This is a genomic window from Sphingobacterium sp. 18053 (assembly GCF_902706145.1).
Lineage (GTDB): Bacteria > Bacteroidota > Bacteroidia > Sphingobacteriales > Sphingobacteriaceae > Sphingobacterium > Sphingobacterium paramultivorum.
In genome coordinates this window covers 173,015-403,700 of the sequence record NZ_CACSJW010000001.1, presented here as the reverse complement: position 1 = coordinate 403,700, position 230,686 = coordinate 173,015, and the positions used below count along the sequence as shown (strand labels likewise).

The 230,686-nt window shown below is 39.3% G+C and carries 196 protein-coding genes, 5 tRNA genes and 1 pseudogene (2 of these 202 cut by a window edge); 107 read left to right on the top strand and 95 right to left on the bottom strand.

The genetic code is table 11. The annotated features are described in order from the left end of the window. From GVK91_RS01840 to GVK91_RS01830, 3 genes are all read left to right on the top strand, one after another. Nucleotides 1-191, top strand: the 3' end of a protein-coding gene (locus GVK91_RS01840) for a hypothetical protein (RefSeq protein ID WP_153847369.1). The gene continues 451 nt to the left of window position 1, outside the view; the window shows 191 of its 642 coding nt (coding positions 452-642); its start codon lies off the left edge, out of view; the stop codon is at nucleotides 189-191. A gap of 214 nt (nucleotides 192-405) precedes the next feature. Further along, entirely contained in the window at nucleotides 406-2,589 is a 2,184-nt protein-coding gene (locus GVK91_RS01835) for a bifunctional alpha,alpha-trehalose-phosphate synthase (UDP-forming)/trehalose-phosphatase (RefSeq protein ID WP_153847370.1), read from the top strand. Continuing rightward, entirely contained in the window at nucleotides 2,589-4,400 is a 1,812-nt protein-coding gene (locus tag GVK91_RS01830) for a glycoside hydrolase family 15 protein (protein WP_159726629.1), read from the top strand. Before GVK91_RS01835 ends, GVK91_RS01830 begins: the two co-directional genes overlap by 1 nt. Before the next feature lie 84 nt (nucleotides 4,401-4,484). Here the strand turns inward: GVK91_RS01830 and GVK91_RS01825 are convergent, their stop codons facing one another. The 3 genes from GVK91_RS01825 to GVK91_RS01815 form a co-directional block, all read right to left on the bottom strand. Further along, nucleotides 4,485-4,670, bottom strand: coding sequence for a CsbD family protein (locus GVK91_RS01825; RefSeq protein WP_075992699.1), 186 nt, complete (start codon nucleotides 4,668-4,670; stop codon nucleotides 4,485-4,487). Nucleotides 4,671-4,715: 45 nt separating this feature from the next. After that, the gene (locus GVK91_RS01820; RefSeq protein WP_159726627.1) at nucleotides 4,716-4,988 is read right to left on the bottom strand and encodes a hypothetical protein; all 273 of its coding nucleotides are present in this window, start codon (nucleotides 4,986-4,988) and stop codon (nucleotides 4,716-4,718) included. Nucleotides 4,989-5,168: 180 nt separating this feature from the next. After that, complete coding sequence (locus tag GVK91_RS01815; RefSeq protein WP_075992701.1) at nucleotides 5,169-5,747, bottom strand: hypothetical protein; 579 nt, start codon at nucleotides 5,745-5,747, stop codon at nucleotides 5,169-5,171. Between the two features lie 145 nt (nucleotides 5,748-5,892). Here GVK91_RS01815 and GVK91_RS01810 point away from each other — a divergent pair, with 145 nt between their 5' ends. Further along, on the top strand, nucleotides 5,893-6,243 hold the full coding sequence (locus tag GVK91_RS01810) for a hypothetical protein (protein ID WP_159726625.1): 351 nt from the start codon (nucleotides 5,893-5,895) through the stop codon (nucleotides 6,241-6,243). Nucleotides 6,244-6,301: 58 nt separating this feature from the next. Here GVK91_RS01810 and GVK91_RS01805 read toward each other — a convergent pair whose 3' ends face one another. Further along, nucleotides 6,302-6,553, bottom strand: a complete 252-nt coding sequence (locus GVK91_RS01805; RefSeq protein WP_153848526.1) for a hypothetical protein — start codon at nucleotides 6,551-6,553, stop codon at nucleotides 6,302-6,304. A gap of 402 nt (nucleotides 6,554-6,955) precedes the next feature. Here GVK91_RS01805 and GVK91_RS01800 point away from each other — a divergent pair, with 402 nt between their 5' ends. The 3 genes from GVK91_RS01800 (at nucleotide 6,956) to GVK91_RS01790 (ending at nucleotide 9,087) form a co-directional block, all read left to right on the top strand. Next, on the top strand, nucleotides 6,956-7,456 hold the full coding sequence (locus GVK91_RS01800) for an RNA polymerase sigma factor (protein ID WP_153848527.1): 501 nt from the start codon (nucleotides 6,956-6,958) through the stop codon (nucleotides 7,454-7,456). A gap of 77 nt (nucleotides 7,457-7,533) precedes the next feature. Then, a complete protein-coding gene (locus GVK91_RS01795; protein ID WP_153848528.1) occupies nucleotides 7,534-7,725 on the top strand; it encodes a hypothetical protein in 192 nt (63 codons plus the stop codon). Nucleotides 7,726-8,112: 387 nt separating this feature from the next. Further along, a complete protein-coding gene (locus GVK91_RS01790; protein ID WP_159726623.1) occupies nucleotides 8,113-9,087 on the top strand; it encodes a DNA topoisomerase IB in 975 nt (324 codons plus the stop codon). Here the strand turns inward: GVK91_RS01790 and GVK91_RS01785 are convergent. Then, nucleotides 9,084-10,289, bottom strand: a complete 1,206-nt coding sequence (locus tag GVK91_RS01785) for an FAD-binding oxidoreductase (protein WP_153848530.1) — start codon at nucleotides 10,287-10,289, stop codon at nucleotides 9,084-9,086. The two genes, GVK91_RS01790 and GVK91_RS01785, sit on opposite strands and share 4 nt — an antisense overlap. A 128-nt stretch (nucleotides 10,290-10,417) precedes the next feature. Between GVK91_RS01785 and GVK91_RS01780 the strand changes: the two genes are divergently transcribed. From GVK91_RS01780 to GVK91_RS01765, 5 genes are all read left to right on the top strand, one after another. Next, the gene (locus GVK91_RS01780) at nucleotides 10,418-11,173 is read left to right on the top strand and encodes a Ku protein (RefSeq protein WP_153848531.1); all 756 of its coding nucleotides are present in this window, start codon (nucleotides 10,418-10,420) and stop codon (nucleotides 11,171-11,173) included. A gap of 17 nt (nucleotides 11,174-11,190) precedes the next feature. After that, nucleotides 11,191-11,343 (top strand): hypothetical protein, encoded by a 153-nt coding sequence (locus GVK91_RS27340; protein WP_182331993.1) that lies wholly within the window; start codon nucleotides 11,191-11,193, stop codon nucleotides 11,341-11,343. 6 nt (nucleotides 11,344-11,349) lie between these two features. Then, on the top strand, nucleotides 11,350-11,976 hold the full coding sequence (locus GVK91_RS01775) for a hypothetical protein (protein ID WP_159726621.1): 627 nt from the start codon (nucleotides 11,350-11,352) through the stop codon (nucleotides 11,974-11,976). Between the two features lie 163 nt (nucleotides 11,977-12,139). Continuing rightward, complete coding sequence (locus GVK91_RS01770; RefSeq protein ID WP_153848533.1) at nucleotides 12,140-14,308, top strand: ATP-binding protein; 2,169 nt, start codon at nucleotides 12,140-12,142, stop codon at nucleotides 14,306-14,308. 112 nt (nucleotides 14,309-14,420) lie between these two features. Then, a complete protein-coding gene (locus tag GVK91_RS01765) occupies nucleotides 14,421-14,720 on the top strand; it encodes a hypothetical protein (RefSeq protein WP_153848534.1) in 300 nt (99 codons plus the stop codon). Between the two features lie 7 nt (nucleotides 14,721-14,727). Here the strand turns inward: GVK91_RS01765 and GVK91_RS27335 are convergent, their stop codons facing one another. From GVK91_RS27335 to GVK91_RS01745, 3 genes are all read right to left on the bottom strand, one after another. Continuing rightward, nucleotides 14,728-16,746: a glycoside hydrolase family 43 protein gene (locus GVK91_RS27335; protein ID WP_200845517.1), complete on the bottom strand. Its 2,019-nt coding sequence runs from the start codon at nucleotides 16,744-16,746 to the stop codon at nucleotides 14,728-14,730. A 266-nt stretch (nucleotides 16,747-17,012) separates the two neighbouring features. Further along, nucleotides 17,013-17,669, bottom strand: coding sequence for a response regulator transcription factor (locus GVK91_RS01750; RefSeq protein ID WP_120334324.1), 657 nt, complete (start codon nucleotides 17,667-17,669; stop codon nucleotides 17,013-17,015). 10 nt (nucleotides 17,670-17,679) lie between these two features. Further along, a complete protein-coding gene (locus GVK91_RS01745; protein ID WP_153848535.1) occupies nucleotides 17,680-18,390 on the bottom strand; it encodes a hypothetical protein in 711 nt (236 codons plus the stop codon). Between the two features lie 369 nt (nucleotides 18,391-18,759). Between GVK91_RS01745 and GVK91_RS01740 the strand changes: the two genes are divergently transcribed. From GVK91_RS01740 to GVK91_RS01730, 3 genes are all read left to right on the top strand, one after another. Beyond that, entirely contained in the window at nucleotides 18,760-19,266 is a 507-nt protein-coding gene (locus GVK91_RS01740; protein ID WP_075992714.1) for an RNA polymerase sigma factor, read from the top strand. Nucleotides 19,267-19,434: 168 nt separating this feature from the next. Further along, complete coding sequence (locus GVK91_RS01735; RefSeq protein WP_159726619.1) at nucleotides 19,435-20,157, top strand: SIMPL domain-containing protein; 723 nt, start codon at nucleotides 19,435-19,437, stop codon at nucleotides 20,155-20,157. A 373-nt stretch (nucleotides 20,158-20,530) separates the two neighbouring features. Beyond that, nucleotides 20,531-21,865 (top strand): GH1 family beta-glucosidase, encoded by a 1,335-nt coding sequence (locus GVK91_RS01730; RefSeq protein ID WP_159726617.1) that lies wholly within the window; start codon nucleotides 20,531-20,533, stop codon nucleotides 21,863-21,865. A gap of 19 nt (nucleotides 21,866-21,884) precedes the next feature. On the opposite strand, the gene GVK91_RS01725 is transcribed toward GVK91_RS01730, so the two are convergent. Continuing rightward, the gene (locus GVK91_RS01725) at nucleotides 21,885-22,697 is read right to left on the bottom strand and encodes a hypothetical protein (RefSeq protein ID WP_159726615.1); all 813 of its coding nucleotides are present in this window, start codon (nucleotides 22,695-22,697) and stop codon (nucleotides 21,885-21,887) included. Nucleotides 22,698-22,805: 108 nt separating this feature from the next. On the opposite strand from GVK91_RS01725, the gene GVK91_RS01720 reads away from it, so the two are divergent. Both GVK91_RS01720 and GVK91_RS01715 read left to right on the top strand, forming a co-directional pair. Continuing rightward, nucleotides 22,806-23,321, top strand: coding sequence for a hypothetical protein (locus GVK91_RS01720; protein WP_159726613.1), 516 nt, complete (start codon nucleotides 22,806-22,808; stop codon nucleotides 23,319-23,321). 21 nt (nucleotides 23,322-23,342) lie between these two features. Next, entirely contained in the window at nucleotides 23,343-23,735 is a 393-nt protein-coding gene (locus tag GVK91_RS01715; RefSeq protein ID WP_159726611.1) for a DUF2809 domain-containing protein, read from the top strand. 2 nt (nucleotides 23,736-23,737) lie between these two features. On the opposite strand, the gene GVK91_RS01710 is transcribed toward GVK91_RS01715, so the two are convergent. Then, complete coding sequence (locus tag GVK91_RS01710) at nucleotides 23,738-24,256, bottom strand: VOC family protein (RefSeq protein ID WP_200845516.1); 519 nt, start codon at nucleotides 24,254-24,256, stop codon at nucleotides 23,738-23,740. Nucleotides 24,257-24,516: 260 nt separating this feature from the next. Here GVK91_RS01710 and GVK91_RS01705 point away from each other — a divergent pair, with 260 nt between their 5' ends. Continuing rightward, entirely contained in the window at nucleotides 24,517-25,542 is a 1,026-nt protein-coding gene (locus GVK91_RS01705; RefSeq protein WP_153848541.1) for a low specificity L-threonine aldolase, read from the top strand. 94 nt (nucleotides 25,543-25,636) lie between these two features. On the opposite strand, the gene GVK91_RS01700 is transcribed toward GVK91_RS01705, so the two are convergent. The 4 genes from GVK91_RS01700 to GVK91_RS01685 form a co-directional block, all read right to left on the bottom strand. Further along, nucleotides 25,637-26,353, bottom strand: a complete 717-nt coding sequence (locus GVK91_RS01700; RefSeq protein WP_153848542.1) for an MIP family channel protein — start codon at nucleotides 26,351-26,353, stop codon at nucleotides 25,637-25,639. Nucleotides 26,354-26,480: 127 nt separating this feature from the next. Further along, a complete protein-coding gene (locus GVK91_RS01695; protein ID WP_159726609.1) occupies nucleotides 26,481-28,661 on the bottom strand; it encodes a DUF4838 domain-containing protein in 2,181 nt (726 codons plus the stop codon). A gap of 252 nt (nucleotides 28,662-28,913) precedes the next feature. Further along, entirely contained in the window at nucleotides 28,914-29,294 is a 381-nt protein-coding gene (locus GVK91_RS01690) for a PleD family two-component system response regulator (protein WP_153848544.1), read from the bottom strand. 167 nt (nucleotides 29,295-29,461) lie between these two features. Further along, nucleotides 29,462-30,541 carry a nitronate monooxygenase family protein gene (locus tag GVK91_RS01685; RefSeq protein WP_153848545.1) on the bottom strand — a complete coding sequence of 360 codons (1,080 nt, stop codon included), beginning with the start codon at nucleotides 30,539-30,541 and terminating at the stop codon, nucleotides 29,462-29,464. Nucleotides 30,542-30,719: 178 nt separating this feature from the next. Between GVK91_RS01685 and GVK91_RS01680 the strand changes: the two genes are divergently transcribed. Continuing rightward, a complete protein-coding gene (locus GVK91_RS01680; protein ID WP_153848546.1) occupies nucleotides 30,720-31,712 on the top strand; it encodes a 2-hydroxyacid dehydrogenase in 993 nt (330 codons plus the stop codon). Nucleotides 31,713-31,747: 35 nt separating this feature from the next. Continuing rightward, on the top strand, nucleotides 31,748-32,659 hold the full coding sequence (locus GVK91_RS01675) for a DMT family transporter (protein ID WP_153848547.1): 912 nt from the start codon (nucleotides 31,748-31,750) through the stop codon (nucleotides 32,657-32,659). A gap of 4 nt (nucleotides 32,660-32,663) precedes the next feature. Here the strand turns inward: GVK91_RS01675 and GVK91_RS01670 are convergent, their stop codons facing one another. Then, nucleotides 32,664-33,002, bottom strand: a complete 339-nt coding sequence (locus GVK91_RS01670) for a helix-turn-helix domain-containing protein (RefSeq protein WP_083663640.1) — start codon at nucleotides 33,000-33,002, stop codon at nucleotides 32,664-32,666. A 118-nt stretch (nucleotides 33,003-33,120) separates the two neighbouring features. On the opposite strand from GVK91_RS01670, the gene GVK91_RS01665 reads away from it, so the two are divergent. Then, nucleotides 33,121-34,524, top strand: a complete 1,404-nt coding sequence (locus tag GVK91_RS01665) for an MFS transporter (RefSeq protein WP_159726607.1) — start codon at nucleotides 33,121-33,123, stop codon at nucleotides 34,522-34,524. Nucleotides 34,525-34,583: 59 nt separating this feature from the next. On the opposite strand, the gene GVK91_RS01660 is transcribed toward GVK91_RS01665, so the two are convergent. The 6 genes from GVK91_RS01660 to GVK91_RS01635 form a co-directional block, all read right to left on the bottom strand. Then, entirely contained in the window at nucleotides 34,584-35,531 is a 948-nt protein-coding gene (locus GVK91_RS01660; RefSeq protein WP_159726605.1) for a hypothetical protein, read from the bottom strand. Nucleotides 35,532-35,620: 89 nt separating this feature from the next. Beyond that, the gene (locus GVK91_RS01655; protein WP_159726603.1) at nucleotides 35,621-38,761 is read right to left on the bottom strand and encodes an error-prone DNA polymerase; all 3,141 of its coding nucleotides are present in this window, start codon (nucleotides 38,759-38,761) and stop codon (nucleotides 35,621-35,623) included. A 9-nt stretch (nucleotides 38,762-38,770) separates the two neighbouring features. Continuing rightward, nucleotides 38,771-40,270 (bottom strand): DNA polymerase Y family protein, encoded by a 1,500-nt coding sequence (locus tag GVK91_RS01650; protein ID WP_159726601.1) that lies wholly within the window; start codon nucleotides 40,268-40,270, stop codon nucleotides 38,771-38,773. A 2-nt stretch (nucleotides 40,271-40,272) separates the two neighbouring features. After that, nucleotides 40,273-41,013, bottom strand: a complete 741-nt coding sequence (locus tag GVK91_RS01645; protein WP_159726599.1) for an ImuA family protein — start codon at nucleotides 41,011-41,013, stop codon at nucleotides 40,273-40,275. Between the two features lie 124 nt (nucleotides 41,014-41,137). Beyond that, complete coding sequence (locus GVK91_RS01640; RefSeq protein ID WP_159726597.1) at nucleotides 41,138-41,872, bottom strand: LytTR family DNA-binding domain-containing protein; 735 nt, start codon at nucleotides 41,870-41,872, stop codon at nucleotides 41,138-41,140. Nucleotides 41,873-41,884: 12 nt separating this feature from the next. Next, entirely contained in the window at nucleotides 41,885-43,762 is a 1,878-nt protein-coding gene (locus tag GVK91_RS01635) for a sensor histidine kinase (protein WP_159726595.1), read from the bottom strand. Between the two features lie 506 nt (nucleotides 43,763-44,268). Between GVK91_RS01635 and lgt the strand changes: the two genes are divergently transcribed. After that, the gene (gene lgt / locus GVK91_RS01630; RefSeq protein ID WP_159726593.1) at nucleotides 44,269-45,087 is read left to right on the top strand and encodes a prolipoprotein diacylglyceryl transferase; all 819 of its coding nucleotides are present in this window, start codon (nucleotides 44,269-44,271) and stop codon (nucleotides 45,085-45,087) included. 64 nt (nucleotides 45,088-45,151) lie between these two features. Here the strand turns inward: lgt and GVK91_RS01625 are convergent, their stop codons facing one another. After that, nucleotides 45,152-45,820 carry a response regulator transcription factor gene (locus tag GVK91_RS01625; RefSeq protein WP_153844569.1) on the bottom strand — a complete coding sequence of 223 codons (669 nt, stop codon included), beginning with the start codon at nucleotides 45,818-45,820 and terminating at the stop codon, nucleotides 45,152-45,154. A 341-nt stretch (nucleotides 45,821-46,161) separates the two neighbouring features. Here GVK91_RS01625 and GVK91_RS01620 point away from each other — a divergent pair, with 341 nt between their 5' ends. Further along, nucleotides 46,162-48,189 (top strand): ATP-binding protein, encoded by a 2,028-nt coding sequence (locus GVK91_RS01620; RefSeq protein WP_159726591.1) that lies wholly within the window; start codon nucleotides 46,162-46,164, stop codon nucleotides 48,187-48,189. A 97-nt stretch (nucleotides 48,190-48,286) separates the two neighbouring features. On the opposite strand, the gene GVK91_RS01615 is transcribed toward GVK91_RS01620, so the two are convergent. The 6 genes from GVK91_RS01615 to rocD form a co-directional block, all read right to left on the bottom strand. Continuing rightward, complete coding sequence (locus tag GVK91_RS01615; protein WP_159726589.1) at nucleotides 48,287-49,357, bottom strand: phytase; 1,071 nt, start codon at nucleotides 49,355-49,357, stop codon at nucleotides 48,287-48,289. A gap of 13 nt (nucleotides 49,358-49,370) precedes the next feature. Further along, a complete protein-coding gene (locus tag GVK91_RS01610; protein WP_159726588.1) occupies nucleotides 49,371-50,633 on the bottom strand; it encodes a right-handed parallel beta-helix repeat-containing protein in 1,263 nt (420 codons plus the stop codon). 150 nt (nucleotides 50,634-50,783) lie between these two features. Next, the gene (locus tag GVK91_RS01605) at nucleotides 50,784-53,570 is read right to left on the bottom strand and encodes a TonB-dependent receptor (RefSeq protein ID WP_159726586.1); all 2,787 of its coding nucleotides are present in this window, start codon (nucleotides 53,568-53,570) and stop codon (nucleotides 50,784-50,786) included. A 206-nt stretch (nucleotides 53,571-53,776) separates the two neighbouring features. Next, entirely contained in the window at nucleotides 53,777-55,399 is a 1,623-nt protein-coding gene (locus GVK91_RS01600) for a tetratricopeptide repeat protein (RefSeq protein WP_159726584.1), read from the bottom strand. 202 nt (nucleotides 55,400-55,601) lie between these two features. Then, nucleotides 55,602-56,567: an arginase gene (locus GVK91_RS01595; RefSeq protein WP_159726582.1), complete on the bottom strand. Its 966-nt coding sequence runs from the start codon at nucleotides 56,565-56,567 to the stop codon at nucleotides 55,602-55,604. Nucleotides 56,568-56,570: 3 nt separating this feature from the next. Continuing rightward, nucleotides 56,571-57,830 carry an ornithine--oxo-acid transaminase gene (rocD, locus tag GVK91_RS01590; protein ID WP_159726580.1) on the bottom strand — a complete coding sequence of 420 codons (1,260 nt, stop codon included), beginning with the start codon at nucleotides 57,828-57,830 and terminating at the stop codon, nucleotides 56,571-56,573. 122 nt (nucleotides 57,831-57,952) lie between these two features. Here rocD and GVK91_RS01585 point away from each other — a divergent pair, with 122 nt between their 5' ends. After that, nucleotides 57,953-58,405, top strand: coding sequence for an Lrp/AsnC family transcriptional regulator (locus GVK91_RS01585; RefSeq protein ID WP_159726577.1), 453 nt, complete (start codon nucleotides 57,953-57,955; stop codon nucleotides 58,403-58,405). Nucleotides 58,406-58,456: 51 nt separating this feature from the next. Here the strand turns inward: GVK91_RS01585 and GVK91_RS01580 are convergent, their stop codons facing one another. Next, nucleotides 58,457-58,642, bottom strand: a complete 186-nt coding sequence (locus GVK91_RS01580) for a hypothetical protein (protein WP_046673540.1) — start codon at nucleotides 58,640-58,642, stop codon at nucleotides 58,457-58,459. Between the two features lie 207 nt (nucleotides 58,643-58,849). On the opposite strand from GVK91_RS01580, the gene GVK91_RS01575 reads away from it, so the two are divergent. From GVK91_RS01575 to GVK91_RS01565, 3 genes are all read left to right on the top strand, one after another. Then, nucleotides 58,850-59,092: a hypothetical protein gene (locus GVK91_RS01575; protein WP_153844578.1), complete on the top strand. Its 243-nt coding sequence runs from the start codon at nucleotides 58,850-58,852 to the stop codon at nucleotides 59,090-59,092. Nucleotides 59,093-59,176: 84 nt separating this feature from the next. Beyond that, nucleotides 59,177-59,830 (top strand): NAD(P)H-binding protein, encoded by a 654-nt coding sequence (locus tag GVK91_RS01570; protein ID WP_159726575.1) that lies wholly within the window; start codon nucleotides 59,177-59,179, stop codon nucleotides 59,828-59,830. 91 nt (nucleotides 59,831-59,921) lie between these two features. Continuing rightward, nucleotides 59,922-61,334, top strand: a complete 1,413-nt coding sequence (locus GVK91_RS01565; protein WP_159726573.1) for an alkaline phosphatase — start codon at nucleotides 59,922-59,924, stop codon at nucleotides 61,332-61,334. Between the two features lie 41 nt (nucleotides 61,335-61,375). Here GVK91_RS01565 and GVK91_RS01560 read toward each other — a convergent pair. The 3 genes from GVK91_RS01560 to GVK91_RS01550 all read right to left on the bottom strand — a co-directional run bounded on the left by GVK91_RS01560 (nucleotide 61,376) and on the right by GVK91_RS01550 (nucleotide 61,661). Then, nucleotides 61,376-61,448 (bottom strand) — tRNA-Thr (locus tag GVK91_RS01560). A 33-nt stretch (nucleotides 61,449-61,481) separates the two neighbouring features. Continuing rightward, nucleotides 61,482-61,554, bottom strand: a tRNA-Thr gene (locus tag GVK91_RS01555). 34 nt (nucleotides 61,555-61,588) lie between these two features. Continuing rightward, nucleotides 61,589-61,661: transfer RNA gene (locus GVK91_RS01550), tRNA-Thr, on the bottom strand. Nucleotides 61,662-61,932: 271 nt separating this feature from the next. Between GVK91_RS01550 and clpB the strand changes: the two genes are divergently transcribed. Continuing rightward, on the top strand, nucleotides 61,933-64,533 hold the full coding sequence (gene clpB, locus GVK91_RS01545) for an ATP-dependent chaperone ClpB (protein WP_159726571.1): 2,601 nt from the start codon (nucleotides 61,933-61,935) through the stop codon (nucleotides 64,531-64,533). A 60-nt stretch (nucleotides 64,534-64,593) separates the two neighbouring features. Here the strand turns inward: clpB and GVK91_RS01540 are convergent, their stop codons facing one another. After that, complete coding sequence (locus GVK91_RS01540) at nucleotides 64,594-65,088, bottom strand: thioredoxin family protein (RefSeq protein ID WP_153844581.1); 495 nt, start codon at nucleotides 65,086-65,088, stop codon at nucleotides 64,594-64,596. A gap of 157 nt (nucleotides 65,089-65,245) precedes the next feature. Here GVK91_RS01540 and purN point away from each other — a divergent pair, with 157 nt between their 5' ends. Continuing rightward, a complete protein-coding gene (gene purN, locus GVK91_RS01535) occupies nucleotides 65,246-65,818 on the top strand; it encodes a phosphoribosylglycinamide formyltransferase (RefSeq protein WP_159726569.1) in 573 nt (190 codons plus the stop codon). Between the two features lie 244 nt (nucleotides 65,819-66,062). Here purN and GVK91_RS01530 read toward each other — a convergent pair whose 3' ends face one another. Continuing rightward, on the bottom strand, nucleotides 66,063-67,295 hold the full coding sequence (locus GVK91_RS01530; protein ID WP_153844583.1) for an MFS transporter: 1,233 nt from the start codon (nucleotides 67,293-67,295) through the stop codon (nucleotides 66,063-66,065). Nucleotides 67,296-67,386: 91 nt separating this feature from the next. Between GVK91_RS01530 and GVK91_RS01525 the strand changes: the two genes are divergently transcribed. The 9 genes from GVK91_RS01525 to GVK91_RS01485 all read left to right on the top strand — a co-directional run bounded on the left by GVK91_RS01525 (nucleotide 67,387) and on the right by GVK91_RS01485 (nucleotide 76,866). Next, nucleotides 67,387-67,884 (top strand): DUF4442 domain-containing protein, encoded by a 498-nt coding sequence (locus tag GVK91_RS01525; protein WP_153844584.1) that lies wholly within the window; start codon nucleotides 67,387-67,389, stop codon nucleotides 67,882-67,884. A gap of 40 nt (nucleotides 67,885-67,924) precedes the next feature. After that, nucleotides 67,925-68,347, top strand: a complete 423-nt coding sequence (locus tag GVK91_RS01520) for a transposase (protein ID WP_153844585.1) — start codon at nucleotides 67,925-67,927, stop codon at nucleotides 68,345-68,347. A gap of 101 nt (nucleotides 68,348-68,448) precedes the next feature. Next, on the top strand, nucleotides 68,449-69,096 hold the full coding sequence (locus tag GVK91_RS01515) for an SCO family protein (protein WP_120334303.1): 648 nt from the start codon (nucleotides 68,449-68,451) through the stop codon (nucleotides 69,094-69,096). 1 nt (nucleotide 69,097) lies between these two features. Then, a complete protein-coding gene (locus GVK91_RS01510) occupies nucleotides 69,098-69,517 on the top strand; it encodes a cytochrome c (RefSeq protein WP_153844586.1) in 420 nt (139 codons plus the stop codon). A 291-nt stretch (nucleotides 69,518-69,808) separates the two neighbouring features. Next, nucleotides 69,809-70,396, top strand: a complete 588-nt coding sequence (locus GVK91_RS01505; protein WP_158638758.1) for a TetR/AcrR family transcriptional regulator — start codon at nucleotides 69,809-69,811, stop codon at nucleotides 70,394-70,396. A gap of 8 nt (nucleotides 70,397-70,404) precedes the next feature. After that, on the top strand, nucleotides 70,405-71,730 hold the full coding sequence (locus GVK91_RS01500; RefSeq protein WP_153844587.1) for a TolC family protein: 1,326 nt from the start codon (nucleotides 70,405-70,407) through the stop codon (nucleotides 71,728-71,730). A 26-nt stretch (nucleotides 71,731-71,756) separates the two neighbouring features. Continuing rightward, complete coding sequence (locus tag GVK91_RS01495; protein WP_075992753.1) at nucleotides 71,757-72,914, top strand: efflux RND transporter periplasmic adaptor subunit; 1,158 nt, start codon at nucleotides 71,757-71,759, stop codon at nucleotides 72,912-72,914. A gap of 38 nt (nucleotides 72,915-72,952) precedes the next feature. Beyond that, nucleotides 72,953-76,123: an efflux RND transporter permease subunit gene (locus tag GVK91_RS01490; protein ID WP_153844588.1), complete on the top strand. Its 3,171-nt coding sequence runs from the start codon at nucleotides 72,953-72,955 to the stop codon at nucleotides 76,121-76,123. Between the two features lie 131 nt (nucleotides 76,124-76,254). After that, the gene (locus GVK91_RS01485; RefSeq protein WP_153844589.1) at nucleotides 76,255-76,866 is read left to right on the top strand and encodes an HAD family phosphatase; all 612 of its coding nucleotides are present in this window, start codon (nucleotides 76,255-76,257) and stop codon (nucleotides 76,864-76,866) included. Nucleotides 76,867-76,946: 80 nt separating this feature from the next. Here the strand turns inward: GVK91_RS01485 and GVK91_RS01480 are convergent, their stop codons facing one another. Together GVK91_RS01480 and GVK91_RS01475 are read right to left on the bottom strand one after the other, a co-directional pair. After that, complete coding sequence (locus GVK91_RS01480; RefSeq protein WP_159726567.1) at nucleotides 76,947-78,311, bottom strand: hypothetical protein; 1,365 nt, start codon at nucleotides 78,309-78,311, stop codon at nucleotides 76,947-76,949. 14 nt (nucleotides 78,312-78,325) lie between these two features. Continuing rightward, entirely contained in the window at nucleotides 78,326-78,931 is a 606-nt protein-coding gene (locus tag GVK91_RS01475) for an RNA polymerase sigma factor (RefSeq protein WP_075992756.1), read from the bottom strand. Nucleotides 78,932-79,257: 326 nt separating this feature from the next. On the opposite strand from GVK91_RS01475, the gene lysS reads away from it, so the two are divergent. The 6 genes from lysS (at nucleotide 79,258) to coaA (ending at nucleotide 85,711) form a co-directional block, all read left to right on the top strand. Further along, complete coding sequence (gene lysS / locus GVK91_RS01470) at nucleotides 79,258-80,976, top strand: lysine--tRNA ligase (protein WP_153844591.1); 1,719 nt, start codon at nucleotides 79,258-79,260, stop codon at nucleotides 80,974-80,976. Nucleotides 80,977-81,437: 461 nt separating this feature from the next. Continuing rightward, entirely contained in the window at nucleotides 81,438-82,493 is a 1,056-nt protein-coding gene (locus GVK91_RS01465; RefSeq protein WP_153844592.1) for a patatin-like phospholipase family protein, read from the top strand. 31 nt (nucleotides 82,494-82,524) lie between these two features. Next, nucleotides 82,525-83,757, top strand: a complete 1,233-nt coding sequence (locus tag GVK91_RS01460) for a nucleoside recognition domain-containing protein (RefSeq protein ID WP_153844593.1) — start codon at nucleotides 82,525-82,527, stop codon at nucleotides 83,755-83,757. A gap of 67 nt (nucleotides 83,758-83,824) precedes the next feature. Further along, the gene (locus tag GVK91_RS01455) at nucleotides 83,825-84,205 is read left to right on the top strand and encodes a methylglyoxal synthase (protein ID WP_046673562.1); all 381 of its coding nucleotides are present in this window, start codon (nucleotides 83,825-83,827) and stop codon (nucleotides 84,203-84,205) included. A 12-nt stretch (nucleotides 84,206-84,217) separates the two neighbouring features. Beyond that, entirely contained in the window at nucleotides 84,218-84,619 is a 402-nt protein-coding gene (locus GVK91_RS01450; protein ID WP_153844594.1) for an OsmC family protein, read from the top strand. Nucleotides 84,620-84,751: 132 nt separating this feature from the next. Continuing rightward, entirely contained in the window at nucleotides 84,752-85,711 is a 960-nt protein-coding gene (gene coaA, locus GVK91_RS01445; protein WP_159726565.1) for a type I pantothenate kinase, read from the top strand. 1 nt (nucleotide 85,712) lies between these two features. Here the strand turns inward: coaA and GVK91_RS01440 are convergent, their stop codons facing one another. Beyond that, entirely contained in the window at nucleotides 85,713-86,555 is an 843-nt protein-coding gene (locus GVK91_RS01440; RefSeq protein ID WP_159726563.1) for a mechanosensitive ion channel family protein, read from the bottom strand. Nucleotides 86,556-86,733: 178 nt separating this feature from the next. Between GVK91_RS01440 and GVK91_RS01435 the strand changes: the two genes are divergently transcribed. The 4 genes from GVK91_RS01435 to GVK91_RS01420 all read left to right on the top strand — a co-directional run bounded on the left by GVK91_RS01435 (nucleotide 86,734) and on the right by GVK91_RS01420 (nucleotide 93,845). Then, the gene (locus GVK91_RS01435) at nucleotides 86,734-88,833 is read left to right on the top strand and encodes a cation-translocating P-type ATPase (protein WP_159726561.1); all 2,100 of its coding nucleotides are present in this window, start codon (nucleotides 86,734-86,736) and stop codon (nucleotides 88,831-88,833) included. A gap of 163 nt (nucleotides 88,834-88,996) precedes the next feature. Continuing rightward, a complete protein-coding gene (gene gyrA, locus GVK91_RS01430; RefSeq protein ID WP_153844598.1) occupies nucleotides 88,997-91,561 on the top strand; it encodes a DNA gyrase subunit A in 2,565 nt (854 codons plus the stop codon). Between the two features lie 8 nt (nucleotides 91,562-91,569). After that, nucleotides 91,570-92,670 (top strand): lipopolysaccharide assembly protein LapB, encoded by a 1,101-nt coding sequence (locus GVK91_RS01425; protein WP_153844599.1) that lies wholly within the window; start codon nucleotides 91,570-91,572, stop codon nucleotides 92,668-92,670. Between the two features lie 2 nt (nucleotides 92,671-92,672). Beyond that, nucleotides 92,673-93,845 (top strand): lipopolysaccharide assembly protein LapB, encoded by a 1,173-nt coding sequence (locus GVK91_RS01420; protein ID WP_075992766.1) that lies wholly within the window; start codon nucleotides 92,673-92,675, stop codon nucleotides 93,843-93,845. A gap of 68 nt (nucleotides 93,846-93,913) precedes the next feature. On the opposite strand, the gene GVK91_RS01415 is transcribed toward GVK91_RS01420, so the two are convergent. Together GVK91_RS01415 and GVK91_RS01410 are read right to left on the bottom strand one after the other, a co-directional pair. After that, nucleotides 93,914-94,351 (bottom strand): FKBP-type peptidyl-prolyl cis-trans isomerase, encoded by a 438-nt coding sequence (locus GVK91_RS01415; protein ID WP_153844600.1) that lies wholly within the window; start codon nucleotides 94,349-94,351, stop codon nucleotides 93,914-93,916. Nucleotides 94,352-94,464: 113 nt separating this feature from the next. After that, nucleotides 94,465-94,875: an OsmC family protein gene (locus GVK91_RS01410; protein ID WP_159726559.1), complete on the bottom strand. Its 411-nt coding sequence runs from the start codon at nucleotides 94,873-94,875 to the stop codon at nucleotides 94,465-94,467. Nucleotides 94,876-95,054: 179 nt separating this feature from the next. Between GVK91_RS01410 and GVK91_RS01405 the strand changes: the two genes are divergently transcribed. Then, nucleotides 95,055-95,306, top strand: coding sequence for a hypothetical protein (locus tag GVK91_RS01405; protein WP_153844602.1), 252 nt, complete (start codon nucleotides 95,055-95,057; stop codon nucleotides 95,304-95,306). Between the two features lie 53 nt (nucleotides 95,307-95,359). Beyond that, the gene (locus GVK91_RS01400; RefSeq protein WP_153844603.1) at nucleotides 95,360-96,547 is read left to right on the top strand and encodes an MFS transporter; all 1,188 of its coding nucleotides are present in this window, start codon (nucleotides 95,360-95,362) and stop codon (nucleotides 96,545-96,547) included. Nucleotides 96,548-96,647: 100 nt separating this feature from the next. On the opposite strand, the gene fabV is transcribed toward GVK91_RS01400, so the two are convergent. Continuing rightward, nucleotides 96,648-97,850: an enoyl-ACP reductase FabV gene (fabV, locus tag GVK91_RS01395; RefSeq protein ID WP_153844604.1), complete on the bottom strand. Its 1,203-nt coding sequence runs from the start codon at nucleotides 97,848-97,850 to the stop codon at nucleotides 96,648-96,650. Between the two features lie 263 nt (nucleotides 97,851-98,113). Here fabV and GVK91_RS01390 point away from each other — a divergent pair, with 263 nt between their 5' ends. Then, the gene (locus GVK91_RS01390; RefSeq protein WP_235032736.1) at nucleotides 98,114-98,950 is read left to right on the top strand and encodes a multidrug resistance efflux transporter family protein; all 837 of its coding nucleotides are present in this window, start codon (nucleotides 98,114-98,116) and stop codon (nucleotides 98,948-98,950) included. Between the two features lie 8 nt (nucleotides 98,951-98,958). Here GVK91_RS01390 and GVK91_RS01385 read toward each other — a convergent pair whose 3' ends face one another. The 3 genes from GVK91_RS01385 to GVK91_RS01375 form a co-directional block, all read right to left on the bottom strand. Further along, nucleotides 98,959-100,749 (bottom strand): ABC transporter ATP-binding protein, encoded by a 1,791-nt coding sequence (locus tag GVK91_RS01385; RefSeq protein ID WP_159726555.1) that lies wholly within the window; start codon nucleotides 100,747-100,749, stop codon nucleotides 98,959-98,961. Nucleotides 100,750-100,901: 152 nt separating this feature from the next. Then, on the bottom strand, nucleotides 100,902-101,696 hold the full coding sequence (locus GVK91_RS01380) for a S1/P1 nuclease (RefSeq protein WP_182331953.1): 795 nt from the start codon (nucleotides 101,694-101,696) through the stop codon (nucleotides 100,902-100,904). 125 nt (nucleotides 101,697-101,821) lie between these two features. After that, entirely contained in the window at nucleotides 101,822-102,283 is a 462-nt protein-coding gene (locus GVK91_RS01375; RefSeq protein WP_194932825.1) for a DUF4268 domain-containing protein, read from the bottom strand. Nucleotides 102,284-102,382: 99 nt separating this feature from the next. On the opposite strand from GVK91_RS01375, the gene GVK91_RS01370 reads away from it, so the two are divergent. Next, nucleotides 102,383-102,919: a lipocalin family protein gene (locus tag GVK91_RS01370; RefSeq protein WP_235032735.1), complete on the top strand. Its 537-nt coding sequence runs from the start codon at nucleotides 102,383-102,385 to the stop codon at nucleotides 102,917-102,919. Here the strand turns inward: GVK91_RS01370 and GVK91_RS01365 are convergent. Then, a complete protein-coding gene (locus tag GVK91_RS01365; protein WP_153844607.1) occupies nucleotides 102,916-103,221 on the bottom strand; it encodes a hypothetical protein in 306 nt (101 codons plus the stop codon). The genes GVK91_RS01370 and GVK91_RS01365 overlap by 4 nt on opposite strands. A gap of 151 nt (nucleotides 103,222-103,372) precedes the next feature. Further along, the gene (locus GVK91_RS01360) at nucleotides 103,373-104,677 is read right to left on the bottom strand and encodes an ammonium transporter (RefSeq protein ID WP_153844608.1); all 1,305 of its coding nucleotides are present in this window, start codon (nucleotides 104,675-104,677) and stop codon (nucleotides 103,373-103,375) included. A 289-nt stretch (nucleotides 104,678-104,966) separates the two neighbouring features. On the opposite strand from GVK91_RS01360, the gene GVK91_RS01355 reads away from it, so the two are divergent. Further along, nucleotides 104,967-106,019 (top strand): outer membrane beta-barrel protein, encoded by a 1,053-nt coding sequence (locus GVK91_RS01355; RefSeq protein WP_159726553.1) that lies wholly within the window; start codon nucleotides 104,967-104,969, stop codon nucleotides 106,017-106,019. Nucleotides 106,020-106,117: 98 nt separating this feature from the next. Here GVK91_RS01355 and GVK91_RS01350 read toward each other — a convergent pair whose 3' ends face one another. Beyond that, nucleotides 106,118-107,500, bottom strand: a complete 1,383-nt coding sequence (locus GVK91_RS01350; protein ID WP_159726551.1) for an OmpA family protein — start codon at nucleotides 107,498-107,500, stop codon at nucleotides 106,118-106,120. Nucleotides 107,501-107,570: 70 nt separating this feature from the next. Next, nucleotides 107,571-107,984: an NUDIX domain-containing protein gene (locus GVK91_RS01345; protein WP_159726549.1), complete on the bottom strand. Its 414-nt coding sequence runs from the start codon at nucleotides 107,982-107,984 to the stop codon at nucleotides 107,571-107,573. A 250-nt stretch (nucleotides 107,985-108,234) separates the two neighbouring features. On the opposite strand from GVK91_RS01345, the gene GVK91_RS01340 reads away from it, so the two are divergent. Together GVK91_RS01340 and GVK91_RS01335 are read left to right on the top strand one after the other, a co-directional pair. After that, complete coding sequence (locus tag GVK91_RS01340; protein WP_159726547.1) at nucleotides 108,235-109,254, top strand: L,D-transpeptidase; 1,020 nt, start codon at nucleotides 108,235-108,237, stop codon at nucleotides 109,252-109,254. Nucleotides 109,255-109,336: 82 nt separating this feature from the next. Then, the gene (locus GVK91_RS01335; protein ID WP_232475537.1) at nucleotides 109,337-110,098 is read left to right on the top strand and encodes a murein L,D-transpeptidase catalytic domain family protein; all 762 of its coding nucleotides are present in this window, start codon (nucleotides 109,337-109,339) and stop codon (nucleotides 110,096-110,098) included. Nucleotides 110,099-110,188: 90 nt separating this feature from the next. Here GVK91_RS01335 and GVK91_RS01330 read toward each other — a convergent pair whose 3' ends face one another. Further along, nucleotides 110,189-110,887: a prolyl oligopeptidase family serine peptidase gene (locus GVK91_RS01330; RefSeq protein WP_088161705.1), complete on the bottom strand. Its 699-nt coding sequence runs from the start codon at nucleotides 110,885-110,887 to the stop codon at nucleotides 110,189-110,191. Nucleotides 110,888-111,133: 246 nt separating this feature from the next. On the opposite strand from GVK91_RS01330, the gene GVK91_RS01325 reads away from it, so the two are divergent. From GVK91_RS01325 to gap, 6 genes are all read left to right on the top strand, one after another. Continuing rightward, a complete protein-coding gene (locus GVK91_RS01325; RefSeq protein WP_159726545.1) occupies nucleotides 111,134-112,339 on the top strand; it encodes an exonuclease SbcCD subunit D in 1,206 nt (401 codons plus the stop codon). 3 nt (nucleotides 112,340-112,342) lie between these two features. Next, nucleotides 112,343-115,381: an SbcC/MukB-like Walker B domain-containing protein gene (locus GVK91_RS01320; protein WP_153844614.1), complete on the top strand. Its 3,039-nt coding sequence runs from the start codon at nucleotides 112,343-112,345 to the stop codon at nucleotides 115,379-115,381. 79 nt (nucleotides 115,382-115,460) lie between these two features. Beyond that, entirely contained in the window at nucleotides 115,461-115,658 is a 198-nt protein-coding gene (locus tag GVK91_RS01315) for a hypothetical protein (RefSeq protein ID WP_153844615.1), read from the top strand. Nucleotides 115,659-115,907: 249 nt separating this feature from the next. After that, nucleotides 115,908-117,002, top strand: coding sequence for an AI-2E family transporter (locus GVK91_RS01310; RefSeq protein WP_159726543.1), 1,095 nt, complete (start codon nucleotides 115,908-115,910; stop codon nucleotides 117,000-117,002). 221 nt (nucleotides 117,003-117,223) lie between these two features. Beyond that, a complete protein-coding gene (locus GVK91_RS01305) occupies nucleotides 117,224-117,838 on the top strand; it encodes a redoxin domain-containing protein (protein ID WP_159726541.1) in 615 nt (204 codons plus the stop codon). A gap of 6 nt (nucleotides 117,839-117,844) precedes the next feature. Next, nucleotides 117,845-118,852 carry a type I glyceraldehyde-3-phosphate dehydrogenase gene (gap, locus tag GVK91_RS01300; protein ID WP_153844618.1) on the top strand — a complete coding sequence of 336 codons (1,008 nt, stop codon included), beginning with the start codon at nucleotides 117,845-117,847 and terminating at the stop codon, nucleotides 118,850-118,852. A 102-nt stretch (nucleotides 118,853-118,954) separates the two neighbouring features. Here gap and GVK91_RS01295 read toward each other — a convergent pair whose 3' ends face one another. Both GVK91_RS01295 and GVK91_RS01290 read right to left on the bottom strand, forming a co-directional pair. Continuing rightward, on the bottom strand, nucleotides 118,955-119,734 hold the full coding sequence (locus GVK91_RS01295) for a TIGR02757 family protein (protein ID WP_182981698.1): 780 nt from the start codon (nucleotides 119,732-119,734) through the stop codon (nucleotides 118,955-118,957). A gap of 8 nt (nucleotides 119,735-119,742) precedes the next feature. Next, nucleotides 119,743-120,777, bottom strand: coding sequence for a quinone-dependent dihydroorotate dehydrogenase (locus tag GVK91_RS01290; RefSeq protein WP_088163570.1), 1,035 nt, complete (start codon nucleotides 120,775-120,777; stop codon nucleotides 119,743-119,745). Nucleotides 120,778-120,837: 60 nt separating this feature from the next. Between GVK91_RS01290 and GVK91_RS01285 the strand changes: the two genes are divergently transcribed. The 4 genes from GVK91_RS01285 (at nucleotide 120,838) to GVK91_RS01270 (ending at nucleotide 124,041) form a co-directional block, all read left to right on the top strand. Then, nucleotides 120,838-122,757, top strand: a complete 1,920-nt coding sequence (locus GVK91_RS01285; protein ID WP_153844620.1) for an ABC-F family ATP-binding cassette domain-containing protein — start codon at nucleotides 120,838-120,840, stop codon at nucleotides 122,755-122,757. Between the two features lie 134 nt (nucleotides 122,758-122,891). Continuing rightward, nucleotides 122,892-122,964 (top strand) — tRNA-Lys (locus tag GVK91_RS01280). A 263-nt stretch (nucleotides 122,965-123,227) separates the two neighbouring features. Next, the gene (locus tag GVK91_RS01275) at nucleotides 123,228-123,740 is read left to right on the top strand and encodes an ATP-binding protein (RefSeq protein ID WP_153844621.1); all 513 of its coding nucleotides are present in this window, start codon (nucleotides 123,228-123,230) and stop codon (nucleotides 123,738-123,740) included. A gap of 1 nt (nucleotide 123,741) precedes the next feature. Continuing rightward, nucleotides 123,742-124,041: a hypothetical protein gene (locus GVK91_RS01270; protein ID WP_159726539.1), complete on the top strand. Its 300-nt coding sequence runs from the start codon at nucleotides 123,742-123,744 to the stop codon at nucleotides 124,039-124,041. A 35-nt stretch (nucleotides 124,042-124,076) separates the two neighbouring features. Here the strand turns inward: GVK91_RS01270 and GVK91_RS01265 are convergent, their stop codons facing one another. Beyond that, nucleotides 124,077-124,382 (bottom strand): hypothetical protein, encoded by a 306-nt coding sequence (locus GVK91_RS01265; protein WP_153844623.1) that lies wholly within the window; start codon nucleotides 124,380-124,382, stop codon nucleotides 124,077-124,079. A gap of 373 nt (nucleotides 124,383-124,755) precedes the next feature. On the opposite strand from GVK91_RS01265, the gene GVK91_RS01260 reads away from it, so the two are divergent. Further along, entirely contained in the window at nucleotides 124,756-125,868 is a 1,113-nt protein-coding gene (locus tag GVK91_RS01260; protein ID WP_153844624.1) for an acyltransferase, read from the top strand. Nucleotides 125,869-125,933: 65 nt separating this feature from the next. On the opposite strand, the gene GVK91_RS01255 is transcribed toward GVK91_RS01260, so the two are convergent. Continuing rightward, the gene (locus tag GVK91_RS01255; RefSeq protein ID WP_153844625.1) at nucleotides 125,934-126,425 is read right to left on the bottom strand and encodes a YdcF family protein; all 492 of its coding nucleotides are present in this window, start codon (nucleotides 126,423-126,425) and stop codon (nucleotides 125,934-125,936) included. Nucleotides 126,426-126,676: 251 nt separating this feature from the next. On the opposite strand from GVK91_RS01255, the gene GVK91_RS01250 reads away from it, so the two are divergent. After that, nucleotides 126,677-128,257 carry a discoidin domain-containing protein gene (locus GVK91_RS01250; protein ID WP_200845515.1) on the top strand — a complete coding sequence of 527 codons (1,581 nt, stop codon included), beginning with the start codon at nucleotides 126,677-126,679 and terminating at the stop codon, nucleotides 128,255-128,257. 194 nt (nucleotides 128,258-128,451) lie between these two features. After that, entirely contained in the window at nucleotides 128,452-128,973 is a 522-nt protein-coding gene (locus GVK91_RS01245) for a DinB family protein (protein WP_153844626.1), read from the top strand. Between the two features lie 37 nt (nucleotides 128,974-129,010). Here GVK91_RS01245 and GVK91_RS01240 read toward each other — a convergent pair whose 3' ends face one another. Next, nucleotides 129,011-129,475 carry a GNAT family N-acetyltransferase gene (locus GVK91_RS01240; RefSeq protein WP_153844627.1) on the bottom strand — a complete coding sequence of 155 codons (465 nt, stop codon included), beginning with the start codon at nucleotides 129,473-129,475 and terminating at the stop codon, nucleotides 129,011-129,013. Nucleotides 129,476-129,694: 219 nt separating this feature from the next. Between GVK91_RS01240 and GVK91_RS01235 the strand changes: the two genes are divergently transcribed. The 4 genes from GVK91_RS01235 to GVK91_RS01220 all read left to right on the top strand — a co-directional run bounded on the left by GVK91_RS01235 (nucleotide 129,695) and on the right by GVK91_RS01220 (nucleotide 135,156). Then, nucleotides 129,695-130,789, top strand: a complete 1,095-nt coding sequence (locus GVK91_RS01235; RefSeq protein ID WP_153844628.1) for a PAS domain-containing sensor histidine kinase — start codon at nucleotides 129,695-129,697, stop codon at nucleotides 130,787-130,789. Nucleotides 130,790-130,932: 143 nt separating this feature from the next. Next, nucleotides 130,933-132,246, top strand: a complete 1,314-nt coding sequence (locus GVK91_RS01230; protein ID WP_159726537.1) for a sensor histidine kinase KdpD — start codon at nucleotides 130,933-130,935, stop codon at nucleotides 132,244-132,246. Nucleotides 132,247-132,369: 123 nt separating this feature from the next. Continuing rightward, complete coding sequence (locus GVK91_RS01225; protein ID WP_153844630.1) at nucleotides 132,370-132,888, top strand: methylated-DNA--[protein]-cysteine S-methyltransferase; 519 nt, start codon at nucleotides 132,370-132,372, stop codon at nucleotides 132,886-132,888. A gap of 147 nt (nucleotides 132,889-133,035) precedes the next feature. Further along, nucleotides 133,036-135,156, top strand: a complete 2,121-nt coding sequence (locus tag GVK91_RS01220; RefSeq protein WP_153844631.1) for an ATP-binding protein — start codon at nucleotides 133,036-133,038, stop codon at nucleotides 135,154-135,156. A 108-nt stretch (nucleotides 135,157-135,264) separates the two neighbouring features. Here the strand turns inward: GVK91_RS01220 and GVK91_RS01215 are convergent, their stop codons facing one another. Together GVK91_RS01215 and GVK91_RS01210 are read right to left on the bottom strand one after the other, a co-directional pair. After that, on the bottom strand, nucleotides 135,265-135,594 hold the full coding sequence (locus tag GVK91_RS01215; protein WP_075992803.1) for a YegP family protein: 330 nt from the start codon (nucleotides 135,592-135,594) through the stop codon (nucleotides 135,265-135,267). Nucleotides 135,595-135,766: 172 nt separating this feature from the next. After that, nucleotides 135,767-137,107 carry a M60 family metallopeptidase gene (locus GVK91_RS01210; RefSeq protein WP_153844632.1) on the bottom strand — a complete coding sequence of 447 codons (1,341 nt, stop codon included), beginning with the start codon at nucleotides 137,105-137,107 and terminating at the stop codon, nucleotides 135,767-135,769. A 930-nt stretch (nucleotides 137,108-138,037) separates the two neighbouring features. Between GVK91_RS01210 and GVK91_RS01205 the strand changes: the two genes are divergently transcribed. Next, nucleotides 138,038-138,439: a helix-turn-helix domain-containing protein gene (locus GVK91_RS01205; protein ID WP_153844633.1), complete on the top strand. Its 402-nt coding sequence runs from the start codon at nucleotides 138,038-138,040 to the stop codon at nucleotides 138,437-138,439. A 151-nt stretch (nucleotides 138,440-138,590) separates the two neighbouring features. Here GVK91_RS01205 and GVK91_RS01200 read toward each other — a convergent pair whose 3' ends face one another. The 3 genes from GVK91_RS01200 to GVK91_RS01190 form a co-directional block, all read right to left on the bottom strand. Beyond that, nucleotides 138,591-139,889: a hypothetical protein gene (locus GVK91_RS01200; protein WP_159726535.1), complete on the bottom strand. Its 1,299-nt coding sequence runs from the start codon at nucleotides 139,887-139,889 to the stop codon at nucleotides 138,591-138,593. 211 nt (nucleotides 139,890-140,100) lie between these two features. Then, complete coding sequence (locus GVK91_RS01195) at nucleotides 140,101-140,616, bottom strand: N-acetyltransferase (protein WP_153844635.1); 516 nt, start codon at nucleotides 140,614-140,616, stop codon at nucleotides 140,101-140,103. Nucleotides 140,617-140,692: 76 nt separating this feature from the next. Then, the gene (locus GVK91_RS01190; protein ID WP_194932827.1) at nucleotides 140,693-142,111 is read right to left on the bottom strand and encodes a PLP-dependent aminotransferase family protein; all 1,419 of its coding nucleotides are present in this window, start codon (nucleotides 142,109-142,111) and stop codon (nucleotides 140,693-140,695) included. Between the two features lie 73 nt (nucleotides 142,112-142,184). Between GVK91_RS01190 and dxs the strand changes: the two genes are divergently transcribed. From dxs to msrB, 3 genes and pseudogenes are all read left to right on the top strand, one after another. After that, entirely contained in the window at nucleotides 142,185-144,137 is a 1,953-nt protein-coding gene (dxs, locus tag GVK91_RS01185) for a 1-deoxy-D-xylulose-5-phosphate synthase (RefSeq protein WP_159726533.1), read from the top strand. Nucleotides 144,138-144,430: 293 nt separating this feature from the next. Next, nucleotides 144,431-145,006: pseudogene (msrA, locus tag GVK91_RS27730) on the top strand (peptide-methionine (S)-S-oxide reductase MsrA); the annotation flags it as partial. 108 nt (nucleotides 145,007-145,114) lie between these two features. Next, the gene (msrB, locus tag GVK91_RS27725) at nucleotides 145,115-145,534 is read left to right on the top strand and encodes a peptide-methionine (R)-S-oxide reductase MsrB (RefSeq protein WP_220801555.1); all 420 of its coding nucleotides are present in this window, start codon (nucleotides 145,115-145,117) and stop codon (nucleotides 145,532-145,534) included. A gap of 59 nt (nucleotides 145,535-145,593) precedes the next feature. Here msrB and GVK91_RS01175 read toward each other — a convergent pair whose 3' ends face one another. Next, nucleotides 145,594-146,349, bottom strand: a complete 756-nt coding sequence (locus GVK91_RS01175; protein ID WP_153844638.1) for a response regulator transcription factor — start codon at nucleotides 146,347-146,349, stop codon at nucleotides 145,594-145,596. 150 nt (nucleotides 146,350-146,499) lie between these two features. Between GVK91_RS01175 and GVK91_RS01170 the strand changes: the two genes are divergently transcribed. Continuing rightward, entirely contained in the window at nucleotides 146,500-147,306 is an 807-nt protein-coding gene (locus GVK91_RS01170; RefSeq protein WP_200845514.1) for a DUF5694 domain-containing protein, read from the top strand. 85 nt (nucleotides 147,307-147,391) lie between these two features. Further along, nucleotides 147,392-148,123: a DUF3667 domain-containing protein gene (locus GVK91_RS01165; protein WP_227550078.1), complete on the top strand. Its 732-nt coding sequence runs from the start codon at nucleotides 147,392-147,394 to the stop codon at nucleotides 148,121-148,123. 45 nt (nucleotides 148,124-148,168) lie between these two features. Here the strand turns inward: GVK91_RS01165 and GVK91_RS01160 are convergent, their stop codons facing one another. Together GVK91_RS01160 and GVK91_RS01155 are read right to left on the bottom strand one after the other, a co-directional pair. Then, a complete protein-coding gene (locus tag GVK91_RS01160; protein ID WP_153844639.1) occupies nucleotides 148,169-149,884 on the bottom strand; it encodes a hypothetical protein in 1,716 nt (571 codons plus the stop codon). Between the two features lie 139 nt (nucleotides 149,885-150,023). Beyond that, nucleotides 150,024-150,968 (bottom strand): aldo/keto reductase, encoded by a 945-nt coding sequence (locus GVK91_RS01155; protein WP_153844640.1) that lies wholly within the window; start codon nucleotides 150,966-150,968, stop codon nucleotides 150,024-150,026. 323 nt (nucleotides 150,969-151,291) lie between these two features. Between GVK91_RS01155 and GVK91_RS01150 the strand changes: the two genes are divergently transcribed. Continuing rightward, nucleotides 151,292-151,738, top strand: a complete 447-nt coding sequence (locus tag GVK91_RS01150; protein ID WP_200845513.1) for an N-acetyltransferase — start codon at nucleotides 151,292-151,294, stop codon at nucleotides 151,736-151,738. A gap of 38 nt (nucleotides 151,739-151,776) precedes the next feature. Here GVK91_RS01150 and GVK91_RS01145 read toward each other — a convergent pair whose 3' ends face one another. Beyond that, entirely contained in the window at nucleotides 151,777-152,832 is a 1,056-nt protein-coding gene (locus GVK91_RS01145) for an NAD(P)-dependent alcohol dehydrogenase (RefSeq protein WP_159726531.1), read from the bottom strand. 199 nt (nucleotides 152,833-153,031) lie between these two features. On the opposite strand from GVK91_RS01145, the gene GVK91_RS01140 reads away from it, so the two are divergent. After that, nucleotides 153,032-153,598 (top strand): YceI family protein, encoded by a 567-nt coding sequence (locus GVK91_RS01140; protein ID WP_159726529.1) that lies wholly within the window; start codon nucleotides 153,032-153,034, stop codon nucleotides 153,596-153,598. 324 nt (nucleotides 153,599-153,922) lie between these two features. After that, complete coding sequence (locus GVK91_RS01135) at nucleotides 153,923-154,507, top strand: hypothetical protein (RefSeq protein ID WP_153844641.1); 585 nt, start codon at nucleotides 153,923-153,925, stop codon at nucleotides 154,505-154,507. 32 nt (nucleotides 154,508-154,539) lie between these two features. Here GVK91_RS01135 and arr read toward each other — a convergent pair whose 3' ends face one another. Then, nucleotides 154,540-155,283, bottom strand: a complete 744-nt coding sequence (gene arr, locus GVK91_RS01130; protein WP_159726527.1) for an NAD(+)--rifampin ADP-ribosyltransferase — start codon at nucleotides 155,281-155,283, stop codon at nucleotides 154,540-154,542. A gap of 225 nt (nucleotides 155,284-155,508) precedes the next feature. Continuing rightward, the gene (locus tag GVK91_RS01125) at nucleotides 155,509-156,720 is read right to left on the bottom strand and encodes an amidohydrolase (RefSeq protein WP_159726525.1); all 1,212 of its coding nucleotides are present in this window, start codon (nucleotides 156,718-156,720) and stop codon (nucleotides 155,509-155,511) included. Between the two features lie 236 nt (nucleotides 156,721-156,956). Between GVK91_RS01125 and GVK91_RS01120 the strand changes: the two genes are divergently transcribed. Both GVK91_RS01120 and GVK91_RS01115 read left to right on the top strand, forming a co-directional pair. Further along, the gene (locus GVK91_RS01120) at nucleotides 156,957-157,784 is read left to right on the top strand and encodes an ankyrin repeat domain-containing protein (protein WP_235032734.1); all 828 of its coding nucleotides are present in this window, start codon (nucleotides 156,957-156,959) and stop codon (nucleotides 157,782-157,784) included. A 98-nt stretch (nucleotides 157,785-157,882) separates the two neighbouring features. After that, nucleotides 157,883-158,287: an NUDIX domain-containing protein gene (locus GVK91_RS01115; RefSeq protein WP_159726523.1), complete on the top strand. Its 405-nt coding sequence runs from the start codon at nucleotides 157,883-157,885 to the stop codon at nucleotides 158,285-158,287. Between the two features lie 35 nt (nucleotides 158,288-158,322). Here GVK91_RS01115 and GVK91_RS01110 read toward each other — a convergent pair whose 3' ends face one another. After that, nucleotides 158,323-159,507, bottom strand: a complete 1,185-nt coding sequence (locus tag GVK91_RS01110) for a metallophosphoesterase (protein ID WP_159726521.1) — start codon at nucleotides 159,505-159,507, stop codon at nucleotides 158,323-158,325. A 208-nt stretch (nucleotides 159,508-159,715) separates the two neighbouring features. Continuing rightward, the gene (locus GVK91_RS01105; RefSeq protein WP_159726519.1) at nucleotides 159,716-160,921 is read right to left on the bottom strand and encodes an aminotransferase class I/II-fold pyridoxal phosphate-dependent enzyme; all 1,206 of its coding nucleotides are present in this window, start codon (nucleotides 160,919-160,921) and stop codon (nucleotides 159,716-159,718) included. A gap of 144 nt (nucleotides 160,922-161,065) precedes the next feature. Between GVK91_RS01105 and GVK91_RS01100 the strand changes: the two genes are divergently transcribed. After that, a complete protein-coding gene (locus GVK91_RS01100) occupies nucleotides 161,066-161,524 on the top strand; it encodes an Lrp/AsnC family transcriptional regulator (protein ID WP_153844647.1) in 459 nt (152 codons plus the stop codon). Between the two features lie 6 nt (nucleotides 161,525-161,530). Here GVK91_RS01100 and GVK91_RS01095 read toward each other — a convergent pair whose 3' ends face one another. Further along, nucleotides 161,531-162,553 carry a bestrophin family protein gene (locus tag GVK91_RS01095; protein WP_153844648.1) on the bottom strand — a complete coding sequence of 341 codons (1,023 nt, stop codon included), beginning with the start codon at nucleotides 162,551-162,553 and terminating at the stop codon, nucleotides 161,531-161,533. Nucleotides 162,554-162,800: 247 nt separating this feature from the next. Between GVK91_RS01095 and GVK91_RS01090 the strand changes: the two genes are divergently transcribed. The 5 genes from GVK91_RS01090 (at nucleotide 162,801) to GVK91_RS01075 (ending at nucleotide 167,826) form a co-directional block, all read left to right on the top strand. Beyond that, nucleotides 162,801-165,203, top strand: coding sequence for an outer membrane beta-barrel protein (locus GVK91_RS01090; RefSeq protein WP_159726517.1), 2,403 nt, complete (start codon nucleotides 162,801-162,803; stop codon nucleotides 165,201-165,203). Nucleotides 165,204-165,266: 63 nt separating this feature from the next. Next, on the top strand, nucleotides 165,267-166,442 hold the full coding sequence (locus GVK91_RS01085) for a sensor histidine kinase (RefSeq protein ID WP_159726515.1): 1,176 nt from the start codon (nucleotides 165,267-165,269) through the stop codon (nucleotides 166,440-166,442). After that, entirely contained in the window at nucleotides 166,435-166,812 is a 378-nt protein-coding gene (locus tag GVK91_RS27325) for a LytTR family DNA-binding domain-containing protein (protein ID WP_200845512.1), read from the top strand. The genes GVK91_RS01085 and GVK91_RS27325 overlap by 8 nt, the downstream gene beginning before the upstream one ends. After that, complete coding sequence (locus GVK91_RS27320) at nucleotides 166,794-167,144, top strand: LytTR family DNA-binding domain-containing protein (protein ID WP_317164617.1); 351 nt, start codon at nucleotides 166,794-166,796, stop codon at nucleotides 167,142-167,144. The genes GVK91_RS27325 and GVK91_RS27320 overlap by 19 nt, the downstream gene beginning before the upstream one ends. 142 nt (nucleotides 167,145-167,286) lie before the next feature. Further along, on the top strand, nucleotides 167,287-167,826 hold the full coding sequence (locus GVK91_RS01075) for a hypothetical protein (RefSeq protein ID WP_159726513.1): 540 nt from the start codon (nucleotides 167,287-167,289) through the stop codon (nucleotides 167,824-167,826). A 29-nt stretch (nucleotides 167,827-167,855) separates the two neighbouring features. Here the strand turns inward: GVK91_RS01075 and GVK91_RS01070 are convergent, their stop codons facing one another. Next, a complete protein-coding gene (locus GVK91_RS01070; RefSeq protein WP_153844652.1) occupies nucleotides 167,856-168,425 on the bottom strand; it encodes a gluconate 2-dehydrogenase subunit 3 family protein in 570 nt (189 codons plus the stop codon). Nucleotides 168,426-168,445: 20 nt separating this feature from the next. After that, nucleotides 168,446-170,134 (bottom strand): GMC oxidoreductase, encoded by a 1,689-nt coding sequence (locus GVK91_RS01065; protein ID WP_159726511.1) that lies wholly within the window; start codon nucleotides 170,132-170,134, stop codon nucleotides 168,446-168,448. A 331-nt stretch (nucleotides 170,135-170,465) separates the two neighbouring features. On the opposite strand from GVK91_RS01065, the gene GVK91_RS01060 reads away from it, so the two are divergent. Both GVK91_RS01060 and GVK91_RS01055 read left to right on the top strand, forming a co-directional pair. Next, the gene (locus GVK91_RS01060) at nucleotides 170,466-171,518 is read left to right on the top strand and encodes a sugar phosphate isomerase/epimerase (protein WP_153844654.1); all 1,053 of its coding nucleotides are present in this window, start codon (nucleotides 170,466-170,468) and stop codon (nucleotides 171,516-171,518) included. Between the two features lie 34 nt (nucleotides 171,519-171,552). Beyond that, the gene (locus tag GVK91_RS01055) at nucleotides 171,553-172,710 is read left to right on the top strand and encodes a Gfo/Idh/MocA family protein (protein WP_159726509.1); all 1,158 of its coding nucleotides are present in this window, start codon (nucleotides 171,553-171,555) and stop codon (nucleotides 172,708-172,710) included. 65 nt (nucleotides 172,711-172,775) lie between these two features. Here GVK91_RS01055 and GVK91_RS01050 read toward each other — a convergent pair whose 3' ends face one another. From GVK91_RS01050 to GVK91_RS01025, 6 genes are all read right to left on the bottom strand, one after another. Beyond that, nucleotides 172,776-173,999 (bottom strand): retropepsin-like aspartic protease, encoded by a 1,224-nt coding sequence (locus tag GVK91_RS01050; protein WP_159726507.1) that lies wholly within the window; start codon nucleotides 173,997-173,999, stop codon nucleotides 172,776-172,778. A gap of 106 nt (nucleotides 174,000-174,105) precedes the next feature. Then, nucleotides 174,106-174,645 (bottom strand): helix-turn-helix domain-containing protein, encoded by a 540-nt coding sequence (locus tag GVK91_RS01045; protein WP_159726505.1) that lies wholly within the window; start codon nucleotides 174,643-174,645, stop codon nucleotides 174,106-174,108. 67 nt (nucleotides 174,646-174,712) lie between these two features. Continuing rightward, nucleotides 174,713-175,717 (bottom strand): YihY/virulence factor BrkB family protein, encoded by a 1,005-nt coding sequence (locus GVK91_RS01040; RefSeq protein WP_159726503.1) that lies wholly within the window; start codon nucleotides 175,715-175,717, stop codon nucleotides 174,713-174,715. A gap of 65 nt (nucleotides 175,718-175,782) precedes the next feature. After that, the gene (locus GVK91_RS01035; protein ID WP_159726501.1) at nucleotides 175,783-177,063 is read right to left on the bottom strand and encodes a hypothetical protein; all 1,281 of its coding nucleotides are present in this window, start codon (nucleotides 177,061-177,063) and stop codon (nucleotides 175,783-175,785) included. Nucleotides 177,064-177,376: 313 nt separating this feature from the next. Next, the gene (locus GVK91_RS01030) at nucleotides 177,377-178,009 is read right to left on the bottom strand and encodes a response regulator transcription factor (protein ID WP_153844660.1); all 633 of its coding nucleotides are present in this window, start codon (nucleotides 178,007-178,009) and stop codon (nucleotides 177,377-177,379) included. Nucleotides 178,010-178,021: 12 nt separating this feature from the next. Continuing rightward, entirely contained in the window at nucleotides 178,022-180,268 is a 2,247-nt protein-coding gene (locus GVK91_RS01025) for a sensor histidine kinase (protein ID WP_159726499.1), read from the bottom strand. A gap of 152 nt (nucleotides 180,269-180,420) precedes the next feature. On the opposite strand from GVK91_RS01025, the gene GVK91_RS01020 reads away from it, so the two are divergent. Together GVK91_RS01020 and GVK91_RS01015 are read left to right on the top strand one after the other, a co-directional pair. After that, nucleotides 180,421-180,750: a multidrug efflux SMR transporter gene (locus GVK91_RS01020; RefSeq protein WP_153844662.1), complete on the top strand. Its 330-nt coding sequence runs from the start codon at nucleotides 180,421-180,423 to the stop codon at nucleotides 180,748-180,750. A 53-nt stretch (nucleotides 180,751-180,803) separates the two neighbouring features. After that, nucleotides 180,804-182,105 carry a DEAD/DEAH box helicase gene (locus GVK91_RS01015; protein ID WP_159726497.1) on the top strand — a complete coding sequence of 434 codons (1,302 nt, stop codon included), beginning with the start codon at nucleotides 180,804-180,806 and terminating at the stop codon, nucleotides 182,103-182,105. Between the two features lie 154 nt (nucleotides 182,106-182,259). Here GVK91_RS01015 and GVK91_RS01010 read toward each other — a convergent pair whose 3' ends face one another. From GVK91_RS01010 to recQ, 3 genes are all read right to left on the bottom strand, one after another. Continuing rightward, entirely contained in the window at nucleotides 182,260-183,354 is a 1,095-nt protein-coding gene (locus GVK91_RS01010; protein ID WP_159726495.1) for an SGNH/GDSL hydrolase family protein, read from the bottom strand. Nucleotides 183,355-183,438: 84 nt separating this feature from the next. After that, nucleotides 183,439-184,254, bottom strand: a complete 816-nt coding sequence (kdsA, locus tag GVK91_RS01005; protein WP_159726493.1) for a 3-deoxy-8-phosphooctulonate synthase — start codon at nucleotides 184,252-184,254, stop codon at nucleotides 183,439-183,441. 15 nt (nucleotides 184,255-184,269) lie between these two features. Continuing rightward, nucleotides 184,270-186,459 (bottom strand): DNA helicase RecQ, encoded by a 2,190-nt coding sequence (gene recQ / locus GVK91_RS01000; protein WP_159726491.1) that lies wholly within the window; start codon nucleotides 186,457-186,459, stop codon nucleotides 184,270-184,272. Between the two features lie 101 nt (nucleotides 186,460-186,560). On the opposite strand from recQ, the gene GVK91_RS00995 reads away from it, so the two are divergent. The 4 genes from GVK91_RS00995 (at nucleotide 186,561) to GVK91_RS00980 (ending at nucleotide 189,753) form a co-directional block, all read left to right on the top strand. Beyond that, a complete protein-coding gene (locus GVK91_RS00995; protein ID WP_153844666.1) occupies nucleotides 186,561-187,526 on the top strand; it encodes an SIS domain-containing protein in 966 nt (321 codons plus the stop codon). 98 nt (nucleotides 187,527-187,624) lie between these two features. Then, nucleotides 187,625-187,999 carry a DUF1573 domain-containing protein gene (locus tag GVK91_RS00990; RefSeq protein WP_075992841.1) on the top strand — a complete coding sequence of 125 codons (375 nt, stop codon included), beginning with the start codon at nucleotides 187,625-187,627 and terminating at the stop codon, nucleotides 187,997-187,999. Between the two features lie 97 nt (nucleotides 188,000-188,096). Continuing rightward, nucleotides 188,097-189,296 carry a pyridoxal phosphate-dependent aminotransferase gene (locus tag GVK91_RS00985; RefSeq protein WP_153844667.1) on the top strand — a complete coding sequence of 400 codons (1,200 nt, stop codon included), beginning with the start codon at nucleotides 188,097-188,099 and terminating at the stop codon, nucleotides 189,294-189,296. 163 nt (nucleotides 189,297-189,459) lie between these two features. Continuing rightward, nucleotides 189,460-189,753 (top strand): hypothetical protein, encoded by a 294-nt coding sequence (locus GVK91_RS00980; protein WP_075992843.1) that lies wholly within the window; start codon nucleotides 189,460-189,462, stop codon nucleotides 189,751-189,753. Nucleotides 189,754-189,796: 43 nt separating this feature from the next. Here GVK91_RS00980 and cmk read toward each other — a convergent pair whose 3' ends face one another. From cmk to topA, 3 genes are read right to left on the bottom strand one after another with little or no spacing between them, the layout of a single operon-like run. Continuing rightward, nucleotides 189,797-190,492, bottom strand: coding sequence for a (d)CMP kinase (gene cmk / locus GVK91_RS00975; protein WP_159726489.1), 696 nt, complete (start codon nucleotides 190,490-190,492; stop codon nucleotides 189,797-189,799). Then, a complete protein-coding gene (locus GVK91_RS00970; RefSeq protein WP_153844669.1) occupies nucleotides 190,492-190,905 on the bottom strand; it encodes a hypothetical protein in 414 nt (137 codons plus the stop codon). Before GVK91_RS00970 ends, cmk begins: the two co-directional genes overlap by 1 nt. Nucleotides 190,906-190,907: 2 nt before the next feature. Then, nucleotides 190,908-193,307, bottom strand: coding sequence for a type I DNA topoisomerase (gene topA, locus GVK91_RS00965; protein ID WP_153844670.1), 2,400 nt, complete (start codon nucleotides 193,305-193,307; stop codon nucleotides 190,908-190,910). A 378-nt stretch (nucleotides 193,308-193,685) separates the two neighbouring features. Between topA and GVK91_RS00960 the strand changes: the two genes are divergently transcribed. Beyond that, entirely contained in the window at nucleotides 193,686-194,600 is a 915-nt protein-coding gene (locus tag GVK91_RS00960; RefSeq protein WP_153844671.1) for a glycerophosphodiester phosphodiesterase family protein, read from the top strand. Between the two features lie 104 nt (nucleotides 194,601-194,704). Here GVK91_RS00960 and GVK91_RS00955 read toward each other — a convergent pair whose 3' ends face one another. After that, on the bottom strand, nucleotides 194,705-195,520 hold the full coding sequence (locus GVK91_RS00955) for a patatin-like phospholipase family protein (RefSeq protein ID WP_153844672.1): 816 nt from the start codon (nucleotides 195,518-195,520) through the stop codon (nucleotides 194,705-194,707). A 110-nt stretch (nucleotides 195,521-195,630) separates the two neighbouring features. Here GVK91_RS00955 and GVK91_RS00950 point away from each other — a divergent pair, with 110 nt between their 5' ends. After that, nucleotides 195,631-196,335, top strand: coding sequence for a DsbA family oxidoreductase (locus GVK91_RS00950; protein WP_159726487.1), 705 nt, complete (start codon nucleotides 195,631-195,633; stop codon nucleotides 196,333-196,335). A gap of 69 nt (nucleotides 196,336-196,404) precedes the next feature. Then, a complete protein-coding gene (gene smc, locus GVK91_RS00945) occupies nucleotides 196,405-199,947 on the top strand; it encodes a chromosome segregation protein SMC (protein ID WP_159726485.1) in 3,543 nt (1,180 codons plus the stop codon). 420 nt (nucleotides 199,948-200,367) lie between these two features. On the opposite strand, the gene GVK91_RS00940 is transcribed toward smc, so the two are convergent. Then, on the bottom strand, nucleotides 200,368-200,538 hold the full coding sequence (locus GVK91_RS00940; protein WP_159726483.1) for a hypothetical protein: 171 nt from the start codon (nucleotides 200,536-200,538) through the stop codon (nucleotides 200,368-200,370). 556 nt (nucleotides 200,539-201,094) lie between these two features. Between GVK91_RS00940 and ppk2 the strand changes: the two genes are divergently transcribed. Then, nucleotides 201,095-201,904, top strand: coding sequence for a polyphosphate kinase 2 (ppk2, locus tag GVK91_RS00935; RefSeq protein WP_159726481.1), 810 nt, complete (start codon nucleotides 201,095-201,097; stop codon nucleotides 201,902-201,904). An 82-nt stretch (nucleotides 201,905-201,986) separates the two neighbouring features. Here ppk2 and pckA read toward each other — a convergent pair whose 3' ends face one another. After that, nucleotides 201,987-203,606, bottom strand: a complete 1,620-nt coding sequence (gene pckA, locus GVK91_RS00930; RefSeq protein ID WP_159726479.1) for a phosphoenolpyruvate carboxykinase (ATP) — start codon at nucleotides 203,604-203,606, stop codon at nucleotides 201,987-201,989. A gap of 473 nt (nucleotides 203,607-204,079) precedes the next feature. Here pckA and GVK91_RS00925 point away from each other — a divergent pair, with 473 nt between their 5' ends. Next, nucleotides 204,080-204,916 carry an MBL fold metallo-hydrolase gene (locus GVK91_RS00925; protein WP_159726477.1) on the top strand — a complete coding sequence of 279 codons (837 nt, stop codon included), beginning with the start codon at nucleotides 204,080-204,082 and terminating at the stop codon, nucleotides 204,914-204,916. A 97-nt stretch (nucleotides 204,917-205,013) separates the two neighbouring features. Here the strand turns inward: GVK91_RS00925 and GVK91_RS00920 are convergent, their stop codons facing one another. From GVK91_RS00920 to rpe, 4 genes are all read right to left on the bottom strand, one after another. Then, nucleotides 205,014-205,886, bottom strand: a complete 873-nt coding sequence (locus tag GVK91_RS00920; RefSeq protein ID WP_046672928.1) for a hypothetical protein — start codon at nucleotides 205,884-205,886, stop codon at nucleotides 205,014-205,016. A gap of 174 nt (nucleotides 205,887-206,060) precedes the next feature. After that, entirely contained in the window at nucleotides 206,061-208,325 is a 2,265-nt protein-coding gene (locus GVK91_RS00915; RefSeq protein WP_153844680.1) for an aconitate hydratase, read from the bottom strand. Between the two features lie 50 nt (nucleotides 208,326-208,375). Beyond that, nucleotides 208,376-211,138, bottom strand: a complete 2,763-nt coding sequence (locus GVK91_RS00910) for a bifunctional aconitate hydratase 2/2-methylisocitrate dehydratase (RefSeq protein ID WP_159726475.1) — start codon at nucleotides 211,136-211,138, stop codon at nucleotides 208,376-208,378. 361 nt (nucleotides 211,139-211,499) lie between these two features. Continuing rightward, nucleotides 211,500-212,180, bottom strand: coding sequence for a ribulose-phosphate 3-epimerase (rpe, locus tag GVK91_RS00905; RefSeq protein ID WP_159726473.1), 681 nt, complete (start codon nucleotides 212,178-212,180; stop codon nucleotides 211,500-211,502). Between the two features lie 149 nt (nucleotides 212,181-212,329). Between rpe and GVK91_RS00900 the strand changes: the two genes are divergently transcribed. Further along, on the top strand, nucleotides 212,330-214,447 hold the full coding sequence (locus GVK91_RS00900; RefSeq protein WP_088161752.1) for an HD family phosphohydrolase: 2,118 nt from the start codon (nucleotides 212,330-212,332) through the stop codon (nucleotides 214,445-214,447). Between the two features lie 127 nt (nucleotides 214,448-214,574). Beyond that, nucleotides 214,575-214,664: transfer RNA gene (locus GVK91_RS00895), tRNA-Ser, on the top strand. Nucleotides 214,665-215,061: 397 nt separating this feature from the next. Here GVK91_RS00895 and GVK91_RS00890 read toward each other — a convergent pair. From GVK91_RS00890 to GVK91_RS00860, 7 genes are all read right to left on the bottom strand, one after another. Continuing rightward, complete coding sequence (locus GVK91_RS00890; RefSeq protein WP_200845510.1) at nucleotides 215,062-215,859, bottom strand: ThuA domain-containing protein; 798 nt, start codon at nucleotides 215,857-215,859, stop codon at nucleotides 215,062-215,064. Nucleotides 215,860-215,888: 29 nt separating this feature from the next. Further along, nucleotides 215,889-218,354, bottom strand: a complete 2,466-nt coding sequence (locus tag GVK91_RS00885; protein ID WP_159726469.1) for a glycoside hydrolase family 9 protein — start codon at nucleotides 218,352-218,354, stop codon at nucleotides 215,889-215,891. A gap of 4 nt (nucleotides 218,355-218,358) precedes the next feature. Continuing rightward, nucleotides 218,359-219,285, bottom strand: coding sequence for a ThuA domain-containing protein (locus tag GVK91_RS00880; RefSeq protein WP_159726467.1), 927 nt, complete (start codon nucleotides 219,283-219,285; stop codon nucleotides 218,359-218,361). Continuing rightward, nucleotides 219,275-219,739 carry a hypothetical protein gene (locus GVK91_RS00875; RefSeq protein ID WP_159726465.1) on the bottom strand — a complete coding sequence of 155 codons (465 nt, stop codon included), beginning with the start codon at nucleotides 219,737-219,739 and terminating at the stop codon, nucleotides 219,275-219,277. The genes GVK91_RS00880 and GVK91_RS00875 overlap by 11 nt, the downstream gene beginning before the upstream one ends. Before the next feature lie 65 nt (nucleotides 219,740-219,804). Next, nucleotides 219,805-221,457, bottom strand: coding sequence for a DUF6377 domain-containing protein (locus GVK91_RS00870; protein ID WP_159726463.1), 1,653 nt, complete (start codon nucleotides 221,455-221,457; stop codon nucleotides 219,805-219,807). A gap of 257 nt (nucleotides 221,458-221,714) precedes the next feature. Further along, on the bottom strand, nucleotides 221,715-222,926 hold the full coding sequence (locus tag GVK91_RS00865) for an alginate lyase family protein (RefSeq protein ID WP_159726461.1): 1,212 nt from the start codon (nucleotides 222,924-222,926) through the stop codon (nucleotides 221,715-221,717). A gap of 22 nt (nucleotides 222,927-222,948) precedes the next feature. Further along, the gene (locus tag GVK91_RS00860) at nucleotides 222,949-224,403 is read right to left on the bottom strand and encodes a glycoside hydrolase family 30 beta sandwich domain-containing protein (RefSeq protein ID WP_159726459.1); all 1,455 of its coding nucleotides are present in this window, start codon (nucleotides 224,401-224,403) and stop codon (nucleotides 222,949-222,951) included. 617 nt (nucleotides 224,404-225,020) lie between these two features. Between GVK91_RS00860 and GVK91_RS00855 the strand changes: the two genes are divergently transcribed. The 3 genes in view from GVK91_RS00855 to GVK91_RS00845 are tightly spaced (at most 22 nt apart) and all read left to right on the top strand, a layout consistent with a single transcriptional unit that may run on beyond the window. Then, entirely contained in the window at nucleotides 225,021-226,445 is a 1,425-nt protein-coding gene (locus GVK91_RS00855; RefSeq protein ID WP_159726456.1) for a DUF5125 domain-containing protein, read from the top strand. Nucleotides 226,446-226,467: 22 nt separating this feature from the next. Next, the gene (locus tag GVK91_RS00850; RefSeq protein ID WP_235032733.1) at nucleotides 226,468-229,680 is read left to right on the top strand and encodes a TonB-dependent receptor; all 3,213 of its coding nucleotides are present in this window, start codon (nucleotides 226,468-226,470) and stop codon (nucleotides 229,678-229,680) included. Nucleotides 229,681-229,693: 13 nt separating this feature from the next. Further along, nucleotides 229,694-230,686 carry the beginning of a RagB/SusD family nutrient uptake outer membrane protein gene (locus GVK91_RS00845; RefSeq protein ID WP_159726452.1) on the top strand. It continues 1,089 nt past the right edge of the window, so the window shows 993 of its 2,082 coding nt (coding positions 1-993); its start codon is at nucleotides 229,694-229,696; its stop codon lies off the right edge, out of view.

The following is a 230,686-nucleotide window of genomic DNA, read 5'->3' as shown; positions in this document are numbered from 1 at the left end:
CCCTAGCGAATTTCTGTTTTCAAAAAAATCTCACCTTTCATAGTATTAAAATTGTTTCAGACAACTGTGATGGTACAGTTAAAGATTGGGAAAGTATTTTAGGAGAAATTTCAGGGAGATTAGGTGACATCCTCGATCAATTTATGAAAAAGCTGGATAACGAAAAAGCTGCTGCGGTCAGCATATCGTAATCTAATGAAATAGCAAAAAAAAGACCTGTAGAAATAGAGGTCTTTTTTTTTGCAAATTACCGCGTTCTTTCTTCAACAGCTTCCCTATTGTCTTTCTAATTTGAATTTATTCAAACTATTCTCTCCCGAGGTTGTTCAGATAAGTGGATTACAAGCCCATCGTTATAGTCAATATAACTCTTCCACACTGCAAATAAATCGATCTAATATTCTTATGAAGAAAAAGAAGAAAATAATAATTTCAAATAGACTGCCGATACAAATAGAGCGAAAAAAAGAAAAATTAATCATCAAGCCGAGTGCGGGCGGACTGGCAACCGGTTTAAATTCCGCCTTTGATACGGATGAAATACTTTGGGTTGGCTGGCCGGGAATTGTTCCCAAAGATGAAGAGGAAAAAGAAAAGATTGTCGAGCTTCTCAAACCGATGAACTTACTTCCTGTTTTCTTATCCAAAGATGAAATACGCAATTTCTACGAAGGTTATTCCAATGAGGTCCTCTGGCCTATTTGCCACTATCAGCCGAGCTACATTCATTTTGACCGCGAATATTGGTCTACCTATGTCATGGTAAATAAGAAATTCTGCGAGGCTGCGCTTTCTATCGATGAGCCATCCGATTTTATTTGGGTCCATGATTATCAGCTTATGCTACTCCCTCAACTGTTGCGTTTAGAAAACCAAGAGCTCAACATAGGTTATTTTCACCATATCCCCTTTCCTTCGGAAGAACTCTTTATGAACATTCCGCAACGTAAAGAATTGGTTGAAGGTTTACTGGGAGCAGATCTTATCGGATTTCATACTTTCGCCGATAGTCAGAACTTTCTAAATGCCTGCAAAAAAATACTGCATGTATCGTCTGGACATAACCAGCTCAAGTACAAAGACCGTCATATATTTATAGAATCCTTTCCGATGGGTATTGATTTTGATAAATTCGTCGAAGTCAGCAGTCAGCCTAAAATCCAGTCCATTGCAAGTCAATTCCGGAGCCATTTTCCCGATCAAAAGATTATTATAGCTGTCGATAGGCTCGATTATAGCAAAGGGATATTAGAGCGATTACGTGCATTCCTCACTTTCCTTGAAAAATACCCCGAATGGCATACAAAAGTTGTGCTATATATGCTTATCGTGCCCTCCAGGGATAAGGTATCGCAATACAAAAAACTGAAAGATGAGATTAACCGGAAGGTGAGTGAAATCAATTCCATTTATGGCAATCTAAGCTGGACGCCGGTACTATATTTTTATAAATCGCTTCCATTCGAAGAGCTGGTTGGATTATATGTTGCATCCGATATCTGTATGATTACATCTACGCGAGATGGGATGAATCTTGTAAGTAAAGAATACATCGCCAGTAAGACTTTATCAAAGGGGGTATTGATTTTAAGTGAGTTTGCAGGCGCCTCCAAGGAACTCGTTGATGCCTTGATTATTAACCCCTATAATCGTACAGAAACGGCAGACAGTATTTACCAAGCGCTTAAAATGCCGCCCGAAGAAATTCAGGAACGTACCGATGCCAATATTCAGATTATACAGAAGTTTAATGTACAGCATTGGGTGCAGCTCTTTACCAATCGTTTGGCTGAGACCAAAGCCATACAACGTGACGAATGGGCAAGGCGAATCTCAGATAAGGTATTGAATAGTATTTCAGAAAGGTATAGCAAAAGTAGCAATAGACTCTTTTTTCTGGACTATGATGGTACCTTGGTCAAATTCCAGAATCATGCCCAAAAAGCAACTCCGACGACCTTGCTGTATAACCTTTTGGATAATATCATTTCTGATCCACTCAATACATTGGTCATCATAAGCGGCCGATCACAAGAGAGCCTATCGTCTTGGTTTGACGGTCGATCGTACTATTTAGTTGCCGAACATGGTATTTGGTCAAATTTCCCAAATTTCAACTGGTCGTATAAAAAAGGATTGGCCCTCCACTGGATGCCTGAAGTAAAAAAGCTGATGGAGAAACTGGCCGATCAAACTCCGGGTGCTTACATTGAGGTCAAGCCCTACTCGTTAGCTTGGCATTATAGAAAAGTAGAACTGGGCTTAGGCGAACTTAAAGCAACCGAGCTAAAGGAGACCTTAAACCCAATGCTCAACGACTATGGATTACAACTATTGGACGGAAATGCTGTTATTGAGGTCAAAAATACAGAAGTTAATAAAGGTAAGGCGGCATTGGAAATCGCAGGACATATAAAAGCAGATTTCATGTTGGCTATTGGCGACGACATTACCGACGAGGATCTATTCAAGTATTTACCGCAATCGACCATAAGTATTAAGGTAGGAAGCAACAAATCTGCAGCAAAATATTATTTAGATGAACAAGAAGATGTTCTTCAATTTTTAAATCAACTTATCGTAAAATAATGAACGAAAATACAACAGAAAACAGACATATCTACCAATCTGGAATCATTGGAAATTGTTCCTACATAGCGCATGTTGGCATTGACACAAACATATCATGGTTGTGCTGGCCATCGTTCGAAGATAGCTTTGTATTCGGCAGTATGATCGATAAAAATCAAGGTGGAACTTTCAAGATCAGTTCAGAGGAACCAGTTGTGGAAACCAAGCAGTATTACATCAAAAACTCTAATGTGCTCTGCACGGAAATCCATACGGAATCCTATGCCTATCGTATTACAGATTTTGCACCACGTTTTGAACAATTCGGGCGGTATTTTAAACCCTTGATGCTAATACGAAAGATCGAACCACTGCATGGTGCCCCTAGCGTCAACATCAGATGTCAGCCGACTGCTGACTACGGCCGATTGGCACTTAAGCCTACCCGTGGCAGCAACCATATTCTTTATAGCAACGATCAGGTCGGAGAACGGATTCGACTTACCACTGATCTGCCTATTTCACATTTCTTCCAAGAGGAAAGCTGGACCATTATCAGTGAAAATAAATACCTTATACTGACGTATGATGCAGCTTTCGAATCGGCCATTGTGAGCACCTGTGAGGATTTCCTCCATAAGACGCTCAGTTATTGGCAGCGATGGATTAAAAGGTGTAGTATTCCCAACATTTATCAAACAGAAGTTATCCGATCGGCTCTGGTGCTGAAACTTCATCAATATGAGGACACAGGAGCAATTATCGCTGCATCAACAACTAGTCTGCCCGAGTATCCAGGTTCGGGAAGAAACTGGGACTACCGTTATTGTTGGGTACGTGATAGTTATTATGTCCTAACAGCATTGACGCACATCGGTCAATTTGAAGAAATGGAAAGCTTTGCAAATTATATTGCTGGCATCACGCATCGCAACCCTGGAAGACTTCAGCCTTTATACGGTATCCTTGGTACCACCGAGCTGACAGAACAGATCTTACCTTACCTAAAAGGCTATCAGGATAACGGTCCAGTACGGATTGGCAATCAAGCTTTTGAACATATTCAAAATGATGTATATGGCCAGGCAATGATTGCGTTGTTACCTCTTTTCACCGACCAGCGTTTTAAAATTCATGAAAACAAGAATGTGTTAGGCTGGGTAAATTTCATTCTCGAAAAGATTGAGGCTACTATAGAGGAAAAAGATGCCGGCATCTGGGAGTTTAGAAATTTTGCCAACCACCATTGTTATTCCAATCTTTTTCAATGGGTCGGATGTAAGGCGGCCCTGTTGATTGCGCGTCAAAATGGTTATCAAGATATGGAGGATCGCGCGAATGTCCTCTTAAAAAAAGCAGAAGCTTACATCGAGGCCTGTTATGACGAAGAGCGAAAAGTTTATCAGAATGCTATTAATAGCCGGAATTTAGACGCCAGTACCTTGCAGCTCATCGTCATGGATTACCTTGACCCAAAATCGGAACGCGCCCTTCATCATCTCGAAATGCTGGAAAAGGAATTAAAAGGCGAAAATGGACTTTTCTATCGATATAAACATCAGGATGATTTCGGCAGACCCAAATCCACTTTCTTAGTCTGTGCATTTTGGTACGTGGAAGCGCTGGCCTGTGTCGGGCGTGTGGAGGAAGCGAAAGAGATCCTGGAACGTTTGCTGACCTACAGCAATCACCTGGGTCTGTTCAGTGAGGATGTTACCGAGGACAATGGCAGCCAATGGGGCAATTTCCCACAAGCCTACAGTCACGTTGGATTGATGAATGCTGTTTATCGTCTTGCCATAAAATTAGATAAACCAATTTTTCATTGACATAAAAACAAAATGTGCGATCAAAATAAATTGATCGCACATTTTTACACGTATAATTGCCAATTAAATGGCCTTGATAAAATATTACAATTTATCCAGCCAGTTTTCTACCTCTTCTTTGGTTTTTCCGGTCTTTTGTTGCAATTTACCCAACAATTCATCTTCCTTTCCCTCTGCATATAACAGATCATCATCGGTTAAATCTGCATATTGCTGTTTCACTTTACCTTTCAGCTCGTTCCAACGGCCTTTCCATGTTAAATTACTCATAAATGCTCCTTGTTTTAAAAAAATGAAATGTGTGTACTTATATACTTATATCAATGCCTGTTTATAGCTATCAAAATGTTCACAGATTTCCTCTATCCCGATTCGCTTGCCCATCAAGTCTATAAAACGGTTTTTATACAATGAAAATATGTATAGTCCCGTTGCCAAACTTCCTATGACAAAAATACCTTCCAGCTCATTACTCTTCACAAGCTTATTGTTCAGACGGCACTCTTTGAGTAATGGAATGTTATAAGAAGACCATTTACCCATTTTATCTTTGAGTACCAAACCAATATTTTTTGTCCCTGTCATCATTTCAGCTCCTTTTATTAGAAAAACAGCTACGTTGCTTCAAATGTTTTCTATTTTTGTCATTTTGAAAAGAATAGGTCTTTCATACACAAGAGCAAGTAATTATACGGTGACGTCCAAAAAAAATGTTTCCAATTGATCAATTGGAAACATGCTGTTAAAGATTGCTATTGCTATTTTTTGTTAGCGTTTACCTGGTAAATAGATTTGAAAACCTACGCCAACGCCTAAACCACTCGCACCGCTACCTGTATTAATATTGGCCTTGCTATAATTGTAGCCAAAGGTAGCTTCCAAAGCAACAGTTCGTGTGATAAAATGTGCATATCCAACATTGGCTCCTACCGCCAGCGCGACATCTTTGCCCCTAGAACTTCCTGAAATGCCAATGTCTCCCTGTCCAAAAAACCGACCTGTACTTGATCCCGCATTTGGAAAGTAATAACGCACAAATGGCGCTACACCATAGGTCCATTCGTTATCAGCATCTTTTTGAGTAGCCAGACCAAGATTTGCCTGTGCACCAATAGCCAATCCATCGGACACGAAATAACCAGCTCGTGGTTGAAGTGCTACATTAAATGATTTTCCTTCAAAACTATAGCCAAGATTACCGATCGATCCACCGACCATCCAATTTCCTTGTCGAATAGGTTCAATTCCGACATCCGATGACATCTGTGGCGTGGTTTCAATTTTCTGAGCATGGGCCTGATACCCAATTCCTGCTGTTATTAATAAAAGAAGTGTCAATTTTCTCATAGTATCTCTATTATCTAAATTACTTTACTGTAATAACAAGATCGACAAATGAAAAGTTTTAAATTTATTCTTAAAATATATCGTGTTGTCATTTTAAAAAAAAGAGAACCAATCAGATTTGGCTCATGTTCCTATTAAAAAGACTATGAATACAGCAATTCAATTTGGCGATACTATTTCAGATTATTCCCGAGAAAGCTCCCCATTCTTGTACGAAATAGCCCCAGTGAAAAACGAACCGGATAGCTACGATCTTAAGCCAATTTATGGGCCATCCAAGGTTTCGGATCGGGATGTGGTCAACCTCAAACTAAATTCTCCAAAAAGTATGGCTGGCCCTGATCCAAGTGAAGAAGAACAACGCGACCGTACCACTAAAGAAAAGATTAATACAGAAGAGGATCAACATAAAGAGAAACCAGATCATTCAGAAGAAGATATTTATGATACTGATTCAGAACAAAAAGAAAAGGACAAAAAAAACTCCCACAACTAAGGGAGTTTTTTTTGTGGATATAACGAAGAGGTACGAGTGACCTTTTCTAAGTGCTCCTTTAAGGTTTAGATTGTATAGCATTGATACTATCCTTCCTAAGCGTGTCTGCCAAACTGGTATCCTTCTGCATGCTCATTTTTTGTTGCTCGCTTAAATTGTACCTTGTTTCATCGGCAGCGCTCGGAGCGATATTGTCCGCCTGACCACTTCCCTCTGCTGGATTTTTATTTGGATTTTGGCACGCAAAGAATAGTGTGCTGCAAAATAATAACGTTCCCAAAACTACCGTGAATTTCTTGCTCTTTTTCATATTCTATTTTGTTTTTGTGATCAACCTTTTTCTTAAGAACCACATTCAGAACTTATTAGTTTAATAAAAACTGATAAAAAACAATCATTTAAACTTCTGCTTAAAAAAATAGACAGTTCCCATACTCCACTAAATACAGAAGGATACCCGTAATAAAGACATTTTTTAATGGAACAAATACCCAATTGACCAGTCCCAAATCTGTTGCCCATTTTTATCGGGACGCTTTCAATTGTGTATTCTTGTAGCGTTTAGGCTACAAAATGATCAATCCGCAGGTGTACGTATTTTTCCCGTATGCCTGTTTAAACAAGTTTTAGATGAACATGAAAACGTAAATGTAGCACTTTAATTGCACCTCCATGTATCAAATAAACATCAATCAATTTAACAAACGATACTATGAGCAATTCCAATTTGAATATTTTAGTCGAGGAAAAAAGAAGTCTTTTGAAACATTTTGCGGGGAAATTCACCAATGATCCTGATGAAAAAGAGGATTTAATTCAAGAGACGCTTATTCGTGCATTGAAATCGATCGATGATTTTATCCGTCATCCAAAATTAATGTCGTGGCTCTACGTTATTATGAAAAATGTTTACATTAATCAATATCGTAAAGCCAAACGTACAAACGACATCCATGAAACATACATCGGTCTAGAAAGCACTAACACTGTAGAATCCAATAAAAGTGACAACAAGTTTATCGCTGATGATATTCAAAAAGCGATGTGCAGTTTGTCGGAAGAAAATTACCAAGTGTTTCAATTGTTCCTCGAGGGATACAAATACCATGAGATCGCCACCTATTTTGGCATGCCCGAAGGAACAATCAAAACCAGGATACACATGACGCGAAAAAAGCTTCAAAAACAGCTTAAAATTTACAGATTAAAATAAAACAAAATGTAGCTTTTGAGGTTATCTACCTAGAGTAACTTAACCTGATAACTGACAATTCGCTAAATAATAAATATATGAAATCAGAAGTTAAAATAACAAATCAGCACAATATGGTCATTACGCTGATTATCTGTGGCGGTCCTATTGGAAAGGGAAATGGTAAGACCATTGTACAAGCGGAAGTTCCGAACACATTAGACAAAAATCGAACTAAAGTAGACACCGAAAAAGGTAAAAAATCTTCTTCTGTAAATAAAACAAAATAGATTAAAATTTACGATTATAGCTATAGCGGGCTGCTTTTGTAAAAAAAGCAGCCTTTTTTTACCTCTTTCTTTTTAATTATCTGATAGTCCATCCCCCATTCTGTTGAAAATACCTTTTATATGTGAATTATACGCATCTTATCTTTTTCGAAAACCGGAGAGACCTCTCATCCGTTCTTACAAGAAAGATTAAAAATTCACTCATCAGCATGATATAATGGAAACCAACCTTATAAATGACCATAGAATGATCAACGATCTTATACAGATCAACCATGATCGAATTGCTGATTAACAAATGGCAACTGATATGGTCTCAAGCATCCACATAAGAAATTTAAATAACATTTTTGGGTTTAAGCATACGTTGACTTTGGAGATTATTATATGAAAGTAAAAGCCGGTTATACAAGAAAGAAAATAGGCAGGTCTTTTAAATATTTCGATACATCAGGAACAGAAGTATATGATAAAAAGATCTTAGAAAGAATTACGAAACTGGTTATTCCACCCAACTGGAAGGATGTATGGATTGCCAAAAGTAAGACCAGTGATCTGCAAGCTTTTGGATTCGATCAAAAAGAGCGTAAACAATATATCTACCATACGAAATTCGTTGACCAACGGCAAGCGGCAAAGTTCAGCAATATTCTTTTTATGGGTAAATATTTGCAAGAATTAAGAAAGATCAGCACTAAACATCTCAAACATCAGGTTTGGGATATGGACAAATTGTGTGCAATTGCTTTTAAAATTATGGACAGCACATTAATTCGTATCGGTAATAAGCGCTATACACTGACCAATAAGTCATATGGCCTAAGTACACTGGAAAAAAGGCACGTCACCATCGAAAACAACACGATATCTTTGGCTTATAAAGGTAAAAAGGGTGTTTTTCAGCAAAAGTCATGGGCCAATAAGCAACAAGCTAAGCTTCTGGAAGAACTTTTAAAAATGAAGGGAAAAAGGATATTTCAGATTGATAGTGCTACCTGCGAAAGCACGTTCTGCGGTGCCGCCTTTAATCAGTATCTCCGGAAGAATTCTACGGGTCAGATCAGCTGTAAAAGCATTCGTATTTGGGGAGCCAGTCGAGAAGCTTTTTACCAGCTCGCCCAAACAAAACAGGCGGAGGCACTTAATGCCCGAAAAAGACAGTTAAACAAGGTCATTAAACATGTTGCTGAGCAGCTCGGCAATACAAAGACTGTTTCACAGAATTATTATATCCATCCTGCCATACAACGTTTATTTATGGAGGGAAGATTCCCCAGTATAAAAAGTAAATTGCCGCTTGCGAAATTAGAGGATAAATTATACCGTTTTCTGCTTAAACACACCGATAAGGCAATTGTTTAACGTCCAAACCTAAACCATTCGTCCAATGGATGGCTTAGGTTATTCATCCAGCATGCTGCCATATCCATGGCGGCAACAGAAAATGTGATACCATTTCCACCGAAACCACACACAAAGTATGAGTTTTTAAACTTTTCATGTTTTCCGATATAGGGCAATCCATCTTTGGTTGTTCCAAAAGTACCAGCCCAGGCAAAATCTGCGTGAAAGACCCTATCGGTAAAAATTTTGTTAAATGACTTTTCCAATTTAAGTGATTTCGCTGAAATGAGACTATCTCGCTTAATGGGGTCTTTAAATTCTTCATCTTCTCCCCCAATCAGAAACCTATGATCATCTGTGGTACGCATATACAGATAGGGTTCAGTAGTATTCCAAATGAGCAGATCGCGATACCGATCATAATTGTCTTTATCGACTTCTGACACGATTGCGAATGTACTCAATAGATCGACAAATTTTTCAGGAATAAGGTTTGTCGTTTCGTATCCTGTACAATAAATAATTTTCTTCGCTTTGATTTTAGCTCCTGTCGAAGTGGTTACAAGATTATGCCCCGACTTATATAATACAGAGTCTAAGGCTGTTTTGTCGAAAATCAATAATCCCTTTCTAACGTTGTATGCCAGCAGTTCATGTGTAAAGCAAAAGGCGTCTATGCTTGCCCCTAAAGCCGAGAGAATTCCAGCATAAGCGCCATGTATAGCATAACGATCCCTGATATCTTGTTCCGTTAACCATTTAACATCAAAACCCGCCGCTTGTCGGGCTTCAAACTCTTGCTTCAACCAGGAGATATCTTTTTTCCTTGCCGCGTAGTAGAGTGACTTTTTTGTTCGAAAACCAGCTTTGGACCGGATTTTCTTTGCGATTTTCCCCAATTTGACAATTGCTTCACCACAGGCTCTGTAGCTCGCTACTGCAGCCTCTTCACCAATTAATTCCTTTAATCTATACAAAGGCACATCAATTTCATATTGCAACATAGAGGTTGTTGCCGCCGAACTCCCATTCACAATTTCACGCTTGTCGATAAGAATACATTTCTTTCCATCGTTTATGCATTGATGTGCGATCAGGGCCCCTGTAATGCCGCCTCCAACGACAAGAACATCACAGCTACGATCATCTTGCAAGGAAGGATAACTGTTTAGAAGACCGTTTTTTATTAACCAGAAAGGTTCATTTGACTTTAAATCCATTGTAATAGAAGCTTATTGAATGTTTGTATAACTATTTCTGAAAAGAAATAGTTTGGTTGGCATTTTATTAAATTTCAAACCATTTGAGCATTACCAAGGTTATCTTATTAGCAATTAATAGATTACTTATGCGAGCAATTTGGACGGGGGCTATTGGTTTTGGTTTGGTCAATATCCCAATTAAAATATATAGTGCAACAGAGAGTGCTGCCTTAGATCTAGATATGCTTGATCGAAATGATCTATCCAATATTAAATTCAAGCGGGTAAATGAACAAACCGGCAAAGAGGTAAAATGGGATAATATTGTTAAAGGGTATTTCATGAAAGACCATTATGTCGTGCTGGAAGATGCGGATTTTGAAGACGCAAGTCCGGAAAAGACTAAACTTATCAATCTCCATGCTTTTGTCAAACTGATGGATGTAGACAGTATATATTTTGAAACGCCCTACTATCTGGAGCCACAGAAAGGTGGAGAAAAAGCCTATCAGTTATTGCTCAAAGCATTAGAAAAAACTAAAATGGCGGGCTTAGGGTCGTTCGTCATGCGAAATGTAGAACACCTAACCCTTATAAAGCCCTATCAGAATGCATTGGTTTTGAATAAAATACGTTATCAACAGGAAATCAGAGCACTTGATGAGCTTAAGTTACCTACTGCAATTAAAATTCAAAAAGCAGAAATGGATATGGCTACACAGCTGATCGAGCAACACAGCACATCCTTCGATATCAGTAGCTATAAAAACGAATATATGAACGAGCTCCTCAAAATAATCAAACAAAAAGATAAAGGTAAACGTCCTACCATACGAAAAATGAAGGTAGAGCATACAAAAGCGGATGATTTGCTTGCAAAACTTAAAGCAAGCCTAGGTTAAACAAAACACCCTGTGCCATGATACGTAAACTAAAATCAGGTCAATATCGAATATATGCCAAGCATCCTGATAAAGAAACGAACCGACGTCGGAATCTGGGTACATTTGATACCCTTGAGGAGGCAAAAAAACACGAGCAAGAAATTAAATATTTTAAGCATAAGAAGTGAAATAAGATGAAGAATATCATACCGGAACAGAAAGAAGGCAAGCACCTGGATTGCTTTGAATCCCTCGAGTTTCCAAGTAAAGCTATTGCCAATTTAGCCTATGTTTCGGCTATAAACAATCTTAGAAAGGTCAACCATTGGTATGAACTCGCTCAGATACCTGCCACTGTGTTTCAATTAACGGCGGGTTATGGTACTCCAATTGATAATTTACTCGAATTACATGATTATATCCGACTCAATATTCCAGGACCGGGACTTCCAAGTAGTGATGGTTATGATTGGGTGAATGTTGTCAGCCTCATTTCAGACAAAACGGACGATTATAGTGTTTTTGCGATAACATTAAAACCTTGCCCCGATCCAAGCCATCCTGGGGATAAAAATACAGCTCATTTTTTTGAAGGGATTTCATCTTCAACCTTTCTGATCGAACAACGGAGGAATAGTATTTTGTTCCAGTACGCCGGAAGAAACGAGATCATCAATGTCGACAATGAGAATATGAGTGATAATGTCAGGAATTATTTCATTGGTCTAGCAGCTAAAATGGGGGCATCTTACCCACAATGGAAATCACTTCTTAAAGGGATGGCCCATGCAATCGCCAAAGAGTTTAATGTTCAGCATTAGTTCCTTCTGCCGAACGGAAATTGGCCGGACTTTAATTTCAAAGTAAAAAGAACCCAATAAGGCAATTTTATAAATTTATAACGTTCTGTTATCAAAGATTCGATCTATGTTGTCGTAATTTTTTTTGTATATTTATGTATATCATAAGAAGTTTTGGGGTATTATGAATCATACATTTCAATCTAACAATCAAACCATCATTACGCTTCAATCTTTTGGCAGTCTGGTCATCTTAGATCGACATTTTAATGTCGTTGGGGTAACCGAATCTGTCGTAAATGATCACGACGCCAAAGAGAACTTATTAGGAACTCATTTCTTTGATAGCTTTAGCAATACATTCGGTGAAGCGTTATCCAAAATCAAAAATGCAGTAACTGATCTACTTGAAAACAGGCAGTCGCGCCATATTTTACCCATTAAAATGAGAAAAGAACGTGTTTACGTAAAATTGCGAAGACACGATGAATACTTCTATATCGAGTGGGAACAACAACACAAAAAATACATTGCCGCAAAAAAAATAAATGAGCTTAATTTTTTGCTAGATACTATTCAACCGAATAATTGGGACCGTGTTTGTTCCGCCATCAACAAATTACTGAATTACGATCGGGTTTTCGTTTTGCAGGTTCAGGAAACGGGATATAGTTCCGTGATTGCGGAACATACAGCAGATGGACAAGCCCATTTCAAAGGAATGGAATTCTCGAAAGATTTCATGCCTGAAGAAGTCTTGTCGTACTATCGGAGCTATTCATATCGATATGCTCCCAATATTAATATTGATGGACAAGAATTCTACTATACTGACGAAGGAATTGATCCGGTCTCGAGCTTATTATCACCTTTACCTGAACTTCATCGGCTTTTTTTAAAAAAGATAAATGTACAAAGCGCCTTGTTTTTTAGAATCTGTATCGATGATGACTTTTGGGGTCTTGTGGTCGCACAGAATGATGAAGAGCGGGTGGTCGATCTGCAGCAGCGAAAACTATGTACGTTTGCCATCCAGGCAGCCACCAGCAAGTATGAGAGCCATGTCAAACAAAATCTGTTGGAAAGAACGGAGCTTCTTAAACTCGCTGAAGAAGAGTTAAAAAGGAGCCTTTCTGAAAATAAAATGGTGAATTGTGCTTTGATACAGCATATGGATATCCTTACCCAGCTGGTCAATGCAGATGGATTGGCCATATTTAATCAGGGCGATGTCTTTAACTATGGTCATTCTCCGCAGAAAGCACAATTTTATGAAATCATTCAATTCCTGCAAAAACATACCGATAAAGCCCTCTTCAAAGATTATAACTTTCGGCTGAATCATCAGGATAACTTTAACGATAAACTTGATTTTGCGGGTCTCATGTATCTAAAGGTTGGCTTGGAAAACGATTATTACCTGGTTTGGTTTAGAAAGGAAAACCGCAATCAGGTGATGCAGATGGAGCTGAAAAATGAGCCGCATGAAAACAAGCAGCTCAAAATATGGGAAGATATGCGCTATGACGTTGCCAAACCTTGGAATGATGCTGAAATCAATTTTGTCCTTCGTCTGAATCAGATTATCAAGGAATCCATTTTTGCAAAACTAAAGGAACGTCAGTTGCTAAATGAAGAGCTGCTGATTTTGAACAATGAGTTGGAAATGTTTACACATACCCTCTCTCATGATTTAAAAAATCCTTTGTCCATCCTAAAAATGGGCATACAGTTTCTACAGCAGCACTCCGACAATATTGATTTTACAAAAATCAATAAGTGGTACCAGAATTTCAGCAGAAGCGTTACAAACATTGAAGATATTATCAACAATATGGTCCAGTTGAGCCAGCACCGTTCCAGCGTTTTAGACAAGGAACCACTTCCTATGGCCTATACAATTCAGCGCATATTTCAAGAAAACAGCATTTTATATAACGTCAATAATTGCCAACCCACTTTTGGTACCCTATTACCAATTTGGGGCGAAAAAAGTGCCGCGTATCAAATTTTTTCAAATTTAATTGTTAACGCAATAAAATATTCTGCACAGGCAGACAGGCCTTTAGTGACAATAGATAGTTCCGAGGAAGACGATTATACCCATTATCAGATCAAGGATAACGGTATTGGCATACCAAGTGACCACCTGCCTCATATTTACGAAATGTTTACCAGAGCCGACAATGTGGGTTCAATACCTGGTACGGGCATTGGGCTTTCGCTGGTGAAACGGATAATGGAACGATTGGGAGGAAGTATAGAAATTGAATCAGAGGTTGGTATAGGCACCGTTGTCCATCTCTACTTCCCTATTGTTAAGCCATTTCCTGAGCAAATGTTACTCGATTGATCTTTGTTTCAAATCCTGAACTCTTTCAAACTATTTTCCATCTAACGTTGTTCATTTAAGGAGAGTATATCATCCAATAAAAAGGATCTTATCACTTAAAAAAAAATTGAAAATGGAAGAGATATTGCAACATGCAGTAGTAAAACGAGGTTTAATTATTGCCTATTATTTTAGTAACATCTGGTATCGTAAAGGATTGTTCGGGGAACGTACTATTCCCGATCCAAATGACACTGATCCCATCGAACATCCTGAACCAGATATAGATGAAACCGATCCTGAAGAAGAGGAGAATATCAACTACACACATAAAAATCCGCAGCCAAGAAGCAGTATAAGCCCTGGAAAGAAGTCTACCGCTAACTGGGACGAAAATGTAGAAAATCGGACCATATCCAAAAAGACAGATTGACCCTAGGTCAATCTGTAAAGATATTCAACTGTCCTTTTTCATCAAAAAAAACATCGCTAATAAAAACGATACGCTGATCTCCCGTTTTTAGGGTGCGGCCATGATATACACAGCGGATTTTTCCCTCCTTGTCCTGAAATAAACTATTATGCCCAGTACCCGAAACCACTCCACCTCTATTGGTATTCTTTTCAATGATCGGATTAGATGCCGATTTTTGATAGCTTCCCAAAGGAGCAGTTGCTGTTGCGTAGCCAACAGCATAATTGGCTCCTGCAAAATAATTGGCCGAATACATCATGTAGTATAATCCGTTTTCTTTGACCAAAAAAGAACCTTCTGTCCATCGTCTATTGACCTCACCTGAAGTAACTGATCTACTTTCCCATTCTGATTGTGCGTCGTTCATCATAACTGGGGGGCGCATTAAAAGAACCGGATTCCCAATCACCTTCGTCATACTGCTATCCAATTCGACTCCGTAAACCCAGCTTTCTTCAATATTTTTATAGCCAAGTTTCTTCTCCGCCCAAGTTGCAATTTCTGATTCCACAGGATGTTCGTAGCAGCAGCGTGAATAGAACAGATAATTTCTATGGTCTGTATCTCTAAAAACATTCGCGTCAATGATGGGATATCCAGGATCAAAAATAGGTTTCCCGGTCAGATCTTTAAATGGCCCCAATGGACTATCCGCCACTGCAACTCCTATACGATAGTTTTCTAGGTGTTTTTTTGGATTTTCTTTCCAATGAGCACTATAATACATGTAATATTTGTTATTCACACGATAGACTTCAGGAGCCCAGAAATCCTTTTCCCCCCAACCATTCGGCTGTTTGGCATCGTATACTTTTCCCTCCTTTTTCCATGTCTTTAGATCTTTGGAACTATAGGCTATAAATCCATTTTCAGTCCCGCCGGTTCCATATAAATAGTATTGATCCGAAGGTGGATCGAATACAATAAAAGGATCACCAAAGGCTACATCTGTTTGATAGGATTTTCTAGGTTGCCTCGATCGTTGATCTGTGCTTAAAAATCGAAACTTTGCAGTGTCGAATTGGGGAACCAAGACACCGCTGCTATTTGCCACAAATTGAATCGGTACTATGGCTGTCCGCCGAGGTGCAACTTTTTCATCTGAAAAATGTGTATGACAGACGTAATACCATTGCTTTCCTTTTTTGAAAATGTCGCCATGTCCAGTTCCGGCAAACCCGCTATTTTTACGGCTTAATGCAGGTTGACCTTCCAGTTTTTTCCAGGGTCCATAAATATTTTCAGCGATAGCAACCCCCACAGCGTAGTCCTTATTCCGAAAATCATTTGCCGAATAGAACATATAATAATATTTTCCCCCTCGAATGACGGTGGGACCTTCACTTACTGTCCACTCGGCATTTGCCGTATTTTCCCAGGGAAGTTCTGCATGGAGACATTCTTTCAGCGTTTCTTCCTTTATTCCGGAATAATCTGACTTCAGCTCCGCCACAAAAATTCTATTCCCTTCCTTTAACCTTACATGAAATAGGTATTTTTTTCCATCTTTATCGCGGAATACAAACGGATCAATTTGCTTTTGTCCGGTAGCAATTGGCACTTTAGCTGTTTGCTTAAAAGGACCCGTTGGAGCATCACCGACTGCGATTGCAATATGCTCATCGGCTGTGTAAGCCATATAAAACTTACCATTCTCAAACCATACTTGCGGTGCCCAAAACCCTTTTGATCCAAAGATATCGCCCTTTACAGCCGCAAAACCTGAATTAACTCCCTCCGGACTTACCCAGGAATCTAAATCCTTGGACTGGTATACTTTAAAGCCCTGCTGTTCATGCTGATCACCATTCGTACCATAGAGGTAATAATTTCCTTTGTGATAGAATATGGTCGGATCCGCTTGAAAAATGCCATTTGTTGGCGTGTGCACATTTTCAATCTGATCTTTGTTTGTAGTTTGCGCAAATGTACTTTGGACAAAAAACAGCAAGAGAGCAATAGGCAGCAAATATATTTTGTTCATTGATTATAATACATCATATAGGTGAAAGCCTAAAATTGAATAAATATTTGCTAAGACTGGAGGTAAATTGTATCAATTGAATATCAATTTGTATCAAATTAAAAATCTCCTGATAAAATTATCGAAATGCATTCCTTTTCAATTCCCACAAACCAATTTAATTTCCGGACTTGTTCTATCCGAAAACATTAAGATATATACACCAGCATACTGACACTACCTATACGTATCAAAATTTCCCTGATCATTTGTCAGGAAAATTTTCGCTAATTCAAAATTCCTCTTTCAAAAGCAAACTTAACCAGATGTGCCGTGTTTTTTACTCCCGCTTTGTCTATGAGGTTCTGACGATGGCCCTCAACAGTACGCTTACTTAAAAAAATCTTATCTGCAATTTCGACATTCGTGTAGCCTTCCGCAATCAATTTTAACACTTCCAATTCACGCTCTGAGATATCAAAATCCGTTTGCAATTCTCCTGGGATCTGCGCATAGCTTTGACCAGAACGGACTTGATCTAAAAGTATCATGGCGATCTCCTCGCTCATGTACCGTCCGCCGTTAGCAATATGATTCAACCCAAAAAGCAATTCGTGATAGCCAACATTTTTGACCAAATAGCCAGCGAGACCAGATTCAAACGCCTCAATGACATAATTAATCTGATTCAGCATGGATAGTATAACCACTTTAATAGATGAATACTGTTTGTTTAGGACCTGAAGCAATTCCATGCCGTCCATTTCATCCATACTGATATCCGTTAAGACGATATCAGGAACAGAATTTGCACTTAGGAAGTCGAGCGCCTCTTTGCCATTCGACGCTTCGCCAACGACTTCAAATCCTTCTTGAGATTCTAATAGTAATTTTATTCCGTTACGTACAACCATGTGGTCTTCAACCAATAGGATTTTTATCATTATTATCTTTTTAAATAGTCAATTTTAGTAAAATACCTGCCACAAGCGTATCATTCATAATCTGCGCATTGTAGAGTTCTGCAATCTTCATCAAGCGCATTGGTCTGTTTTCGGGCTTTGATACTGACAAGGCTTCTCCTTGTTGAAAAAAAGGTGATACTTTGACAAGAATTTCAAATTCGATCACCTGCACTGAAATTGAGATCGACTGCGAGGCCATTTCATCATTTAAATATTGAAACATTGCAGTCAGAAATTTAAATAGATGAATTTGCGTCTGATGATGTAATTCTCGCAAATGAGGGTCAAGCAACGTATCAATTATAAAACCAGATCGTTTTTTGTAACTGGCAACGGCTTCATCAACGGCGTGAAAAATTCCCAGGTCATTTAATATGGGATTGTAAAGCAATCCCGCTTTATTGCGGATTTCTATAACTAAGGTAGTCAATGAATCACGTAGGCAACGTAATTCTTCAAAATCGCCATAACGATTAGTGAAATTCTGAAGCGATATACGCATTCCGTAAAGCTCCTGAGCCAGTTCATCGCGAAAATACCGTCCTATTTTTCCGATATCATCCTGTTGATTCCTAATAATCGATTTATAAAAATCTTCTTGGCTACCGTCCCATACCTCCTTTAACTCCGCCTGATCTTTTAGGCCTTCAGATTGGCCTTTCGGTCCATCTGATAGGTCAAAATATAGTTTTTTGTTCACGTCCCCCATATTGTTTTCCATTTCATGTTGTAACTAATAACCACTTCAAGGCACGAACAGTTTTAAAAATTAACACCTATTTAGATAAAAGATGTATCCTTTAAAGTACTACGTATAAATACGTGCAAGAAAAAGATAAATGGGGGAATTTAGACAGGAAAACACTTGTTGTTAAAGTAAAAAAGTTCAAATAAAGCACCAATATACTTAGTGAATAACCTATACAAAACACTGTACAACAACTATTTAGAATAATAAATAAATCTACTCGCTTGATAACACTTGCCTCAATCCATCCTTCCAAATTGTTTTTTCTAGCATCTTAATTGCAGAGAATGTAGAAAAGATAGACACTTAAAATTTGATAATATGGAAAATACAACAATCGATCAACTGTTTAAGGAAAAAAGGCCTACGTTAAAATATTTGGCAGCGCAATTTACGAACGATCCGGATGAACGAGAAGATTTGGTTCAAGAGACCATGGTGAGGTCACTGGCATCTATCGAAAAATTCCTGAAACATCCGAAATTGATGTCTTGGCTCTATATCATTATGAAAAACACGTATATCAATCAATATACACGTAACAAAAGGTTAGAGAATTACAGAAGTGAATACATCAGCACTGGTTATCGCAATGAAATAACAACCAACCGCGGAGAAGATAATTTTGTTGCTTCTGATATACAGCATGCGCTCAATAATTTATCGAAAGACTATTATGACGCCTTTGCTATGTTTTTGGAAGGATTTAAATATTATGAAATTGCAGAGCATTTGCAAATACCGGAAGGAACAGTGAAAACACGTATACACATGGCACGAAAGTCATTGCAAAAACAGCTTAAGATTTACTCAAAAAGTATTAATTAAAAAATAGTATTATTTCAAGAACAAAAAGCAGGCTATAGCCTGCTTTTTGAATTTACACCCCGTTATTTTAGCTAACATTGTTTTAGTCGCTGCCTCTACCCCCGGATATATTTATTATATTTAGGGTGAAACTTACTAATTAAAATATCACTTTGAACATCATATAGTATGAAAAAGCAGTCAACCTCAATGTTTTTTATATGCTTGAGCAGCATAATTTTAATATCGTCTTGTGGTTCGGTATCAAAGGAAAGTGAAAACAGAATTCGTGTAAGTGGTGAAGGAAAGATTAGGATCATGCCCGACCAGGTCACCCTGACCATTAATACGACTTTCACAAAACCCAGAATGGTAGACGCGGTACGAGAAACACAAGCAACAGTCGACACGGTAATAGCGTTGCTCCAAAAATATGGGCATCAAAAAGAAGATATCAAAACCAGTAGCGTATCCGCAAATAAAGACTATCAATACATTGGTAATACCAATAAATTTATAGGTTATCAAGCACAGCAAACAATCGATTTTGTTTTACATGATTTATCGAAATTCACAGAATTAACGGGAAAATTGTTAGAAACAAAAATTAGTGGAATTGGTTCCATCTCATTTGACCACTCCAAAGCAGACAGTATTTTAAGAGAAGCAGATCTTATTGCATATGATGATGCTTTAAAATCGGCAAAAAAACTTGCATCTAGGGCTGATGTTAAAATCGGAAAACTGCTATTTCTGTCCAATGATGGAAGCGCATCCAACGAATCAACGCAGTACAGAACAGGGATGGCTTTAGAAACATTTAATAAGGGCTATGGCGGTGAAGGTTTTAAAATTGCTCCCGAAGTTTTAGAATTTAAAAGAACAATATTTACAGAATTTGAAATCAAATAGATGCCATACCGATTCTGTCACCAATCAACCAGCGTACTCGATTCAATGGTTGAATGAAAAAATAACGCTCGAGGGGTAGCGTTAGCCTTTACGCGAACGAATTAGCTACCGGTGATCGTCGAAACTATTTTTTCGTATATTTAACATATAGTTCATATCCAGTTCATATAAGTTTTGTTACTTTATAATGCGATAGTTAATGTAGTCAACGGAGTTAATGTATCTATTATGAAAACGATAAACTATTTTTTCCAGCGGATTATATTTAGAATCTTTTTAGGTCGATTCAGTTCATTCTATTCACCATTAAGATTCCACAAAACTTAATTGTTTTTAAAAACGGCATTGAGGTCCGATATTTTTATTTTTGTAAATGCTATTAACCAAAGATGCCTTTGGCAAAGATTTTATTTGGGGAGTTTCTACAGCTGCCTACCAGATTGAAGGAGCACATGATTTGCATGGAAAAGGCCCTTCTATCTGGGATATATTCGTCAAAAAAAGAAACCGTATATTTCAAAATCAACATGGTAATGAGGCCTGTGATTTTTACAATCGCTATGTCCAGGATCTGTATTTGATGCAGGGAATGCATATTCCTAATTACAGATTCTCTTTATCATGGAGTCGTATATTTCCAGCTGGCATTGGTGCGGTAAATCAATCTGGATTGGATTTTTATGATCGTTTGATCGATTTATCCCTTGAGTTAGGGATAACGCCTTGGCCTACCTTATATCATTGGGATCTTCCACATGCATTGGAAAAGAAAGGTGGCTGGGTAAACCGTGATGTGAAAGATTGGTTTGGAGAATTTGTTTCCAAATGTGTGCAAACCTACGGGGACCGGGTCAAGCATTGGATGGTTCTCAACGAACCTACAGTATTTACTGCTGCAGGTTATTTCTTCGGTGTACATGCACCAGAGAGAAAAGGTTTGGGCAATTTTTTGGCTGCGGCCCATCATGCTGCATTAGCACAAGCTCAAGGTGGCCGAATTATTAAGTCTTTACAGCCTAATAGCGAGGTAGGAACGACTTTTTCTTGCTCCCATGTTGAGCCCTTTACGTCGAAAGACAGAGACATTATTGCGGCAAAGAAAGCAGATGTATTACTCAACCGCCTATTTATAGAACCACTACTAGGAATGGGCTATCCAACGCAAGAGATTAAGATACTGGGTAGAATTGAAAAGTATATGCACGCGAATGATGAGCGAGATCTGAAATTTGATATGGACTTTATTGGCGTGCAAAATTATACACGGGAAATTATACGATACGCCATGTTCGTTCCTTATCTTCAAGCGAAAATAGTATCGGCGAAAGACCGCAAAGTTGAGATGACCGAAATGAACTGGGAAGTTTACCCATCCTCCATTTATTATATGCTCAAGAAATTTAGTGCCTATCCTAATATACCCACTTTAATTGTTACCGAAAATGGTGCAGCATTTCCTGATCAAATTGAAAATGGTTTAGTGCATGACCCCAAAAGATTAAGCTATTTACAACAAGCTTTACAGGAGGTTTACCGTGCAAAACAAGAAGGAATAAATGTCAAAGGGTATTTTGTATGGACATTCATGGACAACTTCGAATGGGCTGAAGGATACCGTCCAAGATTTGGACTAGTTTATGTTGATTTCAACAATCAACAGCGCATCGTCAAATCCTCTGGACATTGGTACGGAGACTTTTTAAAATAAATAAATGGCTTTTCCATCGTTATGAACGATATATCAAATTTGTAATTTTCAATAAAATCAGGCCAAGAAACAATGCGGCAACAATACTAAGTATTGTGACCAATGTATTCCTTCCGTTGTCTGCCAAAAAATAGATGGATAGTCCAACCAATATACATGGAATACCGATAACAATAAGCTTGACCCAATATATTCGGTCTTCTTCCTTACGGATAATTTTTGTTTCAACTGCGGCTAAAACATCCGGTCTATTCTTTCTAAAATATTCGAGAATAATTTCGATTTCTTCTGAACGCAATTCACGAGGACGTACAATCTGCTGTTGTAAGGCAATAACTAAACTATTTCCATCTCGTTGAACTGAAATAACTGCTGACATTGGAAAGCGCTTTTTAAACCCCATAGGATTCATTGCATATCCTTTGTAGTCACTGTTATCTGGACTTAAACATACAAAATACTCCGAACTCATTGCGAAGATCACATCGGTATGTTCTTGTTTGGTTTCTTTCCATATAACGATAGCAGGCTTAATGGCTGCTAGTAATAGACATTGGAAAATAAATATACCAAAAGACAAGCTGAATATCCATGACAAAGAAAATGAAAGGAGTAAAAAAGCGATGATAAACCAAATAACATTTGACCAAAAGTCAATTTTCCGCTCGATTAAATAGAAGATAATGACGCAGACTATTGGCGCAATACTGGCTTTCCAATCCCAAAATATACTCACAATTCCGAGAATTGAAAACAGCGCATAATTCAACAGCTGAAAGTATGCTGACTTCCGCTGAAAATTAGTTCTTTTAATTTCAATGATATTTTCCAATGCTTTCTTTAATGAAATAACAAAATCTCCGTCGCTAAGATAGCTCTGATTGCATAAATATAAATATCTTTACTAAAATAAAAACGCGTAAAAATAGAAGCCACTGCTATGAATACCTTTCAATTTAAATCACATAATGTTAAAAAGGGCTTGATCTTTGGATTTGGTTACCTAATTGTTGTATTTATCCTATGCTGTTTAATTTTTGGCGGTATAAACGGACTAGCCGATGCAGTAAACAATTTTGGTTCAGCAAAAGGTCTTGGGATATTGGTTGCTGTCGTTGTAATCGGTCCCCTAGTCATACTATTGCAATTCATCAATCCCAAGATAGAAATACAAGTTGATAAAAATAACTTATCTATTAAACAACCGAGAAAGGAGGACAAAATGATTCCGTTAGAAGTAATTCATTCCATGGAAATAAATCGTTCCTTGGTCAACCAACTTCAACTATTCGACCAGAATGGAAAACTACTTACCACTATTCACCCTCAAAACGATATGAATGTTATTTTCTCCATTGCAAATATAATCGCGCAACATGGTGGATTTACACAGAAAAAAGGAACCAAAAAGATCTTTGGTAATCCCGTTGAAACGATCTCATATTTCAGGCAATAACACTGTAGCACATTCGTTTCGATGAAACCAAAAATACATTATCTACTTTTCGTCGCTTTAACCATCTTCCTGGGTTTGTTGTCACGGAAAATATCCGCCATTCCTACCATTACCGGCGATGTACTTTATGCGGTTATGATTTATTGGTTATCACGTTTTTTACTTACGAGGAAATCGTTATTATTTTCTTTTGCGACGACAATTGTATTTTGTTTTGCCATCGAATTTTTACAGCTTGTACAATATCCTTTACTAATCTGGGTAAGAAGCAATCCGCTTTTGCGGCTCGTGTTTGGACAGGGCTTTTTATGGTCGGATCTAGCGGCTTACTGCCTGGGAGCCATCGGAGCTGCATTCCTTGATTATCTTAATTATCAAATGTTAAAGACAGATCCTACGTTACGAACTAAATAGACCTACTTCGTGGTTTTGGCTCCCAAATCGATGCCCATCTTTTCATAAGCAAGATCATTGGGCTGCCAAAGCTCTATTTTGTTTCCTTCAATATCCATGATATGAGCAAATTTGCCATAGTCAAAGGATTCGATCGTATCAAGGACCGTAACTCCCTCCTTCTTCAATTCATCGATTAAAAGCTCAATGTTGGCTACCCGATAATTGATCATAAAATCTTTTTCCGAAGGGCCAAAATAGGCCGTGCTCTCTTTAAAAGGACTCCATTGCGTAAATCCCTTTTTCGTACTATCAGCTCCCTGATACCACTCAAATACAGCGCCGTAAGAATTTGTAGCCAGTCCCAAATGATCGGCATACCAAGCTCTTACTTTTTTAGGATCTTTACACTTGAAGAAAATTCCACCTATACCGGTTACCCTTTTCAATTCGGTGGATCGATGGAAATGGCTCAGGTTACTAAATGCGTACCCCATTCCAAATGCCAGCACAATACTTGCAACAAATACGACTCTTTTCATAATTTAATAAGGACAAATCAGTTATTCTGCCTTCTCTCCCGAATTTAATCATTAGTTTTGACAAAACATTTACGGTGCTCCAGAAAACATTCTTATCCTACAACATCAGTACTTAAAACGCATAGCTTTTGTCCTAATTTTTTCCAGATTAAGATTGTTAAAAAATGAGATTGTATGTATACATTTGACGTACACAAGACTCGAACATCCTACCCTAGGAAAAGAGTTTAATAAAGCATCCGCATTAAATAGATAAATTTATGTATAACTTTAAAAATGACTATTCAGAAGGGGCACATCCCCGCATTTTAGATAAGCTTATTGAAACGAATCTGATACAGCAATTGGGCTATGGGGAGGATGACTATTCCAAAGAAGCCAAATCGATTTTGAAGAAAAAGATAGCTAATCAGCAAGCCGTTATCCACTTTTTATCTGGTGGCACACAAACAAATCTTCTTGTCATATCTTTTCTTTTACGTATCCATGAAGCAGTGATCAGTGCAAAAACAGGGCATATATCTGCAAATGAAACTGGTGCTATAGAAGCAACTGGACATAAAGTCATTACCGTTGAAACTTCTGATGGAAAATTGACACCTAACGATGTTACTACGGTACTCAAGGAACATGCCCTGGCGCCACATGTGGTAAAACCAAGAATAGTCTATATTTCTAATTCCACTGAAATCGGCACAATATATTCTTTGGCAGAGTTGGAAGCGCTATATGTATGCTGTCAGCAGCAACAGCTGTTACTTTATTTGGATGGCGCACGCTTGGGTCATGCTTTGACGGCGGAAAACAATGATTTAACCTTTGCAGCTATCGCTAAATACACGGACGTTTTCTACATTGGAGGAACAAAAAATGGTGCTCTTTTGGGTGAGGCAGTTGTGTTTAACCGTCCCGAATTAGCCGTAGATTTTGACTATGCGATCAAACAGAAAGGCGCCTTGCTCGCCAAAGGCAGAGTGCTTTCAATTCAATTTCTAACGCTATTTCAAGATGATTTGTATCTTGAGCTGGCATTAAGAGCTAATTCGCTTGCGATGCGTATGGCGAAGGCCATCAAAGACAAAGGATATTCCTTTCTAACGGAATCAACCACTAATCAGATTTTTCCCATTTTACCTAAATCGGTCATCGAAGCACTGCTTATAAATTATCAATTTTATATATGGAAGGATATCGATTCAGATTATGCAGCGGTTCGTTTGATCACCTCCTGGGCTACAGACGAGAAACAGGTTACTAACTTTATAAATGATATATTGAATTCCTAGGGATTGTTCCGCCCTAGCCAATAAATCTTATATACACGAAAGCGCCCAATAGGTAATCTCTTACGTATTGGGCGCATCTTATAAAATTAAAAAACTAGTCTTTAGGTTCAAGGGCTTTCCATACGCCTGCTGCTACAGCTGCCCCTACTAATGGTGCTACAATAAAGAGCCAAAGCTGCGATAAAGCCTGACCGCCGGCCAGAATCGCGGGCCCAAATGAACGAGCAGGATTAACCGACGTACCTGTTACAGGAATAGCAACCAAATGGATCAATAGAAGCGTAAAGCCGATTGCAAGCCCAGCCATTGTGCTGTTGCCTACCTTCGAGGTTGTTGCCAGTATCACAAACAGAAAAATGAAGGTTAACACGGCTTCAATCAAAAAGGCAGAAGCAGTACCATACTCGTTTTGATATCCTTTACCCCAACCGTTTGAGCCATACGCCCACTCCCCTGCGGTAAATCCGGCCAATTGCCCACTTAAAATCTGCTGAAGGACAAATGCCCCTAAAAGTGCACCAATAAACTGAGCGACAATATATACGACAGCATCCTTGACAGACATTCTACCGGCCAACAATACACCCACCGTCACCGCAGGATTGATATGACAGCCTGAAATTCCACCGATCGCGTACGCAAATACCACCACCGATAGGCCGAAAGCAACAGCAATGCCCAAGAGCCCCAGGCCAGAAAGTCCGCCCATCGTATTGGCTCCGGCAATAGCAGCTGCACCGCAACCAAAAAGCACCAAACCAAATGTTCCAATTAGTTCGGCGATAAATTTTGAAGATGTTTTAATTTCCATATAAATCTGTTTATAACTTAGTTAACTCTAATTTAATCATTTTCCGCATAAAATTATACTGCTAAATAAATTATTGTAGAACAATATCCACAGCACTTTAAAACCAACGTTAATAAGCTTTTCTATATTAATTTAACCAGATTTCATCACAGGCTATAAGAGGCTTTCGCTTAGGATGATACCGCCATTCGGGTAGTTTTGCCAAAGGTGAAGCATAAACTCGGATCACTTTAACACTGTCATTTAATAATACTTGATAAGGTATCTTATCCAAGGTGTAATCCTCCTCAACGGATTCAAGCTTACTGAGAAATACATCTTGAAAATCTTTTCCATTCATAGATACCGAAATTCGAATTTCTTTTGGTGGAAATATCCAATGTCGGGCATCCTTTAGAAAATTAAGTGTTATGGTATCTATTCGCCTTTCCTGTTCAAAATCAAAAGTAATATCCATCGGCTCCCCGTTCCATAGCAACCAATTATAGCTATAATCCATATAGCCCGGCACACTATCTGTAAGTGTTTTTAGTCCATTGGCAGGGAAAGAAGGGTCAAATGGATATCTCAACTTAATATTTGCTTCAGAGGCCTTATTTCCTCTAACCCCGGCTTTGAATATTTCAGACCACTCCTTTGCATAACTATCGGGTGATGCACCACCTTCGGCAAGCTCTATAACGCCCAATTTTTTTGCATCTTCAACAAATTGTGTTACTTTACGACTCACCTTTTGTCTCACAACCCAACGCTCCCCCTCTTGTTCAAATATACCATGTTGATGCGGTCCATAAAATCTTGCTTGTTGCAAATAGGTATAATCCAACCCAAGTCCAATACGCCTGACACGGGATTCCAATAAAGGACTACCTTCACTGGCTATTTCCGCTTTTTCTAATAATGTACTATACTTATCCATCGCCTCTGGACTTAAAAAGTCATGTCTATTATCAATCGGGTTTCCGTAAATGGATAAAGCTGATGAAGGCCCGGGCAAGTGATTTCTTCGTTCAGCAAGATATGCTTTAATAAAGGGTCCAGCCTTGCCATAATAGCCCTCGATAAACTCGTTGGTTAGCTGTTCTTCTGAAAGCGTCGTATCCCAGGCGAGGTTAGCCAATATATAGGCATTTAGCTCCGCCATATCACTATAAGTCGCCCCTCCACCTTGCAAAAAGACCCCTTCGACACCTTGCGTTTTCAAATATTGTAGACTTTCCTGCATGGTTCCTTGGATCGGAAATGGCGCAAGATAATTGGTGAACTGTGTCAGATAATCCCATACAAATACATGTTTGGCTTTAGCTTTCCAAGCTCCTAATTGTCTACGAAAAGTTGCTGCTGATGGTTCACTTCCAATGTCATTTTTTCTAAAAGCATCGATATTACTTAATATAACAGAAACATTATCGGCAACCTTGAGGTGTGTTGGGGCGTTTGCTGATTCTAAATACGCCAGTGTTGTAAATTTTTTGTCGGGAAATTGTGCGGCCACTCTATTCACAAAGTGAATCAGTGAGCCTTGCGCTCCCCCCTCGCGTTTATCAATCGCCTGACAACGATCGCAAGTACAGCTTCCAATATCGTCATTGGCCGCGATAGACCAATAAGTAGCTGTGGGGTTTTCGCTTATCCTACGTTTAAAATAAGCTACGGTAAGATTAAAAACGTCCTCGTTAGATAGACAAAGTTGAATAGGTTGGCGTTTTCCATCATATAGGGAGTAATACTCAGGATGTTCTTTAAAATAAACTGATGGTGGCAATATTTTACTGAAAGTGTGCCCCCAATCTCCCCAGCGTTCTTCCAAATTATGTAAACCATACCAATCCATATACTCCTGATCCAATTCAACAGGGAAATAAACCTCTCTAAACTCAAAATTTGGTTTGGAATAAATCTTCAGATCTGAATCCACTGCTAAGAATGTCAATTTTGGAACAGATGTATTTTCTTTACCTACATACCACTTTCGTCCACCAATAATATCCCTGACATAACGATATGCCGCAAATAGTACACCTTTACCACTTCCCTTGATATAAATATTCTTTCCTACAGCTTGTATGGAATAACTATCTTCAGGAAACGTATTAGTTATTGGGCTTTTTTCCAAAATAATGGCATGTGTGACCTCGCCTTTCGCTTGTATTGCAAAATCTACACCTGTACTTTCTTTTGTAAAAGTGTTTATCACCGCAGCAGCTTTTTGTAAAACAGGATCATTTGCATCCGCTTGAATGACATAATCCGTTTTCCCTTGATTAACCAATGTAATGCTTTCTTTACCCTGAACTATCGTTACCATTGACAATAGACATAACATAAACTTCCACATCATATTAAAAATATTTCCTTAATGATAGATTTAGGTCATACTGATTCATAAATCTATTTTCAGCAACTTTGTAATAGCTCCAACCGCCCATGAGTGTAAAACCCCAGTTGTCTATACGATGTTGCCAGCCAGCGTTAATTGATCCTGATAAAAACCTCCTAAATAGGCCAGCCCTCGCATTCAAAAAAAGATCGAATTAAATGGATTATATGTTCAGTTTTACTAAGCATGACCTATTCTTAATCGTACACGAGATATAAGTTCTGACGGAGAGATAGGCTTTTTAATATAATCATTGGCTCCGACTTCAAAGCCTTCCACAATACTATTATCATCACGGTAACCGGAAATAATAATAACAGGTACCTGATTATTCGTATTACTTTTCCGAATGCGATCGATTATTTCGTAACCATTGGCAAAAGGTAATGCCAGATCTGTTATGACCAAATCAATGGTTTCGTCAGAAACCAACGAGAGCGCTTCCTTGCCAGATTTGGCAAGTAATAGGTCATAGCCCTCCCTTACAAGAACAAATTGCATTGTACTTAATAGAATCTCATTATCTTCGATAACAAGAATTCTCTTTTTTTCGTTCCCCATAGCCGTAGATTTTTAGTTTTTCACAGTGATACAAAGTTCGAAAAAAAAAGAAAATTCGTTGTAGATTAACCACTACAACACCATTTAAATAATTTAAACAAAGATTTTAGTTATTGGTTTTAATTAAAATGACAGTATACTGACAGGTGGTGGACTCTATATTATTGTTAAACAACTAAACTAGTATGCAAATTTTCAACTTCTCGGATTAACGTTTGCATAATATCTGTTGTCGAAAGTTCACTGTAAGAATGGATCGATTGCCCAGCCCAAATATTTACAAAATCGACATTTTTATTGGCTTTGGCTACTTTTCGTAATTCCCCGGTGAGTTTATTTTGATAGGGATATGGTAAGATATATTGCGACTTGTCCAAAGCTTCAATAAATGTATTCTTTATACCTCTGGCATAGCGCCCTGAAAAACTCCTTGTCAAGACAATATCTGATTCCTGAACATGAGAAAGACGCGCTTTCTCAAAGTCCAGTAGTGCGCTTTCTTTAGATTTGAGCAATAAACTGCCAATCTGAAAACCACTGGCACCTAATAGCTTTGCAGAATGGATCGTGCTTGCATTATATAACCCACCGGCATAAATAAGCGGAACGTTTACGTGCTCTTTCACTTGTGGTAGCAGAGAAAATCCGCCAATCTCAGGAACAGGTGCCTCCTCAAAACTTCCGCGATGTCCCCCAGCTTCTAATCCCTGTACACAGATCATATCAATACCAGCTTCTTCCAAAGCAATTGCTTCTGCCACCGAAGTGCATGTACCAATAATCATCACATCATTGTCTTTCAATCGTTTTATACTTTGTGCATCCAGATTTCCAAAAGTAAAACTCACAACTTTACACTGTTGGGTTATGATCGCGTCAATTTGTTCCCTGTAATCTGTAATATGGATGCTATCGAGCTCCGGTAAAGCTACTTCTAAACCATATTGCAGGGCTAACTGTTCAACAAAAACCTTTGTTTCATTATACGCTGTCCTCAAATTCGCTGAAACTTCAGGAACATGATTTACAAAAATATTGACTGCAAAAGGCTTCTTTACATATGCAGCGGTTGAACGAATAAGCGCACTACAGCGTTCTGCTGGTAGATCACCCAACGATAACGACCCGAGCGCTCCGGCACGTGATGCTGCAATGACCATTTCTGGTGTGGTAACACCAAACATGGGTGCCTGGATAATCGGATAATCAATACCTATTAATTGTGTAATTTGATTTGACCATTTCATATCGGAAGTAATTAATATGCTTAAGATTCAACTAAAATAGCTTTCATGTGATTGTTCTAATTTAAGCTATTTTAAAACAAATTATACTATAATACTAGAAAATCATCCTGCATTGCGGTTCCAAATAAGCGATTTATACCGTATATTTATACTATACTATTACGTAACAAACAATTTCATGAAAATCGCTTTCTTTTCGACAAAACCATACGACAAATTATTCTTTGAGCAAGAAAACAGCACCTATGGCTTTCAGTTTAATTTTTATGAAACGCATTTAGGTCCACACATTGTCAATGCTATTGAAGATGAGAAGGTAGTCTGCGCATTTGTCAATGATAAACTCAACAGACAAGTTATTGAAGTACTTGCTCAAAAAGGTGTTGAGCTGATCGCCTTACGCTGCGCTGGCTTTAATAACGTTGATCTGGAAGCTGCCAGGGAATTTGGTATAAAAGTTTGTCGAGTGCCCGCCTATTCCCCTGAAGCGGTAGCTGAGCACACCATGGCCATGCTATTGACATTGAATCGTAAAACACATAAAGCCTATAATCGCGTACGGGAGCAAAATTTTGCATTGAATGGACTTTTGGGATTTAATCTCCATCAGAAAAAAATTGGCGTTATTGGTACTGGAAAAATTGGAAAGGCTTTTATCAAAATCGCATTGGGATTTGGGGCAGATGTAATTGCCTATGATTTATACCCAGACCAGCAGCTTACAGCACAAGGTGTCAATTACAGATCGTTGGATGAAGTCTTCAAAGAATCAGATATTATTTCTCTTCATTGCCCGCTTACTCCCGAGAACCACTATCTCATTAATAGGGAGTCATTGGAAAAGATGAAAAATGGTGTAACAATTATTAATACAAGCAGAGGCAATCTAATCAATACCAATGATGCTATTAAAGCGCTTAAAGAACGGAAAATTGGCTTATTAGGTATTGACGTCTATGAACAAGAAGAAAAGTTGTTTTTTAAAGACTTATCGACAACAATTATTGAAGATGAAACAATACAATTATTGATGAGTTATCCGAATGTTTTGGTTACGGCGCACCAAGCTTTTTTCACAACAGAAGCATTAACAGAAATTTCTCAAAGAACGCTTCGGAGCATCTCCGACCTCTCAACCAAAGGGATCACTGACGCAGAAGTCTTGCTATAGCAAGACTAAGTATCAAATTTATTTCGGATAAAACAATGAAAAACCATGTTTTGAAAGGATTCCTCTTGGCAATCGGGGCGGCTATTCTTTGGGGTGTATCGGGTACTTTTGGCCAATTTCTTTTTCAGAAAAGGGCAGTTAACGTAGAATGGCTTATTACCGTAAGAATGCTTGTGACAGGCATTGTATTATTGCTTTTGGCCGGAATACACAAGAAAAATGAGATTTGGCAGATTTGGCGTCATCGTAAAGATAGTTTAGCACTTCTTCTATTCAGTATTTTTGGTGTATTAGCCGTCCAATATACTTATTTTGCCGCCATAAATTATTCCAACGCTGCTACCGCAACAGTGCTACAATATACAGGTCCGGTCCTGATCGCAATCTACATGGCGTTGAACAAGAGAAAATTCCCTTCGAAAGTTGCCTGCCTGGCCATACTTTTAGCTATACTGGGCACATTTCTTTTAGTCACACATGGGAATTTTGGTTCTCTGTCGATTTCTCCGCTCGCATTATTTTTTGGTTTAATGTCAGCTGTTACGCTTGCTTTTTATACACTACAACCAATCCACTTGTTAAACAAGTATAATGCGGCAATAGTTATCGGTTGGGGAATGCTATTGGGAGGTCTCGTTTTTTGCTTTGTCAAACCTCCTTGGGAAGTTGATGGAATCTGGGATATATATACCTATAGCTACACTGCTTTTATTGTAGTCTTCGGCACACTAATCCCTTTTTATGCTTATCTAACAGCAGTTAAGCTTATTGGTGGACAAAAGACAAGTCTTCTAGCTTCTGCCGAACCCTTATCGGCAGCCCTATTAGCTGTCTTGTGGTTAAATACACCATTTAGACAAACAGACTGGATCGGCACTTTTTGTATCATCGGTACAATCGTCTTATTGGGCATCACCAAAAATGAGGAGCGAAAAGGGATAAGCTAAATGCCTATCCCCTTTCGCGTTTGTAATCTGACCACCATTCATCAAGTCTTTCAATGACCGGCAGTAAAGTTTTACCTAATTCGCTGAGTTTATATTCCACGCGTGGGGGAGATTCAGCGTAAATCTGTCTACATAAAATACCATCGCGTTCGAGCTCACGGAGCTGAACAGTCAATGTCGTTTGCGCCAGATCTTCCATTTCCCGCCGTAGCTCACCAAATCTTTTGGGGCATTGTTTAGCAACAGCCTTGATGAGCAAAACTTTCCATTTTCCACCTATTATCTTAAAAATCCCATTGACATCACAGCAGGCACCAAAATTTTCACTTTTTTTTTCATTCATAATCACCTCATACTGACCATTAGTTCATAAAAACATACCAAGTACATAATTTATAACTACTTGATTGTAAAAAATATCCAAGCTATTTTTAACCATAAAATTATTAAAAACTTTCTATATGCGCTTTCAAATTAAAGATTTACTTCATATTTTCCTCCTTTCAACTGGTATATTTCTTTTCGTCATAGATCTCTTTATTATTAATGTTTCCCTTCCCACAATTCAACATGGACTACATCTACGAAACAGTGATACGCAATGGATTATAATACTTTATATTATTGGGTATGCAAGTCTTCTAATCAATGCTGGGAATGCCGGAAATCATTATGGAAAGAAGAAATTATATTTAATTGGGATGGCTTGTTTTACTGTAGCTTCCCTTTTATGTGGCTTAGCCGATAATCTTTACATTTTATTGGCCGGAAGATTGATTCAGGGGATTAGCTCTGGACTTATGGTTCCACAGGGCATCGCATTGATCACTTTACTTTTTGAAAATCCGGAGAAGCGATCGATGGCTTTGGGCATTTATGGAAGCATAGCAGGTATTGCCTCAGTAATAGGTCAATTATTAGGCGGAATTCTTCCGGATCAGACTTGGATACATGAAAGTTGGCGTCTTATTTTTTTGATCAATGTTCCCATTGGGATACTTACCTGCTTTGCTGTCTATCGTTATACATTTAGTGACCAAGTTAGTGGAAAATCCAAGATCTCTTTTATCCCCATGATAACGTTGTTTATCCTTTTAATGGGAATAATTTTCCCTTTAATCATGGGACCTGAGTTGAAATGGCCACTCTGGTCATTACTGCTATTGGGAACAGCAATTGTTCTCGTCCTGTTATTTCTAAAAAAACAACGGAAATTAGAACAAACGGGCCGTTCTAGTCTACTCAATTTCTCCTTATTTAATAATCGGGTTTTCAATTTAGGCCTTCTAGCGGCATTAGCCTATTATATGGTGCAGGATGCTTATTTTATTATTAACTCCAATTATCTTCAAAATCAAAAGAATTATACGGCAACAATGACAGGAATTGCCTTTGTTTTTCAAGGTATTGGTTACGTATTGGCAAGTGTTATTGTAAGCAAGTTAATACAACGCCACGGAAAGATCATTGTCTTATATGGATTAGGAATAATGATTTTGGGGTTACTTTCTCATCTTTTCGTTTTCAATACGATGATCATAGATAGCTACCAAATACACGCCCTCTTCTTTTTTTATGGTATTGGCTGCGGTAGTGTACTGCCGGCATTAATGACACTCGCATTAAAAGACCTTAACGAAAAACTAATTTCCGTAGGATCTGCCATCTATCTCACTGTACAACAACTATCTATATGCTTAGGGATCGCTTTTATTGTCGGTATATTCCTCCATCAGAAAGAGACTAAATTTCTTATTTGGCAAGATATCTCTTCGGCCTATGGCTATTCGATCGCACTATCGGTCATATTACTCTTATTCGTCGTATGTTCAATAGCTTATTTACCTTCACAAAAAGTAAAATAGCAGGTAATTCGTTCAGGATTTCGCTGGGGCTATCAAGCTTTCTCTAAGGATTAATGTAGCTAATTTGCTGCCTTATACTTGTCTACTAAAGCGTAGTCATAAGGAATACGGATGCTCAGCGGGCTAGCTTCCCATAGGTCTGAACCACTGGCCAGATAAAAATCATAGGCATTGCGCAGGAAATTCTCCCCATTGGGAGCTTCTTGCCAGTTTTTCTTCTCCCTGTTGTAAAGTAATATCATACAACTCACGCAAGTACCCTTATCTTTCATGGTCGAATTTTCATAACACTTCCCTATTTTTACAGTTAATTTTTGCTGAATAATAACATCGGTCAACCGCCCATTTGTGAGGTGAATTAGAGCGATCTGTGCATCTTCATCCGTTGGTGAATGTTTTGCTGGTTTCAATTGATCGAACTGAGCCCGATATATTCGCGCTATTTCGGTCTGCCTCACATCCAATGGTAAGAGATTTGTATCTACAGGATGGAGGTCTTCAACATCGCCCGCCCGGGTGACACCAGTACTTAATGCGATATTTTGTTTGGATGTATCGGCACCAGCGGCAGCTGAACCTTCATTTTTATCGAATAGCTGCGTAAGTTCTGAGATATGATGCCCTATTTGATTAAAACCCACAACGTAATTTAAGATAACGAAAGCCAGCAAGGCAAGGACAGAAAAGATAAAAAGTGCCTTCCAAATACTAGTTCGGCCACGCTCATTTGTTTCTACTTCCAAAAAAGAAGATCCTTTGTGATCTGCTTCCTGAGAATCGCCGCGATGTTCAAGCAGATCATAATCAGCCAAAAACAGGTCTTTACCATCAAAAAGATCAATATGGTCTTCTTTAAACATCTCCACAATATCCCGAGCAGTTTTATACTTTACATTTGCCTGGGTGGCAATCAGATCAATAGCAGCATTTACATCACCCTGTTTAATGAATTCACGAATAGTTGCTTTATCAATTTCGATCGTATTGACGAGAATATTTTTGGTCATATCTTTTAATTTCCTATAGATTAGAATGCTTTGCTACCTACGCGAAGTAAAAGCATTCTACTTCAAAAATGAGATTAATAAATGAGAGATCAATGAAAATTTCTTCCCTTATGAAAAATATCCGCAGCATGATCTCCTTCTGTGGTCAGATCTTTTAACAAACCCGACATATCAAAGCAGCGTTGTGCGATCACATGAATAACTTCACCTTCAACCTGAATTTTACCCGCGACCATAAGGAGTTTTGCCCGGAGGATTTCTTTTCGATATTTTTCAAACACATTACTCCAAACGACAATATTTGAAAAACCAGTATCATCTTCAATGGTGATAAATAAAACACCTTTGGAGGTTCCTGGGCGTTGTCTAACAGTAATCAACCCACATACTTTCACTGGCATATCATTTTTTATCAAGCCCAATTTTGCTGTGGGCACTACATGGAGAAGATCGAGCTTTCCGCGCAAGAAACTCACTGGATGTGCTTTAATGGATAGTGAAGTCCGTGCATAATCTGCTACCACATGCTGGCTTTTGGTTAACAAAGGTAATTCGATTTGCCCCTCCATGGCACTTTCAGACGTTTGACCTTCAAATAATGCAATCGGCCGATCACCCAATGCTGTAATTTCCCAAAGCGCTTGCCGACGATCAACACCTAATGATGTAAAGGCATCTGCATCAGCTAATTTCTCTAACGCAATAAGAGATAGTCCAACATCCATCATACCAGTAATGGATGAATAGGCAGACTGCCGACCTTGAGTCAACACAACGGCCTCTTCCATTGAGAATCCTTTGATCTGACGTAAACCTAATCGAAGAGCATGCGGTTTTCCAATTTCTCCCTCTAAAGTATTGTCCCATGAAGAATGATTGATATCAATAGGACGTACTTTTACGCCATGTTTCTGTGCATCAATTACAATTTGAGCAGGTTGATAAAAGCCCATGGGCTGACTATTGAGTAAGGATGCCGCAAAAATATCGGGATAATAATACTTAAGCCATGAGGATACATACACCAGTAATGCAAAAGACGCTGCGTGACTCTCTGGAAAACCGTAACTACCAAAACCTTCCAATTGCTTAAAAACTCTAATGGCAAATTCTTCCGTATAGTTTTTCTTTACCATACCATCGACCATTTTTTTGTAAAAAGCAGATACCTGTCCTTTCGCTTTAAATGTAGCCATGCTGCGGCGCAATTCGTCGGCTTCAGCAGGAGTAAATCCGGCAGCGACTATGGCTATTTCCATGGCCTGCTCCTGAAAAAGAGGAACCCCCAAGGTTTTTTCAAGAATGGTTTGGATCTCTGTGCTGGGATAATCAACAGCTTCCTCTTTATTTCGACGGCGCAAATAGGGATGCACCATATCACCTTGTATCGGTCCAGGCCGAACGATAGCTACTTCAATGACCAGGTCATAAAACTCCCGTGGTTTTAATCGCGGCAACATCGACATCTGTGCCCGGCTTTCGATCTGGAATACACCTAGAGTATCTGCATGACAGATCATATCGTAAACCTTTGGATCGTCCTCTGCCCCAATATCGGCCAGGGTAAGCTCTTTTCCATAATGCTTTTTAGCGAGATGAAAAGCTTTGCGAATACAGGTCAACATCCCCAAAGCAAGTACATCAACCTTTAGAAAGCCGAGTGCTTCAAGATCATCTTTATTCCATTCGAGATTTGTCCGATTATCCATGCGGGCATTTATTAAGGGACAAAGCTCATGCAAATTACCTTGCGTAATAACAAATCCGCCTGTATGCTGCCCCAATTGACGTGGAAAGCCAATATACTGATGTGTCAATTCGAGAACTTTTCGCAAATGTTGGTCATCCGGATTAAAGCCTTGTTCAACCAAACGTTCCAAATTGATATAATCGTCCCAATGGCTACTCACGACCCCTGCTAAACGCCCTACAGCATCCATGGAAAGCCCCATCGCCTTGCCAACATCACGTATAGCCCCTTTGGAGCGTACCTGTGTGACAGTTGCTACGATAGCAGCACGATTTCGGCCATATTTTTCATAAATATACTGGATGACTTCCTCACGGCGCTCATGTTCAAAGTCGACGTCTATATCTGGTGGTTCATCGCGTGCATCGGACATAAATCGCGCAAATAAAAGCCTGTATTTTGACGGGTCAACAGAAGTAATACCTAAGCAGTAACATACGGTTGAATTTGCTGCAGATCCACGCCCTTGGCATAAAATTCCCTTTTCCTTCGCAAATCGAACATAATCATACACCGTCAAAAAATAAGAAGCATAATTTTTGTGTTCGATAAAATCCAGTTCCATTTGAATCGTTTCGCGAATTGCATCCGGGATATCTCCGTTAAATCGTTTACTGGCACCTTCCCAAGTTAAATAACTTAATTCTTCCTGTGTAGTCCGACCATGAGATGATAATTCATCTGGATAGATGTATTTCAAATCATCTAAGGAAAAACGACAAGCATTGGCAATTTTTACACTTTGTCCTACAGCATCAGGGTACAGTCTGAACAATCGTTCAACTTCAGTTATTGATTTTAGATAGCGCTCTGCATTGGGATGTAAATTAAATCCAGCCGTATGTATCGTACATTTTTCACGAATACAGGTTAAAATATCCTGCAATTCACGCCTTTCCGGTACATGATAATATACATCACCAAGTACAACAAGCGGGATAGCCAGGTGCTCACCCAACTGATTTATTCTAAACAATAATTTAGCATCATCACCACGATAGAGTTTTTTTATTCCTAGATTAAGACAACCCTGTAGACGCTGTTGACATTCCTGTACAAACGCTGTAAATGACTGCTCAAGCTCAAAACCGGCCACTAATTTTTCAGGTGGACAAATAATGAATATAATCCCATCAGCATATTGAAACACATCATTTTTGTACAATTCGCATTTTCCTTTTTCCGTCCTTAGGTTTCCGACAGTTAGCAATGTTGAAAGCCGCCCATAAGCCTCTTTATCTGTCGGGTATGCCAATAAACTGGGCCCATCCTGTAAATCTAAACGACAAGCAGGAATCAGTCGTATACCGGCTTTTTTTGCAGCCATATGTGCACGGACGATTCCAGCAAGGCTATTACGGTCAGTTACTGCAACAGAATTATACCCCAATCGCGCCGCTTGCTCAATCAGTTCTTCCGGATGAGAAGCACCTTCGAGAAAACTAAAATTACTTGTTATCTGTAATTCACAATATACCATACACTAACCTTATGCAAAAAAACCATGTAAAAACCATTGATCTGCCTGTCCGTCATAATGCCCTGCGCGATATAACCAAAAACGCCGACCTTCCAGATCTTCCACTGCATAGTAATCCCGATGTTCACCAGGATCAATCCACCATTCGCGTTCAATACGTTCGGGGCCATCTGCTTTCCTTATAGTATAGGTATCTCCCTTATAACGGAACAGTATGGGTGGATAGTCGGGTATGGGTGCTGTGACTATAATACGTTCAGGGATCTTCAATAGTCGTGTTGGACGTGTTCGTGCAGTTTGCCAGTCAACAGTTGCAACCTCATCCATTGTAGCCGCTATTTTCATGGATCGTTCGGGCCAGTAGTGCGCAGATGGAACGTAGCGTGAAATCTCACAATTGGCGTCCCTACTTTTCAAGCGATCTAAAAGTTCGGTAACCGTCGGGTTTTTGAGACTAATTCTATTGTTCCAAAGATTTTCCTGAACAGGATCTGCCGTCTCAACTTTGGATATGCCCAAGGTAAATAATTCAATACCCAATGCCGGTTCAATTTGCGGAATCTTTAGGACAAATAATTGAAGGATATGTTTAACCTGAGCAGTAGCACGATTAGTCTCAATAGTAATGGTCTCTATCTTTCCGTCCACGCGATGACAATTCAATTCGGCTGCACGTAATCCTTTACCCTCCCCCGACAAACGCTTACACAACTTGTTTAATAAATCTTCCAAAGCCAGTTCAATACCATTTGCTGTACAGATAGGCTCCAAACAAGGTAAACGTTCTTCATAGGGTAAGACAGGTTTTATAGAAATAACAAATTCATCTTCCAATCCCATGGCCTGGTCCAGTCGGAGCAGTAAACTATCGCCAAATCTTCTACGCAACACTGAACGTTGCATTTTTGCAAAACTTCCGATTGACCGTAATCCAAGCGATTGTAACCGCTTCAATTGAACATCTTCCAGTCGTAATGCAGCAGGACTTAATGGAAGAAGCGTTTCCGACTGCGCCAGTTCATTTATAATGATATCTTCGTGTCCAAAATGTGCTACCGCCCATGCGGCCCCAATGGTATCAGCAATCCCCATACGTACCTCATAACCATGTTGTTTAAATTTAGAGACAATACTTGTTAAGTAGGCCGCCTCCCCGCCCCAAAGATGAGCACAACCACTAATATCCAGGATGATACCGTCGGGCGTATCTAATGCAACCTGTGGTGTATACCTGATGCACCACTCTGCTATCGAATGGAGTAACTTTTCAGCCAATCCAGCTTGCTCATTGATTATTTTAAGTGATGGAATAAATGCCCGTGCATCCGCTATGGCCATACCTGAATGCACCCCCACTTGCTCCGCTAATGAGTTACTCCCACTGACGATTAATCTTCCTTGAGCAGCGATGGACAATACAAAGGGAATATTTTGCAAATGTGGTTTGCAAACAGTGAGCCAATCTGTTTTCAGATGAGGAAACCAAAGTGAGGCAAATCTTTTTTTCATGACTAGCCAAGATTTTGGTAGTTATAATTCCAGTCTTTTACCTGTATCTCCTTTTTAGAAAATGTTTTAAATCCTTGTGGAGACCAGGTTATTTGCTCTTTAGCTGGACTACCATTCCTTACCTTGAGCAGCTCTACATCCCAACAGGGATAGCCGATACCGGGCAATCCATCATCCGATTGACTAGGTAAAGAAGTGACTTTCCAACGTGCCGCACAACTCGTCGCCAACAAGATCTTTGGGCTATGTTGAAGTATAAACCCGGTAACCCGGCTTTTTTCTACGGCAAGTTGAAGGCGCCTCGACTGAACAAAATCCAGCTGATGTATTTCGGCCAACACGGCTGTTATGCCATGACATTTCAACGCTTCTTCCATCGCCCATAACACATCCTTCTCCCGTTTCATAGAAACAAAAACAATCGATGCTGGATCAACCCCAAATGATCTGATTGCCGCTGGAAATACCGTTTGAATGGAGCCTATCCAAATACAAATCCCATCAGCTTGCATAAGTTTTCCAAGAAGACCACCAATAAACCCACAGGATGCAGCACTATCCATGCGGTTAAAGCTCACAAACTCGTGTATTACTCCTTTAGGAAAAACTCCATTCGGAAAAGCTTTCTCCAATGGCCCCAAACCCATCGTGCTTGCATCATTTGACCTTTGAGGTACCCCTTGCCAGGCAAGCAAGTCCTTTTTAAGTTTGCTGATCAAAGCCTGTTTATCTTCTAACATCATAGCCCCTCTTATTTAATATTACACACAAATATAATACTAATTATTTTAGTAATAAAAGAGAGTGCTATGTTTTTTAGTAAAAACAACGCTACTTCGAATCGTAGAGCCTTTGTTACTTCAAGCCTTATATATCATTCAAGAATTGCTGGATGACATCTTTTTTTCTTGTCGCAACAGGAATCATTTTACCATCGGACATTTCTATCTGCCCATCCTTGAAATATTTTTTTATATAGTTTGCATTGATTAAATAAGATTGATGACAACGAATAAATTCGGATTCAGGAAGCATAGTTTCAAAATGTTTGAGGACTTTCGAAACCATCATCGGTTTATTGTCTTTAATATAAAATGTGGTATAGCCCTTATCTCCTTGACAATAAAGAATATCATCGATATTCACAATTTGGGTGTATTCAAATGTACGTAGTGCTATTTTCTTAGGTCTAACTGGTGACTTCAGATAGCTTTCGGCCATACTTAGTTGCATGCTATTGAATCTAAACTCTGTATTTTTCTTATAGCATTTTTCAATAGCCTCTATAAATTGTTCCGGAACCAAAGGCTTTAATAAATAGGCAATAGCGCCTATATTAAGGGCTTCTATAGCATATTGGTTAAATGCGGTTATAAAGATTGTGTTTATGTCCAATTTCAGCTCTGAGAGGAAGGATAAGCTTGATCCATCTTTCAATTGAATATCAGCTAAAATAAGATCTGGATTAGATACAAGTAACTCACGTTCTGCCTGGGCGATTGATGGACTATAACCAACGATCTGGACATAAGGAATAGCATCCAATAAAGACTTAATGTACAAATAGATATTATACTCATCTTCAAGAATATAAACTTTCATAATTTCACGTATTTAATTAAAATATAAAACGAGTGGGATATAGAGTTCTACGCGATATCCACTTTTATCTTCTCTATAATTGGGCTTTATTTCAATCCTTGCTTTTTGCTGAGGATCATTAAACAAAAGCTCAAGGCGCTCTTTCGTGATAACTTGTGAAAGAGAGGTCTTGTGTGCATTATTTTTCTGATAAGATTGCATTCCCCAGCCATTGTCACTGATAACAATATGCAATTGATCTGCTTCCTGATTAAAAAGAATTTGCAATTGTCCACGATAATTCAAATTTTTGAAAGCATGTTCAATAGCGTTTTCAACAAAAGGCTGAATCAACATAGGAGGAATCATGACATCATCAACATCCAAGTTACCGCTCTCAATTTCAAAATCAAATACATCTTGATAGCGCATCTGCTGTAAAAGTATATAATTCTTTAATGATTTAATTTCTTGATCCAAAGAAATATACTCTTCCCTATTTAATTCGAGTATATCACGAATTTGACGGGACAATAAGATGAGGTACTGATTTGCCTTTGCTTTTTGCTCACTACTGATCAAACCTTGCAAATTAGCTATAGCATTATAAATAAAATGGGGATTAAGCTGGTTTTGTCGCGTCTTCTGCTCTAAAATTAATTGTCTATTTTCGGCAACTATACGCTGATTAATATTTTTCAATAGCTTTTGTTTATTCCGGTAATAAATGAAGAATGCAATGCTAAAGATCAGCGCAAATAAAATAACAAAAATCCAGCGCTGTTGGACCATAATCTTATGGTTGAATGCATTTGTTGTTTTTAAAAGCTTAATAGCCTGATCCTTTTTTTCAGTTTCATACCGTGTATTGATCTCATTGATACGTTCATTTTCAATACTTTTTGTGCTATTTTTATAATCCTGATAGGCCGAATCCAAGGTAAAATAAGCCCGTTCATAATCTCCTTTTAATGCGTGTGCTACTTGTAGATTCTGGTAATAGAATAATTTATTTTGCTTGCCTTTATGTGTTTTGATAAACTGCAATCCAGCATTAAAATAGTAGATCGCCGAGTCAATTTGATGATTATTCAAAAAATTTTTTGCCAAATTCGCATACGCATAGGCATTGAGCGCCTTGCTTGAAGATAAATAATTAAAATATTTTTGGGATGCCTCTACCGCTTTTCGACTATTCCCTATGCTAAAGAAATACTGCGCCTGTAAATTATACATGCGCATAATGATTGCAGAATCAGCCGTTTTATTCGCATAGTACTTGCAGCTATCCAGTGTTGCTTTTAACTTCTCAAAATCATGCAGTTCAATATACTGCATAAATTTGATCTCCTGATAGGCTTGCGCAACATGGGCGTCGGATCTGTTGGGATGATAATGATACCATGACTCGTTATCTTTGAGCGCCTGGTTATAGTCAGCTCGACGATAATTTGCATTTGCCAATAGATTGAAAAAAAGAAAGCTAAACCTACTCTTATTTTCTAACGCATATTCTTTAGCATCGATAATTTGCTCCATGATGCCAATAGTAGTCACATCATTAAAACTAAAATTAGCGCTTATTTTAAAGTAATCCTTCAGAACAAGCAAATCCGGAGACAATTTTCTCCCATCAAGGTTTTTCAGCGCAATTTCTATTGAATCAATTTTATCGTCCAACAAATAGTTATACGCCAAAAAAATCCAATTATAACCAGAATTATTAAAATGCTTGTCCTGAGCAAATACTGTTGTCTTCTTTGCTATAATAGATTGATCCCTAAAATCTTGTAAAGCGAGAAATTTTAATAATGTATCCTGATAGGTTAAATCAAGTGAATTATCTTCGATATGCGTATTATTTTTAGACGCCTGTTGGCCACTTTGATGACAAGAGAGTAACTGTGCCATGAGCACGAGAGATAAAAAATAAAAAGTAAATCTTGTCAAATTTCGTATCATCAGAATATAACTATCTGTTTAAATTTACATGAAGGTGCCTATATTTTTCCATAACCTCGTTCATTAATTATGATAAGCTTTCACAAGATGTAAACCGCTATTAAAAGAAATACGCAAGGTGCTGTCCATATTATGTTATCTATTGTCGAATATCGGAATATTATCAAAAAAACAATATATACTTTCAAAAGTATTTAACCCGGCTGATACTTATGCTAATATTCTTCTCCAATAAAAACACCGGTCGCAATTATTGAACTCGGTTATAGTTAGTTTCCTTTTACTCCCCACAAACATACAAATTGGTCAAACAACGAAAACTTCATAGTTAATAATCGCAGTATATGACTCAATATTTGCATCAATAAAGAGAATTTCATGTTTTTTCATCAAAATGTGTAACGAAATATCCCAACCACATACCTATACTATGGAGCATCACGCTAAAACGTAATATGGTAAATAATCTAATCTTAACTTACATAAACTGGAATATAGATAGTGATATCTTTGTTATTCCAATTATTGACCATCCAGTTCGCTGGTACGGGCTATTTTGGTTATTGGGCATTGTATTATGCTATAAGATATTAGGTTCATTATTTAAGAAAGAAGGTCGGCCAATCGAGTTTTTAGATCAGCTAACTATTTACATCGTTTTGGGTACCGTTATCGGAGCTAGACTAGGGCATGTATTATTTTATGACCCCAGTTATTACCTAGATCATCCCTTAAAAATAATGGCCATTTGGGAAGGTGGGCTGGCAAGCCATGGCGGAGGGATAGGTATCCTGATTGCGATCTATTTATTTGCAAAAAAACAGCAGCTTCCTTTTCTTTGGGTGGCAGATCGGGTTGCTTTGGTCGTCCCTATAGCAGGGGCTTGCATTCGTCTTGGTAACTTAATGAACTCTGAAATGATTGGCACAGCAAGTAGTTTACCTTGGGCTTTTGTGTTTACCCATATCGATACGATACCCCGGCATCCGGCACAGCTTTATGAAGCATTATTTTGTCTCCTATTATTAGTATTGTTATATCGTTTGTGGAAAGAAAAAGAGCTTCGACGTAACAATGGAAACTATTTCGCCTTGCTGTTGGTTTTGCTGTTTTCGTTCAGATTTTTGGATGAGTTTTTGAAAATCAATCAAGAGCATTTTGAAGACTCCCTATTCATCAATATGGGACAGCTACTTAGCATACCATTTATTATTATTGGAGCTGGTCTATTTATTTTCAACCGTTTTCAAGAAAAAATACCAAAATTAAAGTAACGGGATGCGCAGTACTTTCAAAGATCATCCTCTGTGACATGGCCGCGAGGAACAGAAATAGTTATCATGATTTTTTTAATAAGCCATGTTGAAAAGCATATTTTACTAATTCCGCAGTATTCTTCACTCCTGTTTTATCAATCAAGTTCTGCCGATATCCTTCAACAGTACGCTTACTCAAAAAGATTTTATCTGCAATTTCTAGATTTGTAAACCCGTCCGCGATCAATTCCAATACGTCTAGCTCACGTTCGCTTATTTCCAAATCTAGGATAGTATTCGAGCCAGCATCCGTATAAACTTGACCCGAAGAAACTTGTTCAAGTAAGGCTAAGCTAATTTCTTCACTCATATACCGCCCACCTTCAGCGACATGCTTTAATCCAAAAAGTAATTCATTATAACCTACATTTTTCAACAGATAGCCTGAAAGTCCATGTTCAAAACCTTCAACAACATAATGAATTTGACTTAGCATGGATAATATCACAACTTTGACCAATGGATATTTTTGACTGATGATTTTTAAAAGCTCCATCCCGTCCATATGCTCCATACTTATATCAGTTAAGATAATATCGGGAGCTAAACCATTTGCCAATATAGACAGCGCTTCCGTACCATCAGATGCCTCGCCTATCACCGCAAATTCTCCTTGGGATTCTAAAAGTAGTTTAATACCATTCCGTACGACCATGTGATCTTCAACCAATAGTATATTAACCGTATTCATCTTCTATAGCATTTAAATAAAAACTTTCAATTCTATTTTCTTCCAACCATATACGACAATGATGGTGTATTGTATTTTCCGATTTGGAATAAAAAAGAAACAGACTGCATAAACAAAATAAAGATACGAATTTCTACTCACTGTACTATTGATATCATGACTCCATATTAAACAGCCCTCAGGATGAAATGGAAAATAAAATAGAGGACCTCATACCGACCGACAACTCCTGTCATTTTTCGATAGAACGAAAACCCATGAGAAAAGGAACAATATTTGTATGTTATTAAATCAAGCTATACGTGATATCGCTTTAATCAACACTTAATTTTTGATATGTTATGATTTGTTCAGATAAAGATATTTTAGCCGTTCTCTCTTCTTCATTGGATGCTTGCGCAATTTATGATAGCGCAGATCTCCGTATTTCTTATGCAAGCACTAACATGTTAAAACTCTGGAATTGTGATCAGCGCATTATTGGGCAATGTCTTGAAAACTGTCTTCAACGAGAAGATTTAACGCCATATACCCCCCTCTTGAAAAATGCTTGGATAAACGGAAAAACTGCGGTTATCGAAAAGATAAAGATTAAGCTCAAAACCGAAAAACAGTCTTTACTAGGTTATACGCACACTTTTGAATATCATCCGCTCATCAATGAAAAGGGTGAAATTTATGGCATATTTAATCAAATTAGACTGATACCTGAAAATGAAGACAACCACCCACAAACGCAAGAAAAAAACACCATTGAACGAAAACTGCTACAAGATTTATTAACTCAAAAATATACAGTAGCAGGAAACCATTACAAAATCCCTACAAATAATTACACCTTATCACCTAAACATACCGAAGATCTCAATGAAAAACTTAAGGATGCACTCAAGAAAATCATAGAAAGTGAAGAACATTACCATTTTGCTTTACAGTCAGCCGAGATGGGAACATGGAATTTAAATTGTAAAAATTATATGGTCAATTGGGATGAACGGACTCGAGAACTCTTTGGTTTTGCTAAAGGTGAATATGTTCCATACAATGAGGTACTCAAATATATTCATCCAGAAGATAGGAATAGAATCGATCAAGAAGTCAAAAAATCACTGGCTTACCAGAACAAAGGTGTTTATGACGTACAATTTAGAACCATTGGAGCACAAGATCTTCAATTACCGTGGTTGCACTGTAAAGGAAGAGTATACTTTGACCAAGATCAACAGCCCGAATGGTTTGCAGGCACCGCTATAGATATTACAATCCAGCATCAGGAGCATGAAAAACTTGAAGCAATTAATCAACTTATCGCCAAAAGAGATCAACAGTTTAGAATGATCGTAGAAGCCGCCGGTATCGGTATCTTTTCTATTGACATGGAAACCAAGAAAATGGAACTCAATGATCGTTGCCGTGAATTATTTGGCTTCGATCAGTATGACAAAATAAAAGAATCTAACTTTTTTGACCAAATCCTGCCTCAGTATAGAAACATCATCCATCATGTTTTTCAGGAAGTAACACACAAACAATCTCCTTTCGATTGTCAATGTGAAATAAAAGATAAAAAAACGGGTAAGATAAAATGGTTAAGGTCAATAGGCGGAAGTCAATTGGAATCGGATACGACAAGACACATGATCTACGGCGCTATAATAGACAGCACCAATGACAAGGAAGAAGAAAGGAAAAAACTAGACTTTATTAGTATCGCAAGTCATGAACTCAAAACACCTTTAACCTCACTAATTGCCTATATCCAATTACTACAGGCCAAAGAAGGTACACTGAGCACCGAAAAGCGCATGCAATATCTCCACCAATCTAATGAGCAAGCAACGCGCATGCGCGGTTTAATCGACGGCTTTTTAAATGTTACTCAATTAAATGAGGGTAAGTTAGTACTTCGCAAAAAGACATTTAACGTTTGTTCTTTACTCGATTATATTCAAAATATCTATTCTTTAAAATCTGTAAAGCACTTCATTCATTATTCAGGAGCAATAGATTCGAATTTGGAGATTATCGCCGATCGTGATAAAATCGAACAAGTGTTAATCAACTTCATGGATAATGCCATTAAATATTCGCCCAGTAATTCAACAATTACCATGCATGTGGCCATACATTCAGGTTATTTTGAAGTCGAGATCAAAGACCAAGGAAGAGGCATCAATCATAAGGATCAGAAACAAATATTCAATAAATTCTATCGTGTAAATGACGATACGGATCGTTATGCTTCGGGATTTGGCATAGGACTGTTTATTTGCAAAGAAATTATTCAAAAACATCAAGGAGAAATTGGTGTCGACAGCCAGATCGGCCAAGGGTCAACCTTTTGGTTTAAAATTCCGGTCAGTGTATAAATAACGGCGCTAATTACCACTGATAAAATTTCCGATAGCAAAAAAAGCAACAGTTGCGAATCAAATCACAACTGTTGCTGAAATATTAATTCGTCACCTATTTCTTTTTCAAATCGGCTCTGGCAATATCTTCCCATCGATAATAATGGAATGTTTTATCGTCACTCATAACAACAAACAAGCCATGTTTGAAGGTTTCATTTAAATTAAAAGAGGTAGTTTCTGAACCATCACTTTGTGTTGCCATAACCGGCACAGTCTTCAGATATTTATGTTCGAAAGGATTGCTTTTGGTTCCTTCCCGACTAAAAACCTGAAAACGATTTGCACCCTGGTCCGACACCAAGATATATCCAGTACTGTCGGTCACTTTATAAATCGAAATACCTTCATGATCTTCTTTAAAACCTGCTGTAGCAAATAATGCCAACTGTTGGTTTCCCTTTGCTGGATCCGCATAGTATTGTTTTACGCCAACCTGTTCGTCCGAATAGTAAATATACCCAAGCTCATTGTCCACCGCTATTGCCTCAATCTCTTTCTTTCCACTAAATGAACCAAATTTGCGAACCAATGTAGCTTTTACTGAACCAGAACCATTATCCTCCAATAAATATTGTCCCAAATAGCCTTCTTTTGGTCCATTTTTTCGCCCAACAATAGCATAGATCTCTCCTTTTGGAGAAGTATATAGGGCAATCCCCATCAGATCCCTAAATTCAGGTTCAGTTTCACCAACAAACATATCTAATCCCCCTTGATCGATCGGCTTCATGTCAGGTAGTGAAAAAATACGCAATTTATGGGTCATACGCTCTGTTGTGACAGCGATATCGACAGGTTTCCCCCCCAATACCAAACCGTACGCTACATCAACATTGTTTGGTCGTTTTAAATTGGAAACCACTTTTTCTTTGACCGTTTTACCCTGTAAATCGTACACGAATAAAGCTCCATCGGCATCTTTATCCGTTGCTATAATCAGACTCTTGCTCGGATCGCTCTTATTGATCCAAATTGCAGGATCATCCGAATCATAACGTACAGCATCGGTCACAATAACGGGTTTAACTGAGTTTACCGTATTTGTTTGCGCATTTTTGCATGCTATTTGAAGCAGGGTTGATGCTCCCAAAGTTAGTGTTAGTATTGTTTTTAAATTTGTCATTATATGAAGTAAATTAGAATTTGGAACCAAATGCCCCAACATAAGCTGCAGGCTGAGGGGAATTATATGTTAGCCCGTTTGACATCACCAGGCCACTCGTAAAATGGGGTTTAAAAGCCAAAGTACCGGCCTTTAATGCAGGTGAATTCCCCTGAAGATGAAAATCCCAGGTTGAATCAAATACGTAATTGTCAACCGATGTTTCTAAAGGATAAGAAACAAATTTAGGATTATTCTCCCCTGCCACTTTACCTCTAACATCATTACTACCGCCTACAATATCATTTTTACCGACCTGAAACTGATCTACAGTCAATTGACCGTAGCCATAATACCAATTATTACCTGACACAGAACGGTTATCTTCTGGTTTTTTAGGATCACGCTTGACTCCAAACCGTGTATTTGCAAAAAGATTATTATAAATTTCTGCTCTGACAGAGGCTTCTAACCATATGGAACCTCCTTTGGCTGTAGGTCTGCGCCACCCTGTATTGAGCATGGTATTATTATAAACAATAATATAAGCCTGAGGTGTACGGTCTCCCGAGTTGGATAGTTTTAATGCATTGGTATTTACACTATACACTAGGTTATAAGCAACATCTGCAAGACATCCGGATTTGAAATTCATCGCTTCTCCACCTGTCACCCCATTAGAAAAGAAACGATTGTTAGCGAAAATGATTTTTCCACCTTCAATATACGTGCAGTCTTCGTGAAAATGACTTACAGTACTATTTTGAACAACTAGTTTTCCGTCTGAATTTGAGAACCACAACGCTGGCAAAGCTTCACCAGACACTTTTTTATACAAGCCCATTTTTACAGAAGTCGACGCATCTGATGTAATTGCACCACCATATTCAATGACGGTATTGTCCAAAACAAGTTCCTGGCAGCTTGGAGCGGCTAAAATTCCTCCCCATAACTTGCCAAATTCATTCGTCTTCGTCTTATACCCATCTTCAACCGTAAACTTTACAGGATTTTCAGCTGTACCTAGTGCATACAAATTACCCAAAACAACAATTTCAGGCTTATTGACAGAATCCATCAATACGGTTACACCTTCCTCAATCGTCAGGCTCTTGCCTTCAGGAATAATAATATCTCCCTTGATATGCTGCACACTCCCTTTGCTCCACACACCGGAGACCTCACCTATAGCACTTCCATCAGCATCAGAAGTATCAACATCAATATTTGCTTTTTCACAGGCACTTAGCACCACGATAAAAAACGCTAGAAACGATAAAATACATTTATTTTTCATCTGTATATATTTAATTTTTAATGATGAAGCAGATTTCACTTATCCAAAACATTGGCTTTCCAAAAAAGTGAAAGCTTCACCGAAACAAACTGTTGTTATTTCACGTCGCACATGTTCAGATTAAAACATGCCCTGTTTTACGCGGGTCTATTATTTACTAAACGAATAACGTAAACCAAGGATATAGTTCTGTCCATACAAATCCTTTCTAATCAAAGTATTTCCGCCTTCAATAAGCTTTTCAGCGATCTTCTCATTTTCGGGATTTGTTCCTTTCACATACAATTCCATTGGTGTATTCAAGATGTTGTTAGCTTTGGCAAAAATGGCCCAGCCAGCTTTAAATTTCTTCTCAATAGAAGCATCTAACTGAACAAATCCTTTTTGCCATAAATCATCGTTCAAAAATTGCGACACTGTATTGATTCGTGAGCCGGTGTAAGATCCAGCTAACTGTCCTTCCCAGCCATTATTAGCATCTTTGTAAAGTAACGATAGATTGGCCACATGTGCAGCTTGCCCATATAGCGGTCTCGTTTGATCCACGATAATCGCTTCAGGGTCCTGAGTGGTTTCGTTGATTCGACGTGACATCTTGGAGGTCGTTATACGTGAATGTGTATAGGTATAATTGGCCTTAATACCAAATTTCTGGATATACTTGATATAATCAACCTCGAGACCAAAGTTGTTGGCGTTACCAAAATTACCGGGGGTGTAGTATACATCCTGTTTACGAACCTCATCCGGTTGAAAGGTATATTCAATTGGATTTTTGATTTTCTTGTAAAACATACCTACAAGAAATTGAGAGGAAGCTTCTGGGAATAATTCATACCTTAAATCAAAGTTATCTGCTAAGGCGTGTTTTAAATCTGGATTTCCTTTTTCCAAAAACTCTTCATTAACCACACTTGAGGGTACAATTTCATAAAATCCAGGGCGGTTTAACGCACGATAATAAGCCGCATGAAGCTGCTGTTTTTCGTCCAAATGATATTTCATGGTCAAACTTGGCAGCCATTCTGTATAAATTTGGGATCCCTCTGGTCTTTTTTCTCCTGCAGGAAACAATAATTTATAATTCTGATTGGTATGCTCCATCCGGATACCACCGATCATCTGCCATTTGTCATTCTCATAATTGAACATGCCGTACAATGCTGTTGTCTTCTCACCGGCGTCGTAAGTTAATGGATTTGCGACAGCTCCAGTAGGGTTGGTAACGGTCAGATTAAGATCGGTATACCGCTGAAAATCCACGCCATATTTATACTTTGCCTCTTCTGCAGAAGCTGGTGATAAGTTGTAGTTATTGTAAAAACTACTACGCTGTTTATCACGATACAAACCACCGGTCGATAGTTCCAGCTTACTGTTTTCCATTGGAACTTTATAGGCTACATCCCAATAGCCTGCACGATCATTATCCGTATTTCGCTCCCAACGATAAGTTACAGGAGATTTGTTGACGAGAGAAGTCCTTTTACGTTCAAAATTTTCTTCTACTCCATCCAAACTGATCATCGTATTTTGTGGCAATTGATTGCGGGCCGAAGAGAGTACTCCTGACCAACGGACATTCAAACGATTATCTAAAAAATGATGATCGCCCTGTAAGGTACCATTGTAAATTTGTTGCTGCGTTTTTCGGCTTCTTGTCACATAGGTCAGTTCGGCTTTACCAATGCTGGGATCATACTGACCATTGTATATCGTATTTACGGCATCGCGCAATTGCATGTTATTTAAATTCACATACATTTGATAAAAGCTAATCCGATGATTTGGATTAAATCGATAATCGATCTTGTTATGCAAACCTAAGCGTTGTTGCTGTTCATCATATTGACGATCGCTCTGCTCAGTAATTACTGCATTGGGATTTACGCCAACGACAGCCGATTTGTAGAAAATAGAACGACTACCTCGATGTAAATTTTGATAGCTCGCGCCCAAAATAACGCCCAATTTATCATCCAAATACCGATTTCCTATTGTCAGATTGCCGACAAGGTCTGGAAGGGGCTTTTTATAGGTGTAATCTAACGCACCCTTATTAAAATCAGCAGCAGTTGCATTGTAATTCTTCCCATTCAGTTCGTAGGGAGATTTTGCCGAAGTTCCGCCTGTTGAAAAGCTTCCAAAATCACGATTAAAATAACGTTGACTGTAACCTGTTGCCAAATTTGCTTGCAGCAATAATTTAGTCGGTGCCGATTTCATAACCATATTGACAACTCCACCCACCGCATCGGCTTCCATATTTGGTGTTAGCGACTTGTAGACTTCTAAGCGTTCCAACATATCTGAAGGAAATAAATCCAAAGGCACATAACGGTATTTATTATCCGGACTTGGAACCTTTACACCATTCACTAAAGTGGTATTGTAACGTTTGTCCATCCCCCTCAGAATAGCATATTGTCCCTCGCCATTCGAATTTCTTTCTATAGATACACCCGAAACACGCTGTACAACATTTGCAACGGTGATATCCGGAGAAATCTCTATTGCACGCGCCGAAACAACATTCATAATTTGTGACGCATTCTTTTCCAAACGCCTTGCACTAGGATCATCATCCCCCCCATTCCGGCGTCCTTTTATGGTTACTTCCATTAATGTCTGTTCGGTAGATGTCAGCTGAAAAATAAAATGAGGTGTATTTTCTTTTTGAATTTCGATTTCTTTAATTAATTCGGCATAGGCCATATGCTTGATATGAACCCTATCCACACCTGCAGATAATCCTTTGAATTCAAACGAACCATCCAATTGTGTTTTGGTCGATAGCCCACTCTGTTCCAAGAATACTGTTGCACCAGCAATAGCTTCACCAGTTTGACCATCCAATACCTTACCTTTGATTTTGGTCGCATAAGCAGCGCTGACCGAAATACTGGAGGCAAGTAATACCGTTAAAAAGTTTTTCATTTTGCTTAGATTATTATGAATCTTTGATTGTTGTCGCAAAGATGGCAGCCAATTTTAATCACACAAAATATCTAGCGTTACAACAAGGAAACAAGGTAAAAAGAGCACTATACAGCAAGGAAACAGATAGATCTAAAACGCTAATAAACAGTAGCTTAAAAACAAATTACACGCCATTAACATTCTATTACTCCTATGTTAAAAAATTATGAAATACCAACGAGATAACCCGCTAGATCATCTCCTTGTTCCAATCTTAATTTTTTTCGCAATCGATGTCTGGCAACACGAAGGCTATCTTGTGATATGCCCAATAGGACGGCAATCTCGATATTATTCAAATTTATTTTAAGCAATGCTATTAATCGCATATCTGCGGCCGTCAAATCTGGAAATCGTTGAATAAGTTTTTCAAAAAAGCTGTGATGCACCTTTTCGAAAGTTCCCATAAATTCTTTCCAATGGATGCCCTGTGTGATATTTTCATTGATCTGCAACACCAACTTCTGCATTTGTCGTTTTTGATCCCTGCGTTCGTCCTTAACCATTCCCTTTAATTCATCACGAAGTTCTTCCAAAAATTGATTGTTACGGATCAGGTTTAGAGTATGGGATGTCAATTCTTTCTGTTTGATCGACAGCTCCTGTTTGAGCTGCTTATCTTCAAGCAATTGGTTTTTAAGCGCAATTTCTGTCAACTCACGTTCGGCCTCCTGTTTTCGCGATTCGGCGATCTGATTTTTGATCTTAATTTTCTGGCGACTATACAATACATAGGATAATACAATTAACAAAATTAAAACCACAATTGTACCCCACAGCATGATTAAGTTGATTCTTTTTGTCACCTGTAATTTTTCAATCTCCTCAGCTTTTTGGTTCATATCGTAGAGCGCCTGAAAAAAAGCTGTATGTCGAGCACCATCTACGCTATACAGTTCAAGCACCAACTTACGGCTCTTTTCGGCATAAAAATATGCGCTATCCATTTGGCCAAGCAAGGCGTATGTTCTACTCAAATCTTTTGTCGTAGCAGCCATTTGATACACATCACCCAAATTTTCCGCCATCTGATAAGCCAATTGTGTCAATTTGATACTTTCCAGATATTTATTGGTCTTTCTAAAGATATCGCCCATATTATTGATGACCACAATTTTTCCATAATTGTCTTTTGTTTCCGTATAGAGCCTACTTGCTTTTTCAAAATGAAGAAAAGCGCTGTCATACCTTGCCAGGTCTTCATAAATACTGCCCAAATTTTCATGGATCTTGGCTTCTCCATTTTTATTACCCACACTGCTATAAATGGACAAAGCAAGATTCTGATAGACAAAGGCGGAGTCGTAGTTAGCTTCCTTTTCAAATAAATGACCAATATTCCCTAATGTACCTGCCTCTCCATTTTTATCCCCTTCTGTTCGGAAAGAATGTAGCGCCTTGTTAAAATAAACTTTCGCTACATCATGTTGTTTATTGAAAATATTGAGTTCCCCGATATCACTCCAATTCGAAGCAAGATGCTGCTTTGAATTTAATTGCGTATAGAGTCGATCGGCCTGAAAATAGTAGTCCTGCGCCTGTCCATAATGTCCCTGATTGACACATAACCATCCAATCGCCTGTAAACAATTGGCTTGTAACAATAGATCTTTATCCGTAACAGCTTTTGCATAACGTTTTTTGACGAGCATAATTGCAGAATCAGGATGGTTTTGACTTAACCCCCTAATATCCTTAAAGGATTCAACCTGCGCAGTACCTGGGTGCCACAAAAAAAGCTGTATAAAAAAAAGTAGAAACAAAATAATTTTATCAGAAATCCTCATATTTAACGTAAATAATCGAATTGCAAATGTACATGAAACATGTTAACACAATATTAAATCACATAAAGTAACACGAGTTTTAACATAAGGAAGGCTGCCTTATTTTTATCCACCAAGCTCAACGATATGCTATTAAAAAAGCCCTTTTATTGATGTGTATCATCAATAAAAGGGCTTGAAAAATAGACAATCCCAAAACCGGTTAATTACCCGATTTCAATTCAATGAGCGGAGTGATCCGTTCTAATATATCAAATGCCACCTCTGCCATTTTATTACCTTTATTGTCCAATAACGGATTAACTTCAACAATTTCAAAACAAATTACCTTTCCAGATCGGATGATCTCTTCTAAAATCAACACAATCTCCCTTGGCAAAAACCCCTTAGGTACTGGTGTTCCCGTGCCATCCGAGATCAATTCACTATCCATGCTATCCACATCAAAAGAGATATAAACCATATCACATGCTTCTAGGATTTTCAATGCCTCAGCCACACAATCGGTTATTCCGCGCTGTCTCGTATCTTCCACACGATAGTTCTTAATGCCAAGTCGTTCAATGACCAGATCTTCCGGTTCTTCCGTATCCCTTACACCAAAATAAATCAAATGATTGGATTGTATTTTACCTACTGGGCCAGCTATTCGTTTTAGTTTATTCCAAAATTCTTGTGTCGATTCGTCTATTTCATTGATTTTGCATGGCAAATTATCCTCATTCAACATCGCCGCTAAAGGCATTCCATGCATATTACCAGAGGGAGTTGTGTGCGGAGAATGAATATCGGCATGTGCATCTACCCAGATCACACCGAGTTGTTTATCGGGATAAGCGGACTTTATACCACTGATCGTCCCCATTGCGGAGGAATGATCCCCTGAAAACACCAATGGAAAATTGCCGGAAGATAAGCTATCTTCAACAGTAGAAGCCACTTGTTTGCATTGTTCATAAATCTGCTGAATATGTTTCGCAAAAGGATGATTATCATTTTGATAAATGGAGCTATTTCGTGTCGGCACATCAACAAATGGATAATTAATGAAATACTGACTTCCTTTATTAATTGCAGCTATCTCGATGGCGTCGATGCCCAGATCTGAACCCCTAGTCCCTGCTCCGATGTCCGATCTGTTTTTGATCAATTCAATCATTTTCTCCATACACTATTTCAAATTAGTCAACGATCGCTCAATAATCCCTAAGCAAGTCTCGACTTGCTCTTTTGTAATAACCAACGGCGGAGCCAATCGAATTTTGTTACCATGTGTAGGCTTCGCTAAAAGTCCATTTTCTTTAAATTTGAGACAGATACTCCATGCCAAATCACTTTCTTCATCCGCATCAATTACAATGGCTGTCAAGAGCCCCTTTCCTCGCACTTCTGTAATTAACGTGCACTTAGCAGCAATCTGACGCAATCCATCCAAAAACAATGCACCCATCTGAAACGCCCGTTGAGTCAAATTTTCATCCCGCACCACATTTAGCGCTTCCATAGCTACTGCACAAGCTAATGGATTCCCGCCATAGGTAGAACCATGTTCGCCCGGTTTAATGCACAACATTATGGAATCATTTGCCAACACTGCCGATACCGGCAATACACCGCCCGATAAAGCTTTTCCTAAAATCAGAACATCTGGTTTGCTTTGACTTTTCGTATCATCAATATCATAGGACGCCAACATACTTCCCGTCCGAGCAATACCGGTTTGGATTTCGTCTGCAATAAACAATACGTTGTATTTTGTACATAATTGTCTCACTCGCATTAGATAATCCTCGTCAGGAACGACAATACCCGCTTCGCCTTGAATCGGCTCAACGATAAAACCGGCGATATTTCTATCTGCTATGAATAATTGTTCTAGCGCATCAACGTCATTATAGGGAACGAGTACTATGCCATCTAAAAAGGGGCCAAATTCATGTGTTGCAGTACGATCATTGGATGCCGATATAACAGAGATTGTTCTACCATGAAAATTGTCCTTGGCAAAGACAATTTTCGCTTGATTGGCCGCTACACCTTTCACCTGATAGGCCCATTTACGACAAAGCTTCATTGCCGTTTCTACCGCTTCAACTCCCGAATTCATCACCAAAGCCTTATCAAATCCAAATAACTGACAAAGCATTTCTTCAAAATCGCCCAATTTATTATTATAAAATGCTCTCGATGTAAGTGTCAATTTTGCAGCTTGCTCTTTTAAAGCATGTATAATCCGCGGATGGCAGTGTCCTTGATTGACAGCAGAATATGCAGACAAGAAATCAAAATAAGACTTTCCATCAACATCCCACACCATCACTCCTTCAGCTCTTTCCAAGACGACCGGAAGAGGATGATAATTGTGCGCTCCATATTTTTCTTCTTTGGCAATGAACATCTCGCCCTTACCATGTTTAGCTACTGTACTCATAATTCAGATTTTTTCAAATAATAACAAATATACAATATTTACTTTTTTATTGGTTTAAAAATAAAATTTAACACTAAATTAGCGTAAAAATATTAAAATTAACTTTTAAACCACTTTATATAATGAATAGTATCGATGATTTTGATCTACAGATTTTAAAATATTTAGACGAAGATGGACGGATGGCCTATTCTGCAATAGCAACAGCTATGGGCGTATCCAATACGATGATCCATCAACGAATCAACCGATTAACGGAACAAGGGATACTGGCCGGTATAAAGCCTGTATTAAATGAAAAAAAGCTAGGCTATGATTGGGGTGCTTTTACGGGGCTAAGTTTAGAAAAAGATCATGACTCGAGCCGAATTATTGAAAAACTTAAGAAAATACCAGAAGTTACAGAATGCTATTATATTACAGGCAATTACACGCTATATGTAAAAATTATTGCTAAGAACCACGAACATATGCGACAATTACTCTATGAAAAAATCGATAGTATTCCGGGAATCGCAAAAACAGATTCCCTGATTGAATTAGGCTGTGCTTTCAAACGTAATATTATATTCTAGTACAAGAAAAACATACATGGGATCCTGAACATCTATTTCAGGATCCCCACACTACTTACCAATATTTGCCAATTCTTCTTCTGTCCAGTAGATCAATTCGCGCAAAACATATACATTTTCATAGCTTCCCAATCCGTCGATGTAGTCCCACAAATCACCTTCAACCTTCACTGGTCTTCCATGATGAAGTATATCATACCCATTATCTAACCAATTTTGTATCTGCTCTTTATCCATCGTTATTAAAACTTATTGTTAATTATCTTTAAAATGACTATATCAAATATAATATATTTTACTATGGCTACCCAAAACTGTTTCAAAGAAACTAAAATTTCAACAACTTTTTGACATAGTGACTATCGCTCTTCAAGAAGTTCTCGTGCTAATTGACAAATTTTAAAAATAAAAAAGTATATTCGTACAACATCAAATATCATTATTATGGCAGATTTTTTCTATGTTGGATTTGAAGGTGAAGATGAATTACTCGAACTGGTGGCAGTATCTACGATTCAATCCCTCCTCTATTTTCAGGATGCCGATCAAGAGGATTTTACAACAATAAAAACCGCTATTGATCAAAATTTTATTGTCGAAGAAGATCTAATCACTGTAGCAGATACACTCAGATTGGATCAATCTATTGTTCGCTTTACTCCTGGCAAGCCTAATTATAAAGATTAATTACATGCTCAATCATCTGGGCAAATAACTCTCAGTAAAGCAATTAATTCAAGATAATTGGTAAAGAAAATAAGTAAGGGAATAATGAAGGTAGTTTTAATAGGCGGTTCTGGCGCTACAGGAAGGGCACTCGTTCAATTGATGTTAAAATCTAAGGAAATTACGGAAATCGTTGTGCTTTTAAGACGTGTCTCGTTTGAGGAGCACATTAAATTGAAACAGGTTGTCGTAGATTTCGAAAATCTAACAGATTTTGAGCAAGTGATACAGGGCGATGTCGCAATTTCCTGCCTTGGCACCACATTAAAAGACGCAGGCAGTAAAGATGCACAATGGAAAATAGATCATGATCTTAATTTGCAATTTGCGGCAATGGCCAAAAAAAATGGTTTTCCTACCTTTCTGTTATTATCGGCTGTTCTTGCGGATCCTGCATCAAAAATTTTTTATAACCGCATGAAAGGAAGCCTTGAACAAGATGTTAAAGCACTTGATTTCAATCGGCTTATTATTTTCCAGCCTGGAGGATTAATCCGACCAAATACAGATCGCTTCGGTGAAAAAACTGCCCTTACTGCCCTTCGTATCTTTAATACGATAGGATTATTCAAATCATATGAACCACTTTCAGTAGCACAAGTTGCTATGGCAATGTTACAGGCAATCAATAACTATACAACAGGTATCCATACAGTAACCGTTAAAGATATCAAGGAATTAACTGCAGAAACCAGTTGAAACAACTAAAAAAACAATTCATAATATTGAATTAACAGTAAGCTAATCCTAAGGCTTTAATTTGTGTTTTTTTAAAATAACAACTATTCAAATGAAAAAACACGTTTTATTTCTGTTCCTCCTCGTTTTTGTACATGTTTTCCCCTCTTTTGGCCAAGAAGCAAAATACATCTTTTACTTAATTGGTGATGGCATGGGGCTCAACCAAGTTAATCTCACTGAAATTCATCAAGCTGAAGTACAGCATAAAGATAACCCGATCCCACTTGTGTTTACTCAATTTCCTCACGTTGGATTTGCCTCCACACATTCACTGTCCAATGGTGTAACGGACTCTGGCGCCGGAGGTACCGCATTAGCCGTTGGAAAAAAAACCAAAAATGGTGTTATCGGTATGGACAGTACAGGAACAGTCCCCTATAAGAGTATAGCTTATGCCGCGAAGCAAAAAGGGAAAAAAGTCGGTATTATTACAAGCGTCAGCATAGACCACGCTACCCCGGCTTCATTTTATGCGCACCAAGCAGACCGCGACATGTATTGCGAAATCGGCAAAGAAATTGTCACTTCCAATTTTGATTTTTTTGGCGGGTCCAATTTTCTCAAACCCGAAACAACATTTGATCATAAAAAGGCGCCATCGCTTTTCCCCATATTAGAAAAAGCCGGCTATAAAGTGCTTAAAGGAAAAGATGCTTATGCACAACTACCAAATAAATCAGATAAGATCATATTGATGAATTCAGATGGCGGCCCCATAGATGCCCTTAAATATGCTATAGACCAAAAGCCAAGTGATTTAAAATTGGCGGATATCACATCTGCAGCTATCACTTCATTGCATCAAGACAATACAAATGGTTTCTTTTTAATGATTGAAGGTGGAAAAATTGATTGGGCATGCCATGCAAATGATGCAGCTACAACGATTCAGGAAGTGTTGGATTTCAATACCTCTGCACAACTTGCCTATGATTTTTATAAAAAGTTCCCAAATGAAACACTTATAGTCGTGACAGCGGACCATGAAACAGGAGGATTAGGTGTCGGTAATGGAAGTTCTTCGCTGAAAACGAAATTCTTGTCCCACCAAAAAACCTCGCATGCAGAACTTTCTAACGCAATTGGCAATCTCCGTAAAAATAATCCAAATGCAACATGGGACGATCTAAAGAATCTTATTGCTGCTCAAACTGGTTTATTTTCCAAAATTACCATGAATGAAACTGATCGTAGTGCTTTAGAAGCGGCCTACCAAAAAAGCTTTGTCGATCATCAAAATGAAACCGCAAAAAGCCTTTACGCAAGCGACGACAAAATAGCCGCATTGAGTATTTCAATCTTAAATCGGATGGGATCAATAAGCTGGGCTTCTAATAACCATTCGGCCGCCTATGCACCGGTATATGCCATCGGAGTTGGCTCCGAACAATTCAATCAGAAAATGGATAACACAGATATACCAAAGAAAATCGCTACAGCAGCAAAACTTAGTTTAGACTAAACAAAAAAGATCCCCAAGAAATCTTGGGGATCTTTTTTATGAGCCTCTTATCGGAATCGAACCAATGACCTACTGATTACAAGTCAGTTGCTCTACCAGCTGAGCTAAAGAGGCTTTCAAATGAATTTTAATGAGTGTCGCTCAAAGAGCCTCTTATCGGAATCGAACCAATGACCTACTGATTACAAGTCAGTTGCTCTACCAGCTGAGCTAAAGAGGCTTTTTAAAGAAGTTTAATGCATGTTGCTTAAAAGAGCCTCTTATCGGAATCGAACCAATGACCTACTGATTACAAGTCAGTTGCTCTACCAGCTGAGCTAAAGAGGCGTTACTTCTTTTCAATCTTACAACGTCTGACCGTTTTAAGATGCTGCAAATATCGAAAGCTTAAACCAAAAATGCAAGTCGATTTCAAGAATTTTCTACCCTGCTAAGCCAATTATTTAAAAATCAAGCGCATTATTTTTAATAACTGAAAATTTGTCATGATTCAATAAAAAATATTGCCATTTTTTCCGAAGTATGGCCTAAAACCTGAATGGCACTTCAATTGTTATAACCAATATGTATCAACGAAACTTTAAATAAGACAATAAAAATGAATTTTAACAACTATACAATTAAAGCCCAAGAGGCTATACAAAAAGCTTCCGAAATTGCGGCAGGCCATCAACAACAGGCCATTGAGACAGCGCATATTTTAAAAGCTTTACTTACAGTGGATGAAAATGTTGTCAGCCACTTATTAAAAAAGTTAAATGTCAACCTCAGCTATCTCGGTACTGAACTTGACAAACAAATTGAAGGTTTTCCGAAGGTTAGTGGCAGCAATATTTATTTAAGTAGTGATGCCAACAATGCACTTCAGAAAGCACAGGGCTATCTCAAAGAATTCAATGATGAATTTGTCTCGGTAGAGCATTTACTATTGGGTATCCTGGCAACTTCTGATAAGACCTCAACATTACTTAAGTCACAGGGCGTTACAGAAAAAGACTTAAAGACCGCCATAAAAGAATTGCGCGGAAACAGTCGGGTAACAGATCAAAATGCTGAAGCCACCTACAACGCTTTGGGGAAATATGCTCGAAATTTAAATGAATATGCCGAATCCGGCAAATTGGATCCTGTTATCGGCCGTGATGAGGAAATTCGACGTGTGATGCAGATACTCTCCCGTCGTACCAAAAACAACCCCATACTCGTCGGTGAACCTGGGGTTGGTAAAACGGCTATTGCGGAAGGTATTGCTTACCGAATTATAAAAGGCGACGCACCTGAAAACTTAAAATCTAAGATTGTATTTTCCTTAGATATGGGCGCTTTGGTTGCCGGCGCCAAATATAAAGGGGAATTTGAAGAACGTTTAAAAGCGGTTGTAAAAGAAGTTACCGATTCCAATGGAGACATTATACTCTTTATCGACGAAATCCATACACTGGTGGGTGCTGGAGGTGGTGAAGGTGCCATGGATGCGGCTAATATCCTCAAACCGGCTTTAGCTAGAGGTGAGCTCCGTGCAATTGGAGCGACAACCTTAAACGAATATCAAAAATATTTTGAGAAAGATAAAGCATTGGAACGCAGGTTCCAGAAAGTCATGGTTGAAGAACCCGACACACAAGATGCTATTTCTATTCTCCGTGGCCTAAAAGAACGCTACGAAACACACCATAAGGTACGCATTCTGGATGAGTCTATCATTGCCGCCGTGGAATTATCACAGCGCTATATTTCCGATCGTTTTCTACCAGATAAAGCGATTGATTTAATTGATGAGGCAGCATCCAAATTACGCCTTGAAATGGACTCTGTACCGGAAGCTGTCGATGAGCTTGAACGTCGTATCATGCAATTGGAGATCGAGCGTGAAGCTTTGAAACGTGAAAATGACGACAAAAAAGTCGCAGAACTTTCGGAAAGTATCGCCAATCTATCGGCAGAAAGAGATACGTTGAGAGCATCCTGGCAAGAAGAAAAGAGTCTTGTTGACAATGTTAATCAAGAGATTGAGAATATTGAAAACTACAAACTCGAAGCGGAGCAGGCTGAACGTTCCGGAGACTATGGAAAGGTAGCAGAGCTTCGTTATGGACGGATTAAAGAAGCGCAAGAAAAAGTTGACAAACTAAAGGCTGAACTCGCTGAAAAACAAGAGGGCAAGCGTATGCTCAAAGAAGAAGTTACTTCGGAAGACATTGCCGATGTTGTTGCAAAATGGACGGGAATACCTGTGAGCAAAATGATTCAATCAGAACGCGAAAAATTATTGAATCTTGAGGAAGAGCTTCATAAACGTGTCGCCGGTCAGGATGAAGCAATAGAAGCTATTTCTGATGCCATTCGTCGATCACGCGCTGGATTAAATGATGCGAAAAGGCCAATAGGATCGTTCATATTTTTGGGGACTACCGGAGTCGGAAAAACCGAACTTGCAAAAGCACTTGCCGAGTTCTTATTTGACGACGAACAATCCATGGTTCGTATTGATATGTCGGAATATCAAGAACGACACGCAGTGTCTCGTTTAATCGGGGCGCCTCCGGGATATGTCGGCTATGATGAAGGCGGACAATTGACTGAAGCAGTCCGTAGAAGACCCTATTCTGTTGTTTTGTTAGATGAAATTGAAAAAGCTCATCCCGATGTATTCAATATCCTATTGCAGGTATTGGATGATGGCCATCTTACAGACAACAAAGGTCGTACGGTAAACTTCAAAAACACCATTATCATTATGACCTCCAATACGGGGTCGACCATTATACAGGAGAATTTCAGTCATCTGACCGATGATAATAGGGATGAAATTATCGCCAAAACACGCAATGAGGTCTTCGATCTTTTAAAACAGTCGATTCGTCCCGAGTTTTTGAACCGTATCGATGAAGTGATTATGTTTACGCCATTAAGTCGAGACGAAATTGGAGATATTGTTCGTTTACAATTTGCACATGTTCAGAAACAGCTGGCCGAACAAAATATATTTATTACAGCTTCTGATGAAGCAATGGATTGGCTGGCACAACTTGGTTACGATCCTATTTATGGGGCTAGGCCATTAAAACGTGTTATTCAAAAACGAATTTTAAATGAACTATCAAAGGAAATTTTATCCGGAAAAGTAAATCGCGATTCGATTATTCGTCTAGATGTATTCGACGGTAAATTTGTGTTCATCAATAAACAAGAACAATAAAAAAGCTGAACGTCCGATATGACTATCGGACGTTCTCTTTTTATCATTAATTTTAGACATTTAACCTGTAATACCTAAAGCTTTTAACAACTTGTTTACATCGTCTTCCCCGTCCAGATGCTGTACCAATACTTTAGTTTTTGCATCATAGATATAGAGCGAAGGATAATTGCTTGGCTTAAATTTCTCAATAAATTGAGTTCCAGCATCAAACAAGAATTTCACATTTGGGGCACTTTTCAATGCCTTCGCATGCATATTAATAAATCCATCGACATAAGGCTTGTCATTCATGGAGATAAAATAGAAGGATACATTCTTGAATTTGGACAAGTGCTGTGCGATACCAGCCCCCATTTTCTGGCAATGGCCACAACCCGGGTCGTAAAAATCCAACACAATATATCCCGATTTTGGAAGCTTGTCCGAATTAAACTTGTTAGCCTGATAGACCTCCTCAAAAGTAAACGATGGAAGTGTTTTGGGTGCCTGTGCAAAGACAGGTTGAAATAAAAAAAATACACTTACAAAAAATAGGGAATAAAGGAACCTCATGTTAAAGAAATTTAAACCAACAGTGACTATTCAATTAATTTTAATCAATAATACTTAAAAATGCGCTTCAGTCAACTATTATTTTAGTTTTTTTACAAAAAATCCGTAAGTTTGGGCTAATTTTTAAATCGATCAAATCTATTAATACTTATTAATCGTGAAAAAACGAATTGCTATTTTTGCTTCAGGTTCAGGGTCCAATGCTCAAAAAATAATGGAACATTTCAAGTATTCAGATGAAGCTGAGGTTGCCTTGATTTTATCCAATAACCCTGATGCTTACGTTATTCAGCGAGCCGACAATTTTGAAATACCTGCACATATATTTGATCGCGACGAATTTTATAAAACAGACAACGTTGTCAATATTCTTAAAAACTTAAATATTGATCTGATTGTTTTGGCGGGTTTTCTTTGGCTTGTTCCCAATAACCTTCTGAAAGCTTTTCCGAATCAGATTATAAATATACACCCTGCTCTCCTACCAAAATATGGTGGCAAAGGGATGTATGGTGACCATGTACACAAGGCCGTTTTGGCCAATAAGGAAGAAGAACACGGGATAACGATCCACTTCGCAAATGAGCATTTCGACGAGGGGGAAATTATATACCAAGCACGATTCAAAGTCGATCCCAATGATACTTTAGACATTATTAAATTTAAAGGGCAGCAACTCGAACATCAGTACTTCCCTAAAGTAATTGAAAATCTTATCAAAAAAATGTAAAAACAACTCTATTATTTAGAATTGTTTTAAACAAATTGTAACTTTGCTTCATGAACGAAGTTATTGAATCTGTGTTGGAGCTAGATGAGTCAGAAAACAAAGCCGGGTTGTTTCAGTTTCGAAATACGGCTATGAACCCTTTTTCTGACTTTTCCTGTGCCTGCTTTAAAAAGTGTTGCAAAAAATATAAAGAAGGCAAACGCTGTAAAAAATGTCCGGGTCGAAAAAAATAGCCATTTATTGACTACTCCTCCAGGTAATCTAAATCTTTATCAAAGCTTTCTTCTAACTGGGTCAACGAATAAATTGCTATACCTGAAAGAACTAAAACCATTGTAATTGCCGCTGGCACGATTCCAAATGCATTTACTAGAAGTCCATATAGCATCGTTGACGGAATAAGCGCACCGCGCACGAAGTTGGGAGCCGTCGTTGCAACAGTTGCTCTGAGATTTGTACCAAATTGCTCGGCAGAAATAGTTACAAAAGTTGCCCAATACCCCACTCCTAAGCCCATTATAAAGGCAAGACTTAAAAACTTTGTCGCTGTAATACCATCACTCAATAAATACCATAGTGAACTTCCAATGATAATTAATTGACATATAAACACAACTTTTTTGCGGGATTTTAAAACCTGCGCAAATATCCCCGCCAATACATCCCCGATAGAAATACCGATATAGGTAAACATCACCCCTTGACCAGCACTCAGTGTACCTGTAGCCCCCAAGGCCTTGCCTATTTCCGGAGCCTGTGTAACCAAAACACCAACAACAAACCAGATTGGAAGACCAATGCATAGACAGTTGACATACCGTTTTAACCGGCTTTTATTTGTAAAAAGCATACGGATATCCCCTTTCACAATATCCGATTTATCTTGATCCTTAAAGAGTCCTGATTCAAAAGAGCCAATGCGCAACAGTAGCAACAGCAAGCCCATTCCACCACCGACAAAGTAGGCCGTCCGCCAGTCAAATTCTTCCGAGACAAAATAGGCCAATATAGCGCCTAAAACACCGACACCGGCAACCAACATGGTCCCATAACCACGTTTTGATTTATGCATGCTTTCAGAAACCAAGGTAATTCCCGCCCCCAGTTCTCCGGCCAAACCAACTCCCGCTATAAAACGAATAATACCATACATAAGCACATCATGAACAAAACCATTTGCAATATTCGCTACAGAGTATAAAAGAATCGATCCAAAAAGCACTTTTAAACGTCCAAATTTATCCCCTATAATCCCCCAGAGAATTCCACCCAACAGCAAACCGCCCATTTGCATATTGAGCACAAATTCACCTTTTATCCGCATTTCTTCCGCAGGGACGCCAATATCAGTGAAGGACTGAATACGGACTATGGAGAAAATAATCAAATCGTAGATATCGACGAAATAGCCCAATGACGCAATCATAACCAGTAACCATACTTTTCTACTGGATTGTTTTTCTTTTATTGTTGACATTTTAGGTTTTTTGATCTGTAAAAATACCATAGTGAAGCTATAAAACCAAGATTTCGAAAAATAATCCGACACATTGTTTTATTTTTGTATCATGAGATATAGTCCACTTGCCTTAACATGGCTATTACGTATTTACCCACCATTTCTATTTCAGGGAATCTGGGTTAAAAAAATTAGCCCGGGCTTCCAAGGCGCCAAAGTAAAAATTTATAAGACACCATTCAATATCAATACCAACAAAACATTATTTGGAGGAACGATCTTTTCTGCAGCAGATCCTATCTTCCCTATCCTCATTGATCAGTATCTTCAAAAGATTGGATTTAAGAAAACGGTGGCCTGGTTAAAATCATCACAGATCATTTTTAAGAAACCTGGCAAAACCAGCGTGGAATATTCTGTGCAACTCTCCGAGGAAATCCTTGAAGAATGTGCCCATATTATTCGAACAAAAGGCAAAGTAGTAAAGGATTTTACCTTGGAAATTAAAGATAAGTCTGGCGACCTCTGTGCCACGGTGCGCTGTGAAACGTATATTCGTGACTTGAATTTTACATTCCCTTCCAGAAATCGAAATATTGAGCCATAAGAAATTAATATATTTGTCCAATTACCAAAAAATAAGAAACATGAATAAAATCGCGTTTGTAGCTATCGCATCCTTGGCAATAGCAGCATGTGGAACTCAGGGAAATGGTGCAACAGGTGTAAAAGCCTTGCAAGATTCAACAATTAAGATACATGATGAAATCATGCCTCAAATCGCTCATTTCGACCGCGATGCTGTTAAGATAGATTCCATTTTGGCAAATTTAAAAAACCTAAAAATAGCTAAGGCTGATTTAGATACCAATTTAACAAGAAAAGAGCTAGGTACATTGAAAGCTAATTTAGAAAGCGCTACAGACCATATGATGGACTGGATGAAAGGATATAACCCCGATTCAACAGATGTTAAATATTTTGAAACAGAGCTTCAAAAAGTAAGTGATATGAAAAAGATATTTGATAGTGTTTCTAAAGAAAGCCAAGACAAATTAAAGAATTTTTAAATCTAAAAATTCAAATAACTAAGCCCTCCAATTTTGCAAGTAACATTAAATTGTTAATCAAAAAGATGGGATCAAGCTTAACAAACAAAACTATTAAACACATGAGATCCATAACTAAATTTTACTGCGCAACTGGCCTTTTACTCGGTTTATTTTCCTGTAAAAACAATAGCCAGACAAGCTTACCCATCTATGGCGAAAGAGAAGCTGTAGAAAAAACAGTTGATGGAAAACAAATCGTAGATACAGTCTATCATACTATTCCGCCTTTTAAACTGCTCAATCAGGATAGTACAATGATTTCAGACAAAGATTTTGAGGGTAAAGTATATATCGCCAACTTCTTCTTTACCCATTGTCCAAGTATCTGTCCGACGATGAATCGCAACCTATTAAAGATATACCAGCAATATAAGGATAATGAAGAAGTTCGTTTCCTGTCCCATAGTATAGACTTTAAATACGATCAACCCTACGTACTGAAAGATTATGCCAATAAATTGGGCGTAACCAATAATCACTGGCAATTTGTTTCGGGGACTAAAGCAGAAATATATGGTCTAGCCAATCAATACCTGGTTTATACCGCTGAAGATAAAAATGCACCTGGAGGTTACGATCATCAAGGGTACCTTGTCTTAATAGACAAGGATAAAAGAATTCGGGGTGCCTACGACGGCACAAACGATGAGCAAGTAAAAAAATTGATGAACGATTTACCTTTACTCTTGAGTGGGGCTAAAAAATAACATGCGCATTCTCTTAACAACAGGTATAACGATCGGGGTTATTCTATCCATCTTGATAGGCTGTCAGCATGAAGTCGATATCAAAACGGCACAATATGCTGTTAATGGTCAAAAGGTATACCGGACACATTGCCAAAATTGCCACGGAGAGAAAGGTGAAGGATTGGGGAATCTCTATCCTCCCCTAACCGATACCACCTTTCTGCAAACCCATCGTCAAGATCTTGCTTGCATTATCAAGAACGGGACTTCAGGAGAACTTGAAGTAGCAGGCAAAAAGTTTAATAATACCATGCCCGCTTCAAATCTTTCCGCAATTGATATCGCTTATGTATTAACATATATCAATACCAAGATCAATAAAGGGAAGAATCTATATCCTCTGGAAGAAGTGGAGAAAAATTTAAAAAACTGTAAATAGAAAAAGCGTTGGTTTTATAAAACCAACGCTTTTTCTATGCAACCGCTCCACCTCCTTTAATAAAGATCTTCAGGCCAATTTGCTAGCGAAACCCACGCTACAACCTTGACCTTCTTGAAGGTACCTCCCCTCCATCCATCAAAAAAAATAAAAAGTTGAAAACAATTTCACCTTTTTTTCCTTATTGTATTATTGATTCAAATAGTTTTATATTTATTGATTTATAACAATATTCTGACATTTTGGATCCAAATTAATCGTTAATTTTGCAACCGAATGAACGTTCGATTGATGAATTCCAATGAAAAAATTGCGGCAGTACTTGCCAGCACACTAAAACTTATACAAACAAACGGCTTCCATGGAACGCCGATGAGCAAAATCGCACAAGATTCTGATGTAGCAATAGGAACTATCTACCATTATTTTCCATCAAAAGATGACCTAATCTTTGCACTGTTCAAACATTGTAGAACATTACTGAATGATTATATTTTTGATGGTATAAAAGATGATTTCGATTATAAAGATTCCTTTATTCATATCTGGCGCAACTTTGTCAAGTTCTATTTAGAAAATGGGCATATCTTCAGTTTTTTTGAACAGTTTTTTTCGTCTCCTTATTACGAGAAAAACAAAGCTGAGATACAAGAACCTGTAGGTGGACAAAATAAAGTAGTTGATTTTTTACAGGAAGGCATTGATCGAAAAATATTGAAACAGGTAGACGTCCATCTTTTGGTGGCCAGTTATATTGGTGTAGCCTTATCGACTGTTCACAGTATCAAATTTAAAGATCTCAAATTCTCTGAACAGAATGTAGAAGATTTAATTGGGATTATTTGGGATGGAGCTATTAATAGAGAAAAAAATAATTAATTACATATATGAAGTTTAATAAAATCGTTTATTCCTTGGCGGCCCTGTCGCTTTTGAGTAATACAGGATTTGCACAACAGCAATCTGAAAACTTGCCGGCAAATGCAACACTTCAGCAGCTGATTGATTACGCCTTACGTAATCAAATCTCTGTAAAACAAGCACAATTGGACGAGGCCATCGGTGAAAAAGATATCGACATCTCCCTTTCAGGTTGGTACCCACAATTGGGTCTAAAAGGAAGTTATAATTATAATGTCATTGTTCCATTAGCAAATATTGGCGGAAATAATATCAAAATGGGGCAGAACAATGCGAGTGCCTTAACGCTTCAAGCAGACCAACAGATCCTCAATCCTGAGCTAATGCAAGCGAAAAAAGCCGCTGAGCTCGTACGTCTCGGTAATAAACAAAATACGGAGAACAAAAAAATAACAGCTGTTGTAGAGGTAAGTAAAGCTTATTATGACATCCTGACCTCGGAAGAGCAGATCAAGATTGTACGCGAAAATATCGCTCGCCTCCAAAAACAATTGAAAGATGCAAAGTCACAATATGATGTGGGTTTAGTTGATAAAACCGACTATAAGAGAGCGCAAATTGCTTTGGCAAATTCGAATGCGGACGAGAAAAGAACGGTTGAGCTTCGTAAATATAAATACGAATACCTTAAACAATTGCTAGCTTTGGATAAAAGCAAAAATTTGACGCTTTCATTTGATAATAGCAGTATGGAATCAGAGATTCTACTTGATACAACTGCAGGAATGACTATCTCTAATCGAATTGAATTCCAACAATTGGAAACATCGAAAAAGATTCAACAGTTGAGCACACAGTATTATAAATGGACATATTTACCGAGCGTAAGTGCTTTTTATAATTACGCATTCAACTATAGAAATGATAAATTCAGTAAGCTTTATTCCGACAATTTCCCGGGTTCAGTAGCTGGCCTAAATGTTTCTTTTTCAATTTTCGACGGATTTAAACGTAAAAAACAAATCAATAAATCCAGATTGCAGGAAGAAAGAATTGACTGGGACATCAAAAATTTAGAAAACAGCATTAACACAGAATATTCGTTGGCAAAGGCAACCTATAATGCGAATTTAAATGACTGGAAAACAGCTAAAGAAAATGTGGATCTCTCCAAAGAAGTATACGAGACAATCAAACTTCAATATGACGAAGGTATCAAAACTTATCTCGATTTAATGACAGCAGAGACTGATCTCAAAACAACACAGCTCAATTATTTGAACTCTCTTTACGCGCTATTATCAAGTAAATTGGATGTTCAGAAAGCAGTTGGGGCAATCCACACAAATTAATCAATAAACGGAAACTAATACAAATCATGAATAAAAGACAATTATTATTCGCTTTCTTCCTTGGGACGGCATTAGTATGGACCTCTTGTGGAAATAAAGATGCAAAAAAGCAAGGTGCAGCACAGGCTCAGGCTGAAAAAGTTGTCCCTGTCAGCTTTGGTGTCGCATCACATGAGACTGTTACAGGTACAATCAGTTATCCAGCAACAGTCAAACCGTTGAACGAAGCAGATCTATATGCGGAAGTAAGCGGCTATATCACAAAAATATATGTTTCTGACGGTGCAGTAGTTTCCGCAGGACAAGCTCTTTATGAAATTGATGGAACGCGCTACAACGCAGCTGTCCAACAAGCTAAAGCAAGCTTACAGGTCGCACAAACTGATTTGGACCGACAAAAAAGAGATTTAGCACGTTACCAAACATTGGCCGATAAAGATGCGATTGCAAAGCAGGTTTTTGACAATGCAGTATCAAATGTAGCGGCTTCTCAGGCACAGGTAGAGTCGGCTCGTGCGGCATTGGTCACTGCAAATACAAACTTATCACGTTCGACGATTCGCGCTCCTTTCAGTGGTACTGTAGGGATATCACAGGTACGTTTGGGAGCCTTGGTTAACCCTGGTACGACCCTTTTAAATACCTTGTCTTCAACTAGCCCAATTGCTGTTGAGTTTCAGGTAAATGAAAAGGATATTGCCAAATTTACCCAATTGCAAAGCAGCCATTCATCTTCGGACCTTTCTCTTTTATTGCCAAATGGAAGTACTTATGAAGGAAAAGGAACGATCACAACCATTGACCGCGCAGTTGACCCTGCTACCGGAACAATCAAAGTGCGTGCTACTTTCCCGAACAATGCCAACGAATTGCGGGCTGGTATGAATATTACGATGAATGTATCAACAACCTCGGCTACAGAAGAAGTTGTTGTGCCTTACAAAGCTGTCTTTGAACAGCTCGGGGTATTTAACCTCTATGCTGTGAATGATAGCAGTAAAGCCGAAATACGTCAAGTAAAATTGGGTATTAAAGCTGGTGATAAAATTGTGATTAAAGAAGGTGTCAAAGACGGTGAAAAGATTATCGTCGACGGTACCATGAATGTCCAAAATGGAGTTAAAGTAGTTGATGCTGCTGTCGCTGCCCAACAGGCTGCGAAAGGAGCACCTCAAGGAAAATAACACCATTAATTTTTTAAAGAGAATCTAAAAGATATAGAATGATTTCAGAAGTATTTATTAAGAGGCCAGTTACCGCAATCGTTATTTCGATATTGATTTCAATTATCGGGATCATTGCAGTATCCACGTTGCCAATTAGCCAGTATCCTTCTATTGCACCTCCAACAGTAACGGTTACGGCCAATTACACCGGAGCTGATGCACAGACGGTTGAACAAACCGTGACAACTCTTATCGAGAGTCAGATCAATGGTACACCTGGCATGATTTATATGTCGTCCAATAGTACGTCAAATGGTCAAGCAACAATTACGGTGACATTTGAAGTAGGTACGGATATCGATATTGCGACCTTAGACGTACAAAACCGCGTGGGAATTGCTGAACCAGCCCTCCCCGAAGCTGTGAGACGTCTGGGAATTACGACCCGTAAAGCCAATAACGATATCCTGATGTTGGTTGCCTTAACTTCACCAAAAGGAACGAGAGATGAAAATTTCTTGGCCAATTACAACAACTTATACGTTAAAGACGCGCTCTTACGTGTGAAAGGTGTCGGTGACGTAACCGCTTTTGGGCAGCCGTTTTCAATGCGTGTATGGCTAGACGCAAACAAATTAGCTAATCTAAGCATGACTCCGGCCGATGTATCAACAGCAATTGCGGAACAAAACTCCCGTATACCTGGTGGTAGTGTTGGTGGACGTCCACAAGAGTCTTCGACAGTATTTGAATATCCAATCATTACCGATAGTGACCTTTCAAATCCGGAAGACTTTGAAAACATCGTTGTAAAAACCAACAAAGATGGATCTATCGTACTTTTAAAGGATGTTGCACGTGTTGAATTAGGTCAATTTAATTATGGTACATCATCTACGGTAAATGGTATGACCTCATCTGCGATGATGATTAACCAGACCCCGGGAGGAAACGCTGTAGAGTCTGCAGACGGTATCGTCGCTGCTTTAGAAAAATTAAAGAAATCTTTTCCAACTGACGTAGATTATACAATCAGTTACGAGACAGTTTCGGTAGTAAATGCCTCAATTTCTTCGGTTATCCATACCCTAGTTGAAGCATTGATCCTGGTAACAGTAGTGGTATTTTTCTTCCTTCAAAGCTGGAGGGCAACATTAATCCCCGTATTGGCAATTCCGGTATCCATCATCGGTACATTCATCTTCTTCCTGATGTTTGGCTTTTCGGTCAACAACCTGACCATGCTTGCCTTTGTATTGGCCATCGGTATTGTGGTGGATGATGCCATCGTTGTGGTGGAAGCTGTCCAGCATTATATCGACCATTATAAACTGGATGCTAAAGAAGCGACACGTCGCGCCATGGGCGATATCACCGCTCCGGTTATTGCAATTGCATTAATTTTGGCTGCCGTATTCGTTCCAGTAGGTTTTATCCCTGGAATGGTCGGTAAATTGTACCAACAATTTGCCATCACGATCGCTGTGTCCGTTATGTTGTCGGCATTTATTGCACTTTCGTTAACTCCAGCATTATGTTCGATTTTATTAAAACCAACAGCAGTACATGAAGGTGCCAAAGGTTTGAATAAATTTTTCTACAAATTTAATGTATGGTTTGAAAAGGTGACCATCAGATACTCCAATGGTGTAAAACAAGCGATCAAAAAAGCACCACTTGTATTGATCATTCTGTTGTGTATTTTTATCGGAACAGGTTGGATGTTTACAACCAAACCGACAGGATTTATTCCTTCGGAAGATGGTGGTGCATTTTTTGCAGGTATTACTTTACCGGAAGGTTCTTCTTCCGCACGTACAAATGAAGTCCTTAAAGAGATTGAAGCCGATCTACACAAGACTTTTCCTGAAATCAAGTATGTTACCGCAATTTCTGGTATCAATATCCTAAACCGCGCGTTTAAATCCAATGGTGCAACAGTGTTCGTTTCTCTTAAGCCTTGGGAAACCCGTACACGTACTGCAAACGATATCGCGGGAATGATTATGGGTAAATACATGGGTTATACCAAAGCAAGGGTATTGGCGGTAACACCACCGGCAATTCCGGGTCTAGGTACATCTGGTGGTTTCTCTATGCAGGTACAGGATTTACAAACTGTAAATATCAAAGATTTCGAAGCAACAGTAGGTAAATTCTTGATGGCTGCCAACCAACGTCCAGAAATTGGAATGGCCTACACGATGTTTAATACCAATTCTCCAAACTACAAATTGGAAGTCAATCGTGAACAGGCAAAACGTATGGGGGTACCTATCTCAAGTATTTATTCGACAATATCATCCTATTTGGGAAGTAGCTATGTCAATGACTTTACAAAGTATGGTCGTAGCTACCGTGTCGTGACACAAGCTGATATTCCGTACCGTATGAATATTGAAGACATCAACAAATTGTATGTCAACAATGTTTCAGGGAACCCTGTACCGATGGGTACACTGGTCAAGTATGAATTAATGACAATGCCTTCAATCATCAACCACTACAATATCTTTAGAAGTATCGAGATCAATGGTAGTTCGGCTCCCGGTTTCTCATCAGGAGATGCATTGAAAGCTTTGCAAGAAGTGGCTGCACAAACATTGCCAGAAGGTTTTGACTATCAGTTCTCCGGTCTATCTCTTCAAGAGATGCAATCCGGGTCAAAGACCATTCAAATTTTTGCTTTGTGTATCCTATTTGTGTTCTTACTATTGGCTGCCTTATACGAAAGTTGGTCTGTACCTTTCTCCATTTTGTTATCTGTACCACTAGGTGTATTTGGGGCTATATTAACCTTAACATTAATCCCTACATTGGATAATAACATCTATGCACAGATTGGTCTGGTCACCATCATTGGACTTGCTGCTAAGAATGCGATTCTAATCGTTGAGTTTGCTAAGGAACGGGTTGATATCGGGATGAACCTTTATGAAGCGACATTAGATGCTGTAAAATTGCGTTTACGCCCAATTATCATGACGTCCTTTGCCTTCATCTTGGGGATTATTCCATTGATGCTATCCCATGGAGCTGGAGCAATTTCTCGCCAAACAATCGGTTGGACGGTATTTGGTGGTATGACTGCAGCCACACTCCTAGCGATCTTTATCGTTCCAGTGCTATTCGTTGTGATTACACGTATGGCATACGGTAAGAAAAAATTGGCTGAATTAGAAGCTAATTTCGATGAAGAGAAAGCGAAAAATTTAAGTTCACACTAATTATACGCTGCCTCTGTGAAGAATCCACACGGAGCTAACAGCAAGAAGCCTTTCCTTGTAACAAGGGGAAGGCTTCTTTTTTGCTCGTCCAATTATATTTTTTTATTTTTACCGCTCACTATTAAAAGTATATGTCACCTGAATCACAACGAAAATTTGAATTACTAAACCTTCTTGCCGAATCCTATGACGCACTATTATTTGATGTCGATGGTACCCTGGCAGATAATATGGACGCACACAAGCAATCGTATAAGGCCGCAGCTCAACAATATGGGGTCGAGTTGGACGTCAATTTGATTGATGAAACTGCCGGATGGCCCACTGTTGCTGTTGCAGAGGAAATCAGCAAACGCTATGGGGTAGATTTCGATTATCAAGAATTTTCCACACTAAAGTCTACCATTTTTCGAGACGAATATGTCTTCAAGACTAAGCCTGTAGATTACGTTGTTGAACATCTAAAATATCAGAAAGGTAAAAAACATATCGCTGCCGTTTCAGGAGGAACCAGAACAACCTTATCCATGACCTTAACCACCATTGGTGTGTGGGATGATTTGGAAACACTGGTTTGTGCTGGAGATACAGCGGAGGGAAAACCTTCACCACAACCCTTTCTTTTGGCAGCTGCTCAATTGAATATTGCTCCGGAAAGATGCCTGGTCTACGAAGACGGGATCCCAGGAGTTGAAGGTGCGAAAGCCGCAGGGATGGGTTGGGTTCGCGTTGATGAAATTTAATAAACCCCGATTTGCAGACTATAAAAAAAAGCCGCAGTAAACTTCAAGCTTACTGCGGCTTTTTTATAGCATTATACTCTTTAAAAACTAGTAATTATTTTCACTCCCCCGTTGCTATAGTTCAAATCGGATGATTTCAAATTTCCGATTGGAGCTTTATAATAAGGCTCTACAGAAATGGATAATTTTCCAACTTTCTGTTTCCGACCAACTGAAAAATTAATAAAGCCGTTCACACCTTTATCATCGACATTTTTGTCTTGGGATTTTTGTCTGTACTCCGTATTATTTGTTTCATAGATCGTTGCCCGTTCCTGATCCAATACACCAACATAGGATACACCGACTGAGGTATAGAAATTCTTGTTGATCGCGTATCTAACATCCAATGGGATATCAACTGTTAAGATTTTACCTGAAACCCGTTCATTACTCTTTGCATCTTTTGCATCTGCTACCCGCATCGCAAAGGAATTATTCAAATTCGATTGAGAAATATAATTTGGCGCATCTGCATTAAGAGAATTTGATCCCATTGCAGGAGTAATGGGTGAATTACCCGAAATAGCTCCATAATGTTGAATAGAAGCTCCTGAGCGAAGACTTACCTTACTCGAAATATTATAGGCTAGTGCGACCCCGCCCCCCAGCGTTATACTTTCTGACGTAGAGGCAGGTGATACAAAAGCGCCCATTTCCCATTTCTTATCTTGGTTAACGTTCGTGTGTACAACACTATTCCTTGCCCCCCCTTGTTGCGCAGCATACAATTGTGATAGTTTTGCAGCATCGCGTTGCGTTTGATTAACAGGCGACATAAACCCTGAATTGGTCGAAGCAATAACGGCACTACTATTCGTCACAGTGGTATTTGTTGAAGCGCTTACTCGTTCCACTTCACTTTCCGTTAAACCAACCTGCGCTGAAAATGAATTATTTTTCAATTGCATGGACTGCAGCCTTCTTAAATCGGCTGATACAGCCACATCGTGGCCCCGCATTAATTGCCCAGTACTCAATACCAAGTGGTGATTGTCCAAATTTTCAGTTGAATGGTCCGCTGGCACAGAATAGGTATAGGGCTTCTTCGCCGATAATACCTCTGCACTCACAATCCTATCGCCCGTAACATCTGATAACGACCGCTGTATCGATTCTTTTAAATCCTTATGATCACCTAACACATCTTCGCGTTCCGGCAGATGTGTTAAAACGACAGCAGGTATATCAGTCTCCACATTCGTCTTTAGCCCCCAATATCCTACACCAAAACACAATAACACAGCCGCAGCAGCACTCCAATACTTCCAATTAGAGGAACGATGTGCTGAAACGCCATAATTTGAGGCAAATTTCTCCCAGGAACCTTCTTTATAAGGTAGTTCATGGTCTTTTAATTGTCCAATGATTTCTTCTATCAATTCCTTTTTCTTATTGTCTTTCATCGTAACAACAATATTTATCTTATTTCTTGAACTACGCCTGTATAATCCAAGTATAATTTTCTAAGTTTTTGTTTCGCTCTAGTCAGATAAGTCCTTGACGTACTATCTGGTATGTTAAGCATCTGGGCAATTTCATCATGTGAATACCCCTCAATTTCATAGAGATTAAAAATAGTTTTTTGAATTTCAGGGAGCTGATCGAGCAGACGCATAATCTCATTGACTTCCAGTCGACTGTCCAATTGTACTGCCGGTGTATGCATATCCCCTTCTCCCAAATCTTCAACCGAATAAAACTGCTTTTTACTTCGTAAAAAATCAATCGAAATATTGGCAGCAATTCGTCCTATCCAGGCTCTAAACGATTTTTCGAGATTTTCATCTTCAATATCCCTATTAAATGATTCCAATTTTCGAAATACCCGAACAAAGCTTTCATTCACGAGCTCTTCCGCGTCCACATCCTGTTTTACATAACGAATAATAATAGCCATGAGATAACCATAATACTTCTTATAAACGAAAGCCTTGCCGTCTTCACGATCGCGCAAGCAACGCTCTAAGGCATCATGTAAAGATGATAGCTTCTTGTTATAAAAATATGACCGAATTATACCCACTTAAACCATTTAATTATTAAGTTTCAAACTTAGACAAATTGCCTTTCATATGCAATCAATAACACATGCCATGTAAACAATCTATCGAATTCTCCCCTTCATTATGAACGTTTTTTTCGAGGAGATAACGAAATTAAAATTATAAAACTCAAAATCAAATAGTCGAATGTCCCCTTGTAATAATATCACTATTTAACTATTTTTATCCCATATAACGGAATGCCATTTCCTTTCGCTACAGCGTTTTCAAAAAAAATCCATAAAAAGAATTGAAAAAAATGGCTATTTTTGCGTGATTTTCACATTTTAAATATTATTCATACCGAATGAGTACTGTATTATCCGAACAGGAACAACTTAGAAGACAAGCGATGCAATCGTTGTTGGATATGGGAATTGATCCATTTCCAGCAAACGAATTTGTCGTCAATGCACATGCTGCTGATATTTTAGAAAATTACGATAGAGATAAATTGAATTATAAGAACATTACCATTGCTGGACGTATCATGAGTCGTCGTGTGATGGGTAGTGCTTCATTCTTTGAAATTCAAGACTCTACCGGACGTATTCAAGCTTATATTAAGCGTGACGATGTATGTCCTGATGAGAATAAAGACCTATACAATGTCGTTTTCAAAAAGCTATTGGATATCGGAGATATCGTTGGTATCAAAGGCTATGTCTTCACAACACAAACCGAGGCTATTGCAGTACACGTAGAAGAACTTACCGTTTTATCCAAATCGCTACGTCCCCTACCTGTCGTTAAATCTGCAGAAGGTAAAACTTTTGATGCCTTTACAGATCCAGAGCAACGCTATAGAATGCGTTATGTAGATTTGATCGTAAATCCAAGTAACAAAGACATATTTATCAAACGTACAAAGCTTTTCAATGCGATGCGTCAGTTCTTTAACGACGCGGGGTATATGGAAGTAGAAACACCTGTCCTACAATCCATTCCAGGCGGTGCTGCAGCACGTCCGTTTATTACACACCATAATGCTTTAGATATTCCATTATATCTTCGTATCGCCAACGAGCTTTATTTAAAAAGACTAATCGTTGGTGGATTTGATGGTGTATACGAATTTTCTAAAAACTTCCGTAATGAAGGAATGGACCGTACCCACAATCCAGAGTTCACCGCAATGGAAATTTATGTAGCCTATAAAGACTACAACTGGATGATGGACTTTACAGAACGTTTGTTAGAACATTGTGCGTTGGCTGTGAACGGTACGACTGAAGCTACCTTCGGAGAACATAAAATTGACTTTAGAGCACCGTATAAACGGATATCGATGACAGATTCCATTAAGGAATTCACTGGATTTGATATTACTGGAAAATCTGAAGACGAAATCCGTATTGCTGCCAAAGGAATGGGCATCGACGTAAACGAAACCATGGGTAAAGGCAAATTGATCGATGAAATTTTCGGCGCAAAATGTGAAGGAAACTACATCCAACCAACATTCATTACAGATTATCCAAAAGAAATGTCTCCTTTAACGAAGAAGCACAGAGATAATCCTGATTTAACCGAGCGTTTTGAGCTGATGGTTTGCGGAAAAGAGATTGCCAATGCCTATTCAGAGCTTAATGATCCAATTGATCAACGTGAACGATTTGAAGATCAATTGCGCCTTTCTGAAAAAGGTGATGATGAAGCCATGTTTATTGATCAGGATTTCCTTCGTTCATTGGAATATGGAATGCCGCCGACCTCTGGACTTGGAATCGGTATGGACCGTTTAATCATGTTCTTGACCGATAATGCGTCAATCCAAGAAGTTCTTTTCTTCCCACAAATGAGACCTGAAAAAGTCGCCAAAGTAGCAGAAGTGAAAGATTATGAGGAACAAGGTATTCCTGCAGCTTGGGTTCCTGCCTTACAAAAAATGGGCTTTACAACCATTGAAGCTTTAAAAGAAGCGAATCCGAACAAGGTTTTTAATGACCTTGGTGGTATGCGTAAAAAAATGAAACTAGATATCAATATGCCAACGAAAGACGAAGTATTTGCTTGGTTCAATTAAATCGGCATCTATGCTAGCTAAAAAAGCTGCCTCAATAAAATTTGAGGCAGCTTTTTTTGTTTAAAGTGATCTTGTAAAAATGTTTACAATGGTCCAATACGACCCACAAACCCCGAGATTCCTTTCTGTAGTATCTCCGATCCTATCAGATTTGTATAATCCGCTCATCAGCCTCTATATTAACAGGGGTATTACTCGGGGTTAACAGGGGGTTAACAGGGGTATAACAGGGGTAAACCCAAGTTAACCCCCTGTTATACCCCTATAAAAGTACTGCTAGCTCTCTATTAGTCTAGAATCTAGTAAGAAGATAGTGATATGCTGACCAAGGTGATCTACGAAAAATATTGAATAGCTTTTAATCACAGGATATATGACACAATTGTCACCAATATATGACTCCTGCCAATTGTAGACATTTATTATATTTACATATCGTTAACTAAATCAGTTTTTAGCATATGAAGAATATTCTCGCGCTTGATGGTGGTGGTATCCGGGGTATTATTCCGGCAATGGTTCTCGTCGCTCTAGAAGAGAAGTTACAAAAGCAGACCATGGATCCCAATGCACGGATTGCCTCCTACTTTGACTTTATTGCAGGTACAAGCAGCGGCGGAATTCTGACTAGCATTCTTTTGTATCCGGAAGAAGGTAATCCCGCCCATCCGAAATTTTCTGCGCGAGATGCCTTAAATCTATTTGTTAATCATGGCACTGAAATTTTCAACGCTTCCAAATGGCGGCGTTTTTTAGGTGGATTTGGTCTTGTCAGCGAGCTCTACTCGTCAAATACATTATCAGACGTTTTGGATGAGTATTTTCAAAATGCACGATTGAGCCATCTTATCAAACCCTGTATCATCACTGCGTATAACATTGAATTACGGAAGAATCATTTTTTTAGACAACAAAAGGCAATTACGCATGGCGAAGCAAGGGATTTCTACCTCAAAGATGTTTGTAAGGCTACGTCCGCTGCACCCACATTTTTTCCTGTTGCAGAGATCTACTCCCTTTCAAAAACAAGATATCCTTTGATCGATGGCGGTGTGTTCGCTCAAAACCCCTCCATATGTGGTTTACTTGAAGTTTTAAAGGCTTTTAACAGCACGCAGATAAACGACATGTTTATGGTATCCTTAGGTACAGGAATGTCAAAAACAGCTTATAATTACGAACATTTTAAGAAGAAACTTGCTATACAAATCGGTCCCGCTTTAGTTGACATTATGACAAGTGCATCTTCCGAGAGTACCGAATTTTTTATTCGGCAACTATTTCAAAGTAACGGTAAGCAACAAAATTATCTCCGCATAGAACCAGCCAATCTATCGAGTATAAATGCATCATTAGACGCAGCCTCGCCCAATAATATACAGAAGTTGATTTCCTTATCCGATAAAATGATCAGTGAGCATGAAGATACATTGGATTATATCGTTGCGCATCTCATTAAAGAAAAGAGCCAAAATAAGAAGAAAAATCCATGGAGCCAGTTGATGGATAAGTTCTAAAAGATTACTTTTACGCATATTTTAAATCTATATGGCATTAAACTACGTTTGGGTTGCATTTTTCTTAATCACATTTGCCGTAGCCCTTGTAAAACTAATCTTTTTCGGAGATACAGAAATCTTTCAGCAAATTGTAAATTCAATCTTTGACAGTGCAAAAACAGGAGCCGAAATCTCTTTAGGACTGATCGGTATGATGAGTTTTGCACTTGGGATTATGAAAATTGGCGAAAAAGGCGGTATGATCAATATCTTCGCAAAAATAGTGGGTCCTTTTTTTCATAAATTATTCCCGGAGATACCCAAAAATCATCCTGCGCTTGGCTCTATTCTTATGAATTTCTCGGCTAATGCCCTAGGATTAGATAATGCGGCAACGCCATTGGGACTTAAAGCCATGAAGGAACTCCAGGAGCTCAATCCCAATAAGGAAACAGCTACCAATGCACAAATCATGTTTATTGTGCTCAATGCATCTAGCTTAACCCTCTTGCCTATTTCAATTATGGCTTATCGGAAGGAGGCTGGTGCACCAGATCCTTCCGATGTATTTCTACCAATTCTAATCGCAACCTTCTTTTCCACATTGGTGGCATTGATTCTCGTTTCCATCTATCAAAAAATCAATTTATTTAACCGTGTAATTCTAGGATATCTGGGAGCAATGGGATTATTTATCGGTGGACTACTTTACTACTTTTCGGGACTCCAACAAACAGAAATCGAAATATTCAGCAAAGTATTCGGTAATGTTATTTTATTTAGTTTATTTACCTCCTTTATAGGTTTGGCTCTTTTCCGTAAAGTAAATGTGTACGATTCATTTATAGAAGGTGCCAAAGAGGGCTTCGAAGTTTCTGTAAAAATAATACCCTATCTCGTCGCGATGCTCGTTGGTATCGCGGTATTTAGAGCATCAGGAACGATGGACTATATGGTCGCTGGAATTTCCAAAGCTATCGCGCTATGTGGTCTAGATACATCATTTGTAGACGCTTTACCTGTAGCCTTTATGAAACCGCTCAGTGGATCCGGTGCACGTGGACTTATGGTCGATTTGATGAATGCCAAGGGGCCAATGGACTTCGCTGCGAGGGTTGCTTGTGTTATTCAGGGATCAACGGAAACTACTTTTTATGTCCTCGCTGTATATTTTGGTGCAGTGGGAATAAAGCGTACACGGCATGCATTACCATGTGCATTATTAGCGGAATTAGCAGGTGTAATCGCAGCAATAATTATCTCATACATATTTTTTAAATAACATACGTATATTGCAGAAAGGCCTGCCTTTATAACAGTGTCCGATATTTACAAATTATTATATTGTGATGAAAAAAACAATTGCATTAATAGCCCACGACGGCAAAAAACCTGAAATGGTCGCATTTGTCAAAGACCACCAGGAATTATTGGAGCGCGCCAACATCATTGCCACTGGTACTACGGGCTCTTATGTTAGACAGACAGGCTTGCCTGTGGAATTGAAATTGAGTGGCCCCATGGGTGGTGATGCACAAATCGCAGCTTTGGCGGCCGAAAGAAAAGTTGATGGTATTATTTTCTTTCGCGATCCACTCGGAAAACATGCACATGAACCAGATATTCAAATGCTCATGCGTGTATGTGATCTTTATAATGTCCCTTTGGCAACAAACCCTGCAACGGGAAGCCTCATCATTGAAGGGCTATTAGAAGACGTGGAATCATAATTTTAATCGCTTATGGACAATGAAGTAATCGTTTCAATAGGGAAAATACCCTATACAACTACCGTACAATACGGCAAGCATCAAATAACGGTTGATGAACCCGAAGATGTAGGCGGTGAAGATCAGGGCATAAACCCTACTCCACTATTACTATCCTCTTTAGGGAGCTGCAAAGCCATTACAGTCAAAATGTATGCTGACCGCAAAAACTGGCCCCTGGAAGAAGTGCTGGTACGTTTATCTTATGAGGTGCAAACAAGTGAACAGCAGCAAACGACTTATATACAATGCTTTATTAGCTTTAAAGGAGATTTAGATGAGGTTCAAAAGCAGCGTTTGTTTAAAATAGCTGAAAAGTGTCCTGTTCATAAAATATTATCAAATCCTATTGTAATAACTTCAAATCATTTGTAATGTTTCTTGGGATAACGGATAACACTATTTATATTTGTCCGCGCAAAAAAGACCTTTAATAGCCGATAGAATCGAATAGTGAAGGTTTACTTGTCCTGCAATATAGATATTTGTAATAAAAAAAAGCAAACGATGCAATTGGATCCTCAAATAGCAATAGACTCGCCTTTTAGATCGATCAAACGTGAAGACTGGAAAAATTTAAACGGGAAAGTATTGCACAATTTCAGTGTCGAAGACCTGGAAAATCTACATGCACTGAATGAACCCTTGACAAATCAGGAAATAGAAGAAGTCTACTTTCCCTTAAGTCATCTACTTGAGATTCATATTGACCGTTTCCAAAGTCTTCACCAGCGTACAAACCGCTTCTTTGGCAAAGAAGTGAGCAAATTGCCTTATATCATCGGTATAGCTGGGTCGGTCGCTGTCGGAAAAAGTACTACAGCCCGGGTTTTGCAGCGCGTCCTTAGTTTACTCCCATCCAAACCAAAGGTCGATTTGGTGACCACAGACGGTTTTCTATACCCGAATCAACAACTTATCGAACGTGGTATTCTAAACCGAAAAGGTTTTCCTGAAAGCTATGATGCCAAAAGATTGATTCATTTCCTTTCAGCCGTGAAATCAGGGACTCCAAAAATTGCGGTGCCAGTATACAGCCACTTGGTCTATGACGTATTGCCAGACGAACAGCAACAAGTGATTGAACAACCCGACATCCTCATTGTAGAAGGGATAAATGTATTGCAAGTCAACTCCCAACGACCACGAAAGGGACATAGCGTATTCGTTTCCGACTTTTTTGATTATTCAATCTATGTACATGCCAGCGAGAAAAATCTTATTGAATGGTATACCAATCGATTTGAGTCACTACGTGCTACGGCATTTCAAAATCCGGCTTCATTTTTCCATAAATATGCAAATATGACAGCTGATGAAAGCAATACCATGGCTGTAAATATCTGGAACGAAATTAATAAGCCCAATCTACTTAAAAATATTTTGCCGACTAGATATCGTGCGGATCTCATTTTAGAAAAAGGAAGCCACCACTTTGTTAAAAATGTGAAAGTAAGAAAGATTTAACCTACATTTTTGTGAACTGCAGGATTTCATTTAATATGTTGCTTTGGACCTGTTGATGTATTTTGTTACTGGACGAGATTGCACTAACCTCAACTTTATACTTGATATAGTCTTTAGTCATATCGGCGACCTTAATTGTAAAGCCTTGGGAATGATCTAAATTTGGATTTTTCTGAAATAATGGGCTTAAATACTGTTCCAATTCCGCCACTGTAAAAGAGCGATCGATCGGCAATTCAAACTTTACAACAATTTTATTTGACTTTTGCGAGGTCTTATTAACTAACGTCGCTGTAAACACCAAATTATTGGGAATCATTACAGCATCGTCATCTTCATCCCGCACAACTAGATTGGCCAATGTGATGTCAACAATTTTCCCTTGATATTCACCTATTTTTATGCGATCTCCTACCGAAAATTGATCCGAAAACATAATAATTAAACCGGATATCATATTCGTGATATATTCTCTAAAAATTACAGCAATCGCCATTGCGACAATTGTCATGCTGGTGATAAAATCTTTTGGATTAATACCAACCGCTATCATTAGGCTGACAATAATAAAAAAAACATTGCCTACTGTAGCTACACGCGTAATTCCGAGCACAAAATTACCCCGGACAACCTGCTGTTCATTTCGACTGTTGTATAGTTTTACAAGGATAAAATGACCAATTGAGATCAGGACACTAGCTGTTAGAAAAGTATTTAAGCCGTAAGCCATATTCCGGATGATCTCCCGCTGCATATAAAAGGTTTCAAATTGAACAAATGATGCCGTTAGTGCAATCAGCAGTATAATCCGTACAATAAAAGAAATTGAAATTGGTTTTGTCATTTTTCACACAAGCTTAAGTTGTCTATCTAGTCAAATTTTAATGTTTCCCCATTCACTATTCACGATATTTCATGTAAAACGGCTACAAACAGGCTTGCTAAACTAAACAATTTTACTTTACGTAAAAAGCATTATCAGGAAATAGCTATCTTTGCCTAAAGACATTACATGCTATTAAATGAAGGAATCGAACGTGCAAACTGAACTTAACGTAAGCGGAATGCATTGTGCAAATTGTGCTATTTCAATCCACAAATACCTAGAAAACAACGGCGCTAAGGATATCTACGTCGATTTTGCCTCAGATGAAGTGAAATTTTCGGAAATCCCTCTTGAACAAATACCTGTGCTGGTCAAAGGTATCGAGTCTTTGGGCTACAAAGTTATTGAGGGTAAGGATAAGAAGCCTAGCTTTTGGAAATCTATTGAGTTTAAGTTCCTTTGCTGCCTCATCTTTACCATACCTTTGTGGAGCCACATGTTTACGGACTTACCCATTCTGCATGATCCCTATATCCAACTTGCGCTATGTGTCCCCGTTTATATCATTGGTTTTTCCTATTTTGGAATCAGCGCATTTCGTTCCATCTGGAACAAAATGCCCAATATGGATGTGCTCATCTTTGTTGGATCTACAGCTGCTTTTAGCTATAGCCTCATTGGAACATATTATAATCTAGGACATGATTACCAGTTCTACGAAACATGTGCAACAATCATAACATTGGTATTTTTGGGGAATGTCCTCGAAAAAAGAGCCGTTACCAAAACCACATCAGCAATCAAAGAGTTGGTTAAATATCAAGATATACCAACTATTAAAATTGAAGACGACCAAGAAGTAGAGATACTAGCCCGAGAAATTAAATCAGGTGATATTTTAAAGGTAAATTCAGGAAATCAGATACCTGCTGATGGCGATATTTTGGAAGGACAGGCTTGGGTGGACGAATCTATGCTAACCGGAGAAAGTGTACCTATTGAAAAACTCAAATATGATGCAGTGATTGGTGGTACGTTACTAACCGAAGGAAATATCAGAATCGTGGCGACCAAAGTTGGGTCTAAAAGTGTACTGTATCAAATTATTCAATTAATTAAAGATGCGCAAAGTAAAAAGCCGCCTATTCAAAAATTCGGTGATAAAGTAGCTGCTTATTTCGTTCCAATCGTTGTTACAATATCGTTTTTCACTTTTTTTATTACTTACTTTATTGCACAATTACCGCTGCAACAATCCCTCATGAATGCCATAGCTACACTTGTAGTATCTTGCCCATGTGCCATGGGGCTAGCAACACCTACAGCTGTTATGGTTGGTCTGGGAAGAGCTGCAAAAAGAGGAATACTGATCAAAGGCGGAAGCACCATTGAGGAGATGTCCGATCTCAAACAGATGGTATTTGACAAAACGGGTACCTTAACAACTGGCGATTTTAATATCAAAGCGATTCAGACCTTTGGTATTGAGCAATCGCAAGTCGAATCGATCATAGCACAATTGGAGAGTTATTCAAGTCATCCGATTGCAAAGTCGATCCGAAAACAACTCAAGGAAATAAAATCTTACCGCATTATTTTTAAGGAAGTCAATGAAATAAAAGGGAAAGGAATATTTGCTACAGACACAAATGGCAATAACTATTCCATTTGTAATGCAAAACTTGGCGAAAAGGATTACTCCAATCGCTATGATCTTGCCTTAACAATCAATGGCGTTGTAATTGCTGGCATTGTATTGGAAGATCAGATTAAGCCTTATGCAAAGGAACTCATCCAATACCTCAAAGATAAAGGGATACGCCCTATTCTTTTGAGTGGGGATCGACAAAGTAAATGTGAACGCACAGCACAAAAGCTTGGTATTGCTGATGTATACTGGGATAAGTCGCCAGAAGAAAAACTAGAGATATTGTTCAAGCTCAAAAAGAATGGCCCTACTGCAATGGTTGGCGACGGCATCAATGACGCTCCGGCATTAGCAGCTGCCGATGTTGGCATCTCGCTTGGTGATTCGACACATATTGCTATTCAATCGGCAAAGGTGGTTTTATTAAACAATGATCTCAAATCCATTGAAAAACTATTAAAGATTGGTCACCATACCCTATTGACAATAAAACAAAATCTATTTTGGGCCTTCGCGTACAATATTGTGGCCATACCGCTTGCCGCTGTTGGCTTTCTCGGACCTATGCTTGCAGCCTTAAGCATGGCCTTTTCAGACTTAATTGTCATAGGTAATTCGATTCGGCTCCGCTTTAAAAAAATCAAATAAAAACGATACTCCATAAGTACCAAGACAATCCATAAAAGATTGTCTTTTTTGTGTATATTAGGGCTTAAATCATTCGCTTTTGAGGTTAAATTTTTGTAACTTCGCATGCGTAGCAAGCCAGTTTAGAGGGCTTGCTTACTAGTTTTATTGAAACCAAATTCATATGGCTGAAGAAACAGAAAACGACAACAATCTTGTTCCGGCAAACGACCGGATTATCCCAATCAACATCGAGGATCAGATGAAGTCTGCCTACATTGACTATTCCATGTCTGTCATTGTATCAAGAGCACTTCCTGATGCCCGTGATGGCATGAAACCAGTACACAGACGTGTTCTTTATGGTATGCTGGACTTAGGGGTTACCAGTGGCAAGCCTTACAAAAAGTCTGCCCGTATCGTCGGTGACGTATTAGGTAAGTATCACCCACATGGTGATTCATCCGTTTATGACACCATGGTTCGTATGGCTCAAGATTGGAGTTTACGCTACCCTTTGGTAGATGGTCAAGGTAACTACGGTTCCATTGATGGCGATCCACCTGCGGCGATGCGTTATACTGAGGCAAGATTAAAGAAAATTGCCGAGGAAATGCTATCCGATATCAACAAAGATACTGTTGATTTCCAAAATAACTTTGACGATTCCTTACAAGAACCAACAGTCCTTCCTACGCGTATTCCAAACCTCCTGGTAAACGGAGCTTCGGGGATCGCTGTGGGTATGGCTACAAATATGGCTCCACATAACCTATCTGAGGTTATTGATGGTACAATCGCTTTTATTGATAATCGTGATATTGAGGTTCCAGAATTGATGCAGCACATCAAGGGTCCAGACTTCCCTACAGGTGCGTTGATCTACGGCTATGCCGGGGTTCAAGATGCTTGTAATACAGGACGTGGCCGTATTGTTATGCGTGCAAAAGCTGAAATAGAAGCAACCAAGTCTGGAAGAGAGCAGATTATTGTTACCGAAATTCCCTATCAGGTGAACAAGGCGAATATGATCGAGCGTACAGCCGAACTGGTTAACGAAAAGAAATTAGAAGGTATCTCTGCCATCCGTGATGAATCTGACCGTACGGGTATGCGTATTGTGTACGACATCAAACGTGATGCAAATGCAAATGTTGTTTTAAACAATTTGTTTAAATATACAGCCCTACAAACTTCATTTTCAGTAAACAACATTGCTTTAGTTAAAGGAAGGCCAATACTGTTGAATCTGAAAGATATGATTCATGAATTTGTGGAGCATAGACATGATGTAATCGTTAGACGTACACGCTATGAACTGGCGGAGGCTGAAAAACGTGCGCATATTCTAGAAGGGTATTTAATTGCCTTAGATCATTTGGATGAAGTCATCAAATTGATTCGTAATTCGGATACACCAGAAGATGCACGCGTTGGATTAATGGAAAAATTTGGTCTGTCCGACCTTCAGGCTCGCGCGATCCTCGATATGACATTACGTCGTCTAACAGGACTGGAACGTGATAAGATTAAAGAGGAATATGCTGAATTGATGAAAACAATTGACTATTTGAAATCGATATTGGAAGACGAAGAGCTTCGTATGAAAATTATCAAAGACGAGTTGATTGAAATCAAGGAAAAATACGGTGACGAACGTAGATCTCAGATTGTACACTCTGCTGAAGATATGCGTATGGAAGATTTTATTGATGATGAAGAAATCGTTATCACAATCTCCCACAATAGTTACGTAAAACGTACACCATTATCCGAATACAAACGCCAGGGCCGCGGAGGTCGAGGATCAATTGGCACAAACACACGCGAAGAAGATTTTACCGAACATATCATCACAGCCTCGGCGCATAATTATATGCTGCTATTTACAGAGGCAGGTCGCTGTTTCTGGCTGCGTGCATTTGAGATTCCTGAAGGAAGCCGTACTTCTAGAGGTCGAGCACTTCAGAATATCATCAATGTTCCAAAAGAAGAAAAAATCAAGGCCTTCATCCTGGTGAAGAACTTGAAAGACCAAGAATATTTGGAAAACAACTTCATTATTATGTGTACCAAAAAAGGCACGATTAAGAAGACGTCTTTGGAAGCCTATTCTCGTCCAAGAGCAAACGGTATCAATGCCATCAATATTAATGAAGGCGATCAATTAATTGAGGCTTGTTTGACTACAGGAAGCAGTGAAATTGTCATGGCTCTCCGTTCTGGTCGAGCAATTCGTTTCAATGAATCTACGGTTCGTCCAATGGGCAGAACGGCAACAGGTGTACGTGGTATCACCTTGGGAGCTGAAAGTGACGAAGTGATTGGCATGATTAGTGTGAATGATTCGGAAACTACCGTGTTGGTCGTTTCTGAAAAAGGATACGGAAAACGGACAGATATCGAGGATTATCGCGTAACGAATCGTGGTGGTAAAGGTGTGAAAACAATCAACGTCACAGATAAGACAGGCGAACTCGTTGCGATAAAAGGCGTTACAGACAACGAAGATTTAATGATCATCAACAAGTCTGGTATTGTTATCCGTATTGCTGTGGAAGAATTAAGAGTAATGGGACGTGCAACACAAGGTGTAAGACTCATTAATTTAAAAGATAACGACGAGATCGCTTCTATTACGAAAGTCGATCGTGAAGAAGAATCTGAAGAAGAGTCTGAACTGACCGAAGAGTCAACGGAAAATGGCGATTCGACTTCTGAAGAAAACACGGACTCAAACGAAGAATAAATAGTCTAATGAAAAACTTACTGATATCATTGTTAATATCTGCAAGTAGTTTAACTGTTGTTGCCCAATCCAATCTGAAAGAGGGCAGCAACAGTTTTGCTTTATATACCAAAACTGGCGAGTTTAAAAATCTTGAAAATGCGCGAAAGTTTGCAGACGCTTCCTTCCAATCGAAGAAAGATTCAGCTTCTGTCAACAATAACCTTTTAAGAGCATTGGTATATAGCTCCTTGGCAGTTGCAGATTCAACAAGGAAGCAGCCATATAAAATGGATCCTATCGACGTATCCATCAAATCACTTAAGCTTCTGGATCAAAAAAAAGCACGTCGAAACTTTCCTGCAGAGATGGACTATATTCGTCAAAATCTTGCTGGAGCCATCTCCTATCAGGGAGCTTTGGCTTTAAAAGATGGTAAATTTGACAAAGCGTATAAAGCTTACCTTCGAATAGATTCACTTGGCTTCAAAAATAATGATCTCAAATATAATCTGGCCGTACTCTCTGGCAAGAATAAAGATTATATGAATTCGATCAAATATTATGACGAACTCATTAAAAGTGAACATCCAAAGCCTAATTACTTTCTTGAATTGGCACAGATTTATTCGCTCGGAGGTACTAAACAGGATGTCTTGAACGTTCTTGAAAAAGGACATGCTATATTTCCTGAAAATAAACAGATACTTTTTAGATTAATTGATGTGTATTCGGCCAATAATTCTTATGACGCTATTTTAAATGTCATTGCTGATGCCATTCGTTTAGAACCTGAAAATGTCGAACTGAACTATATTGCGGGCTATTCTTATGAAAATGCCAATGATATAAAACGAGCGAAAGAATATTATAATAATGTATTGCGGTTGGATCCGAATAATTATGAATCTAATCTTGCATTAGGATTAATCAATCTGGAGACTTTATTAAAGGAACCTTCCAACCAAGATATACAAGAGTTGACCATCGAGTATCTGTTGAAGGCAAATGAGATTAAGCCTTATGATGTCAATGCGCTTAAAGCTTTGGCCAAATATTATAAGCTTATTGATGACGCATCACAATTAGACAGAGTGAATTTATTATTGAATCAATTAACAGTTAAATAGATATGAATTTAAAATCTCTATTATTATTAGCAGCAATAGGTACTGTATCTACCTCAGTTTCTTTTGCGCAGACGGGTAATGTTAAAAAGGCGAAATCAGCCCTAGCGAAATTCCAAGAATTGAAAGACGCTGGTACAGTTCAATTGGGTATCTCCAATTTGAAATCGGCGAAAGAAGCTATTGACGCAGCTGTTGTCAATGACAAAACAAAAGATAATGCTGAAGCATGGACAGTATACGCATTGGTAAATGCAAATCTATCAACAATAGATAAGTCATCTGAATTAGCGAAATTAGCTGAGGACGGAATTGCCAGAGCAAAACAGCTCGATACAGACGGTGCGAATAAAGCGAATATTACTGTTGCAGAACAAATTCTGGGACAATATAATTTCAATTTGGGTGCGGAAGCATATCAAGCACAAAAATATGCTGAGTCTTACAGCTCCTTTACAAAAGCATTGACATACCTTCCTGGAGATACATTAGTTACTTATTACAGTGGCGTTGCAGCACTATCAAACAAAGATTATAAGAATGCTGTGGAACGTTATAAAGAACTAATTCCAAGAAAAGATTTCTCTTCGCATAAAACGATTATGGTCGATTTACCTAAATTGTACCTCTCTATGCAAGATACGACTTCAGCACTTGAATATGCAAAAAAAGCGGCTGAAGCTTATCCGGATGACAATGCAGCAATGACTCAAAACATCGAATTGAATCTGATTACAGGTCACGAAAAAGAAACAATTGATGCCATTACTGCACAATTAGCAAAAGATCCAAACAATAAAAGCTTAAATTATTACTTAGGTATTGCCCAATCTTCAGCGAAAAATGAGGATGCAGCGGTTGCAGCATACAAAAAAGCATTGGAAATCGATCCTAACTTCTTTGAAGCAAACACAAATTTGGCGATCACGTTGATGAACAAAACACGTGAAAAATTAAATGTTGTTAATAATAACAGAAAATTGACGCAGGCACAATATGATGCAGAATTAAATAAGATTAAAGCAGAATTAAAGCCAGTGCTTCCTTACTTAGAGAAAGCAGTTTCTTTGCAGCCCAAAAATGTAGATGCTTTAACGAATTTAAAGAACTACTATATTTTTATGCAAGACGAAGCTAAAACTGCCGAAATCAATGCTAAGATCAAAGAAGTAGAATAAAAAAATAAACTTTCATAAAAAAGCCCGCATCTTGTTATGCGGGCTTTTTTATGAAAGTCTTTTTTGTGTTAAGCTAAAATGGCAATCAACTCAATCTGAAATATCAAAGTACATTCCCCTCCTTTTCGAGGTAACAATTCTTCCTTTCCATAAGCCAGCTTTGGTGGAAGACACACTTCCCAGATTGACCCAACAGGCATCATTGAAATCGCTTCTTGCCAACCGACTATGAGTTCATTGATATAAAACGTTTCGGGACGCTTCCGCTTATACGAACTATCGAATACGGTTCCGTCTAAAAGCTCACCTTTATAATGACAGATAACCTTCGCAGACTTTTTGGGAATCTGCCCCGCCCCTTTTGTTAATACCTTATAGTGCAAACCCGATGCACATACAACTGCTCCTTCTTGCTGTGCATACTTTTCCAAAAAGACCTTTCCCGCCTCCAGATTCTTTTCCGAAAGCGCTGCTAAACTTAACTTATTTTTCTTTCTCTGAACCAAAACTCAATTGATTAAAATTCAATATTGCTAATTATTTAAGATATCCTCAAAATAACAGCTTTTTCTCCTTTTTACGAAAAAAGACCAAGTTTTTGTTCAATATAGTACCTTTATCAGAGTAGCTTTGCATCTAAGGTTTTCTCGAAACTGAACGCTTTACTCACAGGACAGTTTTCCTTCGCTTTATGCGCTATTGTTTGAAACTCAGCTTCGGTTATCGTTGAGACCTTTCCTTTCAGCTCAAGTTCGGACCGAACAATTGAACCATTTTCGAAAACGATTGTCGATACGGTTGTTAATTCTTCGGGAACAAAACCAGCTTCAGAAAGATAAGCGCTCAATTGCATCGTAAAACATCCGGCATGTGCTGCTGCCAATAATTCCTCAGGATTTGTTCCGACACCATTTTCAAACCGGGTTGAAAATGAATATTGCGTATGATCCAACGCTGTACTGTCTGTAGTCAGACTACCTTTTCCTTCTTTCAGATTGCCATTCCATTGGGCTGTTGCTTTTCTTCTCATGTTTTCTACAATCAATTATTCAATTTAACTTTTCTCATGTCAATTTCTCCTCTCAGGCTTCTAGCCTTTCAGGTATCTTTTATAGAACAAATAGTCGTTCAAAAAGTTGTATGCTATTTCACAAATTAATGTCGCATTCCACGCAAGTAATACGTTAATATTTTATTAAAACTAAACTCATGAATAAACTATTGTATCTTTTTATCATTGTAGCTGCCTTCACTTCATGTAAAACTCGCCAAGTTAAGGAGCAGGCCTTAATACAAGACTGCCCGGAAGAAAAAATTGTAAACAAAATACCCGGTCCACCGGTGAAAGGCGAGATAGAAAAAATTTATTACATCTATCAGGGCAAAAGAGTTTCCCCAAAACAATTTGATCAGCAATGGCTCGAAAAGAATTGTGATATTAAAGAGACAGTTGTTTATTGATTTTATTTCTAAAAACAAGCATAAAGACGTAATTTCGCCTAAAATTTTTTATAATGACAATTTCTCTTCGGGAGGTCAGTCAAAAGATTTTAGGCTATGTCTCTTTAACTTTCCTTGGTTATTTCACAATCGGCCTATCGCTTGCTACCCTTCCCATCTTTATTCATCAAACTTTAGGATTTAATACAATTATTGCGGGATTGGTCATTAGCGTTCAGTATGTCGCTACATTCCTACTCCGTGGTTATGCAGGAAAAATTGTAGACACCAAGGGTCCCAAGATTTCAGTTTTGCGCAGCATGTTATTTTTTGCATTATCTGGACTCCTTCTACTGCTTGTGTTTCTATTCCGTTCTCAGCCTCTTCTAAGCTTGGGTCTCCTGCTTATTACCCGTTTGTTTACTGGAATTGGAGAGGGGCTGGTGGGTGCGAGCCCTATAAATTGGGCATTAATGGAACTCGGCGATGAACATGCCGCAAAAGCGATTTCTTTCAACGGAATAGCCAGCTATGGTGCATTGGCTATTGGTGCACCCTTAGGTGTTTTGATGGTGAATCATATCAATTACGAAGCTTTGGCTCTACTTACCAGTGCAGTTGGCCTCCTTGGTTATTTTTATTGCCGCACTAAAACACCCTATCAAGTGGCACGTAAAAAGGCTGAAAAAGTGAGTTTTAAACGTGTATTGCTTTTAGTAGCGCCCTTTGGGATTTGCCTTGCTTTAGGAGGTCTAGGCTTCGGCAGTATCTCCACTTTTATGACGCTTTACTATGAACATTTCAATTGGCAAAATGGCGCAGCTTGCTTAACTATATTTGGCGTATTCTTCATTTTAACACGGCTTATTTTCAATAAGGTTATTGACCAATATGGTGGCCTTAAAGTTGCTTTAGTGAGTCTTTTCGTTGAAACATTAGGTCTCACGGTTATTGCTGTGGCTATGGATCCATTGTGGACCCTATTGGGCGCCGCATTAACGGGTTTTGGTTTCTCACTTGTATTTCCAGCGCTTGGTGTCGAAGCCATTAAGCGGGTAGATCAAAGTCAACAAGGCTCTGCTCTGGCTGCTTACGGGCTATTTATTGACATTTCACTAGGAATCACAGGCCCTTTAATTGGCTTTGTGGCCAATAATATGGGTATGACAGCGATATACCCATTTAGTACCATTATGGTCTCCATTGGTTTTGCCGTTGTTGGCAACCTACTCTATCAAAAACGGCGTGAGCTGACACCATAGTCTCCCCTAAACATAAATCATAGCATCAAAGATATACCTACAAAAAGAGCGGTGAATGTTTATACATTCACCGCTCTTTTTGTAGGTATATCCGTTAAAATTAACCTTCAATACTCGGTACTCCAACAACTTCATTGGTATCAGCGTTGTAATCGATACCGTCGAAATTGAAACCGAACAAATTGAAAAACTCGTTACGGTAACCTTCAATATCTGAAATTTCGGCTAAATTTTCAGTTGTTGCTTTCTCCCACAATGCTGCAACTTCAGCCTGAACATCTTCACGCATTTCTAAGTCATCAACACGGATACGACCTTTGTCATCAAGCAATACCTTTCCGTCAGCGGTATAAAGTCGCTCAGCAAACAAACGTTGCATTTGTTCAATTGTACCTTCGTGGATGCCTTTTTCCTTCATGACTTTATACAATAAAGAAATGTATAAAGGAACAACTGGAATAGCTGAACTTGATTGTGTAACCAAGGCTTTATTCACCGATACATAGGATACACCATTAATATCGCTCAAAATCGCGTTTATTGCAGGCACTGTTCCTTCTAAATTATCCTTTGCACGACCAATTGTACCATTACGGTAAATTGGATAAGTAAGTTCAGGACCTATGTAAGAATAGGCAACTGTTTTTGCTCCCTCAGCTAACACACCAGCAGCTTTAAGATCTTCGATCCAAAACTTCCAGTCTTCTCCACCCATAACAGCTACGGTATTCGCAATATCTTCTTCATTTTCAACAGGCTGAATGGTAATGTCTGAAATTACACCCGTATGAAAATCTACCGTTTTATTGGTAAAAGGCTCTTGTATAGGTTTCAAAACAGAAGCATGTGCTACGCCCGTTTTTGGATGCGTACGGCGTGGTGATGCCAAACTATAAACCACTAAATCAACCTGTCCTAGATCCTTTTTAATAAGCTCAATAGTTTGTTTTTTCACTTCGTCCGAAAAAGCATCGCCATTGATACTTTTGGCATATAATCCCGCCTCATGGGCTTCTTTCTCAAAAGCTGCCGAATTGTACCATCCAGCAGTTCCTGGCTTGCCTTCTGCTGCAGGTTTTTCAAAAAATACACCGATTGTAGCAGCTCCAGAACCAAATGCTGCAGAAATCCGAGATGCAATACCAAATCCAGTAGAAGCACCGATTACCAATACTTTCTTTGGACCATTCGCGATCTCACCTTTGGATTTCACGTATTCAATTTGATTTTTAATGTTTTGCGCAGCCCCTTGTGGATGCGAGGTTAAACAAATAAAACCTCTAGTTCTTGGTTGTATAATCATCTTGATTAATTTTCTTACTACTTGTTTTATTGATTAGGCAAAATAAGGAATTTTAAATGAGAAAATCGCGATAAAAATCAATTAGTTTTTGTTTCATTTCCATTTGAACGGACATTTGCTTACTTTCACAAAGTTAAGTATACATCGCACTCCTTTTATTTATGCCAATCCAATTTACAATAAAAAAGAATAAAAAAAATGCACTTTTTTTAGGAACGCTAGCTGCGCTATTTTTTGCTAGCACCTTCGTTCTAAACCGTATTATGGCAATCTCCGGCGGAAGTTGGCAATGGACAGCCTCTTTACGTTTTATTTGGATGCTCCCAATATTACTTCTCATTGTTGCCATAAGGGGAAACCTCATCGATTTACTCAAAGAAATCAGATCCAACCTTTGGCAATGGCTTCTTTGGAGCACTATCGGATTCGGGCTATTCTATGCAGCACTTACCTATGGCGCAAATTATGGACCATCTTGGCTCGTAGCCAGCACCTTCGAATTCACTATTATAGCCGGCATGTTCATTGGTCCGCTGCTCGATAAGAAAGGGCAACGAAAAGGCATATCAAAAGCTTCACTCCTCTTCTCCATCCTTATTTTTTTAGGTATTCTTTTGATGCAAATTTCAGAGGCCCAGTCAACCTCTTTAAACACAATGTTATTGGGAACCATCCCTGTATTGATCGGCGCTATTGCCTACCCCTTAGGCAACCGTAAAATGATGAAAATATCGAACAATAGATTGGATGCTTTTCAACGTACACTCGGCATGACACTCTGTAGTATGCCATTTTGGATTATCCTGAGCCTATTTGGCTATTTTGATAATGGCCTACCTACTGATAGTCAACTTTTCCAAACCTTTTTAGTAGCCATTTTTTCAGGAGTGATTGCAACACTTTTATTTTTCTCAGCTACCGATTTCGTTCATCAGGACCATAAAGCATTGGCAGCTGTAGAGGCAACACAGGCCATGGAAGTTATTTTTACGTTGGTTGGCGAAATTCTTATCCTGCAGGCGGCGCTTCCAAATGTATATTCCTGTATTGGTATTGTCATGGTGGTTATTGGCATGATTTTACATAGTCGCACAAGTTAATAATACTCTCACCTTTCATCTGATTGTAATGTTCTGCTTATTTTACTCAGATTTAAACTGTTGGCCATTGCTGAGAAAATATCATAATAGGTTCCTTTATGTGCGTATAGATCTTCATGTTGTCCTTTCTCTACCACCATTCCCTTTTCCATGACCACAATGGCATTGGAATCGATGATTTGAGAGATACTATGGGAAACGATAATTACTGTACGATCTTTCTTTATGGCATCCAAACTATTTTTAATCTGTTCGGTCGCGATGGCGTCCAAATTAGCCGTAGGCTCGTCGAGAAAAATAATGGGTGGATTTTTTAAAAACAAACGGGCTATGGCGATCCGCTGCTGTTGGCCCCCTGATAGTGACTGCGCATCCGAATCGTAACCCTTGGGCAGATCCATAATCTGTTCATGAATATAGGCTTTCTTGGCTGCTTCAATGATTTCTTCCCTAGAACTTCCCATTTTACCATATTCAATATTTTCAAAGATAGTCCCTTTAAAAATATGATTACGCTGCAATACCATACCGATATGTCGACGGAGAAACGCTGTATCGTACTTTGCCAGATCCACCCCGTCCAAAAAAATTTGGCCGCTGCTGGGTTCGTAAAATTTGTCCAATAAGTTGATAATCGTGCTTTTCCCGGCCCCACTCAGCCCCACTAAAGCCGTTATTTCATTCGGCTTGATCTCAAAATTCACGTCCTTTAAAGCAACGGTTCCATTTGGATATTCAAAAAAAACATTCCGCAACGCCAAATGTCCTTGAATATGTACTGGCTTATAATCACCTTTTGATTCAATATGCTCGTCAGATTCCAAAATTTCGAAGAAAGATTCTGAATAGATCAGGGCATCATTTACCTCATCATAAATACGGTGCAACTGACGTATTGGCGCCGAAACGTTATTAAATAACATGATATGAAACATAATCGCACCAATGGTGATTTGGCCAGAGAGAACAAGATAAGCCGTTAAAACAATGATAATGACAACAGCAATCTGTTCGACAAAATTTTTAATGCTGTCGTAAAGAAAACTCGTTTTTCGAGTTTCCATTTGATTCTCAGTCATTTCAAATTGGATCTTTTCATGACGTTTAGCTTCTTCTGGCTCCCGAACGAATGATTTAATTACTAAAATTGAATCGATCAAACTAATGATCCGGTTATTTTTCGACTCCCGGTAATTGCGCATCTGCCTTCTAAAGCCTGTCAACTTGGAGGCTTGGGTCTGACTAATATAAAGATACAAAGGAATAACAGCCACCCCTACCAGACCTACATATACATTAGCGTAGAACATACAGATTAATGCAATGATTGCATTTGCAAACAAAGGCAGAATATCAATAAAGAAATTTTGGACCAAACGTGTCAACGAACTAATACCGGCATCTATCCGGGTAGCCAATTTTCCACTTTCATTATCGGTTGAGGTATAAAAGGCTAACTTATAGGTTAAAATGCGGTTTACAATGGATTGAGAGAAGTCCCGTGCGATATAAATTCGAAGTTTCTCTCCGTAAAATTTCTGACCAAACTGAACAAAAGCATAGACTATTTCTTTAATTAACAAAATAATACTGATCATGCCTACTAGATACATGCCTTTTGATAAGGGTTCTTTGGCGACCATCAGGTCATTAATTTGATCGACGGTATACCGTAAAATAAAAGCATTTATTTGCGCAGCAAAAGACCCCACTACCGTTAATAACAAGGTATAAATAATCAACTGACGATAGGGTTTGGCAAAGGGAACAATTTTTTTAAATAATTGCGGGATAGTCATTGAAATTGATTTTAATATAGAGGAAACAACTAATCTAGGGACATTGTTTAAATGAAAAGCATAAAATCAATTTGATCACAACGACGTACTAACACAAAAAAGGCGTATCGTTTCATGATACGCCTTTCCAACAATTTGCGGTAGCCGCAATATTAACCAAAAATTCGATTTAATACTTTAGCTAGCCTTAAGCCACCTTTTAGCATACATTGCTCCATAATATCCTTGTTTTGATAAACATAGGAGTACGATAAATTGGCGTTATTGGCTACGTCAGCGTAAATCTTTTCAGCCAATTGATTTGATTCATACAACCAGTTAGCGAGCTCTCCAGCCGCCAGCTGCTCATTCTCTTTTTTGTTATTCACATCTAAAACAGTTGCAAACTCGGTATAACTATATTTCTCATTGTCTACCAAATCACTATCCCAAACACGGTGGATATTTGATTTTTTTCCAAACCAGCTTACTTCAATCTTATTGCCACCTTGATCCTCTGCACGGCTAACATGCATGGGTTGATGCGCATCGCCCAGAATATGGATCAAGAAATACAGGTTTTGTTTTTGTTGATCCATTGGAATAGTCTTATCTGCAAAGGACTTCTCAATACGGAGCGCTGTCTTATACAGATTCTCATCAGCTGAATTTTCTAAACCCAACTGAAAATCGGCCCAGGGTAAATTTGAGTTTAAATTTATAAAATGGGAATTCCCCAGTTTTTTAAATTCAGGATTGGGATCTGATTTGATAAAATCTCCCCAGTTGGCCCAATAGGCCAGCTTTTGCTGTCCAATGACTTTTCCAATATTCTTTTTGGCTTTTTTAGTCAAATGGCGTTCCGCAATTTCAGCCACGACACGATGCCCTGTTGTCCCCCACGCAAATACCGAAGAAAGCTGAAAACACAATGCCATTGCCAGCAAACCCTTGATCATTTTTTTCATTAGATTGTTGTTTTAAATGATGACGAAGCTCCTACCTGTTAGAAAAACGCCGTTCGCTCCCACAAACTGGAGTTGAAAAGCGGAATCAGACCTGTAATACCCCATCTTACTATATTGAATGTTAATTATTTGAAAATATCGAACGTATACTTAGCCGATGACCAAAACTCATCCAAAGCAATTATTCGAGGCTTAAAAAAAGAAATGAGCTCGGCCCAGTCATCCTCTTTAAAAACACTGTAACCGGTTAAGCTTGTATAGATCCGGCAAATCGGCTTTCCATATTCGTCCATTCCGTCCATGTCCCAAATCCACTCTTCTTCAAGAAGATCCTGCAACAACGTTTTAAACTGAAGAAATTGTTCTGCCATTAATGCCCTGAGCCCAGCATCAGATTGGGACCACTGTATCGCAATAGTTGCCACCTTCTTATCCGCATCCATTTTGAAGTATAAATGCTTAATACCTGTCTTGTAGTTAATCCAATTTGCTTTCTCCCCATCTGCCGATGCATGTAAAGCCATAAATTGCCCAAACTTCGTCCAGAATAACTGTTTTAATTGTTTTATCTCTTCCCTTGAATACACCGATACAAATTTTTAGTCAACAAAATTAGCAAAATAGCTCGGTATGTCTAAACCTTATTGGTATCAAAATTGTTGTTTTAACGATAAACATATTCGAAGATGAACATGGATAAGAAAAAATCACTATTACTATTAACTGGCATAGCACTTGGGGCTGTGGCCTATAATGCCTTTAAACCCGTCATCTCGCGACCTGACGTCGTGGATCCTTTTGACTTGGATAAATATCTTGGAAAATGGTTTGAAATAGCTAGACTCGACTTCTATTGGGAAAAAGGCTTAAGTCAAGTTTCCGCGGAATATAGCAAAAATAAAAATGGTACGATACGTGTCAATAACCAAGGGTACTCCGAAGACAAAGAACGCTGGAAACAGTCTATCGGAAAAGCCAAATTTGTCAACAGTCCCAATGAAGGCGCACTTAAAGTTTCGTTCTTTGGTCCTTTCTACAGTGGGTATAATATTGTAAAAATTACGCCTGATTATAAATACGCACTCATTTTTGGTGACAATCTAGACTATATGTGGATTCTGAGCCGTGAGACGGAGATTCCAGATAAAATCAGAAATGAATTTTTAACCTATGCCCTGCAATGCGGCTATGAAACCGGTGATCTCGTATGGACCAAACATTAGTCGAAGATCGGAGCTAACAGCTGGTAGTTTAACGTCTTATCCTGTGTGAGTACATCAGCTATCTCCTCAACATCTTCCGGCGTGATTGCATTTCTGATACCTGCATTGTAGAGATTTACAAGGAACAGGGCACCTGCACGTTTTTCGTTGAGCAGCAAAATTGAACTCCCGACATAGAAATTTAATACGGATACTGCATAGTCGCCAAACAGGTTAAAACCGAAATCACCATTTTTCTGTAGGCAATAACGCATCATTTTTTCAAAATCAGAACGCAAAGTATCTTTTATCTCAGTAGTCATCAAAATCTTTTTAGAGGCACAATTACTGGAAATAGCGCATAACATCATACACTCCTCTCCTGGCAGGACAAAAATGCAAAAAATATCCCAAACAATGTACCGCTAAGCAGTAGATTGTTTGGGATAAACTATGCGTTATGCTGCGACTAGTTTACAATGCTTCTGCATGTTGAGAAACATCCAAACCAAGCTCTTCATCTGTCTCTTCGACGCGCAATGGAGCTATAATATCGGTGATCTTCAATAGCACAAGTGAACCAACGAAGGCAAAAAATGACACCGCAAATAGTGCAACCATATGAACAAAAAACAATTTCGTTTCGCCAAAAAATAGACCATTGTCCACAACAACAGGATTAATGTTATGATGGGCAAACACACCGGTAAGTACCATACCAACCATGCCACCTACCCCATGACAAGGAAATACATCCAACGTATCGTCGATACTTGTTTTACTTCTCAGATATACAACCAGATTACTAACCAACGCGCCAACTAAACCAATGATCATCGCATGTGGAATACTGACAAAACCAGCAGCTGGTGTAATCGCAACCAAACCAACAACGGCACCGATACATGCCCCCATTGCTGAAGGTTTCTTTCCACGTATGATATCAACAAATATCCATGCCATAGCGGCCATGGCTGATGCTGTGGTCGTGGTCGCAAAAGCGTAAGCTGCCAAAGAATTTGCTCCACCAGCAGAACCTGCGTTAAATCCAAACCAGCCAAACCACAAGAGTGCTGTACCTAATATCACGTAGCTTATGCGCGCCGGATTATGAATTTGCAGTTTACGTCCTTTTAAATAAATCGCTGCTGCCAATGCTGCCCAACCGGCCGACATGTGCACAACTGTACCACCGGCAAAATCAAGAACACCAAATTTTGCCAATATACCTTCAGGGTGCCAAGTAGCATGTGCCAATGGCATATAAATAAAAATACTGAACAGAATAATGAATAGCATAAATGAATTAAAACGAATACGTTCAGCAAAAGCCCCCGTGATCAATGCTGGTGTGATAATCGCAAACTTCAATTGAAACATCGCAAACAAAACCAAAGGTATAGTGGGAAGCGCTCCCCAAGCAACATTCCCTAATGTACCTTTCATCATAAAAAATGTACGCGGATCGCCTACAATACCACCGATATCATCACCGAAAGCCAAACTGAAGCCAACAATGACCCAGAGGATTGTCATTAAACACATACATATAAAGCTTTGCATCATCGTTGAAATTACATTCTTCTTGCTAACCATACCGCCATAAAAAAACGCAAGTCCAGGTGTCATAATCAACACCAATGCAGAAGAAGTTAACAACCAGGCCGTATCTCCCGTATCAAATTCTGCCTTGTTTAAGTCAGACAAGTCAATGGACGGAAATACAAGTCCCAATACTCCTAAAAGAACTAGAACAATGAGTGGAATAATTTTTTTCATTTGTTTAAACTGATTAGTGTTTTCAATATATTAATAAAATTGTTAAAAAAATACAAGAACAAAACAAAAACCTACTTTCCCTTATAATTTTTTCAAATATAAAGTCTTTTTGTTAAAAAAATACTATGTTATTTTATTTTTTATGATTTTTTTTACATAATTTCACAGAAACAAACACAAAAACCATAATTACCAATTAATTTTTAAACAAAAACCAATACAAAACAGACAAAACAAAAGAATTAAGCCTTAAAAAAATCAAACAAATCAAACTTAAACCAAAAAAAACATGAAAAAACTTCTAACAATCATCTTTTTATCATTATTTCTAATAAAAACAGCGACATCACAAGAAGAAACCAAAGAAAAAGGAGTAGAAATATCCGGATCAGTGGATACTTATTGGAAATATGATTTTCAAAACAAACCTAACATCAACACCTATTTCACCGAAGACAACAACTCCGTCTCTATTGGGATGGTGGATTTGGCTGTAAAAAAGAAGTTTAAAAAAGCATCATTTGTCGGAGAATTGTCTTTTGGCCCTAGAGGGCAGTATCGATCCATTATGAATGGTGATGGCCAGGCCGGCGATGACAAAAACAGTTTCCATATCCAAAATCTATATGTAGGCTATGATCTGACCGAAAAACTCAATCTTACTGCAGGTTTCATGGGAACATTTGTGGGTTTTGAAGTGATATCACCAACCTACAATTTCCATTATTCAACTTCTTATTTATTCGGTGCCGGTCCATTTCAAGACGCTGGTTTAAAAGCTACTTATAGTTTCTCAGACAAAGTGGCTTTAATGGTCGGACTATTTAACGACTGGAATGTCTATCAAGATATGAATGGAGTTTCACATGTCGGATCACAACTGGCCTATACCCCCAACGATAAAAGCAGCTTTTATCTCAATTTTCTAACAGGATCCTCTGCTGGCGGCAAAACCAATTACAGCTCTGGAACATTGGTCGATCTTGTAGCTAATTATGACTTCACCCCCAAATTTTTTCTTGGTTTAAATGCTACAAATTATAAAAAGAGAGATGGTGGGGGTTACTCTGGAGTAGCACTTTATCCAAGAATTCATGTTTCAGAACATTTTGGACTAGGATTACGCGAAGAGTTTTTCCAAACGCATAAAGAGGAAGAAAATGGAATCCCTAGTTCCAATATTCTCGCAACCACCTTGACCGCAGAATACAATTACCATGGATTCAAATTTATTCCCGAAATCAGAATTGACAAAGGAAATACCGAACGATTCATCAAGAATGACCTAAGCCCGACCAAATCTGCAGGACAATTTCTATTGGCCTGTGTCTACAGTTTCTAAATAGCATTACATTACACATAAAAGGAAAGAGCAGATTCCAGTGGAATCTGCTCTTTCCTTTTATTTTCGAAGCGGTCTAGCTGCGTTGCAAAAAGCAATTATCGAACACTTACCGAAACATGACGATCCATAATACGATCGGATTCGGGCGCATCTGCCATATACTTGGCAAACTGCGAGCCGTAACCCTCTGCACCTATCACCTGTTTGGAAAGCTGCTCTTTACCCAGGTAATCCTTTACAGCTGTTGCCCGCTCAAGCGATAACTTTTTATTAAAATCCTCATTGCCCGTTTTGTCTGTATATCCACCGATTTTAATATTAGCTGCAGGAAAAGCCTTTAATATCGCAGCAAGATTACTTAATTGCACCTGACTTTCAGGCAGTACCTCGGCTGTACCTGTTTTGAAATTCAGGTTATCGAAATCAAACCAGGTATTTTTCAGGGAATCTTCACCCATCGATTTATAATCGGATTTTAAAAATTGGACCAAGTGATCCTCTATCCCGCCTTTAAAAGCAGCAAGTTTGACACCGTTTGGTAGGATGACCTCCGTCGGCTCGCGCTCAACCATACTGGACCCCGTTTTCATAGTATCTGGCTCTACCTTTGTATTGTTTACACTGGTGTCGGTAGCACCGTCTTGCTTGCTTCCACTACAGCCTTTTCCAAATAAAAACCAAAGCGCAGCCAATACGACCAGGGCGATTAAAATCTTCCACCAACCGCCACCGGAACCGCTTCCAGAACCAGTTCCAGCGATTGCTGCCCTGGAATCTTCCGCTCTTGGCAATGACAAGGGCTCTTTATGTGCTTCCAGTTCATTTGCCGGATTAATGGGTATTGACTTATGACTATCCACCTCCTTAGCAACATCAGCAGGAATTGCATGTTCAGTCGCGGATTCTGCCGGCGCAGAAAAATGTGCACCATCAAAAAGCTTCCCAAAGGCGCCTAAGCCTAACCCAGCTGGAACAGCAGCAGCAAAAGCGGTTTTATTTTCCTCCAAAACATGACCGATACGATCAAAATCCCAATTTTGGCCCTTATTTGTTAGACTGGAGAATATCGCGGGCAAAGAAAAATTCATTAATTTCCCAATGGAGCTGCCATCATACCCCAAATAACCGGCAACAGTACTCAAAACAGTATCCAGACCGCCACCAAATATTGATCCCAATAAACCCTGAGCATTCTCACCTTTCACAGCAGGATCCGCTGCGGGCCCATCTGCTTTGCTTACACTACCGAGAAGCTCCTGGAAATCAAAATTCGCAAAGTGCTGCTTAGCCCTTTCAAGTATCTCCGAAATCCCACTACCGGAATCGGAATGTTGGCTTAAACCTAAAAACAAGGCGGGAATTGTTACATTCAAACCCTGCTTTACCCCCTCTTTATCCTGATTTAAAACTTGCCCTATCTGAGCGACCGCCTCTTCGTCAAAAAAGTCCTTCGCCCCTTTTAAAAGCTGATTTTCCATAATCTTTGTTTATTTATAGTTTATATAAAACTCTAACAAACAAAGGTTTAATTTGTTTACCCTACACGATTTAACGATCAAAATCACCCGAAAGCCATTTTGGAAGAACAAACTCGGATGCCAGATGGGTGCATTGGTAACTTTGCCAATCAGCTCTACTGATCCACAGCACTTCTTCCAGTTCTTCATAAGCCTCAAATGCATGACGCTCTGCCAGTTTGATTAAATAGATATAGCCCTCGACCACCGTATTTACCTCATTTACAGCCTGTGTACTGTGACTACCAATAAAGCTTATTTCCATGCTGCTCACATCATACCGAAGCTCCTCTTTCAGTTCACGAATTAAGGTCTGCTCACGGCTTTCTTCCGGCCCTACCTTCCCCCCAGGTAGCTGAAAATAGCTAGACCCTTTTTTACGAACCATTAGCAAATCTCCTTCCGGAGCAAGCATCACCGCCGAGCAAATAACAATTTTGTCCATATCATTTATTTCAGATCACAAAACTAACTTTTTATCCATCATCGAAGAAATATCTCCCCCGCATTCAAGACAGCTCTTTAAAATAAAATTTTACCGCAATAAACGCTTTATCATTGAAAATCTGTTACAGTTCACAAAACGAATAGTAAGGTTTAACAGCAAATCTATTTCCTTCAACTGCAATAAAATTGCAAATAATAAACTAATTATCTAAGTTTAAGGTATAAAACGATAATCTATACTTCCATATATGAATCGAAGATTAACCTGTTTAATACTAAGCATATTGTTTCTATTGCCGGGATGCCAGCAAGACAAGAAAAACACAGCAAAAACCAATCAGCAAACTGAGCAGCAAAAACCTACTCCACCTAAAGAGCAGGTTGAGCAGAAAAAAATACTTACCGCTGAGGATATTATCTTAAAAAAAGAGCTGCTTTACAACAAATACACCCTGGAAGACAGCTATCCTTACAAAGACACCACACGCGGTTTTCAATGGGAAAAGATCAAAGAACGCCTGGCCTTTATCGAAAATTTTCAACAGACACCATCGCTGTATGGGGTTCTACAGAATTATCAAAATGAAAAAGGCGAAGCCCCAACAATACAGGACTATAAACGGGACTCTTATAAACGCGTATCCGACAGTTTCAACGTCGAACGCTATCAAGCGGCACCACTCTACGATCTTAACAGTGCCAAAGCTGTTCGTTACGGTCGGGACGGCTGGCTCGTCCGCATACAAGGCCCCGACAGCATAGCTCGAATTCCGATTGAAGGTATTTCATTCGAAGGAAAATATACGGTTCCCAAAAGATATCTGCGTATTATTAGCGACACTGTGCAGTTCAAGATCATCAATGTCGTCGATGTAAAGAACCAAAATATCTGCACCTTGGAAAAAGTCGGAAACGAATGGCTTGTCCGAAGCATGAATCCTGTGACGAGTGGTCGGCACAAACCTCCCCATGCCCAGGAAACTCCAACAGGCCTCTTTGTTGTGCAGGAACACAAATCCAAGATGTTTTATTATGAAGACGGTACCAAAACTTACGCCGGTTTCGCACCTTATGCCACCCGATTTACCGCCGGGGCCTATATACATGGAGTTCCAGTCAACAATCCCAATGGCAGCATTATCGAATATAGTGAGAGCCTAGGCACAACACCCAAGTCGCATATGTGCGTCAGAAATGCGTCATCTCACGCTCAATTTGTCTATAAACGGTCAAAAGACCTCGCTTCACTGGTCGTTGTTATTGATTAACAATATTTAACATTCTGTAAATCAAATATGTATTAACTTTAATAATTAATTTTGTAAACATCTACACAGAAAAGGGAGAAGAATGGGAAATACGTTTATGTTTCTTTTGATGGCACTCAATACAGCATTGTCTTCACAAGAAGAATTAAAAACAACAGATCAACAAACCACCAGCACTCATCGTATCAATGTCGAACGTCAACGCACCGAAGTTGACTCGTTGTATGATGAAATGAATCTAGGCAAAGTATTAAAATACGAAGCGTTTCGTCAAGCAATGGAAGGCAGAAAAGAACTTCCGATCCACAACAAGGACATCATGACCGTCATTGACTTTTCATTGGCATCAACGGAAAAAAGGCTTGTGGTACTCGACCTTGCGCACAAAAGAGTACTTTTCAACACACTGGTTGCGCATGGAAAAAATAGCGGAGAAAACTATGCTGTCAATTTTTCAAATCAACAGGAGTCACTTAAAAGTTCTTTAGGGTTCTTCACAACAGAAAACACGTACAACGGCGAGAATGGTTACTCCTTGGTATTAAATGGTCTTGAAGAAGGTATAAATGACAATGCAAAAGCAAGATATGTTGTGATGCATGGCGCCGATTACTGTAGCACAGGAACAATAGCAAACTTAGGCAGACTCGGTAAAAGCTACGGCTGCCCCGCAGTACCAAGGGAATTTGCAGGCCCTATCATTAACACCATCAAAGATGGAACGTTGTTGTTTATTTATGCCGACAACTCCGAGTATCTCACAAAGACACACTTGATCCATCAACCCAATATATTGATGGCGCAATTTCAAAAAAGACCGCCTGCATTTGATCACGAAGGCTAATAAATAAAAAAAGCCTGATGGAAATACTTCATCAGGCTTTTTTTATTTATAAATTGTCTTTCGATACACCGCTACCGGACCAACACGATTCTAAGATTTATGCTTTTTCTTAAATTTCAACATCCAATTGTAAATTGCATCATCATGGAACAATCGCTCCACACTTCCATGCGTCCCCCCTTTTATCACATTTAAGCTCACATTTGCATCCGGATCTTCTCTTTTGATCGCATTCATAATTTTTCTGGATTCCGAAATTGGCACGGCACGATCAGCGGTACCATGATGAAGCCATATCGGCACCTGAGTCAGGTTAGATGCATACTGACTCGATCCGCCGCCACATATTGCTACTGCAGCAGCCACCCTTTCGGGATATTTACCAGCCACATCCATGGTACCATAGCCCCCCATACTCATGCCGCAAACGTAAATACGGTCGGGGTCAGCATTATAATGTTCAATAACATAGTCAATAATTTCGATTACTTTGTCCGGATCCCATCCTCCCCGGGACTGTGGCGCAACAATTATCCCAGGCACCTCCTGCCCTTTGTTGATGGCATACAATACACCATAACGCTTTACACGATCTAAATTTGTCCCGGACAAACTTCTTCCATGCAAAAACACAAATACAGGCTGTTTTTCAGACTCCAAAGAATCCGGTGCGGCATCTTTCAATAAAAAAGGATAAGCAGTTTCTCCTTTTATAGCGTGTATTTCCTGCGCGTTTACGCGCATCAACAGCATAAAGAAAAAACAGATATACAGGTAAACTTTTCGCATATTTCTTGTCTATGACTACCTAGCTTAATTTTGGAGCACTAAAAATACAATTAAATGACTTTTATGGCACGCATTTAACATGTTTTAACATTTCAACTGCGACAGCATTACACTTTAGCACAAAGCAAAGACTTCATCCCATATTGGCCCAAACTGATCATTTGAAAGATTCCATCCAATTATAATTGCATTTCATGCCAAATTTATCTTAGTTTGTAACATTGCGCAAAATATCCAAGCTCTCACATGAAAATATTGCATACCGCCGATTGGCATTTAGGAAAACGATTGGACAGTTTCTCCCGGATAGATGAACAAGTACTGGTCATGGATGAAATCGTTGATATCGCAGACCGGGAAAACGTGGATCTCGTGATCATCGCAGGAGATCTGTTCGATGCCTTCAATCCCGGTGTGGAAGCCATCGAGCTATTCTACCGAACAATCAAGCGTCTTACCAAGAATGGTATACGCCCAGTAATAGCAATCGCGGGCAATCACGATTCCCCCCATTTGATTGACGCGCCCGATCCTTTGGCACGAGCGTCGGGCATCATCCTAATCGGGCATCCGCATGCTGTGGTTACCCCTTTCGCAACAGATGGTTTCACCGTGTTACAGTCAGATACGGGCTTCATTGAATTGAGCTTACCGCAATTTGACTACCCGATTCGTATTCTTCATACAGCCTATGCTAACGAAATACGCTTAAAACAATATCTAGGCGAAGAGAAAGAAAGTAAATTAAATGAGGTCTTAGCAGCAAATTGGCAAAAAATAGCCAATACCTATTGCGATGATAAAGGCGTGAATATATTGACGGCACATCTTTACATGAATAAATTGGGCAGCGCACTTTTAGAGGAGCCTGACGGCGAAAAACCGGTCAAAATTGGCAATGCAGACTTAATCTATTCAGAGGCCATCCCACCACAGGTCCAATACACCGCATTAGGGCATCTCCACGGGTATAAAAATATCGGTTCTGCCGAAAAACCGGTGGTTTATGCATCTTCGCCTCTATGTTATAGTTTTTCGGAGGCTGGGCAAGTAAAATACGTTGCGCTGGTCAATGTATCGGCCGGCGAGCAAGCAAGTGTTGAGCGCATTCCACTAACTCAGGGCAAACCACTGATCCGAAAATCGTTCGACGATATTGAACTGTGCATATCCTGGTTGTCTGAAAACCCCGATGCTTTGGTGGAGCTCACGCTGAAATCAGAAACCTTCTTAAAAGCCGAGGACCGCAAGCGAATCTATCAGAGCCATTCGGGAATAATCTATCTCATTCCGCTCGTTAAACAAGATGAGCAAGCGCTTCTGGACAACAAAGAAATAAATCTTACACAAGACATGTCGACCTTATTCAACGATTATTTCAAATCCAAGAATGGCAATCAGGCGCCCAATGATGACATCCTTGATCTTTTTCGCGAAATCCTAAACTCTTAATCCATGATTCCATTAAAGCTAACTCTAGAGGGGATATACTCTTATCAAGAACGTCAGACGATCGACTTTACCGCGCTTTCTCAAGCGGGGCTTTTTGGTATCTTCGGTGCTGTAGGCTCCGGTAAATCATCGATATTGGAAGCGATTACCTACGCCTTATTTGGAGAAACGGAACGCCTGAATGCACGGGATAAACGCGCTTATAACATGATGAATCTCAAGTCCAATCGATCTTATATCGAGCTTGATTTTGTCAATTTTGAAGACCGTACATTTAGAATTACCCGCGAATTTAAACGTAATTCCAAAAATTTCGATGATGTAAAATCCCCCACCGTTGTACTCTACGAAAAAATAAATGAAGAATGGGTTCCACTGGAAAGCAGCAATACACAGCATATCATTGGATTAAGCTATGAGAACTTCAAAAGAACAATCATCATTCCCCAAGGGCAGTTCAAAGAGTTTATAGAACTTGGCGCCAAGGAACGGACGGATATGATGAAAGAGATTTTTCAGCTGCATCGATTTGACCTGCAGGATAAAGTTTCCAACCTCTATAAAAAAAATCAGTCCGAGCTGGATCACCTCAACGGTCAATTAATAGGATTTGACGAGATCACGAGCGAACAGATAGAAACGACCGAAACAAATCTCCAACTGGCAGTCGAGTCCTTTGTCGCCATTGAATCGTCGTACAAGTTGCATCATGAAAAGTTCTTAAGGCTCAAAAAACTCAAAGAGGATGTCTTAGAGCTTCGTACGGTGAAGGCGCTCTTTCAGCAATTGCTAGAACAAAAAGGTAAAAAAGAGACCTTACGATTAAAGTTAAACCGCTTTGAGGAAGCACAAACCAACTTTCTACATATTCTTAAATCCAAGGAAAAATTAGCCCAAGAAGGCCTAATTGCACATAAAAGAGTAGAAACCGAAAAACAGAGACAGACCGAAATTCAACAGCTTATACAGGAGCATTCCTCAAATCTCAATCTGTTGAAATCACAATACGAACAGCTGCCACAACGTCGTGTTCAGGAACTGGATCTTGAATTGATAAGCCAATTGATTACGTTTTCAAATGAAATTAAGAGTTTACAGGATCGGGCACAGAAGGGGCGCAATTTTGTGCAGGAAACAAGAGAGCAACAACGACATTTTAAAGCCAGAATCCAAGAGACAGAAATTCAGATCGCTAGGCTAAAGCAATCAAAGCCTTCGGCCCATGAACTCATGGAGCTGGGCCAGTGGTACACCAAACAGCAGGGCATCCAACAACAGGAAGACGATCTGAACAAGCAGGCCATTGATTTAGAAACAAGTATAGCTGTGCTGAAGCAGGAACTCCAGGCCATTCATCCGGACCTCGAAAAATTCCGATCAAATCACCTCCTTGTAGCCAGTGCCCTCGAGCAAAAACTTCAGACTCTCCAAGATGAAAAATCACATCTTCTCCTGCAACAGAGGTTGACCCAATATGCAGAAAACCTTAAAGCAGGATCCCCATGCCCACTATGTGGAGCATTGGAACATCCTGCTATCAACCAAGGACAGGATATTTCCCAGGAAGTTGCCGCCAATGAAAAATTGATTGCCGAGACAAATGAAAGTCTTAAGCATCAACAGGACCAGCAATTCCAAGTCGAAAAACTCCAGCTGCGCTTGCAGTCATTAAATGATCAGCAACAAGATCTAAACACGAAAATTCAGCTGAATGCCAATAACAAAATTGCACATGCCCAGCAATTTACATGGATCGGTTATAGCGCTACGGATGAATCCAGCTACACATCAAATAAGCAGGAACTCGCCCGGATCGAAACACAGATAACAACAGTGGAGCAACAGCTTGGTGAGCATCAGGCTACACTCGCTTCCGTTGAGGAAAAGCTGGAGAAATACAATAAAGCACTGCATCAGTTTGAACGTGATGAAGCAAGCAAACAGGCCCAGATTAATCAAAATATCGGGAACCTGAAAGCGCTGCGCTGGTCTGATTATGAGATGCGGGAATCCGAAGCAGTTGAAAAGGAATATACTGCACTGAAAAGATCAAATCTGGATATTGAGCGCGACTACATTACTTTAAGCGAACGATTAAATGAGTTAAACAGTCAATTTGCAGCACAATACAGCTTGGTACAGACGATTGTTGAACAGCTTGCAGATATCCGTCGTGAAAGTCAAGAAACCGATGCTACAATCCAGCAGCTACTTGTGGCTTCATCCTTTGAAACTTTGGCAGAGATTCGGCAAATCCTTGCCGAGAATTTGTCTGTCATACAGATTCGACAAGAGCTTGAACAGTTTCAAATCCAGTTTGAAACTGTGAAGGCACAGATCAGTCAGTTGGAAAAGAAACTCGTCGACCAGGTATATGACGAAAACCAATTTCTCGCACAGGAAAAAATCCTGGATGAGAGCGCCCAACAATTGAAAGCGAGCACTGAAGCTGTTGCCCGACTTCAGCAGGAGCGCGATCAGCTAAAAATCGCCTATGCAAAAAAGGAAAATCTCCTGCAACAACAGGTAAAACTAAATTTACGCCATGACAATTTGAAGCAACTTTTTAATCTCTTTAAAGGTGCGGGCTTTGTACAATATGTTTCTTCGATTTACCTACGGCAGCTGTGTGATCATGCGAATATTCGTTTCCATCGCATGACCCGAAATCAGCTTAGCCTACAGCTGAACGACAACAATGAATTTGAAATTATAGATTATTTGAATGAAGGAAAAAGTCGCAGCGTAAAAACACTATCCGGTGGACAGGCATTTCAGGTATCCCTAAGTTTGGCTTTGGCTTTGGCAGAAAGTGTACAGTCAAATTCACGTGCGGCCAAAAACTTCTTTTTTATCGATGAAGGTTTTGGAACACAAGATATCACTTCTGTTAATATTGTTTTCGAAACGCTATTGGATTTACATAAGGAAAACCGGATCGTCGGAATTATTTCACATGTTGAAGAACTCAAAGAACGTATTCCAGTGTCCCTTTCGATAGAAAAGGATGAAGAACAGGGTAGCCAAATTTTTATCAATTAATTCCGTTTTATTTTGTATATTAGTTATAGCGGTCCCGCTGAACAAGCCTGATCGCTATAACCAACAAAAACAAAAGATTATGGGCTTATTTTCAAACAACAAAAAAGGAAAAGGGTCTCATCCTTTTTTTCATAAAGCGACCAAAGCAGTAGTCAACACGGCCTTTTTAGCTAAAGATTCCAGTCCATTAAGGACAACGCAACCCATGCTTTTTGTCAAACAATACGATATCCTAACGATCTTGAGGGAGGTTTTAATGCCACAGAATCAAAACTAAATTCGCATAAAAAGGCTGATCTTTCCATCCAAAAGTGAACAATTGGTTTGGAGTTGCTGGATGCAAAATAGCGTCATTGCCATTTTCATGGAGCCACCTCATCCAAGCTGATCCGAGGGCAAAAAAAAGAAATTCAAAAAATCATTGAAATTATAAAAAAGGAAGCTTAATTTAACAAGATAAAACTTTTCTAAAAAAATATTGTCATACGATAAATAACAATCGATAGACAGTATATTTGTCAGCTATATGAAGTACAAACAAATCAACAACAATTCCATCAATCAAATCATGCTAATCGTCATCATTCTGGCGATATGTATATTGATCTTTACAAGCCTATTCTACTACCTACCCGGTTTTCTGGGAGCAGTTACCTTATATGTTCTTTTTAGAAAAATCAACTTTAAGCTAACTGAAGAAAAAAAATGGAATAAATCTTTCGCCAGTATTTTATTGATATTATTGACCATCATATTCTTGGTAGGACCACTCTATCTGTTAATCAACTATATGGTACCTCAGGTAACAGAAGTCATTAGCAACAAAGACGATCTGATGCACAAGTTTGACTCGATCAAAATCTACTTTAAAGACAGCCCTTATTTAAGCAATATCGATCTTTCAGATACTGCCTTAATGGGAGCGCTTCAGAAAGCAGCTAAATTCATACCCAATATTCTGAATTCCGTTGCAGAAGTTGGTGTCAATATATTGGTTGCTCTATTTGTTTTGTATTTCATGCTGGTTAGCAGCAAAAAATTAGAACAAACCATCTATCAAGCGATCCCTTTCACCAAAGCCAGTAAAGCCGAATTGTGGAAAGAGTTTGACATGATGGTAAAATCCAATGCAATCGGCATCCCCATTTTGGCCATGTGCCAAGGTATTGTAGCCGGTCTTGGCTATTGGTTCTTTGGCTTGGAGAGCCCTATCTTTCTGGGGATACTCACCGCTGTTTCCACCATAATTCCTATTTTGGGAACGATGGTTGTATATCTACCGGCAGCGCTTTTTCTACTTGCGAATGGGCAGTCCGGAAATGCAATAGGTCTTGCCTTATACGGGATCATTATCATCGGGAGTATTGATAATGTACTTCGGTTTACCATATTGAAAAAGTTGGGCGATGTACATCCATTAATAACCGTGTTCGGTGTATTGTTAGGATTAAATCTATTTGGTATGCTGGGATTGATCTTTGGTCCGCTCATTTTATCCTGCGTTAGCGTACTCCTGAAAGTCTACAGTATTGAATTTGGACGAAGTACGCCTGAAATCATTCAAACTACCTCATTGACAGATACAAAGTCTACTCATGACAGCCCTGACATTATAGAATAAGGGCCCTTCAATGGATTAAGTTGATTTGGTCACAAATGTATCAATATCCAGTAAACTGTCATAAATGAGATTCAACGATTGATAATCCCTTTTTTTTCATAGTTTTGAATCATTAATACAATAGATTGTTCAATGCTTTCTACACAGAAATTGACGATTTATTAAGCATAAATATTAAAACGATAAAATCACTAAAACTGATTTAAAAGCAAACGTATTCTATGAATAAAAAGATTATCTTAGGAGTGACAGTGGCATTGGCTGCCGGAATTCTTTCCTCATGTAACAACAAACCGAAAACAGATCATACTGCAAATACGTCCCAGGAAGCCAGCGCTGAAAGCCATGACCATGCAGGTCACGATCATGCAGGCCATGACCATAGTCAAGCTGCACCAACGCAATCTTCCGACCCTGCAGCCATTCTCCCTAATTTCACATTTTATCAGCTTCGTTCGGGCATCCGTGTTACGCAGGAAAACGTTGCCAAAGACAAGAATACGGTTTTTATCCTATTTGATCCAGGATGTAGTCATTGTCAACATGAAGCTACGGAGCTAGAAAAGAATATTGATCGTATAAAAGACGTCAATATCTATTATATTTCCATGAATGACCCGGCATTAGTATTAGGTTTTTTTGACACATTCGCTCCTAAACTATCCAAAGCATCTAACGTAGAGGTATTGATTGATAAAGACCAAACGTTTATACAAACAATCCATGTGCCTTCACAATTTCCGGCAAATTATGTGTATGGTGCTGATGGAAAGCTAAAAGCACATTGGGAAGGTGAAAAAAATATTAACGAAGCAATAAGCCAATTTCATAAATAATCTGAAATGCTAAACATAGCAATCAATGGATTCGGACGTATCGGTAGAAATACACTACGTAATATCTTTTTAAGAGGGGCTTTCGATGAACTGCAGGTCATCGCTATCAATGATCTGACAGACACCAAGACGTTGGCCCACCTATTTAAATATGATTCTGTACATGGACCTTTTCCTGGTACCGTGACCCACGATGACCAACATATTATTGTCAATGGTCTTTCCATCTTGGTCACCAATGAAAAAGATCCGGCGGAACTGCCTTGGAAGGAGCTTCAGATTGATGTCGTCATAGAATCTACGGGGTACTTTACCAGTCGTGACAAAGCGTCGTTGCACTTGGAAGCTGGTGCAAAAAAAGTGATTATTTCCGCACCGGCACAAGATAAAGACATTCCAACAGTGGTATTGGGCATTAATGATCGTGTCATTGATCTATCTGCTTCGATTTTATCCAATGCCTCCTGTACAACAAACAATGTTGCTCCCCTAGTTAAAATATTGGATGAAAATTGGGGCATCAAAGATGGCTATATTACCACGGTTCACTCCATGACTGGAGACCAGAATCTTCACGACGCACCACATAAAGATTTAAGGAGAGCGCGGGCAGCATCTTCGGCGATCATTCCAACAACTACCGGTGCTGCTAAGGCCATCACCAATGTCTTTCCACATCTGCAGCATAAATTAGGAGGCGCAGGCATACGCGTACCTGTACTCAATGGCTCATTGACGGACTTTACCTGTACACTTGAGAAAGAAACCACGGTAGAGGAAATCAATAAAGCGTTCAAAGCTGCAGCAGAAAACGACTTAAAAAATGTATTATTTTATACAGAAGACCCCATAGTTTCGGTAGATATCATCAATAACCCCTATTCATGTGTATTTGATGCCCAGTTAACCTCGGTAGTGGGCGGTCTGGTCAAGGTAGTGGGCTGGTATGACAATGAATTTGGTTATTCTAATCGTTTGGTTGACCTCCTGGTCAAGATCGACAAGCTTGTATAAGCTAGCTACCCCTGCAGCATCTTACGATAGGTTCCAGTATTAAAAAAAAGCGTCCTTGCCAGCTATAGTTGACAAGGACGCTTTTTTCTTCACGCCTTAATTTTACATTTCCCCTTCTACGCCCAAACCAAACAACGCAAAATCATATTTGACCGGATCCAACGGATCTAGTAGGCGTAGATTGGCCGTTAATTCCTGGGCTGTTTTCCAATTCACTTTATCCAATGTTATTAGACCAAATTTACGGGCAACACGCTCAACATGGACATCGCACGGACAGATTAGATCTTTTGGGGACAGGCGGTGCCAAAGCCCAAAGTCTACCCCTTTTGTATCTTTTCTGACCATCCAGCGTAAAAACATATTGATCCGCTTGACGGTTGACTTCTGTGCTGGACTACTAATGTGTTTCCGTGTGCGAACAGGATAATCAGGCAACGAAAAGAAATAGGTTTTAAAGGCATTCAGTGCCATTTCTAAGTCGACCTCTTCCCTGTTCTCCTGCCCTACGAGAAAAGCATCTTCCAAAGATTCGAAATGCTGATAGTGATGCTTAAAAAAAGAAACAAAATAGAGAATATCGGTATCATTGAACGTGCGGTGTTTAAATCCCAGTAAGGTTTTTAAATCCTGCTCTTGATGATTTATCATATAATCGTATGGTGAACCATCCATTCGAGCCACTAGCTCGTTGCATTTATTGATAATCGTCTTTCTTTGCCCCCAAGCCATAATGGAAGCCAAGAATCCCATAATCTCAATGTCCTGCTTCGCTGAAAATTGATGCGGAATCGATATGGGATCATTTGGAATAAAACCAGGTTGATTATATTCATCAACTTTCTTATCCAAGAAATCTTTCAGATCAAAATCAACTGCCATGCTAATCCTTATCTTCCTGTCTGCAATATGCCTTTACAAATCTTTGCAATCAAGCCTGGGCCTTCATAGATAAAACCGGTATAAACTTGAATGAGACTGGCTCCGGCATCTAACTTCTCAATGGCATCTTTCGCCGAATGAATCCCCCCTACACCAATGATAGGAAATGCCTTGTTGGACTTTTCACTTAAGTAGCGAATAACTTCTGTTGAACGCTTGGTTAAAGGACGTCCACTTACCCCGCCCGCTTCATTAATCAGTTCCTGTTGACTCTTTAAGCCTTCTCTTGAAATTGTTGTATTCGTTGCGATGACACCTGCAATTTGTGTCTCCAATACGATCTCGACGATATCATCCAATTGACTATCCGTCAAATCAGGTGCTATTTTAAGCAGTATTGGCTTCGGAGCTGTTTTAGCGACATTGAGGCTTTGTAAAGTATTTAATAGATGTTTTAAAGGTTCCTTTTCTTGCAAATCGCGTAAGCCGGGTGTATTCGGGGAGCTCACATTGACAACAAAATAATCCACGTAGTCAAACAATGCATTGAAGCAATAAATGTAGTCATTGACAGCTTCTTCATTAGGCGTCACCTTATTCTTACCGATATTCCCGCCTATTAACAATCCCTTTCGATCCTTTAGATTTTTCAATCTTGTGGCGGCAACGTCTGCCCCTTGATTATTAAATCCCATTCTATTGATCAAAGCTTCATCGGAAACAAGTCTGAACATCCTGGGTTTATCGTTGCCCGGTTGCGGCTTGGGAGTTACCGTTCCGATTTCGATAAAACCAAATCCCAAATTAGTCATATCTGCAATATATTCCGCATTTTTATCAAAGCCAGCAGCAAGGCCCACAGGATTTTTAAATTTCAATCCAAAGACTTCGCGTTCCAAACGTGGATCTTCCACGGTAAAAAAAGCATTCAATAATTGTTTGGCGCCCCAAATTTTTGAGAAAACATTCAATCCACCGGTCACTTTATGGTGAGCCGTCTCCGGATTCATTGTAAAGAATATAGGTTTGACTAATTTATACATAATCGCAAAGTTACTCAAAGAAGAAGAAATATTCATTACTTTTGTACTTTTGCAGTTGAAATGATATCAATAAATAATTTAACATTTGAAATAGGATCTCGCGCTTTATATGACGAAGCAAACTGGCATATAAAACCAGGAGATAAAGTTGGCTTGATCGGTGCCAATGGTACAGGTAAATCGACTTTACTTCGCCTTATTGTCGGTCAATATACGCCCACATCAGGAACGATTTCCATGGCGAAGGACCTTAAGATTGGTTATTTAAACCAGGACTTATTGTCGTACCATTCTGACAAAAGCATTTTGCATGTTGCCATGGAAGCTTTTGAGCGCCAAAATCAATTACATGCCGAAATCGAGGGTTTACTCCACAAACTAGAAACAGATTATTCGGATGACATCCTGAATAAGCTAAGCGATAAACAAGTAGAATTTGAGGCCTTAGATGGTTATAACATCGAATTTAAGGCCCATGAAATCCTTGCCGGTCTAGGTTTTTCTGAAGAAGAACAAAAAAGACCATTAGCCACTTTCTCCGGAGGATGGCGTATGCGGGTTATGCTTGCCCGTATCTTATTGCAAACTCCGGATATTCTGTTACTGGATGAGCCGACCAACCACATGGACTTACCTTCCATCAAATGGCTGGAGAACTATCTGCAAGCATTTGATGGCGCCATTGTGATTGTTTCCCACGATCGATATTTCCTTGACCGCATCATCAAGAAAACGGTAGAATCACGTAAAGGAAAATTAACACTTTATGCAGGTAATTACAGTTTTTATCTTGAAGAGAAGGAATTACGGAATGAATTGCAGGCCAATCAGTTCAAAAACCAGCAAGCCAAGATAAAACAGGAAGAACGTTTAATTGAGCGTTTCCGCGCTAAGGCTTCCAAAGCCAAAATGGCGCAGTCTCGGATCAAGGCGTTGGATCGCTTGGAGAGAATTGACGATGTTGACGATGACAACCCTACAGTAAACTTCAGCTTTAAATTTTCAAAACCTTCAGGTCGTCACGTTGTGACGTTGGAAAATATTTCCAAGTCCTACCCTAACCTGGAGATCTTAAAAAATACCTCGGCTATTATAGAAAAGGGTGATAAGATTGCACTAATTGGTGCCAATGGTAAAGGTAAATCTACCCTCTTACGTATCGTGGCTAACGCGGATCACGAGTTTGAAGGAAAGGCAGAACAGGGACACAACGTTTCGCAAACATTTTTTGCACAACATCAGCTGGAAGCCTTACATCTGGAAAATTCCATCCTTGCCGAGTTACAAACTTTTGCACCGAAGCATACAGAGACCGAATTGCGCTCCATTCTTGGATGTTTTCTATTCACCGGAGACGATGCTTTCAAAAAGATCAAAGTACTTTCCGGAGGCGAGAAATCACGTGTGGCTCTTGCAAAAGCATTAACCGCAGACGCGAACTTCTTAGCACTCGATGAACCTACCAACCACTTGGATATGCAGTCTGTCAACATTCTGATCCAGGCTTTGCAGCAATACGAAGGTACATTTATCGTTGTATCCCACGACCGGTATTTCTTGGACAATGTGGCGAACAAAATCTGGTACATTGAGGACAAACAGATCAAGGAGTACCCAGGTACTTACCAGGAGTATGAAGAATGGGCTGCAAAACGCGTCGTGAAGACGGAGGTAAAAACCGAGAAAAAAGTCAAGGAAGAACCCAAAGTAAAGAAAGAAAAGCAACCACTTACGGAAGATAAGACACGTTTGTTGAGCAAAAAAAATAAGGAGCTAACGTCTTTTGAACAAAAAATTGAGGAGCAGGAAATTTTAGTCAAAAACTTAGAATCGAAGCTTGCCGACGAAGCTGTGTATTCGGATGCGACTAAGTTACAGGAAACTACACGTTCTTACAACTCAGCGAAGGCATTATTGACGCAATTCCAAGAGAGTTGGGAACAGTTGGCGGAAGAAATCATGGAATTGGAAAATGATTAATTTTTTTGACTTAAAATCAGCTTATTAAGCATTAAAGCGTGATTTTAAGTCAAAATTATTTGCAGGAATAGGATTAAAGCCCTACTTTTGCATCACTTCAAACAAGGAACGGTAGTTCAAAAATAAAGAAGTAAGATTCCGTAGCTCAGCTGGTAGAGCAATACACTTTTAATGTATGGGTCCTGGGTTCGAATCCCAGCGGGATCACAGAAAAAAGCTAATCGCAAGATTAGCTTTTTTTGTTTTAACAGAGTAGGATTCGAAAGATTAATGGCACTTACTTTGCCTTTTTCCTGTCCATCAATAACAACTATATTCTGTTTGCGGATGTTTGATTCGGCTATTACAAGCGTTAGATACAGCATAAAACATATGAAGGCGATTAGAATATCGGATATTTAATTAGCTATTTTTGTTTAACAACATTACCTTGGATGTTGACAACGTAGTTCATAAAATAAATTTGAAAAATGAGAATTGCCCTATTTGGCACGCACAAAGTAGGTAAAACCTCCTTAGCAGAAGAGCTTCTGGAAAAACTTCCCGGATACGCGCTGGAAGTAGAACCCTACTATCAACTGGAATCATTGGGCCATGAATTCCTTGAAGATCCCAGCGCTGAAGATTTCGTTGAACAATTTAACTACTCTGCCCAGTTAATTTCACAAAGTGGAGACAATGTAATATTCGATAGATGTGTACTCGACATCTTAGCTTATCTGCATATTCTTGATCCAAAGAAAAATATTCAGTTCCTTTTTGAAAAAGCCTTTGCTGTATTGGCCGAAATTGATCTTTTGGTGTTTGTCCCCATTGAAGAACCCGATTTGATACCTTGCCACAAGTCGGATCTACCCAAACTTAGATCTAAAGTTAATGATTTACTCCTCGATTGGATTGACGACTTCGGTATACAAGCTATTGAAGTAAACGGCACATTATCGAGTCGTAGTGACCAGATACTTGCTAAAATTAAATCCTAAGATGTTAGATTTTTATATTATCGATGATAAACAAGTAAAACCAGATTTTCCTGAAAAGGCAGGATTGGTTTTCGTTGGACAACTTGACGAAAAGACTTTCAGCAGTCTTCAGCAAAAAGGCATAATCGCTACACAATTTGACTATTATACGGATTTCAGGCTGGATACTGCTCTGATTAAACAAATTCAGCAAATTATATTAGACAAGGGATTCCAAATGGATACTGACATAAAAAGCTTCACTCAAATCCTTGACATTGCAAGTAACAAACAAAGTGGTTTAATTGCATATAGCGATTAAACATATCTTTTGCATGAAGCGCGGTCTCTCCTTCGCTAAAACGGATCGTTTGAGCTCCCTATAAAGTTCATAAACTCAATTTTGGGCTCAACAGCAAGGTTTTTATCTCTTTGTTCCTGAAAATCGACAAAGCTCGGTATTCTCAGTAATTGATCCTGTATCTCATTATTCTTATATTGGGAAATATGTACGAAAGTATTGCTTTCACCACCCTGCAAAATAGTATACAGGAATTGTGTTCCATCTAACTTCCTGAAATCTTTGAGAAAGCTTTCAATCATTTTTTTATTCGCATGTACATAGTCATCGCGAACACTATAGGTTACTTTAACAACAATCATTTCTTTTATTAATTTATGTTTATAAATGCACAGCGGGATTTTCAATGCACAAAGGGAGATTCTCGATTTCACGTAAACTGACGGTCGAAGAAAGCCCTTGTGAATTGGACAGCAAGATATGAAAAATTTGGGTCATTGGATCTCGGAATGCACGATCTATAAGAATATAAATGCTGGCTGCTGTGTGTACCAGCAATAAAACTTGTGAATCCACATAAACGATTCGGTACAACACAAAAAATGAGACTAACCATCGGGATTTTGATACGATTTGATCAAATTTAAACCTGTTATTTCATTATTTTCACCCATTCAATAACATTTATAAACAGTTAGCAAGTCCATAGACATCTTCGAAATACGATCAGAAGCCATGAACAATAAAAACCTTTCTACAAAGCCACACTATCCCATTTTAGACGGACTACGAGGAGTCGCAGCGATTATTGTTGTAACCTTTCATCTCACGGAGCCATTGGGAACAGGACATCTCGATATCTTGGTCAACCATGGCTATTTGGCCGTTGACTTTTTCTTTCTTTTATCTGGCTTTGTGATCGGTTATGCCTATGATGATCGCTGGCATAAAATGTCTATTGGCACCTTCTTTAAACGCCGTATTGAACGCCTTCAGCCGATGGTTATATTAGGTATGACTCTTGGCGCGATAGGCTTTTACTTTACAGATTCTACAATCTGGCCACTTATTCACACCGTTCCGCTCTGGAAAATGCTTTTGGTAATGCTCATTGGTTATACGATTCTCCCCGTTCCCCTCTCTTTGGATATTCGTGGCTGGCAGGAAATGCACCCGCTCAATAGTGTCGGCTGGTCATTATTTTTTGAATATATTGCCAATATTCTATATGCCATCGGTATTCGCAAACTATCCAAAACAGCTTTAAGCATTTTGGTCTTTATTGCAGCTGTGGCACTAGCCCATTTGGCGATCACAAGTCCTACTGGAGATGTTAGCGGTGGCTGGACATTAAATGCTGAACAAGTGCGGATAGGAATCACCCGTACCATGTACCCTTTTTTTGCGGGCCTCCTGCTCTCCAGAATAACAAGCCCAAGTCGTATCCGACATGCATTTTTGTACTGTAGTATTTTAATCGCTATTGTGTTGTATATGCCTCGTATAGGCGGAGCAGAGCAGCTCTGGATGAACGGGATATATGAGTCGGTATGCATTATCATTGTATTCCCCTTGATTGTTTACCTGGGGACAGGCAGTATATCAAGCAACAGAATAGAAAATAAGCTCTGTAAATTTTTGGGTGACATCTCCTACCCGTTATACCTCGTACACTACCCTTTCGTCTATTTTTATGTTGCCTGGATCAGCAACAATAAGGATGTGACGCTTATAAAAGCTTTGCCTTATGCCCTATTGATTTTGGTGGCGAGTATTGCACTGGCCTATATCAGCTTGAAATGGTATGACGAACCTGTCCGCAAATGGCTCAGAAAGAAATTGGGCTAATGCATAAAAAAACTGCCGGCATAAGGGGGCAATCGCTAAAAATAGTGCTATTCCAATACTCCTGTTTAACGTTCCAGTATTCTCCGGATAGCCTGTTTTTCATGCAGTGACAACAAATTGAATTTCTCGGGACTAACAGTCGACTTTGCAGCAATGAACAGCACATTTGGGTAGTCAATGAGTTTTTCTTGCAATAATTTCGCTCGCTCCATGTGAAAATCAGAGGTGATCACGATGAAGAGATCTGGAGAGATCTTTTTGATAATCTCCTTTGATAGCATAAAATCTTCGTAGGTATTTGTGGATAGTACACATGGAAGTAAATCTTTCTCTGCGACACCTCTTTCCATAAGATAAGCTTGAGCATAAGTGCCATGCGGCTTTTCTGTCCGATTGAAATGTTCACCCATGCCTCCGGTGCATAAAATTGCAGTCCCCTCATTATGACAATAGAAATTATAGGCACATTCATTTCTATCTAATGCCATAACGCTGAGATTCCCCTTCTCATCATTGGGTGCGCCCAACAATAATATCAGGTTTTTAATTTTTTCCATACGATTTAATTATTCATACAATCAAATGTAATAAGACCTAGATGAAAACCAAGTAAGAAGTCGGTTAAATTTTATCCAGTTACTATTAATTCTTAATCATTTCATGCTCAAATAAATTAAAATGTTACAAAACATTTTTCAAAGTTGATTAATCAATCGATTGACTAAACTAATTATGATAAAAGTTTATTTTTTTACACACCAATAAAAGATGCCTTATTTATATTTATTGATACACAATATAAACCATTATGAGAAAACTTTTAAATCTAATGCTTGCAACCCTCGCTTTAGGGGCTGCCTCCTGTAACAAGACCTTGGTAAATACCGAAGAAAGTGTCGAAACTCTAAAAGCAAAAACATCAACTAGCTCGGTAACAAATGAATGGAACAGTAATCCCTACAAGCTGAACGTCATCTATTTTGTTCCAAATGATGTTGATTCCATTCCCAACTTCAGAAAGCGTCTTAGCAAGATCCTTTTGGATGCCCAAAATATGTTTGCAAATAATATGGATCGCGAAGGGTTCGGCAGAAAATCCTTCGGATTAGATCTGCTCAATGACAGCCTGATTAATATTCATTACATCGCTGGAAAATATGGTAAAGCTACTTATCCGTACTCAGGGGGCAGCGGCGCTGTGAAGGCGGAAGTGGACAGCTATTTTAATCAAAATCCGTCAGGAAAAAAAAGCGAGCACAATCTAATCATTATTCCAACCTACAATACAGATCCAGCTAATCCGGGAGGCCCTCCATTTTATGGTACAGGTACCAGCTGCTATGCGTTAGATTATGTAAATCTGGACGCTAAAAACTTAGGAATAGGCGGTGATATTGGATGGAAAGCAACTGTATGGATAGGTGGAATGATTCACGAACTGGGCCATGGATTAAATGCCAGCCACAACAGAATGAACAAAACGCTAGCGCCAACTTTAGGTACCGCATTAATGGGCTCAGGCAATTCAACCTACGGAATATCTACAACCTCTTTGACCGGTACCACAGCGGCAACATTTAACAATAGCCAAGTATTCAGCCCTGTAGCAAGAAGTGACTGGTATGCTTCTGCATCTGCAGAAATAACATCCCTGTCATCAAGCTTTGTGAACAATAAGATTATCGTTTCGGGGAAATTTACAACAACAAAACCAGTCAATGACATTGTTGTTTGGCACGATAGGGAGCCTTTTGGAGTGAATAACGATTATGATGCCGTACAATGGGCTACAAAAATAATAGGCCAGGATAGTTTTCGATTTGAGTGCCCATTAGCTGATTTTTATGATCTGACAGGAAATTACGAAATGAGAATAGGATTTCTCCATGTCAATGGAAGCCGTACTACCTTAGGATACGCTTATAACTTCGTTAACAATATCCCCGATTTATCCAAGGTTGTAACCTATAAATTGTTACCGACCACAGGTTGGTCAATTGTAGCTAGCGATAGTAATGAGCCTGGATCACCGGCAAGCAATGTATTGGATATGAATAGAAGTACAGTCTGGCATACTCCCTGGTCGTCCACTCAAACTCCGCAGCCACATTTCTTCTCCGTCAATATGGGCGCATTACGTACCGTAAAAGGAGTTGCTTTCCGTAACCGCGACAATTTAAATGGAGCGATGAAAGATGTCAATATTTACTCAAGTACAAATGGTATAAGCTGGACGTTGATTAAAACGACTCAGTTGAGCAAAGTCGCTGGCTCCTGGATCAATGTCGATCTTAATACATCCATTAGCACCCAATACCTTAAAATAGAATCGACAAGTTCTTGGGGTGATTTCTTCTATTCTCATCTTGCAGATTTTGGTGCATATTAAAACTTAGATCGATAGAATATAGGGCCGATATAGCAAATAATATCGGCCTTTTCTAACTTTGATCAACACCGAATAAGTGAGATTCATAATTGAGGTTAGCAAATAATTTTATATTTTTAGTAGATCATGCTGACTTTGACTTATCAATAAGCTAGAAAAAACGATCGAAATAATCACTTATCACTAAAATTAGGATGAATAGACAAGAACTGATCAAAAATTTTTCTGACAACCACTATACGGTTATTGCCTATATCCAGGCATTACCTGAGCCTCATTTTTCATATCGTAATCATGAAAAATGGACGGCTGGTCAGCAGCTAAAACATATTCTCTTAACGCTTCTACCCTTTCCAAAGGTACTTCAGTCAAAAGATTATATAGCCCAAAAATTTGGATCCCTGCAACGCGCAACCTGGGACTACGATACGGTGCGTAACAATTATCTCAAAACAAGCCGGCAGGCCCCTAGTCAATTTTTGCCTGAAGAAATCCTGCCCGCACAGAAAGAGGGGCTGATTGCGCAACTGGAAGAAGTATTAGCTACAATCAATCAGCTATTTGTACTGTACAATGAAGAGGAGCTCGATAGCCTGGTTTTACCACATCCTCTGCTCGGCAAACTCAGTATACGCGAAATGTTTTTTCTGATGAGCTATCATCCCTTACACCACCTGAATCAAATCAAGGAAAACTTGGTCTCATTCAATCAATGAGCTACACTTTATTCATCAGCTTTTCATCAAATCAGTGTTAATGGTATTGTTCTCTTGTATGGACCATATCATATAAATCAAAGCCTTCAGCCCAATAGTCTTTATGGATTTCCCTTAGTATAAAACCATTTTTCTTATAAAATCCGAACGTGAATTGAGAGGTACCGACTTCGATCTTTTCAACCTGATGATGGGTGTACAGAAAGTCAATACGGTGATGCAATAGGTTTTTTCCAAAACCAAATCCGTGATATTTTGGATTTAAAAAACTCCAGCTCAAAAATCCTGTGCGCTCATCATCAGAAAAACCTACTCCACCGCCACCAATAATTTGCCCGTTAACCAGTGCAACAAAATACGTCTCCATTTCCTGGTCAAGATATTCTGTGAAATCGGCAACCTCGCTCTGTGCAAAGTACTTCGGTATATTCATATGAAGAATATCGATCAGCCTATTTCTGTCCTGAACATCATATTTCCTAATTTCCAAATACTTATCCATAATTGGTATGATTACAAATCCCTGTCTATTGTTAACTTACATTTCCTTTGAAGTTTATTAAATATAATAATAATTTAGTGTGTTTTTATTGCGCTATTTCCAAGCCCACCGATTGGCCGTATTTTTCCCAAGAAACATTAAAAACCATCGCTATTGGCTTGATTTTTGATTAATTTTACGGTCGCACTGCGGTAAGCAGATGATCATTAAATACCCAATATGCAAAAACCTCAAAAGGATATTCCGATTTTTTTTGAAGCATTAAATCAGATGCCGATTGCAACTGCCATTTATGATAATTCGAACCTCAATATCGCATTCGCCAACTCGCGAATGCTAAATATGTGGCGTACAGAAAACGAAATATTTGGACATTCCTTTGGAGAGGTTTTTCCGGTTTTTACCCAAGAAGGATTTACAGATATACTCCGTAATGTCTGGGAGAGCGGTGTCACCTACAAGGCATTTGAAACCCCTGCAACGATCATTGACCGTGATTTCAAGATCAAACGTTATTTTGATTTTGAATATAGGCCCCTCTTTGATAAGCGTGGCCGAACTTATTCCATCCTCCACACAGCCACAGATGTCACGCATAAGATACACGAAGAGAAACCTGAAGATCAAGAAAATATAACAATCAATCCCGCAACCAACCTGCGCATGATATCCTATACGCTATCACATGATGCTAAAAATCCTTTGGCTCTTGCTAAATTGGGCATAGGTGTGCTAAAAGAACATTTGGATATGCAGTCCAATAGGCGGCTCGAATTGTACGATGTCATTGATCAATCACTTGAAAACATTGCTGATATTATCGACAAAACGGTCGAACTGAGTCTTGCTCCAATTAACAGACTACGGAAACAAGCTCTTCGTTTAGATCTTACATTGCCCAATTGGTGCCGGGAAGCCAAATTATTATATCGTAGCCCACATACTGAACTTATCTTTGGTGACCTTTTTCCAGTAAACAGCGATCAAAATGCAATCTACCAAATCTTTACAAACTTGATCAACAATGCCGTCAAATACTCTTCGGCCAATAAGAAAGCAACGGTGCATATCTATAGTGAAAAAGTAACGAACGGTGTGTTATATATCATCAAAGACAATGGTATCGGTATTCCGCAGCATGAACTCGAAAATATCCGCATGGAAAGACTCCGTGGTTCAAATTCAACGGATTACCAGGGAAAAGGCATCGGATTGTTTATCGTTCAGGAAATTCTTGAAAGACTCAAAGCGCAGATGGCCATCTTCAGTAAGGAAAACCAAGGAACCGAAATCCGTTTATTTTTCCCAAATTAATAAAGCGACATAGCACTTTTATCTTCCTTTCATGGCAGATTTTGCCAATCTTAAACTGCTTTCAAGAAAAATCATTGTTGGACTGCTGATTTATGGCTAATTTTGAGTGTTTAGAAATTGTAAGCAAAATCAGACACGTCTCTATGAATCATTTTCGTAAATATTGGAAACTATTTTCCCATATTGGTGCACATCCGGGCATGTCATACATCGATTTCAAACGTGTGCACATGATAAATTTGATTGCATTGTTATGTTTATTTCCGACAATTTTCTTTTCAATCCTCAATCTTATCGACCACCGCTATGTTTTATCGGCGATTAATTTCTCCAATTCTATTTGTTCGTTTACGGTCCTTCTGCTTCAATATTATGGGAAACACAATATCGCGAAGGCAACACTATTGACAAGTAATTCTGTGTTTTTCTTCGCTGGGGCACTACTTTATAAAAATGGCGGCGAATATTTTTTATTGTGCACTTTGATTGTCTCGATGTTAATGTATGACAACCGAAAGATCCATATAGTCCTTTGTATTACGGTAGCTTTCCTGATTTTACTGTTATATTTGCTTCCTGATATACTTCCCCTGAGCCAGCAAGTTCCACGATCCAGATCTGTTTTCAATATTATCAATGCACTTGCTTTCATGGTCGTTGCGGTCAACTTCTTTCTTGATATCATCTATAAGAATATGAAAAAAATTGAGCAGCAACGCCTCAACTTAGAATCCATGAATCGGGACAAAGAAAAAATTTTTTCTATTATCGCGCACGACATCAAAAGTCCTTTTGCCAACTTGGAAGCACTGGTATTTATGTTTCGTAATCAGATGCTCGATAGTACGGCATCCCAGGAATATATCCAACAGATCTATCAGCAGATTACGCAGCAGAATCAAGCTTTGGATGATTTGCTGCAGTGGGGCAGCAGCAGTATGCAAGGTATGAATACCAAAGCATCACCCCAATTGATCAAACCTATGATACAACAAATTATTAAAGTTTTTAATGAGAACACACAATCTAAACAACTAAAAATCAACATTAATATACCTAACAACACGCAGATAATTGCCAATCGGGATCATACCATCATTATTTTACGCAACCTGATTAGCAATGCAATCAAATTCAGCTATGTGAATGGGAATATCAACATTTACACCAGCATGGATGAAACCTATACACATATTCATATTCAGGATGAAGGAATAGGGATTAACCCCTCGAAGTCTGCTGCACTTTTTAATGAGATTCAGCAAAAGTCCTTTGGCACAGAAGACGAGCCCGGATCGGGTGTGGGCCTAGTCCTATGCAAGGATCTTATTGAACGAAACAAAGGTGTTGTGAACATCCAAAGTACACCCAATAAGGGATCCGTTTTTACAGTTGGATTGCCATCCTGCCCCAGTCATAAGCAGCAAACCAAGATCGAAGTGCCTACATGCTGTTAACCCAAATATAGGTTTAGAAAATTTTTGATGAGATTATTTACTGTAGAAAAAACTTTGTGTGCTTCATCAATATAGGTTCATTTTTGTAGATTTACCCCTAATACACATTGACGCAAAGGAAATATGGAAGTAAATGCCAATTATGTATATAAAATCATCGACACACCAGTTGGTCCTATACACTTAATCGCTACCGAAAAGGGACTTTCAGGTTTAGTTTGGGCGGACAAGGATTATATCCGCACAAAACTTCCTACAGCAACCTACAATGAACAAGCTCCAGTTTTAACACAGACAGAACTGCAGCTGAATGAGTACTTCGCAAAAAAAAGAAAGATATTTGATATTCCGCTTGATTTTCAGGGAACAGCCTTTCAGATCAGGGTCTGGGAAGTGCTTTTAGGTGTTCCCTATGGTACAACCAGGACTTACGGTCAACTGGCGCAGCAACTTGGCGACAGCAAAGCTGTCCGGGCCGTTGGTGGCGCGTTGAATAAAAATCCTATAGCCATCATTGTCCCCTGTCATAGGATAGTTGGCACCTCAGGCAAGCTTGTTGGCTTTGCCGGGGGCATTCGCAATAAGTCTATCCTGCTGGACCTTGAACAACACTATCAGAACCCAACACTATTCGATCTTTAACGCTGATTATTAGCCTTGGAGCATGTTATTCCTGCGGTATACCAACCATTTCAGGGAATCTTTGAATTGCCGATGAAGAGAAAAAAAATTGCATCTCCGCTTTTGTAATTAAAACTATATCTTTATGAAAAGAATTACACGGTCACTATGATAGAGAATACGTTTGGAATGGATATAATGCCTGAAAATGAACATGACAGACTGAATGCCCTCAGACGCTATAAAATAACTGGAACCCCTTCTGAAGCCAGTTTTGATGGAATTGCAAAATTAGCCACACAAATCTTCAATGCCCCTATTGCATTGCTCTCACTGGTGGATGCAGAATCTGTCTATTTCAAAGCAAATATTGGCATGGGCACCACAAAGGAAACGAATCGAGGGCAAAGCTTGTGTAGTCTAGCTATTCTGGACAAGAAAGTAACGGTCTTTGAAGATACACTGAAAGAAGATATCCTACTGACCAATCCAAATGTAATTGGTGATTTTGGACTACGGTTTTACGCAGGTGCACCACTTATTACACATGATGGTTTTATGATCGGTTCGCTTTGCGTCATCGACAAACATCCACGCGCTTTCACTGCGGCTGATCGACAGATATTAGAAGGTCTTGCTCGGACCGCAATGGATCAAATCGAGCTTCGAAGTTCTTCCATAGATAAAATTGATGAGCTTGAGGGTGTCAATATTACTATGGCAACCATGCAACAACGGCTGCTCGAGCTTAATGACGAGATGGAGCTTGCCAACGATGAACTTTATCGTACCAATAGCCAGCTCAACAAATCCTATGATTTGACAGTGCTGCTCAACAAAAACCTCAAAAAAAGCGAACGTCGATTCAGATCCTTTATAGATAAAGCCCCAATAGCCTTTGCGATTTTAACAGGCCGTGAATTAGTCATTGAAGTTGCCAACGATATGATGCTCAAACTCTGGCACAAAACAGAAATCATTCTTGGCAAACCACTTGGACAAGCACTTCCGGAATTACAGGGACAGCCTTATTTGGGGATATTGGATGATGTCTTTACTACTGGCCAAAATTATATTGGAGACACTGCCTACGCAAGACTTGAGTCTATGGGAGTATTGGGCGATCATTATTTTGATTTCACCTATGAGCCGTTGAAGAATGATGAAGGTGAAACGGAATCTATTATTGTAATCGCCAATGAGGTTACGGAGCGTATCAAAAGAAACGAACACCTTGAAGCCCTCAACTATCAGCTGGAAATTGCACTAAAAGCCGGTGAACTCGGTTCTTACAATCGCGATATAAGAACAGGTAAAATGGACTGCTCGGAAACCTGTAAACTCAATTTTGGTCTCACTAAAAACGAACGCTTTGACTATGATGTCCTCATGCAAAGCATCGTCCCTGAGCACCGCGAAATGGTCTATCAAAAAGTTCAGGATGCTATCCAGAACAAGACCACTTATCACGCTGAATATCTCATCCGTTGGCCTGATGGATCGTTGCATTGGATCAATGCGTCGGGTCTTCCCAAATACGATGCAGAAGGTAATGCGACTCACCTCATTGGTGTAGTGGCGGATATCACAAAACGGAAAAATTATGAGTCTCAAAAAGATGATTTCCTGGGCATTGCCAGCCATGAACTAAAAACGCCCGTCACGGGGTTAAAGGGAACGATTCAACTGCTGGAACGATTCAAGGACAAAACTGGAAGTGACATCATTTCAAGACTTATTGATCAGTCTGCTGTCAATATCAAAAAGATCGTTACACTTGTTGACGACCTGCTCAATATGCATCGAATCAGTGAAGGGCAGCTTCATCTCGAAAAAACAACCTTCAAGGCATCAAAGATACTTACCTCCAGTTGCCACAATATCATATCCCAAGGCAACCATCAAGTTAATATTACCGGCGATCTCGATGCAGATATCTTTGCCGACGAACAACGTCTTGAACAAGTCCTTGTCAATTTTGTCAACAATGCCGTTAAATATGCCCCAGAATCGAGAGAAATCAATATTACTGTTGAACAACTGCAAGATCGTATCAAAATAACCGTCAAAGATCAAGGTGAAGGTATTAATCCGGCAGTACAGCCTTTTATTTTTGATCGATATTATAGAGCGAATCACGAAGGTAAATCTTACTCGGGGCTTGGACTAGGGCTCTATATTTCCGCTGAAATAATCAAAAAACACGGGGGCCAGATAGGAGTTGATAGCACCGTGGGTTTGGGCAGTAGTTTCTGGTTTTCCATCCCACTCCCGACAGCAGAAAAATAAACGCAAAAGAGCCGGTTTTTACCCGGCTCTTTACTATCAAATCCTACGTGCTTATTATTGACAGACTGCTTACACTTACGTGTAGTAGTCAGCCATTTGAAAATAGACTTAGGCTATCTCCTCAACCGTCGCATCAGGCGCATTCTTCTTGACAGACTCAATACCATTTTCCATACCACTTGCACTTTCATACATCTCGCTGGTTCCAATAATTTGGCCATTGGTAGCTTTGAGGTTAAAGTAGTGCTTACCGTTCGTAGAAGTTTTACGATCAAATTTGTTATCGTCCTGAGCGTTCTTTTTTACAGATTCAACGCCATTTAAACAGTTGGCTTTAGTTGTATAACCTTCACTGCTCAAAATCACCTGTCCGTTTCCAGCTTTTAGATTAAACTGAAATTCTCCATTTTTCCTTGTTTTTACTTCAAATTTACCCATTTTCTCAATTAATTAAATAAATATGTGGTTATTGGAATTAACTTCCATACTAAAGATAATACTTTTCAATGTTTTTATTGTAAAACAACGATTAATTTTTTTATCATCAATAAGGCACATACTTCCTATACATCTGTTCTAACAGATTCAACGTCACAGTACGCAAGACTGTTTAATCTCTTAAAGCGGTTAAATCTTGTGTAGGAGCGGGCAAATTCAGATTACTTATCGCCGTATAGACAGATTCATCGACTTTAAAACCCCATTTTCTAAAAAAATCCGAAAGATCTTTTTGTGCAATCTGACATGCCGACAGCATAAAATAGCGCATTTTCTCTGCGTCTGTTGAAACTGTAGGCCTGTTCTCGCGGGTAGTTTTGCTAAGTTTGATGTAGAAATCATCACCAAATCCTAGCCAAAGCTGATGAAACATAATCATTTTCAAATCATTATCTCCTGAATTAAAGTTGCGGTCCGCGATGTTTTTCTGAAAGTAAGTCGTCAATTTAGGCCAGGAATTATTGGCAGTCACCCGGCTTACCGGCAATCCAAATCCCCTTTCACTGGCTAGAGAATAGACATTCACGGTTGTTTCTGTCAGATTGCCCCAGGTCCAAGCTTTTTGTTGATAGGTATGTCCTACTTCATGCCATATTCCCCATCCATTTGTATTGGACAGGTATTTTGGCTGTAACATACGATAAGATAAAGCATCGGTAAAATAAATAGAAATACCGGCAGCCATATAACCACCTGCACTCGAATCTCTCACGGTAATCAGGTGTTTATTATATGGTATGGCATGGACTCCACTCGTACCATTCAAACCACTGATACGATTGGAAAAACCAATAATTGAATCCAGTCTATCCACAATAAGCTGTTGATCTTCGTTCTTATACAGTAGCGCATCGGCAATTTTGGTTACCATAATGGTGTGATCTGACGAGAAGACGACATCCGGCACGGTATTTTTCAACGAATCCAATGTAGCTACCCATTGCTCATGGGTGGTAATTCCCTTTTGAAAGTAAGGTACCGGGATAAAGCCATTGCCAAAAGAAAGCTCTATTTCTCCAGTTGCTGTGTAGTTATCAGCTGTATAAATCACATAAACCAAGCCCCCGTATTGGTCCACTGTGAACGTTTGCGTACCTGCCTGGAGATTGAAATACTGCCGCACTGGTCGAATATTGTCTCTAAAAGGCGTCCCGATCGCCAAGCGTGCTGCTGTAGTCCCCGAGTTGACTTTTACTTTTATCGTTATAGTACTGTTTGGCGCTACATAAAATCCGGTCATTTGCATTTCATTATGATTTGCGCGAAACTGAAGTCTATCAGCCTCAGTTGCAGCCGAAGGACTTACTTTAAATCGTTGGACCGAATCCGCTATTGCTAAGGATTCCGCACTGGAATCGTTCAGTAAAGTGTACATTAAGCTACCATCCTTCCGGCAGGAAGTGGTCATAGCGATCACTAAAATCGTGATTAAGGAAAACACGGTCTTTCTCATAATTTTTAAATAAAGTTTATAATTTGTATTAATTGTCAACACTTCTTTCCGATCACCCTTCAAAGCCTCAGCGACTGTTTCGAAGTTTTTATTTTTCTAATCGATTTATGGTTCATCGAAACTTGAAAACCAGATGATCCATGCAAAGAATTCACTTCACCTTCAGCAAAGTATTTTAGTTCATAATCTAAAAGCAAGATATAATATATTGTACAGAAAAATAATCAACCACTCCACATCAAACGTTTGCACAATCAACGAAAACCTTTTCGCTGTGATGAATTTCAAATAATTATAAAGAAAATCTGTTTTAAAAAAATGATAAGAAACGAGTAACACCCCTATTCTCTACTGCTATAGAAGCTAGATGTTATTCAAACTAATTACACAGCCCCAACGCTATTCCCTCGAACACTACATCATAAAGGACTAACATGGCAGCACCTGATCATCACATCTGTTACCATCAATAAAATTATATATCATTCTCTTGACGTAGATTAATCATTACGTGAAGTTTAAAAACTCCTAAAAAAAAGTATAACAAAAAGTTATAACCAACCTATTTTAATACTTAACTTTTAATACAGATAAAAAACACAAACACCTATACTACAAAGAATAATGAACAATAAAATCATAAAAAATAGCAGTCAAAAATTAGAGTAAATTAAGCGATTTCTCTGTTATTGGAATCAGGTTTTTATTCATCCGCCTATTTTTCCAGTGATAGTCTGCTGCAGGTTAGTTTTACCACAATCGGTGATAAAAAATTATAATTTTAAAAAGCGAATCGTTAAATTCGAAAAGTACACTATGAAATTAATACGCTAATTTTGCTTGCGTTCAAACAAGATTGATGGAACACTTAACCTAAACTATAGCCCTAGAACACTATAGTGAGGCAATAACTGGCGATTATCTTAAAACATGAGAAACAACATAAAGGAACAAAAAGAAACATTAAATCAATTGGATCAAAATTCAGCATTGCTGGCAGAACACCCCATTCTAGTAGAATTTAAAAACCTTATTCACCAGTATCCTCAGAATCACTGGGACCTCCAATTCTACTTGAAAAAGCTCAATATATCAAGAATAGCGTTACATCGATTGACGCTTTCAAGTAATGAAACTTCACCCAGCACGATCGTCAAGGAAATTGTTGCAAGTGAGATTGCTAAAAAACTAGCTTCTACGGAGATTCCGATTAAAGAGTTGACTTCGTATTATGGTTTTAGTTCATCGGCATCATTAACACGGTTTATCAAAAAACATACTGGTCTTAGTCCGCGAAAATTTAGAGCATTAAACGCCTTGGATTATATTTAAACTTGTCCAGCGATTAACTCTCATTCGATAGCCAAAAATTGAATATCGTTGGGTAAATCTTTTTATGATGTTTCATGATACTCATGCATTTATCAATATTTAATATTGATTCAATAAGGCTGCACAGTGAATAAAAATCAAGATAGTGCAGCTACTGCTTTTTGATAAGCTTGTAATTATTCAGCGATTCGTCCTTTTGAATGGCATACTGATCTTTAAGTTGCATCACCCAACCCTCACCCTCTATTCGCTGTCCTTCGATTTTAGTAGGCCTACTAACGGTTATTTTATCCCAATTGGGCGCCATGAGCGCCCCACTTTTGACATCTAGAATCCCCCAGTTATCGGTGATCCTTATGGTTGGATAAACAGTTCCCAAATCTGTGATTGGGAGGATATTTCTCGGATCAAAAGACACATTCATTTTCTCAAATTTAATGGTCATATGAGGCTGATCCACAAACAAGGAACGATATAATGCAATTTGCTTCTTTATTTTTTCCGCTCGTAATTGTTCCTCTGTGAATATCTGTTTTCCATTATACTCCGCTGTAATGGCTTTTACTGTTGCTGCAAGATCTTTCGGAAGTTCAACGTTCAATTCGCGCATAAAAAATACAGTTAAATCTGTATTTACTGAAATCATTTGATTCCAAAGCGGATCCTTTAAACTCATTATATATCCATAGATGGGCGTGGTATTGTAGGCAAAAGACCTTACATAAGTGGGGTTCTTGAAAAATCTGTCTATTACATCAATGAAATGTTTTTTTGTTTTTTCTTTATCTCTCCCACTGATCATTAATCCGATATACTCTGCAATCCCTTCATTAAGTTCCAATTGATTTTCAATATGGGCAGAGCCTGGAAAAAGTGAATTTCGATACTTCCGAAAAATCAAAGCATCCTTCAAGTGCATTCGTTGTTCATCTTGCGCGTCTGAACAAACCGCCTTTTTAAGCGCCTCCAATTCTAAACGTAAGTATATCCGTCCATTCTCTTGATCGAGATGAGTACTTTCGCTGTTATTTTGAACAAATCCCAAAGCCGATTGTGCGGAATGAAACAATTCATGAGCTAACAAATTGATCCGTGCATAATAATCTTTAGATAAAGGCAACATAATCATCGCCCAAGTGCGACCATTCCACGTTAAAGACGTATTGGCAATATTTACACTGTCGGGCAATTTACCAATATAGCTATTTTTATATTGCACAAACGAACTATCAGCACCAAAGTTATTACTAAATAGCTGTCGCGTCTCAGGGTTCACCAAAATAATATCACCATATAAATCTCTATTCCATAACGAATAACCAATTTTAGTTGCAGTTTTAATTTCACTAAAATATCGAACAATACTGTCTGGCTTTGTCTCCTTAGATTCTTGTCCAAGCGTTAATGCACTGAGCAAAAGATATAGAAACGTTATAGATATTTTCTTCATTAAACACTTGTGAAAACGGTTATAAATGATATTTTTTGGTTAAAAAGAGATTTTTAGAATTTGATAAACATCTTCTTTCTAATTGCTAAAAATACACATTATATCACTAAAATATCTATCATTAAACAAAAAAAAGCACACTTAATCTGTGTACTTTTTTGCTCAACATCGACTATACTGTGTTTATACATCATTATAAAGACTCTTTGAACTACAAAGTATTCATGAGATATACTGCTGATTCCAAGTTCAATCCATCGAGTCTGCTAATACCTGGTTGTTTTACAAATCCATTCTGTTCAAAAAGTCCTATCAACGAACTTTTTAAGGGTTCATTGATCCAAATCACGTCGTAGGTACTGCAGACGGCAAGACATTTGTTCATTAATGATGCCTCCATTTGCTGCAAAGCCTCATGCTGGCAGACACCGAAATCCGCGATTCGAATCACTCGTTTACCTGCCAGGCCATCCGGCTTCTGCCCTTTCGAGGTTATTCTAGCATAACCCATGGGCTGATCGTTAGCATATACTACCAGCCATTGATTTGACATACTGTTTATTTCGCTGACAAGGGTTTTGGAATTAAAACTATCAACAATGTAATTGTCTAGTTCAGCTGGCTCCACTAAACTGCCGAATTTTTCTAGGGCTAGAGTTTTGGTGAGCATTGACAACGCTTCAATTCCCTGCTCTGTTGCTACCGTAAATTTTGTGACTATATTCATATATGCATCTACTATTAAATACACAAATGTACATGCTATCACTTGCTATTATTCGATACACATTGTTCATTTAGCATCAGTACAGGCTCCCACATAAATAACGACCTATATGCTGGATCGCTTCTATTCGTTTATCAGAAAACTTATCCGCGATGACCAATCTAAAATAATGTTCAAAAGTATTCGCAAAAGAGAACGTATAGCCCGGCGTAAATCTTGCGCCAATTTTTTCACACTGCGCGTAAAAATCCGCCATATCTGTACTTTCGGGCATTTTAACCCAAAGATTATACCCGCCTGCAGGTGTGATCACTTTGGTTTTTTCAGGAAAACTGGAAGCGATTAGGTTGGTGGCCAGATAGGCATTTTTTGCCAGTTGCATCTTCAGTGAACGAATATGCCGATCGTAACTGCTGCTACCGATCAAACGGTTTACGGTCTCCTGATTCAGAGGAGAAACTGTACTGCCCAATGCAAACTTGATCTGTTCAGCATCCTTCAGAAATCGCCCTGTGCTTAACCAGCCCAGCCGAATTCCAGGTGCCAGGGTTTTTGAATACGATGAATACGTCATAACCAATCCGCTTTCATCAAATTGTTTAAGTGTGGATGGTCTGCTCCCCTGAAAGTTCAGGTCGCCATAGATATCATTCTCGATTACAGCAACATGATATTGATGAGCAATCGCCAATAAAGCAATTTTCTGTTCATCTGAAAGCAAAATACCTGTTGGATTATGAAAATTCGGTGTTAGGACGACTGCTTTAACAGCACTTCCTTGACATGCTTGTCTAAAAAAGTCTATATCAAAACCATCTTTAGCAAGAACAGGAATTTCAATGACGCGCAGTTTGAGCACCCGAATGACCTCTAACGCAGAAAATACGCATGGACTTTCCACAGCAACAATATCTCCGGCTTCACATACAGCAGCCAAAGCGATATACAAAGCCTGTAAGGCACCATCTGTGATCAGCAGTTCATCTGCGTGCAGCAAGGTCTGATAGGAGGCCGCACGCCTGATAATATTGTCCTTCAATTGTACCGAACCGTTAGATGGATAATAGCGTAGTAACCCTGCCCCTTGTTCCCGAATGACCTGCTGCATGGTCCGAAGTAAAAGTTTTTGCGGAACAAGAAGATCCCCCGGGGCAGCAACATTAAATTCCGAAAAACCCCGCCTCACAGGTGACGCTGTTGTCACACCAAGCCCTTTTTCAAAGATAGCATCCCTTACTACCGGCGTACGTCGAAGCCCTCCCGGTTCTGCCAGCATTTCATTCTTCGCACTGACATAGTAGCCAGATTTCGGAACGCTTTCCACCAAACCAATAATCATAAGATATTCATATCCAGACTGAACAGTACTCATGCTTAAACCATAATAATCTTTAACCTCGCGTACTGAAGGCAGCTTTTGCCCAGGTTTATAGATCCCTGATTTTATATTTTTCTCAATTGCTTGTGTAAATATTTCAAATTTATAGCTCTTCATCTGTATTGATCACTTTTACCTATACTGTACCTGTATCGCAAATCTAATCAAACTAAATTTGTCTAAAAAAGAAATGACAGGTAATTATCAAATCAACAGCCCCAGCGAATTACGTGCTCTTCCACAGGAAGTATTACCCGAGTTAAGTCAGGAACTAAGAAACTTCCTCATTGACCATATTGCTACACATGGCGGTCATTTTAGTTCAAGCCTTGGAGTTGTAGAACTTACTATAGCAGTTCATTATGTATTTAACACCCCTAAGGATAAATTGATCTGGGACGTTGGTCATCAGGCTTATGTCCATAAATTACTCACGGGGAGAGCGGCTCGCTTCCATTCGAACAGACTTCTAGGCGGTATAAGCGGATTTCCTGTTATGGAAGAAAATAACTTTGACGCCTTTGGTACAGGTCATTCTTCCACATCCCTATCAGCAATTCTGGGTATGGCCTGCGCAGCCAGGTATAAGGGTGATAACAGCCGTCAACACATCGCTGTTATCGGTGACGGCGCCATGACTGCCGGCCTGGCATTCGAAGCTTTAAATAATATAGGTTTCGAACAGCCTAACCTATTGATTATATTAAATGACAACGATATGTCTATTGATGCCGGTACGGGAGCCCTACAAAACTATCTGACCGACCTGACCTCGGGGCAAGCCTATAATCAGTTCAAATCACAGATCAAAAAGCTGCTGTCACCCCATAAAGATCGGACACAATGGTCAATTGCTGCGATTAGAAAAATAGAGAAATTGATAAAAACAGGGCTATTTGCATCGAGCAATATTTTCGAGGCATTGGGAATACGTTATTTTGGACCAGTGGATGGTCATAACCTCGACAAGCTTATCAAAATATTTGAGCAGTTGAAGCATGTCCCCGGGCCCAAAATAGTGCATTGTGTAACACAAAAAGGAAAAGGTTTTACACCAGCCATGTTAAACAAGGCGGAATGGCATGCCACAGGGAAATTCGACAAACTGACAGGTATACGGTTAGAAAACCAGCTACCGCAACTCTACAAGGAGACTTTTCAGCAAGTGCTCGGCGAAACGCTGATACAGCTCGCCCAACATAATAGCCGTATTATCGCTATAAGCCCAGCTATGCTTTCCGGCAGCAGGCTGACGGCAATGAAACAGCTGATGCCTAACCGCGTTTTTGATGTTGGTATCTGCGAGCAGCATGCCATTACTTTTTCCGCAGGCCTTGCTGCTGATGGGCTACTTCCTTTCTGTGTGATTTATTCGACATTCTTACAACGCGCCTATGATCAACTAATCCACGACGTCGCTTTACAGAAATTACAGGTCGTGTTCTGTATCGACAGGGCCGGCGTTGTCGGTCCCGATGGCCCCACCCATCAGGGGGCATTCGACATTGCTTTTCTTCGCTGTATACCCAACATCGCATGCGCTTCGCCCATGACGCTCACAGACTTTAAAAATTTGTTGTTCACGGCTCAGGATATCACTCTTGACGGACCGCTTGCAATCCGATACCCAAAAGGCCCAGGTAGTCGAGAGAAGCAATCAGACAAATTTACAAGACTTGAAATTGGAAAAGGAAGAAGGCTTTGTTCAGGGCAAGACATTGCCATACTCTCTCTTGGGCCCGTTGGTCAATATGCACAGGACGCCTGCAACGAACTGCTCCGGGAAGGCATGCAGGTTGGGCACTATGATCTACGGTTCTTTAAACCGCTCGACGAAGCGTTATTACATGAAGTATTCCAATCATATTCCTATATCATCACTGTTGAAGATGGATGTATAGCTGGTGGAGTAGGAACTGCAGTGCTGGAATTTATGGCCGAACATGGCTACTCAGCGACCTTGAAGCGACTTGGCTTGCCCGATACTTTTGCAGTACAGGGTACACAGCAACAGCTTCACCAACTTTATCACTACGACAAGCAGGCTATTATCGCCACGGTGAGACAGCTATACACGGGTCCGCTCGAATCGGCAGGCTCAGGGTGTAGCCTTAAGCCGAACGAGTCTTCCCCAAACAGTTAACTTAGTCACAATAGTAGTGCTTAAACAATATAGATTAAACTATCATTTGGTCTGATCATAGGATGTAAACAGCATAGGACCAACCCTGTCAGACATTCAGCTTGCGAAGCTTTCCTAAAAGGTCTTTTTGTCAGGACATGCCTTTCATAGACTTACTTCGTCTTTCAATTGTAAAAAGAATCTATAAGAGCCAAAACTGCTTATATCTTCTAAGACAAACATCCAGAAAGGTACGGTGTTTGTGGCTTACATGAAAGAAACAATGTTGTTTCTTTCATGTAGCAATTCATACCATGAAACACTTATTCGTCCTCCTTGCTATAGCGACTGGCTTATTTCTGATCAGCAAGGTTTGCTTTTCACAAAAAGGGAAAGATTCAAAACCGTCAATACAAAATACTATGAATACTATAAATCAAAAAGATCATGTTGTCTATTTTGCCGGAGGATGCTTCTGGGGAACTGAGCACTTCTTTAAACAAGTCCGCGGGGTCACCGCAACCGAAGTTGGCTATGCCAATGGAAACCTTCAGCACCCTTCATACGCACAAGTTTCGACAGGAACGTCAGGTTTTGCCGAAACCGTAAAGGTAAACTTCGACCCAGAGCTTGTCGATCTAAAGCTGCTCATAGATCTTTTCTTCAAAACAATTGATCCAACTTCGTTGAATAAACAAGGCAACGATATCGGCACGCAATATCGTACAGGCATCTATTATACCAATGCAGATGATGCCGCCGTTATCAAAGAACAAATAGCTTCTTTAGCAAGTCAATACAACAGCAAAATAGTGGTAGAAATAGAACCTTTACAAAATTACTATAATGCTGAAGCTTATCATCAAAAATACTTGGACAAAAACCCCGGTGGTTATTGCCATATAAGCCCTGATTTATTTAAGCTTGCGCGAAATGCAAACCCCGAAAAAGAGAAAGCGGATGTTAAAAACACGTATAAAAAAGCAGACAAGGAGACCTTGAAAAAGGAGTTGACCCCATTGCAATACGATGTTACACAAAACAGTGCAACGGAGCGCGCATTTGACAATACTTATAATGATGAATTTAGGGAAGGTATTTATGTCGATATCACAACCGGAGAACCCTTATTTGTTTCCACAGATAAATTTGAATCGGGATGCGGATGGCCAAGTTTTTCCAAACCAATTAGCGATAGCCTGATTCAAGAACACTCCGACAATTCGTACGGGATGCGCAGAACGGAAGTGCGCAGCAAAACTGGTGATGCACACCTCGGCCACGTTTTTAACGATGGACCGGCAGATAAAGGTGGTCTACGCTATTGTATAAACAGTGCTTCACTTCGATTTATTCCAAAAGACAAGATGAAAGCACAGGGCTACGAAAAGTACCTGCCGTTATTGGTGAAAAAATAGTCTGCAGCGCCTCCAACGAGGCGCTTGCTCTGAACATTTCAGAATCTTTCAGGCTACCCTTATAATAACCTATTATTCAATGCAAAAACCAATGCTTCATTCATGTTGCTTACCCCTAGCTTTTCAAATAATTTTCGTCGATGAAATTTCACCGTATCAATGGAAACGAAAATTTTCTCCGAAGTTTCATGAATGGTCAGACCGCGATGATAAAAACGTAAAATCTCTATTTCACGTTCGGTAAGATTAATCTTTTTTTGGGAGTTCCATTTCCCAGTCAACAGATCCAATTCCCATACTAGATTGGAGTGCAGCTTTTCGATAGTCACGTTACCTGAAGATACGTTAGTGGATAAAGACACGATACAAATTGCTTTCCATATTTTCCCCTCTTCTGTCAAAAAAACAGGTGTCAGTTTATGATTAATTAAAATAAACTTGTTGTGTGCATTTTGTATCTGAAAATCATACGATATAACATAAAGCTTCCGTTCCTCGATGGGTATTTTTTCATAAAAGCTGAACCCCGCTTCATTAATCGTAATGAGCATCTGGAAATCATCGGATGGAACATGTTTTTGATAAAAGCCATAGCCCATTTCCAGTACCTCTTTGGCTGTTAAACCAGCGAGAAACAGCGGGTTGTCTGAAACAAACTCAAAACTTTTAGCCTGGTAATCGATTAGATAAATACTCTGATAGGTAATCCGTGAGAAAGCTTTGACGAGCTCAATATAGCCATGGGTCTGCAGGATGTCCCTTTCTGAAAGACGATCAACAGTATTTTTTTGTGAAAATAGCGCGTTAAAATCCATAACGAAATTCTAAATGTCGAAGTTAAATAAAACTACACTCAAGTGTAGCTTTTATTTGGACAAACTGTAATACTTTTGGACAAAACAGCTAAAAAAATATAGCTAACTGAACGAAAAGCCGGAAAAAACATAAAACTATTTCTTACACAAATGCTTATTAACACTATTCAGATTCGAAATATTGGAATCGCCTTGGGGATCTTATTTTTTGGAAACAGCAATGCACAGCAGAAAATTGAGGTTCTAAATTTTGGGACATTTCACATGAGCTATACGCCTGATGCACATAAAGTAGAATTTGACGAAAAAGATCAAAAAAACAGAAAAGAAACATATCAAGTAGCCAAACTGTTGGCAGACTTTAAACCAACTATCATCTGCGTGGAAATCATTCCTGAAAAAAACGAAGAATTGAACGGCGACTACAGCTCTTTTATTAAAGATAAAGGACATAAAGCTAAGTTCGGTGGTGAAATAGCCATAATTGCATATGAAGTAGGCAAACTTGCAGGGGTAAAAAAAATTTATGGAATTGATGAACAGCAAACTGCTGCTTATAATTACAACATTGCAAATGAGTTGGAGAATCAGGTAGACAGTGTAACCTATAAAAGCTACATGGGAAAAATTATGCAGGAATTCGCCCATATTGATAAACTCTCCATTTTAGAAAAATTAAAGGTATTTAATCAGAAAGAGACCTTGCAAAAGTTTATCAATGTAAACGCTGATATCTTAACCTACAGCAGTACAAAAGGTAATTTTGAAGGAGCAGACGAAGCCAGTAAATTCTATCGAAGAAATCTACGGATATTCTCCAATTTAAATCAGATCCCGGTCACTGGGCAGGATCGAATTTTGCTAATCACGGGCGCGACTCACGCAGCTTTCCTTGGTGAACTTTTGCAACGGAGCCCCAAATACAAACTCGTAGAAGTTGCCGAATACCTTCAATAAAACCATCGGTAAGAAAAGACTCTTTTGGTCGACTTTCGAATGAAACAGATTAACAAACCTTAATTACTTAAATAAACACTTCAAAATGATAACTTGTAAAAACTGTGGCACAGGCATTACGTCAAAATTCTGTCCCGATTGTGGCCAACCTGCAATGCTAAAAAGAATAGACGCTCATTATATCACCCACGAAATACAACATGTGCTTCACTTTGAACGCGGCATCCTCTATACCATTCGAGAATTGGTGACAGCTCCGGGGAAGAATGTGCAAAACTACATTTCTGAAAATCGCAGCCGGCTGGTCAAACCTATTATTTTCGTTATTGTCACATCTTTAGTGTATTCTATTATTGCCCACTTTTTCCATACTGAAGAGCGCTATATGCAATCAATCGACAGCCATGGTATTGAAAGTAAACTCGTAATCACAAGCAACATCTTTCGATGGCTACGAGATCATTATGGTTATGCTAACATTATTATGGGGTTCTTTATCGCCCTTTGGACTAAATTATTCTTTAAAAAATACGGTTATAATCTTTTTGAAATCATCATCTTATTATGTTTTATTATGGGGATGACAATGTTAATTTATGCACTTTTTGCAATAATTGACGGTATCACGCACCAAAGTTTAATCCTATATGCAACTTTAGTAACTTTTATATATTACTCCTGGGCCATGGGACAGTTTTTTGATAAAGCTAAAAAGATCAACTATTTCAAAGCATTTGCCGCTTCAATAATAGGCTTTTTCTCCTATTTGGTCGTCATACTTTTCATTGGTATTACATTGGATATACTTATAAAATAGCAATTTTGTGACTGATGCAGACATGTATCTAAGAAGCCACCATCATCAATTGATGCGATAAATGGGATAAAGAAGATGTGACTCTTCATAATAAGGTGAATGTTTGTATATCCAATCCAGCTGCGCGCTACTGCTTGCGGCTAGTTTAGGGTTGTTCATCTTTTCGCGTTCAAAGGCAGATCTTAAATCTTTATTCTCCTTTAGAAGCTTGGCTGCTGTATCTTCAAAAACATAAGCTGAATAGTATTCTTTTTGTCCTAAGATCGCATCAAAGAAATTCCAATTAAAATAAGAGTCTATTGCTTCAGGTTCCAAGGTTTCCAGCAGAAACTTCACACCGTCCTGGTTCAAAGGGACCAAAAAATCACCGGCATTGAAGTTTACCTTGTTGGACTCCCGAAGGAGACTGGTGTCAAAATGTAAATAATGCCCCTCATATGGACTTGAAGTTGTCTTGAAATCCTTAATCCTATACTGTTCCACCGCAATAACAGAATCTTGTTTAAGCGGAATCATCTTGATTTGATTGAGTGTCAACAATTCAATAACTTTCCATTCAGACTGCGGAATGACATAATACGATGGAATCGTCACTTCTTTTGTCGGAACATATGTATTATATAACTTAACTTGTTTTGAAAACTTAGCGTTTCTATCATACCACAACCTATCTTTCGAAGAAACGTCACTTGGTTTATATTTTGCCTCGAAGCCCTTAAATTCCAGCGATTCATATTTTGAGGAATCAAGCTTCCATGCTATGGCATATTTATCCCCTATTTGATATTGCTTTAGGTTTTCAGCTCTTTTTTGTTTAATCACCTTATAATTCTGTTCGATAAAATCCAGGTTACAACGCATATAGTCATAAGTCGCTTTGACACGTTCTTGATAAGGTTTCAACATATGTGTTTCCACAACAGTTCCGATTACATTAAATAGACTGGTGTAGCCTGTTGCGTATCTTGGCGAATCCATAAAGGTTGGAAAACCACCATCGGGCACATCGTTGTGGATGTTAACATAGGGAACAGACATAAATCCTTTCTTTTGGAGATCCTTGAGTAAGTTTTTTTGCATGTGGCTGTTAAAATAATTTCCCAAAAGGTTTCCAAGACGTTCTTTGTTTGTTGAGATATAGGAGAAGGTGTACTGATAATCGGCCCCATTGCTGACATGATTATCTATAAAAACATCTGGTTTGACCCATTGGAAAATCCGCTGAAAACTCCGCGAGTTTTTAGTATCCGTCTTGATAAAATCCCTATTTAAGTCATAGTGTCTTGCATTTCCACGAAAGCCATACTCTTCAGGGCCATTTTGATTAGCTCTGGAAAAGCTCCCACGATTTAACATCCCACTCACATTGTAACTCGCCAGCGCAACAACAATAACATTTTGAGGTGCCTTTATCTTTCCTGTCGCCAAATCGCGCATGAGCATCATAGTCGCATCAATACCGTCTGGCTCTCCAGGATGAATACCATTGTTGACCAATAAAACGCACCTCTCTTCCCTAGCCACTTCCAGAGTCTTTCCAAACGGATTAAATACAACAACATCTATTGGTTTATTGTTATCGTCTTCTCCCCGTGTTTCATAGTGAATTGTTGTATATTTCTGCGCCAATTCCTGATAATATGCCCGCATTTCTTCAAAAGTTGCCGATTGATTGCCATTACCCCGTTCATAAGGTGTAAGTATTTGGGCATAACTTCTGCCAAAAAGCATGAAAGAAAATAATATCAGGAACTGTTTCATAAGATCAATTTAGGCTCCAATTTACGATAAACTTGTTAAAATGCGTAAGCAATCTCGCCCTTCTATTAAGAACGGCTTCCCGATAAAAACAAAATCCCTAAGAAATGTAGGGATTTTGTTTTTACTCTTTATCGCTATCTTATTTGCTGACCTCGTTTAATAATTCAATATCTTCCGTATCTAATTTAAGAGCCGGAGCCGCACATAACGTATCCAATTGACGCTCACTTGTAGCACTCACAATGGGAGCGGTAATTAGCGGTTTAGCCAACAACCATGCTAATGCTACAGTCGCCTGTTTTGTTCCATGTTTCTCGGAGATAACATCGAGCGCTTCCAGGACAGCTTTACCTTTAGCATCAAAATATTTTTTGATCCCACCGCCTCTAGCCGTTTTATCAAAGTCAGCTTCAGTACGGTATTTACCGGTCAAGAAACCTGCTGCAAGCGACCAATATGGAAATACACTCAAGCCGTACTTCTCGACCAATCCCGCATAATCTGTTTCAAAACCTGTACGCTCTACCAAATTATAATGCGGTTGCAAAGCAACATATTTAGGAAGACCATTTTTCTCCGCAACATCAAAGCTTTCCGTTAACCGCGCCGGCGATAGATTAGAAGCGGCAATATAACGTACCTTGCCCGCTTCTATTAAGTCAGCATAAGCCGACAATGTCTCCTCCACAGGTGTTACGTTATCGTCAAAGTGAGTATAGTATAAATCAATATGATCTACTCCCAATCGTCGCAATGATTCATCAGCAGATTTCAAAATATGTTTCCTTGAGATATCATATCCGTGCTCCTTAGTCTCGGATCCAACTTTTGTTGCGATTACTATATTTTGACGGTTACCACGGCTTTTTAACCATTTCCCAATAATTTCTTCGGACTGCCCGCCGGTTCCATTCACCCACCACGAATAGGTATCTGCCGTATCGATAAAATTAAATCCTGCTCCTACAAATTTATCTAGCATTTCAAACGATTTTTGCTCATCTAATGTCCAGCCAAAAACATTCCCGCCAAAATTAATTGGAGCTATCTGCAAATCTGTGTGTTGTATTTCTACCTTTTTCATTGAAATTATCTGTTTATTGTTCCTTTAAATAAAAAATCGCTATGCAAGTACAGCTATAAAGCTAAAGTTACGGTATTCATCTTGAGCCACGCCAGCATTCTTCACATCTAATTGTCAAAAAGAGTAAAGTACTTTACTGCAATTTAGTACGCAGTTACTATTTATTATACTAAATTGCAACAGGCTTTTGGCCGGATGATTGTGCTCATAGCCTAAAATGTCATCTTAGTGCTCATGGCCGACATCAATATGACGGGTCCTGAACATGTCCGATAAAGCCTTCAATAGATTGAACAGATTAAATTGACAAAACCCAATCTTCCATGATCCCAATAGTATATAGACCAGCAATGGAAAGTGATTTGACTTTTCTTTTAGATCTACGATTAAAAACCATGACCCCACATTTAATAGCCGCCGCTTTACCCACTGCTATGGATTTACATCTACAAAGAATTAAATACAAATTCGAACATGCTGCTATCATTGAATATGACCATATCCCTATCGGGCTTTTGAAAATCGAGAAAGGACGGGATCATATCGAGTTGATTCAAATACAGATCGATCCCAGATATCAAGGGAAAGGGCTGGGAAAAAAGATATTAAAAGATCTTATAAATGAGGCAATTTACGAGAGGAAGTCGATTTCATTACATGTGTTAAAAACCAATAAAGCGCAAAAGCTCTACTTCAGTCTGGGTTTCGAAATTATCGGAGAAGACGAGCATTCATATCATATGAAGTACTCAGACAAGGATAAGATTTAAAAAAACAGGCCGGCTCTTTAACCGACCTGTTTTTTTCATTACTTTTCAATAGACGACATATCGATTACAAAACGATATTTCACATCACTATCCAATACTCTTTGATACGCTTCATTTACATAGTCGATATCAATCATTTCTGTTTCAGGTAGAATGTTATGTTCAGCACAAAAATCAAGCATATCCTGAGTTTCCTGTATTCCCCCAATGCTGGAAGCCGTTAGGATCTTATTTCCCCCCATGATTGAGCGTCCATTAATTTCCATGGGCGCAGCCGGAATCCCCACGCAAATATAAACTCCTTTTGTTTTCAATAATGCAAGATAGAGGTTATAGTCATGTGGTGCCGATACGGTATCAATAATAAAATCAAAATACGATGAGAATTCTTTTATTTCATCGGCCTCATGCGTATTTAAGAACTTGTGTGCTCCAAGTAGAGCGGCATCGTCCTTTTTGCGTGGTGAATGGCTTATCATTGTGACTTCTGCCCCCATTGCCACTGCAATTTTAACAGCCATATGTCCCAATCCGCCTAAGCCTAACACACCAACTTTATGCCCTTTGCTAATATTCCATCTTTTTAATGGCGAATAGGTGGTGATTCCAGCACAGAGTAACGGTGCCACCTTTTTAATATCCAAAGATTCCGGCACATGCAGCACAAAATCTGCATCCGCAACAATATTATTGCTATAACCACCAAAAGTAAAGCTGTGATCATGCATCACATCTTTGCTGTTGTACGTCCAGACGGTCTTTTTTTCTGAACAGAACTGTTGTTGGTCTGACTTACAGTTATCGCATTCGCCACAGGAAGCAACCATACAACCGACACCTGCCAGGTCACCTTTTTTGAACTTAGTCACTCCAGGACCAACTGCACTTATCCGACCAACAATTTCGTGCCCGGGAACAATTGGGTATTGTGTTCCACCCCACTCATCATATACTTGATGAATATCGGAGTGACAGATCCCGCTGTACAAGATATCTATTAAAACATCGTTTGCACCAAGCTCCCTCCTTTCAAACTCCCAATATTCAAGTGGAGAACTACTGTCTTTCGCCGCATAACCTTTCGACTTAATCATATTATCTTTTTTTATAGACCACAATTTGGATACGAAGATATCTTCGATCCCCTATTTACGTTGTACTAAGTTAGCGGGTATCGATGACGAATAAAGAAAGGCAAGCACAATATTGACACTGCGCAAACAAAAAAACAAGTTTAAACATAGAAGTATCCGCACAAGACCATGTATATTTGAGTTCACATAAATCACTTCAATGAAAAGAACCAGTCTAACGCTAGCAATTATTTGCTTAACATCAATGGCCTTCGCCCAAAAGATAAGCTACAAAGTGAACACGCAAAATTCGACGATCAAATGGAATGCTAAAAAAGTTGTCGGGGGACATGTGGGAACAATCAATATACAAGAAGGCACGGTACAGACAGAAAAAGGGAAAATTACCGGCGGAGGTTTTACCATAGATATGAATTCCATGGCTTGTACTGACGCACCTAAATTGACCGGGCACCTAAAAAATGAAGATTTCTTCAATGTGCCTATCTACCCTAGCAGCAAATTTGTCATCAGTAAAGTTGATAATAGCAAAGGCACTCCAATCATAACCGGTAATCTGACGATTAAGAATAAAACAAAATCGATCTCCTTTCCAGCAAAAGTCACCACAACTGCAGATGGGCTTTCTGCTGAAGCTATAGGAGTTAAGGTAAATCGGCTGGACTTTGATATACAGTATCGTTCAGCAAGCTTTTTCTCCGACCTAGGCAATCGCGCCATCGATGATGAATTCACCTTAGATATCGTGCTTAAGGCTGTAAAGTAAAAACTTCGTAGGAGCCCTCTGTTAATACAGGCGGCTCTTCCTTCATTGAATAATCGCACCGAGAATCGACATAATTTACTCGAGCTGCTTTTACACACAGACTACTTAAGGCTGTGATGTCACCTCATACCGGCACGGAAAATCCAACAGTGCGGCACTTATTCTTCCTCAGAAATAGCGCATTAGCGATGTGCTACAACATTAAACAAAGACTCTGTTAAATTAGATTTGATTCAAATTGCACTTAGCAAGCGATAAGATTGATGAAAGTAAAGTTTTAAAATTATCTTTAAACTCGCTAAAGTAAGGTTAGACAAATTATATATGGAGAAAATAAAAACTTTTCAACAGCACGAGCTTAATAGAATTAGAAAAAATTGGAGTGAAAGTGACCTCGCATTTGAAAAGTTGGGAAGATCTTCTAATATATCCGATTATTCGGATCGGGAGATCAATGAAATGCTACTCGGTGTATATAAAGACAGTAAACACCTTATGGTCGATGAAGGCTACTTTATTGATCTCTCGAAAGCGCATAAAGCCAGTTGTATTTTGGTTGATGTATCCTATTCAAGACGTATCAAACCTGCTCCAAACAGCATACTTAATCTTCAGGATATCCGTAATTTTTACATTGAAGATTATTTTATAGAGACAAAAGAAGCATTCTCCAACAAAAATAAACATAAGATAACGGGTTATCTCAAAAAGATCGGCGGTATCAGTTTGGGTAAAGGGCAATACAATTATCTGTATTCTATTCCGAACGATTTCAAAACGTTTTTCGGTGATACACCGGCCGATCTGTTCTATCCTATACAACGTTATATCAACGGGTTATTTTTTGACGACGATTATCGAATTTCAGATTTTGAAGTCATCAGTAAGATTGTTATCAGTAAGACATAATTCCGATTGCCGGAGCAACCGCTCTTAGTTTCTTAATTGATAATCTCGCCATCATTCTGATCTAGTTTATCACGAAATTTTTCAAGTTCCTGAACACCTGGTTTTGCCCATTCAGCAACCTCACCTATAATTTTTAATGGAAATTCAGATCTATAGGAACGTGTCGGATTTCCGGGAAACTTTTGGTCCGTCAGGTTAGGGTCATGCTCATAATCACCCGTAGGTTCAACAATAAATACCCGCTCGCTGCGCTCACCTTTTGCCAGGGCCGCTGCAAGTCCGGCCCCATTCATCATACCAGTAAAATAAATATGATTCATTTTGAAGTCGGCTTGATAGTTAGAATTGAAGCCTGGAACCAATAAGTCGCCGATTTGTGCATCTGCTTTTGTACCGTGATAAAAAGGTCCCTTATCGAAGGGAATGTTCTTATAAGAAGAGGCCAACCTAGCATATTCACTTGCCATTGCTTCTTCTCCTAAACTTGTGTAACAGGCGCAAATCTTCAAATACATTCCGGGCAACGCACTGGTAGCCCGATCATCACCGATTAACAATGCGTGATCTAAGGCTATGTGCAGCCATTTCAAACGATCCGACACCGTTTTCTGCTGCCGGGATACAAAATAGGCTGCAATAAACTTCTCATGGTCATCGCTTGCCTCCCGATAACCCTCTACAAAAAAGGACAGCGCTTCATCGTGTCTACCGTTTTCTTCCAATTGTATGCCTTTTAGGCAAAGTTTGACAACCCCGTTAAATGGTGAAAATTCCATCGTATAAATTATTATCTATTCAACCGAATATTATCCTCGCTGTAGTTATAAGTGAACACACTTAGTAACATCAGGACTTAAGCAAGGCTCTGTATGTAAAAAGCCAGTTATTAAGAATAACCGGCTCTTCAACAAAATTGTTCTCTTATTTTCAATATTTCTCGCTGGAATCCTGAAAACAGTTGGCCTCCAGAGAGCAGCTAAATTATCCGATAGTTGGTCTCCTTAGAATGCAATATTACCTTTGTGTATCAAGGAAGTCACCGGTGAAATACGAGAAACTGCTTCAGCGGAACAACTTGCATCAACAAAAACCATGCTTGCTTCATCACCCACTTTCGGCCATTGTTGATTTCCATTATTGTCCAAAGGCAATTTGTAACGTGTCGCGAAAGCGAGTGTTCTAGATAAGCCGAATTCTGTTCCATAACCATAAAGCTCAGCAATAAGATTCGCTTTCTGCAGCATGTTTCCCGAGCCAAACGTATTCCAGTGATCCTGAATATTGTCATTTCCAATCAAAACCTCCACCCCATATTTCCGAAGTGTCGGAATAGGCATAATCATATTGCCAAAGGGCACAGAGGACACGATTCCTACACCCGCCTCTGCGAGACGTGCCGCAATTTTTTCGGCTTCTACATTTGTGAGGCGACTAAGTGCAAAAGCATGGCTAACAAAAGCTTTCCCTTTTAATTGGGGGTTTTCCAATGTACGGTCGATCAAAAACTCGATTGTCTTCATACCACTTTCTCCCATTTCATGGAGGTGTATGTCAATTCCCTTATTGTTATCAAGCGCCAACTGTGTAATCTGCTCCATACTTTTTTCGATACTTCCGTCCAAAGAGTACGGATCTACTCCACCTATGAAACTAACAGCATCCAGTTTTGCAACATCCTTCAAAATGGGTAAAGTATCCGTATAATAGAGGCCATGCTGTGGAAAAGCAACCAGCTCCGCTTCTACCGTGTCTTTTTTCGATGCAAGTGCCTTTTCCAAATTTGTTAACGATTTTAGTCCAGATGTTGGATCAACATTGAAGTGTGAACGAATAAAATCAGTTCCATATGCCTGCAGAAAATTCAGCATTTTGCCCGTTCTTTCGACGGAGGTGCTTAACCATTCTGGGATCATCTTCTGCTCATACGCGATCATATCTTTTACGGTATGCCGTGTTGGCGATACAGCTTCCCATGGCAGACCAAACAACATTTTATCCAAATGGGCATGCATATCCTTAAAAGCCGGCAACATCAAATGTCCTTTTGCATCGATCGCATTAGCATTTGCAGTATTTGGTTTGATTCCTTTGATCTTACTCTCTTCAACTTCTACACAGAATAAAGCCGTATTTGTGCTTATAACTTCCTTTCCATCAAACTCGAATCCTGTCTCAAGCCGTACGTTTTCTAAAATATATGTTTTAGCTTTCATATTTATTTTGATAATATTCTTTTTCTTATTCTCTAAAATTTACTGGACAATAGAAACGGTATTATTTTTCCACTTTTGTTATTCAGTATCACCAGAACAAAGGTCGCAATGATTCTCCCAGATCTTTTGCAGAATACATCTCGATACTTGAACAATTTATCACAGCGCCGACTTTTGCTCAACAGTATGCATAAGGTGAAACTACAACGAATGTGCTTTCAGCCAGCATGAGACCAATGAGAAAGACACTTAAAATACACTGTAGTAATAAATTGTCCAACAGATGGAATGAAAACCACATTGTAAAAACAGCCTTAGCTACTATTTTTGTATTAGACATCCAAGCTTCTTCGGCTTTATTGAAAAAATTACAGCACAATAAAATGATGAAAACAACTTTAATACTCTTGATAATGATGAGCATAACAAATTCGTGCCGATCGGCATTAACCGAAAACTCATATACTGAAAATCCGTCCAAGGAAGAGATTATTAAATTGGTCACCAAAAATGACTTACAGGGAGTGAAAAAAGCGCTAGAAAATAATGCCAACGTGAATAGTGAAGATACGAATAAACGTTCTATTCTACTTATCGCGACAAACAACGGAAATATTGAAATGGCTAAATTATTGGTAGAGTATGGTGCCGATGTCAACCTTCAGGCCGACAATATGGATAGCCCATTTTTATACGCAGGAGCAAGTGGGCAAGTTGAACTCGTCAAACTTTTCTTAGATCACGGCGCTCGCTTTGATTTATTTAATCGATATAATGGCACAGCTTTAATCCCGGCTTGTGAACGTGGATATGTAGAAACGGTAAGATTATTGGCCAATACCAAAAATTTCCCTTTGGACCATGTCAATCGTTTAGGATGGACTGCTTTGATGGAAGCAATTCTACTCGGTGACGGAAGCAAAAAATATCAGGAAATTATTCAGATTCTAAAAGATGCTGGGGCAAAATTGGATATTCCGGACTTCAATGGCACAAGCCCTTTGCAACACGCAAAACAAAGAGACTTCAATGAAATTGTTAAGATACTAACATCAGAAATATAAAGGTTCATCTTCCATTAAATACTCAAATTTGAATAAAATTTCAAGCAGTATTTCACTATGCTATCTGATTTTTCATTCTCAATGGCTAGTTTTGCAATATGCAGCATAATATAATAGACAAAGTTGCTTTAATTAGCATTAAAGATAGGAAAATCCTGAGCGCACGTTCCAAGACTAAAACAAAATTTTACTTTCCTGGTGGTAAACGAGAGAATAATGAATCCGATATTACCTGTTTAAAAAGAGAAATACTGGAGGAGCTTTCTGTGCACATCGTCGAAGAATCAATGCGCCTTTTGGGCACCTTTGAAGCAATCGCCGATGGACGAAATCAAGGTACGCTCGTAAGAATGATCTGCTACTTTTCTGATTTCGAAGGAGTATTGCATCCAGCGAATGAAATCGAGACATTTGAATGGTTAACCTATAAGGACAAACATAGGACTTCTGCCGTAGATCAGATTATCTTTCACCGATTAAAGGAAATGAACCTTATCGATTGATAGAACAGATGAGCGTTGTTTCTCATACCAAAATATCAGACAACGCTTTTCCGTAATGTAATAACCGTAATTTCAGGCCAAACACCTATCCGACCTTTTAGGCCGTGAAAACCAAAACCACGGTTGACATAAAGATATTTTCCTTGTTTTTGATAGAGTCCAGCCCACTGTTTATAAAAATATTGAATTGGACTCCATTTTAACCCAAATAATTCTATCCCAAACTGCATACCATGCGTATGTCCCGCCAGCGTCAGATGGACATGTTGGTTATAGTCCAAAGTAACATGATCCCAATGTGAAGGATCATGAGACATCAAAATTTTGAAGGTATCCGCGTCCAATCCAAGGGTTGCTTTAGCGAGATCACCATATTGATGGAACCCTCCTTTTCCCCAATTTTCAACACCAATTAACGAAATATGCTCACCTTGCTTTTCTATCGCTATCGATTCATTTAGCAGCAATTTAAATCCCATTTCATGATGAATTTCCTTAAGCCTATTCAAATTTAAGGCTTTTGATTCAACACTTTCCCATTGCACATAATCTCCATAATCGTGATTTCCAAGGACTGAAAACTTGCCCGAAGGAGCTTCTAATCGATTGAAGTCCGAAACCCAGGGTTCCATTTCGGAAGCCTTATTATTGACTAGATCACCCGTAAACAATACCAGATCACTGTTTTGTGCATTGGCTAATTCGATACCTTTACGTACCCTTTTGATATCAGATAAACTACCAGAGTGAATATCCGATAGCTGCGTAATTTTAAAACCGTCAAACGCCATAGGTAGATCAGGAAAACTCAATACTTCCTCCCGCACTTTATAGAAATAACGACCTTTCGTTAAACCGAAAAAAATAACCAATAATATGGCCCCCGCCAAAAACAATACAATCTCACTCAAAAATATACTACGTGGAGGAAAATAACGAAAAATACGCATCAGATCTTCAACAAATAAAAAGGGAACAGCAAGCAATTTTGGTATGAAAACAATTAAAAATGCCGTGATCAAACTTGTTGCTGTCTCCTGGACATCATACCCCGCTCTCCGTAAAAAAATTAAACTAAAAACACCAAAAAACAATAGGATATCAATGCCCCAATACATGTTGTGCCAAATTGAACCATGAATAACCGTGCTGAACGCCTGAAAAAAATAGATATCACCCAAAACAAATAAGAATAATATCAGTAAAAGTCTCTTTGCCATATTAACTAAAATATTGATTTTAAATTGCTAATGATATGCCAAAAGAGATTTTTCAACTGTTAAAGCCCCTATCATCGTAAATAGTGATGTACATGTGACAATTGAAACTTTTTGCACTCCAATCAATCAGAAAACCTCGCATAGTTTCCTCCAAAACATGTCAAGATGTCTGATTATCCCATAAATGATCCAACCGAAATGCTGCTTATTACTCCAAAATTCCAGTCTTTTGCATGCATGCTCTCATTTTTTGATAAGTCCGCTCAATGTCTTGATCTAGACCAATGGAAAATCTGATCAATCCATCGGAAATGCCCATCTTTAAACGATCTTCTTCAGGAATTTCTGACGACGTAGAACTACCTGAACAGGAGAATAGCGTCTTATAGAATCCTAGGCTGACGGCTAAATACCCTAAATTTTCAGCCTGCATCAGTTCCATTAATTCATTGGCTTTTTCGGTTGTTTCCACATCAACTGTCATTAAGCCCCCAAAACCATAGCTCTCATGCATCATGTTTTTCATTAATTCATGATCTCGATGCGACTGCAAGCCCGGATAAGATACCTTTAGTCCATCTTTCTCAAACCGCTCGGCAAGATACATCGCATTATAGCTATGCTGTTTCATCCGTATATGAAGTGTTCTTAAATTTTTCAATATACTCGCCGAACGTAAACTGTCCATCGTTGGCCCCAATAACATACAGGCCCCTGTGTTCACATTTTTTGTTTCATTAATAAACTCCTGACTTCCACAATAAACCCCACCGACAGTGTCACTGCTGCCATTGATAAATTTCGTTAAACTATGAATGACAATGTCTGCTCCCAAAAGTGTTGGCGAGATGGACAATGGAGAAAACGTATTGTCGACAATCAGTTTTAGCTTGTATTTTTTACAGATGGCCGAAAGTTTTCTTAAATCTGCCACATGCAATAAAGGGTTGCTCACACTTTCACAATACAGCACTTTTGTATTAGGTCTTATCGATCTTTCGAGTTCTTCGGCATCATTAATATCCAAAAATGTCGTCTCAATCTGGAAAGGCGGGAGAAAATTCTTAAGAAAGGCATAAGTTCCACCGTAGATTGTCCTACTGGAAATGATATGGTCACCACTTTTACATAGTTGTAAAAGAACTGTTGTAATCGCTCCCATCCCAGAAGATGTTACATTGGCCGCAGCGGTATCCTCCATTTTAGCTAAGGCTTGTGCCAAATACAAATTCATCGGCGACGAATGCCTTGAATAGAGATAACAGCCTTCCGCATTCCCTTCAAATGTGTCGAACATCTTTTTAGCGGAAAGAAAAGTATAGGTGGAGCTATCTGAAATAGACGGGTTCACTCCTCCAAACTCACCAAAGTATTGCAAATCTTGAATTTCATTTGCTGCGTTAAAATTTTCCATGTTTTTATCTTTAAAATTGAGATATTTCAAATTATATTACAAGTAATTTTACTTATCTTAGAATATAAATCTATTATACAAACAATAATTAGTTAAAATATCTAACTGATTTAAAACGAGCTAGTAAAAACCAAAAAAAAATCTATGCACTTCGACGAGATTGACCGTAAGCTATTGCGTTTTCTACAGGAAGATGCCAAACAAACGACCAAAGAACTCTCCTACAAACTGAGCTTGTCCGTAACAGCGGTCTATGAAAGAGTCCGTAAACTCGAAAATACTGGAATTATCGCAGGCTATGTCGCCATACTTGATAAAAAGAAAATAGCAAAAGATTTCCTCGTATTATGCCACGTAAAATTAACACAGCACAAAAAGGAGTATATCTTACAATTTGAAAAAGAGGTCATGAACCTTCAGGAGGTAACCGAGTGTTTCCACGTGAGTGGCGACTACGACTATATCCTAAAGATTTGTGTCCAGGATATGGCAGACTATCGCAGTTTTATGTTAACGAAGTTAACGAGCCTACAGCATATCGCAAGCACCCATAGCTCATTTATGATCGCTGAGGTGAAAAATACAATAGCAATAGATCTGTAAGAAAATTTAAACCAAAACACCATTTTTCGATGCAATTGCCTCCGGAAGATCCTCATCTCCCACCATTTGCAACACATCAATTTCTATGGTCCGACAAATCGAAAGCATAGGCACATCAAACATGAGTCCTCCAAAAGGATTTTCGGTATAATCGCCGACCAATTCCATCACAATATAAATCCATCCAATTACCACACAAAAAGGAATACTCGTCCATATCCCCCAGTCGCCCAATTTCGCAAATTCATTTACTAGGCCCAATGGGAGCAGAATGATGAGAATGACATTAAAGACAAATGCTGTACTGGCAAACTGTCTCGGTGAAGGAAATTTTTTGATTCTTTCTGCCTGACCTTGATAGTCGTAAAATTGATTCAGGCAATTCTGCAGTTGCGTTTGGTTAAAATCCGAAATGATTTGATCATTTTTCAATGCATTAACTTCCTTTGCTTGTTTAGAAATCAAATAAGTTGCAAAATTTTTATATGTGCTCTGCAGCTTAAACTCATCTGTAGAAAGGTATTTGCGTAAAAAAATCGATGTTCTACTGTAATCAGGAAAGCCAGCCTTTATCAGCCTGTTCCGTTTAACATTCATTGAACCAAAGTGTTTTTTCAAACTGATGTGCTCCCATTCTGTCGGGATCAACAACTGCTCACGAAAAGTGTATAGCCAAGCGATATGGCGATAGGCAATCCTTTTCCTCCGCTCCTCCAAATCGGTATGATCACCATCCTGGGTATCAAAGGCATATAACATTGCCGTGAAAGAACGACTTGAATTGACAATCCCACCCCAGATTTTCCGGGCTTCCCAAAGTCTATCATAGGCCTGATTATTCTTAAACCCGACATAAAAAGCCTCAGCGGTTCCGATCAAAGCCAATGGTACCCAGGGAATTATCATCCACTGCCAATTAAAAAAATAATAGATGACCGCCACCAGAGAGCACCAAAGCGTCAGCCATATTAAATGTGCACCCGCTAAATTAAATATTTGTCGATGATTAAAATACTTGGTTGTGATCATAAAAATTAAATATCTTCCTTTATTAAAAACGTTATGAAAGTACAATTTAAATTGTAACTGTCCAATACGCTAAATTGTTTTCGGCACGATGATATTTTATCCCGCTCATTTTTATAACAATAAACCTCGTCGCTTTATATGGCTTATCCCTAAATTTACTGGTTCCATCCCTAAAAGGTTCCCTTATATCCAAAAAAATTGAAATAAGCCACCAGCGAAACTAGTTTTGAATAATTATTCAAAATTTATGATCAAATTAATTACTTTCAGTCTTATCACCTTTCTCCTTAACAACTTCCTGTTCGCCCAAACCGCCATTGTTGGTAAAGTCTCGGATCAATATGGCGCGTCAATCCCCTATGCTTCATTATCCTTTCGCGCATTACATGTAAAGAAAGATTCTCTCATTGAAAAAATAACAGATGAACATGGAACTTTTCAGTTAACGCTTACCGAAAAAGAGACTTACCTCGTTTCAATTCGTGTGGAAAATGTACTCAGAACGCAGCAAAAAATTGAAATTAACGACCTTAAAGTCCCGCTAACATTCATTATCCCAAAATCACTACTATCCAACCTCAAATTAGATGAAGTAACAGTAAATAAGCGCAAACCAACAATACAGCGAAAAATTGACCGCCTCATTATGAATGTAGCACAAACCGCCAATGCTTCTGGAAAATCGGCTTTGGAATTATTTAAAATGGCTCCCGGCGTATTCGTTAACAATGGTCAAATCTCCATTAATGGGGTTGTAGGAACACGTATTCTTGTCGATGGCAAAAGTATTAACCTCGCGGGAAATGATCTCAGGAACTACCTTCAAACCTTGCGTTCCAACGATATCCAATCCATTGAAATTATCGCACATCCCTCTGCAGAGTTCGACGCAGAAGGCAGTGGTGGTATCATCAATATAGTGCTAAAAAAGCAAGATAAACAGGGCCTCAATGGTTATATTGGCAATGACTATGCAATTGGGCTTGGAAAATATGTAACGTACACTCCTTATGCAGGTTTGAATTATCGAATGGGTAAAGTTGGTTTAATGGCAAGTTATTCCCATAGCCGTGCAAAGTCATACGAGGAACTAAAACAACGACGAGATTTTCCAAATCAGGGATTATATCAGCAAGAAACGGAAAATACTCAGACCAACAAAAACGACCGTATACGGCTTGGTGCGACCTATGATTTCACTGGAAAACAATTTCTCGGACTATCCTACACCGGTCAATACAGCAGTTTCCTTGGACCATCCACGGCTCATTCGACAATTTTCTACCCCGATGCGGCAAAAAACATCCATTCGCAAGGTAGCTTTCCGTCCGAATCAAAATCCAACTACCAGAATCTGGGTTTAAATTATGTCGTGGAAACAGACAGTTTACATTCGAAATTCAGCATTGTTATCGATTACACACACAATCAACGAAACGGAAATAGTATCAGCAATAGTGCCGATTTCGATGCTAATGGTAACATACGCAGTGATACTTTGTTCAGATTGGATTATCCCAGCGAAGCAAAAATTTTTACTGGCGATGCAAAGTATAATTGGATAACTAAATCTGGAAACAATTTATCAATTGGTGTAAAAGCGACCGCAACGGATATCATGAATACCAATCAATACCAGGTCTTTCATCAGGCCTGGATGCCAATGCCTGCCCTTGATTTCCAGTTCGATTATGAAGAACGAATTTATGCTACCTATGCAAATTATACGGGAAAATGGGCCCAAATAGATTATCAATTGGGATTAAGAGACGAGAAATCCAATATTCAAGGACAACTTTTAAGCGAGCAAAGGGACAAACTCGCACAGGACTATTTCAATTTGTTCCCAAGTATTTTTTTAAAGAAGAATTTAAACTCGCAGGGAAGCAATTATGTATCACTTACCTACAATAGAAGAATTAAACGGCCCTCATATTTTGATTTAAATCCTTATAAATATTATATAGATAATTATTCCGTACAGACGGGAAATCCCTTTCTGAAGCCGCAGTTTACAAATTCGCTCGAAATTAGTGGATTGTGGAAGGAAAAATATTATACTGCTTTGAACTATTCCCATACCAGAAATGCGATCTCACAAATTATACGCAATCAGGCAGAAGAAGAACTATTAACAGTTATTAAAGACAACGTTGGAACTCAAGGAGTATGGACAGCCACCTTGAGCGCTCCCGTTTCGTTACTACCCTGCTGGTCAAGTACGAACACGATTTTATTCACTCATACGCGTTCAACTTCCCCCTATTTTGATTTAAAGAAAGCTTCTTTTTTATTACAGACAGAACAAGAAATTTCCTTTGGCAAAGGATATAGTATAAATCTGAATGCTTTTTACACCCCCCAAATGTTACTTGGAAATATTGTAACTAAAGCCATCTGCTCCGTTGATCTAGGGATCCAGAAAAAACTAATCAAAGATCAATTGGTTGCCAAGGCAAATATTAGCGACATCTTTTTTACCAATAATTATCGCGCGACAAGTTATTTTAACAATACTAAAATCTGGATAATGCACAGGGAGCAATCGCGTGTATGCTCCATTTCTTTACTATATAACTTCAGAACCGGCACTACCTTTAAAGCAAAACGAATGGAATCAAGCAGTGTGGAGGAGAAAGGAAGATTATAAATGTACCACTATTTTTTATCTTTGCGGCTCAATGAGCCGCAAAACTGAACTATCAAAGGATTTATGAAACAATCTCGACTTAATCATTACATCACTAAAGCAGATACATTTTTCAGGAAGCAGGATTTCGATACTTTTTATACAACGAATGTACGTATCCTACTTCATTTTGGAATGTGGTTTACATTTACCCTGCTCCTGTTCAGCAATTACTATTATGTAACTGGAATATCCTCAAACCAGTCACTATTTTTGTCAACGCGTGTTTTATTGTCTTCTCTTGTTGTCTTTTATCTATTTTTCTACTTGGTTATCCCTTACGCGAGGAACTTAAATTTATGGATATTACCTCTCTTAACTGCGCCAGTGTGTATTTTTATTTGGTTATTTATCAATAATTTGTTTTATGTGCTAGCTTACAAATATGGTTTTGATATTTCCAATTTGTATCCATTAATGGGCAAGGAAAAGGACTTCATTCCCAACCTGTGGTCCGTATTCAGCTTTAAAGCAGTGCTATTAAATGCATTGTCAGTTATCTATTCATTGTCACCTTTTTTCTTTACCAAAATATTAATCGACATCAGAAGAATAAATAAAGACCGAATGCGAATCCTAGAGCAGAAGTCAAAATTATTATTGGAAAATATTAGCGTAGAGAAGGCATTCTTAAAAGCACAGCTCAATCCACATTTTTTATTCAACACGCTTAACAACCTCTATCGTTTGACGCTAAAAAAAAACGACACAGCGCCTGAGGTCGTATTAAATTTATCCGAAATTATGGGGTATACACTATACGATTCGGATGCAGAATACGTCTCCTTAGCTAAAGAGCTGGATTTTATAGAGAATTACTTTTCATTGGAAAAAATGCGTTACCCAAAATCATATCAGATTGAACTAAATATAGAGGGGCGAGCGCATGCTCACGCTTTAACGATTGCTCCGTTATTGACCTTCACCCTTATCGAAAATGCATTTAAATATGGGCTGAAAAACGAGGAAGCATCCTATGTCATACTTACTATTCACATCAGCAAAGATCAGGTCACCTTTAAAATAAAAAATGACAAAGATGTATTCAATACCGTGAAAACGCCTAGCTTTACGGGTATCGGTATTAAAAATTTACAAAAGCGTTTACAATTAATTTACCCAAACCAAAGCGACCTTCACATCATAGATAGCTCCAATGAATTTAGCGTTGCATTGAATATCGTATTACAACATGATTGAAAAATATAGTTGCATCATCATCGATGATGAACCTTTAGGCATTGAACTTATTACGGATTTCGTCGAACAAGTACCTTTTTTGGAATTAAAAAAGACCTTCAGTAAGCCACTGGAGGCAATGGCTTTTCTGCAGGAAAATCCGATCGATATTGTATTTAGCGATATTGAGATGCCCCGCTTAACTGGTTTAGATCTGTTGGAAACGCTGGCCCAAAAACCTTACTTTATTTTTATAACTGCCCATCGACATTTCGCCATTGACGGATTTGAAAAAGGTGCCGTAGATTACCTCATTAAACCCATTCGATTTGAACGTTTTTTGAAAGCTGCAAATAGAGTAAAAGAACAAATATCCCCCTTAACAAGCTAAATACCAAACCAATAAAAACAGAACGAATTTTTATAAAAAGTGAAAATAAATTTATAAAGATTATGCTTAGTGATATTCTATATATTGAAGCTCAGGGAAACTATTTGAATATTGTCACGCATACCAGTGCACATCAAACCCTATCTACCCTTAAGGCGATGGAAGAAATTTTACATAACACCAGTTTCTTTCGAATTCATAGAGCATTCATTGTCAATACAGATAGCATACAATCGCTAAATGGAAATATAGTCCAGCTTTCAAATGGAAAAACTATCCCCATTGCGAGCAATAAAAAAGATCTCTTATATGCGCTTTTAGGATTAAATTAGATCGATTATAGACGATACGCATGCTGAAAACTTCGGTTGATCCCGCTATCAAAACAAGTATAAAGCACTATTGTATATTTTTACTCGTTTGATTAATTTTGATCTAACGGACATAAACAACTGCCAAACATAGAACGAGGATATGATGAAGATAAAAGCATTTACATTAAATATAGGTCTTTTCCTTTTTGCTGCAACGACTTTCGCACAGAACAAAGCGGAGTTAAAATCACTGTTAAATAAAAACAGTGAATTTGTATTTCCGCAGACAATAGATAAAATAGCGACTACATTAAACGTAAAAACAGTCTTCTATGAAGATGCCAACGAAGAAAAGTATGCAAAATGGATCACAAAATCCGGCTTGGAACTCTATAGCAATTATGGGGCTGATAAATCCGTCAATGAACTATTTTTTGATATCCCTGATGACAAGTTTCTGGTTGTCGAAGGGTTGCCTTTTGATCTAGCGATCAATAAAACAACAGTCAAAGAGGCGCTCTCAAAATTCAGCCGACACAATGTTAAAAAGGAAAAACTTGATGCTGGAAGCTCTTTTCCGGGTGGTACCAGACTGACGATGAAAACAGGAACACATTTTACCACTTTACTTTTCGATAGCAAAAATCTTTTAAAGTTCATAGGCTTGACAACCTCTTTAATTGACCCCGCTGCCAATTAAAGACAAGGGGTCAATATAAAATTTATTAGCTAGGTTGCCCAAGCATGATCACCCTTTTGATAAGGGAAATCGCCGTTATATTTCCCTGGGATTTTCACATAACGGAACACTTCAGTGGCGCCTAATTTTGAGCTAAAGAATGTAAGGAGTGTAAGCTGTTTAAAGAGTGTGAAAAAATGGGGCAGTTCATTAGCTGCTTTCTTTTCATCGTAATCTTGTGCTTCCTTGTCCAAAATATCAACAAAAGCAGTTTGGTCTTTTTTGTCGAGTTGCTGAAAATTACGTCCGAATTCTTTCTTGGCACGTTCGTCAATTCCAGCTGTTCCAGTCAGAAAAACCTGCTGTTCTTCAAGTTTATAGCAGTCTCGCACTATAACGGGAATTTCAGAACCTACACCAGCCTCTTTCGCCCCTGGGGTAGTAGTTTTAGGAAGAATCGCCTCCGCGAGATCTCCCAAAAAATCGATTGATTTTGGATCAAAGAGCATTTCTATATCTTTCGAAGCAGACCTTTGGCATCCTTCCAAAAATAACGAAGCACCAATAACTGTTCCTCCCATGAGTATGGCTACACGTTGTATTGCTTCTCGTCTATTCATAACTATTGCATCATAAAATATTAAAGATTCCCTTTTTTTAACTCATTTACAGCAAAATCTACTGCTCTTGCTGTAAATGCCATATAGGTAAGCGATGGATTCACACAGGAAGAAGAAGTCATAAAGGCCCCGTCTGTCACAAAGACATTTTTAGCATCCCATACTTGGTTAAATTTGTTTAATACCGAGGTTTTCGGATCATTGCCCATCCGTGCTGTTCCCATTTCATGAATTCCCTGTCCCATACTAAACCCGTTGTCATAGGTTGTTACGTCTTTGACACCGATAGATTCCAACATTTCCTTCATTTCATTGCTTGCATCAAGCCGTATTTTCCGCTCATTATCCCTAATCTCTGCATCTATAGCCAATACAGGAAGCCCCCACTTATCTTTTACAGATGAATCCAATAGGACTTTATTTTCGTGATATGGAAGTATTTCGCCAAATGAAGTAAAACCTACTCCCCAGCTTCCGGGCTCGGCGATAGCATCTTTCCAAGCCCCGCCTACGCTCTTATTATCGACCTTACCTGACCATTGTCCCCTTGAAGCTCCGCCTTGATAGCCAAAACCACGTATGTAATCTCTCTTCTTGGTATCGCCGGCAATATTAGCAAATCGGGGTACATATAATCCATTGGCGCGTCGTCCAAAAATATATTTATCCTCAAATCCTTCAACTCTTCCCCCAGCCCCACTATTTAACATGTGATCCATCAGATTATGTCCCAATTCACCACTGCTGCTCCCAAGACCACCTTCCCATACATCGGTAGCTGAATTCATTAACACCCAGGTGGAATTTAAAGTCGAAGCACATACAAAGACAATTTTAGCAAAATACTCGTAGGTTTGATTCGTCTCCGCATCAACAATTTCTACTCCTTTAGCTTTCTGTGTATCCCGATCGTAAATAATGCTTTTTACAATGGAAAATGGTCGTAGGGTAAGTTTCCCTGTCTTCACTGCTGCGGGCAATGTTGCAGACTGTGTGCTAAAATAAGCGCCGAAATTGCAACCCAGCCAACATTTGTTCTGGTATTGGCAATTAACACGGCCATGGTGGGGCACTGTTATGTTGGCTACCCGGCCAATTATAAAGTGTCGTTTTCCCTGATAATGCGATTTCAAGCGCGCAGCAAGATCTTTCTCCACAATATTCATGTCCATTGGTGGCATAAATTCGCCATCGGGCAGCACCGCTATACCGTCTCTATTACCCGAAATACCCGCAAATTTTTCAACGTGACTATACCAAGGTGCTATATCTTTATAACGTACGGGCCAGTCAACCCCATGCCCGTCTCTGCTATTTGCTTCAAAATCAACATCCGACCACCGATAGCTTTGCCGCCCCCACATAAGCGAGCGCCCACCAACGTGATAGCCCCGGAACCAATTAAAGGGTTTTATTTCCTTATATGGACTTTCTGTCTCATTAGTCCAAAAGTCGATGTTCCCTTCGTTCATCCATTGATTTTTAATTCCAAAAGGTAAGTAGTGCTGGGCACGATCTAAGGGCACCCGACCCCGATGCGAAAAATCCCAAGGATCTTTGTTTGGTGATGGGTAATCTTTGATATGCTCAATATTGCGTCCTCTTTCTAACATGATGGTTTTAAGTCCACGCTCCGTTAGTTCCTTGGCTGCCCAGCCACCTGTGATCCCAGACCCGATGACAATTGCATCATAAACATTATTTGCCATTTATTTATAATTGGTTTATTTGGTTATTACTCGAAGGGAAATTTCCCTCTCAAATCAAGCGCCACAAAGATGCCTGACAGTTTTACCTTGTTTAGACGATCCATTCTTATATTTTCGAAAGCGTAAGAATAGATCGTCTAAACAAGTTTAAGGTTTTTTTTTGATTTTATTGCAACCGGTTGCAAATTTTTGTAATATTGTATTAAACAAGCAGGTAGCTTGAATAACCAAATTATAATAGTATAAACGACAGACTGAGCCATTTCTTCAAACGAATTGGAATATTGATCTGTTTTGTACATAACATAGTCTTTTTCAAAACACAATACATATGACAACAATTAAAGGTCCTGCTATCTTTCTCGCACAGTTTATCGGCGATGAAGCTCCATTTAACTCCTTGGACTCAATCTGCCAGTGGGCTGCAGAGCTTGGCTATAAGGGAATACAACTACCAACCTTAGATGCCCGTTTTATCGATCTAGAAAAAGCAGCGCTCGATAAAAGCTATGCACTTGATCTAAAAGCTAAAGTACAATCTTTTGGATTGGAGATCACCGAACTTTCAACCCATCTCCAAGGGCAATTAGTGGCTGTAAATCCAAGTTTCGATGATCTATTTGATGCCTTTGCGCCACAGCATTTACATGGTAATCCTCAAGCACGACAACAGTGGGCGATCCAGCAATTAAAATATGCCGTACAAGCTTCCCACAACCTCGGACTTAAAGCGCTAGCAACCTTTAGTGGAGCTTTTCTATGGCCATTTATATACCCTTGGCCACAAAGACCAGCTAATCTGATCGAAACAGGTTTTGCTGAACTTGCAAAATTATGGTTACCAATTCTCGATGAATGTGACTTGTACGATGTCGACCTATGTTATGAATTACACCCCGGAGAAGATCTCCATGACGGTGCTACTTTTGACTTATTTCTCGAAAATGTAAATTACCACAAGCGGGCAAACATTCTCTATGATCCCTCCCATTTTGTCCTTCAATGTCTTGACTACCTTCAATTCATCGACATTTACCATGAGCGAATTAAAATGTTTCATGTTAAAGATGCTGAGTTCAATCCTTCTGGTCGTCAGGGCGTCTATGGTGGCTTCCAAAGCTGGCAGTCAAGAGCCGGTCGTTTCAGATCAATTGGTGATGGACAAGTGGATTTCAAAGCCATATTTACCAAACTCACACAATATGATTATCAAGGCTGGGCAGTACTGGAATGGGAATGTGCATTCAAAAATGCTGAAGATGGTGCACGGGAAGGCGCGCTGCATATTAAAGACTATATTATCCGTGTTACTGATAAGGCATTCGATAATTTTGCTGCCGTCGAAACCAATGATAGCCTTAACCGTAAACTATTGGGTTTGTAATTACAAAAGATATCGTCATTAAAAAATCAACTTTATGCGCAATACAAAACTAAAAATGGGCATGGTCGGCGGTGGAAAAAATGCATTCATAGGGGCGGTACATCGTATGGCTGCTGGAATTGACGGTCAGATTGAATTATGTTGCGGAGCACTGAGCGCTGATCCCCTTGTCGCAAGAGAATCCGCCGCGCTTTTAGGGCTTCCGAAGGAAAGGAGCTATGGAAGTTACCAGGAAATGATTGTCGAGGAAAGTAAACGTTCGGCGGATGACCGCATGAACTTTGTCAGCATAGTCACGCCAAATTTTGCTCATTTTGAACCAGCAATGATGGCTCTGGAACATGGCTTCCATGTCGTGCTTGAAAAGCCGATGACTCTGACAACAGAACAGGCCGAATTGCTCCAACAAAAAGTAGCTGAAACAGGATTAATACTCTGTGTTACATACACCTACTCTGCCTATCCGATGGTAAAACAAGCTCGTCATCTTGTCAAAGAGGGCCAATTAGGTTCGATTAGAAAGATTATGGTCGAGTATCCGCAGGGTTGGCTCAGTAAGATGATCGAAAATTGTCTTTCTCTGGCCTTTTGGCGTACAGATCCCGAAAAGAGTGGAAAAAGTGGTTGTATGGGCGATATTGGAACACATGCTGCCCACCTCGCAGAATATATTTCAGGTTTAAAAATCACTAAAATGTGTGCCGACCTTCAAACATTTGTGACCGGAAGAAAACTTGAAGATGACGGCAACATATTACTTGGATTTGAAAATGGAGCCACGGGTGTGCTATCGGCATCCCAAGTTGCTGCAGGAGAAGAAAATGCGTTAAAAATTAGAGTATATGGTGAACTTGGAGGATTGGAATGGAACCAACAGGATGCAAATACACTCATCTTTAAACAGCTCGATGCGCCGACCCAGCTATTTCGTGCAGGTCAACAGTACCTTTCACCAATCGCCAAACACAACATCCGTCTACCGGCCGGTCACCCCGAAGGATATATAGAAGCATTTGCCAATATTTATAGAAATTTTGCAGCCACACTATCGGCATCTATGCAAGGTATAGATCCGCGAGAAGAAGATACTGATTTTCCTACTGTAGCTGACGGTCTGCGTGGCATGAAGTTCCTAGAAACTGTTATTGCCTCGGGAAAATCAGCACAAAAATGGACCAATTTCATTCGTTAGATATATAGTTACCACAAGTAGCCAATGTCATTTGCTCCCTGAACAAACGACATTGGCTGCTCACTTTAATTTTTCTGCATTGACTGAGACATCTGTTTCAAATATCCCTCATAGTTTGAATAAGGTTCCTTGATCCTACCATTTGGTTTCAGATAAAGAAATCCTTCCTGATTATCCAAAATAACATTAAAATGGTTCAGAATCTGATTTCCGAACAAGCTTGGTCTGCCATTAAGCTTGGCTGGATCAGCGGCATTCGTCACAATGTCTTTAAATTCAACACCAGCTATTGAAGCATCCAAACGGATAATCTTACGGTTACTGATCATGGTAAGCGGCTCTAGATCGGTCCAATTATGACCTATACCGGTAAAATCTTCCCCTAACAGCATCGTACCATCACGGCCCGTATCAAAAAGGAACCAAAAATCATAGTGTCGTTGGTTATGTCTAAAAGCAGCTTTAAACTTGGGTCGATTTTGCTCATAGAATACCGGAAGCTTTGTATATTTCTTTGCTTTGCCGGGGAGATCGCGATGAATTACCAATTCCATTTTGTCATAATCGATTTCAATAATGTGATTTCGAAAGAAACTGTTACCAATAATAAGATCTTCAAAGGACTTCATATTTCCGACTTCTGTCATTGACACATTTTTCCAAACCATCGGCCCAATACGCAATTGATTGCCTAGGCTTGTCCGCTCACTATTGATCCCATCGGTATTCACAACTGTCGTAAACGATGAAAATGATAAATCTAGCTGCTTTGAGTTATTTCTATTGACAACACCTGTCCCTGCTCCTAAATCAAACTGTATCGCAACATTTTTCTTGTTAATTGTTCCATTCAGGAAAATCCGTGAACCAATAAGACGAAAAGGTATTCGCATAGGAAACGCCTCGTTTCGATCCAATACGGGTAGGTCAAGCGGTAGTTGAGTCTTTATACGAATGTGACAAGAATCCGTGCCGTTCAATAGTACTATGAAATCATACATCGCTCCGGGTTTAGTCATAACAGTTAATTCCTCCTGATCTGTTTTGAAAACGACTGTACTTTCTTTTGTTGGAATATTCACGAAATAGACATCAGGGTCTGCTTTAGGGTCTAATTTCCAGTCGACATGGCAATAGGCGCCGTCTTTAATACCAGCTCTCTCAGATGAAGCTTTGATCAAAGGTATCTTATCTTGTGGAAAGACGTTTGTCATCGTAAAAAGAGAAAGAATAATAACAAAGATAGCCAAGGCAAGATGGCTTTGCTTTTTTTGATAGTCTGTTTTCATAATTTTGCTTTTTTTTCAAGATCAAAGAAAAAAAATACTAAAAGATGAACATCCTTTTGCTACCCGACAATGTCCCGACAGCTACCCGACAATTGTATAATAGTCGCTATAAAATACTAATATCGGGCAAAATCCGTGAATTATCACCTTTATTTAATCCGATCGCATTTCGCAGTATAACGATTATATTCATAAGGATCCAACATAGCGGAATAAGCAATTTCACATTGCTTTTAACACCTAGCCAATCGTTGAGTATAAAAATAACAAGCATCAGTAACACCGCGATTAAGGTAGATACGATCTGAATGGAGATTAACTGACGGACCTTATACGAATGCTGTTTTTTGAACAGCATGATTGCAATGGGCACCAAAACATTTAATGGAGGCAATATAGAAAAGGGTAAGGAAGAAAGGTTGATAATCTTGATCCATGTGAGATTTTCGGATTCAAGAGGCATATCATATGCAGAAAACTCCGATTCGTCCACATTCAACGCTTGAGCAAGTGCACGAAGGGTGTAGCCCTTTGGCGACTGCCCCGCTTCAATCCGCTGAATTGTTCTAACTGAAATACTTGATTTATGCGCTAGTTCCTCTTGGGTTAAATTGAGTTTCTCACGTAATGATTGTAATTTGTTCATAAACAATAGATCGATCTTACCATCAAATTTACAGAATTTGGTGGTAAGAATTCAGTAAATCTAAGGTTTATGGTTTATTGGGAATCTTAGCGTCCTGCTCGGTAATTGTCTGTTCCTCTTGTGTTAACGGGGCGGGAGGTATTTCGGTTACATTACGCTCAATTTCCTGCGTTTCAACATGCACGGCATATTGTGAGGGTTCAATAGGGATTCCCATTACAGTAGCATACTCCCTCGTGTAGATTGCACCAAAATATAAAATGGCTGCTGTGTAGTAGACCCAAAGTAAGATCAGCACAAATGAACCTGCCGCTCCATAGGTATCTTGGGTTGCAGAATGCTCCAGATAGACTCCAATTAAATAACGTCCCAATACAAATAAAATTGAAGTAAATAAGGCCCCCGCCCTTACTGTCCGCCAATGTATATTGACATCCGGAAGCGCTTTAAATATGACACTAAATAACAAGAATATAATTCCGAAGGACAATGCAAAGTTAATCCCATCCATTAACATCACCGTTATGTCCGGGAAATAATGCTGTAGCTGATCTGTCAATGCTAATATTACACCATTTACAATCAATGTAACAACTAACAAGAACCCCAATCCAATCACCAAAGATGAAGACAATAATCTATCCTGAATCAATTTTAACCAGCCTTTTTTCGGCTTCGCCCTTACATGCCAAATCTTATTGATCGAATTCTGTATATCCCCAAAAACAGTCGTTGCTCCTAAAATCAATGTAATACCACTGACAAGCAATGCCAGGTTTGACTTTCCCGAAAGTTGCAAATTCTGAATAACTTCCTGAATCTGTTTTGCAGCATTGCTTCCCACCAATCCACGGAGTTCCAAGAATACTTTCCCTTCAATCGCATCCTCACCATAAAAAATTCCGGCTAAGGCAATCATTAAAACCAATATTGGGCCAATAGAGAAAACAGTATAATAGGATAATGAAGCACTATACTTCATCGAATCCTCATTCAAAAATCCCGAGACCGTACTCTTTAAAATTCGCCAATAGGTTTTCACCATACTTTTACTTTTAGTTCGTTTATCCATGTTCTTGTACTTTGTACTCAAGAACAAACCATTGAGAAGCGAAGAAAGTTTGTGATTAGTGTGTTTTAATGCGAGTAGTCCACTATAGTTCCCTGGAGAACCAAGCGATTGTGGTCTACAACTTTCAGACTCACCGTAATATCTGAAGCGATAGTTTTCAATAATAGAATCGGTGATATTTTAGCTTCATTTGGCCAATCCGCCAAATGAACTGCCACATGGGATAGCTCAGCTGTCTTATTGTAAGCCACATTAAGTTTATCAATATCCTTTGACGTGGACAACAGACTAAATCCATTATCTTGTTTTTGAAACCATTGATAAAATAATTTACTGGGTAGGAACCTGCGCATGTCGCTATCTCCACGCATGGCTAATCTTACTTCGGGAACTTTCGTTTCGTAGGGTGTTTTCTCTTCGATCGTTTCGAAATTTTCGTCAACCGCATAATTAACAATGGTATCTGTTTGAATGACCTTATTTTTCAAAATTTCAATATCGACGTAATTTCCATCCAAATGTGCCATAATAGAATCAGCGGCTATAGGAAGTTCGCTAAATAGTTGTTTTAGCTGATTTTTAAGTTGACTATTGGGGATATTGATCCAAGCTTTACCAATGTATTTTGCGGAAACGAGTTCTCTAACAAGATATTCTTTCGGAAAGTTCCAATCTGTTGAGAAAAATTCGCCAGATACATCGACATGGTCTCCTTTCAAATCAAGTTCAATAAAATTATCTGTTGAAATATCGCTATAACGCAGTGATTTACCTGTCAATGTACTTGGACGGCTAATAAATTGCTCAATGGTAACCCGGTCTTCTTTTGATTGAATTAGCTGCAGCATTTCTTCCTTCTTTGTATCAAGATCAAAGCCTAGACTTAGCAACAGATCATCCCCTTTCCAGATAAATGCGATTTTGCTCGGTTGATGATAGGCATAGCTCACATCAGGGGCTAGATTGCTTTCCACCGCACCAACCTGTATCACATCTTTTAGAAAGTTCAAAAATTGCTGTTTATCCTTTAGCTGAAAAAAAGCATAAAAGTTTTTGGGGTGGGGCTCCAAAGCAAAAAGAAATACATTCGCTTTGATATCAATACCATTGTCTTTGAGTTTACGTAGTTTTTTACCAAAATCTTGCCCCTCTTTCGGCGCTGACTGCCATTTATTAAAAAACTGATTCAAAAGGATATCATCCAATGATACGGTCAACAAAGCCTTACTTTTTTTATGAACCAATGATTTGTAGGATTCTTGCTGTCGCAGTATATATCCGCCCCAGGCGACAATCACCAAAAGTACGAGGACAGCTATCGTCCAAAGTATTATTTTTTTAATCATATCAATTGAATCAGTAATTTTTGGTTGTTTATCTCGTAAAGGCTCGTCTGATAGATCCCCAAGCTAAAAAAATTAGATTTCGCAATATTGGGCGCCCTAAGAAAAACCTAGATTTGAAATTTTGTTCTGAAACATATTCTATTTAAAATAGATCAATGAATCGAAGACTGAAACGATGCTATCTCTTGAAATAGCGTAAAATACTGGGTTTCAGCAATGCACTTGATACCTTCTATTTTAAATCAATAATAGCAAAAGTATCAAATGCCTGGAGATCTTTTCATCCCTGAAATCAGGGAATTGGGGAATTTAATTAGGTTTCCCGAATTAATCCGTATTCTATAGCCGATTTTACTGCAGCAGTAACACTTTTGGTTTGAAATTTCTCCATTAGATTTTTGCGATGGCTTTCTACTGTATGTGAACTGATAAACAATGAATCTGCAATTTGATTTGTTGTCATTCCTTGTGCTACGAAAGTAAGCACTTCTTTCTCACGACGTGTCAATTTTGGTACCTGCTTAAGCCCCATTTCCACCTTCTTGTTCAAGATGGTCTGAGTTTTTTCACACAAATATCTTCTTCCAACAAGAACAGCGGAAATGGCAGCAAGTATTTCATCACCATTTGCATTTTTCTGTAAATAGGCATTGGCACCCTCATTTAAAATGCTGTTGATCACTGCAAATTCATTGTGGACACTAAACGCAATAATTTTTAAATCCTTATTGCTTTCCTTCAGGCCTTTAACCAAATCGATACCATTAGCATCTGGTAGATTGATATCAAGTAGCAATACCAATGGCATATCAGTAGCAATATGATGGAACAGTTCAGTCGCACTCGAATACATGCCCACTACTTCAAAATCCTCATGCGCATTTATAATGTTTTTCAATCCCTCAAGTAGCAAAGGGTGATCGTCTGTAATCGCTATTTTTATCATTTTTCCAAAAAGTTAAATCATGGGTAATTCCAATTCTATGGTTGTACCCGCTCCATTCTCCGACATAATCTTCATCTCTCCTTGTAGAAATGAAAGTCTTGATCTCACATTGTGCATTCCTGCAGAATGCTGCAAATCGACACTTTCCATATCAAAACCCTTGCCATCATCTTCAATTGTAATATGTAAACGTTTATTATGTGAAGAAAGCTGTATTAAAATGTTGGCCGCATTAGCATGCTTCAATGCGTTATTCACCAATTCTTGAATAATTCTGTACAAAAAAATCTCCTGTTCCGTACTTAAGGTTGATTCAAATTGTAAAAATTCACATTCAACTTGACATGTAGATTGACTCATTCGGCCCGCATAGTCTCTTAAAGTTTCTTTCAAACCATATTTTACAATTAAATCTGGCATAAGATTATGTGCAAGCCGACGAAGTTCATCGACAGCCCCGTCCAGCAAATCAATACTTCGGTCGATCCCTTCTTTCATGGATTCCTGTTCTAAAGTATTTTTATTGATGGCTGATAATCCCAATTTGGTGCTCGAAAGTAAACCACCCAAGCCATCATGCAAATCTCGGGCAAGGCGGGTCCGCTCCTTCTCCTCTCCTGCAAGCATCGCAGTTAGATTTTTAATGGCATGTTGCTGATTATTCTTTTCTATTTCAAGTTCATGCAAATGTTCCTTATGCTTCAATGCCTTTGATCGCTGCCAGTAGGCGTAAAATAACAATACGATCACGATCAAACAACTGATAAATAACCAGATATAGATCGAATTCATCCGTGATTTGAAAGCAATCTGTTTTTTGGAGACATCAAGCTCTTGTAAGCGCTGTTCATTTTCCAGTCGGCTTAATTGCAGATCCTGCTCCTTTTTATCGCGTTCGAGCTGTAATACTTTAAGTTGCTGGGTTCGATTCAATTCATTTAACTTCAGATTCTCCACCAGTTGATGCTGCCTATCATTCAATGCTTTCATCAACTTGATCTGCTGTTCCTTTTTCTCCCCTTCCAGTCGAAGCCGCATTAATTTTTGGTTTTGCAGTTCGCGCTCATACTTCAGCTCCAGCTGCTTCGTCTTATCCAGTTTGTCCGAATTAAATGCCTTTTCAAAAACGTCAATGTAGCTTTTTTGATAGTTGAAAGCTTCTTCATATTTTCCCTCTTCCACACTTACTTCGGCCAATCTGCTAAACAGGCTTAACCCTACCTGGTAGTCATAATGAGGCTCTTGTTGAAGATTATACAGTGCTTGCTGTAAATATTTTTTACCTTCCTCCCGACGTCCCAATTTAAAAGATTCATCTGCCAAGACGCCATATGCAGGTATTGTAATCGCATACTGGCCTGTTTCGGCGGCGATATTTAAGGCCTGTTTCGCATATGATATTGCTTTTTTACCGCCATTATCAGGATAAAACTCATGGTACAGATTCGCCAAATTAACAGAAACATACGCTAGATCAGTCGGATTAATCAGATTCTTCTCATTATTTTTTACCAAATTATATGCCTCAAGATAATGATGCTCAGCTTTTCGCAATAAATTGCGATCTGCATTATTTGATCTATACTCCTCTTCAAATAAGTAACCAGCTTGCATATAGGCATCAAATAAACTATTGATATTTTTCCCTTCCTTAGCCGTTTCCAACAAAAGCGATGTATACTTCTCCTGGAAATCATAGTTACGCTGATTGGAATAGATAGCTGTAAGCTCCTTATAAACCGCCAATTTTCGGGCGATATTTGCCTCAGTCTGTGGCGCCTTCTCCAAAAATGAAATTGCTTTATGGAACTGGGAAACAGCCTCATCTTCCTTATTCTGCCGTGTCATAACCCATCCATCACAATAATGGACATAACCCTTAATTCCATTATCGCTAACTATGGGGAGCACAGATTTAGCATGTTCTAAATAATAGCGTGATTTTTCAAACGCATGATCGTTGAAGCTATTCATGGCAGCAATACAATTCAAGTAGGCATAATATTGTTTGTCAGGATAATTTCTGGCCAACTGAATATTATCATTAAGCAATTGACTAGCCAGCGCTTTCTCATTATTAAAATATAAAGCCTGTGCATATTTTCCTGTTAATACAAAACGTTCCTTGCTTCCTAAGGGAAGACTGTAATATGATTTTTTTAACTCCTGCAGTTGTTCTTGGGCAAAAACAGTACAACAGAAACATAAAAAGGTAAAAAATATCAGTACCGATCTCCAAAAATTTTGAATATGCCCCATAAAAAAATAATTGCTCTAGCTATGTGAATTGGCCAAACTTAGATAAATTTACCCTTATACGCAATTCATTATCTCTAAAATAACTTAACTTCTCGCTGTTATTGACCTAATTAATCGAACCTTACCAAACAAAAAATTGTACCTTTGTAACAATGAAGTACATCTATCTTTTTCTTGCCATAGCCGCTGAGATATTTGCAACCACTTTCTTAAAGAAATCTGCAGGTTTTACCCTTATAAAACCTACCCTTATCTGTATTGTAGGTTATATCATTGCCTTCTATTTTTTAAGTATCACACTTAAATACCTGCCTGTCGGAATATCTTATGCAATTTGGTCTGGCGTTGGTATTGTAGCCATTACACTGATTGGTATGTTCTTATTCAAACAGATCCCCGATACAGCAGCCATTATTGGCATGGTCTTGATTGTCGTTGGAGTCATTATTATCAATCTATTTTCAAAAATGGGCACACATTAGCTGATCTAAGATCTAAATTTGTACTTTTGTAACTTACATAAATAAAAGGATACGTGTCGTTAGAGAAACTAAAACTTAGCAAAAGATTGACTGCTGCGATGACTGAACTCGGTTATCTGGCTCCAAAGGAAATTCAAAGTAGATGCATTTCCAGAATTCTTGGTGGACAGGATGTGATTGCCATCGCTCCGGAAGGTGCTGGCAAAACCACAACTTATGTCTTATCTACCTTGATGAAGTTGAAATTCACAACAGATGAAGCTCCGAAGTTTTTGATCTTGGCGCCTAATGAAGAACGTATCGACGAAATTGTTGAGAGATTCTACCAATTAAGCAAAAATAAAGATCTTCGCATCATTGGATTGCGGTCTTCAGGCAGCATGGAAGAAGAAATCGAAGAACTGGTTGATGGAAAAGACATCGTTGTAGCTACTCCAAATCGTGCAAGAGCTATCTATCTTAAATTGGCCTTGAATCTCAACCGTATTCAGACATTAATTATTGATGATGCTGAGGAGATTATCAAGCAAGGAATGCAAAATACAGTAAGGGAATTAGCCGAAAGCTGCGGAAAAGTACAACATTTGGTTTTCAGTACTGTTGAACACCAAAAACTTTATGACATGATCGACAATTTCATGAATGAGAATTGTGCCTCAGTCGAAATAGATGAACTTGAGAATGACATTGTCGATACCCTAGATCTACTATTATATCATGTTTCTAATTTCACAACAAAGATCAATTTATTAAATCTTCTGTTGCAGGATAAAGAAGTATTTCAAAAAGTAGTCGTCTTTGTGAACTCTAAGCTTACTGCACAAAAGTTGGCCAGCAGTTTGTTCAGTAGCAATAAAGAAGAAATTGCTATCCTCAATCCATTGTTCTACGATGATTTTGGCTATGAGAACATGGAAGATTTCAAAGAAAATAGTCAATCTCGTGTCTTGATTATTGCTCGGGAAAATACAAACGATGTGAACCTTTCCGCTATTCCATTCATTTTTCAATTTGAGTTACCGAATGAAAAGGAGGAATTCTTAAATCATCTTGTTAAAAATGACGATAATGAAGAATCGGTCGTGTTGACTTTCACAACAGATCTGGAATTACCAATGGTCAAAAAAATAGAACAGGCCGTCGGTAAAAGAATGGATGTTTTGGAATTGCCTGAGGATCTTGCAATCTATAATCCCATCGCCGACAAAAAGAAAAAGTCGAGCAAGGAGGAAGATAATAAAGAAGATCTTTCCCGCGGCGGTGCTTTTCACCAAAAGAAAGAAAGCAATGCCAAGACCTTTAATTATGGGGGTGGTGAAAAGGCAAAAATGACGATGAAAATGAAAAAGAAATAAAAATAGAAAAGGGAAGCTTAAAACTTCCCTTTTCTATTTTTATTTCTTGTGCTGACGGATGTATGCTAATCCAATAAATCTGTTTCATATACGATGCCCTATCGATACTGTAAATTCCAGACGCTGATACCGTGAAGGCGCCGTTAGCGGTAGCCTACTTTAGAATTTTCTTCAACAATTTAATATACGCATTTGCGATTCTGCCCATACCTTGATCATTTGGATGGGCATAGTCTACAGTTGAATTCAGATCCAGATTAAGCTCTTGGCTCGACAATAAGAAAAGCTGACGAATTCCTTTTGATTGTAATTTTTCAAACGTCGCTTTCAGTACCCGGCTGCTTTGCTGATATTCTGCATTTTTATCTTCATTAAAGACTTCTGCTATATTCCCCGAACTATGCTGCGTCAAAATAATAGGCGTTGTAGGATGTTCTTTTCTTAAAAATGTCACTGCATGGACCAACAAAGAATCCAATTGTGTTTCTGTTAACGATTTCGAAATAGCCAGATTGGGAATACAATCGAGAATATAGCAGGCGGCATCTTCTTGGTTCATCATATTTAAAATAGGTTGTTCGAGTCGACCATTTCCAGAGAAACATAAATTGATCACTTCGTGATTAAATGCCCTTCCTACCTGACTGGTCCAAGCCAAACCAGGACGGCTTGTACAGGCCCCCTGTCCAATCGAGGTTCCATAGACAACAATAGGCTTTGCCGCTGTGGTATGAGTATACGTTAATTTAGCCGTATTTGGCACACCAATCTTTAACCACTTAACTGTATTGTAGAGCGGAAGATATAAGCGGTAATTAAATTTTTCATTGCGCCCAATATTCTTCCACGTATAAGAAATGGTATCCGAAAAATCATAACTACCATAAGCCCATTTCCATTCCTTCTTTGCTGTATCATAAGCATAAAGATCCAGCCCACTAACACCTGTCGTGGGCATATGGGGCATATTTAAGCCTCCCGCAACTTGGTATTGAACTGTAATCTCAGGTGAAGAAGTTTGAAAGTCAATATAGAATCCGGCGCTATTCTTCCCCAGCTCCCATACAGATTTACGTACCTGACTTTCCAATTCATCCGGAAGCCTGTTGAAGGCTGAAAGCTTCTGATTCTCCAACCGACCTTCCACATGCTTATCTTCTAGTGGAGAAAACCAACTATAATTCTCCTGCGCTTTGATGGCAGAAAAAGACAACAGAAAAAACGCTGTCAACGCAACTTTTGATAACATACAATAATTTGGCTTTAAGTTTGATATAATTGATTATAAAAAAGGAGCCTATTGGCTCCTTTCTATTGTGATTTATTTATTATACTATAAAATAGCTTGTCTAACTCGTACAAGTTTTTTCATCAAGCCTTCAAGTAAATCCAAATGTAACATATTGGCGCCATCAGATTTCGCATTTGCCGGATCAGGATGTGTTTCTATAAACAGACCGTCAGCTCCCACGGCGATTGCAGCTTTTGCTATTGTTTCAATTAAAGCTGGTTTTCCTCCTGTTACGCCAGAAGTCTGATTCGGTTGTTGCAAGGAATGTGTACAGTCCATCACTGTGGGTACGTTAAAAGCACGCATTTCGGGAATCCCTCGATAATCTACAATGAGATCCTGATAGCCGAATGTATTGCCACGATCAGTTAAAAAAACCTTTTCATTTCCAGATTCCACGATCTTATCTACTGCAAATTTCATAGATCCAGCGCTCAAAAACTGACCTTTTTTTACATTGACCACCTTATTCGTTTTTGCCGCTGCAACCAATAAATCAGTCTGTCTGCACAAAAATGCCGGAATTTGAAGAACGTCAACGTATGCGGCTGCCATTTCTGCCTCGTGGCTCTCATGGATATCTGTCACCGTGGGTACACCAAAAGTTTTTCCAACTTTTTCCAAAATCTTCAGCGCCTTTTCATCACCTATTCCCATAAATGAATCTAGACGGGATCTATTGGCCTTGCGGTAGGATCCCTTGAAAATGTAAGGAATATTAAGTTTATCTGTAATTGTAACAATCTTTTCAGTAATACGCAAAGCGATTTCTTCTCCCTCAATTGCACAGGGCCCCGCCATTAAAAAGAAATTCTGCGATGTCCCATTCTTTATTTCGGGAATGTATTTATTAATCATATAATTATAAAAAAATTAATTGCCAAGCTCCGATAAAAATTTGATTCGCATCAATTGGAGATCTTCATAACTGTAATCATCCCCTCCAAGTTCTTTAAGCGCATCATTAATTGAATCAGTCTCCGCTGTCTTAAAATAGTCGTATACCTCATCCTGGCGATCCTCATCAATAATCTCGTCAATAAAATAATTGATATTGATTTTTGTACCCGCATTTACAATCGTCTCTATTTCCTTCAATATTTCCTCATAAGTTATCCCCTTAGCTGAGGCAATATCATCCAATGCGATTTTACGATCGATATTTTGGATAATAGATACCTTTAATGCCGATTTATTAGCTGTACTTTTAATGACAAGATCCACAGGTCTATCGATTTCATTTTCCTCAACGTAGTCTTTGATCAAGGCAATAAATGGTGCTCCAAATTTAATCGCTTTACCATTCCCTACTCCCTGAATCTGTTTCAACTCATCGATGGCAATTGGATAATGTGTACACATTTCTTCCAGCGAAGGATCTTGAAAGATAACAAACGGCGGCAGTGCCTTCCCTTTTGCAATTTTCTTGCGTAGATCTTTAAGCATACCCAGTAAGACGGTATCTAAGGCTCCTGTACCGTGCCCTGCATCTTCCGAATTTGTGCTATCTCCTCCTTCAATTGGACGATTCAAAACAAATTTTAGTTGATAAGGATTATCCAAATAATGACGGCCAATATCTGTCAATTTTAAAAGGCCATAATGATCAATATCTTTTTGGATAAAGTTATCAAGCACAGCCTGTCTAAGCAAAGATTTCCAATAGATAACACCTTTCTCTCTACCCGTTCCGAAAAGACGGTGTTCATCATGTTTATAGGAAGATACTGGTTGATTATTTTGACCCATCATGACGTTGATCACGTGATGATCATCAAATTTCTCACCCTGCTCCTGAATGAAGCCCAGTACATTTTTCAAGGAATCTTCTGCCTCAAAATATTCTTTCTCCGAGCGGCAGTTATCGCACATGTTACTGCAGCCCTGCTCGTCAAAATTTTCCCCAAAATAGTGGAGGATCTGTTTGCGACGACATACTGCAGACTCGGAATAATCAATAACTTCTTTTAAAATCTGTGTCCCAATCTCGCGTTCGGCCACAGGTTTATCTTTCATAAACTTGGTCAGCTTTTCAACATCTTTTTCCGAGTAAAAAGCCAAACAATAACCATCTCCGCCATCACGGCCAGCACGTCCTGTTTCCTGATAGTAACCTTCCATGGATTTAGGAATATCATGGTGAATGACATAACGAACATCCGGTTTGTCTATTCCCATACCAAAAGCGATGGTAGCAACAATAACTTCGACGTCTTCCATCAGAAATTTATCCTGCGTATCAGCTCTCGTTTTCGCATCTAGACCTGCATGATAAGGTAAAGCTTTGATACCATTTAGGTTCAGAACCTCACTGATTTCTTCTACTTTCTTACGGCTTAAGCAATAAACTATACCAGTCTTTCCCGGTTTGGTTTTGATAAAGCGAACAATCTCTTTAACAACATCTTTTTTAGGTCTTACCTCGTAATATAAATTGCTCCGATTAAATGATGACTTAAATAAAACAGCATCAGTCATCTGCAAATTTTTACGAATATCAGACTGAACTTTGGGAGTCGCAGTCGCAGTAAGAGCTATAATAGGAATATTGGCACCTATTTCGTTAATTACCTGGCGTATTTTACGATATTCTGGTCTGAAATCGTGTCCCCATTCCGAAATACAATGCGCTTCGTCAACCGCTACGAAAGACACGGTAATCTGATGTAAGAATTCCAGATTATCTTGCTTGGCAAGTGATTCTGGAGCTACATACAGCAATTTGGTCTTCCCGGCGAGTACATCATCCTTAACCTTTGTAATTTCGCTCTTATTCAATGATGAATTTAAAAAATGAGCGATACTATCTTCGCCACCGAATGCACGAAGCTGATCTACCTGGTTTTTCATTAAAGCAATCAGCGGAGAAATAACAATTGCAGTTCCCTCACTCATGAGAGCAGGAAGTTGATAGCAAATTGATTTCCCTCCTCCGGTTGGCATAATTACAAAAGTATCTCTTCGTTGAAGAATACTAGTTATAATTGCCTCTTGATCCCCTTTAAAAGTATCAAAACCAAAAAAATCTTGTAAATTGTCGAAAAGTGATTTTTCTATTTCCATTGCGCCTTGGGCAAAAATAAGATAGATAAATGAAGAAATAATCTTGAAAAATAATCTATTTTTGCAATCTATTCTAATACATAAAAGTAAGAGTATTTTTTGTGAAAAACAACTACGAAATAAAAAATATAGCTATTCAAGCTATTCAAGAAGAAGCCAAGGCAGTAGCTGCTTTGGCTCAATATATTGATGATGATTTTGTTACCGTTGTCGATCGTATTCTAAATTTGCAAGGCCGAGTTATTGTAACTGGAATCGGCAAAAGTGCTATTATCGCCCAAAAGATAGTTGCAACGCTAAATTCGACAGGCACACCATCGATCTTTATGCATGCAGCTGATGCTATCCACGGAGATCTTGGTATTATCCAACAAAATGATTTAATTATTGCGATCTCTAAAAGTGGTAATACACCTGAGATTAAAGTGCTTGTTCCCTTTTTAAAACAGACAAAGAATGTATTGGTTGCTTTGGTTGGAAATACCGAATCCTACCTCGCTAAAAATGCAGACTATATCTTAAATACTACCGTTGAGAAAGAAGCTTGTCCTAACAACCTTGCACCAACTTCAAGTACAACTGCTCAGTTAGCAATGGGTGATGCGCTTGCTGTCGTTTTACAAGAGTGCCGCGATTTCACGGACAAAGATTTTGCAAAATACCATCCAGGAGGAGCATTAGGCAAAAAACTGTACTTAAGAGTCGGCGATCTATCCGATCAGAACGGCAAACCCAGTGTCCAACCGCAAGCCACTGTAAGTGATATCATCATCACCATAACACAGTTTAGACTGGGAGCTGTAGCCGTGTTGGATGCTGACCACATACTCGGCATCATCACAGACGGTGATATCCGTCGTATGCTGGAGAAACACACCGATTTAGCGACAATTACTGCCGCCGATATCATGGGGAAATCACCAAAAATCATTGACAAAAATGAATTGGCAGCCAACGCTCTCCATATTATGCGAGAAAATAACATCACACAATTATTGGTTTCCGACAAAGGGAATTATGCTGGTGTTATCCACATACAGGACTTACTGAAAGAAGGTATAATATAACTGTAATAAAGTTGTTAGATGTACAATAAATTGGCAATAAATATTAAATTTGGCATATCAGTTGTACTATTTTAATCGTAAAGTAATATTTTAGAAGCATGAAAAAGTATATAACAATCTTAGCAGTGATCATTTCCTTTATTGGTTTTTCTTCGATGCAGACAGGACAAGGGGAATTTAAATTCGAAAAAGAAACCCATGATTTTGGCAAAATTCCGGCCGGTACGCCCGTTTCGTATAATTTCAAGTTTTCAAACACAGGCAGTGAGCCAATTATCATTTCAAATGTTGTGCCTACCTGCGGATGTTCTGTAGCAGAATTTACGAAAACGCCAATTAAACCAGGCGAAAGCGGAACGATCAAAGTGACTTACAATGCAGCGGCAAAAGCTCCATTCACAAAGAGTTTCACGGTACAGTCGAACACCAAGACTCCTGTAAAAACGCTATATATTAAGGGTATTGTAGAATAACAATTCTTGTAAATAAAACGGAAAAAGCCACTCAATCATGTGGCTTTTTTCGTTTTATTTTGGTTAGCTTTGCACTACTAATTTTAAAAAAACTATAATGCCAGTAATATCAGAAAAAGGGCTAAATATGCCTGCGTCGCCTATTAGAAAGTTGACGCCATACGCTGATCAAGCAAAAAAAGAAGGTAAAAAGATATACCACCTCAATATCGGACAACCTGATATCCAAACACCTGAAGTGATGCTTAATGCTTTGAAAAATATACAGTTCAAAGTGTGGGCTTACACAGCTTCTGAAGGTACAGCCTCTTATCGGAACAAGTTAGCAGAATATTATAATAAGCTAAATTATAATATTGAGCCAACTGATATATTAGTAACTAATGGCGGCTCGGAAGCGATTATGATCGCTATGCAAGCCTGTTTAAATGAAGGAGAAGAGATTATCATTCCGGAGCCATTTTATGCAAATTACAATGGTTTTGCCTGTTCCTCTGATGTTGTAATCAAACCAATCATATCCTATATTGAAAGCGGATTTGCATTACCTTCTATCGCTGAATTTGAAAAAGTAATTACCCCGAAAACCAGAGCGATCTGCATCTGTAATCCAAATAACCCGACGGGGTACCTTTATTCCAGAGAAGAACTCGAAGCTCTTCGTGAACTTTGTCTAAAATATGATCTTTACCTTTTCTCAGATGAGGCCTATCGTGAATTTTGTTACGATGGTAGAGAGTTTATCTCACCAATGCATTTAGAAGGTCTCGAAAATAATGTGGTTATTTTTGATACAGTATCAAAACGTTACTCTGCTTGTGGTGCGCGTATTGGATGTATCATTACCAAAAATAAAGTGCTATATCAGACTGCACTGAAATTTGCGCAAGCTCGCTTAAGCCCTTCGTTGGAAGGTCAAATTGCGGGTGAGGCTGCTGTTGATACACCAGACAGTTACTTTGAAGCAGTATCCAAAGAATACACAGCAAGAAGAGATACCCTCGTGAAAGGACTTAACGCCATTGAAGGAGTTTACTCTCCTAACCCAGGTGGTGCATTTTACGTCGTTGCCAAACTACCGATTGACAATGCTGATAAATTCTGTCAATGGATGTTGGAAGATTTCTCTTACAATAACGAAACGGTAATGATGGCTCCCGCTACCGGCTTTTACAGTACGGAGGGTGCCGGTATAAATGAAGTACGCCTTGCCTATGTGCTTAATCAAGATGATCTCAATAAAGCATTGGTTTGCCTAGAGAAAGCTCTTCAAGTGTATCCGGGACGTACAAATTAATAACAAAATAACAGCACTTATGAAAGGCGGGACATGTATGTTCCGTCTTTTTCTTTTTTCATAGCTCCTCCTCATAAACCCTTCTTCTATTTGCTATTTTAAAAAAAACAAAACAAACTTTTGAAGCATCTTGTTCTTATTATAGTAACCAAAGCGATTTCATATGGATAAATTGAAGAAATTCCAATTAATGGAAAAAATAGCAAGAGAATTAGAAGATGTCAGAAATAGCCAACAAGCTGTTTTGGAAAAAATAGGCAAAATCGAAGTTGATAACATTGAACTCGGCGATAAGAATATTGAAAAAACAATTCCCGATATCTATCAGCGCACAGCAGATAATTCAGATGCTATCAAAGCTCTTCTGGAATCTTTTCAAGAGCAGACAGCAGAATTTGGGGAGAAAAACAATGTTGGAAAACTATTGGAACAACAACAGATCAATAGCGTAAAATAGCTAAAAAAAATAGGCCGATTAAATAATCGGCCTATTTTTTGTTTTATGACTGGGCTTTTGCAGCCTTAGCTTTTAAATATTCTTCTTCAACAAAATGAAGCTGTTGTTCTGGTGTCAGATTTGAATTGTCCAAAACAATCGCATCTTCGGCTTGTCGTAATGGACTTTCCGCACGCGTACTGTCGATACGGTCACGTGTAGAAAGATTCTCCACAACTTCTTCTAAAGTCACGTCCTCTCCTTTTTCCGTTAACTCTAGATAACGCCTCGCAGCACGTACTTTAGGATCTGCGGTCATAAAAATCTTCAGATCAGCATCTGGAAAAACGGTAGTACCAATATCACGGCCATCCATAATAATATTTCGCCTGCTACCCAATTTTTGCTGCTGGGCAACCATAGCAACCCGAACAGCTTTGATCGCACTCACATCGCTGACTTTATCAGAAATATACATCTGACGGATCTCTTCAGAGATATCCTCATCGTTTAGATGGATCTCCGTCTTTATTGCGTTCGGGATAAAATCAATATGGATATCGTTCAGTGCATTTTCTATCGCTTTTTGATCATCCAGCGCTATTTCATGCCGGATAAAATAGAGTGTGACAGCCCTATACATGGCTCCACTGTCAATAAAGGCGAACTTCAGTTTTTTTGCCAAAGCCTTTGCCAGGGTACTCTTACCGCAGGAGGAAAAACCATCTATGGCGATAATAAAATTGTGACGTCCACTCATTATTCGTTTCCTCCTATGATTACACCTGGACGATTGACCAAAGGAACCTTAGTGAGGTTACCATCCACAATGCTTTCGGGTAAAAAGATATATTTTTTATCGTAAATAATATTATCAATATAAAAACTCAACCAATATTCATTTGTCAGCCCGAATACCTGTTCATCGATCGCTTCAACACGATCGAAAGATTTCGCTTCTATATTTCCAATAAAATGACGCAAAGTCGTTGTTGTTACTTGTCGGCCATCCTTTTCGCCATAACCTTTTGAGCTGATCAGCACATTCTGAATGGCAATATTCTTGTCGTTGATAACATAGACAGTCCAATTTTTTGTCTCCACCGTCTCACCTTCCAAAACAACGGCGATCATAATGTCTTTGACAATATTTTCAGGAAAATCTGCTTTCATCCTTATTTAGACTTTGTAGTTTTTTTAGCTGGAGCCTTCTTTGCTGGAGCCTTTTTTGCTACAGTTTTCTTTTCTGTTGTTTTTGCTTTAGTCGCTTTTCCTTTTGGAGCATCTGCCTCAGCCCATTTCAGCACATCCGCATACGTGATTTTTTCAATCTCGGTTCCTTTAGGTATTTTCAGATTTTGCTTGCCAAAACGAATAAATGGTCCCCAGCGTCCCTGCTCAATTTGAGCATCCGGATTTTCCTCAAAAACCCGAATAACTTTCTCGATATCTTTCTGACGTTTGTCTTTGATAATCTGTATCGCCTCTTCTTCTGTTACGTCCAAAGGATCAACGCCTTTAGGCAACGAGTAAAACGCTGAATTGTGACGTATATAAGGTCCAAATCGTCCCACCGCGACAGTCATTTCCTTGTCTTCAAATAAACCGACTTTTTTCGGTAATTTGAATAATTCCATGGCATCCTCAAAAGTAATGGTTTCGATCATCTGTCCCTTCCGCAAGGAAGCAAAACGAGGTTTTTCTTCATCGTCAGGAGAACCAATCTGTACCAGTGGGCCGAACTTACCAATGCGAACCGAAACGGGTTTACCGGAAACTGGATCGATACCGAGCTCACGCTCATTATTCGCACGATCTGCATTTACTAAAGTATCTTCTACCTCAGAATGAAAAGGTCCATAGAAATCATGCAACATTTTTGTCCATTCGGTCAGTCCATGCGCAATATCGTCAAATTCTTTTTCTACGTTGGCCGTAAAATGAAAATCCACAATACCGTTGAAGTGTTCAACCAAAAAATCATTCACCACAACACCGATATCCGTTGGAAACATTTTTCCTTTTTCGGCACCGGTTATTTCAGTTTTTGTTATCGCTGTTAATTCAGCATCCTTTAATGTCAGTACACGGTAATCACGCGATTTACCTTCACGTTCTTCCTTTATAACATAACCGCGGTTTTGAATCGTTGAAATCGTAGGTGCGTAGGTTGAAGGACGGCCGATTCCCAATTCCTCCAATTTTTTCACCAAAGCAGCTTCCGTATAACGTGCTGGAGGTCGTGTAAAACGCTCTGTTGCCGACATGTTTTTCAAAGTCAATGGCATACCAACGGCTAATGGTGGAAGAATAGCATTGTCACTATCTTCGTCCATCGCGCTGTCTTGCTCGTCGTCCAAGGATTCCATGTAAACTTTCAAGAATCCATCAAATTTCATAACCTCTCCTGAAGCATTCAAATCTTCAGTACGGGTTGAGATGTCGATCTTTGCCAATGTACGTTCAAACTCCGCCTCACTCATTTGGGAAGCAATTGCTCTTTTCCAAATAAGCTCATATAATCTTTTTTCGGATGCATCACCATCAATGGTGTGCTCTGAGAAATAGGTAGGACGAATAGCTTCGTGTGCCTCTTGTGCACCCGATGTTTTTGTTTTATATTTTCTGAGTTTATGGTACTGGTTACCATAAGCCGATTTGATTTCCTTTTCAGCAGCCTCAATCGCCGTATCACTCAAATTAACAGAATCGGTACGCATATAGGTAATTCGTCCTGATTCATACAGCCTTTGAGCCACCTGCATGGTGCGGGCAACCGAAAATCCAAGTTTTCTACTTGCTTCCTGCTGTAATGTTGATGTTGTAAATGGCGCCGATGGTGAACGCTTTGCAGGTTTTGTTTCTAGATTTTTTACAGAAAACAGCGCTGCTTTACAATCTTCCAAAAATTTGGTCGCCTCTGCTTCTGTTGCAAAACGCTGCGGAAGCTCGGCTTTAAAACTATCTTTAACTTTTCCCGTATGAAAAAAAGCAACGATCTTAAAAGCCGCTTCGGGTTCAAATTTATTGATTTCACGCTCACGATCTACAATCAGACGAACCGCAACAGACTGCACCCGCCCAGCAGATAAAGAAGGCTTCACCTTTTTCCATAGAACCGGAGATAATTCAAAACCGACTAATCGATCTAGAACCCTTCGCGCTTGTTGTGCATTTACTAGGTTATAATCTATTTTACGCGGATTGTCAATAGCCTTAAGGATAGCTGGCTTCGTAATCTCATGAAACACAATCCTTTTTGTATTTTCATCTTTTAATCCCAAAGTCTCAAATAAGTGCCATGAAATAGCCTCTCCTTCGCGGTCCTCATCGGACGCTAACCAAACGGTTTCTGCAGCTTTAGCCAATTTCCTCAGTTCACTTACAACCGCCTTTTTGTCGGAGGGAACTTCATACTTTTGTTCAAAATTCTTTTCGGTATCAATTGCATCATCGGTTTTCACCAAGTCGCGAATATGTCCATAACTTGACTTGACCAAAAAATCCTTTCCTAAATACCCTTCTATCGTTTTCGCTTTCGCTGGAGACTCAACTATCAATAAATTTTTCGCCATCTAATTTGAGATTTGTGCAAATAAAGGGAATTCTGAAAGGAATGACAATAATTTCTTGCAAAAAAGACAAAAAAAATAGATTTCATGTCGACAATTAAGAAATTTATCCAAGGACAAAGGACCGCGTAACGGAGTTGAGGTCGACACAGAAACGCTGTCAGATCAAGGAGATTCACCGATCCAACTACCTTGTTTCCATCTATTTCAGACAAAAACAAATTCATTTAACTTTATTCGGTTTCGAATCAACCTTCATAAAGTTACTAAATCAAATATTCGAAACAGTTAAAATACGTATAAGTAAAATATATATGTATATTCGCTTATTCAAAAGGGCAATATATAGCAACTCCCCTATTTTGTTTAAATATTTCAATAATGAAAAGAAGTCTTCTCAGAATTGCCTTTTGGGGCACGTTATTACCATTTGTATCTTGTTCAGTTATGAAAGATTCAGCAAAAACAAATTCAGGCAATTTCCCTAAACTTAGTCTGGAAGCACATCGCGGCGGCCGCGGCCTATATCCTGAAGAGTCTATCGCTGCTATGAAAAATGCAATAGATCTTGCAAAGGTGACCACACTGGAAATGGATTGCCACATTACCAAAGACCGTAAGGTTGTTGTCTTTCACGACGATTATCTTAACCCAAAATTTGTCTTGAAACCCAATGGCTCCGAAATTTCTGACAAGGACAAATCGCTGAGAATTTATGATATGCTTTATAAAGATCTGATTAAATACGATATCGGATCGAAATTTTATAAAGAGTTTCCAGAACAGAAAAAACAGGTTACACGTATAGCAAAGCTATCAGACCTTATTGATAGTACTGAAGCCTACGCAAGTCTAAAAAGGAAAGCACCGATGTTTTACAATATCGAAGTGAAGAGTAAGGAAGATAAAGATGGTATTTTCCATCCAAAGGTAGAAGAGTTTGTGGACCTTATGGTGCAGGTGATCACCGATAAGAAAATTGCTTCACGAACCGTCATCCAATCATTTGACAGCAGGGCTATTAAATATCTGCACAAAGCATATCCTCAAATCAAAGTTTCTTATCTTATTGATGCAAATTACACCAAGAGTGTTGAGCAAACAATTGCAGCTTTGGGCTTTACACCTTTTATTATAAGTCCGCACTATAAAATAGCTACACGCGATTTTATTACACAGTGCCATAAAGCGGATATCAAGGTTATTCCATGGACAGTCAACACAAAAGACGAGATAGAACAGCTGAAGGCTGTAAAGGTTGACGGAATTATTAGCGATTACCCCAATTTGTTTTAACAAACACCTTTCTTGTTTCGTTAAGAATAAAAAAATAAATTCCAGTGCATCTTAATGTCAGGAGAAACCAAGCCAAAGCAAAGCAGTTCGTTAATCGCCCTAAACTACTTTGTTTTGGTTTTGTTTTTTAATGCTTTGTCAATATATTCACGTCCCTTTTGAACCAAAAATTCAGAGCGGTGGTAATCCCAAAGGTTACATATATTATAGGGAATATCCACCACCACATCGGGATGGTATAAATCAACAATCATACGGCTCATTTTCCTGCGCATCACATAGTATGAGGCTTGTAGAATATCCAAGGAATTCGAAGTCTTCGGATCCAGTTTTTTGATAACAGAATATTGTTTATCCGGTTTAGATTCCAAATTAACAGCAATGATTAAATTCTCTTTCTTGGTTACATGATTTATGGGCAATGGATTCAGCACACCACCGTCAACGTACACATGGTTCTCCTCTTCCACCGCTGTAAATACAGCTGGAATAGCAATCGAAGCACGAATGGCATCATACATACTCCCAAAATCCAGCACAACCTCCTTTTCGTAGTTTAGGTCTGTCGCAATGGCTTTAAACAAAATTGGAAAAGTCTCTATATTAGCATCAGGGATCACAGATTTCAAGGCGTTAAACACCTTGATTCCCTTCATCATTCCTAGCCCCTTCCAGCTAAAATCCATCATATTAAAGACCGATTTCTTCGTCAGGCGCTGCATCCAATCTTCGAGAACATCCATCTTCCCTTGCGCATAAATACCACCAACAAGTGCTCCTATTGAACAACCTACCACCTCATCGATTTCGAAGCCCAGCTCTTCAAGCCGTCGAATAATACCAATATGCACAAGACCTCTTGCACCACCTCCACCCAGGACAAGGGTAACTTTACGATTCAAAAAAGCTTTCTCCAACATAAGTATACAAGTACATGAAACACTTGTTTACATCCAAGCAACAATGTAAACAGATAATCATCGTTATTATATGTATTTTTGATTACAATATACGCAGTAAAAAAAGAAATATGAAAATAGAAATTTGGTCGGACATCATTTGTCCATTTTGTTATATTGGCTTGACAAAGCTTGAATTGGCGCTTCAGCAAACCGCAAGTAAGCCAGCCGCTGAAATCATCTGGAAATCGTATCAGCTTAACCCCGACTATCCCGAAGATGCTCCGGCAATGCCAACCTACGACTACCTCGTTCAAACGAAGGGCATGAGCATGGACGATGTGGTTGCGATGACTTCACAACTCAGTGCGCAGGGAAAAGAGCTGGGTATTGACCTGAATTTTGAAAAAGCAATCGTTGTAAATACAAAAAAAGCTCATCGTCTGATCCATTTCGCCCAGGCACAGCAAAAAGGCACTCAGCTCAAAAAAGCCTTATTTAAGGCTCATTTCACCGATGGTCTCGATGTAAATAACAACGAGGTTCTCATCGCTATCGCAACAGAAGAGCATCTTTCCGCTCAGGAGGTAAAAAACTTATTGGAATCAGATGAGTTTGCTTATGATGTTGCACAGGATATCCAAGAAGGTGTCAGCTTAGGACTCCGAGGTGTTCCTTTCTTTGTATTTGACAGAAAATACGCTATCCCCGGAGCACAGCCCATGGAAGTCTTTCACAATACAATAAATGAATGCCTGGCCAGTCAGCCTGCACCTCTTGAACGCAGAGGCGAAGAAGGCCCTTCATGTGATCCTGAAACAGGAAAATGTGAATAAAGAAAGAAAAAATTATTGTTTAATTTTACTATTTTCGCAAGCTTATAACGACAAACAAATTTGGTATAAATGCAGTTAACCAAACTAGAAATTAAAGGATTTAAGAGTTTCGGAGACAAGATCACGATCAACTTCAATGATGGTGTCACAGCGATTGTCGGTCCCAATGGATGCGGGAAGTCCAATGTGGTCGACGCCATACGCTGGGTACTGGGAGAACAAAGCACAAAGATGCTTCGCTCCGATAAAATGGAAAATATTATCTTCAATGGAACGAAAAATAGAAAGCCGGCAAACCTTGCAGAAGTTTCGCTGACCTTCAACAACAACAATAATATTCTGCCAACGGAATTCTCGACAGTGACCGTCACTCGTAAGCTGTTTCGCAACGGCGATAGTGAATATCGATTGAATGATGTCAAATGTCGTTTAAAAGATATCACGGATCTATTCCTGGATACCGGGGTTGGTGCCGACAGTTATTCGATTATCGAATTGAAAATGATTGATGAAATTATCAACAACAAAGATAATTCACGTCGCAACCTCTTCGAAGAAGCATCCGGAATCTCTAAGTATAAAGTTCGTAAAAAACAAACTTTAGCAAAGCTGAGAGATACTGAGGTCGATCTTAGCCGTGTGGATGATTTGCTTTATGAAATCACAAAGAATCTCAAATCATTAGAAAATCAAGCTAAAAAAGCTGAAAAATATACCTCACTTAAAGCAGAATACCGCCAAAGCAGTATAGATTTGGCTTATTATAGAATTGCTGATTTTTCGACCGAATTAGAAAGACTTCAGACACAAGAATCCAAGGTTCAAAAAGATGCCGTCAATGCACAGCAAAATATCCTGAACGCGGAAACTGAACTCCAAACACTCCGCCAGACAAATTTGGAACAGGAAAAAAACCTTTCGGTACAGCAAAAAACAACACAGGAATTTGTCAATAAAATCCGAGGTTATGAATCGGAAAAGAAGATCAAAAACGAAAAAGTTAAAAATCTTCAAGATAAGGAAAACCGGCTGAACCTCGATATCAACAGCGATAAACAACAGCTTAATCACGTACTCTACACCATCAAACGACTGAATGAAGAATTGTTTGATGAGCAAAATAAACTCGATTCGTTAAAAACGAATCTTGAATCGGATAAATCCGAAGTCGACGAACTGAGAGGACAGCAACAGTCTGCAAAGGGAAAACTTGATATTTTTAATAAGAGTAATGCTGAATTACAGGCCAAAATCTACAAATTAGAAAAAGATCTTGCAGTATTCACAATTCAGAAAGAAGCTCTTCTGCAAGAATCTGTTCGCAATAGTGTAGATACAGAAGCAAAAGAAGCCGAATTGCGGCAGTTCAATTCCTCTGTTATGGAATTGGAGGGCCGTGTGGAAGCACAGCAGCTACAGTACGATTCAGCAAACCAGCAGGAAGAAGAGCTCCAAGGACAGATTAATCAGTGCCAGGCAAACCTAGAGGAATTTAAGGCCCAGCTGGCCAAAGATCTCCGTCTTGTAGATGCCAAACAAAACGAATACAACCTCACAAAATCCCTTGTTGATAATTTAGAAGGTTTCCCTGATTCCATTCGATTCCTCAAGAAAAATGCAGGATGGAAAAAGCAGCCTCCGCTCCTATCAGATGTCCTTTTCTGTCAGGAAGATTACCGTGTGGCTATTGAGAACTACCTAGAGCCTATTATGAACCATTATGTTGTCGAAACACAACAAGATGCTGTTCAGGCGATTCAGCTATTGAGCGATGCCGCAAAAGGAAGAGCTAATTTCTTTGTTTTAGATGCCATAGCGGATTCCCCAAGCGTTGCCCCTGCACCAAATGACAATTTGATGTCTGCATTGGATGTGATTACCGTAGACGAAAAGTACAGGGCTTTATGTACGATGCTGCTCCAGCAGGTCTTCATCCTTAAACATGAAAATGAAAAGGAGCTGGATGAAAAGCTCCCTGCTCTGGGACAGGTGATTCTACAAAAAAATGGACGTTATTCGAAACATCATTTGGGCCTTTCTGGTGGTTCTGTGGGATTATTTGAGGGAAAACGTATCGGAAGAGCGAAAAACCTCGAAGTGCTATCCCAAGAGATCAAAACCTTAAATCAGGAAATAGCAAAACTTGAAGATAAAATAACGGCCGAAACAGCTCGCCTGGATGCACTGCGTGGCAATTCACAGAAAGAGTTAATCGATGAGCTGCGCTTTCAGCTCAATAGACTGAATAATGAATTAATTACCGTCAAAACAAAGCAAGAGCAATATCAAGCCTTCATCAATAACTCCCAGGCCCGTAAAAAAGATATTCAGGAGAAAATTGAAGGTATAGAATCGGATTTAAAAATTGCGGAGCCACAGCTTCAGGAGTTGCGCCTGGAAAAAGAACAGAGTATCGCCGAACTATCGACTTTACAAGATCAGTTCCATGAAATATCTGAAGTACTTAACGAAAAATCGACTGCATACAATCAAGAGAATATCACTTACCATCAACAGTTAAACAAAGTTTCCAATATCACAAAAGATCTCGAATTTAGAGAGACGCAGAAAGATGACCACGAAATCCGTGTGGAGCGAAACAGTGCAGAATTAGTTGAAGTGCTAGAAGCTTTAAGAACAACCATTTCATTTGAAGATGAAGAAGATCAGGATCTTATTGCCATGTATGAGCAGAAGATTGCCCTGGAAGATGGTCTCAAAGAATTGGAAGACGGCTACTATGCAGATAAGCAGAAGATCAATAATCTCGAAGATTCCCTGACACAGCAACGTCGTTCAAAAGAACAGAGTGACTTTCTTGTTTCAGAGATCAAAGATAAAAAAACGGGCCTTCAGATCGACCTCAATTCCTTGAAAGAACGTCTTTCTGTTGAATTCAACATTGAACTGAAAGACCTGATTGACCGTGAAGATGTGCCTGAGATCACAGAAGATCAAGTTACATTGGCTACGAAATGCAGCAAACTCAAGAAACAGCTTGATGAATTTGGAACGATCAATCTGATGGCAAAAGAGGCTTTCGACGAGATGAACGAACGCTATGATTTCATTAACAAAGAGAAAGCTGATTTAATCGAAGCAAAAGGCTCGTTGATGGCAACAATAAAAGAAATTGACGATACCGCTCAAGTTCAATTCATGTTTACATTCGATGCCGTAAGGAATAACTTCGTCAAGGTATTCCGTTCGCTATTTAACGAAGAAGACAGCTGCGACCTGGTGCTCACAGATCCGAGCAATCCGCTGGATTCAGACATCGACATTATTGCAAGGCCAAAAGGGAAAAGACCGCTGTCTATCAATCAGCTTTCTGGCGGTGAAAAGACCTTGACTTCAACAGCCTTGTTATTCTCACTTTATCTTTCTAAACCGGCACCTTTTTGTATATTCGATGAGGTGGACGCTCCGTTGGATGATACTAATATTGATAAATTCAATAATATTATCCGGGATTTTTCCAAGAATTCACAATTTATCGTGGTCTCACACAATAAAAAAACGATAGCAAGTACAGACATCATCTATGGAGTAACCATGGTTGAACAAGGTGTATCCCGTGTAGTTGCAGTAGATCTAAGAGAAGTTGCCTAGTGTGCAGCAAAAATATATAATAAACAAGACGGACTCAGGGGATATACACCCGGTCCGTCTTATTTATACAGATCAATTTAATTCCTCTCGCCTTTAATAAGATTCTTTGCTGCAACATGCTGTGAATTGCCCTAAGCTTATTTCCTGTTGCAGATCAATATAAGGATGGACAGCAGACAGCCGATTCCCTCAAATAAATAGACCGACTGATAACCAAACGAGCCCGCGATCATTCCCGCCAGTGGTCCTTCCAGTCGCAGAGACCATAAACGCCAGTGAAGACTCCCTCCAATTCATTCCCTTGAAGAACAAGACAATGATGGACGCAATACAGCCAAATGCCATGGAAGAAAACGCCAGGCTCAACCCTTGTCCAAAAATCGCCCATATTACCTTATAAAATGGTTTACGGATATGATCTTAATCAATGGCTACCGCTGGTAGTTTTACCGTGGCAAGCCAGCTCATTATTGACAATAATAGCCCCAAAGCAATTCCAATAGTCAAATAGACTCCAAATACCGATACAATAATGGGAATTATGGCTTTGTAGAAGCCAATTGTTTGTCCTTTTTCTAAAATTGCACTCATAAATTTTTTGTTTAACTATATTTAGAGTGCAAATATGCCGCGGATCAAAAAGCTAAACATTGACTCAAGTCAAAAAAAGAGTCTGCAAGTCAAAAAAGGAAGCTGAAAAATAAAAAGCCCAGAGTGGGGAACTCTGAGCTTTCGTTAGCCATATATTAACCTATTTTATGAAAAGTATTTGTAATGAAAACGCCACAATTTTGAATTCATTATAACAATAACAGTCATTTAACATTTTTTAACATTTAAAAGAGATTAATATTAAGCTCTATTTGAGCGTGGCCAAAACCGTAATTTTTCGTGTTCTTGTCAGGGATCCTCCGATCCTGTTCACAAAAAAAGCTCGAAGTGGGGAACTCCGAGCTAACCTAACCAATTATTAACCTAAATTTATGAAAAGTCTAATTTATACAAACAGCCTCTTTCGCTGTTTTGAATATTAAACGTAAGCTATCAGCTTATTATTACACAGCTCTTGCGGATTTATGTGAAATTTGACATTTTTTAACAATTCAATAAGTAACTTTAGGAAAACGAACATATAAATAAATATCATATGGCAGAATACGATTTAAATGAACTTCAGAAGATCCACGAAAACAAAGATGTTTTAAACTATCTGGAACAACATGGCATTCTGGAAATAAAAAAATTCAATGATGTTTACGATTATGAGAAAGAACTTTACGAGCTTCAAGTCAAGCTCTTAAAGCTTCAATATGAAATCATTGAAAAAGGAAAACGGGTCCTTATTATTTTCGAAGGTAGAGACGCTGCGGGTAAAGGTGGTACAATAGGCCGTGTAACCCAATATCTAAATCCCAAAAAGGTACGCGTTGTTGCATTGCCCAAACCAACCGAAGAGGAAGCCGGGCAATGGTATTTTCAACGATATATCAAACAGCTCCCTAATACTGGCGAAATTGTGATTTTTGACCGTAGCTGGTATAACAGAGCTGTTGTTGAACCTGTATTTGGGTTTTGCTCCAAGGAGCAACATGAACTGTTTATGAACCAGGTCCCTGAATTTGAGAAGCAGTTAATCGACGATGGCATCATCCTCATCAAATTATTCCTGAACGTCAGCAAAGAAGAGCAAGCCGAAAGGTTAAAAGAGCGAAAAGAGGATATCCTAAAACAATGGAAAATTGGTGTGTTAGACCAGCAGGCGCAGGAGAAATGGGATGTATATACGGGCTATATTGAGGATTTATTTAAAAAGACAAGCACCAAAAAATCGCCTTGGCTAGAAATCACGAAAGATAACAAGAAAAAGGCTCGCCTGGCGTCCTTCAAACTGATTATCAATGCTCTTGTTGGAAGTGAACAGGAAAAAATAGATTCTTTCGTCACAAAACACGATTAAAGGTCTGTTGATTAGAAAAGGTACAATTATAAAAAACAGGAGGAAAAGTATTTCCTCCTGTTTTTTATAATGTCAGAACGAATTAGGACACAAGAACCGAAGTTTCTATTTTGGGTCCTGCTGCATGCACCGAGGGTGGCATCTCATTATTGAATTTTTCAAAATTCGAAATAAACAGCTTCGCCAAGCGTTTTGCCTGCATGTCATAAGCCTCGTCATTGTTCCATAAGCCTCGCGCATCTAAAATTTGCGCAGGAACATGCTCCCCACAGCTCGTCGGATACTCCAGTCCAAAAATATTATGCTTGTTGAAGTGAGACTCCAGCAGTGAGCCATCCATTGCTGCTCGGATTAACGATCGCGTATAATTTAGCTTAATACGTCTGCCTATTCCATAAGGACCGGCAATCCAGCCCGTATTCACTAACCAAACTTTGATGTTGCGATTTTGTTCTAGTTTTGAACGCAGCAAAGCCGCATATTTTGAAGGATGAAGCGGCAAAAATGCCTGTCCAAAACAGGTTGAAAATGCTGCTGTAGGCTCCTTTACCCCTACCTCTGTACCCGCAACCTTTGCTGTATAACCACTAACGAAATGATATACCGCCTGATCTATGGTCAACAATGAAATGGGAGGAAGTACACCAAAAGCATCTGCCGTCAGGAAAAAAATATTTTCAGGTTCACGACCAATACCGCTCATTTCGGCATTTTCCATGAAATCTATTGGATAGGATACGCGGGTATTTTCCGTCTTGCTAATATCGTTGTAATCAGGTCGATCAAATTCATCCAAAACAACATTTTCAAGCAGAGACCCAAAACGAATTGCGTGGAAGATCTCAGGCTCTTTGTCTTCCGACAAACCTACACATTTAGCATAGCAGCCGCCTTCAAAATTGAATATTCCCCTTTCGCTCCATCCATGCTCATCATCACCGATCAACTTTCTGTTTCTATCAGCTGATAAGGTCGTCTTCCCTGTACCCGAAAGTCCAAAAAACAAAGCTGTCTCCCCTTCTTTTGAAGTATTCGCCGAACAGTGCATAGAAAGCACATTATGCTGGAATGGCAAAATAAAGTTCAATATTGAGAAAATGCTCTTTTTAATCTCCCCTGTATAACCGGTCCCCGCAATCAGTACTATCTTTTTTGTAAAATCAATCGCGACAAAATTTTCGTTGATAATGCCATATTGATGCGGCCCTTCGATAAGCAGCGTCGGGGCAGCTAAAATCGACCAAGCAGGCTGAGCATCCAAATTTGGTTCCGGCCGCAGAAACAGGTTATTGGCAAATATACTTTGATAAGCTGTCTCCGTAACAACACGCAAATCTATTTGATAAGCTGGATCAGCCCCTGCGGCACAATCTCTTACATAGATGATTTTATCACTTAAGTGATCAGCTACTTTAGAAAATAGTGTTTCAAAATTAGCCGGAGACATCCGTTGATTGATTTCTCCCCACCAAACGCTATCTTTTGTTAAAGAATCTTCGACCAGAAACCGATCTTTTGGCGATCTTCCAGTAAATTTTCCCGTATCAGCAGCGAGTGCTCCCGTATCAGAAAGTCGACCTTCGTGATTTGCTAAGGCATGTTCGACCAATTCAGAAACAGGCAATTGATAAAATACATTTTTTGTACTATCAATTTTTAAATATTTCAAATCAGGCGCGTTTCCAATGTTACCCTTTTTCATATTTTTTGTTTGTTTTAAAATGTGCCCAAATTTAAAGGCATTTTTCGCTAAAAACAAAACTTAATTATCTAAAAATCAAGCTTATTGTACAAAAAACACAAAAACAAACCACTCATTAACAATAACTTATACAGATAAAAAAAAATAAACTTTTTAGCATATTTTTTTAGCACATCAATTTATCACTATCAAAAAATATCACATATTTTTCGTAAATTGTTCCAACCTTTACAAATATTAATAAGGTAAAAAAACAGACAGTGTAACGTCCACCAGCTATTGATCGTTGAAAGCGGCAGCAATGTCCAGGCGGACGGACTAACATATGTAAAGATAAAGAGATGAAATAGCTACAATTGTAGCACGAACACGGAAGAGCACGGGGTGACTTTCATGCCATCTGACAAATAATTGCTTGTGCTTAAAATAAACTGGATATGCTATATAACCATTAAAAGACACATAATCTGCGAATGAAATTACATGCTATAGAAACGGGATTTTTTAAACTCGATGGCGGTGCAATGTTTGGCGTTGTCCCAAAGAGTATCTGGAACAAAACAAACCCGTCCGACTCAAACAATATGTGTACCTGGGGAAACCGCTTGCTCCTCATCGAGGACAGTAATCGATTAATGCTGGTCGATACAGGACTGGGAGACAAACAAAATGAAAAATTCTTCAGCTATTATTATCTTCACGGAGATGCAACGCTGGATAAATCATTAAAAAATATTGGATTTGACAGAAGCGATATCACCGATGTCATCCTTACACACCTGCACTTCGACCATTGTGGCGGGGCTATAGCCCGTGAAGGTGAACAGCTGGTTCCGGCTTTTAAAAATGCTCATTTTTGGAGCAATAGCGACCATTGGTCTTGGGCTACCGATCCTAACCCGCGCGAAAAAGCTTCTTTCTTAAAAGAGAACATTCTACCGATACAGAAGAGCGGACAATTAAAATTTGTTGAAGATCATCAGAATCCTTTTGGAAACAATATCGCTATCCGTTATGCACACGGCCATACAGAAGCTATGATGTTGCCACAGATACAGTATAAAGGCAAAACAATCCTCTATATGGCGGATCTATTACCTTCGGTGGGACATATTCCCATTCCTTATGTTATGGGTTATGATGTCAGACCCCTCGTGACCATGGAGGAACGTAGCAGCTATTGGAATGAGATCGTCGATAATGAATACATCTTATTTTTCGAACACGATCCCATACATGAATGCTGTACACTTCAACGTACTGAAAAAGGTATCCGGGTAAAGGACATTTTCAAATTGGGCGAGATTTAGCAGGTCTAATCAAAGGAGATCAAATAGGATATAAAAAAGGATAAACAAAAAAAAAAGGGCTACTTTGAAAGTAGCCTTTTTTGTTTCATGAATATGTTTAGAATCTAAAGCCCAAAGCCCAGTAATTTTCAAAAAACCATATTTGTTGGGATGCTTTATCTACCCCTCTTCTTCCAGTTGTACGAATGTTTGTTAAATCAGTCCAGCCCGTTTTGAAGTTCCCCTGAAGATAGAGTCCTTTATAAAAACGGTAGTGCAAACCAACTTTTGCCGAAGCACCATAACCCGCAATGTTCCAAAAGTGGTTGGCCCCTTCGCCAAAAAGATGGACGTCGGAACGAGGAATCAATAGACCTACATCCACACCAGATTCCATTGTCAGCACCTGTTGACCTTTGCGATTATTGATGATGTCATCATAACGCTCTAGGCCTACTGAGGCAAAGTTATAACCATCTGTATGCTCAAATGTCAGCATGGCAGAGTCTACAGTAATCAATTCACCGTTATATTGACCGGCGCGGTTTCCCGTCGGGATACCAGGATTAGAAATCTCTTCACCGATAAAACCGGAAATTTTCACCTGCTGCGGAATATCGACCACATATTTCATATGGTCCCATCCCAATGAAATTGAGTAATTATCCTTGATATAATAACCAAAGTGCAGATTAAATTGTGGAATAGTTAATCGGCTTGGATCAAAATACGTCGAACCAAATTTAGTTGGCCTATCACCCGCTTTTACATCATGGAGTATAAAGTCATAATTAGGACCCGTAAAATGAATATCTGATTTCGCGTAAGAAGAGAAGTTGTACCCCCAAAAGAAGAAGAATTTGCCCTTGTTACTTTCTGTTCTCAAATTTTTCGGTTTGAAAATGCTTTTTCCTATCTCAGGATTTTCTTGGGCAAATAAGGCAGAAACACTTAATGCAAGTGCTCCAATCGTTAAAAATATTTTTCTCATATCGGTGCTAAAAACGTTGGGCAAAAGTACCCGCATTCTATTTTATAAGCAAATAAAATCAATGGAAATTGGAAAAATATGACGAAGATCACAGAAATGTCATTCCACGCTGGAAACAAAAAAAGCTGCCTTCCAGGAAAGCAGCTTTTCAGTTATTTTATTTCCAAGGAATTGTTACCCTTGATTTTTACGAATGATATTCAAAGCTCCACCAGCTTTAAACCACTCAATTTGTTGCGCATTGTAGGTATGGTTCGCCAAAATCTCTTCTTGCGTTCCGTCTGCGTGATGTAATACAAGTGTTAAAGGTTTACCTGGTGCAAATGTTGTCAAGCCGATAATATCAATGGTATCATTTTCCTGAATCTTGTTATAATCGTCTTTGTTTGCAAAAGTTAATCCCAACATACCTTGTTTTTTCAAGTTCGTTTCGTGAATACGCGCGAAAGACTTAACTAAAACAGCACGAACACCCAAATGACGAGGTTCCATCGCTGCATGCTCGCGGGAAGAACCTTCACCGTAGTTTTCATCACCGACTACAATTGAACCAATACCGTGTGCTTTATAGTCCCGCTGTGTAGCAGGAACAGGACCATATTCGCCTGTGAGTTGATTTTTAACGCTATCAGTCTTCTCATTGAAGAAATTCAAAGCACCAATCAACATGTTATTTGAGATATTGTCCAAATGGCCACGGTATTTCAACCAAGGACCAGCCATAGAAATATGGTCAGTAGTACATTTACCTTTCGCCTTAATCAATAATTTCAACCCTTTCAAATCGGTACCTTCCCATGGAGCAAAAGGCTCCAACAGTTGAAGACGATCAGAAGTAGGAGCTACATCAACCACCACCGAACTACCATCAGCTGCAGGTGCCTGATAACCGGGATCATCTACCGCAAAGCCTTTCGTTGGCAACTCATCCCCTACAGGAGGATCCAGCTTCACTTGTTCACCTTTATTGTTTGTCAAGGTATCAGTTACCGGATTGAAACCCAAATCACCAGAGATCGCAATCGCAGCTACTAATTCTGGTGATGCAACAAATGCATAAGTATTTGGATTGCCATCTGCACGTTTTGCAAAGTTACGATTGAAAGAATGAACGATTGTATTTTTCTCTTGTTTATCGGCTCCTACACGATCCCACATACCGATACATGGACCACATGCATTGGTAAAAATTGTCGCATTGAGGTCTTCAAAAGTTTTCAGCAAACCATCGCGATCAGCCGTAAAACGCACTTGCTCTGACCCGGGATTAATACCGAATTCAGCTTTTGTGATAAGCCCTTTATCAACTGCTTGTTTTGCAATGGAGGCAGCACGGGATAAATCTTCATAAGAAGAATTTGTACACGAACCGATCAATCCCCATTCCACTTGCAATGGCCAGCCATTCTTTTCAGCCTCTTCGCGCATGCGTGAAACTGGGGTATATAAATCTGGCGTAAAAGGACCATTTAGAGAAGGTTCCAATTCAGATAGATTGATTTCTATTAACTGATCAAAATACTGCTCAGGATTAGCATAAACTTCTGCATCTGCTGTCAGGTGGTCTTTAATTACATTTGCCGCATCCGCCACTTCGGCACGACCAGTAGCACGTAAATAACGCTCCATGGATTCATCGTACCCAAAAGTTGAGGTTGTCGCGCCAATTTCAGCGCCCATGTTACAGATTGTTCCTTTTCCTGTACAAGATAAAGACTCCGCACCTTCGCCAAAATATTCAACGATAGCACCTGTTCCACCTTTTACAGTCAAGATACCTGCAACTTTCAAGATCACGTCTTTTGCTGCAGCCCATCCGCTGAGCTTACCTGTCAATTTTACACCGATCAGCTTAGGGAATTTAAGCTCCCAAGGCAAACCTGCCATGACATCACAAGCATCAGCACCACCCACACCGATTGCAACCATACCTAAACCGCCGGCGTTCACCGTATGCGAGTCCGTACCAATCATCATACCGCCTGGAAAAGCATAGTTTTCCAAAACAACCTGGTGAATAATACCTGCTCCGGGTTTCCAGAAACCGATACCATATTTATTGGACACAGAACTCAAAAAGTTAAATACTTCAGAGCTTTCGTTTTTAGCTCGCGCTAAATCTTTGTCTGCTCCTTCTTTCGCCTGAATCAGGTGATCACAGTGTACGGTAGAAGGAACTGCTGCCTTTGGACGCCCAGCTTGCATAAATTGCAATAATGCCATCTGTGCAGTTGCATCCTGCATAGCAACGCGGTCTGGAGCAAAGTCAACGTAAGAAACGCCGCGTTTGTAATCTTCAGTAGCATTGCCATCCCAAAGGTGGGCATACAAAATTTTCTCAGATAAAGTCAAAGGTTTGTTAACCACTTGACGAGCCGCAGCAATGCGCTCGTCATATTGGCTATAGACCTTTTTAATCATATCTATATCAAAAGCCATATCTCTCTAATTTATGTTGTTTAATTAAGTTACTAAACCCTAATCACTCATTATTTTGTTGGAATAGGCGCAAACTTTGTTAAGTTAATGCCTTCCACAGCAGCTTTATATTCTTCGATATTCGGAATACGGCCCAAGATCGCTGAAAGAACAACAACTGGAGTTGATGCTAATAAAGACTCCCCTTTTTTACCATCTCTGTCTTCAACAACACGTCCTTGGAATAAGCGCGTTGAAGTAGCCATTACCGTGTCACCTTTAGCTGCTTTTTCCTGATTACCCATGCAAAGGTTACAACCAGGGCGCTCCAAGTACATAATATTCTCGTATTCAGTACGCGCAGAACTTTTTGGTAAAGCATCGCTAAATTCAAATCCAGAGTACTTTTGTAAGAATTCCCAATCGCCTTCCGCTTTCAGCTCATCAATGATATTGTACGTTGGAGCTGCAACGACCAAAGGAGCTTCAAATGTAACGACACCTTTTTGCTGTTCAATATTTTTCAACATCTTCGATACGATTTTCAAATCGTCTTTGTGAACCATACAAGAACCAACGAAACCTAAGTCTACCTTTTTATTTCCACCGTAGTAAGAAAGGTCGCGAATTGTATCGTGTGTATAACGTTTGGAAACATCCGCATTATTCACATCCGGGTCCGCAATCATCGGTTCTTCGATGATATCCAGATCAATAACAACCTCAGCATAATATTTCGCATTGGTATCTGGAGTTAAAGCAGGCTTAGCACCAGATTTAATTTCCTCAATACGTTTATTCGCCTTGTCAATTAAGCCCTGCAAAACATTATTTTTGTTTTCCATGCCTTTATCGATCATAATCTGGATACGGTTTTTAGCGATCTCCAATGATTCGATCAAGGTATTATCCTGTGAAATACAAATAGAAGCTTTCGCCTTCATTTCTGCAGTCCAGTCAGTAAAAGTAAATGCCTGATCGGCTAAAAGCGTTCCGATATGAACTTCAATAATTCTGCCTTGGAAAACGTTCTCGCCAGCAAATTGCTGCAGCATCTGCGCTTGTGTAGCATGAACCACATCACGGAAATCCATGTGTTCTTTCATACTGCCTTTAAACGTAACTTTTACAGATTCTGGGATTGGCATAGAAGCCTCACCTGTCGCTAAAGCTAGCGCCACCGTACCAGAGTCAGCACCAAAAGCAACACCTTTAGACATACGGGTATGTGAATCACCTCCGATAATGATCGCCCACTCATCAATTGTAATATCATTTAATACCTTATGAATAACGTCTGTCATCGAATGATATACACCTTGAGGGTCACGTGCTGTGATTAATCCAAAGTCATTCATAAATTTCATCAGTTTTGGAATATTCGCTTGTGCTTTTTTATCCCAAACCGATGCCGTATGACAGCCTGATTGATAAGCGCCGTCTACGGTAGGTGCAATTACAGTCGCGGCCATTGCTTCGAGCTCCTGCGCAGTCATCAAACCTGTTGTATCCTGAGAACCAACAATATTTACTTTAACGCGAACGTCAGAACCGGCATGTAATACTTTACCCGGAGCTACACCAACCGCATTTTTATTAAAGATTTTCTCTACAGCAGTCAAACCTTGTCCTTCAATCGTGATTTCTTTTGAAGGAGCAAACACTGTAGGCGCCTGAATTCCCAGAGCAGCAGCAGCAAAAGTTTGGATCTTTTTACCGAAAACGATCGCATAAGAACCACCCGCTTTGATAAATTCCATTTTTTGTGGAGTCAAAGCTTTGGAAATATCGATCAGCTCCTGCTCGCCATTATATAATTTTTTAGTCTTAGTATTGATCGTTAAGACAGTACCTGTAGCGACAGAATAAGCTTCTTCAAGAATTGGCTCATTTTTCTCGTTACGGATTACGTTGCCATTTTCATCCACTTTCTTCACCCAGTTTTTAAGGTCTATACCGATACCTCCGGTCACATCCACTGTGGTCAAGAAAATAGGTGAGATACCATTTGTACCACCTACAATTGGTGCGATGTTCACAAAAGGAACATAAGGACTCGCTTGTTTACCTGTCCATAATGCAACGTTGTTGACACCCGACATACGAGATGACCCCACACCCATTGTTCCTTTCTCAGCAATTAACATGACACTTTTACCAGGGTGTTGCGCCTGTAACTCAACGATCTGTTGCTGTGCTTCAGGTGTGATCATACATTTTCCATGTAATTCACGATCTGAACGCGAGTGCGCCTGGTTACCTGGCGACAATAAATCTGTCGAGATATCACCTTCACCAGCGATAAAAGTAATCACCTGAATTTCCTCAGCAACCTCAGGCAGTTTTGTAAAAAACTCTGCTTTTGCGTAGCTTTCTAAAATATCTTTTGCGACCTCATTGCCTTGTTCAAAAGCTTCTTTCAAACGAGCGGTATCCGCATCATATAAGAAAACTTGTGTTTTAAGAACCTCAGCCGCCTGTTTTGCAATAGCTAGGTCTGCACCCAAGGCCAGGTCCAATAAAACCGTGATTGAAGGACCACCTTTCATATGTGACAACAACTCAAAAGCGAAATCAGGTGTAATTTCAGCAACAACTGATTCACCCAAAACAATTTCCTTCAGGAATTGTGCTTTAACACCTGCTGCAGGTGTAGTACCCGGCAACGTGTTGTAAATAAACAATCTTAAAGATTCAGCTCTATTTTCATTGTTTAAATCTTTAATCTGAGCAATTACCTCACTTAGTAATTCTGCTCCGTCAATAGGCTTAGGATGTAATCCTTGGCCTTCCCGTTCTACAACCTCTTGTACGTAATCGTTGTAAATACTCATAGATATCTATCTTTCTATTTTATGGGCAGCATAAAAACACCTATGTCTTTCTACACCACCATGTCTGTAATATAATTAAGCTAATACGCCATCTATCGGGTCCCCCCCTGACAAATCACAAATTAGCCCTTCCACTTCATGTTTTGAAGCTGATCTATTTGTCGTAAATCAACTTATATGACTAATTACAAAAATAGTGAAAATCCAACTTTAAACGCATGCATTCCATTTATTTAAATCAATTTGGAATTGTTCTAAACAGCACTTATGCAATCCTGCCATCTTTTTTTGAAATCCGCTATATCGCATTTATTTCTTTCAAAAAAAAAGGTGATTTATATTATTAAATCACCTTTTCGTTTTATATACTTTCTACAGTTATATCAATGTCTTTTAATGCTTTCACAGTTTCCAGAGGATCTGTCGCGTTGAAGACAAATGAACCTGCCACCAGCACATCTGCTCCGGCTTTCAATAACTGCGCTGCATTCGCACTCGTTACTCCCCCATCGATTTCAATCAGCAGACCATCATTCACTCCCTGTGCCATGGCCCTTAGTTCCTGTACTTTGGCATAGGTATTTGGAATAAATTTCTGACCACCGAAACCTGGGTTAACCGACATGATACAAACCAAGTCCAGATCCGCAAGAACATCTTTTAAAAGTGCTACTGGCGTATGTGGATTCAATGCAACGCCTGCTTTACAGCCCAATTCTTTAATAGCAGCCAGAGTCCGATGCAAATGTGTACAGGCCTCATAATGAACGGTAATGATTGCTGCACCTGAGTCTTTACATACCTGCAGATAACGGTCTGGATCAACAATCATCAAATGTACATCCAAAGGTTTATCGGCATGTTTTGCAATAGCCTGCATAACTGGAAATCCAAAAGAGATATTTGGCACGAAAACACCGTCCATAATATCAATATGAAACCAATCTGCCTCACTGTTGTTTACCATGATGATATCATCGTATAATTTTGCAAAGTCTGCAGCAAGAACGGATGGTGCAATTAGATGTGATTTTGTTGACATGTTGTATTTTTTCTGCAAAGATAACAAGTATTTTTTGTTCATCACAGCATTCCTCCTATTTAATACCTATAAACGACAATTGGCAGAAGCTGCAGAAAATAATTATAATTACATTTGTATATTAACATGATAATAAAATACAGCTCACCGTGGGAAGACTAAAAATAAAATACAGAAGAGAATTAAATACAACGGAGAACCTCGTCCGAAAAATTGGATTAATACTTATCACCATTATTCTGATCTGTATATTCCTTCCCAAACAGCCTCGTTTTCGCTATGAATTCCAAAAGGGAAAAGTATGGAATCATGAGAATCTGATATCACCTTATAATTTTGCGATATTAAAAACACAAGAGGAACTGAATGCGGATAAGAAAAGTATCTTAAACACGATTCAACCTATATATAATGCTAATACAACGACCAGCAAGGAGCAAATTGATCAGTTCAACACGGATCTGGCCGAAAAGTGGCAAAGCAGCAAGTTGGATACAACGCATGAAAATATAGTAGATTATAGAAATGCCGGCAATGCCATCTTAAGCCATCTGTATGGCAAAGGCATTTTGTCATTGAACAATCGGTTTCAGAACCGCAGCAATGACAAATCTCCGGCTTCCAAGCATTACAACTTCACATTGATCCAGGACAAAGTTGCCAGCCAAAAAAACACGGCCGACTGTTACACCATCGAAAGCTCTTATGGTTATATGGATGAGATCATGCCCAAATTGACCAAGATAAAACAAAAGAGCTGGCTGGAGGAAACTTTAAAAAATTACATTACCATTAACTACATCTACAACGATCAACAAACAGAAGCTTTAGAACAAAATGCCATTGCAAACATATCGGCTACGCGCGGTGTGGTCCAAAAAGGAGAACTGATCGCTGAAAAGGAGAAAATCATATCCAATGAGACGTACCAGAAACTCGAGTCGCTTCGTAAGGTATATGAAGATGAAGGCAAGATCAGCGGAAATCAAAACTATGTGACCCTGGGGCAATTTCTGATTATCTCGCTCGCCCTTTCTATTTTGATGGTATTCCTTTTTCTTTTCCGTAAGGACATCTATTTTAACAATAGGTTGCTGGTCATTATCATGATTGTGATCATTGGTATGCTCGCTGTCCTATCTTGGGCCATCAAAATCAAAATCCCCAATCTCTATTACATCCCGTTTTGCGCCGTCCCCATTATTATTCGTATTCTTTTTGATACGCGTGTAGCACTCAATATCCATCTGTTGATGGTTCTGCTAGCAGGTCTTTTTGTACCGAATAGTTTTGAGTTTGTCTTTTTACAATTTATGGCGGGGATAGTTGCGATCTATAGTATTAAAACATTGGTCAAACGAGAGCAGCTGTTCATTTCCTCTGCTATTATTCTCGGTACCTATTGGATTGCTTACATTGGCTTGGTCGTCACGAGAAATGGATCTATAGACACCATTTACTGGTCTGACCTTCTGCCCTTTTTCGTAAGCGTGATGATTACCTTATTAGCTTATCCAATGATCTATGCATTCGAAAAGTTATTTGGTATTGTATCAGATCTAACACTCATGGAGCTTACCAATAGTAACTCCAAGTTATTGCGGGAGCTCTCTTTTAAAGCTCCGGGAACCTTTCAGCACTCCTTACAGGTGGCTAATCTAGCCGAAGCCGCTATCTACAAAATTGGCGGGAATCCGCTGTTGGTCCGCGCCGGAGCCCTGTACCACGATATCGGGAAATTGACAAACCCCCAGTTTTTCATCGAGAATCAGAAGACAGAAAAAAATCCGCATGATGAGCTTTCACCGGAACAAAGTGCGCAGATTATTATATCACATGTCATCAAAGGAGTCGATATTGCCAAAAAACATCAATTGCCTGACGTGATCCTTGATTTTATCCGCACACACCACGGGACGACGCGTGTTGACTATTTTTATAACGTTTTTGTCAAGAACAACCCCGATAAACTGGTTGACGAGTCTTTATTTACCTACCCCGGACCTATTCCTTTTTCCAAGGAAACAGCTGTACTTATGATGGCGGATTCGGTCGAAGCCGCATCCCGTGCATTAAAAGAACCATCTGAAGAGTCTATCAATAACCTTGTCGATAAAATTATCGAACATAAATTGATGCGGGGGCAGTTCAATAATAGTAACATTACGCTAAAAGATATCACCGAATCCGCAGTTATTTTTAAGGCAATGCTCAAAAGTATCTACCATGTTCGGGTAGATTATGATTTAAGCAAAAAAACAATGTAATTTTAATTGTCAAACAACAAATTGAATTTCAAACGCTTATTGCAACGTTACATTTTTTTTGCATTTTTTTTAGTATTTAGACTTTGCAGAATCAAATAATTGCCTTATGTTTGCAATGTCAAAACGAGGAAGGGTGCCTGAGTGGCCGAAAGGAACAGTTTGCTAAACTGTCGTACTGGAAACGGTACCGCGGGTTCGAATCCCGCCTCTTCCGCCAAGACAAAAACGCTTTCTGAGAAATCAGAAAGCGTTTTTTTTATTTTTGGAGCAGGGGCAGCACTAAAAACAACGTCACGTATAAATTCTTACAGAAAGCGGCTCATGAGGACAAGGCAGTTCAAGAACCTGCGGTTCGTCAGGGACGAGACAGATTACCTTTGCCAGGAGATTACTACACAAGAAACCTTTTATTCGTACCTGCTTCGGATCATCAACAGATATTGTACAAATGCTGTACAGATATTGACCAGTCTCCGACCAGGAAAAGCCGGTTCCATACTTAGTCAACATTGCTAAACAAATTGTTCAGCTCCGAAGCAGGTACGAACAACATACGAACAAAAGGCAAGTGAAGTGCCCTAGTCATCTCGCTTACCGTTGTTATTTGACCTTCTTTATTTACTTCCGGCCCATAGAATTGCATTCCTGAACATCGTTGTAAAATCTTTAGACGCAAATAAGGATCCACTATGGCCGATCAGAAAATATACGTTTCTGGCTTTCACATTAGGGTTGCTCCAAATAATGGGATGGTCGCCCATTTTAATTGTTGAAACGGGCTGGTAGCTATCTTCATCGACATGTGCCAAGACCTTGACATGGGGTCTTGGATTTTTATCAAAAACATAAAACTCATCATTGGGAATCAAAAAATGAGGATTTACTCCTTTCATAACGGGATGCTTTCGATCTTCGACATAAGCCGTCGCAGATGCTGTTTTAGCGATGTAATTTTTAAATCGTATTCCACCCATAAAGGTGGAAAACCAGTTCCACATCTTGTAGCCATCAAATTCCCCCAGTAATGCCGCATGGTGAAAACCGACCCAGCCTCCTCTTCCATTTTCTATGTAATCTATAAACGCCCTTTCAGCCTCTTCTGTCCATCTATAGGGTGGATAATCCAACTGTATGATTACCTTAAACTGCGTCAGGTATTCCGCTGTTATTTTTTCTGTATCATGAATTTCTGTTATGTGAAAGCCGTCTTTCTCCCCTGTATTCTTTAACCATTCCAATCCAGTATCTGTAAATGAAGCATGTTGTCCGCCCCTTTCAGTCAGTACGAGTACAGCAAAGGTATTACGGCCTTGAGCAGATAGCGTGCTTATTGTCCCGATCATCATAAAGAAAAGGAACGCGATATTTAAGCATGAGATTGTCAAGTTTCTCGGATTCGACACTTGTGTCATAAGTATGCGGTTTAAGTATATTAAAAAGTTTAAAATTCCGAAGTTAGTGATAACCACTTCCCTGCTGTTGTCATCCATACCTCCTTATACGTCGCATTGTTAGCCTGCGGCCAATAAGGAACATCTTCATTGTACCGGGTCTGTATACCTACAGGCGTTTCACCGACCATTTCACCCGGAAGCGGACAATATTGCTGTGCAAAATTTACGCCCTCGCCATAAATAAGTGACTGTCCAAAAGGATTCTTACCAACGGTCCAATAAAGTTGTTCACGTGCGATCTGTATAAGTGCTTCACTTTTCAGGTATTTACCCAATATCGCTGCCGCCTTGCCCTGGCTCAAATGAATCGCCGCATTTCCCCGGAAAGAAAACCAGACAGGAAAACGCTTTAAATAATACGATTTATCCAATTGCGCACCTTGTTTGAGTTGGGCTACATAATCATCCTTGGCTTTTGCTCCTGCAAAAAGATGCTGCCGTTGAAAACTTACTGAGTCTTGGACTTCGTCGATATGATAGACGCCTGCAGGAGCCATGCCGTAAGGTGCTGTATACTTCATAATTTTTGTGAGGTAACTACCATAATCAAGCAATGCCTGTTGCCATAACCTGTGTTTGACATGCTGTGCTTGTCCTTCGGCGAGAGCAACAAGGGCCTGAGCATAGATTTGCTCACGCGATTGATGGTTGGCATGCACAACGACCTTCTTCGTTCTATCTCGATAGAAAAAACCTTTTAATCCGTCCATATCGCCTAATGGTTCCTTACGCTGCGCCAATAATACCTCATCCATAAAATTAACAGCATGCTGTGCGTATGTTATATTCCCTGTGAGCTTATAAAGCTGACTGGCAGCCCAAGAAGCCGTCGCCATAAATTGACTTTCGGAAGTGCCATAGCTATGTTCCCAAAAAACGGGAAAATGATCATAACCCGTTTCCTTCCATTTGGCCAGCGCAAAATCAAAATCCTCCATCGCTGTCTTTTTCAATTTTTCACTTAGCGCAGGATCTTGAACCATGCTCATGGCCGCATATGCTTCATAGGCTGCAAATAAAAAATTATCAAAAGGGCTATCATGGACACGTGCTTTCATATCATCTTTATTACCGATCAGGCCATCCGTCCAGATCACAATTCCAGCACTACTGGCCCTGTACCCTTTGCCAAGGCGGGTTTTTAAGATAAAATCTACTCCCCACGCTGCTTCCTCCATAAGTCGTTGATATAGCGCGGTATTGCTTTTTTTAACCTTATTGGCCATTTCCAGCAGCGAGAATACCACGTCTCCGGTCTGTAAGCTCTGCTGGGAAAGGTCGCCGGCATCATGCCAGCCTCCGTTATAGGCCAAACGAAGTCCATCAAAGGTCGCACCGATATCGGCATGACAGGAACCATGCTTCTCTGAAACAGGGTGGCCACAGCGTTCACAAAAAATAAAGTTGAGCACACGCCATATGGAGTTTTGCCATATATTTTCACCTATCGCAAAAGGTTGGGTTTCCTGTCCTGCTGTCGCAATGATATATTGCCCGAACTTTGTAAAATCACTGAAATCCAACACATCAAATTCACCAATACTGGTAGTTACACTTTTCTTCTTACCCGTATAAACTACAGCCCTATCTTCGGCACGAAGCAAATTAAACAAATCATCCCCTGCTTTGTTATGCTTCAAAATCGCGGTCTTTTGCCCCCGGAGATCATACCCAGTGGATGAATAGATAATGCGTCCCTCGACGGGTTCCCAGCCCAGCATCCGTTCAGGTTTTTCGACTTCCTGTAATTCAATTCCATCGATATAAAAATTCAACGAATCCCCACTGACCCGATCTTTTCCAAAGCCGGGTACCCCAAAAGCGATACCTGTTATACGATCTCTCGGTAAGTCACCGATCTCCAAAAAGCAGGTATTCCATGTCCTGTTGACCAGATTTATTTCGTGGGTTCCCTCCCGAAAATATTCGTCCGGAATTTTCTGTTTGCCATCATTGTAATAATGTAGGTTGATATGAATATTGCGGCCGCCTTCACAATCCGGATAGATACGAAAAACAATACGATTGTATTTTTCCCAATTTTCTCCTGCCAGGTCAAATACGGCAGATGCACCACCATAGTTCGCATAGTCTCCATCCGCAGCCGCTCCTGGAGCCCATTCTTTGCGGACCGTCGGAACCTGCAATTTAATAGTCCCCACACCAAACTGCCCCTCTTTCTTCGCGAAGAAAATTTTGCCAACCCCCTGTTGACGCCAACGGGCAAACTCGGAGATTCCTTTGGGTTGATATACTCGCAGGACTTTCTTTTTCATGCCCAGATTTTCTAAAGACAATGTTGTATCCAATGGTAGTGGACGGTGCAGAATTCCGCTCTGCCAAATCGCTTCATTCAACTTCAGGTCTGAAGTGAGTTTGGGTGTCTGAGCCACAACTCGGGTTACCATAGCGCAAGAGACTATCCCAAAGAAGAGTAATAGTAGCTTATTCATACCTTTATTTTGCATTGAAAGGGGCTTTGAATTCTTTTCTAAACGTCTGTACGCCTTTGGAGGGAAAATCTTTTGGAATAGCCTGCGTCACCTTGCCCGTTACGGCCCATTCACATCCTCGCAGCAAAGTAACCTGAAAGCCCGTGCATTCCATGGCATAGCGCAGTTCAGGGTCATTGCCCACATGTCCCATTATCGTCACAAATACTCTTCCTTTTCCATAGTTTACAGTCCACATCAGTGGTTCTTCACGACCTAGCCCTTGTGGACGTGTGTCGTCTATGGTCGTTGCCAATACTTCCATATGTTCAGCAGGACCGCGCAGGTATGTATAAAGTTCGTCTTTGAAATGACTCCAGACAGTAGGCAGCCCCTTTAGAATAGGATGATCTGTTGCCTTATGGGCCACATCAAAAGGATGCTGTAATCCATGATGTCCTGCGGGACCGGGGCTGTAATCGTAGACGATTCGATTGTTTTTAAAATAAACATAGGGGCCTACCGTCTCATCTCTACCATCCCATGCGCCCAGTGCCGTCATCTTATTGTATTCGGGCCAGTCGGCCATGGGTACAATGGCTGAGTGAATGACGACGAGAGCTCCCCCATTGGCCATATACTGTTCCAGATCCTGTCGGGTTTCTTGACTCCAGGTCGTCCCGCCGTAATTGGAAATAATCAAGCTATAATCAGGAAAGTGCGGGCGAAGAGTAGAAATATCCTGACCGTATGGTGGACTTATGGCGACATCCACATCAAAAAGGCCACTGTTTTCAAGTATTTTTTCTATGGCATCGGTACTACCCTTCCACCAGTGCGACCCATCTTGCCCCGTGACAATAAGTGCTTTATGTTTTTGCTGCCCCAGCAGTGTTGTCCAGCCTGAAAGAAGGGTCAGAATCAGTAGCAACACTTTCATATTATTTTTCATTATTTTTATATTCTATGCGATCGAATCGCCATTCTGTTTTTAAATTATTTCCATTTTTATCCACGGAAAATTTACCATCTTTCATATAGCGCCTGTACAATTCAAATTTTCCGTCGTTGTTCCGGTCTTCCAGGAGCAGTTCACGCTGATCAGAAAGGGTAACTTCGGAGATGTATTTTACCTCCTTTGAATAATAGCCAATGATCACATAATAACATTTGAAAAGATCAAAATAAGGATAGTGGCCATTGTCTGAGGCGAAAAGTAACACTTCTTCAAGTTCACTTGAATCGTCCATCTGCACACGTTGGCTTTTATGGAGACCAAAACCCGGTTTTTGAACCTCCGCTGGATAGCGATCCCAATTCGTTGCCTCTGTAACCCTAAACTGCGCATATCCTGTATTTGTTAAACACAAAAACAGGAATACGTAAAAAATATAGTTAATATTCATATTCCATCTTTATAATTAATGCTCATTTTTCGCCTTGTTATTTATTTAAAAAATCGTTCTAATTTTTATGTAAATGCTCCGATCTCCTTCACGCGTCCTTCAAAATCTTCCCTTGATACACGCGATCTATTCTTCATCTTTGTCCGATAATTATAGATCGTATTAATAGAATATCCAAAAAAGTTGGCAATCTCCAGGCTATCTACAATACCCAAACGAATCAAAGCAAAAATGCGCAACTCCGTATTCAGCACTTCACCTTTCTTCAAAACAATTTGTTCTTCTTTGGACAACAACGTATTTACCTGATCAACAAAATCAGGGAATAGATTAATGAACATCCTATCAAAATTTGCAAACAATTCCTTCAATTCTTCATCTTTCAACGAATTGTCACGTGTCATCCGGGCGAGCTCTTCGTATTGTCTTTCTTGCATTTTCTTGTTTACCATCTTCCGATAGTTATCTAACTTGGTTATATAGATTGAACACTCGCCCAAAAAATAGGCAATATATTCTTCTTTGAGGTGGTTTGCTTCCGCTACCTCGAGGTTACGGCTGGCCAGTTCCTGATTCATATCATGCAGTTTACTATTAAAACTCGCCAGTTCCTGATTTGCATCAGCCAGCTTATTCGCATAGGCGCGTCCTTTCTTCAGCTGTTTGTACACATACAGAACAGAAATCACCAGCATAACAGACAAAATGGAGACAAGCAGCAGCAGTCCTTTTAGCTGCTGACTTTTCTGTTCGTTTTTTCGCTGATATTCCCGATCAATAATGGCTTGAATATTGAGAATCTCCGAGCTGCGAATCCGGGTATTGTAAGCTTTAATATTGTCCAATGAAAAACAGATGTAATGGTATGCCCTATTGATATCATCCTCCTGCATTAAAATATTGGCCAATACCGAGATTGAGGCATTATCTCTGATCGCAAGCTGTATATCCGAAAGCGCCGAAAGCGCTAGATATTTTTTTTCATTTTCGACATCTCCCTGCTCTCTGTAAATCAATGAACGATGGAATGTAACCAATGCATAGCCAAGTTGGTTGGGCGACGTGAGCCGAAGGCGTTCATCGTTCACTTTTAGGGCATCCACATATTGCTTTTGCAGGCGAAATTTCTTTTCTACGGTCCGTAAATGCTCTTCCGACATTGCCGGTGCCAAATTGCGTACCATATCGTTAAAATGGTTTGCTTGGGTCCAATAGCTGCTTCTGGCCTGTGTATGCTGCGTATATTTTCCCATACCAAGATAAAGTTCCCGATAGGCAATTGCATAAGGCAATCTTAGATCATTTTCCAGCGTAGCTGATTGGATACTCCCCAATAGATCAGCGGCCTCCATATGCATCCCCAACCCCACAAAAAGATTTGCCAGGGCTATTGTAGATTCATTCCACTTATATTGGTCTTTCAGTTCTACAGCGATAGTTCTGTTCATATTCAGATAGTGAATAGCCGAATCCGACACATAGTTTCTATATTCATTAAACAGGGCAAAGTTAAAGTGATAACCTTTGTCTGAGCTTTTCATCAATGCATTACGCTGTGCTTTCAAACCAAGTATCCGGTCTTCTTTTTGCTTAAAAAACAGATCTTTATCCTGAATTTTACGGTCCAGCACTTGCAATAGCGAATCTATCCCACTTTGCGCATGGACAACAGAACTGGTTACAATACACAATACGATAGTCAACAGGTTTATTTTCATATAAATTGGTTACTAAAATCATCCAGCCATGGCCATGCCGTATGTTTAGCATTTCGATGAAAAACATATTTAAGGTGTTTATAGGTTGGATTGAATGATTAAATATAGCAATTTTACCAAATTCTATCGATTGTGTTTGTTATCTTCTTCTATTAAGAACCGAAAATAATCGGCTCATTCCCGCTAACTCTCTCTATATACGCCTGTATTTTTAGATTTTAAAATACAGGTGTCCGCAAGATCAGAAGCTGCGTATTTTAATTTATCAAATCGTCTGCTCCATACAGAAGTCGCAAGCGATCAGTCATATCTTCCTTGGCATAACGTCGGTATAAAACCCGGTTTTGTTTTTGGCTGGGATCGAGCGCTAAAACCCGAATCAGATCACGGCATATATCCTGTTGCTTGGCCTCCCAGCCGCTAATCTGCTTGTAAGGCCAGCTTGCTACACTTTTCCCCAAAAATGTGGTTAGGTATTCCACCCCTTTCAGAATTGAACGTCCATCACTGGAGCTTCTGCCAAGCAAATCAATACCCAATGTCCGTGCGGTTTCACATACATCCAGCATATGAGTCAGATTGTATTGCGAATAATGGTAAGACAAGGTGCGCCACAGCTCATTCGGCTGTTTTCCATCGGGTTCGATCTGGGCAAAGATTCTCTTTTTAGGGAAATCTGCAATTATTTCTCTCCCTGCTTGCTCATCTCCCGAGAACAACAGATAGGTCATTAGCTGAGCGTCATAAGCTGTAGCATGGTTGTTTTTCGCGTTTCTTTCTGCTACGCCCTGTTTACTTTCCTGCATCCAATGTGCAAATTCGCCAAACCATTGTTTTAGGCTCTTATCATCCTGTGTGCTATAGCTTGAGTATGTTTTCAGCAGCTGTATACTACTTAGCATTTCCACAAACGAATAACTGTCAATCAATCCCTCCGGTCGGCCTTTAGAGTCATCTCTACCCGGAATAAATTGGGCGTAGTTCAAATTAGGGTTCATACGCGTATCGCTATCCAAAAACCAAGTCCGTAGTAGCAGCACCGCTTTTTTGGCATATTTTTCATCAGCGCTATAAAAAAAAGCCAGACAAAGCGTATTCAGGTCTGCACACATATTGCCCAGCACCTCGCGGTCATATTTACCTAACTCCGGATTGGATTGACCATCTTTATTCACATAGGGCAATCCATTTGCTGTAGCTGGATTAGGCCACCAGTACCTGCTTAGGCTTACATAATCGTGTTTATCTCCACTCGGCGCAATCGCTTCTTTGTGTACAACGGAATACACTGGCCTCAACATGGCCTCCTCCGCTTGCTTTAGCAATTTTTTATAAGCCGGGTTATAAGCCGCGGTCTCCAGACGATCTTTTACGAAGTTCATTCGTTTTTTATTCCACAGCCATTGTGCAGACAGCCCAAAGTTCGTGAGGAAAAGAAAAAGTGCTGTCGTGTATATTCGTATTATCATATCTACTAGTTTTATGAGCGTGTTAGTCCCAACGATAGGAAACGACCGATTTAGGTGGTACCGTATAGGTGAATTGTGTTCTTTGATCCGAGATGGTAACGATTTTTTCCATTGTTGTTTTATTTAACAGCACCAGAGCCATCGTACCATCACTGTTCTGAAATCCCGCGTGTATAAGTCCGTCGGCCGCTACAGCCTTCGTCCCAATACGTGTCGCTCCAGGTTTCACAACAGCGGAGAGGTGACTAATGACATAGTAATGAGAGTTTCTAGAAATTGATTTATAGTTTTTACGGTCAATATCTACCGCGCCATAACAGGTTTTACACCCTCCTTCTCTCCATGGTCCCCTATCCGAATCCAGCATCAGGTTCCAAACCATAACTCCGCTACACCAATTATTTACCGTTCCCAAACCTACCTCTTCCATATCTTCGATCAGACGCAAAGCAAAATCCTGCCCCTTATTCCAAGTGCCGATGGAGGTTTCGGTAAATAGGAGTCCTTTATCAGGACGGGCATCGTGTATATGCAACAGCTCATCTCGTTTACCCCCGTAATTATGATATGCCGCACCGGCAAGATATTTCGAAGCAAGGCTATCTGCATAAATATGTAGAGGATATCCCTGTTGATCTTTCATGTTATCGTAATTATAGTTATGATCAAACGCATATATTTTTGTATGGAGACCAGCGGATGCTATCTCCGCTCCCAAGCTTTTCACAAAATCCCGCTGTTCCATCCACCCCATAAACAGAGATGCTGAATTTTTTCGATTAAGCGGTTCATTTTGCGGCGTTATTGCATGTATCTTCACCCCGTTTTCCTCAAATGCACGAATCCACTTAACAAAATACTTAGCATAATCTGTATAATAACGGGGATTTAACTGACCACTAGTCCAGGAGTTAAATGGAAGCAGATCAACGAGGTTGTTAACCTTCATCCAACGTGGGCTCGTCCATGGAGATCCAAGAATTTTGATATCGGGATTGATCTTTAAAATTTCTTTTAACATCGGTAAAACATAATGCAATTCTTCATTCTGTAAAGCAAAATGCTCCAAGCCTTCCTCATCACAACAGGTATATTCACTGAGCGAAAAGTCTGAACAGCCAATGGAAATCCGTATATAACTATGACCAAAACCTTTTTGGGGGTTAAAAGTTTCGTTTAAAAAACGCTGACGATCTTTTTTCTGCATCTGCATCAAATTATAACAGGTAGATCCCGTTATTGCGGCTCCAAAACCATCCATTTGCTGAAAACGGATCTTTGGATCTAGCACAATCGTAGTAACTACATCTTTTTGTACCCTTGCATCGATCCGTATGCTCTTCAAATCTTGTTTTTTATCCTGCGTGGTCACATACAAGTCAACTTGATCCTTGGCACGTCCGGGTGAGGCCTGTACAAAAGAATAAAATAGGCACGAAATCAGTAATGACATTAAACGGCAATTGCGTTGTTTCATTTTTTAGTTTTATCGAGGTTTAAAATTGATATTATTGATTGACACAGAAGTTTAAGTCAATCCGTTGCAGGCAAATTTATCATTTCAGGAACCTTCAACATATAGACCTAAGAAAAAATGAGAAAACCAGTCTTAAAAATTAAACATAACCAACTCACTACAAATAGTTTAAATATTAAATCAAGTCAAAAAAAAGTAGATCACAGTATTTATTTTTAGCTACGACCAACAAAAAAACCACGTATTGGAATTTAGTCCAAACTATTTTATTTAAAGGTCAAACCTCACTAATCACTACTTCTTTTTCAAATCAAACAAAACACAACAACCTAAAAAACAAAACATTAAACAAAAAACAACAACAAGAAAATCTCACTTTTGTTTTAGTTCATCTCCATTTCATTTTCGAGACCATTAGTTTTGTATCATAACCGTTGCAAAATATTTTCAGGTTCACAGCACTGTCACCCGAAATACAAATAGCCAATTTTTAAACGCAAACCTATAACATCCATATGAGAATTAAGGAACCATAACATCCTGGAGAAGGCTGTTACTACAGCTTGTATATAACCTAAGATAAACTGAATAAAATAACCAATCAATTAACACATGTCATGAGAAGAAAAACCAAACTTTTTCTGATACTGGGGGTATCCTCGGCTCTCTATACCTGCAAAGAAGACATCCAAATTGACACCCCGGGTATTACTTCGTACCAAACGGCCGAAGTAGCTTATTTGGGTGACAGCATTCCATTGGATATTACAATTAAGGGGGAGTATCCGATCAATACCATCAAAGCGACTTTTTTCCGGAATGGCGAACAGATCGCAGAAAGCATCATTCCAGCGAAAGAAGCCGGAAGCTACCGCAACAGATTAAAAATACCTTTTACCAAAGGAATAGCGGATGGTCCAGCAGAAATACAACTTATGGTGAAAAATAAGAATTTTAACTACAGCACAGTTATGGTTCCAATTCAAGTCACCCGACCTAAATTCCCATATTTGACACTCAAAACTGCATATGGAAATTACCGAATGGAGCCTGTACCCGGAGAATCCTATAAATACGCAGTCAGTGCAGCTTTCCCAAATACAAAACTGAATGCTTTGATTGAAGCCCCTGCTTACGGGAAAAATGGAAACACCCTTTTATTTGGCGGAACTGAGATCAGTGCTTATGCCACCGATAAAGATTCTATTCCATTTCAAATTGTTCGGGCGCCGGGCACCGTCTTTACCGTCTCATTTGATACGCGCAGTTTTGAAGGCTCCCCTTTTCTAAAACCAGCGTTCGGGGGGATTGATTTTCCAAATTTCGTAAACAGTATAGCGGTCATAGAGGCCGAATTCAAACAAAATCAATCCATTAGCTTAGATGGCATACTTGATATTGCGAATTGGTGGATTGACCCAAGCTTTTTATCCAACAATGGAGATGGCTCCTACAGATTTAGGGCAACTGATGGAAAGTATCGTATAACGGCCCATCAGGCATTAAAATATTTTAAGATTGAACCTATGCAGGGGAATATGCTGGCCGATTTTGATCCTATAAGTAAAACCGGGGCTGTATGGATAAACGGTGGCATTGGAGATCAGGCAGGATCTTCACCTGCTGAACGGTTTGGTATTCCTTCGGCGACGGCTAATGGGGCATTATGGAATCCCGAAAAGAATGTTGCCATGGCACCGCTTGGAAATGGTATCTATCAAATTAAACTAATCGCTGGTCAAAATCTATTTCTGAGCAATGTTTCGGGAAGTACTGCTGGTATAGCATTCTATCAAAACAGCCGGTCCTTTGACAATTACTTTGCGCTCAATTTAGTACAAACCTTATATGGTAATCCTGGACAACCAACTTCTGCAGGAGGATCGGCACGTTTTGAGTTAAAAACTTCCAGTGGTAATCTGAGCAAAGGAGCGCCAATCATTTCGACAGGTAGCAACCGCTCATTGGGCGTAAACCGCACCTATGTATTCACTTTAGATACCAAGGTGTCTCCTGCCGCAGTAACCATTACCCTAGAATAATGAAGATCACAAAATTATGAAGATGAGCGAAAAAACAATATTTGCAACTAGCACCCGCTTTATGCACCGAAATCTGCTATCCCTCTCCCTACTTTGTGCCCCTTTTGGCTTATTTGCACAACAGGCAAAAGTATCAGGTCTTATTACGGATAGCAAAGGAAATCCGGTCTCTGGTGTCACTGTTTCTGTCAAAAACCAAACAGCAAAAACAAATACCAATGCCTCAGGACAATATAGCATACAGGCTGCACCTGGAAATACCCTTATATTTACTTATGTAGGGTATATTACGGAAGAACATATCTTAAAACCCGAAGAAAACACGGTCAACATCCGTTTGACAGAGAGTGCATCCAATTTGGACGAGGTTGTCGTCGTCGGCTTTGGTAAACAAAAAAAAGAAAGTCTGGTGGCCTCGATCAGCACCATCACCGCTAAAGATCTCGCGGTTACAGGACGTTCGCTATCTAACTCCATTGCCGGGCAGGTCCCGGGCATTGTTGCGATACAGCCTTCGGGAGAACCTGGATACGATGACTCGAATTTTTGGATCCGTGGGGTAAGCTCTTTTGCTGGTGGTACTAGCCCGCTGATTATTATTGATGGTGTACCGCGCAGTAAATCCGATATGAGCAACATACCCGTAGAAGATATCGAGACTTTCTCCGTGCTTAAAGATGCTTCAGCCACGGCAGTATATGGAGCCGAAGGTGCCAATGGTGTAGTACTGATTACCACAAAACGGGGTATGCCACAGAAGACAGTTATTTCCACCGATTTACAGCATGCTATCCGTAAGCCACTACGTTTGCCCAGTTCACTGGATTCGTATCGAACCCTAAGTTTGTATAATGAAGCAACCTGGAACGAAAAAGGAAATCCAACCTCAGGCTGGTTACCAACTTACGACGATAAAACGCTAGAAAAATACTTAACAGGAGCCGACCCGGATTTATATCCAAATACCAATTGGCTGGATCTTTTAAAACCAAATACGAATGTTTCAAGATATACAATAAATTTCCGTGGCGGTGGCGATCGTGTCCGCTTTTTCAGCTCAGGAGCCTACTATACGGAAGACGGTCTTTACAATTCACATACGGTCGAAAATTACAATGCGAATCTAAAATACGAACGTTTCAACCTACGCTCCAATATAGACATGGACTTGACTTCGACAACAAAAATGTCAGTCGATCTAGCAGGTTTCTTTGTTAAACAAAATGCACCGATACAAACAGCGGATAACCTATGGAGCATTATCACCTTGGCGCCACGTTATTTGTTTCCAATGGTCTATTCAGATGGTACTTTTGCCGAACATCCGGTCTACTCTGCAGGATCAGTTGGAACCGGGGAGCGAGCCAACCCCTACAACTTACTGAACAACATGGGGTATAGCCGAAATCAAGAAGTGACCTTACAATCCAAAATCAACTTGACACAAGCGCTGGATGTGATTACCCAAGGATTGTCCTGGCGTGGAGCAGTTGGTTTCGACAACCTCTCACAGGGTCGTACCAACCGCACTAAAGAGGCAAGATCCTATTATGCCAATTCAAGGGATGCAAACGGGAATCTCGTCTTTAGCCAGATTCGTGGTGGTGCAGCACTTTCCAATCCGGCGGCAGCAGGAAGTTCAGGAGAACGCAATATCTATCTGGAAACAGCCCTGGATTACAAACGTACACTGGGAAAACATGATGTATCGGGATTAGTCCTCTATAACCAAAAGGAAAAACAATACCAGAATCGAGGCAATGGTCTTGAAATGCTTCCGTACCGTAAACAGTCTATTGTTGCCCGTGGTACCTATGGCTATGATGGACGTTACCTACTTGAAGCAAGCATGGGAATGACTGGAAGTGAGAACTTCGCCATGGGCAATCGCTGGGGTCTATTTCCTTCCATAGGTGCGGCTTGGTGGGTAAGCCACGAAAAATTTTGGGAACCTTTGGAGCAAATCGTCAGTAAATTAAAATTTCGGGTATCATATGGTAAAACGGGAAATGATGTACTAGCAAATGATCTTTCGCGCTTCCCTTATCGAGAAAAACTGAATGAAGGAGCCGCGGGTTATAACTTTTCCTGGACCGGCGGTGCTGGTGTAGGCGACGGGCAGGGTTCAGGAAGTCCCGGTGCTGGTATCGTAGAGAGCGATTATGCCACCCCGACACTTAAATGGGAGGAGGAAAACAAATTTAATACAGGAATTGATATTGGCCTATTCAAAAACCGGATCGATGCGACCATAGATTTCTTCTACAATGAACGCTTTGATATTTTAATGCGCCGTCGTACATTGCCAACATCTGCAGGTTTGCAGGTTGCTCCGATGCAGAATTTTGGACGCACAAACAATCGCGGACTCGATATGAATATAACGGGGACACAAAAGGTCAATGAAGTCACCTTAAGTGCGCGTCTAAACTATACTTATACCAAAAATAAAGTCGTTGAGTTTGATGAAATCCCACCGTCTTATACCTATCAAGCCTACACAGGCCAAAGCATCGGCAAACCCTTTATATATATTGCCGATGGCCTATATACTCCGGATGATTTCGACATTACAGTCAACCAAGCGAATGGAGCGCAAACGTACCAGCTTAAATCGGGCCTCGCAAACCCTGGTTTTGCGGTTGCTCCCGGAGACATCCGATATAAGGACCTGAACGGAGACGGTTTGATTAACAACTACGATCAAACGTACAACAGTCTATTCTCTTCCAACATTACCCCTGGAATAGTGTATGGTTTTGGACTTAATGCAGAATGGCATGGGTTGAATATCGGTGTATTTTTCCAGGGAGCTGGTCGCTTTTCGACAAATCTGTTGGGAAAAACAGAAAACTTTTTTCCGTTCGCACGTTCGGTCAACGACGCTGCGTTGCGCGAAGAGGCGATGGACCGCTGGACATATGCCGACCCTTATAACCAAAACGTGCTGTTTCCCAGATTGAGTACTGCCAACAATGGTAATAATACACGCAACAGCACCTGGTGGTACCGCGACGCGTCGTACCTCCGTCTCAAAAATATCGAATTGGGCTATACACTAAAATCAGAATTTGTCAAAAAGATGCATTTAAATACTGTCCGCTTATATATACAGGGTGAAAATTTGCACACCTGGGATAAAGTTAAATTTTGGGATCCTGAGGTCACTGAACGTTCGGGTTCGCGTTATCCGATCAGCTCAACATGGACCTTTGGTTTAAACGTTACTTTCTAATCTGTTTAATACGATGAAAATATTTAATAAGGCTCTTATCTGTCTCGCAATAGCGACGACTACATTATCTACGTCCTGCAAGAAATACCTGGATGTCTCCTCTGAACTTGCCGACAACCTGACGATTGAAGGAGTATTTGAAAATGCCGCATACACTAGACGTTGGCACGGAAATATCTTTAACTGTATCATTGAATATTCCAAAAACTCATCCTCTGCCGACAGAATGAGCAATCCCTGGTCTGCCATTTCCGGAGAGATTGTCGCTAACTTTGCGCGCAATCTGATGGTATCGGGTTACACCGCTGGTAATGCTGGTTATCACCGTTGGGCGACTCAATATATGCAAATCCGTCAGGCATTAATCTTTATCCAACGTGCACATGCAATCTCGGGTTCAGGCAATAATGCTTTGCCTCAGGCTGAAGTAGATCGCATGAAGGATGAAGCCCGCTTTTTTGTTGCTTATTCCTATTTTACCCTGCTGGAACTGTATGGTCCTGTACCATTAATAACCGATCTGGCGGATCCGGAAGATCAGAATCTCGACTATGCCCGTGCCCCGATGGATGATGTGATCAACTACATCGACGGCCTACTGGCAGAGTTGATCAATACAGGAAATCTACCTGCCACTATCAAAAGTAATGTCAGTACAAATCAATATGATACGGGCAGTATGGTACGTCCGACACTTGTCGCAGCACGTGCATTGCGCGCTAAGCTCTGGGTATATGCTTCTTCCAAGCTTTTTAACGGTGGATTTACCGAAAGCTTAGCCATTGTCAATCCCGATGGGAGCCGTTTATTACCAGACTATAATCCACAAAAGATACAAACCGCAAAACAACGTCTAGAAGAATTTTTGGACTATGCGCATGGTCTCGGTCACAAATTACATATCGAGTATTATCCGGCCGATCCTGCTAACCCCGGCGTGCAGGAGATCAATCCCAATGAATCTATTTATCAACTATTTCAAAAGTACAATGATGAAATTATTTGG

What these genes read in the sequence shown, in the direction of transcription:
- GVK91_RS01835 (WP_153847370.1), top strand. Translation starts at nt 406, where the DNA reads ATGAAGAAAAAGAAGAAAATAATAATTTCAAATAGACTGCCGATACAA.
- GVK91_RS01830 (WP_159726629.1), top strand. Translation starts at nt 2,589, where the DNA reads ATGAACGAAAATACAACAGAAAACAGACATATCTACCAATCTGGAATC.
- GVK91_RS01825 (WP_075992699.1), bottom strand. Translation starts at nt 4,670, where the DNA reads ATGAGTAATTTAACATGGAAAGGCCGTTGGAACGAGCTGAAAGGTAAA.
- GVK91_RS01820 (WP_159726627.1), bottom strand. Translation starts at nt 4,988, where the DNA reads ATGATGACAGGGACAAAAAATATTGGTTTGGTACTCAAAGATAAAATG.
- GVK91_RS01815 (WP_075992701.1), bottom strand. Translation starts at nt 5,747, where the DNA reads ATGAGAAAATTGACACTTCTTTTATTAATAACAGCAGGAATTGGGTAT.
- GVK91_RS01810 (WP_159726625.1), top strand. Translation starts at nt 5,893, where the DNA reads ATGAATACAGCAATTCAATTTGGCGATACTATTTCAGATTATTCCCGA.
- GVK91_RS01805 (WP_153848526.1), bottom strand. Translation starts at nt 6,553, where the DNA reads ATGAAAAAGAGCAAGAAATTCACGGTAGTTTTGGGAACGTTATTATTT.
- GVK91_RS01800 (WP_153848527.1), top strand. Translation starts at nt 6,956, where the DNA reads ATGAGCAATTCCAATTTGAATATTTTAGTCGAGGAAAAAAGAAGTCTT.
- GVK91_RS01795 (WP_153848528.1), top strand. Translation starts at nt 7,534, where the DNA reads ATGAAATCAGAAGTTAAAATAACAAATCAGCACAATATGGTCATTACG.
- GVK91_RS01790 (WP_159726623.1), top strand. Translation starts at nt 8,113, where the DNA reads ATGAAAGTAAAAGCCGGTTATACAAGAAAGAAAATAGGCAGGTCTTTT.
- GVK91_RS01785 (WP_153848530.1), bottom strand. Translation starts at nt 10,289, where the DNA reads ATGGATTTAAAGTCAAATGAACCTTTCTGGTTAATAAAAAACGGTCTT.
- GVK91_RS01780 (WP_153848531.1), top strand. Translation starts at nt 10,418, where the DNA reads ATGCGAGCAATTTGGACGGGGGCTATTGGTTTTGGTTTGGTCAATATC.
- GVK91_RS27340 (WP_182331993.1), top strand. Translation starts at nt 11,191, where the DNA reads ATGATACGTAAACTAAAATCAGGTCAATATCGAATATATGCCAAGCAT.
- GVK91_RS01775 (WP_159726621.1), top strand. Translation starts at nt 11,350, where the DNA reads ATGAAGAATATCATACCGGAACAGAAAGAAGGCAAGCACCTGGATTGC.
- GVK91_RS01770 (WP_153848533.1), top strand. Translation starts at nt 12,140, where the DNA reads ATGAATCATACATTTCAATCTAACAATCAAACCATCATTACGCTTCAA.
- GVK91_RS01765 (WP_153848534.1), top strand. Translation starts at nt 14,421, where the DNA reads ATGGAAGAGATATTGCAACATGCAGTAGTAAAACGAGGTTTAATTATT.
- GVK91_RS27335 (WP_200845517.1), bottom strand. Translation starts at nt 16,746, where the DNA reads ATGAACAAAATATATTTGCTGCCTATTGCTCTCTTGCTGTTTTTTGTC.
- GVK91_RS01750 (WP_120334324.1), bottom strand. Translation starts at nt 17,669, where the DNA reads ATGATAAAAATCCTATTGGTTGAAGACCACATGGTTGTACGTAACGGA.
- GVK91_RS01740 (WP_075992714.1), top strand. Translation starts at nt 18,760, where the DNA reads ATGGAAAATACAACAATCGATCAACTGTTTAAGGAAAAAAGGCCTACG.
- GVK91_RS01735 (WP_159726619.1), top strand. Translation starts at nt 19,435, where the DNA reads ATGAAAAAGCAGTCAACCTCAATGTTTTTTATATGCTTGAGCAGCATA.
- GVK91_RS01730 (WP_159726617.1), top strand. Translation starts at nt 20,531, where the DNA reads ATGCTATTAACCAAAGATGCCTTTGGCAAAGATTTTATTTGGGGAGTT.
- GVK91_RS01720 (WP_159726613.1), top strand. Translation starts at nt 22,806, where the DNA reads ATGAATACCTTTCAATTTAAATCACATAATGTTAAAAAGGGCTTGATC.
- GVK91_RS01715 (WP_159726611.1), top strand. Translation starts at nt 23,343, where the DNA reads ATGAAACCAAAAATACATTATCTACTTTTCGTCGCTTTAACCATCTTC.
- GVK91_RS01710 (WP_200845516.1), bottom strand. Translation starts at nt 24,256, where the DNA reads ATGAAAAGAGTCGTATTTGTTGCAAGTATTGTGCTGGCATTTGGAATG.
- GVK91_RS01705 (WP_153848541.1), top strand. Translation starts at nt 24,517, where the DNA reads ATGTATAACTTTAAAAATGACTATTCAGAAGGGGCACATCCCCGCATT.
- GVK91_RS01700 (WP_153848542.1), bottom strand. Translation starts at nt 26,353, where the DNA reads ATGGAAATTAAAACATCTTCAAAATTTATCGCCGAACTAATTGGAACA.
- GVK91_RS01695 (WP_159726609.1), bottom strand. Translation starts at nt 28,661, where the DNA reads ATGGTAACGATAGTTCAGGGTAAAGAAAGCATTACATTGGTTAATCAA.
- GVK91_RS01690 (WP_153848544.1), bottom strand. Translation starts at nt 29,294, where the DNA reads ATGGGGAACGAAAAAAAGAGAATTCTTGTTATCGAAGATAATGAGATT.
- GVK91_RS01685 (WP_153848545.1), bottom strand. Translation starts at nt 30,541, where the DNA reads ATGAAATGGTCAAATCAAATTACACAATTAATAGGTATTGATTATCCG.
- GVK91_RS01680 (WP_153848546.1), top strand. Translation starts at nt 30,720, where the DNA reads ATGAAAATCGCTTTCTTTTCGACAAAACCATACGACAAATTATTCTTT.
- GVK91_RS01675 (WP_153848547.1), top strand. Translation starts at nt 31,748, where the DNA reads ATGAAAAACCATGTTTTGAAAGGATTCCTCTTGGCAATCGGGGCGGCT.
- GVK91_RS01670 (WP_083663640.1), bottom strand. Translation starts at nt 33,002, where the DNA reads ATGAATGAAAAAAAAAGTGAAAATTTTGGTGCCTGCTGTGATGTCAAT.
- GVK91_RS01665 (WP_159726607.1), top strand. Translation starts at nt 33,121, where the DNA reads ATGCGCTTTCAAATTAAAGATTTACTTCATATTTTCCTCCTTTCAACT.
- GVK91_RS01660 (WP_159726605.1), bottom strand. Translation starts at nt 35,531, where the DNA reads ATGACCAAAAATATTCTCGTCAATACGATCGAAATTGATAAAGCAACT.
- GVK91_RS01655 (WP_159726603.1), bottom strand. Translation starts at nt 38,761, where the DNA reads ATGGTATATTGTGAATTACAGATAACAAGTAATTTTAGTTTTCTCGAA.
- GVK91_RS01650 (WP_159726601.1), bottom strand. Translation starts at nt 40,270, where the DNA reads ATGAAAAAAAGATTTGCCTCACTTTGGTTTCCTCATCTGAAAACAGAT.
- GVK91_RS01645 (WP_159726599.1), bottom strand. Translation starts at nt 41,013, where the DNA reads ATGATGTTAGAAGATAAACAGGCTTTGATCAGCAAACTTAAAAAGGAC.
- GVK91_RS01640 (WP_159726597.1), bottom strand. Translation starts at nt 41,872, where the DNA reads ATGAAAGTTTATATTCTTGAAGATGAGTATAATATCTATTTGTACATT.
- GVK91_RS01635 (WP_159726595.1), bottom strand. Translation starts at nt 43,762, where the DNA reads ATGGCACAGTTACTCTCTTGTCATCAAAGTGGCCAACAGGCGTCTAAA.
- lgt (WP_159726593.1), top strand. Translation starts at nt 44,269, where the DNA reads ATGGTAAATAATCTAATCTTAACTTACATAAACTGGAATATAGATAGT.
- GVK91_RS01625 (WP_153844569.1), bottom strand. Translation starts at nt 45,820, where the DNA reads ATGAATACGGTTAATATACTATTGGTTGAAGATCACATGGTCGTACGG.
- GVK91_RS01620 (WP_159726591.1), top strand. Translation starts at nt 46,162, where the DNA reads ATGATTTGTTCAGATAAAGATATTTTAGCCGTTCTCTCTTCTTCATTG.
- GVK91_RS01615 (WP_159726589.1), bottom strand. Translation starts at nt 49,357, where the DNA reads ATGACAAATTTAAAAACAATACTAACACTAACTTTGGGAGCATCAACC.
- GVK91_RS01610 (WP_159726588.1), bottom strand. Translation starts at nt 50,633, where the DNA reads ATGAAAAATAAATGTATTTTATCGTTTCTAGCGTTTTTTATCGTGGTG.
- GVK91_RS01605 (WP_159726586.1), bottom strand. Translation starts at nt 53,570, where the DNA reads ATGAAAAACTTTTTAACGGTATTACTTGCCTCCAGTATTTCGGTCAGC.
- GVK91_RS01600 (WP_159726584.1), bottom strand. Translation starts at nt 55,399, where the DNA reads ATGAGGATTTCTGATAAAATTATTTTGTTTCTACTTTTTTTTATACAG.
- GVK91_RS01595 (WP_159726582.1), bottom strand. Translation starts at nt 56,567, where the DNA reads ATGGAGAAAATGATTGAATTGATCAAAAACAGATCGGACATCGGAGCA.
- rocD (WP_159726580.1), bottom strand. Translation starts at nt 57,830, where the DNA reads ATGAGTACAGTAGCTAAACATGGTAAGGGCGAGATGTTCATTGCCAAA.
- GVK91_RS01585 (WP_159726577.1), top strand. Translation starts at nt 57,953, where the DNA reads ATGAATAGTATCGATGATTTTGATCTACAGATTTTAAAATATTTAGAC.
- GVK91_RS01580 (WP_046673540.1), bottom strand. Translation starts at nt 58,642, where the DNA reads ATGGATAAAGAGCAGATACAAAATTGGTTAGATAATGGGTATGATATA.
- GVK91_RS01575 (WP_153844578.1), top strand. Translation starts at nt 58,850, where the DNA reads ATGGCAGATTTTTTCTATGTTGGATTTGAAGGTGAAGATGAATTACTC.
- GVK91_RS01570 (WP_159726575.1), top strand. Translation starts at nt 59,177, where the DNA reads ATGAAGGTAGTTTTAATAGGCGGTTCTGGCGCTACAGGAAGGGCACTC.
- GVK91_RS01565 (WP_159726573.1), top strand. Translation starts at nt 59,922, where the DNA reads ATGAAAAAACACGTTTTATTTCTGTTCCTCCTCGTTTTTGTACATGTT.
- clpB (WP_159726571.1), top strand. Translation starts at nt 61,933, where the DNA reads ATGAATTTTAACAACTATACAATTAAAGCCCAAGAGGCTATACAAAAA.
- GVK91_RS01540 (WP_153844581.1), bottom strand. Translation starts at nt 65,088, where the DNA reads ATGAGGTTCCTTTATTCCCTATTTTTTGTAAGTGTATTTTTTTTATTT.
- GVK91_RS01530 (WP_153844583.1), bottom strand. Translation starts at nt 67,295, where the DNA reads ATGTCAACAATAAAAGAAAAACAATCCAGTAGAAAAGTATGGTTACTG.
- GVK91_RS01525 (WP_153844584.1), top strand. Translation starts at nt 67,387, where the DNA reads ATGAGATATAGTCCACTTGCCTTAACATGGCTATTACGTATTTACCCA.
- GVK91_RS01520 (WP_153844585.1), top strand. Translation starts at nt 67,925, where the DNA reads ATGAATAAAATCGCGTTTGTAGCTATCGCATCCTTGGCAATAGCAGCA.
- GVK91_RS01515 (WP_120334303.1), top strand. Translation starts at nt 68,449, where the DNA reads ATGAGATCCATAACTAAATTTTACTGCGCAACTGGCCTTTTACTCGGT.
- GVK91_RS01510 (WP_153844586.1), top strand. Translation starts at nt 69,098, where the DNA reads ATGCGCATTCTCTTAACAACAGGTATAACGATCGGGGTTATTCTATCC.
- GVK91_RS01505 (WP_158638758.1), top strand. Translation starts at nt 69,809, where the DNA reads ATGAATTCCAATGAAAAAATTGCGGCAGTACTTGCCAGCACACTAAAA.
- GVK91_RS01500 (WP_153844587.1), top strand. Translation starts at nt 70,405, where the DNA reads ATGAAGTTTAATAAAATCGTTTATTCCTTGGCGGCCCTGTCGCTTTTG.
- GVK91_RS01495 (WP_075992753.1), top strand. Translation starts at nt 71,757, where the DNA reads ATGAATAAAAGACAATTATTATTCGCTTTCTTCCTTGGGACGGCATTA.
- GVK91_RS01490 (WP_153844588.1), top strand. Translation starts at nt 72,953, where the DNA reads ATGATTTCAGAAGTATTTATTAAGAGGCCAGTTACCGCAATCGTTATT.
- GVK91_RS01485 (WP_153844589.1), top strand. Translation starts at nt 76,255, where the DNA reads ATGTCACCTGAATCACAACGAAAATTTGAATTACTAAACCTTCTTGCC.
- GVK91_RS01480 (WP_159726567.1), bottom strand. Translation starts at nt 78,311, where the DNA reads ATGAAAGACAATAAGAAAAAGGAATTGATAGAAGAAATCATTGGACAA.
- lysS (WP_153844591.1), top strand. Translation starts at nt 79,258, where the DNA reads ATGAGTACTGTATTATCCGAACAGGAACAACTTAGAAGACAAGCGATG.
- GVK91_RS01465 (WP_153844592.1), top strand. Translation starts at nt 81,438, where the DNA reads ATGAAGAATATTCTCGCGCTTGATGGTGGTGGTATCCGGGGTATTATT.
- GVK91_RS01460 (WP_153844593.1), top strand. Translation starts at nt 82,525, where the DNA reads ATGGCATTAAACTACGTTTGGGTTGCATTTTTCTTAATCACATTTGCC.
- GVK91_RS01455 (WP_046673562.1), top strand. Translation starts at nt 83,825, where the DNA reads ATGAAAAAAACAATTGCATTAATAGCCCACGACGGCAAAAAACCTGAA.
- GVK91_RS01450 (WP_153844594.1), top strand. Translation starts at nt 84,218, where the DNA reads ATGGACAATGAAGTAATCGTTTCAATAGGGAAAATACCCTATACAACT.
- coaA (WP_159726565.1), top strand. Translation starts at nt 84,752, where the DNA reads ATGCAATTGGATCCTCAAATAGCAATAGACTCGCCTTTTAGATCGATC.
- GVK91_RS01440 (WP_159726563.1), bottom strand. Translation starts at nt 86,555, where the DNA reads ATGACAAAACCAATTTCAATTTCTTTTATTGTACGGATTATACTGCTG.
- GVK91_RS01435 (WP_159726561.1), top strand. Translation starts at nt 86,734, where the DNA reads ATGAAGGAATCGAACGTGCAAACTGAACTTAACGTAAGCGGAATGCAT.
- gyrA (WP_153844598.1), top strand. Translation starts at nt 88,997, where the DNA reads ATGGCTGAAGAAACAGAAAACGACAACAATCTTGTTCCGGCAAACGAC.
- GVK91_RS01425 (WP_153844599.1), top strand. Translation starts at nt 91,570, where the DNA reads ATGAAAAACTTACTGATATCATTGTTAATATCTGCAAGTAGTTTAACT.
- GVK91_RS01420 (WP_075992766.1), top strand. Translation starts at nt 92,673, where the DNA reads ATGAATTTAAAATCTCTATTATTATTAGCAGCAATAGGTACTGTATCT.
- GVK91_RS01410 (WP_159726559.1), bottom strand. Translation starts at nt 94,875, where the DNA reads ATGAGAAGAAAAGCAACAGCCCAATGGAATGGCAATCTGAAAGAAGGA.
- GVK91_RS01405 (WP_153844602.1), top strand. Translation starts at nt 95,055, where the DNA reads ATGAATAAACTATTGTATCTTTTTATCATTGTAGCTGCCTTCACTTCA.
- GVK91_RS01400 (WP_153844603.1), top strand. Translation starts at nt 95,360, where the DNA reads ATGACAATTTCTCTTCGGGAGGTCAGTCAAAAGATTTTAGGCTATGTC.
- fabV (WP_153844604.1), bottom strand. Translation starts at nt 97,850, where the DNA reads ATGATTATACAACCAAGAACTAGAGGTTTTATTTGTTTAACCTCGCAT.
- GVK91_RS01390 (WP_235032736.1), top strand. Translation starts at nt 98,114, where the DNA reads ATGGCAATCTCCGGCGGAAGTTGGCAATGGACAGCCTCTTTACGTTTT.
- GVK91_RS01385 (WP_159726555.1), bottom strand. Translation starts at nt 100,749, where the DNA reads ATGACTATCCCGCAATTATTTAAAAAAATTGTTCCCTTTGCCAAACCC.
- GVK91_RS01380 (WP_182331953.1), bottom strand. Translation starts at nt 101,696, where the DNA reads ATGAAAAAAATGATCAAGGGTTTGCTGGCAATGGCATTGTGTTTTCAG.
- GVK91_RS01370 (WP_235032735.1), top strand. Translation starts at nt 102,383, where the DNA reads ATGAACATGGATAAGAAAAAATCACTATTACTATTAACTGGCATAGCA.
- GVK91_RS01365 (WP_153844607.1), bottom strand. Translation starts at nt 103,221, where the DNA reads ATGACTACTGAGATAAAAGATACTTTGCGTTCTGATTTTGAAAAAATG.
- GVK91_RS01360 (WP_153844608.1), bottom strand. Translation starts at nt 104,677, where the DNA reads ATGAAAAAAATTATTCCACTCATTGTTCTAGTTCTTTTAGGAGTATTG.
- GVK91_RS01355 (WP_159726553.1), top strand. Translation starts at nt 104,967, where the DNA reads ATGAAAAAACTTCTAACAATCATCTTTTTATCATTATTTCTAATAAAA.
- GVK91_RS01350 (WP_159726551.1), bottom strand. Translation starts at nt 107,500, where the DNA reads ATGGAAAATCAGCTTTTAAAAGGGGCGAAGGACTTTTTTGACGAAGAG.
- GVK91_RS01345 (WP_159726549.1), bottom strand. Translation starts at nt 107,984, where the DNA reads ATGGACAAAATTGTTATTTGCTCGGCGGTGATGCTTGCTCCGGAAGGA.
- GVK91_RS01340 (WP_159726547.1), top strand. Translation starts at nt 108,235, where the DNA reads ATGAATCGAAGATTAACCTGTTTAATACTAAGCATATTGTTTCTATTG.
- GVK91_RS01335 (WP_232475537.1), top strand. Translation starts at nt 109,337, where the DNA reads ATGGGAAATACGTTTATGTTTCTTTTGATGGCACTCAATACAGCATTG.
- GVK91_RS01330 (WP_088161705.1), bottom strand. Translation starts at nt 110,887, where the DNA reads ATGCGAAAAGTTTACCTGTATATCTGTTTTTTCTTTATGCTGTTGATG.
- GVK91_RS01325 (WP_159726545.1), top strand. Translation starts at nt 111,134, where the DNA reads ATGAAAATATTGCATACCGCCGATTGGCATTTAGGAAAACGATTGGAC.
- GVK91_RS01320 (WP_153844614.1), top strand. Translation starts at nt 112,343, where the DNA reads ATGATTCCATTAAAGCTAACTCTAGAGGGGATATACTCTTATCAAGAA.
- GVK91_RS01315 (WP_153844615.1), top strand. Translation starts at nt 115,461, where the DNA reads ATGGGCTTATTTTCAAACAACAAAAAAGGAAAAGGGTCTCATCCTTTT.
- GVK91_RS01310 (WP_159726543.1), top strand. Translation starts at nt 115,908, where the DNA reads ATGAAGTACAAACAAATCAACAACAATTCCATCAATCAAATCATGCTA.
- GVK91_RS01305 (WP_159726541.1), top strand. Translation starts at nt 117,224, where the DNA reads ATGAATAAAAAGATTATCTTAGGAGTGACAGTGGCATTGGCTGCCGGA.
- gap (WP_153844618.1), top strand. Translation starts at nt 117,845, where the DNA reads ATGCTAAACATAGCAATCAATGGATTCGGACGTATCGGTAGAAATACA.
- GVK91_RS01295 (WP_182981698.1), bottom strand. Translation starts at nt 119,734, where the DNA reads ATGGCAGTTGATTTTGATCTGAAAGATTTCTTGGATAAGAAAGTTGAT.
- GVK91_RS01290 (WP_088163570.1), bottom strand. Translation starts at nt 120,777, where the DNA reads ATGTATAAATTAGTCAAACCTATATTCTTTACAATGAATCCGGAGACG.
- GVK91_RS01285 (WP_153844620.1), top strand. Translation starts at nt 120,838, where the DNA reads ATGATATCAATAAATAATTTAACATTTGAAATAGGATCTCGCGCTTTA.
- GVK91_RS01275 (WP_153844621.1), top strand. Translation starts at nt 123,228, where the DNA reads ATGAGAATTGCCCTATTTGGCACGCACAAAGTAGGTAAAACCTCCTTA.
- GVK91_RS01270 (WP_159726539.1), top strand. Translation starts at nt 123,742, where the DNA reads ATGTTAGATTTTTATATTATCGATGATAAACAAGTAAAACCAGATTTT.
- GVK91_RS01265 (WP_153844623.1), bottom strand. Translation starts at nt 124,382, where the DNA reads ATGATTGTTGTTAAAGTAACCTATAGTGTTCGCGATGACTATGTACAT.
- GVK91_RS01260 (WP_153844624.1), top strand. Translation starts at nt 124,756, where the DNA reads ATGAACAATAAAAACCTTTCTACAAAGCCACACTATCCCATTTTAGAC.
- GVK91_RS01255 (WP_153844625.1), bottom strand. Translation starts at nt 126,425, where the DNA reads ATGGAAAAAATTAAAAACCTGATATTATTGTTGGGCGCACCCAATGAT.
- GVK91_RS01250 (WP_200845515.1), top strand. Translation starts at nt 126,677, where the DNA reads ATGAGAAAACTTTTAAATCTAATGCTTGCAACCCTCGCTTTAGGGGCT.
- GVK91_RS01245 (WP_153844626.1), top strand. Translation starts at nt 128,452, where the DNA reads ATGAATAGACAAGAACTGATCAAAAATTTTTCTGACAACCACTATACG.
- GVK91_RS01240 (WP_153844627.1), bottom strand. Translation starts at nt 129,475, where the DNA reads ATGGATAAGTATTTGGAAATTAGGAAATATGATGTTCAGGACAGAAAT.
- GVK91_RS01235 (WP_153844628.1), top strand. Translation starts at nt 129,695, where the DNA reads ATGCAAAAACCTCAAAAGGATATTCCGATTTTTTTTGAAGCATTAAAT.
- GVK91_RS01230 (WP_159726537.1), top strand. Translation starts at nt 130,933, where the DNA reads ATGAATCATTTTCGTAAATATTGGAAACTATTTTCCCATATTGGTGCA.
- GVK91_RS01225 (WP_153844630.1), top strand. Translation starts at nt 132,370, where the DNA reads ATGGAAGTAAATGCCAATTATGTATATAAAATCATCGACACACCAGTT.
- GVK91_RS01220 (WP_153844631.1), top strand. Translation starts at nt 133,036, where the DNA reads ATGATAGAGAATACGTTTGGAATGGATATAATGCCTGAAAATGAACAT.
- GVK91_RS01215 (WP_075992803.1), bottom strand. Translation starts at nt 135,594, where the DNA reads ATGGGTAAATTTGAAGTAAAAACAAGGAAAAATGGAGAATTTCAGTTT.
- GVK91_RS01210 (WP_153844632.1), bottom strand. Translation starts at nt 137,107, where the DNA reads ATGAGAAAGACCGTGTTTTCCTTAATCACGATTTTAGTGATCGCTATG.
- GVK91_RS01205 (WP_153844633.1), top strand. Translation starts at nt 138,038, where the DNA reads ATGAGAAACAACATAAAGGAACAAAAAGAAACATTAAATCAATTGGAT.
- GVK91_RS01200 (WP_159726535.1), bottom strand. Translation starts at nt 139,889, where the DNA reads ATGAAGAAAATATCTATAACGTTTCTATATCTTTTGCTCAGTGCATTA.
- GVK91_RS01195 (WP_153844635.1), bottom strand. Translation starts at nt 140,616, where the DNA reads ATGAATATAGTCACAAAATTTACGGTAGCAACAGAGCAGGGAATTGAA.
- GVK91_RS01190 (WP_194932827.1), bottom strand. Translation starts at nt 142,111, where the DNA reads ATGAAGAGCTATAAATTTGAAATATTTACACAAGCAATTGAGAAAAAT.
- dxs (WP_159726533.1), top strand. Translation starts at nt 142,185, where the DNA reads ATGACAGGTAATTATCAAATCAACAGCCCCAGCGAATTACGTGCTCTT.
- GVK91_RS01175 (WP_153844638.1), bottom strand. Translation starts at nt 146,349, where the DNA reads ATGGATTTTAACGCGCTATTTTCACAAAAAAATACTGTTGATCGTCTT.
- GVK91_RS01170 (WP_200845514.1), top strand. Translation starts at nt 146,500, where the DNA reads ATGCTTATTAACACTATTCAGATTCGAAATATTGGAATCGCCTTGGGG.
- GVK91_RS01165 (WP_227550078.1), top strand. Translation starts at nt 147,392, where the DNA reads ATGATAACTTGTAAAAACTGTGGCACAGGCATTACGTCAAAATTCTGT.
- GVK91_RS01160 (WP_153844639.1), bottom strand. Translation starts at nt 149,884, where the DNA reads ATGAAACAGTTCCTGATATTATTTTCTTTCATGCTTTTTGGCAGAAGT.
- GVK91_RS01155 (WP_153844640.1), bottom strand. Translation starts at nt 150,968, where the DNA reads ATGAAAAAGGTAGAAATACAACACACAGATTTGCAGATAGCTCCAATT.
- GVK91_RS01150 (WP_200845513.1), top strand. Translation starts at nt 151,292, where the DNA reads ATGATCCCAATAGTATATAGACCAGCAATGGAAAGTGATTTGACTTTT.
- GVK91_RS01145 (WP_159726531.1), bottom strand. Translation starts at nt 152,832, where the DNA reads ATGATTAAGTCGAAAGGTTATGCGGCGAAAGACAGTAGTTCTCCACTT.
- GVK91_RS01140 (WP_159726529.1), top strand. Translation starts at nt 153,032, where the DNA reads ATGAAAAGAACCAGTCTAACGCTAGCAATTATTTGCTTAACATCAATG.
- GVK91_RS01135 (WP_153844641.1), top strand. Translation starts at nt 153,923, where the DNA reads ATGGAGAAAATAAAAACTTTTCAACAGCACGAGCTTAATAGAATTAGA.
- arr (WP_159726527.1), bottom strand. Translation starts at nt 155,283, where the DNA reads ATGGAATTTTCACCATTTAACGGGGTTGTCAAACTTTGCCTAAAAGGC.
- GVK91_RS01125 (WP_159726525.1), bottom strand. Translation starts at nt 156,720, where the DNA reads ATGAAAGCTAAAACATATATTTTAGAAAACGTACGGCTTGAGACAGGA.
- GVK91_RS01120 (WP_235032734.1), top strand. Translation starts at nt 156,957, where the DNA reads ATGAGAAAGACACTTAAAATACACTGTAGTAATAAATTGTCCAACAGA.
- GVK91_RS01115 (WP_159726523.1), top strand. Translation starts at nt 157,883, where the DNA reads ATGCAGCATAATATAATAGACAAAGTTGCTTTAATTAGCATTAAAGAT.
- GVK91_RS01110 (WP_159726521.1), bottom strand. Translation starts at nt 159,507, where the DNA reads ATGGCAAAGAGACTTTTACTGATATTATTCTTATTTGTTTTGGGTGAT.
- GVK91_RS01105 (WP_159726519.1), bottom strand. Translation starts at nt 160,921, where the DNA reads ATGGAAAATTTTAACGCAGCAAATGAAATTCAAGATTTGCAATACTTT.
- GVK91_RS01100 (WP_153844647.1), top strand. Translation starts at nt 161,066, where the DNA reads ATGCACTTCGACGAGATTGACCGTAAGCTATTGCGTTTTCTACAGGAA.
- GVK91_RS01095 (WP_153844648.1), bottom strand. Translation starts at nt 162,553, where the DNA reads ATGATCACAACCAAGTATTTTAATCATCGACAAATATTTAATTTAGCG.
- GVK91_RS01090 (WP_159726517.1), top strand. Translation starts at nt 162,801, where the DNA reads ATGATCAAATTAATTACTTTCAGTCTTATCACCTTTCTCCTTAACAAC.
- GVK91_RS01085 (WP_159726515.1), top strand. Translation starts at nt 165,267, where the DNA reads ATGAAACAATCTCGACTTAATCATTACATCACTAAAGCAGATACATTT.
- GVK91_RS27325 (WP_200845512.1), top strand. Translation starts at nt 166,435, where the DNA reads ATGATTGAAAAATATAGTTGCATCATCATCGATGATGAACCTTTAGGC.
- GVK91_RS01075 (WP_159726513.1), top strand. Translation starts at nt 167,287, where the DNA reads ATGATGAAGATAAAAGCATTTACATTAAATATAGGTCTTTTCCTTTTT.
- GVK91_RS01070 (WP_153844652.1), bottom strand. Translation starts at nt 168,425, where the DNA reads ATGAATAGACGAGAAGCAATACAACGTGTAGCCATACTCATGGGAGGA.
- GVK91_RS01065 (WP_159726511.1), bottom strand. Translation starts at nt 170,134, where the DNA reads ATGGCAAATAATGTTTATGATGCAATTGTCATCGGGTCTGGGATCACA.
- GVK91_RS01060 (WP_153844654.1), top strand. Translation starts at nt 170,466, where the DNA reads ATGACAACAATTAAAGGTCCTGCTATCTTTCTCGCACAGTTTATCGGC.
- GVK91_RS01055 (WP_159726509.1), top strand. Translation starts at nt 171,553, where the DNA reads ATGCGCAATACAAAACTAAAAATGGGCATGGTCGGCGGTGGAAAAAAT.
- GVK91_RS01050 (WP_159726507.1), bottom strand. Translation starts at nt 173,999, where the DNA reads ATGAAAACAGACTATCAAAAAAAGCAAAGCCATCTTGCCTTGGCTATC.
- GVK91_RS01045 (WP_159726505.1), bottom strand. Translation starts at nt 174,645, where the DNA reads ATGAACAAATTACAATCATTACGTGAGAAACTCAATTTAACCCAAGAG.
- GVK91_RS01040 (WP_159726503.1), bottom strand. Translation starts at nt 175,717, where the DNA reads ATGGATAAACGAACTAAAAGTAAAAGTATGGTGAAAACCTATTGGCGA.
- GVK91_RS01035 (WP_159726501.1), bottom strand. Translation starts at nt 177,063, where the DNA reads ATGATTAAAAAAATAATACTTTGGACGATAGCTGTCCTCGTACTTTTG.
- GVK91_RS01030 (WP_153844660.1), bottom strand. Translation starts at nt 178,009, where the DNA reads ATGATAAAAATAGCGATTACAGACGATCACCCTTTGCTACTTGAGGGA.
- GVK91_RS01025 (WP_159726499.1), bottom strand. Translation starts at nt 180,268, where the DNA reads ATGGGGCATATTCAAAATTTTTGGAGATCGGTACTGATATTTTTTACC.
- GVK91_RS01020 (WP_153844662.1), top strand. Translation starts at nt 180,421, where the DNA reads ATGAAGTACATCTATCTTTTTCTTGCCATAGCCGCTGAGATATTTGCA.
- GVK91_RS01010 (WP_159726495.1), bottom strand. Translation starts at nt 183,354, where the DNA reads ATGTTATCAAAAGTTGCGTTGACAGCGTTTTTTCTGTTGTCTTTTTCT.
- kdsA (WP_159726493.1), bottom strand. Translation starts at nt 184,254, where the DNA reads ATGATTAATAAATACATTCCCGAAATAAAGAATGGGACATCGCAGAAT.
- recQ (WP_159726491.1), bottom strand. Translation starts at nt 186,459, where the DNA reads ATGGAAATAGAAAAATCACTTTTCGACAATTTACAAGATTTTTTTGGT.
- GVK91_RS00990 (WP_075992841.1), top strand. Translation starts at nt 187,625, where the DNA reads ATGAAAAAGTATATAACAATCTTAGCAGTGATCATTTCCTTTATTGGT.
- GVK91_RS00985 (WP_153844667.1), top strand. Translation starts at nt 188,097, where the DNA reads ATGCCAGTAATATCAGAAAAAGGGCTAAATATGCCTGCGTCGCCTATT.
- GVK91_RS00980 (WP_075992843.1), top strand. Translation starts at nt 189,460, where the DNA reads ATGGATAAATTGAAGAAATTCCAATTAATGGAAAAAATAGCAAGAGAA.
- cmk (WP_159726489.1), bottom strand. Translation starts at nt 190,492, where the DNA reads ATGAGTGGACGTCACAATTTTATTATCGCCATAGATGGTTTTTCCTCC.
- GVK91_RS00970 (WP_153844669.1), bottom strand. Translation starts at nt 190,905, where the DNA reads ATGAAAGCAGATTTTCCTGAAAATATTGTCAAAGACATTATGATCGCC.
- topA (WP_153844670.1), bottom strand. Translation starts at nt 193,307, where the DNA reads ATGGCGAAAAATTTATTGATAGTTGAGTCTCCAGCGAAAGCGAAAACG.
- GVK91_RS00960 (WP_153844671.1), top strand. Translation starts at nt 193,686, where the DNA reads ATGAAAAGAAGTCTTCTCAGAATTGCCTTTTGGGGCACGTTATTACCA.
- GVK91_RS00955 (WP_153844672.1), bottom strand. Translation starts at nt 195,520, where the DNA reads ATGTTGGAGAAAGCTTTTTTGAATCGTAAAGTTACCCTTGTCCTGGGT.
- GVK91_RS00950 (WP_159726487.1), top strand. Translation starts at nt 195,631, where the DNA reads ATGAAAATAGAAATTTGGTCGGACATCATTTGTCCATTTTGTTATATT.
- smc (WP_159726485.1), top strand. Translation starts at nt 196,405, where the DNA reads ATGCAGTTAACCAAACTAGAAATTAAAGGATTTAAGAGTTTCGGAGAC.
- GVK91_RS00940 (WP_159726483.1), bottom strand. Translation starts at nt 200,538, where the DNA reads ATGAGTGCAATTTTAGAAAAAGGACAAACAATTGGCTTCTACAAAGCC.
- ppk2 (WP_159726481.1), top strand. Translation starts at nt 201,095, where the DNA reads ATGGCAGAATACGATTTAAATGAACTTCAGAAGATCCACGAAAACAAA.
- pckA (WP_159726479.1), bottom strand. Translation starts at nt 203,606, where the DNA reads ATGAAAAAGGGTAACATTGGAAACGCGCCTGATTTGAAATATTTAAAA.
- GVK91_RS00925 (WP_159726477.1), top strand. Translation starts at nt 204,080, where the DNA reads ATGAAATTACATGCTATAGAAACGGGATTTTTTAAACTCGATGGCGGT.
- GVK91_RS00920 (WP_046672928.1), bottom strand. Translation starts at nt 205,886, where the DNA reads ATGAGAAAAATATTTTTAACGATTGGAGCACTTGCATTAAGTGTTTCT.
- GVK91_RS00915 (WP_153844680.1), bottom strand. Translation starts at nt 208,325, where the DNA reads ATGGCTTTTGATATAGATATGATTAAAAAGGTCTATAGCCAATATGAC.
- GVK91_RS00910 (WP_159726475.1), bottom strand. Translation starts at nt 211,138, where the DNA reads ATGAGTATTTACAACGATTACGTACAAGAGGTTGTAGAACGGGAAGGC.
- rpe (WP_159726473.1), bottom strand. Translation starts at nt 212,180, where the DNA reads ATGTCAACAAAATCACATCTAATTGCACCATCCGTTCTTGCTGCAGAC.
- GVK91_RS00890 (WP_200845510.1), bottom strand. Translation starts at nt 215,859, where the DNA reads ATGACACAAGTGTCGAATCCGAGAAACTTGACAATCTCATGCTTAAAT.
- GVK91_RS00885 (WP_159726469.1), bottom strand. Translation starts at nt 218,354, where the DNA reads ATGAATAAGCTACTATTACTCTTCTTTGGGATAGTCTCTTGCGCTATG.
- GVK91_RS00880 (WP_159726467.1), bottom strand. Translation starts at nt 219,285, where the DNA reads ATGAAAAATAATATGAAAGTGTTGCTACTGATTCTGACCCTTCTTTCA.
- GVK91_RS00875 (WP_159726465.1), bottom strand. Translation starts at nt 219,739, where the DNA reads ATGAATATTAACTATATTTTTTACGTATTCCTGTTTTTGTGTTTAACA.
- GVK91_RS00870 (WP_159726463.1), bottom strand. Translation starts at nt 221,457, where the DNA reads ATGAAAATAAACCTGTTGACTATCGTATTGTGTATTGTAACCAGTTCT.
- GVK91_RS00865 (WP_159726461.1), bottom strand. Translation starts at nt 222,926, where the DNA reads ATGATAATACGAATATACACGACAGCACTTTTTCTTTTCCTCACGAAC.
- GVK91_RS00860 (WP_159726459.1), bottom strand. Translation starts at nt 224,403, where the DNA reads ATGAAACAACGCAATTGCCGTTTAATGTCATTACTGATTTCGTGCCTA.
- GVK91_RS00855 (WP_159726456.1), top strand. Translation starts at nt 225,021, where the DNA reads ATGAGAAGAAAAACCAAACTTTTTCTGATACTGGGGGTATCCTCGGCT.
- GVK91_RS00850 (WP_235032733.1), top strand. Translation starts at nt 226,468, where the DNA reads ATGAGCGAAAAAACAATATTTGCAACTAGCACCCGCTTTATGCACCGA.